The organism is Kaistia sp. SLG-1 (assembly GCF_059699055.1).
On the sequence record NZ_AP048544.1, the window covers coordinates 4,793,335 to 5,022,304 of the forward strand.

At 67.2% G+C, this 228,970-nt stretch carries 201 protein-coding genes, 1 pseudogene and 1 riboswitch (2 of these 203 running past the window's edge); of the genes and pseudogenes, 120 read left to right on the forward strand and 82 right to left on the reverse strand.

Going from position 1 to position 228,970, the window contains the following annotated elements:
* From argH to AC6HZP_RS22315, 6 genes are all read left to right on the forward strand, one after another.
* Window positions 1–495 carry the 3' end of an argininosuccinate lyase gene (argH, locus tag AC6HZP_RS22290; RefSeq protein ID WP_497524594.1) on the forward strand. 900 nt of this gene lie to the left of the window's left edge, so the window shows 495 of its 1,395 coding nt (coding positions 901–1,395); its start codon lies beyond the left edge, outside the window; its stop codon occupies window positions 493–495.
* 77 nt (window positions 496–572) lie between these two features.
* Window positions 573–770, forward strand: coding sequence for an LPS translocon maturation chaperone LptM (lptM, locus tag AC6HZP_RS22295; RefSeq protein ID WP_497524595.1), 198 nt, complete (start codon window positions 573–575; stop codon window positions 768–770).
* Window positions 771–933: 163 nt separating this feature from the next.
* The gene (gene lysA, locus AC6HZP_RS22300) at window positions 934–2,205 is read left to right on the forward strand and encodes a diaminopimelate decarboxylase (RefSeq protein ID WP_497524596.1); all 1,272 of its coding nucleotides are present in this window, start codon (window positions 934–936) and stop codon (window positions 2,203–2,205) included.
* A 77-nt stretch (window positions 2,206–2,282) separates the two neighbouring features.
* Entirely contained in the window at window positions 2,283–2,615 is a 333-nt protein-coding gene (locus AC6HZP_RS22305) for an ArsR/SmtB family transcription factor (protein ID WP_497524597.1), read from the forward strand.
* A 92-nt stretch (window positions 2,616–2,707) separates the two neighbouring features.
* Window positions 2,708–3,457: an SDR family NAD(P)-dependent oxidoreductase gene (locus AC6HZP_RS22310; RefSeq protein WP_497524598.1), complete on the forward strand. Its 750-nt coding sequence runs from the start codon at window positions 2,708–2,710 to the stop codon at window positions 3,455–3,457.
* A gap of 154 nt (window positions 3,458–3,611) precedes the next feature.
* Entirely contained in the window at window positions 3,612–6,176 is a 2,565-nt protein-coding gene (locus tag AC6HZP_RS22315; protein ID WP_497524599.1) for a TIGR02302 family protein, read from the forward strand.
* Window positions 6,177–6,622: 446 nt separating this feature from the next.
* Here AC6HZP_RS22315 and AC6HZP_RS22320 read toward each other — a convergent pair whose 3' ends face one another.
* Both AC6HZP_RS22320 and hpt read right to left on the reverse strand, forming a co-directional pair.
* Window positions 6,623–7,012, reverse strand: a complete 390-nt coding sequence (locus tag AC6HZP_RS22320) for a response regulator (protein ID WP_201401124.1) — start codon at window positions 7,010–7,012, stop codon at window positions 6,623–6,625.
* Window positions 7,013–7,139: 127 nt separating this feature from the next.
* A complete protein-coding gene (hpt, locus tag AC6HZP_RS22325; RefSeq protein ID WP_201401125.1) occupies window positions 7,140–7,679 on the reverse strand; it encodes a hypoxanthine phosphoribosyltransferase in 540 nt (179 codons plus the stop codon).
* 397 nt (window positions 7,680–8,076) lie between these two features.
* Here hpt and ftsE point away from each other — a divergent pair, with 397 nt between their 5' ends.
* The 4 genes from ftsE to AC6HZP_RS22345 all read left to right on the forward strand — a co-directional run bounded on the left by ftsE (window position 8,077) and on the right by AC6HZP_RS22345 (window position 11,456).
* Entirely contained in the window at window positions 8,077–8,736 is a 660-nt protein-coding gene (gene ftsE, locus AC6HZP_RS22330; RefSeq protein WP_201401126.1) for a cell division ATP-binding protein FtsE, read from the forward strand.
* Entirely contained in the window at window positions 8,729–9,721 is a 993-nt protein-coding gene (locus AC6HZP_RS22335) for a cell division protein FtsX (protein WP_497524600.1), read from the forward strand. Before ftsE ends, AC6HZP_RS22335 begins: the two co-directional genes overlap by 8 nt.
* 270 nt (window positions 9,722–9,991) lie before the next feature.
* Entirely contained in the window at window positions 9,992–10,630 is a 639-nt protein-coding gene (locus tag AC6HZP_RS22340) for a YdcF family protein (protein ID WP_497524601.1), read from the forward strand.
* Between the two features lie 34 nt (window positions 10,631–10,664).
* Window positions 10,665–11,456 carry a lysophospholipid acyltransferase family protein gene (locus AC6HZP_RS22345; RefSeq protein ID WP_201401129.1) on the forward strand — a complete coding sequence of 264 codons (792 nt, stop codon included), beginning with the start codon at window positions 10,665–10,667 and terminating at the stop codon, window positions 11,454–11,456.
* Here AC6HZP_RS22345 and AC6HZP_RS22350 read toward each other — a convergent pair.
* Window positions 11,453–11,995, reverse strand: coding sequence for a gamma-glutamylcyclotransferase (locus AC6HZP_RS22350; protein ID WP_497524602.1), 543 nt, complete (start codon window positions 11,993–11,995; stop codon window positions 11,453–11,455). The genes AC6HZP_RS22345 and AC6HZP_RS22350 overlap by 4 nt on opposite strands.
* 71 nt (window positions 11,996–12,066) lie before the next feature.
* Here AC6HZP_RS22350 and AC6HZP_RS22355 point away from each other — a divergent pair, with 71 nt between their 5' ends.
* Both AC6HZP_RS22355 and AC6HZP_RS22360 read left to right on the forward strand, forming a co-directional pair.
* The gene (locus AC6HZP_RS22355; protein WP_497524603.1) at window positions 12,067–13,170 is read left to right on the forward strand and encodes a DUF2125 domain-containing protein; all 1,104 of its coding nucleotides are present in this window, start codon (window positions 12,067–12,069) and stop codon (window positions 13,168–13,170) included.
* Window positions 13,171–13,233: 63 nt separating this feature from the next.
* The gene (locus AC6HZP_RS22360; RefSeq protein WP_497524604.1) at window positions 13,234–13,902 is read left to right on the forward strand and encodes an aspartate/glutamate racemase family protein; all 669 of its coding nucleotides are present in this window, start codon (window positions 13,234–13,236) and stop codon (window positions 13,900–13,902) included.
* A gap of 212 nt (window positions 13,903–14,114) precedes the next feature.
* On the opposite strand, the gene AC6HZP_RS22365 is transcribed toward AC6HZP_RS22360, so the two are convergent.
* The 4 genes from AC6HZP_RS22365 to AC6HZP_RS22380 all read right to left on the reverse strand — a co-directional run bounded on the left by AC6HZP_RS22365 (window position 14,115) and on the right by AC6HZP_RS22380 (window position 17,951).
* Window positions 14,115–15,050 (reverse strand): prephenate/arogenate dehydrogenase family protein, encoded by a 936-nt coding sequence (locus tag AC6HZP_RS22365; protein ID WP_497524605.1) that lies wholly within the window; start codon window positions 15,048–15,050, stop codon window positions 14,115–14,117.
* Window positions 15,050–16,174, reverse strand: coding sequence for a histidinol-phosphate transaminase (gene hisC, locus AC6HZP_RS22370; RefSeq protein WP_497524606.1), 1,125 nt, complete (start codon window positions 16,172–16,174; stop codon window positions 15,050–15,052). Before hisC ends, AC6HZP_RS22365 begins: the two co-directional genes overlap by 1 nt.
* Window positions 16,174–17,052 carry a chorismate mutase gene (locus AC6HZP_RS22375; protein ID WP_497524607.1) on the reverse strand — a complete coding sequence of 293 codons (879 nt, stop codon included), beginning with the start codon at window positions 17,050–17,052 and terminating at the stop codon, window positions 16,174–16,176. Before AC6HZP_RS22375 ends, hisC begins: the two co-directional genes overlap by 1 nt.
* A gap of 155 nt (window positions 17,053–17,207) precedes the next feature.
* Window positions 17,208–17,951 (reverse strand): class I SAM-dependent methyltransferase, encoded by a 744-nt coding sequence (locus AC6HZP_RS22380; protein ID WP_201401136.1) that lies wholly within the window; start codon window positions 17,949–17,951, stop codon window positions 17,208–17,210.
* Window positions 17,952–18,045: 94 nt separating this feature from the next.
* Between AC6HZP_RS22380 and gloB the strand changes: the two genes are divergently transcribed.
* The 3 genes from gloB to AC6HZP_RS22395 all read left to right on the forward strand — a co-directional run bounded on the left by gloB (window position 18,046) and on the right by AC6HZP_RS22395 (window position 21,335).
* Entirely contained in the window at window positions 18,046–18,816 is a 771-nt protein-coding gene (gloB, locus tag AC6HZP_RS22385) for a hydroxyacylglutathione hydrolase (protein ID WP_497524608.1), read from the forward strand.
* Window positions 18,813–19,247 carry a cupin domain-containing protein gene (locus AC6HZP_RS22390; RefSeq protein WP_497524609.1) on the forward strand — a complete coding sequence of 145 codons (435 nt, stop codon included), beginning with the start codon at window positions 18,813–18,815 and terminating at the stop codon, window positions 19,245–19,247. The genes gloB and AC6HZP_RS22390 overlap by 4 nt, the downstream gene beginning before the upstream one ends.
* 153 nt (window positions 19,248–19,400) lie before the next feature.
* Window positions 19,401–21,335, forward strand: a complete 1,935-nt coding sequence (locus AC6HZP_RS22395; RefSeq protein WP_497524610.1) for an NYN domain-containing protein — start codon at window positions 19,401–19,403, stop codon at window positions 21,333–21,335.
* A 98-nt stretch (window positions 21,336–21,433) separates the two neighbouring features.
* Here AC6HZP_RS22395 and phbB read toward each other — a convergent pair whose 3' ends face one another.
* Both phbB and AC6HZP_RS22405 read right to left on the reverse strand, forming a co-directional pair.
* Window positions 21,434–22,162, reverse strand: coding sequence for an acetoacetyl-CoA reductase (gene phbB, locus AC6HZP_RS22400; protein WP_497524611.1), 729 nt, complete (start codon window positions 22,160–22,162; stop codon window positions 21,434–21,436).
* A gap of 60 nt (window positions 22,163–22,222) precedes the next feature.
* Window positions 22,223–23,404, reverse strand: coding sequence for an acetyl-CoA C-acetyltransferase (locus AC6HZP_RS22405; protein WP_497524612.1), 1,182 nt, complete (start codon window positions 23,402–23,404; stop codon window positions 22,223–22,225).
* Window positions 23,405–23,680: 276 nt separating this feature from the next.
* On the opposite strand from AC6HZP_RS22405, the gene phaR reads away from it, so the two are divergent.
* The 11 genes and pseudogenes from phaR (at window position 23,681) to leuC (ending at window position 32,917) form a co-directional block, all read left to right on the forward strand.
* Window positions 23,681–24,286, forward strand: coding sequence for a polyhydroxyalkanoate synthesis repressor PhaR (gene phaR, locus AC6HZP_RS22410; RefSeq protein ID WP_497524613.1), 606 nt, complete (start codon window positions 23,681–23,683; stop codon window positions 24,284–24,286).
* 594 nt (window positions 24,287–24,880) lie between these two features.
* Complete coding sequence (locus AC6HZP_RS22415; protein WP_497524614.1) at window positions 24,881–25,261, forward strand: YkvA family protein; 381 nt, start codon at window positions 24,881–24,883, stop codon at window positions 25,259–25,261.
* 213 nt (window positions 25,262–25,474) lie between these two features.
* Window positions 25,475–25,993: an invasion associated locus B family protein gene (locus AC6HZP_RS22420; RefSeq protein ID WP_201401144.1), complete on the forward strand. Its 519-nt coding sequence runs from the start codon at window positions 25,475–25,477 to the stop codon at window positions 25,991–25,993.
* 293 nt (window positions 25,994–26,286) lie between these two features.
* Window positions 26,287–27,825, forward strand: a complete 1,539-nt coding sequence (gene ffh / locus AC6HZP_RS22425) for a signal recognition particle protein (RefSeq protein WP_497524615.1) — start codon at window positions 26,287–26,289, stop codon at window positions 27,823–27,825.
* Window positions 27,826–27,906: 81 nt separating this feature from the next.
* Window positions 27,907–28,269, forward strand: a complete 363-nt coding sequence (gene rpsP / locus AC6HZP_RS22430; protein ID WP_201401146.1) for a 30S ribosomal protein S16 — start codon at window positions 27,907–27,909, stop codon at window positions 28,267–28,269.
* Window positions 28,270–28,495: 226 nt separating this feature from the next.
* Window positions 28,496–29,041 carry a ribosome maturation factor RimM gene (rimM, locus tag AC6HZP_RS22435; RefSeq protein ID WP_497524616.1) on the forward strand — a complete coding sequence of 182 codons (546 nt, stop codon included), beginning with the start codon at window positions 28,496–28,498 and terminating at the stop codon, window positions 29,039–29,041.
* Between the two features lie 77 nt (window positions 29,042–29,118).
* Complete coding sequence (gene trmD, locus AC6HZP_RS22440) at window positions 29,119–29,820, forward strand: tRNA (guanosine(37)-N1)-methyltransferase TrmD (protein ID WP_497526842.1); 702 nt, start codon at window positions 29,119–29,121, stop codon at window positions 29,818–29,820.
* Window positions 29,821–29,963: 143 nt separating this feature from the next.
* Window positions 29,964–30,338: pseudogene (rplS, locus tag AC6HZP_RS22445) on the forward strand (50S ribosomal protein L19); the annotation flags it as partial.
* 81 nt (window positions 30,339–30,419) lie between these two features.
* Window positions 30,420–31,232: a class I SAM-dependent methyltransferase gene (locus tag AC6HZP_RS22450; protein ID WP_497524617.1), complete on the forward strand. Its 813-nt coding sequence runs from the start codon at window positions 30,420–30,422 to the stop codon at window positions 31,230–31,232.
* A gap of 68 nt (window positions 31,233–31,300) precedes the next feature.
* Window positions 31,301–31,435 (forward strand): hypothetical protein, encoded by a 135-nt coding sequence (locus AC6HZP_RS22455; protein ID WP_256434760.1) that lies wholly within the window; start codon window positions 31,301–31,303, stop codon window positions 31,433–31,435.
* 63 nt (window positions 31,436–31,498) lie between these two features.
* Complete coding sequence (gene leuC / locus AC6HZP_RS22460; protein ID WP_497524618.1) at window positions 31,499–32,917, forward strand: 3-isopropylmalate dehydratase large subunit; 1,419 nt, start codon at window positions 31,499–31,501, stop codon at window positions 32,915–32,917.
* Window positions 32,918–33,330: 413 nt separating this feature from the next.
* Here the strand turns inward: leuC and AC6HZP_RS22465 are convergent, their stop codons facing one another.
* Both AC6HZP_RS22465 and AC6HZP_RS22470 read right to left on the reverse strand, forming a co-directional pair.
* Window positions 33,331–33,630: a hypothetical protein gene (locus tag AC6HZP_RS22465; RefSeq protein ID WP_497524619.1), complete on the reverse strand. Its 300-nt coding sequence runs from the start codon at window positions 33,628–33,630 to the stop codon at window positions 33,331–33,333.
* A 167-nt stretch (window positions 33,631–33,797) separates the two neighbouring features.
* Entirely contained in the window at window positions 33,798–34,220 is a 423-nt protein-coding gene (locus tag AC6HZP_RS22470) for a hypothetical protein (protein ID WP_497524620.1), read from the reverse strand.
* 232 nt (window positions 34,221–34,452) lie between these two features.
* Here AC6HZP_RS22470 and AC6HZP_RS22475 point away from each other — a divergent pair, with 232 nt between their 5' ends.
* The 3 genes from AC6HZP_RS22475 (at window position 34,453) to leuD (ending at window position 36,055) form a co-directional block, all read left to right on the forward strand.
* Window positions 34,453–34,935: a GNAT family N-acetyltransferase gene (locus AC6HZP_RS22475; protein WP_497524621.1), complete on the forward strand. Its 483-nt coding sequence runs from the start codon at window positions 34,453–34,455 to the stop codon at window positions 34,933–34,935.
* A 5-nt stretch (window positions 34,936–34,940) separates the two neighbouring features.
* On the forward strand, window positions 34,941–35,354 hold the full coding sequence (locus AC6HZP_RS22480; RefSeq protein ID WP_201401155.1) for a metallopeptidase family protein: 414 nt from the start codon (window positions 34,941–34,943) through the stop codon (window positions 35,352–35,354).
* 95 nt (window positions 35,355–35,449) lie between these two features.
* The gene (leuD, locus tag AC6HZP_RS22485; protein ID WP_201401156.1) at window positions 35,450–36,055 is read left to right on the forward strand and encodes a 3-isopropylmalate dehydratase small subunit; all 606 of its coding nucleotides are present in this window, start codon (window positions 35,450–35,452) and stop codon (window positions 36,053–36,055) included.
* 625 nt (window positions 36,056–36,680) lie between these two features.
* Here the strand turns inward: leuD and AC6HZP_RS22490 are convergent.
* Window positions 36,681–37,556, reverse strand: coding sequence for an HpcH/HpaI aldolase/citrate lyase family protein (locus tag AC6HZP_RS22490; protein ID WP_497524622.1), 876 nt, complete (start codon window positions 37,554–37,556; stop codon window positions 36,681–36,683).
* A gap of 248 nt (window positions 37,557–37,804) precedes the next feature.
* Between AC6HZP_RS22490 and pdxY the strand changes: the two genes are divergently transcribed.
* The 3 genes from pdxY to AC6HZP_RS22505 all read left to right on the forward strand — a co-directional run bounded on the left by pdxY (window position 37,805) and on the right by AC6HZP_RS22505 (window position 40,190).
* Window positions 37,805–38,689 (forward strand): pyridoxal kinase, encoded by an 885-nt coding sequence (pdxY, locus tag AC6HZP_RS22495; RefSeq protein ID WP_497524623.1) that lies wholly within the window; start codon window positions 37,805–37,807, stop codon window positions 38,687–38,689.
* Window positions 38,686–39,402: a DUF429 domain-containing protein gene (locus AC6HZP_RS22500; RefSeq protein ID WP_497524624.1), complete on the forward strand. Its 717-nt coding sequence runs from the start codon at window positions 38,686–38,688 to the stop codon at window positions 39,400–39,402. Before pdxY ends, AC6HZP_RS22500 begins: the two co-directional genes overlap by 4 nt.
* 125 nt (window positions 39,403–39,527) lie before the next feature.
* A complete protein-coding gene (locus AC6HZP_RS22505) occupies window positions 39,528–40,190 on the forward strand; it encodes a carbonic anhydrase (RefSeq protein WP_497524625.1) in 663 nt (220 codons plus the stop codon).
* Between the two features lie 671 nt (window positions 40,191–40,861).
* Here AC6HZP_RS22505 and AC6HZP_RS22510 read toward each other — a convergent pair.
* Entirely contained in the window at window positions 40,862–41,896 is a 1,035-nt protein-coding gene (locus tag AC6HZP_RS22510) for an aspartate-semialdehyde dehydrogenase (protein ID WP_201401161.1), read from the reverse strand.
* A gap of 324 nt (window positions 41,897–42,220) precedes the next feature.
* Between AC6HZP_RS22510 and AC6HZP_RS22515 the strand changes: the two genes are divergently transcribed.
* Entirely contained in the window at window positions 42,221–42,676 is a 456-nt protein-coding gene (locus AC6HZP_RS22515) for a hypothetical protein (RefSeq protein WP_497524626.1), read from the forward strand.
* A gap of 14 nt (window positions 42,677–42,690) precedes the next feature.
* Here the strand turns inward: AC6HZP_RS22515 and AC6HZP_RS22520 are convergent, their stop codons facing one another.
* On the reverse strand, window positions 42,691–43,302 hold the full coding sequence (locus AC6HZP_RS22520; protein ID WP_497524627.1) for a LysE family translocator: 612 nt from the start codon (window positions 43,300–43,302) through the stop codon (window positions 42,691–42,693).
* A gap of 60 nt (window positions 43,303–43,362) precedes the next feature.
* Window positions 43,363–44,292: an aldo/keto reductase gene (locus AC6HZP_RS22525; RefSeq protein WP_201401164.1), complete on the reverse strand. Its 930-nt coding sequence runs from the start codon at window positions 44,290–44,292 to the stop codon at window positions 43,363–43,365.
* 257 nt (window positions 44,293–44,549) lie between these two features.
* Here AC6HZP_RS22525 and AC6HZP_RS22530 point away from each other — a divergent pair, with 257 nt between their 5' ends.
* The gene (locus AC6HZP_RS22530) at window positions 44,550–45,902 is read left to right on the forward strand and encodes an Nramp family divalent metal transporter (protein ID WP_497524628.1); all 1,353 of its coding nucleotides are present in this window, start codon (window positions 44,550–44,552) and stop codon (window positions 45,900–45,902) included.
* A 470-nt stretch (window positions 45,903–46,372) separates the two neighbouring features.
* Here the strand turns inward: AC6HZP_RS22530 and AC6HZP_RS22535 are convergent, their stop codons facing one another.
* Together AC6HZP_RS22535 and AC6HZP_RS22540 are read right to left on the reverse strand one after the other, a co-directional pair.
* Window positions 46,373–47,905, reverse strand: a complete 1,533-nt coding sequence (locus AC6HZP_RS22535) for a UxaA family hydrolase (RefSeq protein WP_497524629.1) — start codon at window positions 47,903–47,905, stop codon at window positions 46,373–46,375.
* A gap of 159 nt (window positions 47,906–48,064) precedes the next feature.
* The gene (locus AC6HZP_RS22540; protein ID WP_497524630.1) at window positions 48,065–48,982 is read right to left on the reverse strand and encodes a ribokinase; all 918 of its coding nucleotides are present in this window, start codon (window positions 48,980–48,982) and stop codon (window positions 48,065–48,067) included.
* Window positions 48,983–49,457: 475 nt separating this feature from the next.
* Between AC6HZP_RS22540 and AC6HZP_RS22545 the strand changes: the two genes are divergently transcribed.
* The 3 genes from AC6HZP_RS22545 to pyc all read left to right on the forward strand — a co-directional run bounded on the left by AC6HZP_RS22545 (window position 49,458) and on the right by pyc (window position 56,807).
* The gene (locus AC6HZP_RS22545; protein WP_201401168.1) at window positions 49,458–51,044 is read left to right on the forward strand and encodes an OpgD/OpgG family glucan biosynthesis protein; all 1,587 of its coding nucleotides are present in this window, start codon (window positions 49,458–49,460) and stop codon (window positions 51,042–51,044) included.
* The gene (gene mdoH / locus AC6HZP_RS22550; RefSeq protein ID WP_497524631.1) at window positions 51,032–53,239 is read left to right on the forward strand and encodes a glucans biosynthesis glucosyltransferase MdoH; all 2,208 of its coding nucleotides are present in this window, start codon (window positions 51,032–51,034) and stop codon (window positions 53,237–53,239) included. The genes AC6HZP_RS22545 and mdoH overlap by 13 nt, the downstream gene beginning before the upstream one ends.
* 127 nt (window positions 53,240–53,366) lie before the next feature.
* On the forward strand, window positions 53,367–56,807 hold the full coding sequence (pyc, locus tag AC6HZP_RS22555) for a pyruvate carboxylase (RefSeq protein WP_497524632.1): 3,441 nt from the start codon (window positions 53,367–53,369) through the stop codon (window positions 56,805–56,807).
* A 101-nt stretch (window positions 56,808–56,908) separates the two neighbouring features.
* Here pyc and AC6HZP_RS22560 read toward each other — a convergent pair whose 3' ends face one another.
* From AC6HZP_RS22560 to AC6HZP_RS22575, 4 genes are all read right to left on the reverse strand, one after another.
* On the reverse strand, window positions 56,909–58,231 hold the full coding sequence (locus tag AC6HZP_RS22560; RefSeq protein WP_497524633.1) for an extensin-like domain-containing protein: 1,323 nt from the start codon (window positions 58,229–58,231) through the stop codon (window positions 56,909–56,911).
* 160 nt (window positions 58,232–58,391) lie between these two features.
* A complete protein-coding gene (locus tag AC6HZP_RS22565; protein WP_497524634.1) occupies window positions 58,392–58,868 on the reverse strand; it encodes a GNAT family N-acetyltransferase in 477 nt (158 codons plus the stop codon).
* Window positions 58,865–59,893: a patatin-like phospholipase family protein gene (locus AC6HZP_RS22570; RefSeq protein WP_497524635.1), complete on the reverse strand. Its 1,029-nt coding sequence runs from the start codon at window positions 59,891–59,893 to the stop codon at window positions 58,865–58,867. The genes AC6HZP_RS22565 and AC6HZP_RS22570 overlap by 4 nt, the downstream gene beginning before the upstream one ends.
* Window positions 59,890–60,687, reverse strand: a complete 798-nt coding sequence (locus AC6HZP_RS22575; RefSeq protein WP_497524636.1) for a 3-hydroxybutyrate dehydrogenase — start codon at window positions 60,685–60,687, stop codon at window positions 59,890–59,892. Before AC6HZP_RS22575 ends, AC6HZP_RS22570 begins: the two co-directional genes overlap by 4 nt.
* Window positions 60,688–60,892: 205 nt before the next feature.
* Between AC6HZP_RS22575 and AC6HZP_RS22580 the strand changes: the two genes are divergently transcribed.
* The 3 genes from AC6HZP_RS22580 to AC6HZP_RS22590 all read left to right on the forward strand — a co-directional run bounded on the left by AC6HZP_RS22580 (window position 60,893) and on the right by AC6HZP_RS22590 (window position 64,029).
* Window positions 60,893–61,405 (forward strand): Fur family transcriptional regulator, encoded by a 513-nt coding sequence (locus tag AC6HZP_RS22580; RefSeq protein WP_201401174.1) that lies wholly within the window; start codon window positions 60,893–60,895, stop codon window positions 61,403–61,405.
* A 186-nt stretch (window positions 61,406–61,591) separates the two neighbouring features.
* Window positions 61,592–62,860 (forward strand): flavodoxin-dependent (E)-4-hydroxy-3-methylbut-2-enyl-diphosphate synthase, encoded by a 1,269-nt coding sequence (gene ispG, locus AC6HZP_RS22585; RefSeq protein WP_497526843.1) that lies wholly within the window; start codon window positions 61,592–61,594, stop codon window positions 62,858–62,860.
* Between the two features lie 359 nt (window positions 62,861–63,219).
* Window positions 63,220–64,029 carry an META domain-containing protein gene (locus AC6HZP_RS22590; RefSeq protein ID WP_497524637.1) on the forward strand — a complete coding sequence of 270 codons (810 nt, stop codon included), beginning with the start codon at window positions 63,220–63,222 and terminating at the stop codon, window positions 64,027–64,029.
* A gap of 18 nt (window positions 64,030–64,047) precedes the next feature.
* Here AC6HZP_RS22590 and AC6HZP_RS22595 read toward each other — a convergent pair whose 3' ends face one another.
* Window positions 64,048–64,962, reverse strand: coding sequence for a polyprenyl synthetase family protein (locus tag AC6HZP_RS22595; protein WP_497524638.1), 915 nt, complete (start codon window positions 64,960–64,962; stop codon window positions 64,048–64,050).
* 186 nt (window positions 64,963–65,148) lie between these two features.
* Between AC6HZP_RS22595 and AC6HZP_RS22600 the strand changes: the two genes are divergently transcribed.
* Window positions 65,149–67,158, forward strand: coding sequence for an acyltransferase family protein (locus AC6HZP_RS22600; protein ID WP_497524639.1), 2,010 nt, complete (start codon window positions 65,149–65,151; stop codon window positions 67,156–67,158).
* A gap of 134 nt (window positions 67,159–67,292) precedes the next feature.
* On the opposite strand, the gene ahpD is transcribed toward AC6HZP_RS22600, so the two are convergent.
* Together ahpD and AC6HZP_RS22610 are read right to left on the reverse strand one after the other, a co-directional pair.
* Window positions 67,293–67,820, reverse strand: a complete 528-nt coding sequence (gene ahpD / locus AC6HZP_RS22605; RefSeq protein ID WP_497524640.1) for an alkylhydroperoxidase, AhpD family — start codon at window positions 67,818–67,820, stop codon at window positions 67,293–67,295.
* 142 nt (window positions 67,821–67,962) lie between these two features.
* Window positions 67,963–68,514: a peroxiredoxin gene (locus AC6HZP_RS22610; protein WP_201401178.1), complete on the reverse strand. Its 552-nt coding sequence runs from the start codon at window positions 68,512–68,514 to the stop codon at window positions 67,963–67,965.
* A 184-nt stretch (window positions 68,515–68,698) separates the two neighbouring features.
* Here AC6HZP_RS22610 and AC6HZP_RS22615 point away from each other — a divergent pair, with 184 nt between their 5' ends.
* Both AC6HZP_RS22615 and mtgA read left to right on the forward strand, forming a co-directional pair.
* Window positions 68,699–69,631, forward strand: coding sequence for a hydrogen peroxide-inducible genes activator (locus tag AC6HZP_RS22615; RefSeq protein ID WP_497524641.1), 933 nt, complete (start codon window positions 68,699–68,701; stop codon window positions 69,629–69,631).
* The gene (mtgA, locus tag AC6HZP_RS22620; RefSeq protein WP_201401180.1) at window positions 69,628–70,329 is read left to right on the forward strand and encodes a monofunctional biosynthetic peptidoglycan transglycosylase; all 702 of its coding nucleotides are present in this window, start codon (window positions 69,628–69,630) and stop codon (window positions 70,327–70,329) included. The genes AC6HZP_RS22615 and mtgA overlap by 4 nt, the downstream gene beginning before the upstream one ends.
* A gap of 245 nt (window positions 70,330–70,574) precedes the next feature.
* Here mtgA and hpxZ read toward each other — a convergent pair whose 3' ends face one another.
* Entirely contained in the window at window positions 70,575–70,964 is a 390-nt protein-coding gene (gene hpxZ, locus AC6HZP_RS22625) for an oxalurate catabolism protein HpxZ (protein WP_497524642.1), read from the reverse strand.
* A gap of 162 nt (window positions 70,965–71,126) precedes the next feature.
* On the opposite strand from hpxZ, the gene AC6HZP_RS22630 reads away from it, so the two are divergent.
* Window positions 71,127–72,305: a fumarylacetoacetate hydrolase family protein gene (locus AC6HZP_RS22630; protein WP_497524643.1), complete on the forward strand. Its 1,179-nt coding sequence runs from the start codon at window positions 71,127–71,129 to the stop codon at window positions 72,303–72,305.
* 138 nt (window positions 72,306–72,443) lie between these two features.
* Here the strand turns inward: AC6HZP_RS22630 and AC6HZP_RS22635 are convergent, their stop codons facing one another.
* A complete protein-coding gene (locus AC6HZP_RS22635; protein WP_497524644.1) occupies window positions 72,444–74,324 on the reverse strand; it encodes an ABC transporter ATP-binding protein in 1,881 nt (626 codons plus the stop codon).
* A gap of 337 nt (window positions 74,325–74,661) precedes the next feature.
* Here AC6HZP_RS22635 and guaD point away from each other — a divergent pair, with 337 nt between their 5' ends.
* A complete protein-coding gene (gene guaD / locus AC6HZP_RS22640) occupies window positions 74,662–76,020 on the forward strand; it encodes a guanine deaminase (RefSeq protein ID WP_497524645.1) in 1,359 nt (452 codons plus the stop codon).
* A gap of 18 nt (window positions 76,021–76,038) precedes the next feature.
* Here guaD and AC6HZP_RS22645 read toward each other — a convergent pair whose 3' ends face one another.
* The 5 genes from AC6HZP_RS22645 to AC6HZP_RS22665 all read right to left on the reverse strand — a co-directional run bounded on the left by AC6HZP_RS22645 (window position 76,039) and on the right by AC6HZP_RS22665 (window position 82,314).
* The gene (locus AC6HZP_RS22645; protein WP_497524646.1) at window positions 76,039–77,448 is read right to left on the reverse strand and encodes a glycoside hydrolase family 1 protein; all 1,410 of its coding nucleotides are present in this window, start codon (window positions 77,446–77,448) and stop codon (window positions 76,039–76,041) included.
* Window positions 77,449–77,606: 158 nt separating this feature from the next.
* Window positions 77,607–78,599: an ABC transporter permease gene (locus tag AC6HZP_RS22650; protein ID WP_201401186.1), complete on the reverse strand. Its 993-nt coding sequence runs from the start codon at window positions 78,597–78,599 to the stop codon at window positions 77,607–77,609.
* On the reverse strand, window positions 78,596–79,591 hold the full coding sequence (locus AC6HZP_RS22655) for an ABC transporter permease (protein WP_201401187.1): 996 nt from the start codon (window positions 79,589–79,591) through the stop codon (window positions 78,596–78,598). Before AC6HZP_RS22655 ends, AC6HZP_RS22650 begins: the two co-directional genes overlap by 4 nt.
* Window positions 79,588–81,114: a sugar ABC transporter ATP-binding protein gene (locus AC6HZP_RS22660; protein ID WP_497524647.1), complete on the reverse strand. Its 1,527-nt coding sequence runs from the start codon at window positions 81,112–81,114 to the stop codon at window positions 79,588–79,590. The genes AC6HZP_RS22655 and AC6HZP_RS22660 overlap by 4 nt, the downstream gene beginning before the upstream one ends.
* 72 nt (window positions 81,115–81,186) lie before the next feature.
* Window positions 81,187–82,314: a sugar ABC transporter substrate-binding protein gene (locus AC6HZP_RS22665; RefSeq protein WP_497524648.1), complete on the reverse strand. Its 1,128-nt coding sequence runs from the start codon at window positions 82,312–82,314 to the stop codon at window positions 81,187–81,189.
* Window positions 82,315–82,691: 377 nt separating this feature from the next.
* On the opposite strand from AC6HZP_RS22665, the gene AC6HZP_RS22670 reads away from it, so the two are divergent.
* Window positions 82,692–83,642 (forward strand): ring-cleaving dioxygenase, encoded by a 951-nt coding sequence (locus AC6HZP_RS22670; RefSeq protein WP_497524649.1) that lies wholly within the window; start codon window positions 82,692–82,694, stop codon window positions 83,640–83,642.
* Between the two features lie 18 nt (window positions 83,643–83,660).
* Window positions 83,661–84,326: an alpha/beta hydrolase gene (locus AC6HZP_RS22675; protein ID WP_497524650.1), complete on the forward strand. Its 666-nt coding sequence runs from the start codon at window positions 83,661–83,663 to the stop codon at window positions 84,324–84,326.
* Window positions 84,327–84,499: 173 nt separating this feature from the next.
* Here AC6HZP_RS22675 and AC6HZP_RS22680 read toward each other — a convergent pair whose 3' ends face one another.
* From AC6HZP_RS22680 to AC6HZP_RS22705, 6 genes are all read right to left on the reverse strand, one after another.
* Complete coding sequence (locus AC6HZP_RS22680; protein ID WP_497524651.1) at window positions 84,500–85,291, reverse strand: SDR family oxidoreductase; 792 nt, start codon at window positions 85,289–85,291, stop codon at window positions 84,500–84,502.
* Window positions 85,291–86,289 carry an ABC transporter permease gene (locus AC6HZP_RS22685; RefSeq protein ID WP_201401193.1) on the reverse strand — a complete coding sequence of 333 codons (999 nt, stop codon included), beginning with the start codon at window positions 86,287–86,289 and terminating at the stop codon, window positions 85,291–85,293. The genes AC6HZP_RS22680 and AC6HZP_RS22685 overlap by 1 nt, the downstream gene beginning before the upstream one ends.
* A gap of 152 nt (window positions 86,290–86,441) precedes the next feature.
* Complete coding sequence (locus AC6HZP_RS22690; RefSeq protein ID WP_201401194.1) at window positions 86,442–87,488, reverse strand: sugar ABC transporter substrate-binding protein; 1,047 nt, start codon at window positions 87,486–87,488, stop codon at window positions 86,442–86,444.
* Between the two features lie 62 nt (window positions 87,489–87,550).
* The gene (locus AC6HZP_RS22695; protein ID WP_497524652.1) at window positions 87,551–88,354 is read right to left on the reverse strand and encodes an ATP-binding cassette domain-containing protein; all 804 of its coding nucleotides are present in this window, start codon (window positions 88,352–88,354) and stop codon (window positions 87,551–87,553) included.
* Window positions 88,351–89,583 carry an ROK family transcriptional regulator gene (locus AC6HZP_RS22700; RefSeq protein WP_497524653.1) on the reverse strand — a complete coding sequence of 411 codons (1,233 nt, stop codon included), beginning with the start codon at window positions 89,581–89,583 and terminating at the stop codon, window positions 88,351–88,353. The genes AC6HZP_RS22695 and AC6HZP_RS22700 overlap by 4 nt, the downstream gene beginning before the upstream one ends.
* Window positions 89,584–90,421: 838 nt before the next feature.
* Window positions 90,422–90,838, reverse strand: a complete 417-nt coding sequence (locus tag AC6HZP_RS22705; protein WP_201401197.1) for a DUF3830 family protein — start codon at window positions 90,836–90,838, stop codon at window positions 90,422–90,424.
* A 154-nt stretch (window positions 90,839–90,992) separates the two neighbouring features.
* Between AC6HZP_RS22705 and AC6HZP_RS22710 the strand changes: the two genes are divergently transcribed.
* The 3 genes from AC6HZP_RS22710 (at window position 90,993) to AC6HZP_RS22720 (ending at window position 93,865) form a co-directional block, all read left to right on the forward strand.
* Window positions 90,993–91,472, forward strand: a complete 480-nt coding sequence (locus tag AC6HZP_RS22710; RefSeq protein ID WP_201401198.1) for a DUF992 domain-containing protein — start codon at window positions 90,993–90,995, stop codon at window positions 91,470–91,472.
* A gap of 118 nt (window positions 91,473–91,590) precedes the next feature.
* A complete protein-coding gene (locus tag AC6HZP_RS22715) occupies window positions 91,591–93,069 on the forward strand; it encodes a sensor domain-containing diguanylate cyclase (protein ID WP_497524654.1) in 1,479 nt (492 codons plus the stop codon).
* 169 nt (window positions 93,070–93,238) lie between these two features.
* Window positions 93,239–93,865: a hypothetical protein gene (locus tag AC6HZP_RS22720; RefSeq protein ID WP_497524655.1), complete on the forward strand. Its 627-nt coding sequence runs from the start codon at window positions 93,239–93,241 to the stop codon at window positions 93,863–93,865.
* A gap of 54 nt (window positions 93,866–93,919) precedes the next feature.
* Here the strand turns inward: AC6HZP_RS22720 and AC6HZP_RS22725 are convergent, their stop codons facing one another.
* From AC6HZP_RS22725 to AC6HZP_RS22745, 5 genes are all read right to left on the reverse strand, one after another.
* On the reverse strand, window positions 93,920–94,696 hold the full coding sequence (locus AC6HZP_RS22725) for an SDR family oxidoreductase (RefSeq protein ID WP_497524656.1): 777 nt from the start codon (window positions 94,694–94,696) through the stop codon (window positions 93,920–93,922).
* A gap of 7 nt (window positions 94,697–94,703) precedes the next feature.
* On the reverse strand, window positions 94,704–95,879 hold the full coding sequence (locus AC6HZP_RS22730; protein ID WP_497524657.1) for an enolase C-terminal domain-like protein: 1,176 nt from the start codon (window positions 95,877–95,879) through the stop codon (window positions 94,704–94,706).
* Window positions 95,880–95,890: 11 nt separating this feature from the next.
* Complete coding sequence (gene araH / locus AC6HZP_RS22735; RefSeq protein WP_201404584.1) at window positions 95,891–96,841, reverse strand: L-arabinose ABC transporter permease AraH; 951 nt, start codon at window positions 96,839–96,841, stop codon at window positions 95,891–95,893.
* A complete protein-coding gene (gene araG / locus AC6HZP_RS22740) occupies window positions 96,841–98,361 on the reverse strand; it encodes an L-arabinose ABC transporter ATP-binding protein AraG (protein WP_497524658.1) in 1,521 nt (506 codons plus the stop codon). Before araG ends, araH begins: the two co-directional genes overlap by 1 nt.
* A 72-nt stretch (window positions 98,362–98,433) precedes the next feature.
* Window positions 98,434–99,417, reverse strand: a complete 984-nt coding sequence (locus AC6HZP_RS22745) for an arabinose ABC transporter substrate-binding protein (RefSeq protein WP_497524659.1) — start codon at window positions 99,415–99,417, stop codon at window positions 98,434–98,436.
* Window positions 99,418–99,667: 250 nt separating this feature from the next.
* On the opposite strand from AC6HZP_RS22745, the gene AC6HZP_RS22750 reads away from it, so the two are divergent.
* Window positions 99,668–100,405, forward strand: coding sequence for a FadR/GntR family transcriptional regulator (locus AC6HZP_RS22750; protein WP_497526844.1), 738 nt, complete (start codon window positions 99,668–99,670; stop codon window positions 100,403–100,405).
* Window positions 100,406–100,439: 34 nt separating this feature from the next.
* Here AC6HZP_RS22750 and AC6HZP_RS22755 read toward each other — a convergent pair whose 3' ends face one another.
* Window positions 100,440–101,291: an SDR family oxidoreductase gene (locus AC6HZP_RS22755; protein ID WP_497524660.1), complete on the reverse strand. Its 852-nt coding sequence runs from the start codon at window positions 101,289–101,291 to the stop codon at window positions 100,440–100,442.
* A 129-nt stretch (window positions 101,292–101,420) separates the two neighbouring features.
* Between AC6HZP_RS22755 and AC6HZP_RS22760 the strand changes: the two genes are divergently transcribed.
* Window positions 101,421–101,807 (forward strand): winged helix-turn-helix transcriptional regulator, encoded by a 387-nt coding sequence (locus tag AC6HZP_RS22760; RefSeq protein ID WP_497524661.1) that lies wholly within the window; start codon window positions 101,421–101,423, stop codon window positions 101,805–101,807.
* A 19-nt stretch (window positions 101,808–101,826) separates the two neighbouring features.
* Here the strand turns inward: AC6HZP_RS22760 and AC6HZP_RS22765 are convergent, their stop codons facing one another.
* The 3 genes from AC6HZP_RS22765 to AC6HZP_RS22775 form a co-directional block, all read right to left on the reverse strand.
* Complete coding sequence (locus tag AC6HZP_RS22765; RefSeq protein WP_497524662.1) at window positions 101,827–102,948, reverse strand: ribonucleotide-diphosphate reductase subunit beta; 1,122 nt, start codon at window positions 102,946–102,948, stop codon at window positions 101,827–101,829.
* 258 nt (window positions 102,949–103,206) lie between these two features.
* Window positions 103,207–106,167, reverse strand: a complete 2,961-nt coding sequence (locus tag AC6HZP_RS22770; protein ID WP_497524663.1) for a ribonucleoside-diphosphate reductase subunit alpha — start codon at window positions 106,165–106,167, stop codon at window positions 103,207–103,209.
* Window positions 106,168–106,281: 114 nt separating this feature from the next.
* Window positions 106,282–106,490: riboswitch (cobalamin riboswitch) on the reverse strand.
* A gap of 122 nt (window positions 106,491–106,612) precedes the next feature.
* Window positions 106,613–107,494: an AraC family ligand binding domain-containing protein gene (locus AC6HZP_RS22775; RefSeq protein ID WP_497524664.1), complete on the reverse strand. Its 882-nt coding sequence runs from the start codon at window positions 107,492–107,494 to the stop codon at window positions 106,613–106,615.
* A 225-nt stretch (window positions 107,495–107,719) separates the two neighbouring features.
* Here AC6HZP_RS22775 and AC6HZP_RS22780 point away from each other — a divergent pair, with 225 nt between their 5' ends.
* The 6 genes from AC6HZP_RS22780 (at window position 107,720) to AC6HZP_RS22805 (ending at window position 116,762) form a co-directional block, all read left to right on the forward strand.
* Entirely contained in the window at window positions 107,720–109,189 is a 1,470-nt protein-coding gene (locus AC6HZP_RS22780) for an alpha-glucosidase/alpha-galactosidase (protein ID WP_497524665.1), read from the forward strand.
* Window positions 109,190–109,346: 157 nt separating this feature from the next.
* Window positions 109,347–111,437 (forward strand): ABC transporter substrate-binding protein, encoded by a 2,091-nt coding sequence (locus AC6HZP_RS22785; RefSeq protein WP_497524666.1) that lies wholly within the window; start codon window positions 109,347–109,349, stop codon window positions 111,435–111,437.
* A gap of 86 nt (window positions 111,438–111,523) precedes the next feature.
* A complete protein-coding gene (locus tag AC6HZP_RS22790; protein WP_201401213.1) occupies window positions 111,524–112,534 on the forward strand; it encodes an ABC transporter permease in 1,011 nt (336 codons plus the stop codon).
* Window positions 112,531–113,688, forward strand: a complete 1,158-nt coding sequence (locus AC6HZP_RS22795; protein ID WP_497524667.1) for an ABC transporter permease — start codon at window positions 112,531–112,533, stop codon at window positions 113,686–113,688. The genes AC6HZP_RS22790 and AC6HZP_RS22795 overlap by 4 nt, the downstream gene beginning before the upstream one ends.
* 9 nt (window positions 113,689–113,697) lie before the next feature.
* The gene (locus tag AC6HZP_RS22800; protein ID WP_497524668.1) at window positions 113,698–115,365 is read left to right on the forward strand and encodes an ABC transporter ATP-binding protein; all 1,668 of its coding nucleotides are present in this window, start codon (window positions 113,698–113,700) and stop codon (window positions 115,363–115,365) included.
* A 26-nt stretch (window positions 115,366–115,391) separates the two neighbouring features.
* Window positions 115,392–116,762: an alpha-glucosidase/alpha-galactosidase gene (locus AC6HZP_RS22805; protein ID WP_497524669.1), complete on the forward strand. Its 1,371-nt coding sequence runs from the start codon at window positions 115,392–115,394 to the stop codon at window positions 116,760–116,762.
* A gap of 165 nt (window positions 116,763–116,927) precedes the next feature.
* Here AC6HZP_RS22805 and AC6HZP_RS22810 read toward each other — a convergent pair whose 3' ends face one another.
* On the reverse strand, window positions 116,928–118,604 hold the full coding sequence (locus AC6HZP_RS22810) for a hypothetical protein (RefSeq protein WP_497524670.1): 1,677 nt from the start codon (window positions 118,602–118,604) through the stop codon (window positions 116,928–116,930).
* Between the two features lie 164 nt (window positions 118,605–118,768).
* On the opposite strand from AC6HZP_RS22810, the gene AC6HZP_RS22815 reads away from it, so the two are divergent.
* The 4 genes from AC6HZP_RS22815 to AC6HZP_RS22830 all read left to right on the forward strand — a co-directional run bounded on the left by AC6HZP_RS22815 (window position 118,769) and on the right by AC6HZP_RS22830 (window position 123,393).
* Window positions 118,769–119,839 (forward strand): Gfo/Idh/MocA family protein, encoded by a 1,071-nt coding sequence (locus tag AC6HZP_RS22815; protein ID WP_497524671.1) that lies wholly within the window; start codon window positions 118,769–118,771, stop codon window positions 119,837–119,839.
* Between the two features lie 373 nt (window positions 119,840–120,212).
* Window positions 120,213–121,523, forward strand: a complete 1,311-nt coding sequence (locus AC6HZP_RS22820; RefSeq protein ID WP_497524672.1) for an ABC transporter substrate-binding protein — start codon at window positions 120,213–120,215, stop codon at window positions 121,521–121,523.
* Between the two features lie 71 nt (window positions 121,524–121,594).
* On the forward strand, window positions 121,595–122,533 hold the full coding sequence (locus AC6HZP_RS22825; RefSeq protein ID WP_497524673.1) for a carbohydrate ABC transporter permease: 939 nt from the start codon (window positions 121,595–121,597) through the stop codon (window positions 122,531–122,533).
* Entirely contained in the window at window positions 122,530–123,393 is an 864-nt protein-coding gene (locus tag AC6HZP_RS22830) for a carbohydrate ABC transporter permease (protein ID WP_497524674.1), read from the forward strand. The genes AC6HZP_RS22825 and AC6HZP_RS22830 overlap by 4 nt, the downstream gene beginning before the upstream one ends.
* A gap of 50 nt (window positions 123,394–123,443) precedes the next feature.
* Here the strand turns inward: AC6HZP_RS22830 and AC6HZP_RS22835 are convergent, their stop codons facing one another.
* Window positions 123,444–124,448: an IclR family transcriptional regulator gene (locus AC6HZP_RS22835; RefSeq protein WP_201401222.1), complete on the reverse strand. Its 1,005-nt coding sequence runs from the start codon at window positions 124,446–124,448 to the stop codon at window positions 123,444–123,446.
* 186 nt (window positions 124,449–124,634) lie between these two features.
* Here AC6HZP_RS22835 and AC6HZP_RS22840 point away from each other — a divergent pair, with 186 nt between their 5' ends.
* From AC6HZP_RS22840 to AC6HZP_RS22850, 3 genes are all read left to right on the forward strand, one after another.
* Complete coding sequence (locus AC6HZP_RS22840; RefSeq protein ID WP_497524675.1) at window positions 124,635–125,657, forward strand: succinylglutamate desuccinylase/aspartoacylase family protein; 1,023 nt, start codon at window positions 124,635–124,637, stop codon at window positions 125,655–125,657.
* Complete coding sequence (locus AC6HZP_RS22845) at window positions 125,654–126,592, forward strand: threonine ammonia-lyase (protein WP_497524676.1); 939 nt, start codon at window positions 125,654–125,656, stop codon at window positions 126,590–126,592. The genes AC6HZP_RS22840 and AC6HZP_RS22845 overlap by 4 nt, the downstream gene beginning before the upstream one ends.
* Window positions 126,593–126,792: 200 nt before the next feature.
* Window positions 126,793–127,716, forward strand: coding sequence for an AraC family transcriptional regulator (locus AC6HZP_RS22850; RefSeq protein ID WP_497524677.1), 924 nt, complete (start codon window positions 126,793–126,795; stop codon window positions 127,714–127,716).
* Window positions 127,717–127,802: 86 nt separating this feature from the next.
* Here AC6HZP_RS22850 and AC6HZP_RS22855 read toward each other — a convergent pair whose 3' ends face one another.
* The 4 genes from AC6HZP_RS22855 to AC6HZP_RS22870 form a co-directional block, all read right to left on the reverse strand.
* Window positions 127,803–129,083, reverse strand: a complete 1,281-nt coding sequence (locus tag AC6HZP_RS22855; RefSeq protein ID WP_497524678.1) for a TRAP transporter large permease — start codon at window positions 129,081–129,083, stop codon at window positions 127,803–127,805.
* On the reverse strand, window positions 129,080–129,622 hold the full coding sequence (locus AC6HZP_RS22860) for a TRAP transporter small permease (protein WP_497524679.1): 543 nt from the start codon (window positions 129,620–129,622) through the stop codon (window positions 129,080–129,082). Before AC6HZP_RS22860 ends, AC6HZP_RS22855 begins: the two co-directional genes overlap by 4 nt.
* Window positions 129,623–129,672: 50 nt before the next feature.
* Window positions 129,673–130,629: a TRAP transporter substrate-binding protein gene (locus AC6HZP_RS22865; protein ID WP_497524680.1), complete on the reverse strand. Its 957-nt coding sequence runs from the start codon at window positions 130,627–130,629 to the stop codon at window positions 129,673–129,675.
* 213 nt (window positions 130,630–130,842) lie between these two features.
* Window positions 130,843–132,162: an aminotransferase family protein gene (locus tag AC6HZP_RS22870; RefSeq protein ID WP_497524681.1), complete on the reverse strand. Its 1,320-nt coding sequence runs from the start codon at window positions 132,160–132,162 to the stop codon at window positions 130,843–130,845.
* A 434-nt stretch (window positions 132,163–132,596) separates the two neighbouring features.
* Between AC6HZP_RS22870 and AC6HZP_RS22875 the strand changes: the two genes are divergently transcribed.
* From AC6HZP_RS22875 to AC6HZP_RS22910, 8 genes are all read left to right on the forward strand, one after another.
* Window positions 132,597–133,268, forward strand: coding sequence for a GntR family transcriptional regulator (locus AC6HZP_RS22875; protein WP_497524682.1), 672 nt, complete (start codon window positions 132,597–132,599; stop codon window positions 133,266–133,268).
* A 149-nt stretch (window positions 133,269–133,417) separates the two neighbouring features.
* Window positions 133,418–134,431 (forward strand): substrate-binding domain-containing protein, encoded by a 1,014-nt coding sequence (locus AC6HZP_RS22880; protein ID WP_497524683.1) that lies wholly within the window; start codon window positions 133,418–133,420, stop codon window positions 134,429–134,431.
* A 145-nt stretch (window positions 134,432–134,576) separates the two neighbouring features.
* Complete coding sequence (locus AC6HZP_RS22885) at window positions 134,577–136,070, forward strand: sugar ABC transporter ATP-binding protein (protein ID WP_497524684.1); 1,494 nt, start codon at window positions 134,577–134,579, stop codon at window positions 136,068–136,070.
* A gap of 92 nt (window positions 136,071–136,162) precedes the next feature.
* Window positions 136,163–137,050 (forward strand): ABC transporter permease, encoded by an 888-nt coding sequence (locus AC6HZP_RS22890; RefSeq protein ID WP_497526845.1) that lies wholly within the window; start codon window positions 136,163–136,165, stop codon window positions 137,048–137,050.
* Entirely contained in the window at window positions 137,047–137,994 is a 948-nt protein-coding gene (locus AC6HZP_RS22895; RefSeq protein WP_497524685.1) for an ABC transporter permease, read from the forward strand. The genes AC6HZP_RS22890 and AC6HZP_RS22895 overlap by 4 nt, the downstream gene beginning before the upstream one ends.
* A gap of 120 nt (window positions 137,995–138,114) precedes the next feature.
* Entirely contained in the window at window positions 138,115–139,068 is a 954-nt protein-coding gene (locus AC6HZP_RS22900; RefSeq protein ID WP_497524686.1) for an ABC transporter substrate-binding protein, read from the forward strand.
* 137 nt (window positions 139,069–139,205) lie between these two features.
* Window positions 139,206–140,087 (forward strand): ABC transporter permease, encoded by an 882-nt coding sequence (locus AC6HZP_RS22905; RefSeq protein ID WP_201401236.1) that lies wholly within the window; start codon window positions 139,206–139,208, stop codon window positions 140,085–140,087.
* On the forward strand, window positions 140,084–140,881 hold the full coding sequence (locus AC6HZP_RS22910) for an ABC transporter ATP-binding protein (protein ID WP_201401237.1): 798 nt from the start codon (window positions 140,084–140,086) through the stop codon (window positions 140,879–140,881). The genes AC6HZP_RS22905 and AC6HZP_RS22910 overlap by 4 nt, the downstream gene beginning before the upstream one ends.
* Window positions 140,882–141,443: 562 nt before the next feature.
* Here the strand turns inward: AC6HZP_RS22910 and AC6HZP_RS22915 are convergent.
* The 3 genes from AC6HZP_RS22915 to AC6HZP_RS22925 form a co-directional block, all read right to left on the reverse strand.
* Window positions 141,444–142,490, reverse strand: coding sequence for a Gfo/Idh/MocA family protein (locus AC6HZP_RS22915; RefSeq protein ID WP_497524687.1), 1,047 nt, complete (start codon window positions 142,488–142,490; stop codon window positions 141,444–141,446).
* A 127-nt stretch (window positions 142,491–142,617) separates the two neighbouring features.
* Complete coding sequence (locus AC6HZP_RS22920) at window positions 142,618–143,040, reverse strand: VOC family protein (RefSeq protein ID WP_497524688.1); 423 nt, start codon at window positions 143,038–143,040, stop codon at window positions 142,618–142,620.
* Window positions 143,041–143,231: 191 nt separating this feature from the next.
* Window positions 143,232–144,029 (reverse strand): MipA/OmpV family protein, encoded by a 798-nt coding sequence (locus tag AC6HZP_RS22925; RefSeq protein ID WP_497524689.1) that lies wholly within the window; start codon window positions 144,027–144,029, stop codon window positions 143,232–143,234.
* Between the two features lie 343 nt (window positions 144,030–144,372).
* On the opposite strand from AC6HZP_RS22925, the gene AC6HZP_RS22930 reads away from it, so the two are divergent.
* From AC6HZP_RS22930 to AC6HZP_RS22940, 3 genes are all read left to right on the forward strand, one after another.
* A complete protein-coding gene (locus tag AC6HZP_RS22930; RefSeq protein WP_497524690.1) occupies window positions 144,373–145,842 on the forward strand; it encodes a DUF3300 domain-containing protein in 1,470 nt (489 codons plus the stop codon).
* Window positions 145,843–145,853: 11 nt separating this feature from the next.
* The gene (locus AC6HZP_RS22935) at window positions 145,854–146,783 is read left to right on the forward strand and encodes a DUF2950 domain-containing protein (protein ID WP_497524691.1); all 930 of its coding nucleotides are present in this window, start codon (window positions 145,854–145,856) and stop codon (window positions 146,781–146,783) included.
* A gap of 135 nt (window positions 146,784–146,918) precedes the next feature.
* Window positions 146,919–147,566 (forward strand): DUF502 domain-containing protein, encoded by a 648-nt coding sequence (locus AC6HZP_RS22940; protein WP_497524692.1) that lies wholly within the window; start codon window positions 146,919–146,921, stop codon window positions 147,564–147,566.
* An 18-nt stretch (window positions 147,567–147,584) separates the two neighbouring features.
* On the opposite strand, the gene AC6HZP_RS22945 is transcribed toward AC6HZP_RS22940, so the two are convergent.
* Window positions 147,585–148,271: a GntR family transcriptional regulator gene (locus AC6HZP_RS22945; protein ID WP_201404587.1), complete on the reverse strand. Its 687-nt coding sequence runs from the start codon at window positions 148,269–148,271 to the stop codon at window positions 147,585–147,587.
* Between the two features lie 523 nt (window positions 148,272–148,794).
* On the opposite strand from AC6HZP_RS22945, the gene AC6HZP_RS22950 reads away from it, so the two are divergent.
* The 8 genes from AC6HZP_RS22950 (at window position 148,795) to AC6HZP_RS22985 (ending at window position 157,788) form a co-directional block, all read left to right on the forward strand.
* A complete protein-coding gene (locus AC6HZP_RS22950) occupies window positions 148,795–149,847 on the forward strand; it encodes a TIM barrel protein (RefSeq protein WP_497524693.1) in 1,053 nt (350 codons plus the stop codon).
* Window positions 149,848–149,869: 22 nt separating this feature from the next.
* Window positions 149,870–151,012, forward strand: a complete 1,143-nt coding sequence (locus tag AC6HZP_RS22955; RefSeq protein ID WP_497524694.1) for a Gfo/Idh/MocA family protein — start codon at window positions 149,870–149,872, stop codon at window positions 151,010–151,012.
* Window positions 151,013–151,018: 6 nt separating this feature from the next.
* Complete coding sequence (locus AC6HZP_RS22960; protein WP_497524695.1) at window positions 151,019–152,539, forward strand: sugar ABC transporter ATP-binding protein; 1,521 nt, start codon at window positions 151,019–151,021, stop codon at window positions 152,537–152,539.
* Complete coding sequence (locus AC6HZP_RS22965) at window positions 152,539–153,510, forward strand: ABC transporter permease (protein WP_497524696.1); 972 nt, start codon at window positions 152,539–152,541, stop codon at window positions 153,508–153,510. The genes AC6HZP_RS22960 and AC6HZP_RS22965 overlap by 1 nt, the downstream gene beginning before the upstream one ends.
* Before the next feature lie 44 nt (window positions 153,511–153,554).
* Window positions 153,555–154,565, forward strand: coding sequence for a sugar ABC transporter substrate-binding protein (locus AC6HZP_RS22970; protein WP_497524697.1), 1,011 nt, complete (start codon window positions 153,555–153,557; stop codon window positions 154,563–154,565).
* Between the two features lie 166 nt (window positions 154,566–154,731).
* Window positions 154,732–155,580 (forward strand): sugar phosphate isomerase/epimerase family protein, encoded by an 849-nt coding sequence (locus AC6HZP_RS22975; RefSeq protein ID WP_497524698.1) that lies wholly within the window; start codon window positions 154,732–154,734, stop codon window positions 155,578–155,580.
* A 48-nt stretch (window positions 155,581–155,628) separates the two neighbouring features.
* Window positions 155,629–157,182 carry a UxaA family hydrolase gene (locus tag AC6HZP_RS22980; RefSeq protein ID WP_497524699.1) on the forward strand — a complete coding sequence of 518 codons (1,554 nt, stop codon included), beginning with the start codon at window positions 155,629–155,631 and terminating at the stop codon, window positions 157,180–157,182.
* A gap of 174 nt (window positions 157,183–157,356) precedes the next feature.
* Window positions 157,357–157,788: an RbsD/FucU family protein gene (locus AC6HZP_RS22985; protein WP_497524700.1), complete on the forward strand. Its 432-nt coding sequence runs from the start codon at window positions 157,357–157,359 to the stop codon at window positions 157,786–157,788.
* A 6-nt stretch (window positions 157,789–157,794) separates the two neighbouring features.
* Here AC6HZP_RS22985 and AC6HZP_RS22990 read toward each other — a convergent pair whose 3' ends face one another.
* The 4 genes from AC6HZP_RS22990 to AC6HZP_RS23005 form a co-directional block, all read right to left on the reverse strand.
* Window positions 157,795–158,676, reverse strand: a complete 882-nt coding sequence (locus AC6HZP_RS22990) for a ribokinase (RefSeq protein WP_497524701.1) — start codon at window positions 158,674–158,676, stop codon at window positions 157,795–157,797.
* Window positions 158,673–159,548, reverse strand: coding sequence for a MurR/RpiR family transcriptional regulator (locus AC6HZP_RS22995; RefSeq protein ID WP_497524702.1), 876 nt, complete (start codon window positions 159,546–159,548; stop codon window positions 158,673–158,675). The genes AC6HZP_RS22990 and AC6HZP_RS22995 overlap by 4 nt, the downstream gene beginning before the upstream one ends.
* Before the next feature lie 28 nt (window positions 159,549–159,576).
* Complete coding sequence (locus AC6HZP_RS23000) at window positions 159,577–160,557, reverse strand: sugar phosphate isomerase/epimerase family protein (RefSeq protein WP_497526846.1); 981 nt, start codon at window positions 160,555–160,557, stop codon at window positions 159,577–159,579.
* Between the two features lie 159 nt (window positions 160,558–160,716).
* Window positions 160,717–161,112 (reverse strand): (R)-mandelonitrile lyase, encoded by a 396-nt coding sequence (locus tag AC6HZP_RS23005; protein WP_497524703.1) that lies wholly within the window; start codon window positions 161,110–161,112, stop codon window positions 160,717–160,719.
* Between the two features lie 86 nt (window positions 161,113–161,198).
* Between AC6HZP_RS23005 and AC6HZP_RS23010 the strand changes: the two genes are divergently transcribed.
* On the forward strand, window positions 161,199–161,801 hold the full coding sequence (locus AC6HZP_RS23010) for an IMPACT family protein (RefSeq protein ID WP_497524704.1): 603 nt from the start codon (window positions 161,199–161,201) through the stop codon (window positions 161,799–161,801).
* Between the two features lie 49 nt (window positions 161,802–161,850).
* On the opposite strand, the gene AC6HZP_RS23015 is transcribed toward AC6HZP_RS23010, so the two are convergent.
* Both AC6HZP_RS23015 and AC6HZP_RS23020 read right to left on the reverse strand, forming a co-directional pair.
* Window positions 161,851–162,846 carry a P1 family peptidase gene (locus AC6HZP_RS23015; RefSeq protein WP_497524705.1) on the reverse strand — a complete coding sequence of 332 codons (996 nt, stop codon included), beginning with the start codon at window positions 162,844–162,846 and terminating at the stop codon, window positions 161,851–161,853.
* A gap of 113 nt (window positions 162,847–162,959) precedes the next feature.
* On the reverse strand, window positions 162,960–163,727 hold the full coding sequence (locus AC6HZP_RS23020) for a FadR/GntR family transcriptional regulator (protein ID WP_497524706.1): 768 nt from the start codon (window positions 163,725–163,727) through the stop codon (window positions 162,960–162,962).
* Between the two features lie 295 nt (window positions 163,728–164,022).
* On the opposite strand from AC6HZP_RS23020, the gene AC6HZP_RS23025 reads away from it, so the two are divergent.
* From AC6HZP_RS23025 to AC6HZP_RS23150, 26 genes are all read left to right on the forward strand, one after another.
* On the forward strand, window positions 164,023–164,904 hold the full coding sequence (locus AC6HZP_RS23025; protein ID WP_497524707.1) for a substrate-binding domain-containing protein: 882 nt from the start codon (window positions 164,023–164,025) through the stop codon (window positions 164,902–164,904).
* A gap of 29 nt (window positions 164,905–164,933) precedes the next feature.
* Window positions 164,934–166,049: a mandelate racemase/muconate lactonizing enzyme family protein gene (locus AC6HZP_RS23030; protein WP_201401258.1), complete on the forward strand. Its 1,116-nt coding sequence runs from the start codon at window positions 164,934–164,936 to the stop codon at window positions 166,047–166,049.
* Window positions 166,050–166,098: 49 nt separating this feature from the next.
* The gene (locus AC6HZP_RS23035; protein WP_497524708.1) at window positions 166,099–166,899 is read left to right on the forward strand and encodes an SDR family NAD(P)-dependent oxidoreductase; all 801 of its coding nucleotides are present in this window, start codon (window positions 166,099–166,101) and stop codon (window positions 166,897–166,899) included.
* 16 nt (window positions 166,900–166,915) lie between these two features.
* Window positions 166,916–167,749 carry an amidohydrolase family protein gene (locus tag AC6HZP_RS23040; protein ID WP_497524709.1) on the forward strand — a complete coding sequence of 278 codons (834 nt, stop codon included), beginning with the start codon at window positions 166,916–166,918 and terminating at the stop codon, window positions 167,747–167,749.
* Window positions 167,750–167,782: 33 nt separating this feature from the next.
* Window positions 167,783–168,781 carry an ABC transporter permease gene (locus tag AC6HZP_RS23045; protein ID WP_497524710.1) on the forward strand — a complete coding sequence of 333 codons (999 nt, stop codon included), beginning with the start codon at window positions 167,783–167,785 and terminating at the stop codon, window positions 168,779–168,781.
* A 60-nt stretch (window positions 168,782–168,841) separates the two neighbouring features.
* A complete protein-coding gene (locus AC6HZP_RS23050; protein ID WP_497524711.1) occupies window positions 168,842–169,867 on the forward strand; it encodes a sugar ABC transporter substrate-binding protein in 1,026 nt (341 codons plus the stop codon).
* A complete protein-coding gene (locus AC6HZP_RS23055) occupies window positions 169,864–171,378 on the forward strand; it encodes a sugar ABC transporter ATP-binding protein (RefSeq protein ID WP_497524712.1) in 1,515 nt (504 codons plus the stop codon). Before AC6HZP_RS23050 ends, AC6HZP_RS23055 begins: the two co-directional genes overlap by 4 nt.
* Before the next feature lie 457 nt (window positions 171,379–171,835).
* Complete coding sequence (locus tag AC6HZP_RS23060) at window positions 171,836–172,879, forward strand: LacI family DNA-binding transcriptional regulator (protein ID WP_497524713.1); 1,044 nt, start codon at window positions 171,836–171,838, stop codon at window positions 172,877–172,879.
* Window positions 172,876–173,667 carry an SDR family NAD(P)-dependent oxidoreductase gene (locus AC6HZP_RS23065; protein ID WP_201401265.1) on the forward strand — a complete coding sequence of 264 codons (792 nt, stop codon included), beginning with the start codon at window positions 172,876–172,878 and terminating at the stop codon, window positions 173,665–173,667. Before AC6HZP_RS23060 ends, AC6HZP_RS23065 begins: the two co-directional genes overlap by 4 nt.
* 168 nt (window positions 173,668–173,835) lie before the next feature.
* A complete protein-coding gene (locus tag AC6HZP_RS23070) occupies window positions 173,836–174,798 on the forward strand; it encodes an ABC transporter permease (protein ID WP_497524714.1) in 963 nt (320 codons plus the stop codon).
* 2 nt (window positions 174,799–174,800) lie between these two features.
* Complete coding sequence (locus tag AC6HZP_RS23075; protein WP_497524715.1) at window positions 174,801–176,294, forward strand: sugar ABC transporter ATP-binding protein; 1,494 nt, start codon at window positions 174,801–174,803, stop codon at window positions 176,292–176,294.
* Window positions 176,295–176,309: 15 nt separating this feature from the next.
* Complete coding sequence (locus AC6HZP_RS23080; protein WP_201401268.1) at window positions 176,310–177,278, forward strand: ABC transporter permease; 969 nt, start codon at window positions 176,310–176,312, stop codon at window positions 177,276–177,278.
* Window positions 177,279–177,335: 57 nt separating this feature from the next.
* Window positions 177,336–178,325 carry a sugar ABC transporter substrate-binding protein gene (locus AC6HZP_RS23085; protein ID WP_497524716.1) on the forward strand — a complete coding sequence of 330 codons (990 nt, stop codon included), beginning with the start codon at window positions 177,336–177,338 and terminating at the stop codon, window positions 178,323–178,325.
* A gap of 304 nt (window positions 178,326–178,629) precedes the next feature.
* The gene (locus AC6HZP_RS23090) at window positions 178,630–180,231 is read left to right on the forward strand and encodes a rhodanese-like domain-containing protein (RefSeq protein ID WP_497524717.1); all 1,602 of its coding nucleotides are present in this window, start codon (window positions 178,630–178,632) and stop codon (window positions 180,229–180,231) included.
* A 44-nt stretch (window positions 180,232–180,275) separates the two neighbouring features.
* Complete coding sequence (locus AC6HZP_RS23095) at window positions 180,276–181,085, forward strand: MetQ/NlpA family ABC transporter substrate-binding protein (protein ID WP_497524718.1); 810 nt, start codon at window positions 180,276–180,278, stop codon at window positions 181,083–181,085.
* Between the two features lie 117 nt (window positions 181,086–181,202).
* The gene (locus AC6HZP_RS23100) at window positions 181,203–182,006 is read left to right on the forward strand and encodes a MetQ/NlpA family ABC transporter substrate-binding protein (protein WP_497524719.1); all 804 of its coding nucleotides are present in this window, start codon (window positions 181,203–181,205) and stop codon (window positions 182,004–182,006) included.
* An 83-nt stretch (window positions 182,007–182,089) separates the two neighbouring features.
* On the forward strand, window positions 182,090–183,523 hold the full coding sequence (locus AC6HZP_RS23105; RefSeq protein WP_497524720.1) for an LLM class flavin-dependent oxidoreductase: 1,434 nt from the start codon (window positions 182,090–182,092) through the stop codon (window positions 183,521–183,523).
* The gene (locus tag AC6HZP_RS23110; protein WP_497524721.1) at window positions 183,520–184,722 is read left to right on the forward strand and encodes a methionine ABC transporter ATP-binding protein; all 1,203 of its coding nucleotides are present in this window, start codon (window positions 183,520–183,522) and stop codon (window positions 184,720–184,722) included. Before AC6HZP_RS23105 ends, AC6HZP_RS23110 begins: the two co-directional genes overlap by 4 nt.
* Window positions 184,703–185,371, forward strand: a complete 669-nt coding sequence (locus tag AC6HZP_RS23115; protein WP_201401275.1) for a methionine ABC transporter permease — start codon at window positions 184,703–184,705, stop codon at window positions 185,369–185,371. Before AC6HZP_RS23110 ends, AC6HZP_RS23115 begins: the two co-directional genes overlap by 20 nt.
* A 108-nt stretch (window positions 185,372–185,479) precedes the next feature.
* The gene (locus tag AC6HZP_RS23120; protein WP_497524722.1) at window positions 185,480–186,742 is read left to right on the forward strand and encodes an acyl-CoA dehydrogenase family protein; all 1,263 of its coding nucleotides are present in this window, start codon (window positions 185,480–185,482) and stop codon (window positions 186,740–186,742) included.
* Window positions 186,743–187,094: 352 nt separating this feature from the next.
* Entirely contained in the window at window positions 187,095–188,417 is a 1,323-nt protein-coding gene (locus AC6HZP_RS23125) for an ABC transporter substrate-binding protein (RefSeq protein ID WP_497524723.1), read from the forward strand.
* 211 nt (window positions 188,418–188,628) lie between these two features.
* A complete protein-coding gene (locus AC6HZP_RS23130) occupies window positions 188,629–189,576 on the forward strand; it encodes a carbohydrate ABC transporter permease (protein WP_497524724.1) in 948 nt (315 codons plus the stop codon).
* Window positions 189,573–190,388: a carbohydrate ABC transporter permease gene (locus AC6HZP_RS23135; protein ID WP_497524725.1), complete on the forward strand. Its 816-nt coding sequence runs from the start codon at window positions 189,573–189,575 to the stop codon at window positions 190,386–190,388. Before AC6HZP_RS23130 ends, AC6HZP_RS23135 begins: the two co-directional genes overlap by 4 nt.
* A 25-nt stretch (window positions 190,389–190,413) precedes the next feature.
* On the forward strand, window positions 190,414–191,721 hold the full coding sequence (gene mtnK, locus AC6HZP_RS23140) for an S-methyl-5-thioribose kinase (protein ID WP_497524726.1): 1,308 nt from the start codon (window positions 190,414–190,416) through the stop codon (window positions 191,719–191,721).
* Between the two features lie 8 nt (window positions 191,722–191,729).
* Window positions 191,730–192,425, forward strand: a complete 696-nt coding sequence (gene mtnC, locus AC6HZP_RS23145) for an acireductone synthase (RefSeq protein WP_497524727.1) — start codon at window positions 191,730–191,732, stop codon at window positions 192,423–192,425.
* Complete coding sequence (locus AC6HZP_RS23150; RefSeq protein WP_497524728.1) at window positions 192,422–194,044, forward strand: glycerol-3-phosphate dehydrogenase/oxidase; 1,623 nt, start codon at window positions 192,422–192,424, stop codon at window positions 194,042–194,044. Before mtnC ends, AC6HZP_RS23150 begins: the two co-directional genes overlap by 4 nt.
* Before the next feature lie 626 nt (window positions 194,045–194,670).
* Here the strand turns inward: AC6HZP_RS23150 and AC6HZP_RS23155 are convergent.
* Window positions 194,671–194,928: a hypothetical protein gene (locus AC6HZP_RS23155; RefSeq protein WP_201401283.1), complete on the reverse strand. Its 258-nt coding sequence runs from the start codon at window positions 194,926–194,928 to the stop codon at window positions 194,671–194,673.
* 245 nt (window positions 194,929–195,173) lie between these two features.
* Between AC6HZP_RS23155 and AC6HZP_RS23160 the strand changes: the two genes are divergently transcribed.
* Window positions 195,174–195,734 carry a DsbA family protein gene (locus AC6HZP_RS23160; protein ID WP_497524729.1) on the forward strand — a complete coding sequence of 187 codons (561 nt, stop codon included), beginning with the start codon at window positions 195,174–195,176 and terminating at the stop codon, window positions 195,732–195,734.
* Window positions 195,735–195,783: 49 nt separating this feature from the next.
* Here the strand turns inward: AC6HZP_RS23160 and AC6HZP_RS23165 are convergent, their stop codons facing one another.
* From AC6HZP_RS23165 to AC6HZP_RS23235, 15 genes are all read right to left on the reverse strand, one after another.
* Window positions 195,784–197,244, reverse strand: coding sequence for an aldehyde dehydrogenase family protein (locus AC6HZP_RS23165; protein ID WP_497524730.1), 1,461 nt, complete (start codon window positions 197,242–197,244; stop codon window positions 195,784–195,786).
* Complete coding sequence (locus AC6HZP_RS23170; protein WP_201401286.1) at window positions 197,241–198,008, reverse strand: sugar isomerase domain-containing protein; 768 nt, start codon at window positions 198,006–198,008, stop codon at window positions 197,241–197,243. Before AC6HZP_RS23170 ends, AC6HZP_RS23165 begins: the two co-directional genes overlap by 4 nt.
* Window positions 198,005–198,787, reverse strand: coding sequence for a nucleoside phosphorylase (locus AC6HZP_RS23175; RefSeq protein WP_497524731.1), 783 nt, complete (start codon window positions 198,785–198,787; stop codon window positions 198,005–198,007). The genes AC6HZP_RS23170 and AC6HZP_RS23175 overlap by 4 nt, the downstream gene beginning before the upstream one ends.
* Window positions 198,784–199,689: a carbohydrate kinase family protein gene (locus AC6HZP_RS23180; protein WP_497524732.1), complete on the reverse strand. Its 906-nt coding sequence runs from the start codon at window positions 199,687–199,689 to the stop codon at window positions 198,784–198,786. The genes AC6HZP_RS23175 and AC6HZP_RS23180 overlap by 4 nt, the downstream gene beginning before the upstream one ends.
* Window positions 199,686–200,249: a cysteine hydrolase family protein gene (locus tag AC6HZP_RS23185; protein WP_497524733.1), complete on the reverse strand. Its 564-nt coding sequence runs from the start codon at window positions 200,247–200,249 to the stop codon at window positions 199,686–199,688. The genes AC6HZP_RS23180 and AC6HZP_RS23185 overlap by 4 nt, the downstream gene beginning before the upstream one ends.
* 1 nt (window position 200,250) lies before the next feature.
* Window positions 200,251–201,147 carry an ABC transporter permease gene (locus AC6HZP_RS23190; RefSeq protein WP_201401290.1) on the reverse strand — a complete coding sequence of 299 codons (897 nt, stop codon included), beginning with the start codon at window positions 201,145–201,147 and terminating at the stop codon, window positions 200,251–200,253.
* Window positions 201,144–202,205: an ABC transporter permease gene (locus AC6HZP_RS23195; RefSeq protein WP_201401291.1), complete on the reverse strand. Its 1,062-nt coding sequence runs from the start codon at window positions 202,203–202,205 to the stop codon at window positions 201,144–201,146. Before AC6HZP_RS23195 ends, AC6HZP_RS23190 begins: the two co-directional genes overlap by 4 nt.
* Window positions 202,202–203,752: an ABC transporter ATP-binding protein gene (locus AC6HZP_RS23200; RefSeq protein ID WP_497524734.1), complete on the reverse strand. Its 1,551-nt coding sequence runs from the start codon at window positions 203,750–203,752 to the stop codon at window positions 202,202–202,204. Before AC6HZP_RS23200 ends, AC6HZP_RS23195 begins: the two co-directional genes overlap by 4 nt.
* 26 nt (window positions 203,753–203,778) lie before the next feature.
* Window positions 203,779–204,813 (reverse strand): BMP family lipoprotein, encoded by a 1,035-nt coding sequence (locus AC6HZP_RS23205; protein ID WP_497524735.1) that lies wholly within the window; start codon window positions 204,811–204,813, stop codon window positions 203,779–203,781.
* Window positions 204,749–205,570 (reverse strand): GntR family transcriptional regulator, encoded by an 822-nt coding sequence (locus tag AC6HZP_RS23210; RefSeq protein ID WP_497524736.1) that lies wholly within the window; start codon window positions 205,568–205,570, stop codon window positions 204,749–204,751. Before AC6HZP_RS23210 ends, AC6HZP_RS23205 begins: the two co-directional genes overlap by 65 nt.
* A gap of 252 nt (window positions 205,571–205,822) precedes the next feature.
* A complete protein-coding gene (locus AC6HZP_RS23215; protein WP_497524737.1) occupies window positions 205,823–206,647 on the reverse strand; it encodes an MBL fold metallo-hydrolase in 825 nt (274 codons plus the stop codon).
* The gene (locus tag AC6HZP_RS23220) at window positions 206,637–207,572 is read right to left on the reverse strand and encodes an NAD(P)-dependent oxidoreductase (protein ID WP_497524738.1); all 936 of its coding nucleotides are present in this window, start codon (window positions 207,570–207,572) and stop codon (window positions 206,637–206,639) included. The genes AC6HZP_RS23215 and AC6HZP_RS23220 overlap by 11 nt, the downstream gene beginning before the upstream one ends.
* 2 nt (window positions 207,573–207,574) lie before the next feature.
* Window positions 207,575–208,525, reverse strand: coding sequence for a shikimate dehydrogenase family protein (locus AC6HZP_RS23225; RefSeq protein WP_497524739.1), 951 nt, complete (start codon window positions 208,523–208,525; stop codon window positions 207,575–207,577).
* Window positions 208,522–209,169, reverse strand: a complete 648-nt coding sequence (locus AC6HZP_RS23230; RefSeq protein WP_497524740.1) for a bifunctional 4-hydroxy-2-oxoglutarate aldolase/2-dehydro-3-deoxy-phosphogluconate aldolase — start codon at window positions 209,167–209,169, stop codon at window positions 208,522–208,524. The genes AC6HZP_RS23225 and AC6HZP_RS23230 overlap by 4 nt, the downstream gene beginning before the upstream one ends.
* 6 nt (window positions 209,170–209,175) lie before the next feature.
* Window positions 209,176–209,796 carry a glucose-6-phosphate isomerase family protein gene (locus AC6HZP_RS23235; protein ID WP_497524741.1) on the reverse strand — a complete coding sequence of 207 codons (621 nt, stop codon included), beginning with the start codon at window positions 209,794–209,796 and terminating at the stop codon, window positions 209,176–209,178.
* Between the two features lie 286 nt (window positions 209,797–210,082).
* On the opposite strand from AC6HZP_RS23235, the gene AC6HZP_RS23240 reads away from it, so the two are divergent.
* The 6 genes from AC6HZP_RS23240 (at window position 210,083) to AC6HZP_RS23265 (ending at window position 217,124) form a co-directional block, all read left to right on the forward strand.
* Window positions 210,083–211,144, forward strand: coding sequence for a sugar ABC transporter substrate-binding protein (locus AC6HZP_RS23240; protein ID WP_497524742.1), 1,062 nt, complete (start codon window positions 210,083–210,085; stop codon window positions 211,142–211,144).
* A 41-nt stretch (window positions 211,145–211,185) separates the two neighbouring features.
* On the forward strand, window positions 211,186–212,769 hold the full coding sequence (locus AC6HZP_RS23245) for a sugar ABC transporter ATP-binding protein (protein ID WP_497524743.1): 1,584 nt from the start codon (window positions 211,186–211,188) through the stop codon (window positions 212,767–212,769).
* Window positions 212,766–213,854, forward strand: coding sequence for an ABC transporter permease (locus AC6HZP_RS23250; RefSeq protein ID WP_497524744.1), 1,089 nt, complete (start codon window positions 212,766–212,768; stop codon window positions 213,852–213,854). The genes AC6HZP_RS23245 and AC6HZP_RS23250 overlap by 4 nt, the downstream gene beginning before the upstream one ends.
* Window positions 213,855–213,885: 31 nt before the next feature.
* Window positions 213,886–214,773 (forward strand): SIS domain-containing protein, encoded by an 888-nt coding sequence (locus AC6HZP_RS23255; RefSeq protein WP_497524745.1) that lies wholly within the window; start codon window positions 213,886–213,888, stop codon window positions 214,771–214,773.
* 106 nt (window positions 214,774–214,879) lie between these two features.
* On the forward strand, window positions 214,880–215,605 hold the full coding sequence (gene deoC, locus AC6HZP_RS23260) for a deoxyribose-phosphate aldolase (RefSeq protein WP_497524746.1): 726 nt from the start codon (window positions 214,880–214,882) through the stop codon (window positions 215,603–215,605).
* A gap of 4 nt (window positions 215,606–215,609) precedes the next feature.
* Window positions 215,610–217,124 (forward strand): xylulokinase, encoded by a 1,515-nt coding sequence (locus AC6HZP_RS23265; protein ID WP_497524747.1) that lies wholly within the window; start codon window positions 215,610–215,612, stop codon window positions 217,122–217,124.
* Between the two features lie 173 nt (window positions 217,125–217,297).
* Here AC6HZP_RS23265 and AC6HZP_RS23270 read toward each other — a convergent pair whose 3' ends face one another.
* A complete protein-coding gene (locus AC6HZP_RS23270) occupies window positions 217,298–218,254 on the reverse strand; it encodes a tetratricopeptide repeat protein (RefSeq protein WP_497524748.1) in 957 nt (318 codons plus the stop codon).
* A 709-nt stretch (window positions 218,255–218,963) separates the two neighbouring features.
* Between AC6HZP_RS23270 and AC6HZP_RS23275 the strand changes: the two genes are divergently transcribed.
* Both AC6HZP_RS23275 and AC6HZP_RS23280 read left to right on the forward strand, forming a co-directional pair.
* Window positions 218,964–221,231 (forward strand): glycosyltransferase family 2 protein, encoded by a 2,268-nt coding sequence (locus AC6HZP_RS23275; RefSeq protein WP_497524749.1) that lies wholly within the window; start codon window positions 218,964–218,966, stop codon window positions 221,229–221,231.
* Window positions 221,232–221,375: 144 nt separating this feature from the next.
* Window positions 221,376–226,211, forward strand: a complete 4,836-nt coding sequence (locus tag AC6HZP_RS23280) for an autotransporter domain-containing protein (RefSeq protein WP_497524750.1) — start codon at window positions 221,376–221,378, stop codon at window positions 226,209–226,211.
* Between the two features lie 72 nt (window positions 226,212–226,283).
* Here AC6HZP_RS23280 and AC6HZP_RS23285 read toward each other — a convergent pair whose 3' ends face one another.
* The 3 genes in view from AC6HZP_RS23285 to AC6HZP_RS23295 are tightly spaced (each overlapping or abutting the next) and all read right to left on the reverse strand, a layout consistent with a single transcriptional unit that may run on beyond the window.
* Window positions 226,284–227,771: a sugar ABC transporter ATP-binding protein gene (locus AC6HZP_RS23285; protein WP_497524751.1), complete on the reverse strand. Its 1,488-nt coding sequence runs from the start codon at window positions 227,769–227,771 to the stop codon at window positions 226,284–226,286.
* Window positions 227,768–228,841, reverse strand: coding sequence for an SMP-30/gluconolactonase/LRE family protein (locus AC6HZP_RS23290; protein WP_497524752.1), 1,074 nt, complete (start codon window positions 228,839–228,841; stop codon window positions 227,768–227,770). Before AC6HZP_RS23290 ends, AC6HZP_RS23285 begins: the two co-directional genes overlap by 4 nt.
* Window positions 228,838–228,970 carry the 3' end of an ABC transporter permease gene (locus AC6HZP_RS23295; RefSeq protein WP_497524753.1) on the reverse strand. 1,991 nt of this gene lie beyond the right edge of the window, so only the last 133 of its 2,124 coding nucleotides appear in the window; the start codon falls outside the window, past its right edge; the stop codon is at window positions 228,838–228,840. Before AC6HZP_RS23295 ends, AC6HZP_RS23290 begins: the two co-directional genes overlap by 4 nt.

The window sequence follows — 228,970 nt, forward strand, 5'->3', positions numbered from 1 at the left end:
ATCGGCGCCCAGACGGCGCTGCAAATCGTCATGAAGGGTCTTCCGCTCGCCTATCAGAAGGACATGCAGGAAGACAAGGAACAGGCCTTCGACGCGTTCGAGAGCCTGGAGCTTGCGATCGCCGCCACCACCGGCATGGTCCTCGACATGGAGCCGGAAGCCGCCAATCTGAAGAAGGCGGCAGGCTCGGGCTTCGCCACGGCGACCGATCTCGCCGACTGGCTGGTGCGCGAACTGAACATGCCGTTCCGCGACGCCCACCACGTCACCGGCCGCATCGTCGCCATCGCGTCGGAGCGAGGCGTCGATCTCACCAAGGTGACGCTCGCCGAAATGCAGGCGGTGCATCCGGCCATCACCGACGCCGTCTATTCGGTGCTGACCGTCGACAAGTCGGTCCGCAGCCGCACCTCCTATGGCGGCACCTCGCCGAAGAATGTGCGGTCGCAGGCGAAGCGCTGGCAGCGGGCGCTGGCCCGCGAAACGAAGGCCTGAACCCCGCCGATTTTGGCAATGACGCGGCGGCGCGATCGGATAAGATGCGCCGCCGAATGCCCTCAGGAGACGCCGCCTTGGCCCTTGCTGCCCGAATCCTTCTTTTGACCGCCGCCCTGGCGCTCGCCGGTTGCGGCGTGAAGGGCCCGCCGGAGCCGCCGCCGGGCGGCCCGCAGGCGCTCTCCGCCGAGCATCCCGGCCCCGACGGCAAGAAACCCGACGTCTCCAAACCGGCCGTACCGGACCGGTCGCTCTGGATCGACAAGCTGCTCTGAACCCTCCGGGAACAGGCGGCGCTGCAAACCACCATTTGATTGCCGTCATTCCCGCGAAAGCGGGAATCCATCCCGCCGAAGCCTGGGGAGTTCTCTCCGACCGGGCCACGGCTGAATGGATCCCGGGTCAAGCCCGGGATGACGACCGAGGGTTGACCCTGAAATGAACCATTTCGAATATCGCGACGGCGCGCTCTTCGCCGAGGACGTGGCGATCGCCGATATCGCCGCCGCCGTCGGCACGCCGTTCTACTGCTATTCGACCGCGACGCTGACCCGCCACTTTCGCGTTTTCCGCGAGGCGCTGGCCGGGCTCGACACGCTGGTCTGCTACGCCGTGAAGGCGAATTCCAACCAGGCCGTGCTGAAGACGCTGGTCGCCGAAGGCGCCGGCATGGACGTCGTCTCGGAAGGCGAACTGCGCCGCGCGCTCGCCGCCGGCTGCCCGCCGGAAAAGATCGTCTTCTCCGGCGTCGCCAAGACGGCGCGCGAGATCGCGCTGGCGCTCGATACCGGCATCCTCTGCTTCAACGTTGAATCCGAGCCCGAGCTGGAGCGGATTTCCGAGATCGCGACCGCCAAGGGCAAGACCGCGACCATCTCGCTGCGCATCAATCCCGACGTCGACGCCAAGACCCACGCCAAGATCACCACCGGCAAGTCCGAGAACAAGTTCGGCATTCCGTATGAGCGCGCCCGCGAGGTCTACGCCCATGCCGCAACACTGCCGGGTCTTCGCGTCGCCGGCGTCGACATGCATATCGGCAGCCAGATCACCGACATGGAGCCGTATGACGCGGCCTATGGGCTGCTCGCCGACCTGGTTCGCGACCTCCGCGCCGACGGCCACCAGATTGACCATGTCGACGCGGGCGGCGGTCTCGGCATCCCCTATCGCCTGAGCGAGGCCACGCCGCCCGATCCCACCGCCTATGCGGCGATCGTGCGCAAGCGCCTCGGCAATCTCGGCGCCAAGATCCTGTTCGAGCCGGGCCGGATGATCGTCGGCAATGCCGGCATCCTCGTCTCCGAGGTCGTCTATGTGAAGGAAGGCGCCGCCAAGACCTTCGTCATCGTCGACGCCGGCATGAACGACCTGATCCGCCCGACCCTCTACGAGGCGCATCACGACATCCAGCCGGTCGTCGTGCCGAAGCCGGGCACGCGCGAGATCTTCGCCGACGTCGTCGGCGGCGTCTGCGAGACGGGCGACTATCTGGCGCTCGACCGCACCATGGCCGCCGTCGAACCCGGCGACCTCATCGCCGTGATGACCGCCGGCGCCTATGGCGCGGTGCAGGGATCGAGCTACAACACCCGGCCGCTCGCCGCGGAAGTGCTCGTCAACGGCGGCGAATTCGCCGTCGTGCGGCCGCGCCAGACCTATGACGAGTTGATCGGCATGGACAGGCCGGCGCCCTGGCAGGCCGAATAGACCGGCCCCGGCTTCGCCGCCGCCGCCAGGTGGCGGCGATTGCCAATTTGCTGCACAATGCCAATATTGGAGGGGATATGACCAACGCCGACGCGTTTCCCTTCGATCCCGACCCTGCCAAGCGCTCCGAGCCGCCGCGCCTCAGCGACCGGCAGGTCGTGTTGATCTCGAAGGCGCTGGCCGAGCCGCGCCGCTACCAGATCCTGAAGGAACTCGGCGCCGCCGGCGGGTCGAAACCGTGCAGTTGCGTCGTCCAGAACCAACAGGTCAGCGCCGCCACCATTTCGCATCACCTGAAGGACCTGGAAACGGCGGGCCTGATCGAGATCGTCCGCGAGGGCAAGTTCGCGACCCTGGTCCTGCGCCGCGACGTGCTCGACGCCTACCTGGCCCAGCTCTCCCAGATTTGATCGACGACGCGATTATCGCCGGATTGCGCTCTTGTAATGATTAGATACTTATCTAACTGTCTAATCGACTCATACCAACAGGAGCGAATGAGTTGAGCAAACTGACAGGCAAGGTAGCGGTCGTAACGGGCGCATCGAAGGGCATCGGGGCAGGCATCGCCAAGGAACTGGCCGCCGCCGGCGCCTCGGTCGTGGTCAACTACGCCTCCAGCAAGGAAGGCGCGGACCGCGTCGTCGCGGAGATCGAAAGCAAGGGCGGCAAGGCCGTCGCCGTGCAGGGAGACGTCTCGAAGTCCGCCGACGTGGCGCGGCTCTTCGCCGAGGCGAAGACGGCCTATGGCTCGCTGGACATCCTGGTGAACAATGCCGGCGTCTACCAGTTCGGGGCGCTCGAAGACGTCACCGAGGAGGAGTTCCACCGGCAGTTCAACACCAACGTGCTCGGCCTCCTGCTGACGACCAAGGAAGGCGTGAAGCATTTCGGCGCCGAGGGCGGCAGCGTCATCAACATCGGTTCGACGGTCAGCCAGCTGCCGATGCCGAACTTGTCGATCTACACCGCCACAAAGAGCGCGGTCGACGCGATCACGCATGTGCTCTCCAAGGAGCTCGCGGGCAAGAATATCCGCGTGAACTCGATCAATCCGGGCGCGATCGAGACCGAGGGCACCCACGCGGCCGGCCTGCTCGGCAGCGATTTCGAGAAGCAGCTAATCGCGCAGACGCCGCTTGGACGGATCGGCCAGCCCGGCGATATCGGCACGATCGCCGTATTCCTCGCCTCCCCCGATTCGGCCTGGCTGACGGGCGAGCTGCTGCTTGCATCCGGCGGCATGCGCTAACCGCAGACATCCGGCACGCGCGCGTCCGACGCGTGCGTGCCAGTCTCGCTGAAGCCGCAGTTGATCGCTAAACCTTGTCGGAAGGCTCGCCCGTCCCAACTACAGTTGCTACAGTGGCTAGGGCGGCGGGCGTGATGGACGAGACGGAGCGACGATGACCGAGCCCGCGGGCGGCACGGCGGACAGGAGCGGAGCGGAGACCGGACGGGATCTGCCCCATTCGGTCGAGCAGGCCGCGCAACGACGGATCGCACGGGCGACCGGACGGGCGCGGCTGGTGCTTCTGTGGGAAGCGCTGTGGCCGCGACTGGTGCCGCTCCTCTGCCTCGCCGGGTTTTTCCTCATCCTCTCCTGGTTCGGCCTCTGGTCGCGGCTGGCCGATCCCCTGCGCTATGGCGTCCTGGCCCTGTTCGGGATCGCCTATGTCTGGCTGATCCTGCGCGTGGCGCGGTTACCGATGCCGACGCCGGACGAGGCGCTGGCCCGGGTTGCGCGCGAAAGCGCCGAGCCGCATCGCCCGGCGACCGCCTTCGGCGACCGGCTCTCGCAACCGACCGACGACCCGCTGACCCGCTCGCTGTGGCAGGCGCACAGGCTCCGCCTGCTGGAGAAGCTCGACCGCCTCAAGGCGGGGCTCCCCTCGCCCGGCATGAACCGGCTCGATCCCTACGCGCTTCGTTTCCTGGTTCCCCTCGTCCTCATCGTCGCCTTCCTTATGGCCGGGCCGGACCGGCTCGACCGCATTCTCGACGCGGCTCGGCCGGGCGTCGTGTCCACCGAGGCGCCGCCGCGCATCGACGCCTGGGTAACGCCGCCCGCCTATACCGGCCGTCCTCCGATCTTCCTGACCGGCGACAGCAGCCGCCCCGCCAATCTCGATCCCAATGCCCCGGTTCGTGTTCCGGAGGGCTCCGTCGTCACGCTCCGCATGCCGTCGCAGCCGGACCTCGGCGCCGAGGCAAGCACGACGAACGGCCAGCCGATCAGCTTCGACGCCGTCGAGCCCGCCAAGGCTACAAAGAGCAATGCCGTCAACAGTAACGACGCCACGGCGCCGTCGGCCGAGCACAAGCTGACGCTCTCCACGGATAGCGCGCTGACCATTTCGCGCGACGGCCGGCCGCTGCTTTCCTGGTCCTTCGCTGTCCAGCCCGACGCGCCGCCCTCGATCGAACTCACCCGCGATCCCGGCTCGACGGCGAGCGGGGCTCTCTCGCTCGCCTATGCGCTGCATGACGACTACGGCGTCGTCGGCGCCAACGCGATCCTCGGCGCCGCCGATCCGGAAACGGCGGATGGCAGCCGGCCGCTGGTCACCGCGCCGGAATTGCCGCTCAACCTGCCCCGCTTCCGCATGCGTGATGGGACAGGCGAGACGATCCGCGACCTCTCCGCCCATCCCTGGGCCGGCGCCAAGGTGAAGATGCGTCTAGTCGCCAAAGACGAGGCCGGCCAGACCGGCGAGAGCGCGCCGGTCGAATTCGTGCTGCCTCAGCGCCCGTTCAACAACCCGCTCGCCCGCGCCGTCGTCGAGCAGCGGCGCAACCTCGCCCTCGACGCCAACAAGGCCCCGGCCGTCGCGATGGCGCTGGACGCGCTGACGCTCGATCCCGACAAGTTCCAGCAGAACGGCGCCTATCTGGCGCTCCGCGCCGCCTATCACCGGTTGACTGGGGCGCGCAGCGACGCCGACCTCACCGAGACCGTCGATTTCCTGTGGGAGATCGCGCTCGGCATCGAGGATGGCGACCTGTCGCTCGCCGCGCAGGACCTGCGCGCCGCCCAGGAGGCGCTGCGCAAGGCGATCGAGAACAACGCTTCCGACGCCGAGCTCGAAAAGGCGATGCAGGACCTGCGCGCCGCGATGGACAAATATCTGGAAGCGCTGGCGCGCGACGCCGAGCGCAATCCGCAGGCGAACCAGCAGCCGATGGATCCGAACGCGCAGGTGCTTCGGCCGGAAGACCTGCAGAAGATGATGGACCAGATCGAGAACCTGGCGAAAACAGGCTCGCGCGACGCGGCCAAGCAGATGCTGAGCCAATTGCAGCAGATGCTGGAAAACCTCGAGGCGACCCGCTCGCAGCAGGGCCGGCAGGGCCAGAACGGCGAGATGAACCAGGCGCTCGACAAGCTGGGCGAGATGATCCAGCGCCAGCAGAAACTGATGGACCAGACCTTCAAGCTGGACCCGGATACCGACGGCAGCGGCGCCGAGGCGCAGCCGATGACGCCCGAGGAGCGCCAGCAGGCGCTGCAGCAGCTGCGCGAAGGCCAGAAGAGCCTGCAGAAGATGTTGCAGGAGCTGCAGCAATCCATGCAGCAGCAGGGCATGCAGCCGGACGGCAAGCTGGGTCAGGCCGACCGCTCGATGGGCGACGCCGCCGATCAGCTCGGCGAAGGCGCGCCCGGCCAGGCCGTGGGCCCGCAGGGACAGGCCCTCCAGGCGCTGCGCGAGGGCGCCCGCAACCTCGCCGACCAGATGGCTCGCCAGAACGGCAGCGGCAACCGCCAGGGCGGTCCGATGCCCGGCCAGGACCCGCTCGGCCGCCAGCAGCAGGGACGCGGCACGGATCTCGGTTCCTCGGTCAAGGTGCCGGATGCGATCGACACGCAGCGCGCCCGCGAGATCCTCGACATGATCCGCAAGCGGCTCGGCGACACCGCCCGGCCGCTGATCGAGCGCGACTATCTGGAGCGCTTGCTGCAGAAGTACTGAGGTTTTTTGCCGCCTCAGCCGGTGCGTGACTGTAGAGAGGCGACAGGTTGCCTTGCCGCCTCCTCTAGCCCCTGAATACGCTTCCTTCAGCTCTCCCTCATCAGATCTTCGCGCCTCCATGCTTGGCGGTCGTGCAGCGCTCGATTTCCATCATCCTGAGGTGCACGAGCGCAGCTCGGGCCTCGAAGGACGCACGATCTCGATGCAACCCATCGATTGCACGGTCGCTCTGCGTGCTTCGAGACGGCCCTGCGGGCCCCTCAGCATGATGAGGATGGTGTCTTGCAAAGGTCTCTCAGGGAGAGGTCAGGGAAGCCGCCTGCGCCCGTCCTGCCGCAGACCAATCCGGCCAGGCAACGCCCAAAAGCCCTCGCCCGCTTGCGGGAGAGGGTTGGGTGAGGGTCTTGCTTCGGTTCGAATTCCGTCAGGAAGCGGACTGCGGCTCTCTACGCCACCGCGGCGCGCGGCGTGTTGGCGTTGAGCGCGCATTTGACGACGTGGCGGATCTCGGCCAGCGAGAACGGCTTGTTGACGACGTCGTAGACCAGCTCCATCAGCCCGTCGGCGCGTTCGCGCTGATCAGCGAAGCCGGTCATCAGAAGGATGGTGAGGTCGCGATACTGCGACGCCGCCGCATGGGTCAGCGCGATGCCGTCCATGATCGGCATCTTGATGTCGGTGAGGAGAAGGTCGAAATCGCCCTTCTCCTGGATGAGCACGTCGAGCGCGTTCTCGCCGTCCTCGGCCGTCATGACCTCATGGCCGTCGAGCATGAGCGCCCGCGATACGAACATCCGCACCGCGTCGTCGTCTTCGGTCACCAAAATCCGCGCCATCAAGTTCCGTCCCGGAGCATGGTCCTCCGGACGAAACTTCCCGGTCCGGACCATCATTCAAACGATCAGACCGGGATCATCCTCGATTCGCCTAAACAGATCGTGACCTCTGACGAGCCAATTCGAGCTATTCCTCGACGACGCCGACGAAGGGCAGTTCGCGGAAGGCATGCGCCACGTCCATGCCGTAGCCGACGACGAACAGGTCCGGGCAGACGAAGCCGACATGATCGGCGTCCATCGGGGCGACGCGCTTGCCGGGCTTGTCGAGCAGAACGGCGACGCCGACGCGGGCGGCGCCCCGCTCCTGCATCAGCTTGCGGGCGAAATCGAGCGTGCGGCCGGATTCGAGTATGTCGTCGATCAGCAGGACGTCGCGGCCGGCGACCTCGCTCTCGATGTCCTTGACGACGCGCACCGCGCCGGAAGACGTGGTGCCGGCGCCGTAGCTCGACAGCGAGATGAACTCGACCTCGGGCGCCATGCCGGCCGCGTGCAGGGCGCGGATCAGGTCGGCTGCGAAGACGAAGCTGCCCTTCAGGATCGAGATGACCAGCAGGTCGCGGTAGCCGGCCGCGGCGATCTCGGTGGCGAGTTCGGCGTTGCGCGCGGCGATTTCGGGAATGTCGTAGAGGACCCGGATCGACCGGCCACGGACAACTGGCATCAATTCTTTCCTTCGTTGATCGGATCGCCGGGGACGCGGGGACGGGCGCACCAGGAAACTCGCCCCGGACGCTACGGCCCGGGAAACCGTTCTCATAGTCGGCGACGGGACGAATGTCACCGGAAACGAGCCAAACGCGTCGAAACGGCCCGGAGCGACGTACTCTGGGACCGTCCCGGACGATGACGGGGCCGTTTGCCGGGCTTCCGTGCCGCTGCTTTGCCTTGATCGGATGCCATATGCTGCCCGAACGCCCAATCCGCCGGGCATCGCTAACAACTCGTTAACGCTGAACCTGACATTCTGTGCGAATCGACGCCGGATCTTTGGCGCCGACATCGAGCGCAGTGCGAAGGACGGCTGGTCCGGCCGAGAGAGCGGAAACAGGAAACAGACGGTGATCCGCTTCGAAAATGTCGGCCTGCGTTATGGCATGGGAGCCGAGGTCCTGCGCGACCTCTCCTTCCAGATCGCGCCGAAATCGTTCCAGTTCCTGACCGGCCCCTCCGGCGCCGGCAAGTCGACGCTGCTGCGCCTGCTTTGCATGTCGCTGAAGCCGACGCGCGGCCTGATCACCGTGTTCGACCGCGACGTCGTCACCCTGCCCAAGGGCGAATTACCGGCGCTCCGCCGCCGCGTCGGCGTCGTCTTCCAGGATTTCCGCCTGCTCGACCACCTGACCACGTTCGAAAACGTCGCGCTGCCGCTGCGCGTGCTCGGCCGCGAAGAATCGAGCTATCGCGCCGACGTCATCGAGCTTTTGAAATGGGTCGGCCTCGGCGACCGCGTCCAGGCGCTGCCGCCCATCCTCTCCGGCGGCGAGAAGCAGCGCGCCGCGATCGCGCGCGCGCTGATCGGCCAGCCGGAAATCCTGCTCGCCGACGAACCGACCGGAAACGTCGATCCGCCGCTCGCCAAGCGGCTGCTCCGGCTCTTCGTCGAACTGAACCGTCTCGGCACCTCGGTTGTTATCGCCACCCACGACATCGGGCTGATGAACCAGTTCGATGCCCGCCGTCTCGTGCTCCATGAAGGGCGGTTGTCGATCTATGACTGACCGGACCCTCTCCCCGCCCCGCCCCGGCATCTTCAGCCGCCTCCTCGGCATCTTCCTGCCGTCGCGCCGCCGCGCGCGCGCCGCCGGAGCCGTTTCGGCGCCGATCGTGCCGGCGCAGTCGATCGCCGGGCGGTCGCTGATGATCGTCATCGCGATCATGAGCTTCCTCGCCTGCCTGACGCTGGGCGCCGTGTCGCTTGTGCGCGACGCCTCGCTCGCCTGGCAGGACGACATCGTCCGCGAGGTCACCATCCAGGTCCGCCCGGTCGACGGCGTCGATACCAAGACCGAGGCGGACAAGGCCTCCGCCATCGCCGCCTCGATGCCCGGCGTCGCCTCGGCGCGCGCGCTCGAGGACTGGGAGAACGCCAAGCTGCTGGAGCCCTGGCTCGGCAGCGGCCTCGACATGGCCGACCTGCCGATCCCGCATCTGATCGTCGTCGAACTGTCCGATCCCGACGCCGTCGACCTGGTCGCGCTCGCCGCCCGCCTCAACACTGAGGTGAAGGGCGCCAGCCTCGACGATCACCGCAGCTGGACGGACCGGCTGAAGACCATGGCCAACGCCACGGTGATCATCGGCGTCTCGATTCTCGGCCTCGTCTTCATCGCCACGGTTCTGTCGGTCATTTTCGCGACGCGCGGCGCCATGGCCTCCAATCGCGACATCGTCTCCGTCCTGCACTATGTCGGCGCCGAGGCCAGTTTCATCGCCCGCGAGTTCCAGCGCCACTTCCTGTTCCTCGGCCTGAAGGGCGGGTTGCTCGGCGCCTCGGGCGCCGCGGCGCTGTTCGCCGTCCTCTCCTTTTTCATCGGCCGGTCGATCGCCACGCCGGAGGGGGACCAGGTGTCGGCCCTGTTCGGCCGCTTCGCGATCGGCCCGACCGGCTATCTCGGCGCGCTGGTGATCGCGCTCCTGATCGGCGTGATGACAGCGATCACCTCGCGACTTACCGTCTATCGCCACCTGGCCTCGATCGAATGAGCGTGCCCTTGTTCCCCTCGCGGAGCCCCGCAACCTTGGATTCCGACCCGGTCCCGATGTGCAGAGTCGCAATGCGCAATGCTTTGCCGTGCCAAGTCTTGCCGCGCCAAGTCTTGGCCGCAATCGGCCCTCATCCTCGCCATCATGACTGATGCGGCCCAAACCGATAGGGATCTCGGCCGACGGAACTACGCCGGCGCCATCGCGCGCGGCCGCTCGACCGACCCCTCTCACCGGCACCCGGCGCCCGGTCGCCGTCCCCTGGTCACGGTGCTGCTGCTGGTCGCCATCGCCGGCTCGGTCGCCGGCATCGATTTCGCCCGCTTCGCCCAGCAGGTCGCCAATTTCAACGCGCCCACCGACGTCACCGCCCAGGGCATCGTGGCCCTGACCGGCGGCACGGCGCGCATCGACGGCGCGCTGGCACTGCTGCGCGACAACCGGGCCGAGAAGCTGCTGATTTCAGGCGTCAATCCGGCGGTCGGCCGCCACGACATCGCCCGCGCGGTCGAACGCGCCTCGAACATCGTGCTCGACCAGCGCGTCGATCTCGGCCATGCGGCGCGCAACACGATCGGCAATGCCGACGAGACGCGGGCCTGGGTCGAGAAGGAGGGCATCCGCTCGCTGATCATCGTGACCAGCGATTATCACATGCCCCGAAGCATGGTGGAGCTGACCCGCGCGATGCCCGACGTGCAGCTCATTCCCTACCCCGTTTCGAACAAACAGCTCGAAATGGACCGATGGTGGCGACACGCCGCGTCAGTAAAGCTTCTCCTGAGCGAGTACGTGAAGTATACGCTCGCTCGTGCGCGGCTCGCCTTCGAGACGCCGCGGGGGGAAAGCGTGACCGCGCTGGCGGCGGACACGATCACCCACGCGACAGCGGGCGGGATCCTGCGCTGACGCCGTATTTCTCGACGCCGACGTAGAACCGCTCATGCTGATCCTTCGCTCACTGCTCTTCCAGGTCGCGTTCTACCTGATCATGGCGATCATCCTCGCCGTGACGCTGCCGTTCTTTTTCTTCCTGCCGCACCGGGCTGCGATCGCGGTGGTCAAGTTCTGGACCGCCTCGTCGATGTGGGCGCTGCGCGTGTTCGCGGGCACGAAGATCGAGATCCGCGGCGCGGAAAACCTGCCCAAGGGCGGCGGCCTGATCGCGCCCAAGCACCAGTCCGCCTTCGAGACGATGGCGCTGTTCCATCTGCTCGACGATCCGACCTATGTGATGAAGCGGCAGCTGATGTGGATCCCGCTGTTCGGCTGGTACACGTGGAAGGCCGGTATGATCCCGGTCGATCGCGCCGGCGGCTCGAAGGCGCTCCGCAAGCTCGCAGCCGATTCGAAGGAAGCCGTCGAACACGGCCGCCAGGTGATCCTGTTCCCGGAAGGCACGCGCCGGACCGCCGGATCGCCGCCGGACTACAAATTCGGCATCATCCATCTCTATCGCGAGCTGAAGGTGCCGGTGGTGCCGATCGCGATGAATTCCGGCCTCTACTGGCCGCGCCAGAGCTTCCTGCGCTTTCCTGGCACCATCGTCATCGACGTGCTGGAGCCGATCCCGGCCGGCCTTGATTCGAAGACCTTCCTGGCGACCCTGATCAACGTGCTGGAGCCGGCGACCGACAAGCTGCTGATCGAGGCGGCCGAGGGGCCGAACCCGCCGCCGCTGCCGCCGGAGACCGTCTCGCGCATCAACACGCTGCAGGCGAGCGAATCACTCTAGGCAGAAGGCCCCGCCCCAGCGTTGAGCTGCTCGGCCAGCCAGGCGAGCTCCGGATCCTCGATGCCGAGGCCGGCGAGATGCGCCGCCGTGGCGAGCACGTAGTCGCGATTGCTGCCGGCCTGGCCGACGCTGTCCCGCACCTGCGCCAGCACCGCCTCGCGGGCGAGGTCGCCGGCATATTGCGGATGCCTGCGGTCGACGACATAGGTCACGACCCGCACATAGTCGCGCGACGGCCGCTCGAGCCGGACGCTGCGCTCGACCTCGATATAGGCGTTCGTCACCAGCTCGCGCTCGCGCAGATAGGCGAGCACGGCGTCACGATCGTCATCGGCCACGTGGAAGGCGATGCCACGGCAGGAGCCGCCGCGATCGAGGCCGAGCACCAGCCCCGGCTTTTCCGGCGTGCCGCGATAGACATGCGACTGGATGCAGAAGGCGCGGCGCTCGCCTTCGAGATGCGCCGGCACAGCCTCGACATAGGCGAAGCCCGGTCGCCACATCAGCGAGCCATAGCCAAAGACCCAGAAATCGGACATGAGTGCGTCCTCGAAAAGACAGATTGTCACCGCGTAACAGCCGCCGCCCGCCACATCAACGGAGGAAACGGATGATCGACCCGGCCAAGACGGACGCAACCACGGGAGTGGACGCCGCCGCGAAGTCCCGGCCCCGTTCCGTCCGGCGCAAATTCCAGTTCGTCATCGCCGCCGCCGTGCTTTTGTGCGCGGTCTGGGCCGGCGGCTGGTTCTGGGCCAACCGGATCGCGGCCGAGCGAATCGCCGCCGTGAAGGCGGATTTCGTCGCCGAGGGCGGCGTGCTGGGCTGCAACGCCGAATCGCTTGGCGGCTTCCCGTTCAAGTTCACGCTCGATTGCGCCCCCGCCTCGCTCGAATTGCCGTCGCGCGGGCTTTCGGCCAGCGTCGGCGCGCTGGAGGCGATCGCGCTCATCTACAATCCCGGCCATGTGCTCGCCTCGGTGCAGGGGCCGCTCACGCTGAAGGCGCCGGGCGATCTTGGCGTGCAGGCCAACTGGTCCTCGCTGCAGACGAGCGTCCGCGTCGGCACCTCGCGGCTGAAGCGCTTCTCCGCCGTCGCCGACGACCTGACGACGACGATCAGCGCCCCGGCCAATCCGCGCCTGCCGACGGCGGCGGGCGCCAAGCATGCCGAGCTGCACCTGCTGCAGAACGACGCCGACGCCACGTCGCTCGATCTCGCCGGAACCGTCGACAATTTCGCCGTGACGATCCCCGGCGCGCCGGCGCTGCCCGCCCTCTCCGCCCAGCTCTATGCCACCCTGCCGGGCGCGCTGCCGGAGCTGCGCGACGGCCATGTCGATCCGCTGCCCGCCTGGCTCGCCGCCGGCGGCCAGGTCAAGCTCGGCCAGCTCAGCCTCGATGTCGGCGGCTTCCTGGCGAATGCCAGCGGCGATTTGACCGTCGCCCGCGACGGCGTGATTTCAGGCCGGGTCGCGATCCGGGTCGACCAGCTCGACCGCCTGCCCGATCTTGCCGAGACGCTGCATCCCGGCAGCCGCGACCAGGTCGCGCGGATCCTCGGCCCGCTCTCGGCCTTCCTGAAGCCGGTCGAGGTCAACGGCAAGACCTGGCGCGAGACGACTCTGACGATCAAGAACGGCAAGGTGTCGGCCGGGTTCATTCCCCTCGGCAAGCTCCCGCCGCTGAAGCTCGGCAACGCCACCGGCGGCTGAGCCGGATCTGGCGCGCGGCTTGCTTGCCGATACCGGCATGACAAGCAATCGGGAGACGCGCGGATGAACAACCGGCCTCAGGAAGCGAAGGGCCCGCTGCGCCTGCTGGTGATCAATCCGAATACCTCGGAGGCGATCACGGCGCGGCTTCGGGCGCTCGCCGAGGACGAGGCCGGCGACGCCATTAGCGTTTCCGCCGCCACCGCCCGCTTCGGCGCGCCCTATATTTCCGATCGCGCCGGCGCGGCGATCGCCGCAGAGGCCGTGCTGGATGTAGCCCTGGCAGAATTGCAGGACGGCGCGGCGCCGGACGCGATCGTTATCGCCTGCTTCGGCGATCCCGGGCTGAAAGCGCTGCAGGAAGCGGTGCCCTGCCCCGTCGTCGGCTTCGCCGAGGCGGGCCTGCTTGCCGCGGCGGCCGAGCCCGGTCCATTCCTGGTGGCGACCAATGGCGAAGCCTGGTGCGACATGCTATCGGAGCTTTCGGCGACGATCGGCCTTTCCGACCGCATCGCGGGCTTCCTGTCGATCGGCGACGCGGCGGCGCGCGATGCCGAACTCTGCCGCTCCATGATCACGGAAGAGGCAGAACGGATCGGCGCGGCCCGCGTCGTGCTCGGCGGCGCCGGGCTGATCCCGATCCTCGGTCCGGTGGCGCGCGGCATGCCGCTGCCGCTGGTCGACCCGCACCGCGCCGCGATCCGCAAGGCGATTACGCTGGCGCGGGCATAGCCAGGAGAAGCTTCCCGGCCGATCTGCCGGACACCAATGACCATCATCCTGAGGGGCTTGCGCAGCAAGCCGTTTCGAAGGACGCACAACCGTGATGCCACACTCCCGGCAAGGCGTTGCACGACCGCCCTGCGTCCTTCGAGACGACCCTTCGGGTCCCTCAGGATGATGAGGGCGGTGCGCTGCAGTCCGGTTGCAAGGCCTGTGAACCGCTAGGGGCTAGACGGCTTCGTGTGATCCCGGCGGCCAAAGTCCGGCGCGGCCGTGTCCTGGCCGATGGCGACGATCGAGCGGCGGATGGCGCGGGTGCGCGTGAAGAGATCGAACAGCGTGTCGCCGTCGCCGTTGCGGATCGCCCGCGTCAGCGTCGCCAGATCCTCGTTGAAACGGCCGAGCATCTCGAGCACGGCTTCCTTGTTGTTCAGGAAGACGTCGCGCCACATCGTCGGATCCGATGCCGCGATGCGGGTGAAATCGCGGAAACCCGAGGCGGAGAACTTCAGCACTTCCGAGCGGATGCCGGATTCGAGATCCGACGCGGTGCCGACGATGTTGTAGGCGATCAGATGCGGCAGATGGCTGGTGATGGCGAGCACGAGATCGTGGTGCTCGGCGCTCATCGCCTCGACATTGGCGCCGAGCGCCCGCCAGAACGCCATCAGCTTCTCGACCGCGACGGGATCGACCGTCTCGGCCGGCGTCAGCACGCACCAGCGGTTCTGGAACAGGTCGACGAGACCGGCGTCCGGACCGGAATGCTCGGTGCCCGCCAGCGGATGGCCGGGGATGAAATGCACCGCCGACGGCAGGTGCGGCGCCATCGCCTTGATGACGGCGGCCTTGACCGAGCCGACGTCGGAGACGATCGCGCCGGCCTTCAGATGCGGACCGATCTGCTTCGCAACCTCGCCCGACGCGCCGACCGGCACGCAGACGATGACGAGATCGGCATCCCGCACGGCGTCAGCCGCGTCGGCGAAATAGACGTCGCCGAGGCCGAGCTCCTCGGCGCGCTTCAGCGTCGCCGGGCTGCGGGTCGAGATGGCGATCCTGCCGACGACGCCGGCGCGGCGCGCCGCGAGCGCGATCGAAGCGCCGATATGGCCGATGCCGACGAGGGCGAGCAGCCCGAAGAGAGGATCCGCCATCAGCGCGCCGTCCGGTGCATAAAGGCGCGCAAGCCCGCGATCGCCGCCTCGTTGGCCTCAGCCGAGCCGATGGTCATGCGGAGCGCGTTCGGCAGGTGATAGCTCGTCATGACGCGCAGGATGATGCCCTGCGAGACGAGATATTCGTCGGCGTCGGCGGCGCGGCGGCCCTTCTCGTCCGGGAAGTGGATCAGCACGAAATTGCCGACGCTCGGCGTCACCTCAAGCCCGAGCGAGCGGATCGCCTCGGTGACGCGCGGCAGCCATTCCTCGTTGTGGGCGATGGCCGCGTCGAGATGCGCCCGGTCCTTCAGCGCGGCGATGCCGGCGGCCATGGCCGGGGCGGAGACGTTGAAGGGACCGCGGATGCGGTTTAGCGCGTCGATCACCTCGGCAGGCCCGTAGCCCCAGCCGAGGCGGGCGCCGGCCAGGCCGTAAATCTTCGAGAAGGTGCGCGTCATGATGACGTTCGGCGCGGTGCCGGCGAGCTCGATGCCGCTCTCATAGTCGTTGCGCCGGACATATTCGGAATAGGCGGCGTCGAGCACGAGCAGCACGCGCGGCGGCAGGCCAGCATGCAGGCGGCGGATCTCGCTGAACGGCAGATAGGTGCCGGTCGGGTTGTTCGGATTGGCGACGAAGACGACGCGCGTCTTGTCGGTCACCAGCTCGAGAATGCCGTCGACATAGGCCGTCAGGTCCTTCTCCGGCGCGACGACCGGGGTGCCGCCGGCGGCCTGGATCAGGATCGGATAGATGTTGAAGCCGTGCTTCGAATAGATCGCCTCGTCGCCCGGGCCGAGGAAGACATGGCTGATCATCGCCAGCACGTCGTCCGAGCCGTTGCCGCAGATGACGCGGGACGCGTTGACGCCATAGGCGTCGGCGATCGCTGCGCGCAGTTCCGCCGCCGAGCCGTCCGGATAGATGTCGAGCTTCGCCGCGACGCCCTGATAGGCCGCGATCGCCGCCGGGCTCGGGCCGAGCGGCGTCTCGTTGGAAGAAAGCTTGTGGACCTTGGTGCCGCCCGTCGCCTTGGAGCGGCCGGGCACATAGGGGGCAATGTCCAGCACGCCCGGGCGGGGAACGGGCCGGTCTGCCGGCTTGGAATCGGACTTGCTCATCACGAAACTCCCGCCTCGTCGAGGCGCTGATAAAGAACGGGATTGGCGTCGGTATCGCCGATTGCGATACCGCGCGACAGCGCGCCAACCAGAGAGATGTCGTCGAAGCCGGCGCGCGCCGCCAGCGCCGCGACGGCCGTGCCGTGCGGCAGCGCCACCAGCTTCTCGGCGCCGGCCTCGGCCAGAATCGTCCCGCCGGCGGCGGCGATGGCCACAGCGGGATCGCCGCTGATCACCGTCACGGCGAAAAGCTCGAGATCGGGCGGGGTCGGATCGGCAAGCTCGGGCGCGATCACGAAGGAGGCATGATCGGCCGGCCGGCCGGCGATGCGGATATAGGGCGACAGCGCCATGATGCGGGGACCGGTCGAGCGGCCCAGCGCCCGCCACCAGGCGCCCGCCGCGGCGGGCTGGTCCAGCGAGACGAGGCCGAGATCGGTGCCGCTCTCGCGGATGTGGTTGATCGTCGCCGACGCATCCGGCTGGCCGTGCAGGGCCACCGTGAAGCCGAACAGGAAGCGGGCGGTATCGCGAATCGCATCACGGGCGACGCCCTGGTCGATGGCGACGTCGAACGGCGCCTGCATGCGCGTGAAGGTGGTGATGATCTCGCGCCAGATGTGCTCGACCGTCCAGAGCGGCAGCGCGCCCCGATGCCGCGCCACCAGGCGGCGCATCATGTCGGCCTCGCGACCGGGGCGGAAGGCGGCGCCCGGACGGCTGGTGCCCTTGACCTTGATCAGCGTGCCGATGGCGGTGCCGCGCTCGATCAGGCAGCGATGCATCTCGGCATCGAGCTCATCGATCGTTTGCCGGATGCTGGCGAGGGTCGCCGCATCCGCTTCGGTCGCAGAAATCTTCGTATCGGTCGAGGCCATCGTCGGTCGGCTCTGGGCGGGAAAATCGTAAGGCCGCGCCTGGCTGGCCGACGGCGGCCGATTCATAGGCAAGCGCCGTTGCAAAATCAAAGAAAACATTGCCGGCCAAAGGAAGTCCGCCAACGCCCGCGCGCGATTTGCGGGCCGTCGGCAGACTAGCCGGGCGGGGCCAGCGCCGGCCGGAAGGCAGGTTGGCGGCGGCGACTTTGCGTGCGCGCCGGCAGGCCCTGGTAGACGAGCTTGGTCGCCTCGACGATCTGCACGCCGCAGAAGCCCGGCCACAGCACCCCGCCGACCCGCTCCCACGCCCGTCCGCTACGAAGCAGGATCCGGCTCGAAAACGGCGGCACGAACAGCGCGCCGCTCCACGCCGTCTCGCTGAATTCGGCGTTGCGCAAGAGTGTCGAGAGCTGGCCGCGGCTGAACGGGCGGCCATAGCCGAAGGGCGTGCGCTCGACCCGCGCCCAGATGCCCCGGCGGTTCGGCACCACGGCGATCATCTTGCCGCCCGGCACCAGCACGCGCCACAGTTCGCGCAGCGTCTCCCGCGCATTGCCGGCCGTCTCCAGGCAATGGACGACGAGGATGCGATCGATCGACGAATCGGTCAGCGGCAGCTCGTCCTCGATGACGAGAGCGGAGAGATTGCCGCCATCGGCCGGCCAGTTCATGACGCCCTGCGCCGCCGGCATGAAATTGAGCACGCGCTCGGCCTGCGACAGGAAGGGCGCGAGATAGGGCGTCGCATAGCCGATGCCGAGCACGCGGTCGCCGGAAACGCGCGGCCAGAACGCCGCGAGGCGCGCGGCGATCAGGCTCTGCGCGATGCCTCCCAGGCGCTCCGAATAGAAACTCGCGAGATCCAGCACATCGGGCGTCAGCGTCCGGCCCTGTTCCAAGCGCGATCTCCCTGTCGATATGTCGGCGCGACGATGTTAGGTAACGATTCCAACCGACGCCACCCCGTCGCTTACGCCCATATTGGAGTTCGTCATGGCTCTCGCAATCTTCCAGTTTCCCTGCCTGTCCGACAATTACGGCGTCCTGATCCACGACGAAGCCTCCGGCCGCACGGCCTCGATCGACGCGCCGGATGCCGCCGCCGTCCAGGCCGCGCTGGCCGAGACGGGCTGGACGCTCACAGAGATCCTGACCACGCATCACCATGCCGACCACACCGACGGCAATCTGGCGCTCAAGGAAGCGACCGGCTGCACCATTGTCGGCCCGAGCTACGAGGCCGACAAGATCCCCGGCATCGACCGGAAGCTCAGCGAAGGCGACGTCTATGATTTCGCCGGTCACCCCGTCCATGTGATCTGGACCCCCGGCCATACGCTCGGCCACATCGCCTACTTCCTGCCCGAGGACGGCATCGCCTTTGCTGGCGACACCATGTTCGCCCTCGGCTGCGGCCGCGTCTTCGAAGGCACGCTGCCGCAGATGTGGCAGTCACTCACAAAGCTCGCGGCGCTGCCGGACGAGACGATCGTCTATTGCGGCCACGAATACACCGAATCGAACTACCGCTTCGCCGTGACGATCGACGGCGGCAATCCGGCGCTGCTCGCTCGTGGCGAAGAAATCCGGAAGCTGCGCGCCGAAGGCAAGCCGACGGTTCCCACGACGATCGCCGCCGAAAAGGCGACCAGCCCCTATCTGCGCGCCGACGACGCGGCGGTTCGTGCGGCGATGAAGCTGCCCGACGCCCCCGCCGGCGATGTCTTCGCCGCCATCCGCACCGCCAAGGACAATTTCAAGTGAGCTCCGCCGAAGACATCATCCGCCTGCTCGATCTCGCCCCCCATCCGGAGGGCGGTTACTATCGCCGGACCTTCGAGGACAGCGTCACAAAGGACGGCCGGCCCGCTTCGACCGCGATCTATTATCTGCTCGCCGAGGGCATGACGTCGCACTGGCACCGCATCGATGCGATCGAGGTCTGGCACTACTATGCCGGCGCGCCGATCGCGCTGTCGCTGTCGGAAGACGGCACGACGAGCGAAACCCACCGCCTCGGACCTGACCTTGCGGCCGGAGAAAGGCCGCAAGTGGTCGTTCCGACCGGCTGGTGGCAGGCGGCGAAGAGCCTCGGCGACTGGACCCTGGTCGGCTGCACCGTGGCGCCCGGCTTCCGTTTCGAGGGCTTCGAACTGGCGGCGCCCGACTGGGTTCCGCACGACCAGCGCGCATGACGCAGGGCCTTGCGCGCCATGGTCGTGGAGAGATGAAAGCAGGCATCGCCAAACCGGAGATCGCCCGCTAAGGTGCTGCCTCCGTTGGGGGCACGGCATGAAATCCGCGATTGAATTGGGGGGGAAGACGTTTATGAACCGCAGGAACTGGTCATGACGGCCCCGATCAAAAGCGTTCTCTTCGTCGACTATGACAGCCTCTATACGAGCCTGCGCGCCCGCGATCCCGGCATGGCGCGGCGCTTCGCGCTGCGCCCCGGCGTCTGGCTGGACGCGATCGAGTCCGGCCTGCTCCTGGAGCCGCGCGGCGAGGAGGGAACGCGCCGGCGCGTCCTGATGCGCCGCTGCTATGCCGATCCCAAGCTGCTCGGCAAGGCGCGCTCGGCCTTCACCTCGCAGGGCTTCCAGATCGTCGATTGCCCGCCGCTCGCCGGGCGCGAGCGCAATTCGGCCGAGATCCACATGGTTCTCGACACGATCGACGCCCTCGCCCACCAGACCGGGTTCGAGGAATTCATCCTGCTGTCGGCCGATTCCGACCTGACGCCGGTGATCTTCCGGCTGCGCTCCTACAATCGCGCCACTACGATCTACACCACCGCCACCACGGCGGCCGGGTATCGCGCCATCGCCGACGGCGCGATCGACGAGCAGGCGCTGATCACGCTGCTGGCGCCGACCGCCGATGGCGAGACGCCGGAAGCGGACGACGCCGAGGAGGAGAGCGCCGGCGGCCGCGCGAGCGGCAACGAGCGCGACGAACTGGCAGGCCTCGCCCGCCGCATCCACCAGGCCACCAGCGTGCCGCTGTTCTCGCCGCGCGGCTACAACGAGCTGTTCCGCACGCTGACGCGCGAAGTGGCCGAGAACGGCTATCATTTCCAGACCACGGCCGAGAATGTCGCGGCGCGGCTCACGGCGAACGGCCGCAACGCGTCGCGTCGCCAGATCGCCTTCATCGTCAAGGGCTTGGCGCTCAAGGGCCATGTCTTCTCGGTGAGCGACAGCCCGGAAAAACTGGCCGAGGCGTTCAAGGAGCAGGTGCTCTATCTCGCCCGCAACGCCGGCATCGAGATCGACGAGAGCATGGAGGAGACGATCCGCGCCTGGATCGTCGGCCGCAATACACCGCTGCCCGACGCCGCGCCGCCGATCGCCCTGCCCGCGCCGACCCCGGCACCGGAACCGGCCGCCGAGCGGCCCGTGGTCCGTCCGGCGCCGACGCCCGTGCCGCCGCCGGCGCCGGTCGCCGAGACCGCCCCGCGCGAGGCGCGGCCGATCACGCTGCAGCCGATCTCGGCGTCGATGCCGCAGCCGGCGCGGCCGATCCAGGTGCGTCCGGCCCCCGATCCCGAACCGCAGCCGCAACCCGTCGAACCGGCGCGTCCGGCTCCGGCCGCCCAGCCTGTCCGCCCCGCGACCGTTAACCCGCCGTTAACCCCGCCGAAGGCTTCCGTTACCCCGCCGGCACCGCCCGCGCCGACGCCGGTCGAGCCGCCGGCGGAGCCCGTCGCCGTCCCCGCGGCCCGCGCCCCGGCAGCGACCGAGGCACGCCCCCGACCCGCCGCCCCGGCGGCGGAGGCAGCGCCGCCGACACCGCCCCGGCGGGTCCAGATCGACACGGATTCGTTCCTCGCCGACATTTCATCCGACCGGCCCGCGCCGCGTCCGAGCATCGCGCCGCCACGCGCCCGCGCCGCCCGGCCGGAGCCGGCCGCAGAGCCGACGCCGCCGCCCGCAAGCCCCGCGCCGCCGCGCGCGCCGGCACAGCGCGGTTCCGCCGTGGCACTGCGGCCGCCGGCGAAACGAAGCCTCGTCGCGACGCAGGATCCGCATGGCGGCGGCGATCGCGATCCGATCGAGAACTCGATTCTCGCCGCCATCGCCCAGGCGGTCGACGTGCTGGTCGACGATGGCGACAACAAGAAGCCGCCGGCGCCGCCCGTGAACGAGCCGGCCGCCATCGCCGCGCCACAACCGGCGCCCGAGCCGGAAGTGGCCGAGGCGGAAGACGGCGATATCGGCGACGAGATCCAGCGGATCCTCGCCGCCTACAGCCAGAACCGGAAGCCGCCCGCGGGGCGGTAAGAACCCCACCCGAATCAAAAAGGCCGGCGCTTCCGCACCGGCCTTTTTTTGTTCGACGAACGAGCGAATCAGCGAAGCCGATCAGCCGTTCGCCGGGATCAGCCATTCGCCATGTACTGGCCGCCATTGATGGTAAGCACCGCGCCGGTCATGAAGGCGGCGGCGTCCGAGGCGAGATAGGTGACGAGCGCCGCGATCTCTTCCGACTTGCCGAGCCGGCCGACCGGGATCTGGCCCAAGATCCCCTCCATCACCTTCGGCGGCACCGCCAGCACCATGTCGGTGTCGATGTAGCCGGGGCAGACGCAGTTGACCGTGATGCCCTTGCGCGCGTTTTCCAGCGCGAGCGCCTTGGTGAAGCCGATCACGCCGGCCTTGGCGGTGGCGTAGTTGACCTGGCCGAGCTGGCCCTTCTGCGCATTGATCGAGGAGAGGTTGATGATGCGGCCGAAGCCGCGCTCGCGCATCCCCTCGATCACCGGCCGCGTCATGGTGAACATCGAATCGAGATTGGTGCTGATCACGCTCGACCATTGCGCCTGGTCCATCTTGTGGAACCAGCCGTCGCGCGTGATGCCGGCATTGTTGACGAGGATATCGACGGGACCGAGCGCCGCCTCGACGGCGCCGACGCCGGCGACGCACCCCTCGGCATCCGTCACGTCCCACTGGAAGACCGGGATCCCGGTCTCGGCCTGGAACGCCCCAGCCTTCTCGGCATTGCCGGCGAAGGTCGCCGCGACCGTATAGCCGGCAGCCTTCAGTCCCTTCGAGACGGCCGCGCCAATACCGCGCGTACCGCCTGTCACGAGGGCGACTTTCCCCATCCGATCCTCCCCCCAAAGCAACCGGTTGAACTCCGGTCTGCGAATTGATCCGTCGGCGCCTCAGCGCTCGACGGTCAAAGCAATTCCCATTCCACCGCCGATGCAGAGGGTTGCCAATCCCTTCTTTGCGTCGCGGCGCACCATTTCGTGCAGCAAGGTGACGAGAATGCGGGCGCCCGAGGCGCCGATCGGGTGGCCGATGGCGATCGCGCCGCCATTGACGTTGACCTTGGACGCGTCCCAGCCGAGGCCCTGGTTGACGGCGCAGGCCTGCGCGGCGAAGGCCTCGTTGGCCTCGATCAGGTCGAGATCCTCGACCGACCAGCCGGCCTTCTTCAGCGCCTTCTTCGAGGCCGGGATCGGGCCGGTGCCCATCACGGCCGGGTCGACGCCGGCCGTCGCCCAGGAGGCGATCCGCGCCAGCGGCGTGACGCCGCGGCGCGCCGCTTCCGCCGCCGACATCAGGAGCAGCGCCGCGGCGCCGTCATTGAGGCCCGAAGCGTTGCCGGCCGTCACCGTGCCGTCCTTGGCGAAGGCGGGACGCAGCTTGGCGGCCGCCTCCAGCGTCGCGCCGGCGCGGATATATTCGTCCTGGTCGACGATGATGTCGCCCTTGCGGGTCGAGATGGTGAACGGGGTGATCTCGTCCTTGAAGCGGCCGGCCTTCTGCGCCGCCTCGGCCTTGTTCTGCGATGCGGTGGCGAACGCGTCCTGCTGTTCGCGGCTGATCTGGAACTCGCGCGCGACGTTCTCCGCCGTGACGCCCATGTGATAGCCGTTGAAGGCGTCCCAGAGGCCGTCCTTGATCATGGTGTCGACCATGGCGAGGTCGCCCATCTTGGTGCCGGCGCGCAGATGCGCGGCATGCGGCGCCAGCGACATCGATTCCTGGCCGCCCGCCACGATGATCGAGGCATCGCCGGTGGCGATCTGCTGCATGCCGAGGGCGACCGAACGCAGGCCCGAACCGCAGACCTGGTTGAGGCTCCAGGCCGTCGTCTCCTTCGGCAGGCCGGCGAGCATCGACGCCTGGCGCGCCGGGTTCTGGCCCTGCGCCGCGGTCAGCACCTGGCCGAAGATCAGCTCGTCGACGGCCTCGGCCTCGGTCTTGCCCTGCTCCAGCACGGCCTTGACGACGGCCGCGCCCAGCTCGTGCGCCGGGACGTTGGCAAAGGACCCATTGAAGGCGCCGACGGCGGTGCGGCTGGCGGCGGCGATGACGATGTCGTTTTCTGAAGCCATGAGTGTTTCCTCGATCCGGGGTTGGGTTGCTCCCTTTGCCGCAATCAGAGACCGGCGGAGAGGGGCTGTCAATCAACCATGGTGCAGCGCCGTTGCTGCAGCGCAGCATTTTCGCAGCATCCACAAGACCATGCAGCGCACAATCAATTTGGTGGATTTCGAGAATGCTCCTATCGTGAAGGTTCTGGAGGGGCAGCTTGCCGGAGAATGGGCGCGCAGACGCCACGGGCGGCGAACCAACCGATCGATCACGAGAGAGGGGCCAGGGGAGCGGACATGACCAAGGAAAAAGAACCGACGACGATCAAGAAATACGCCAATCGTCGCCTCTACAACACCGGAACCTCGACCTATGTGACGCTCGAGGACCTGGCGAACATGGTCAAGGCGGGCGAGGATTTCGTCGTGTTCGACGCGAAATCCGGCGAAGAGATCACGCGTTCGGTGCTGACCCAGATCATCTTCGAACAGGAGAACAAGGGACAGAACCTGCTGCCGATCACCTTCCTGCGGCAGCTCATCCGGTTCTACGGCGATTCGATGCAGAATCTGGTGCCGACCTATCTCGATTTCTCGATCGACAGCCTGACGCGCGACCAGGACAAGCTGCGCGGCCAGATGGCGAACGCGTTCGGTCCGAGCGCCTTCACGGCGATCGAGGAGACGGTGCGGCGCAATACGGAAATGTTCGAGCAGGCGATGCGGATGTTCCTGCCCTTCAGCGGCGGCCGCCCCGATGCGCCAGCCTCGCCGGGCCAGGCCACCCGGCCCGACGCCCGCCCCGAAGCGAAAACGGAACGCGGCGACGGCGATTTCGACGTGCTGAAGCGCCAGCTCGACGAAATGCAGAAGAAGCTCGAAAAGCTCGCCGAGAAGGGCTGAGGATCCGGTCAGCCCGGCCATTCTCCTGAGAATCCGGCCGATACGGTTCGGATTGATATGGAATCCGGCCTTGAACCTCCCCCTTGAGGGGAGGTCGAAAACGCCCTTCGCGTTTTCGGGAGGGGGATTTCGCACCGCTTGCGACAAAACTGACGAAGATCCCCTCCCCAAGACCGCCAACTGGCGGTCTTGACCCTCCCTCAAGGGGAGGATTCAGGACTCCATTCTTGAGAGCCCCGGCTCTTGAATCAGCCCCAGACCATCATCCTGAGGTGCTTCGCGCAGCGAAGCCTCGAAGGAGGGTCCAGCGAAACTCCGAAGCGCCCGAGATCCGAAACGCCCAGGCCGCCTGCCTGCCGAAGGGAGCCGCCTGGACCCTCCTTCGAGGCCCGGCTGCGCCGGGCACCTCAGGATGATGGTCGTGCGGGTGCGTCGAAGTGTGCCGCCGCGTTGCGAGCGGAAAATCCGTTCGCTCCTGCCCCGGCGTCAGCGCGATTCGTTGCAGAGAGGCTCCGGGCTTCCTAAATGCAGGCGTGCCCGGCCCGGTGTGCGACTTTTTCGCCGCCCTCCCCGCTGGCAGACGAGGTGCAAACGATGAAGGGCGTCAAGTTCGGCGACATTCTGGGTCCGGAAAGCGACACCGGCGACGATTCGGCGCGGGCCGAGCAGGTCCGCCGGGGCTTCTGGAAGACATTCCGTCGCGCCGCCCGGCACATTCCCTTCGCCGAGGACGTCGCGGCCGCCTATTTCTGCGCCTTCGACACCAACACGCCGCTCAGGGTCCGGGCGACGCTGATCGGCGCCCTCGCCTATTTCGTCCTGCCCGTCGACGCCGTCCCCGACTTTCTGGTCGGCATCGGCTTCGCCGACGATGCGACGGTGCTGATGACGGCCCTGACGCTGCTGCGCGGCCACCTGAAGCCGGTCCACTACGAGGCCGCCAGGCACGCCCTGAACGGCGACAAGGGCGCCTGACGGCCGCCGCCCGGCCACGCGCCATCCGTTCAGGCCGGCGAGGCCACACTCTCGCCCCATTGGCGCGCCCCTCTCTCCACTCAACTCTCGGCCAGCTCTCCACACGACGTGGTTCATGGGTTCTTAACGGAATTCCGCGCAATTTGAGGCAATTGCTCGGGTGACGGAATCCACCCGCCCGACGTGTGTGCTGACAAATTTGGTGGGAACGACATGAACGGAACAAGGATCGCAGCAGCGGCGCTCCTCACGAGTGCTTTCTTTGGCGGTTTCGCAGGCGAGGCTTCGGCCCAGACGCCGAACCGGGTAGGCACCTTCAAGGACTGGAGTTCCTACGCGTATTCCGAATCGCGCGGGAAGGTCTGCTATGCGGCCTCGCAGCCGAAATCCCAGGCGCCGCAAGGCCTCAACCGGGATCCGGCCTATTTCATGGTGACGGCCCGCCCGAGCGAGAATGTCCGCAGCGAGATCTCGATCATCATCGGCTATCCCTTCAAGGAAGGCTCGACGGTCACCGTCGACGTCGACGGCCAGAAGTTCACCATGTTCACCAAGGACGACGGCGCCTGGGTCGAGAACGCCGCCCAGGAAGCAGCGCTGATCGCCGCGATGAAGAAGGGTCACTCGATGTCGGTCTCCGGCACGTCGCGCCGCGGCACCCAGACGACGGACACCTATTCGCTCGCCGGCATCTCCGCCTCGCTCGACGCGCTCGGCAAGTCCTGCCCGTAGGCTTCGGTCGGCTCGATGATCTTCGAATGGCCGGGCTCAGTCCCGGCCATTTTCTTTGGCGAAACCCCTCCCCGCCGCGTGGCAAACCGGCCGGCCGGGCCGGGATTGATTGACTCAACCCGCCTTTCCGCGCTAAAAGCCGCCAAATTCTCGCGAAGAGGTCTCCTCTGAGCCGCCGACCGGGGCCCGACCCCGGAGGTCAACGTCCGCCAGCGCGTCGCGCCCGCGGGCGCTGAACGTCTTTGGAAAAACGGCGGATCGGAAGCGATCCCTTCGAGGAAGAGCGGAACCGAATGTTCAATAATCTGTCCGAGCGCCTCTCCGGCATCTTCGACAAGCTCACCCGCCGCGGTGCGCTGACGGAGGCCGACGTCAACGAAGCGATGCGCGAAGTCCGCCGCGCGCTGATCGAGGCGGACGTGGCGCTCGACGTCGTCCGCTCCTTCACCGACAAGGTGCGCTCGCGCGCCGTCGGCGCCGACGTCATCCGCTCTGTGACGCCCGGCCAGATGGTCGTCAAGATCGTCCACGACCAGCTGGTCGAGATGCTGGGCGCCGAGGCCGAGCCGATCGATTTGAACGCCGCCGCCCCGGTCGCCATCATGATGGTCGGCCTGCAGGGCTCGGGCAAGACGACCTCGACCGCCAAGATCGCCCGCCGCCTGACGCAGCAGCAGAAGCGCAAGGTGCTGATGGCGTCGCTCGACGTACGCCGTCCCGCCGCGCAGGAACAGCTGCGGGTGCTCGGCGAGCAGAACGGCATCGACACGCTGCCGATCGTCGCCGGCCAGTCGCCGACCCAGATCGCGACGCGCACGCTGCAGGCCGCCCGCCTCGGCGGCTATGACGTCGTCATCCTCGACACCGCCGGCCGCACGCATATCGACGAGCCGCTGATGGTCGAGATGGCCGACATCAAGGCCATCGCCAACCCGCACGAGATCCTGCTCGTCGCCGACAGCCTGACCGGCCAGGACGCGGTCAACCTCGCCCGCTCGTTCGACGAGCGCGTCGGCATCACCGGCATCGTGCTGACCCGCGCCGACGGCGACGGCCGCGGCGGCGCCGCGCTCTCGATGCGCGCCGTCACCGGCAAGCCGATCAAGCTGATCGGTACCGGCGAAAAGGCCGAGGACCTCGAGGACTTCCATCCCGGCCGCATCGCCAACCGCATCCTCGGCATGGGCGACATCGTCTCGCTCGTCGAGAAGGCGGCGCAGAACATCGACCTGGAAGAGGCGGCCAAGGCGGCCGAGAAGATGCGCAAGGGCATCTTCGACCTCGACGATCTCGCCAACCAGCTCCGCCAGATGGAAAAGATCGGCGGCATGTCCGGCATGCTCGGCATGCTGCCCGGCGTCGGCAAGATCAAGAAGCAGATCGAGGGCGCCAATCTCGACGACGGCATGATCAAGCGCCAGGTCGCCATCATCTCGTCGATGACCAAGGCCGAGCGTCGCAACCCCGACATCCTGAAGGCGAGCCGCAAGAAGCGCATCGCCGCCGGTTCCGGCGTCCGCGTCGAGGACGTCAACCGCCTGCTCAAGATGCACCGCCAGATGGCCGACATGATGAAGGCCATGGGCAAGCAGAAGGGCGGCGGCATGCTCGGCAAGATGATGGGCGCGCTCGGCGGCGGCATGGGTGGCGGCATGGGCGGCCTGGGCGGCGGGATGCCTCCCGGCGGCATGCCGAACATCGACCCGGCCCAGCTCGAGAAGCTCGCCAAGCAGATGGGCGGCGGCGGCGGCCTGCCGGGCATCCCCGGCCTCGGCGGCAAGCTGCCCGGCCTCGGCGGCGGCTTCCCGGGCCTGCCCGGCAAGAAGAAATAGCATCAACCCTTCGGAGCCGAGGCCCGACCGGCCGAGGCTCCATCCAGACAACCGAATTCGTTTCAGAAGGAAGAAACCAGAATGTCCCTCAAGATCCGTCTTTCCCGCGGTGGTGCCAAGAAGCGTCCGTTCTACCGCATCGTCGTCACCGACGCCCGTTCGCCGCGCGACGGCCGCTTCATCGAGCGTATCGGCTCGTTCGACCCGATGCTCGCCAAGGACGCCGCCAACCGCGTCGTGCTCGACCTCGACCGCGCCAAGCATTGGCTGTCGGTCGGCGCCCAGGCGACCGATCGCGTCGCCCGCTTCCTGAGCGATGCCGGCCTCGTCAAGCGCGACGCCCGCAACAACCCGGAAAAGGCTCTGCCGGGCAAGAAGGCCCAGGAGCGCGCCGCCGAGAAGGCCAAGAAGGCCGAGGCAGCCGCCGCAGCCGCCGCCGAGTAATTCGGAACCGCGCCGCGCCCTGCCGCGAGGCGGGGTGCTGGGCGCGACCCGCGCTCGGGAGGGGACGGCCCTGCCGCCGCCCCTTCCCCGAAGCCGCCATCGCGGCTTCCCTCCGCTTGGAGCGTTTTCACGCGAAGTGGGTACCGGTTCGCATCAAGAAAACGCGACCAAACAAACCAATAGAGCATCTGCGATGCTCTAGCGGGATATTCGACAAGGACATGCGATGCCCGCTCCGGACGCAGACAAGGTTCTCCTCGGCCAGTTCGGTGCCGCCCACGGCATCCGTGGCGAGATCAAGCTCCACTCCTATACCGAAGAGCCGCTTGGCATCGCCGATTACGGCCCGTTCACGCTGGATGACGGCCGCGTCGTCGAGATCACCAGCGTCCGCATCCAGGGCGAGAACGTCATCGCCCGCGTCGAGGGCATCGGCGATCGCGACGCCGCCGAGACGCTGCGCAACCGCAAGCTCTTCGTCGGCCGCGACGCCCTGCCGGAGCTCGAGGAAGAAGACGATTTCTACCACGCCGATCTCGTCGGCCTGACGCTTGAGCTCGCTGACGGCACGCCCTACGGCACCATCGCCTCGGTGCAGAATTTCGGCGCCGGCGACCTGATCGAGATCGAGCCGGCGCCGGGCGCCCGCACCTTCTACCTGCCGTTCACCCGCGCCATCGTGCCGACCGTCGACATCAAGTCCGGCAAGGCCGTCGTCGTGCCGCCGCCCGAGACCGAGGCGCGCCCCGAGGACGGCGAGGACGAGGCGTGAGCGACAACGCCTTCGACGCCACGAAGGACGCCGCCGACCCGGCCGGGTTCGGGGGTTCGAGTCCCTGGCGCGCTACCATATTGACCCTCTATCCCGACATGTTCCCCGGGCCGCTCGGCCAGTCGCTCTCCGGCAAGGCGATCGCCGACGGCAAATGGTCGCTCGACGCGGTCAACATCCGCGATTCGGCGACGACCAAGCACCGCAACGTCGATGACACGCCGGCCGGCGGCGGCCCCGGCATGGTGATGCGCGCCGACATTGTTGCGCGCGCACTCGACGCGGCGGCACCCGCCGACGACCCGCGCCCCCGTCTTCTGATGAGCCCGCGCGGAAAACCGCTGGAGCAGGCGCGCGTGCGAGAACTCGCCGCCGGTCCCGGCGCGGTGATCCTCTGCGGCCGCTTCGAGGGCGTCGACGAGCGCGTCATCGAGGCGCGCCAGCTCGAGGAAGTCTCGATCGGCGACTATGTGCTGTCGGGCGGCGAGCTCGGCGCCATGGTGCTGCTCGACGCCATCGTCCGCCTGCTGCCGGGCGTGATGGGCGGCGCCGAATCGGGCACCGAGGAAAGTTTTGAAGGCGGCCTGCTCGAATATCCGCACTATACCCGCCCGCGCGAATGGGAAGGCCGCACCATCCCCGACGTGCTGCTCTCCGGCGACCACGCGGCGATCGCCAAATGGCGACGCCTTGAGGCCGAGCGCATCACGCGCGAGCGCCGGCCGGACCTTCTGGCGGATCGAGCCGACGGCCGGACCGCGCAAGAAAAGCGCCGCTGAGCGCCCGCGCGCTGGACTTTGACGCCCGCTTCCTGTAAACGCCCGCCATCCATGGCCGTATTCGGCGATGGACCCAATAACTGAAAACAGCGCACCGAAACGCTCGCGGCTCGCAAGAGACCGCATCGGCAGGAGTTGAGACCATGGTCAACATCATCGAACAGCTCGAGAAAGAGCAGCTCGAAATCGTCGCCGCCCAGCGCGCCGTCCCGGAATTCCAGCCCGGCGACACGCTCAAGGTCAACGTGAAGGTCGTCGAAGGCTCGCGTTCGCGCGTGCAGGCCTATGAAGGCGTCTGCATCGCCCGTTCCGGCGGTGGCCTCTCCGAGAGCTTCACCGTTCGCAAGATTTCCTACGGCGAAGGCGTCGAGCGCGTCTTCCCGGTCTACTCGCCGCTGATCGCCAGCATCGAAGTCGTCCGCCGCGGCAAGGTTCGTCGCGCGAAGCTTTATTACCTGCGCGATCGTCGCGGCAAGTCGGCCCGCATCGTCGAGCGCACCGAGGCCCGCAAGGACAAGGCTCAGGCCTGATCCTTCGCCCGAGGCGAAGCTTACGAAGGCGGGTCCCCAGGACCCGCCTTTTCTTTTGGGGGAGCGCAGATGGACGCCTTCAAGCAGAGCAACCGCGCCGGCTGGGACGAGCGCGCCGACATCCACGCCAAGGACAGCACTGGCTTCTACGCCATCGACCCGTTCCTGGCGGGCGAGGACGTGCTCTACCCCATCGAGGCGGCCGAGATCGGCGACGTCGCCGGCAAGAAACTCGCGCATTTCCAGTGCCATATCGGCATCGACACGCTCTGCCTCGCCCGTCGCGGCGCCATCGCCACCGGGCTCGATTTCTCGCCACACGCCATCGCGCAGGCGCGCTCCCTCTCGGAGCGCTCCGGCCTCTGCGCCGATTTCGTCGAGGGCGAGGTCTACGACGCGCCCGAGCTGATCGGGACGGACTACGACATCGTCTTCACGAGCTGGGGCACGATCACCTGGCTCGACGACATCCGTGCCTGGGCGCAGGCGATCGCCGGCACGCTGAAGCCCGGCGGCCGCCTCTATTTCGCCGACACCAGCCCGGCGATCTCGACGCATGAGGAAATCGACGGCGTCATCCGCCCCTATTACGACTGGCGCTCCGCCCGCGAAAAACCGCAGCGCTTCGACGCCGAGACGACCTATACCGGCGACGCGACGCCGCTCGTCACCAATTTCAGCTATGAGTGGATGCGCGGCACCTCCGACGTCATCGACGCGCTGCTGCGCGCCGGCCTGCGGCTCGACTTCATGCGCGAGCACGAGGTGCTGCCCTTCAAGCTGTTCCCGATGATGGTCGACGCGGGCAATCGCATGTTCGCGCTGCCGGCCGGAATCCCGCGCCTGCCGCTCGCGCTTTCGCTCGGCGCGACGAAGCTGTGATCCGATGGTAGGATCGCGCGCACGATCCGAATTGTCGTTCCGGAAATTGACTGCTATTTAGAACCGCTATGAACAGTCCTTTCGCCCGCATGCATCAGCCGACGACCGCAGAATTCGCGGCGCTGACCGATCATGCGCGGCTGCCCTGGCGCTTTTTCGCCCGTCTGCTGGCGACCGAGGATCTTGGTTCCGATCGACTTTGACGGGGCAGTGGCCCCGATCGATCCCCCTCGCCCAAGCAATTTATCCTTCAGGAAGAAGACGTCATGACCACGTCGAACGGCAATCCCCGCACCCTCTACGACAAGATCTGGGACGACCACGTCGTCGAGAAGAACGAAGACGGCAACACGATCCTCTACATCGACCGCCATCTCGTGCATGAAGTCACGAGCCCGCAGGCGTTCGAAGGCCTGCGCATGGCCGGCCGCAAGGTGCACCAGCCGCAGAAGACGCTCGCCGTCGTCGATCACAACGTGCCGACGACCGACCGCACGCACGGCATCGAGAACCCGGAATCGGCCCTGCAGGTCGCAACCCTCGCGGAGAACGCGGCCGAGTTCGGCGTCGAATACTATTCCGAGCTCGACCGTCGCCAGGGCGTCGTCCACATCGTCGGCCCCGAGCAGGGCTTCACGCTGCCCGGCATGACCATCGTCTGCGGCGACAGCCACACCTCGACGCATGGCGCCTTCGGCGCGCTGGCGCACGGCATCGGCACGTCGGAAGTCGAGCACGTGCTCGCCACCCAGACGCTGATCCAGTCCAAGGCCAAGAACATGCTGGTCACGGTCGACGGCGTGGCGCCGGAAGGCGTCTCGGCCAAGGACATCGTGCTCGCCATCATCGGTGAGATCGGCACGGCCGGCGGCACCGGCCACGTGATCGAATATGCCGGCGACGCCATCCGCGCCCTGTCGATGGAAGGCCGCATGACCGTCTGCAACATGTCGATCGAAGGCGGCGCCCGCGCCGGCCTGATCGCGCCGGACCAGACGACCTACGACTACATCAAGGGCCGTCCCAAGGCGCCGACGGGCGACACCTGGGACGCGGCCGTGCGCTACTGGGAGACGCTCAACACCGATCCCGGCGCGCATTTCGACACCGAGATCCGCCTCGACGCGGCCAGCCTGCCGCCGATCGTCACCTGGGGCTCCTCGCCGGAAGACGTCGTCTCGATCGCCGGCGTCGTGCCGAACCCGGATGAGATCGCCGACGAGAACAAGCGCAAGTCGAAGTGGCGCGCGCTCGAATATATGGGCCTGAAGCCCGGCACCCGCATGGTCGACATCCCGGTCGAGCGCATCTTCATCGGCTCCTGCACCAATGGCCGCATCGAAGACCTGCGCGCCGCCGCCTCGATGATCCGCGGCCAGAAGGTGCGCGAGGGCGTCAACGCCATGGTCGTCCCGGGCTCCGGCCTGGTGAAGGCGCAGGCGGAAGCCGAGGGCCTCGACAAGCTGTTCCGCGAGGCCGGCTTCGAATGGCGCGAGCCGGGCTGCTCGATGTGCCTGGCGATGAACGACGACCGGCTGAAGCCGCATGAGCGCTGCGCCTCGACCTCGAACCGCAATTTCGAGGGCCGCCAGGGCTTCAAGGGCCGCACCCATCTGGTATCGCCGGCCATGGCCGCCGCCGCCGCGATCGCCGGCCACTTCGTCGACATCCGCAGCTGGCGCTGAGGGACGGGCTTTCTTTAGGAGGGAATCTTCCTTCACCTCTCCCTGAGGGAGAGGTCGACGGCGAAGCCGGCGGGTGAGGGTTTACGGCCTCACCGGATGGTTCCCTAAACCCTCTCCCGGCTCTTCGAGCCGACCTCCCCCTCAGGGGGAGGTGAAGGGCAGCCTTCTGGATGGAACTCCGAATACAAGAAGGGCCCGGACGTCACCGTCCGGGCCCTTTTTTCGTTCCAACAAAGCCACGTTCTTCCCCCTCCCCTTGTGGGGAGGGAGGGGTGGGGGTGCCACCTCGATATCGGGAAGCGGGCTTCCGGCGGGCTGAACGGTGCCCCTCTCGCAGGGCCGGCGCCGGTACCCCCTCCCTAACCCAAGGGGGAGGGAATTTTCCGAGCGGTACCCGGATGTGCTCGCCGCCGCTACCAGCGCGGGCCGCGGCCGTGCGTCCAGTAGCAGCGCTCGCCGACCTGGACCTTGCGCCATTCCCAGCGGCCGTGGCGCCAGACCCTGCGCTCGCGGAACTCCGGGCGGCAGACCCGGTGGCCCCGGCCCCAGCCATGGCCGCGACCATTGTTCCAGCCGCGATCGTCCCAGCCGCGGTCATAATTCCGGTGCGGCTCGCCGCGATGCCAGGCCAGCGCGCTGCCGGTCGAGGCCCCGAGGACGCCCGTGACCAGCACCAGCGTGGTCGCGGCAGCCATGATCGTTTGCTTCAGCATCTTTCAGTCTCCCTTCCAGGCAATCAGGCCAACCGGCCCGCAGGCCGATGCGACCTGTTGCGTCTATGAAGGGACACTGGGGATGAACCGGCGCTGAGACGACCGTTCAGGGAGGGTTCACGATGCCCCGCCGACCCGGGGGTCGGCGGGTTGAAGCTTATGCCGCCTTACCAACCCTGATGGACCCAGTAGCAGCGATTGCCGACGAAGACGTTGCGCCAGCGCCAGCCGTTGCTGGTGTGCACTCGGACGGTCCGAAATGCCGGCTGGCAGACCCGCGTCGGTCCGTAGTCGTAGCCATAGTTCCACGAGCCGAGCCCGTAGCCGAGGCCGAAGCCCAACGCCGGACCCCAGCCCCAACCGCCGCCCCACCCGCCGCAGTTCCAGCAGCCGCCGCCGCCGTGCCAGCCGCCGTTCCAGCCGCCGCCGTGCCAGTTGCCGCCGCCACCACCGTGCCAGCCGCCACCGCCCCCGCCGCCGTGCCAGCCACCACCACCGCCGCGTGCGAAGGCGTCGTCCGTCGCGGCGCCGAGCGTGCCCAGGGCGAGGGCAAGCGTGGCCGCGGCGGTGATCAGGATATGCTTCCTCATGGCCATTACTCCCAGGAGCCAATGGCACGCCGCCCCGCGACCATCCCGGCGCACCAACCGTCGATGCGAGTATCAACAGCCGGGTCCGGCCGGTTATTCGGTCAGCAGATCCGGCATGCCGCAGGGCTCCGGAACATTGCGGATTGCATCACGGGAACCGATGCGACATTGCTATGACATGGGAAACTGGACCGTACGCTGCCAGTAGGCAGCCGGAATTGACCAAATGGGAATGAGTACGCTGCCCCTCTCGACTCGCTTCGACACCGTCACGCTGACCATCGACGACGCGCTCGAATTCGCGCCGCTGCTGGCTGCCTATGTCCAGGACATGAAGCGCGGCGCGCCGCGTCATCCGGACCTCTATTATGCCGAAAGCATGCTGCGCGACCGGACCGCCGAGATCCTCGGCGCCCGCCTCGACGGCACGCTGGTCGGCTTCGCGGTCTTCTACGACCTGCCGGACGCGATGAGCGGCATGCGCGTCGGCCAGCTGGAAGACCTGTTCGTCATGCACGATTCGCGCGGCCGCGGCGTCGCCCGCGCGCTCGTCGAGGCGCTCGCCCGCAAGGGGCGCACGCGCGACTGGCTGTCGCTCCGCCTGATGGTGCCCGAGGGCTCGCAGATGCGGACCTCGTTCGCCGAGACCGTCGGCAAGAAGGCCCGCCTCGACAGCTTCGTCGTCCAGATCGACCGCGGCCGCGCGGCGGGCTGACCCTCATGGCAAGGATCGATCTCGACGCGCTGAAGGCGCCTTCGCTCGACGATTTCCAGGCGCTCGGCCAGGCCGCCCTCGACGGCCTGCCGGCGGAATTCCGCCGGCTGACCGGCGATATCGAGATCCGGGTCGACGATTTTCCCGACGACGAGGCGCTCGACGCGCTCGGCATCGAGTCGGAATTCGACCTGCTCGGCCTGTTCCAGGGCGTCGGCCTGGCGCATGCCTCGGCGGTCGAGCACACCGGCATGATGCCGAACCGCGTCTGGCTCTACCGCCGGCCGATCCTCGACTACTGGGCCGAGCATGACGAGACGCTGGGCGCCATCGTCAGCCATGTGCTGATCCACGAGATCGGCCATCATTTCGGCCTCTCCGACGACGACATGGAAGCGATCGAGGAAGCGGCCGGCTGAGGAGCCCCCCGAGCGCGAAACGAGCCGAAAGCCTTGACCTAGGCTGGTTTTCGGCGCATTTACCGCCGTCTGAACGGCTAATTGGGATGATCACCATGGAAAAATTCACGACGATGACCGGTGTCGCGGCTCCGCTGCCGCTGATCAACATCGATACCGACATGATCATTCCGAAGGACTATCTGAAGACGATCAAGCGCACCGGCCTCGGCAAGGGTCTGTTCGCCGAGATGCGCTTCAACGAGGACGGCAGCGAGAATCCGGACTTCGTCCTGAACAAGCCGGCCTACCGCCACGCCTCGATCATCGTTGCCGGCGACAATTTCGGCTGCGGTTCGTCGCGTGAGCATGCCCCCTGGGCCTTGCTCGACTACGGCATCCGCTGCGTCATCTCGACGTCCTTCGCCGACATCTTCTACAACAACTGCTTCAACAACGGCATCCTGCCGATCCGCGTGTCGAAGGAAGACCTCGACAAGCTGTTCGACGACGCCAACCGCGGCGAGAACGCGCGCCTGACGGTCGACCTCGAGGCGCAGGAGATCCGCGGGCCCGACGGCGGCGCGGTGCATTTCGACATCGACCCGGCCCGCAAGGAGAAGCTCCTGAGCGGCCTCGACGACATCGGCCTGACGCTGGTCAAGGCGCCGCGCATCGAAGCCTACGAGAAGACCACGGAAGCCGCCCGCCCCTGGGCCTGATCCCGTCTAAGAGATTTTGAAAAAGGCGTCCGGAGCGATCCGGGCGCTTTTTTTGTTTTTGGGCCCCACCCTCGCCGTCATCCCGGCCCCCGAGCCGGGATCCATTCAACCGAGGCATCGGGAGGCCCGGCGACCGGCGGCGCGGCTGCATGGATCCCTGCTTTCGCAGGGATGACGGGGAGTGGGTGCGAAGGCCGAGCGGGGGCTGGAAGGCGCCGGGGCGTACGGAAAGACCGGGCCGGTTCCTGCAACGCCGCCGATTGAGGCACAGCCTCGCCCCACCCTCGCCGTCATCCCGGCCCCCGAGCCGGGATCCATTCAGCCGAGGCATCGGGAGGCTCGCACGCCCTGCGGCGCGGCTGTATGGATCCCCGCCTTCGCGGGGATGACGGGGAGCGGGTGGGCAGGCTTGAGCAGTTCCTGCGACGCCGAATTTCTTCGGAAATGGGCATCGGCATCGTCGGCCGGCACCGCCGATTGAGGCACAGCCCCGCCCCACCCTCGCCGTCATCCCGGCCCCCGAGCCGGGATCCATTCAGCTGAGGCATGGGGAGGCCCCGCGACCAGCGGCGCGGCTGTATGGATCCCTGCTTTCGCAGGGATGACGGGGAGCGGGTGGGAAGCCCTACCCCCGCGCCGCGATCGCCTCGGCGAGCTGCAGCAGCCTTTGCGCCATGTCGGCGTGCAGGCGCTCGATCATGCGGCCGTCGACCATGACGACGCCCTTGCCGGCGTTCTCGGCCAAATCGAACACGCCGGCGATGCGCGTCGCCCAGGCGATCTCTTCCGCGCTCGGGGCAAAGGCCGTGTTGGCGCCCTCGACCTGCTTCGGGTGAATCACCGTCTTGCCATCAAAACCGCAATCGCGCCCCTGCCGGCATTCGGCCGCGAAGCCTGCTTCATCGGCGATGTCGTTGAAGACGCCGTCGAGGATGCCGATGCCGGCCGTGCGCGCGGCGGCGAGCGCCGTCATCAGCCAGGGCAGCATCGGCGCCCGGCCCGGCACCTGCCGCGTCCCCGTCTCGCGCGCGAGATCGTTCAACCCGAGCACCAGCATCTCGAGCGGCAGCCTTTCGTCCCGCGCCGTAGCGATGGCAAGCGGATCGAGAATGGCCAATGGCGTCTCGATCATCGCCCAGAGCGGTAGTGCGACATCCGGGGCGATCATCGCGCGCACCCTCGCGAGATCCTCGGCGCGCGAAATCTTCGGCAGCAGGAGGGCGTCGGGCCGGGCGCTCGCGATCGCCGCCAGATCGGCCTGGATCCACGGCGTCCCCAGCCCGTTGGCGCGCACGACGATCTCGACCGGCGTGCCGGCCTGGCGGAAGGCCGCCACCGTCTCGACGGCGCGAGCGCGGGCTGCGTCTTTCTCCGCCGGCGCCACGGCGTCCTCCAGGTCGAGGATGACGACATCGGCGCCGAGCGACGGCGCTTTGGCGAGCGCGCGCGGGCTGGAGCCCGGCACATAGAGGGCGGAACGGCGCGGACGGATCGACGGCATCAGGACTTCCCGGTCAGGTGACGGTCGCTCCGGCATGCCGGAAATCGGACCTCGACGCCAGCATAGGCGCGGGAGCCGCGAAACGGAATCGAGCAGGCCCGAGCGTTTGACCGAAGCGGATACCAGTTCGCGTCCAGAAAACGCGACCAAACAAAAGGTTAGAGCATTCCGTCATTTCCACGAGACGATGAAATGCTCTAGCTTCGCACCGCCGCCAAGAGCCGCAGCGCCGCAGGAACCATGCGCCCATGACCGAGCCGACCATGACCGAGCCGACCGCCGTCGCCATCAAGCCCGCCATCCTGGTCCTTTCCTCCAGCGTCGTGCGCGGCGCCGTCGGCGGCCGCGGCGCGGTGTTCGCGCTGGAGCGCTTCGGCCATCCCGTCTGGTCGATGCAGACGGTGACCCTGCCCTGGCATCCCGGCCACGGCCGCGCCAGCCGCGTCATCCCCGACGAGGCCGCCTTCGAGGCACTGATCGACGACCTGATCCGCGCGCCCTGGCTCGGCGAGATCGGCGCGATCCTGACCGGCTACATGGGCGCGGCCAGCCAGCCCGCCGCCGTGGCGAGGCTGGTCGACGCGGTCAAGGCGGCGCGACCGGACGCGCTCTATCTCTGCGACCCGGTGATGGGCGACGCCGGCATTCTCTATGTGCCGGAGGCGACGGCATCCGCGATCCGCGATCACCTGGTGCCGCGCGCCGACATCCTGACGCCCAACCCGACCGAGCTCGGCTTCCTGACCGGCAATCTGGCGCTCCCCGCCGAGGCGCTGCATGCGGCGGCGACCAGCCTTCCGACGCCGCGCATCGCCGTCACCTCCGCCGCCGGCACCGAGGGCGAGATCACGACGCTCTTGGTCTCGCGCAACGGCACCGGCCACGACACCATCCAGGCGAGCCACGCGGCGATCGGCGGCCGCGTGCCGAACGGCACCGGCGACCTCTTCGCCGCGTTGTTCCTCGCCCGCCTCGTCGGCGGCGCCTCGGATGCGCAGGCGCTGCGGCTTGCCACCGCCGCCGTCGCCGACGCGATCGACGCGGCCGCCAGCCTCGGCGCCAACGAGCTGCCGCTCGCCACCATCCAGGACCAGCTGCTGGCGCCGAAGACGCCGGTGCGGATCATCCCGTGACCCGCGTCGTCGGCGTCGACGGCTGCCCGACGGGCTGGATCGCGGTTTCGATCGCCGCCGAGGGCCCGGTCGAGCCGACGGTCCGCATCGTCGCCCGCTTCGACGAACTTATCCACGACGTCGACAACGCCGTCATCGCCGTCGACATGCCGATCGGCCTGCCCGACTTCATCGGCGCGGAGGGGCGAGGCCCCGAGCGGCTGGTTCGTCCGAAGCTCGGGCCCCGCCAGAGCTCGGTCTTCTCGGTGCCGTCGCGAAGCGCCGTGATGGCCGAGGATTATCGCGAGGCCTGCGCGGTCGCGAGCGCCACCTCCGAGCCTGGCCGGATGGTGGCGAAGCAATGCTTCCATATCTTCCCGAAAATCCGCGAGATCGACGCCGCGATGACGCCGGCGCTGGAGGCGCGGGTGTTCGAGGTGCATCCCGAGCTCGCCTTCTGGCGGCTGAACGGCGAAGCGCCGATGAGCCTGCCCAAGAAGGTGAAGAGCCGGCCCAATCCGGACGGGCTCGACCAGCGCCGCGCGCTGCTGGTGCGGTCGGGCTACGCGCCCGGCGATCTCGCCAGGCCGCCGCGCGGCGCCGGCGCCGACGATCTCCTCGACGCGGCGGTGAACGCCCTGATCGCCCGGCGCATCCTTGCCGGCGAGGCCGAGAGCTTTCCGGCCGAGCCGGGGCGCGACGCCAGGGGGCTGCGGATCGCCATCTGGGCCTGATCCGGCCGGCCGGACAGCGCTGCTGCAAATTGTCTCGACCCGTGCGGAAAACGCGTTTATTGGATCGCTAGCCTTATGCTGCACTGCATGAATTCGTAGGCGGCCCCCCTTTGGAGCACCACCCGATGGCCAAGGCCCTAGACTTCCCGTCCCGGCTCCTGCGCGGCTACGCAGCCTTCCGCGACAACCGCCTGCCGCAGGAAAGCTCGCGCTACAAGGTCCTCGCCGAGACCGGTCAGCGCCCGCAGACCATGATCCTCGGCTGCAGCGACAGCCGCGCCGCCCCGGAGACGATCTTCGACGCGGCGCCGGGCGAGCTCTTCGTCGTCCGCAACGTCGCCGCCCTGGTGCCGCCGTTCACGCCGGATGGCGAGCATCACGGTACGTCAGCGGCGATCGAATTCGGCGTGATGGGGCTGAAGGTTCGCCATCTCGTCGTCATGGGCCACGGCCGCTGCGGCGGCATCACCGCCTATCTGGCAGGGCGCGAGGCGCCGAACCTGCAGGCGCCGAACGATTACATTCACAAGTGGATCTCGCTGTTGAAGCCGGCCGAGGCGCTGATCTGCGAGGATCCGGCCGAGACGGCCGACCGCCAGCGCGCGATGGAATTCGCTTCGATCCGCCAGACGATCGAGAATCTGCGCACCTTCCCGTGGATCAAGAGCCTCGAGGAGATCAACGAGCTGGAGCTGCACGGCGCCTGGTTCGACATCTCGACCGGCGAGCTCTACCTCCTCGACAAGCAGACCGGCCGCTTCACCGTCCCGGAAGAGATCGAGGCCTAGATCCGGTCCAGGGCTCCAGCGCCGTGTTTGCCTGAGACAGGCGCTGCATCGGCGCCCTGCGTCCTCCGAGACGCCTCTCCAGGGCTCCTCAGTGTCTGGCCCGCAATTCGGGAGGGGCTCTCCTTTCACCTCTCCCTGAGGGAGAGGTCGACGGCCGAAGGCCGGCGGGTGAGGGTTTACGGCCTCACCGAAGGGTCCCCATCATCTTGCCGCTTCATCGGAGGGTTCCCTAAACCCTCACCCGGAGCTTCGCTCCGACCTCTCCCTCAGGGAGAGGTGAGGAAGCGGGGTGCCACCTCGGTGCCGGGAGACAGTCTCTGCGGAACGTGACCCATCCGCGCCTCGGGGCACCTTCGCGTCAGCCCCCCATTGAGCGGTGAACCCGGCGGCATGGATCCCGGGTCAAGCCCGGGATGACGACGGAGCGGGGGACGGCGCGTCACGAAGCCGGCGAAAGCCATTGAGGGTAACGCGCGCGCCCAGCCCCACGCTCAGCCGTCATCCCTGCGAAAGCAGGGATCCATCCATCCGCCACCGGAACCTTTCCGCAAGCGACGTCTCACCTTCCCTAAGGCGCGCTCGCCACTTCCCGGTTGCCCCATACGAAAAAGGCGCGACCTCGCGGCCGCGCCTCTTCAAATATATGGCTCCAGAGAGCCGGAACTCCCGCCTCAGGCGGCCTGCTTCTTCGGCTGGATCAGCTTGCGGTTGACCAGCACTTCGGCGATCTGCACGGCGTTGAGCGCGGCGCCCTTGCGGAGGTTGTCGGAGACGACCCACATGTTGAGGCCGTTCTCGACGGTGGCGTCCTCGCGGATGCGCGAGATGTAGGTCGCGTCCTCGCCGGTCGCCTCGTAGGGCGTGATGTACTGCTCTTCTTCCGGATTATCGATGACCAGGCAACCGGGCGCCTCGCGCAGGATGTCGCGCGCCTCGTCGGCGGTGATCGGCTTCTCGAACTCGATGTTGACGGATTCGGAGTGCGAGACGAACACCGGCACGCGCACGGCGGTGCAGGTCAGCTTGATCTTCGGATCGAGGATCTTCTTCGTCTCCGCCATCACCTTCCACTCTTCCTTGGTGTAGCCGTCCTCCATGAAGACGTCGATGTGCGGAATGAGGTTGAAGGCGATGCGCTTGGTGAACTTGGTCGATTCGATGGGATCGTTGACGAAGACGGCGCGGGTCTGCGTGAACAGCTCGTCCATGCCTTCCTTGCCGGCGCCGGAGACCGACTGGTAGGTCGAGACGACGACGCGCTTGATCGTCGCGACGTCATGCAGCGGCTTCAGCGCGACGACGAGCTGCGCGGTCGAGCAGTTCGGATTGGCGATGATGTTGAGCTTGGAGAAGCTGACAATGGCGTCGGCATTCACTTCCGGCACGATCAGCGGCACCTGCGCGTCGTAGCGCCAGGCCGAGGAATTGTCGATCACGACGCAGCCCTGCGCGCCGATCTTCGGCGCCCATTCCTTCGAGATCGCGCCGCCGGCCGACATCAGGCAGATGTCGGTGTCGGAGAAATCATACTGGTCGAGCGGCTTCACCTTGAGCGTGCGGTCGCCGAAGGAGACTTCGGTGCCCTGGCTGCGGCGCGAGGCCAGCGCCACGACCTCGTCGGCGGGAAAGCCGCGCTCGTCGAGGATGGAGAGAATTTCTCGGCCCACATTGCCCGTGGCGCCGACGATCGCGACCTTGTAACCCATTTTTTCCTGCTCCTTGTCCGTCTCTCTCCCCCACCGCACGTCCGCGGAAAACCCGCGCCCGGTCGGCCCCGCTTCCCTCGGGGCCCCGAGGGAGAATGGGGGCACGGGAGGGACGATCAGGCAGTCGTCGTGGTTTTCGACGTTTTGGGCGTGGTGGAGATGCGCATGACGGCCGTGCTTGTCCGGGTGACGGAAGCCACCTGGTCGATTAGGATCGAAAAAGCATCGGCGTGCGCAGTCATCGGTCTACCCGAATGAGATTGGCGCATCTTCTGCCGCCAAACCGGCCAGAAGTCAACGGAGGCGAACGGCTTGAGCGTTTTGATGGCCTTTCCGAAACCGGCGCTCGTGCTGTGCGCCGCCCTCTCCGTCGTCCTCTCGGTCGCCCAATGGACCGGATCGGCCACCGCCCGGGCCGGGGAACGCGTACCGGAAAAGGAGATCGAGAAGTCGCTTTCCGGCGTCACGCTCGACGGTATCTACAACAACGGCGCCTTCTTCAGCGAGACCTACAACGAGGACGGCTCGGTCCGCTATCACGACATCGACGGCTCCGACAGCGGCCAGTGGTCGGTGCAGGCGGGCAAGTTCTGCACCTTCTACGAAAGCCAGCAGGGCGCCTGCTTCTTCGTCGAGCGCGACGGCCCCAACTGCTTCACCTTCTTCGTGCCCGACGAGAAGGGCGGCGCGAATGCCGGCCCGGCCAAGGAATGGACCTCGCGCGGCTGGGACCGGCGCAAGCCGTCGACTTGCCCGACCGCGCCGGAAATCCGGCTCTAGAGACGGCATCCCCCTCAGCGCGTTCGCGCCAGGGCGAGCCAGACGCCGCCGCCGATCAGGCAGGCGCCGCCGATGCGCGCGACCAGGCGCGAGCGCGCCTCCGTCAGCAGGCGCCCTGCCCGGCTGGCGAGGATGGCGAAGGTGCAGTCGTTGATCCCGGCGACGGCGAGCGCGGTCACGCCCATCAGGACGATCTGCACCACCTTGTCGCGGTTCGGATCGATGAACTGCGGGAAGAAGGCCCCGAAGAAGAGCAGGATCTTCGGATTGCTCAGCGACACGACCATGCCCTGCAGCAGGAAGCCGCCGCGCGGCGGCGCGGGCGCCCGCGCCATCGCGATCCCCTGCGAGCGAAACATCTTCCAGCCGAGCCAGACGAGATAGGCGGCGCCGGCCAGCCGCAGCCAGTCGAACCAGTGACCGGCGGCGACGATCAGCGAGGTGAGCCCGATCGCCGCGACGACCACCATGATGGCGAGGCCGAGCTGGGTGCCGGCGACGTTGAGCAGCCCGGCGCGGGCACCGTGGCGCAGGCTGTTGGCGACGATCAGCGTGACCGTCGGCCCCGGTATGATGGCGATGACGATGCAGGCGGCGACAAACGCCGCATAGGTTTCGAGCGACATGCCGTATTCCTCCAGACCGCGAGGATGGCATGCCGCAACGTCATCGAAAAGCGCGGACGGTCAGACCAGCGCCTCGAAGGCGGCGACGTCGGCCGCCGTCAGCTGCCAGTCCGACGCCTTGGCGTTGGCGGCGATCTGCTCCGGCGTCGTCGCGCCGGCGATGACGGAGGGCACCGAATCCTGCGCCAGCAGCCAGGCGAAGGCGAGCTCGAGCACGCTGTGGCCCCAGGCGGCGGCGAAGGCGTCGAACTTCTCGACCAGCACCATGTTGCGCGGCGTCAGATAGCGGTCGCTCAGATGCTTCCAGGCGCCGAACCGGCTGCCGGTCGGGAGCTCGCCGCGGCGATACTTGCCGGAGAGCAGGCCGCTCGCCAGCGGGAAGAACGGGATCAGCGCCAGCTTCTCCTCGCGCACCACCGGCAGCAGCTCCTTCTCGATCGTGCGCTCGACCAGGCTGTACTCGTCCTGGCTGGAGACGAAGCCGCGATAGCCCGCCTTGCGCGCCGCCGCCTGCGCCTCGCGCAGCTGCTTCGGCGTGAAGTTGGAGGCGCCGTAATAGCGGATCTTGCCCGCTGCCACGAGATCCTCGAGCGCGCCCAGCGTCTCCTCGATCGGCGTGTGCGGATCCGGCTCGTGCTGCTGGTAGAGATCGATGCGATCGGTCTTGAGGCGCTTCAAGCTGGCCTCGACGGCGCGGGCGATGTAGTCGCGCGAGGCGCGCTTCGTCTCGGTCGCCCCGGCGATCGGCTTGCCGAACTTGGTCGCCAGCACGATTGCGTCGCGCCGCGATCCCAGCACCTCGCCCAAAATGCTTTCCGAGCGGGTATCGGCATAGATGTCGGCGGTGTCGAAGAAATTGATGCCCGCGTCGATCGCCGCGTCGATCACCTGCCGCGATGCCTCGAGATCGATCCGCCCGCCGAAATTGTTGGTGCCGAGACCGATCACCGAAACTTCGAGATCCGTGCTGCCAAGCCTGCGCGTCCGCATTGTCCTGCCTCTTGATCCTGGTCCGAATTCGGGTCCGATCGGCTATCTAGGGTGTCGATGGCCGCCGGACAGTCTTGTCATGATGCCGGATCGCCGCGCCCGCGCCCTGACCCGCAGCCGGGACAGCCGTCAGGCAGCCGAACGATATCGCGGGAGCATCCGCCGCGCCGGAGCGTTCCGCAAGGAACTTCTTGACTTTTGCGCTGCATCATCCACTTATTGCGAATAATTCGCATTATCATTTTGGACGCAACGTCGTGCGGACGGTCAATGAAGAGACGGGCGAGGTCGGCGGATGGCGCCGCGCCCGGGGCATGCCCTCGCTTTCCGAAGTCCATGGTTCGATCCCCGTCGCAGAGACCGGTCCAAACTGGCGCAAGGCCGCCGCCTTCCTGGGCCCCGGCTATCTCGTCGCCGTCGGCTACATGGACCCCGGCAACTGGGCGACCTCGATCGCCGGCGGCTCGCGCTTCGGCTACACGCTGCTCTTCGTGGTGCTCTTGTCGAGCCTGATGGCGATGATCCTGCAGGCGCTCGCCTCGCGGCTTGCCATCGCCACCGGGCGCGACCTGGCACAGGCCTGCCGCGATGCCTATCCGGCGCCGGTCGCGGCGCTGCTCTGGCTGCTGGCGGAAGTCGCCATCTGCGCCACCGACCTCGCCGAGGTGATCGGCACGGCGATCGGCCTCAATCTGCTGTTCGGCATCCCGCTCGAGATCGGCGTCGTCATCACGGCGCTCGACGTCTTCCTGGTGCTCTACCTGCAGACCAAGGGATTCCGCTGGGTCGAGGCGCTGGTGATCTCGCTGCTCGGCGTCATCGCCGTCTCGTTCCTGGTGCAGATCGTCATGGCGGATCCGAACTGGGGCGATCTCGTCCGCGGCTTCGTGCCGAACCCGGAGATCGTCAAGAATCCGGACATGCTCTATCTGGCGCTCGGCATCATCGGCGCCACCGTCATGCCGCATAACCTCTACCTGCATTCGGGCATCGTGCAGACGCGCGCCTACCACGCCGACGACGAGGGCAAGCGCCAGGCGATCCGCTTCGCCACCCTCGATTCGACGCTCGCGCTCGTCTTTGCGCTGCTGATCAACGCCTCGATCCTGGTGCTCGCGGCTTCCGCCTTCCACGCCAAGGGCTCGACCGAGGTGGTCGAGTTGGACAAGGCCTATGCGCTGCTGCACCCGCTGCTCGGCTCGGCGCTGGCGCCGACCTTGTTCGCGATCGCGCTGCTGTGCTGCGGCCTCAATTCGACCGTCACGGCCACCATGGCCGGCCAGATCGTCATGGAGGGCTTCCTCAACATCCGCCTGGCGCCGTGGCTGCGCCGGCTGATCACGCGCGGCCTCGCCATTATTCCGGCGGCCGTCGTCACCATCCTCTATGGCGAGAGCGGCGCCGGCCAGCTCCTGATCCTGTCGCAGGTGATCCTGAGCCTGCAGCTGCCCTTCGCGGTGATCCCGCTGGTGATGTTCACGGCCGAGCGCCGCAAGATGGGCACCTTCACCGCGCCGCGCTGGCTCTCCGCCATCGCCGGCATCGTCGCGGCGGTGATCATCGTGCTGAACATGAAACTGCTGTTCGATGCGATCTCGGGCGGCGGATAGTTGGCGCGTCGTCCCTCAACTCTCCCTGAGGGAGAGCCTCAAGAATCCCCTCCCCCTTGTGGGGAGGGTTAGGGAGGGGGTACCGGCTCCGCCCTGAAAGTAGAATACCGTTCGAAGGCACTTCCCCGCACCGAGGTGGCCCCCCACCCCGCCCTCCCCACAAGGGGGAGGGAGAAGGAAGCGGATCCCCGCGCTCGCCGTCATCCCGGGCTTGACCCGGGATCCATGCAACCGGGTTGCCGGTCACGCGAAACTCCCGAGAACCCGGCTGCATGGATCCCCGCCTTCGCGGGGATGACGGGGAGCTTGGTGAACGTGCGGAGGTGTCCCGCAACCCCGGCCCTCCCCACAAAGGAGACGCCGCCCCACAGATCTCGCCCAACAAAAAAAGCCCCCGTCCGGGTGGACGAGGGCTTCTTTTCAACCAAAGCCGTAGGGGCCGAACCCTACATCGGCCGTAAGGCCTGGCCTTACATCACGGCGCCGATCTGCCACGGCACGAATTCGGCGTCGCCATAGCCGAGGTCTTCCGACTTCGAGTGCTTGCCGGAGGCGACCGCGACGATCTCGTCAAAAATCTCCTGGCCCTTTTCCTCGATCGACACGCCGTCGAGGACGTCGCCGCAATTGATGTCCATGTCCTCGATCATGCGGGTGTAGACGTCGGAATTGGTGGCGAGCTTGATCGACGGCGTCGGCTTGTAGCCGGCGGCCGAGCCGCGGCCCGTCGTGAAGACGATCATGTTGGCGCCCGACGCGATCTGGCCGGTGACGGCGGCCGGATCGTAGCCGGGGCTGTCCATGTAGACGAAGCCGTGCGTGTCGACCGGCTCGGCGTACTTGTAAACGCCGCGCAGCGTCGAGGTGCCGCCCTTGGCGGCGGCGCCGAGCGACTTCTCGAGAATGGTCGTCAGGCCGCCGAGCTTGTTGCCGGGCGACGGGTTGTTGTTCATCTCGCCCTGGTTGCGCTCGGTGTAGTCTTCCCACCACTTGATCAGGTCGACCAGCTTCTCGCCGACCTGGCGATCGGCGGCGCGGCGGGTGAGCAGGTGCTCGGCGCCGTAGATCTCCGGCGTCTCCGACAGGATCGTCGTGCCGCCGTGGCGGACGAGGATATCGGAGGCATGGCCGAGCGCCGGGTTGGCCGTGATGCCGGAATAGCCGTCGGAGCCGCCGCACTGCAGACCGACCATGATCTCGGAGACCGGAGTCGGCTGGCGCTTGTAGGCGTTGGCGGCCGGCAGCATGTCCTTGATCACGGCGATGCCCGCCTCGATCGTCTTGCGGGTGCCGCCGGTCTCCTGGATCGTCATGGTCCGGAAGCCGTCATGCTCGACGAGATTGTACTGCTTCATCAGGCGCGGGATCTGGAACACTTCGCAGCCGAGGCCGACGACGAGCACGCCGGCGAGGTTCGGGTGGCTGGCATAGCCCCACTGCGTGCGCTCGAGCGTGTCGTAGCCCTCGCCCGATCCGCCCATGCCGCAGCCCTGGCCGTGCACGAAGGAAACGACGCCGTCGACGTTCGGGTAGTCCTTCAGAATGTCCGTGCGGTTGAAGGCGTCGGCGATGTAGCGGGCGACCGTGGCCGAGCAGTTCACGCTGGTCAGGATGCCGATGTAGTTGCGCGTGCCGACCTTGCCGTTCGGGCGATGGTAGCCGTCGAAATGGCGGCGTTCGTTGAACGGCAGCAGGCCGTCGTCATGCGCGCCTTCCGCGAACTGGTAGTCGCGGTCGAACTCGGACATGCCGCAATTATGCTCATGCACCCACTCGCCCGGCGCGATCGGCGCCTTGGCGAAGCCGATGATCTGGCCGAACTTCAGGATCGGCGCGCCCTCGGCGATACCGACGACGGCGATCTTGTGGCCCTTCGGCACGCGCTGGCTGGCGGTGACGCCCTCCACCACCGATCCCGGCAGGATCGTGTCGATGGCGACGCGGACATTGTCGGTGGCGTTCAGGCGAAGGGTTCTGGGCTGGGCAGCGGTGGTGACGCTCATCGGACATCTCGAAATAGGAGTGAGGCGATGGACTTCATGCGGCGGACCGCGCAAGGCGCGCGTCACCGATGAAGCCCCTCAGCTGGCTTTCCGGGTGAAATCTTCATTCACCAGTGATCAGGTTACTCACCTGTCATATATAGCAGCGATACCGCCCTGTCACGGAAAAGCGGGGTCGCCCGACAGCGACAATTCGATCGCCGCGCGCAGCGGGAAGCTCGGCTGCGCGCCGGCCTTGGCGCAGGCGAGCGAGCCGGCGACCGAGGCATGCCGCATGGCGGTGGCGAGATCCGCGCCCTCGTCGAGCAGCGCCGCCAGCACGCCGCAGAACGTGTCGCCCGCGCCGGTCGTGTCGACGGGCACCACCTTGAGCGCCGGAACGCTGATCGTGTCGTTCTCGGTGGCGGCGACGGCGCCATCGGCCCCGAGCGTGGCGATCACGGTGCGCTTCAGCTCGCTCGCGAGCCGCGCGACGGTCTCGGCGCCGGTCGAGCCCGGCAGCAGGCCGAGATGACGGGCGAGGTCGGCCGCCTCGGTCTCGTTGACGAGGATCATGTCGACATCGGCGAAGGCTTCGCGCTCGACCGGCAGGAACGGCGCAATCGACAGCACGACGCGGGCGCCGGCCGCCTTGGCAATGCGCGCGGCGGCGAGCGTCTCGGCGAACGGCGTTTCCATCTGCAGGAGCAGCGTGTCGCCGGCGCCGATCGCGCTGCCCTCGAGGTCGCTCGCCAGCAGCTTGGCGTTGGCGCCCGGCGACAGCACGATCGTGTTCTCGGCGTGGTCATCGACGGTGATGACCGCCATGCCGGTGGTGGCGCCGCGGCGCTGGATGCCCGAGAGGTCGACGCCGCCCGCTTCCAGCTCGCTGAGGGCCACGGTCGCCATGTCGTCGGAGCCGACCGCGCCGATCATCTTGACCGTGGCGCCGGCGCGCCGCGCGGCCAGCGCCTGGTTGGCGCCCTTGCCGCCGGGGATGAGCTGGTAGTCCGATCCCGGCACGGTCTCCCCCGGGCGTGGCAGGCGCGCGGTGCGACTGACGAGGTCGATGTTGACCGAACCAAATACCGTGATCATGAACGCTTCCTCAAACCGGCCGCCTTGCTACGTGTCGTGGCGAATTTGCCGCGGCGGCGGCGAGAGAATGCCCGATGCGCCGCGACGCGCACAAGAGGCAGGCGCGCGACGGCCACGGGCGACGTTCGGGCATGCGGTACCAAAAGTGGAGCCCGCCTTAAATATGATCGCCACCGGCCCCGCGGTGTCATTCCGCATTTGAAAAAACACAGCTAGATTGACGCGGAACGCACGGAATTCGCGACGGTGGGGATCGCGGCCTTGTCAGACTTGATCTATGCGGTGTCGGAAGAAATGGCCGCAGGGTTCGGAGCTTTTGCCGTCGGCGCCGCCATGGCGTCGAAGCGAAGCCCGCTCCCGGCCCATCGACGTCCTGCGCCAAATCGTCTACGCAAATTTCGACCGTGAAACTTTCACCACAGTTCGTTCCTAGGTTCGGGCCATTCGACGGTTTCCCGAGAAAAACAGACAGAACATGACTGAGACTCCGTACAAGATCACGCGGCGCCGCCTGCTGGCCTCTGCCGGCGCTTTTGTCGCCGCCGCAGCGATTGGCGATCTCTATCCCGACCAGGCCATGGCGCAAGCGACCAACATCGCCGCCTCGCTGGCGACGGATGGTCCCTTCACGCGGTCGACCGTGGCCGAGATCGCCCGGCGCCTGTCGCGCGTGCCGTTCGCCGCACCCGCATCGCGCCTGCCGGACGTGCTGCAGAACCTGACCTATGACCAGTATCGCGACATCCGTTTCAAGTCGGCGGCGTCGGTCTGGGCCAATGACGGGCTGCCGTTCAAGCTGCAGCTCTTCCATCCCGGCTTCTACTTCAAGGAGCCGATCGAGGTCGCGATCGTCAAGGACGGCCAGGCCAAGCACCTGCCCTACTCGACCAACCTGTTCGACTTCGGGCCGCTGGTGCCGAAGGGCATTCCGGACGAGGACATGGGCTTCGCCGGCATCCGCGTGCACGGCCCGATCAACAAGCCGGATTATTTCGACGAAGTCCTCGTCTTCCAGGGCGCCAGCTATTTCCGCTCGCTCGGCAAGGGCCAGGTCTACGGCATCTCGGCCCGCGGCCTGGCGCTGAAGACGGCCGAGCCCGAGGGCGAGGAATTCCCGATCTTCCGCGCCTTCTGGGTCGAGACCCCGGTCCAGCAGGGCGACACGATCGTGCTGCATGCGCTGCTCGACAGCCCGAGCGCGGCCGGCGCCTATCGCTTCACCGTCCGTCCCGGCTATCCGACCACGATGGATGTCGAGGCGACGCTGTTCCCGCGCACCGAGCTGACCAAGGTCGGCCTGGCGCCCGGCACCAGCATGTTCTTCTTCGGCGCCAACGACCGCCTCGGCGTCGACGACTTCCGCCCCGAGGTGCATGATTCGGACGGCCTGCTGATGGTCAACGGCCGCGGCGAGCGGCTGTGGCGTCCGGTCTCCAACCCGACGACGCTGCAGATCAGCGCCTTCGTCGACGCCGGCCCGCGCGGCTTCGGCCTGATGCAGCGCGACCGCGTGTTCGAGACCTATCAGGATCTCGAGGCCGTCTACGAGCGTCGCCCGAGCCTCTGGGTCGAGCCGGTCGGCGACTGGGGCCAGGGCGCGGTGACGCTAGTCGAGATCCCGACCAATTCGGAGATCCACGACAACATCGTCGCCTACTGGCAGCCGAAGGATCCGATTCCCGCCGGATCGGAATATTCCTTCGCCTATCGCCTGTCCTGGGGCGGCGATCCGAACTTCGTCCCGGGCGGCATGGTCGTCGCCGGAACGCGCGTCGGCCGCTCGACGCTGGACGGCGACTCGCCCGCTCGCCGCTTTGTGATCGATTTCTTCCCGCCGGTGCCCCTCGAAGGCAAGCCGGCGCCCGAACCGAAGGCGACGGTGACCACGTCCAAGGGTAAGATCAGCAATGTCGTGCTGATCCCCAATCCGAAGCTGGGCGAGGGCTGGCGGGTCAATTTCGAGCTCGATCCGGAAGACGCGACGCTCGTCGAGTTGCGGACCGTGCTGCAGTTCCCCGATGAACGACCAGCGGAGACCTGGGTCTATCGATGGACGGCGTGATCGCTTTCCCGGCCGGTGAGGCGAAGCAGACGGTGGAGACACCGCCGGCTGCCCGCCACACCCCCGATGTGGACGAAGAGACAAGCCTTCATCCCGAACCCGGCATGCCGACGGAAACCCCTGGCGACATGCCGCCGCAATCGCTCTGGCGGTTTCGCCGGCGCGATCGGCGCAAGTTCAGCGATCCACGACGGTCCCGGTCGTCGTGGGTCCGGCGCATCGCGATTCTCGGCAGCGCCTTCGCGCTCGCCGCGATCGCGGTCTATGAAATGGAGCAGGTGCTGATCGTCGGCGGACTGACGCCGGTCGAGATCAGCGTGCTCGTGCTGTTCGCGCTGAATTTCGGCTGGATCGCGATGGCCTTCACCAGCGCGATCGCCGGATATGGCGTCGTCATGGGCCGGCTGCACCGGCCGAAGCGGACGCCCGCGGGGCCGCTCGGCTCGCGCACCGCCATGCTCATGCCGACCTACAACGAGGATCCCTCCCGGGTCTTCGCCGCGGTCGAGGCCATGGCGACCGGGCTCGACGAACTGCGCCAGGGCCCGGCCTTCGACTGGTTCATCCTGTCGGACACCACCGATCCCGACGTCGCGCTGCAGGAAGAAGCGGCGCTGCTGACGCTGCGCGGCCGCCTCGGCGACCGGGCGCGCATCTACTATCGCCGCCGCCGCAAGAATATCGCGCGCAAATCCGGCAACGTCGCCGATTTCTGCACGCGCTGGGGCGCGGCCTATGACCATATGCTGGTGCTGGACGCCGACAGCCTGATCGCCCCCGAGACGATCGTCGAGCTGGCGCGCCGCATGGAGGAAGACCCGGATTCCGGCCTGATCCAGACGATCCCGGCCCTCGTCAACGGCACCACCATCATCGCGCGGCTGCAGCAGTTCGCCGGCCGTGTCTATGGTCCGGTCGTCGGCGCCGGCCTCGCTTTCTGGACCGGCTCCGAGGGCAATTACTGGGGCCACAACGCCATCATCCGCACCCGCGCCTTCATGGAATCGGCGGGGCTGCCGGATCTGCCCGGCAAGCCGCCCTTCGGCGGCCACATCCTGAGCCATGATTTCGTCGAGGCGGCGCTGCTGCGCCGCGCCGGCTGGACGGTTCGGATCGCCGACGACCTCGCGGGTTCCTATGAAGAGAGCCCGCCCTCGATCATCGATCTCGCCGTGCGCGACCGCCGCTGGTGCCAGGGCAACCTGCAGCACACGCTGGTGCTGCCGGCGCGCGGCCTGCACTGGGTCAGCCGCATCCATCTCCTGACCGGCATCGGCTCCTACCTCGCCTCGCCGCTCTGGCTGATGCTGATCCTCGCCGGCCTGGTGCTGTCGCTGCAGGCGCACTTCATCCGTCCGGAATATTTCACCGAGGATTTCCAGCTCTTCCCGACCTGGCCGGTGATCGACGCCGAGCGCGCCTTCCGCCTGTTCGGCCTGACGCTCGTCATCCTGTTCGGGCCGAAGTTCCTCGGCCTCGTCGCCTTCCTGCGCAACCGCGACGACCGCCGCACCGTCGGCGGCTTCCGCACCCTCGCGAGCTTCCTGTTCGAGATCCTCATCTCGGCGCTGATCGCGCCGGTGATGATGCTGGTCCATACCGGCGCCATTCTGTCGATCCTGCTCGGCCGCGATTCCGGCTGGAAGCCGCAGCGCCGCGACGATGGCGGCGTGCCGCTGCGCTCGCTGATCGCCCGCCACCGCTGGCACTTCCTGATCGGCGCCGCGCTGCTCTTCGCCGCCTGGCTCGATAGCTGGGTACTGGTCGCCTGGATGTCGCCGGCCATTCTCGGTCTGCTGCTGGTCGTGCCGGTCTCCGGCTGGACCGGCTCCAACCGCGTCGGCCGCTTCATCCGCCGGATGGGCCTGCTGCGCACGCCGGAGGAGGTCGATCCGCCGGCCGTCGCCCGCAACGCCGCCGCCATCCGCCCGGTCTACGAGGCGGCGATCGAGGTCGCGCCGGATCTGGTCACCATCGCCAGCGACGCCAATCTGCGCGCCGTCCACCTGGCGCTGATCGACGCCGTGCCCGAACGGAAGCCCGGCAAGGTCGAGGCGGTCGAGGCGCTGTCGGCGGCGAAAATCGACGACGCCACCTCCATCGCCGAGGCGGTTTCCTTCCTGACGCCGCAGGAGCGCGCCATGGTCATGGCGACGCCTGCGCTTCTGAGCCGGCTCAGCGCCTTGCCCACCTGAAATCGTGGATTTTACTCGCACCGCAACAAAATATTGCGGTCTTTTCGCGCGTGCACAAACGCTGTAAGGCTTACCACGTTCAATTTCGGCTGCGCGGCAAAGGGCCGCTCACTGCTGGGGGAAATACGTGGCTATCAAGAAAATCCTTGTCGCCAACCGGTCCGAAATCGCCATTCGCGTCTTTCGCGCGGCGAACGAACTGGGTCTCACCACCGTTGCTATCTTCGCAGAAGAAGACAAACTCGCCCTGCACCGCTTCAAGGCCGACGAAGCCTATCAGGTCGGCAAGGGCCTCGGCCCGATCGAAGCCTATCTGAACATCGCCGACGTCATCCGCATCGCCCGCGAGGCGAAGGTCGACGCCATCCATCCCGGCTACGGCCTCTTGGCCGAGAGCCCGGAATTCGCCGAGGCCTGCGCCGAGGCCGGCATCATCTTCATCGGGCCGTCGCCTGAAACGATGCGCATGCTCGGCAACAAGGTCGCCGCCCGCAATCTGGCAATCGCCGCCGGCGTGCCGGTGATGCCCGCGACGGATCCGCTGCCGGACGACATCGAGCAGATCAAGGCCGAGGCGGCCCGCATCGGCTATCCGCTGATGCTGAAGGCCTCCTGGGGCGGCGGCGGACGCGGCATGCGCGTCATCCGCGACGAGGAGACCCTGCTCAAGGACGCGATCACCGCCAAGCGCGAGGCGAAGGCCGCCTTCGGCAAGGACGAGATCTATCTCGAGAAGCTGGTCGAGCGCGCCCGTCACGTCGAGGTGCAGATCCTCGGCGACCAGCACGGCAACATCGTCCATCTCTACGAGCGCGACTGCTCCGTGCAGCGCCGCCACCAGAAGGTGGTCGAGCGCGCCCCGGCGCCCTACCTGTCCGATGCCGAGCGCAAGGGCATCACCGACTACGGCGTCGAGATCGCCAAGGCGGCCAACTATTTCGGCGCCGGCACCGTCGAGTTCCTGATGGATGCCGACACCGGCAAGTTCTACTTCATCGAGGTGAACCCGCGCATCCAGGTCGAGCACACCGTCACCGAGCAGGTGACCGGCATCGACATCGTCAAGGCGCAGATCCACATCGCCGAGGGCGCCGCCATCGGCACGGCCGAATCGGGCGTGCCGAAGCAGGAAGACATCCGCCTGAACGGCCACGCCCTGCAGTGCCGCATCACGACGGAAGATCCCGAGCAGAACTTCATCCCGGATTACGGCCGCATCACCGCCTATCGCGAGGCGTCCGGCTTCGGCATCCGCCTCGACGGCGGCACCGCCTATGCCGGCGCGGTGATCACCCGCTTCTACGATCCGCTGCTCGAGAAGATCACCGCCTGGGCGCCGACGCCGCAGGAGGCGATCGCCCGCATGGACCGCGCGTTGCGCGAGTTCCGCATCCGCGGCGTGGCGACGAATTTGACCTTCGTCGCCAACATCATCAATCACCCGAGCTTCCGCGACAATTCCTACACGACGCGCTTCATCGACACGACGCCGGAGCTGTTCTCGGCCGTGCGCCGGCGCGATCGCGGCACCAAGCTGCTCAACTACATCGCCGACGTCACCGTCAACGGCCATCCGGAGACGCGCGGCCGCGTCAAGCCGAAGGCCGACGCGCTCGCCAAGGTGATCCCGCAATTCGCGGCCGAGCCGGCGCCGGGCACCAAGCAGTATCTCGACGCGCACGGCGCGGATGCGCTCGCCAAGTGGATGCGCGCCGAGAGCCGCGTGCTCGTCACCGACACGACGATGCGCGACGCGCACCAGTCGCTGCTCGCCACCCGCATGCGCACGCATGACATCGTCGGCATCGCCGACGCCTATGCACGCGGCCTGCCGGGACTGCTCAGCCTCGAATGCTGGGGCGGCGCAACCTTCGACGTCTCGATGCGCTTCCTGACCGAGGATCCGTGGGAGCGGCTCGCCATGGTGCGCGAGCGCGCGCCGAACATCCTGCTGCAGATGCTGCTGCGCGGCGCGAATGGCGTCGGCTACACCAACTACGCCGACAACGTCGTCAAGTTCTTCGTCAAGCAGGCGGCATCCGGCGGCGTCGACCTCTTCCGCGTCTTCGACTGCCTGAACTGGGTCGAGAACATGCGCGTCTCGATGGACGCCGTGCGCGAAGAGGGCAAGGTCCTCGAGGCCGCCATCTGCTACACCGGCGACATCCTCGATCCCGACCGCGCCAAGTACGATCTGAAGTACTACGTCGCGCTCGCCAAGGAACTGGAGCAGGCCGGCGCGCATGTCATCGGCCTCAAGGACATGGCCGGCCTCTTGAAGCCGGCTGCCGCCAAGAAGCTGATCGCGACGCTGCGCGAAGAGACCGAGCTGCCGATCCACCTGCACACGCATGACACGTCCGGCATCTCCGCCGCAACCGTGCTCGCGGCGGTGGAAGCCGGCGTCGACGCCGTCGACGCGGCGATGGACGCGCTCTCCGGCTTGACCTCGCAGCCCTGCCTCGGCTCGATCGCCGAAGCGCTCAAGGGCTCCGAGCGCGACACCGGGCTCGATCCCGACGCGATCCGCCAGATCTCGTTCTACTGGGAAGCGGTGCGCGGCCAGTACACGGCCTTCGAGAGCGATCTCAAGGCCGGCGCCTCGGAAGTCTATCTGCACGAAATGCCGGGCGGCCAGTTCACCAATCTCAAGGAACAGGCCCGCTCGCTCGGCCTCGACACGCGCTGGCACGAGGTCGCGCAGGCCTATGCCGACGTCAACCGGATGTTTGGCGACATCGTCAAGGTGACGCCCTCCTCCAAGGTCGTCGGCGACATGGCGCTGATGATGGTGTCGCAGAACCTCTCCGTCGCCGACGTCGAGAACCCGGCGAAGGACATCGCCTTCCCGGATTCGGTCGTGCAGATGATGCGCGGCGATCTCGGCCAGCCGCCGGGCGGCTGGCCCGAGGGCATCCAGAAGAAGGCGCTGAAGGGCGAGACGCCGTCGACGGCCCGTCCGGGCTCGCTGATCGCCGCCGCCGACCTCGAGGCCGAGCGCAAGGCGGCCAAGGAGAAGGTCGGCAATGGCGAGATCGACGATTTCCAGCTCGCCTCCTACCTGATGTATCCGAAGGTCTTCACCGACTTCGCCAAGGGCCAGCAGAACTGGGGACCGACCAGCGTGCTGCCGACCCCGGTCTATTTCTACGGCCTGCCGGTCGGCGAGGAGATCCTGGTCGAGCTCGAGAAGGGCAAGACCATGGTGATCCGGATGCAGGCGATCGGCGACGCCGACGAGGAAGGCCTGATCCGCGTCTTCTTCGAGCTGAACGGCCAGCCGCGCGTCATCAAGGTTCCCGACCGCGCCAATTCCGGCAAGGTCGTCGCCAAGCGCAAGGCGGATGACGGCAATCCGAACCATGTCGCGGCCCCGATGCCGGGCGTCGTCTCGACGCTCGCCGTCAAGGCCGGCCAGACGGTCAAGGCCGGCGACGTGCTGCTCTCGATCGAGGCGATGAAGATGGAAACCGCCATCCACGCCGACCGCGACGGCACGATCGCCGAAGTCCTGGTCCACGCCGGCAGCCAGATCGACGCCAAGGACCTCCTGGTGGTGTTCGGGTAAGATAGCTTACGGGACGCGGTTCTTGGGGGCCGCGTCCCGGTTCTTAAGGCGCGCCCCTATTGGCGCATCGCCGGATCTTCCAGCAGCCCCAAAACTCCGCCCTAGTGACAGTACTTCTTCCCGCCGCCCTTGCCGCGCTGGCGGAGGTCGAGGTGGTAGTGGTCCTCGTGGTAGCCGTCCGAGCCCGGGCCGAGGACCGTATTGAACTTGTCGCAGGCGGAGACGCGCGCCGCCTTCAGGAAGTCGTCCTCCTTCGCCGTGCGGTCTTCCGCCTTGGTCACGGTCACCCAGCGGCCGTTGACCTCGAAGGCGCCGATATCGACGGCGTTCAGGAAGGCGTGCTCGGAAAGCTGGGCATTGGCGACGCGGTTGCGGCCCCGGCAGGAATAGGAATCGGCGACCCGGAGCGCCGTGACGCGGCCGCCGAGCAGTTTGGTCGCCGAGGGCTGGATGTCCTCGTCGACCCAGCGCGCCAGCGTCGTCGCGACCGCGCAGTTGATCCGCGCCGCCGGCTCGAGGTCGACCGCGCCTGCATCGAGCTCCGTCACGTCGAACGGATCGGGACCGCCGCAACTGCCGACATGGATGGCCGGCAGCGGCTTGGCCGAGATCTTCATCGCCGCCATCGAGGCGCGGCAGGCGGCGAGCGCCTCCGGCACGGCCGGCCGCAGCGTCGGCATCATCGCCGCCAGCACCACCTCGGGCTTTTTCCGCGGCAGGGGCAGCGGCGCGGGGAGATTGGCCACGGTGGCCTTGTCCGATGCCTCGGGCGGCACCACCGGCGTCGCCGCCGGATCGGGATGCGGCAGGCGATCGGATTTCTTCAGGCTGCCATCCGGGTTCCGGCCCTGCGAAGCCGGCTCGAGCGGGCTCGGCAGGACCGGCGGCGCGAAGGCGAGCTCGCCGCCTGTCGCCGGATCGGCCGGAACCGTGCCGGCGAGCGTCGCCGCCGCGCTCGCGGCGAGTGCCGGATCGGGCGGAACCGCCTCGGTCGTGACCTTCTCCACCGCCGCGTCGGCGGGCTTCGGGATCGCCACCAGCCCCGCCGCCCGCCGCGCCTCGGCCGGTTTTGCCCGCGGCAGCGGCGCGGGGAGTTTTGTAAGGGCTGGAGGAGTAGCGGGTGCAACAGCCGGCGGCGGCGCGGCCACATCCGGCGCGGTATCGGAGGCTATGACCGGACGCCGCGTCGGCAGCGGCGTCACGAGCGATGCGCTTGATTCCGTCTGGGGCGCCTTCGCCTCCGGCGCGGGCGCCGCGTGATGCGGCCGCCGCTTGGCGGGTTTCCGCTCCGGCTCGACCTTCGGGATGACCTTCTGGAACAATTCGTCGGGGCTGATCGCCCGCGCCGCGATCGGCATCTGGGTGACGAGAAGGGCGGCGACCAGGCCGCCCATGCCGCATTTCAACTGTCGCCAGCGTGCCATGCCGATCCCGTCTCCTGAGTGTCGAACCCCAGAAACTGTCGAACTCAACGCACAGTAGATCCATCCGTTCCGGCAACGCCAAGGACCGCTTGAAACACGCCGCCAAACGGCGCCGCATCCGCCCCCGTCAGTCGCGGCTCCAGATCCTCCGCCCCCCGCTCTAGGCGGCGGTGGCCCCCGTCGCCTTGACGAAGACGACCAGCTCGTGCGGGCCGACCTCGCGCTCGATCTCGCTCCAGCCGCGCGCGGCGTAGTAGGCGGCCTTCTCCGGCACGGCGCAGAGATAGATCTTGTCGTGGCCGAGCGCCGCCGCCTCGGCGACGATCCGGTCGCTGAGCTCGACGGCGACGCCGCGCGAGCGCGCCTCCGGCTCGACCCAGAGCGCCGCGAGCCAGGGCGAATATTGCGGCCGGTCGTCGAGGTCGTTGTCGATCAGCAGCGCCGAGCCGACGAACTCGTCCTCGCGATGCGCGACGAGGCCGAGCGGAATGGCGTCGGTCTTAAACTCGCGCAGATGGCCGAGCACGGCCGCGAGCGGCGCGCCGGACTCCTTCCACCAGGCGTGCCACATGCGATCGGCGATCGTACCGATGAACTCGGGACGCGCGGCGAGATTGGAAAAGGTGAGGTCTGTCACTGGAATTGCGTCCTGAGATCCACGGTGTCCCGAACGCCTATATCCTTGAAATGCGCGACTAGCCAGTCGCGCGCCGCCTCGCGGCCTGCCTCGTGCAGTTCCTCGAAGAAGGCGCGCGAGGTGTCGAACTTGGTCGAGGCGGAGAATTTCTCCAGCGCCTTGCCGGCGTCGATGCGGTGCACGCGGTTGCGGCGATAGCGGGCGGGATCGAGCCGGCCCTCGTCGAGCATGCGGTTGACGAAGTCGATGGCGCGGAATTCGCGCAAGAGCGAGGCGTTGAAGGTGATCTCGCTCATCCGCTCCAGGATCTCCTTGGTGGAGGTCGGCACGGTATTGCGCTCGATCGGGTTGATCTGGACCAGCAGGATGTCCTCGGCCCGCGTCTCTGTGAAGAAGGGGAAGAGCGCAGGATTGCCCATGAAGCCGCCGTCCCAGTAGGGCTCGCCGTCGACGATCACCGTCTGGAACAGATAGGGCAGGCAGGCCGACGCCATGATCGCCTCGGCGGTGACGCCCTCGCCGGAAAAGACCTTGATCTTGCCGGTGCGCACCGCCGTCGCCGAGATGAACAGCTTCGGCGTCTTCGCGGCGCGCAGACGGTCGAAATCGACCAGCTCGGTGACGATCTCCTTGAGCGGGTTGATGTTCATCGGGTTGAAGCCGTAGGGCGAGGCGAAATTGGTCATCGCCTCGATCATGTGGAAGGGCTGCATGGCGGGCATCCGCCACGCCCCCATCCAGGCTTCCATCAGGTCGCGGGCCGAGGCGCCGGGGCGTCCCGCCGCGCTCACCCGCGTCCAGAGCTCGCGGAGCCGCGCCCGCGCGCCGGCCGTGCCGTCGCGCGCCAGCCCGTCGGCGAGCGCCACCGCGTTGAGCGCGCCGGCGCTGGTGCCGGAGATCCCCTCGAAATCGAGGCGTCCGTCCTCGAGCAGCCGGTCGAGCACGCCCCAGGTGAAGGCGCCGTGCGCGCCGCCGCCCTGCAGGCCGAGATTGAGGGTCTTGCGGCCGGCGTGATGCAGCGTCATGCCGCGGTCCAGCCGCCGTCGATCGATTGCAGCGAACCGGTGATCGAGCGCGCGCCGTCTGTGGTCAGGAACAGCGCCAGCGCCGCCACTTCCTCGACGGTGACGAATTCCTTGGTCGGCTGCGCCGCGAGGATGACGTCCTTCTTGACCTGTTCCTCGGTCATGCCGCGCGCCTTCGCCGTATCGGGGATCTGCTTCTCGACCAGCGGCGTCCAGACATAGCCGGGGCAGATGGCGTTGACCGTGATGCCGTGCTCGGCCGTCTCCAGCGCCACCGTCTTGGTGATGCCGGCGATGCCGTGCTTCGCCGCGACATAGGCGACCTTGTAGGGCGAGGCGACCAGCGCATGGGCTGAAGCCGTCGAGATAATGCGGCCCCAGCCCTTCTGCTTCATCGCCGGCAGCGCCAGGCGGATGGCGTGGAAGGCGGCCGAGAGGTTCAGCGCGATAATCAGGTTCCACTTGTCGACGGGGAATTCGTCGATCGGCGCGACATGCTGGACGCCGGCATTGTTGACCAGCACGTCGATGGCGCCGAATTCCTTTTCGACATCGCCGATCATCGTGGCGATCTCGTCTTCCCGGGTCATGTCGGCGCCGGAATAGCGCGTCTCGACGCCGAATTCGGCCGCGAGGTCGGCTCGCAGTTTCTCGATCGCGACGGCATCGCCGAAGCCGTTCAGCACGACATGCGCGCCGGCGCCGGCGAGCGCCCGGGCGATGCCGAGCCCGATGCCCGAGGTCGAGCCCGTCACCAGCGCGACCTTGTCCTTGAGATGACCGTCCTTCGACATCAATTCGACTCCTGCGGGGAGGATAAGGGGTAGGAAGTGCCCGAGACGACCATATATTGCGGTGCAACAGCAAGAGAAGGCGTCAGGAGACGGCATGCGGCAATCGGCGCGGAGTCGGCCTCGCCGCCGATCCGTGCTAGAACGCGCACGCGGAGACGACATCTCCCGCGCGGCTTGACGACGAGGCGGCCAGAACAGGGCGATCATGAGCGAAGCAGACCGGATCGTGCTCGAACATCGCGATCACAACCACGACCATTGCGCCCGCGACGCCATCGCCCATGCCGAGGCGATTTCCGCCGCCGAGGGCCTGCGCTTCACCGAGCAGCGCCGCAAGGTCCTGGCCGCGCTCGCCGAGAGCCACGTGCCCGCCAGCGCCTATGACGTGATCGACCGGCTTGCCGCCGAAGGACCGCGCCCGGCCCCGGTCTCCGTCTATCGCGCGCTCGATTTCCTCGTCGAGCACGGCTTCGCGCACCGCATCGAGAGCCGCAACGCCTATATCGCCTGCTCGCGCGGGCCGGAGGGCCACGACAAGCCCGGCCATGGCGCCGCTACCGTCTTCCTGCTCTGCGAGCAGTGCGGCGCCGCCGGCGAGGCGTCGTCCGCCGCGCTGACCGAGGCGCTCGCCGCGGTGACCGAGGCGGCCGGCTTCGCGCCGACCGCGCCGATCATCGAAATCCGCGGCCTCTGCGCCCGCTGCCGCGAGTCGGCGTAGATTGATGTCTCCCGTGACATACCCTCACCTCGGTCCGAAAAGCCCTCGCCCGCTTGCGGGAGAGGGTTGGGTGAGGGTCTTGCTTGCGGGCAACTATCTCAATTCGCGCCTTCGGCGCGCCCTCACCCCCGCCCTCTCCCGCGAAGCGGGCGAGGGAGCGACAGCGCGTGATCTCGCATGAACGAAATGCCCACCTCCCCTGAATTCCTCGCTGGTCCGCTGCCGCGCCGTCGCGCCACCGCCGTCCGCGTCGGCAAGGTCCGCGTCGGCGGCGACGCGCCGGTCGTCGTGCAGTCGATGACCAACACCGACACCGCCGACATCGACGCGACCGTCGCCCAGGTGGCGGCGCTCGCCCGCGCCGGCTCCGAGATGGTCCGCATCACCGTCGACCGCGACGAGGCCGCGGCCGCGGTGCCGTTCATCAAGGAAAAGCTGCTCGCCAAGCGGATCAACGTGCCGCTGATCGGCGACTTCCACTATATCGGCCACAAGCTTTTGACCGATCACCCGGCCTGCGCCGAGGCGCTCGACAAATACCGCATCAATCCCGGCAATGTCGGTTTCGGCGAGAAGCGCGACCGCCAGTTCGCGACGCTGATCGAGCTCGCGATAAAATACGACAAGCCGGTGCGCATCGGCGTCAACTGGGGCTCGTTGGACCAGGAGCTGCTGACCCGGCTGATGGACGAGAACGCCGCCTCTGCGACGCCGATCTCGGCCGCCGCCGTGATGCGCGAGGCGATCTGCCAGTCGGCCATCCTCTCGGCCAACCTTGCCGAGAGCATTGGCCTGCCGCGCGACAAGATCATCCTGTCGGCGAAGGTGTCGAATGTGCAGGATCTGATCGCCGTCTATCGCGATCTCGCCCGCCGCTCCGACCATTGCCTGCATCTCGGCCTCACCGAGGCCGGCATGGGCTCGAAGGGCATCGTCGCCTCGTCCGCCGCCATGGGCATCCTGCTGCAAGAAGGCATCGGCGACACCATCCGCGTCTCGCTGACGCCGGAGCCGAACGGCGACCGCACCCGCGAGGTGCAGGTAGCGCAGGAACTGCTGCAGACCATGGGGTTCCGCGCGTTCCTGCCGATCGTCGCCGCCTGCCCCGGCTGCGGCCGCACGACGTCGACCGTGTTCCAGGAACTGGCGAGCCGGATTCAGGAAGACATCCGCACCTCGATGCCTCAATGGCGCGAGCGCTATCCGGGCGTGGAGGCCCTGAAGGTCGCCGTGATGGGCTGCATCGTCAACGGCCCCGGCGAATCGAAGCACGCCGACATCGGCATCTCGCTCCCCGGCACCGGCGAGACCCCGGCCGCCCCGGTCTTCATCGACGGCAAGAAGGCGGTGACGCTGCGCGGCCCGCAGATCGCCGACGATTTCCGCAAGCTGGTCGACGAGTACATCGAGAAGCGGTTCGGGCTCGGCGCGAAGGCGGGCGAGGCGGCGGAGTAGGCGCGAGGGCTCTCCCCCGGGAGATCCTATTCGCAGCACCACCCTCATCATGCTGAGGAGGCCCGAAGGGCCGTCTCGAAGCACGCAGAGCCGTCGTGCCATCGACAGCTGCCCTGAGACCGTGCGTCCTTCGAGACGGCTTGCTACCGCAAGCCTCCTCAGGATGATGGAAATCGGGGCTGCCGACCGACTTGAGGCCTTTGCGCAGGCCTCCCCTTGAGGGAGGGTCAAAACGGGCGGAGACCGTTTTGGGGAGGGGGCGGTTCGACGGGAGCGAGGCGGCACAATCTGCACCGTTTACTGCTTCGGCGGTTGCGTCTAGATCTCTTGTCCCATGCCTTCGTGGACGAGGATCGATCGTGATCAAGCTTCTGCCGATGCGCCTGTTGTTTGCTCTCGCCCTTCTGGCCTTGCCGAGCCTCGCGGTGGCGCGACCGCTCGACGGCTCGGTCACCTATCGCGAGCGCATCGCCCTCGATCCGAAAGTGGCCGTGACCATCAGCCTGGTGGACGTCACCCATGCCGACCGGCCGGCCAAGGTGATCGCCAAGCAGCGCATCCGGCCGCGCGGCCGCCAGGTGCCGATCGACTTCCGCCTGCACTACGCGACGTCCCGCATCAAGCCGAACCACCACTATCAGCTGCAGGCGCGGATCGATCTCGGCGACGACCTGCTCTACGCCAACAAGGACGCCATTCCGATCGATCCGCTGACCGCCAAGGGGCCGATGACGATCGTGGTGCAGCGGGTGCCTGACCAGGACGAACCCACCAAGGTCAGCGACAAGGGCGCCAACAACAAGGGCACGGCGTCGCCGTCGAGCCCGGCCGCCTCGCTGAAGGGCACCGAGTGGCTGGCAGAGGACATCGGCGGCAACGGCGTGCTCGACATCGTGCAGTCGACGCTCTCGATCGAGGGCGACGGCAAGATTTCCGGCTCGGGCGGCTGCAACCGCTATTTCGGCACCGTCACGGTCAAGGACGGCGTGCTCAAGGTCGGGCCGCTCGGCGCGACGCAGATGGCCTGCGTGCCGGCGCAGATGGACCAGGAGCGCAAGTTCCTCGACGCGCTGTCGGCGACGCGGAGCTTCCGCATCGACGGCGCCAAGCTGACCCTGCTCGACGCCGGCGGCAAGCCGCTGGTGCGCCTCGTCAAGAACAAGGGCTGAGGCCCGCGTCCGCGAGGCTCAAGCCTCGCGATCGGCGACGAAGCGCGCGGCGGCGGCGAGCGTCTTCGCCCGCGCGCCATAGGGGGCGAGCAGCGCCTCGGCCTCGGCCACCAGATCGTCGAGCATGGCACGGGCGCGCGCGACGCCATGCAGCCCGACGAGCGTCCCCTTGCCACGGGAAGAATCCTTGCCGGTCGCCTTGCCGAGGGCTTCAGCCGTCGCCGTCTCGTCGAGAATGTCGTCGGCGAGCTGGAAGGCGAGGCCGATAATCTCGCCGAAGCGGCGGATGCGGGCACGATCTTCCGGCGAGGCGCGGCCGAGAATGGCGCCGGCCTCGCAGGAGAGGCGGATCAGCGCGCCCGTCTTCATCGCCTGCAGCCGGCGGATCGACGCCTCGTCGGGCGTTTCCGCCTCGGCCTGCAGGTCGAGCATCTGCCCGCCCGCCATGCCGCCGAGGCCAGAGGCACGGGCGAGCCCGAGCACCAGCTCGGCCCGGACCAGCGGGTCGGCATGCGTCGCCGGATCCGCCATCAAGTCGAAGGCCAGCGTCTGCAACGCGTCGCCGGCGAGGATCGCCGTCGCCTCGTCGAAGGCCCGATGCAGCGTCGGCTTGCCGCGCCGAAGATCGTCATCGTCCATCGCCGGCAGGTCGTCATGCACGAGGCTGTAGCAATGCAGGCATTCGATCGCCGCGCCGATGCGGAGCGCGCCGGCCTCCTCCGAGCCGAACAGCCGCGCCGTCTCGCTCGCCAGGAACGGGCGCAGGCGCTTGCCGCCGCCGAGCGCCGCGTAGCGCATCGCCTCGACCAGCCGTGCGGGCCTGGCGATCTCGCCCTCGGCCGGGGCTTCGGTCAGGACAGCGTCCAGGCAGGCTTCGGTAGCGGTGGCCGTGGCGGAGAGACGGGCGCGGAATTCGTCGTCGAGCAAAACCAAGATGGCCTCATGCGAGCGAGGGAGTTTGGGCCACCCTTGCCGCTTCCGGCGGGGCCGCGTCAAGCCGAAGCGCCAATTCGCGGTGCGGCACTATCCCTTCGGTCGAGCCGCGCCGCCGAACGCCTGATTGCGCGGGATCGCCGCGTCGCCTAATGCTTGCATTTCCCGTATCGACCGAAGCTCCGCATGACGCCGCTCGCCACTCCGTCCTCCGCCAGCGCCTTCCGCCTCGACATCAATTTGTTGCGGGCGCTGGCCGTCGTCGGCGTCGTGCTGTTCCATTTCCGCATCGGCCCGTTCACCGGCGGCTTCGCAGGCGTCGACCTGTTCTTCGTCGTCTCCGGCTATTTGATGACCAAGATCATCGCCGACGGTCTCGACCAGGGCCGCTTCTCGCTCTGGCGCTTCTATGGCGCGCGGGCGCGACGGATCCTGCCGGCGCTCGGCGCGCTCTGCGTCGTGCTGCTGGTCGTCTCGCAGCTCATCATCGATCCGCTGACGCGGCGCGAGATCGCGTCCGGCATCGCCTCGTCGATCCTGTTCGTCTCCAATTTCTCCTTCTGGCGCGGCGCCGGCTATTTCGACGTCGCATCGAAGGAAAACTGGCTGCTGCACACCTGGTCGCTCTCGGTGGAGTGGCAGTTCTACCTGGTCCTGCCGATCGTGATGATCGCGCTACATCGCCTGCTGCCCGGCCGGCGCTGGCGGATCGCCGCCTTCTGGACCGGCATGATCCTCTCCTTCGCGCTCGCGGCGTGGCTCGCAACGTCGAAGCCCGTCTTCACCTTCTACCTGCTGCCGACGCGGGCCTGGGAAATGCTGGCCGGCGGTCTCGTCTACCTGCATCTCGGCGCCCGCCGGCCCGGGCCGCGCCTGTCGGCGGCGCTGGCGCTCGCCGGCCTCGCCCTGATCGCGGTCGCCTTCATCGGCCTCGACGACCTCGTGCCCTGGCCGTCCTTCGCTACGTTGCTCCCGGTCGGCGGCACGGTGCTGCTGCTCGCGGCGCGGCAGGAGCAGGCGCCCGGCCTTGGCAATTCCGTCGTGCTGGCGCTCGGCCTCTGGTCGTATTCGATCTACATCTGGCACTGGCCGATCGTCATGGCGCTCGGCTATTTCGAGGTCAGCGGCGCGCTGGCAACGCTTTGCGGCCTCATGGCGACCTTCGCGCTGGCCGGGCTTTCCTATCGCTACATCGAATCGCCCTTCCGCCGCCCGCCCGAGGCGCGGCGCGCCGGGCGGTGGCGGCCGCGTCCGGCCGTTCTGGCCGGGGTGGTGATCCTGGCCGGGACGACGACTGCGTCGCTCGTCGCCGCCAGCGGCCGGGGCGAGCCGCGCGACGCGCTGGCCGCGCGCGTGGCCGCGGCCGAGGCGGCGATCGACGACGGCGCCTATCCGATGGAATGCGGCGGTTACACCATCGGAAACGCGCTCCGGCCCTGCGTCATCGGCGAGCCTGCCGCCAGCAACGTGCTGTTCATCGGCGATTCCCACGCGGAACTGTTCCATACGCATTGGGAGGCCGGCCGGCCGGACCACAGCTTCACCTTCCTGACCTATGGCGGATGCCCGCCGCTTCCCGGCGTCAACGAGATCAAGCCGGGCTCGCGCTGCGACGAATTCTTCGAAGCCGCCTGGGAGCGCGCCGCCAGCGGCGACTATCAGAAGGTGCTGATCGCCGCGTATTGGCCGATCTATCTGAAGCCCTATGCGCGAGGCCGCGACAACAGCCACGTGCTCTGCTTCCAACGGGACGGGCGCTGCCGGCCGGAAACCAACCCCACGCGCCACCAGCAGGGGCTCGACGCGGCCTTCGCCGAGCTGGCGGCGCGGATCCGGAACCTGCGCGAGCGGGGCATCGAGGTGACGCTGCTGCAGCCGATCCCCTTCGCTGATATCGACATTCCGCGCCAATCGGTGAAGCGGGCCTTCTTGGGGACGGAGCCGGACGGGCTGGCGCCGATCGAACTCGAGGCGACGCGTGAAGCGGCGGCGGCGGCGCGCGAAGCGCTCGCGAAGCTTGCGGAGGACAGCGGCGCCCGGCTGGTCGACCCGCTGGAGGGCATGTGCGACGCGGGACACTGCCCGGTCTCGCGCGACGGCGTCCTGCCGGACTATCGCGACACCAACCACCTGACCGCGCGGGCCATACGCGACGGCCGCCTCGATTTCATCGACGCGGCCGTGCTGCAGAACTAGAGCGTTTTCGAGCGAAGTGGATACCGGTTCGCGTGAAGAAAACGCGACCCAACAAAGAGCTAGTTTTTCTCGTCCCTCGCGCTCCGGGCCCCACCGCATTCGGTCGGCCCGGAGACTCTCAGGAGGCTGGAGGATCAGGCCGCTTCGGCTGCCTCGAGGGCGACGCCGACCGACTGGATGATCGCGGCGAAACGCACGGCCGTCTGGATGACCTCGGACGAAACATTCGCCTTCTTCAGCACCGCCTCGTGGCTGTCCATGCACATGCCGCAGCCATTGATGGCCGAGACGGCCAGCGACCAGAGCTCGAAATCGACCTTGTCGACGCCGGGATTGCCGATGACGTTCATGCGCAGCTTTGCCGGCATGGTGCGGTATTCGGTGTTCGAGACCAGATGGCTGAAGCGGTAGTAGACGTTGTTCATCGCCATGATCGACACGGCCGACTTGGCGGCGGCGAGCGCCGCCGGCGTGAGGTGTGGCGCGGCCTCAGCCTCGAGCGCGGCGCGGACCTCCGGATTGCGGGTGGCGATCGCGCAGGCGACGATCAGGCCGTATTTCTGCTGCGGCGGCAGCGTCTCGTCGGACGCCAGCGTCGACAGGTTGAGACGGACATCCTTGGCGAAATCCGGGATCCGGGACTTCAGCGAATCGATCGACATGGAAAACCTTTGCACAGGCGCCCGCGAAGCCCGGTGCGCGGGCGGACGGCGCGACGCTTTGGAAACGGAGCGGACGAGGCGTCGTCACGATATCCGACCGGGCAGCCGCGTCTCGACGCGGCCGCCCAGCCGGTAGAATGAATCAGGCCGCCAGCGTGGCGCCGCCGACTTCGCGGTTGCACGGGCAAAGCTCGTCCGTCTGCAGCGCGTCGAGGACGCGCAGCGTGTCCTTCGGGTTGCGGCCGACGTTCAGATTGGTCGCGTAGCTGTGCTGGATCGTGCCTTCCGGATCGACGATGTAGGTGACGCGGTAGGCGACGCCATCCGGCGAACGCACGCCGAGGCCGTCGACCAGCGAACCGTTGGTGTCGGCGAAATTCCAGATCGGCAGCCGGTCCAGGTCCTTGTGGTCACGGCGCCAGGCGAGCTTGACGAACTCGTTGTCGGTCGAACCGCCGAGCACGACGGCGTCGCGATCCTCGAAATCACCGGCGAGACGGGCGAATTCGGCGATTTCGGTCGGGCAGACGAAGGTGAAGTCCTTCGGGTAGAAGAAGATCACCTTCCACTTGCCCGGAAAGCTTTTCTCGGTCAGCGTCTCGAAAGCGCTCTCGCCGTTCTCTTCGTGGCTGTTGAAGCCAGGCTTCACGCCGGTCACGGAAAATTCGGGCAGCTTGTCGCCAATGCCGAGCATTCTACTCTCCTGTCACGATGGGGATCGTGTTGTGATTTTTTGCAGTGCAGCCAAACCGACGGAATCGCCGCTGCATGTGCGAATGGATCCCACGCAGGGCTCGTTCGGTCAAATCGTAATAACCGAAGATTGGCATCGGAAATCCCGATTGCCGCCCCTACAACCTGCGGCTATAGCAGGCGCCATGCTGCTGCCCACGCTCCGCCAGATGCAATATTTCGTCGCGCTCGCCGAATCCGGATCGTTCAGCCGGGCGGCGCAGGCCTGCCATGTCACGCAGTCGACGCTTTCCGACGCCATCCGGCAGCTCGAGGAGACGATCGGCGTTTCGCTGATCGACCGCTCCAACCGGACGACGGTGCTGACGGCGGCCGGCGAGGACACCGTGCGGCGGATGAAGGCGCTGCTGGTCGACGCGCGCGAGATGGTCGACGCCGCGCGCTCCAGCGAGGCGCCGCTCACCGGCCGCATCCGGCTCGGCGTCATCCCGTCGATCGCGCCCTATTTCCTGCCGCGCACCCTGCCGGAGCTGCGCCGCGCCTACCCGCAATTGCGGCTGCACCTGCGCGAGGACCTGACGCGGACCCTGCTGGAGGATCTCCGCGCCGGCCGGCTCGACATCTGCCTGATCGCCTTTCCCGTCCAGACGGAAGGGTTCGCCACAGAGATCATCGCCGAGGACAGCCTGCTCCTCGCCGTCGACGCCAGCCACGCGCTGGCGGGCCGGCAGACGGTGCGGCGCGAAGAGCTGGCGGACGAGACGCTGCTGCTGCTGGAGGACGGCCATTGCCTGCGCGAGCACATCCGCGCCGTGGCGCCCGGCCTCGCCGACAAGCAGAACGAGGAGATCCGGGCCTCCAGCCTGACGACCCTCGTGCACATGGTCGACAACCAGCTCGGCATCACCTTCCTGCCGCGCATCGCCGTCGAGGCCGGCATCCTGTCGGGAACCGACATCCGCCTCTCCGAGCTCGATGGCACGCCGGCGCGCCGCTCGCTCGGCCTCGTCTGGCGCAAGGGATCCAGCCGCGAGCGTGACTTCCACCTCCTCGCCGGCTTCCTGCGCCAGTTCGCCATCGAACCCGTCCGCGACCGAGCCGGATCGGATCGCGTATGACCCTTCGACTGCCGGCCGCCCTCTCCCGACCGTTCGCAGCCCGCAGGGGCTTGATTACAGGTATTGCCAAAGTGTTCGCCATCATCGTTGCCCTGCCGCTGGTTCTGACGCCGATCTATGCCTTCGTGCCGCCGGTCTCGACGCTGATGCTCTGGTCGGGCGCTACCGGCCAGGGCATGAAGCGCGACTGGACGCCGCTCGAGAACATCGCGCCGGCGCTCGTCAATTCGGTGGTGATGTCGGAGGACGGGCAGTATTGCAGCCATTCCGGCGTCGACTGGGGCGAGCTCAGCGCGGCGCTCGACCGCCAGGGCGGCCCGTCGCGCGGCGCCAGCACGATCACCATGCAGACGGTGAAGAACCTGTTCCTCTGGCCGTCGCGCTCCTATCTCCGCAAGGCGCTGGAGATCCCCCTCGCCTACTACGCCGATTTCATGCTGTCGAAGCGGCGGGTGATGGAGATCTACCTGAACATCGCCGAATGGGGCCCTGGCCTGTTCGGCGCGGAGGCGGCGGCGCAGCACTACTTCAACAAGCCGGCCTCGAAGCTGACGGCGCGCGAGGCGGCGCTATTGACGGCGGCGCTCCCCAATCCGATCACCCGCAACCCGGCCAAGCCGACGCGCTACCTGCAGAACCGCGCCCGCAACATCCAGGCGCGCGCCCGGGCGGCGCGCGACTATGTCGGCTGCATCTGAGCGGCTGGTCCGGATTGCATGATGGAAAGGAGGCGGCAGATTTCTGTCCTGAGCCTCCTCTCTAGAGGGGCGAAGTACCCTTCCTACACCTCTCCCTGGGGGAGAGGTCGACGGCCGGAGGCCGGCGGGTGAGGGTTTACGGCCTCACCGGATGGTTTCCTAAACCCTCACCCGGAGCTTCGCTCCGACCTCTCCCTCAGGGAGAGGTGAAAGAAGAGCTTCCCCCGGCATTGCGGGCCAGACGCTCAGGCCTCCGGATCCGCGATGACGCTGACATGGGCGGCGACGACGCGCCAACCGGCGGGGGTGCGGACCCAGCTCTGCATCTGGCGGCCGACGCGGCCGGGGGCGCCCTCGCGGCGGAACAGCGTCGAGGCGGTGCCGAAATCGCGGCCATAGGTCGTGATCACCGTGCGCTCCAGCGCGCGGGCCAGGCCGGCCGGCGAGCGACCGGCGCGGAACGCCTGGATCTCGGCATAGCCATAGAGATTCTCGCCGGCGCCATAGCGGATGGTCGTCGGCGCCTCGAGAAACAGCGCGTCGAGCGTGTCGACGTCATTGCCGACCAGCGCCTGCTCGTAGCGGGCGAAGGCCGCCTCGAGCTCCGCCCTGATCTCCGGAATATCGATCTCCATGGAAGCATTTCCCATCGCGGCACGGATCCGATCGCGTTAGCGCGCGATGGCGCCGACACGAAAGACGACAGACGTCTGGCCTATCGCGCGTCGCAGGCTATAACGGGTGCGCCTTTTTTCAATATCGGCGCATCCGCGCCGAAAAAAATCCGGAGACGCCCAATGCCGCTCGATACTGCTGCCCGCTTTGCGCTGCCCGAGGACGCGGAGGCCGCGACGCTGGTCGGCCGGGTCTTCCGTCCCGACGTCGACGGCCCGTCCGTGGTCGTCCTGCGCGATGGCCAGTTGATCGACATCACCGCCTCGATCGTCACCATGCGCGATCTCTGCGAGACGCAGGATCCGGCGCGCGCCGCCGCCACCGCCGACGGCGAGTTCATCGGCAGCTTCGAGGAGATCCTCGCCAACACGCCGCTCGCCAATCGCGACCCGTCGAAGCCCTATCTGATCGCGCCGATCGACCTGCAGGCGGTCAAGGCGGCCGGCGTCACCTTCGTCGTCTCGATGCTCGAGCGCGTCATCGAGGAGCAGGCTCGCGGCCTGCCCGAGCGGGCCAACGCCATCCGCGCCGAGATCAACGCCACCATCGGCGACGACCTGGCGGCGCTGCGCCCCGGCTCCGAGCAGGCGGCAGCGCTGAAGAAGCTGCTGATCGAGAAGGGCATGTGGTCCCAGTATCTCGAGGTCGGCATCGGCCCCGACGCCGAGATCTTCTCGAAGGCGCAGCCGATGTCGGCGGTCGGCCACCTCGCCGAGATCGGCATCCACCCGATCTCGACCTGGAACAATCCGGAGCCGGAAGTCGTGCTGGTCGTGTCGTCGGCCGGCAAGATCATCGGCGCGACGCTCGGCAACGACGTCAACCTGCGTGACGTCGAGGGCCGCTCCGCCCTGCTGCTGTCGAAGGCCAAGGACAACAATGCCAGCGCCTCGATCGGCCCGATGATCCGCCTTTTCGATGCCTCGTTCTCGCTCGACGACGTGCGGCAGACCGAAGTGCGCCTGACCGTCGACGGCGAGGATGACGGCTTCCGCATGGACGGCTCCAGCGCCATGTCGAAGATCAGCCGCGACCCGGAAGACCTGGTCAAGCAGACGGTCGGCAAGAACCACCAGTATCCCGACGGCTTCGTGCTCTATCTCGGCACGATGTTCGCGCCGGTGCAGGATCGCGACGGCCCCGGCCAGGGCTTCACCCACAAGGTCGGCGACATCGTCACGATCAGCGCGCCGAAGCTCGGCAAGCTGTCGAACCGCGTCGTGCTCTGCCCCGATGCCGAGCCCTGGACCTTCGGCACGGCGGCGCTGATGCGCAACCTCGCCGGCCGCGGCCTGCTCTGATCGAAGCGCGCGTCGCAAACGAAAACGGCCCTCCCGCGCAGGGAGGGCCGAAGCCTTCAGGGATGGCCGCCGCGATGGCGCGAGCCTCCCGAACGGGACACGACCCGGCCAGCCGGACGAACCGGCGGCCGAGTGGCCTCAGAGCGCCGCCTGCGCCACTTCCCGCTCGCTGACGCCCTCGTCGAACTGGTAGCGGTAGAGCTTCTCATAGACGCCGCCGAGCCGGACGAGCTCCGGATGGGTGCCGACCTCGACGACGCGGCCGCGCTCGATCACCGCGATCTTGTCGGCGCTCAGGATGGTCGCCAGGCGGTGGGCGATGACGATCGTCGTGCGCCCCTCCACCAGCTTGTCGAGCGCGATCTGGATCATGTGCTCGGATTCCGAATCGAGCGCCGAGGTGGCCTCGTCGAGCAGCAGGATCGGCGCGTTCTTCAGGATGGCGCGGGCGATCGCGATGCGCTGGCGCTGGCCGCCGGAAAGCTGCACGCCGTTCTCGCCGACATTGCTCTGGAAGCCCTCGGGCAGGCCCTGGATGAAATCATAGGCGAAGGCGTCGCGGGCGGCCGCCTCGACCTCGGCATCGGTCGCGCCCAGCCGGCCGACGCGGATGTTGTCGGCGACGGTGCCGGAGAACAGGAACACGTCCTGGCTGACGAAGGCGATCTGGTGCCGCAGCGAGCCGACCGAGACGGTGCGGATGTCCTGGCCGTCGACGAGGACGGCGCCGCCCTCGACGTCATAGAAGCGCTGGATCAGCGACAGGATGGTCGACTTGCCGCCGCCCGAGGGTCCGACGAGCGCGAGGCGCTGGCCATGGTCGACGGAGAGGTTGATGCCGCTCAGCACCGGCTCCTTCTTGCGGTAGGCGAAGCTCACGTCCTGGAGCTCGATCTTGCCGCGCGTCAGCTTCAGCGACGGACGATCGTCCGCCTCCGTCAGGCTCTGCGGGTGGTCGAGGATGCCGAACATCATGCGCACGGGGATCAGGCTCTCGGCGATGCCGACATTCATGCGGGCGAGCCGCTTCGCCGGCTCGTAGGCGAGCAGCAGCGCCGTGATGAAGGACATGAACTCGCCCGGCGTCTTGCCGGCCGAGATCGTCGCCCAGCCGGCATAGAGGATGACGAGGCCGATCGAGATGCCGCCCAGCGTTTCCATCAGCGGACTGGTGCGGGCCTGCAGCTGCGCGATCTTGTTGGCGCGCTGCTCGACCGACGTCACCGCGGTGGACATGCGGCCGCGCATATGGTCGCCGAGGCCGAAGGCCTTGACCATCTTGGCGCCGTGCACCGTCTCCTGGATGATCGCGATGATCTGCGTGCCGGAGACGAATTCCGCCTTGGCGATATCGCGGATGCGCTTGATCAGGCCGCCGACGAAGAAGATGGCGATCGGCGCCACCAAGAGCGCGATGATCGACATCAGCGGCGCCTGGTAGACCATGACGAAGATCAGGCCGAGCAGCGTCACGAGATCGCGGCCGAGGCTGAGGACGATGGTGTCGAGAATATTGCGGATGGCGTTCGATCCGCCCGAGATCGACATGATCAGCTCGCTCGAGGCGCGATCATTGTAGAAATCGAGGCCGAACTTCAGGCAGCGGTCGTAGAAGCGCTTCTGGTTCTCCGCGACGATGCGGTTACCGATCCGGCTCTGGATGACCACCTGGCCGTAGGTCGCGAAGCCCTTGACGATGAAGATCAGCATGACGCCGAAGGACAGCACCCAGAGCATCTTGACGTTCTGGTCGACGAAAATCTGGTTGACGACGTCGCGCATGATCCAGGCGGACAGCGACGTCATCGCCGCGACGATGAACAGAAAGACGAAAGAAATCATGTAGCCGGTGCGGTGATCGCGGAAGTTGGCGCGCAGGATGCGCGCCACGACGCCGATCGTTCCCTCGTCATTGTTGACGATCGCACGGTAGAAATCGCCCCAGCGACGCAGATTGAGCTTTTTGTCCTCGGGAGGAAGCGGCGTCTGGGGATGCGATTGAGCCTGGGGCTTGGTCATTTGCGCGCGGTCCGGCGTCTTGCAGACGCACGCAGACCTCTGCTCCGTCCTGTTGCTGACAGCGCCTTTTATCGGCTGCGGCGAGCGCTGTCCACAAATGCGCCCTGCGGCGGATTCGGGTCCCGGCCTTCGGTCGGGCCGAAGCGCGCGGTCTTCATCCGGTTTGCGCGGCTTCCCCTCTGGTGTTTCCCGCCCCGCCGGGGGATCGTAGGCACGTTGTTTGCAAAGCCAGTTTCGGTTTGCAAAGCCAGTCTCGGCTTGCAAGCCAGTCTCGGGGCGAATTCCGCCCCACCATCGGAGCGCGTCCTCCCGGACCCTCCCCGAAAGGGATACCACCATGACGCAGCGGGCGATCCGCGGTCCCGCGCTGACCTTTCGCGGCGATCCCTTCCAGCTCCCGGCGGGCGAGGCCCTGCAGTTCTGGCCCGACGCGCTGATCCGCATCGAGGATGGCCACATCGCGAGCGTCGAGGACGCGGAGACCGGGCTGGCCAGCCTGCCGGCCGGCGTGCCGCTGACGCATCATGCCGACGCGCTGATCTGCTCGGGCTTCGTCGACGCGCATGTGCATTTCCCGCAGATGCAGATGATCGGCGCCTTCGGGGCGGAACTGCTGGAATGGCTGGAGCGCTATACCTTCGTCGCCGAGCAGGACTTCGTCGACGATGCGCATGCGCGCGACGTGGCGGGACGGTTCCTGCGAGAGTTGCTGCGCGCCGGCACGACGACCGCCTCGGTCTACTGCACGGTGCATCCGCAGTCGGTGGACGCCTTCTTCGAGGAATCCGAGCGCTTCAACACGCGGATGATCGCCGGCAAGGTGCTGATGGACCGCAATGCGCCGGCGGACCTGCTCGACACGGCCGAGACCGGCTACCGGCAGTCGAAGGCGCTGATTGAACGATGGCACGGCCGGGGCCGCCAGCTCTACAGCATCACGCCGCGCTTCGCGCCGACCTCGACGCAGGCGCAGCTCGAGGCGGCCGGCCGCCTCTGGCGCGAGCATCCCGGCACCTATGTGCAGACCCATCTCTGCGAGAACCCCGGCGAGGTCGCCTGGGTCAAGGAGCTGTTCCCCGAGCGCTCCACCTATCTCGACGTCTACGACCATGCGGGGCTCACCGGCCCGCGCGCGATCTTCGGCCATGCCGTGCACATGAACGAAGAGGACTTCGCCTGCTGCCACCGCACCGGCTCGGCACTCGCCCACTGCCCGACCTCGAACCTCTTCCTCGGCAGCGGCCTGTTCCGGATGTTCGACGCCCGGCGGATCGAGCGCCCCGTGCGCGTCGGCCTCGGCACCGATATCGGCGCCGGCACAAGCTTCTCGCAGCTGCAGTCGCTCGGCGAGGCCTACAAGGTGGCGAAGCTCGGCGGTCATGCGCTCACCGCCGAACAGGGCTTCTATCTCGCGACCCGGGGCGGCGCCGAGGCGCTTCGGCTGGAAGACCGCATCGGCCAGATCGCGCCGGGCTTCGAGGCCGATCTCGTCGTCCTCGACCTGAAGGCGACGCCGCTGCTGGAATTCCGCCTCGGCCATGCGCGCGATCTCGCCGAAAAGCTGTTCGTGCTGATGACACTCGGCGACGACCGCGCCATCCGCGCCACCTATATCGCCGGCGAGCCGGTCTACGAGCGCGACCGGGCGGAGCCCTTCGCCTATCCGACGCCGGTTCCGCATGCGGTGGAGGGATAGCTCAAGGGGCGCAGACGCCTAGACGTTGCGGACCGGCGCGTGTTCGATGCCCTTGGCGATGATCTCGCGATAGGCCTCGAAACTCCGCTTCGGGATGCGCTTCTGCGTGTCGAAATCGACATGCACGATGCCGAAGCGGCGCTCATAGCCCTGCAGCCATTCGAAATTGTCGAACAGGCTCCAGACCATGTAGCCGCGCAGGTCGACGCCGTTCTCCTTCGCCTTCAACGCCGCCTCGACGTGACGGCGGATATAGTTGGCCCGGCGGGGATCGTTGATCGTATCGCCGTCGATCGCCTCATCGATCGGACCGAAGCCGGCGCCGTTCTCGGTGATGTAGACCGGCGGATTGCCGTATTCGTCGCGGATGCGCTCGAGCAGGCGGCGGAGATATTCCGGGCGCACCGGGCCGTTATAGGCGGCCGGCGCCGGATCGGGATTGGTCTCCATCCAGTTGATGCCGAGCGGCTTCTGCGGATCGTGGCGAACATAGGCCGGCGCATAGAAATTGACGCCGAGGAAATCGGGCTTGTTGGCCGCGAGCGTGGCGAGATCGGCCTCGGTGACGACGAAATCCGGGTTGAGCGCCTGGAACGAGTTCATCACCTCGACCGGATAGCGCCCCTTGAACAGGGCATCGAGGCACCAGCGGTTGATCACCGCGTCGCCGAGCCCCGCCGACAGGATGTCCGCCGACTTGCCGGGATTCTCCGGGATCGTCGGCATCAGCGGCAGCGCCACGCCGATCTCGCCGCGATAGCCAGCCTCGCGGAAATCGCCAATCGTCAGCGCATTGGCGAGCAGCCAGTGATGCAGCGCGATCGCCTGGCGGCCATATTGCGCGTCGGTGATGGCGAAGGGGTCGCCGACGCCCGACTTGATGTTCTCGATCATCGGCTCGATCAGGAAGAGATCGATGAACGGCTCGTTGAAGGTGATGAACTTGGTCACCTTGGCGCCGAGCGCCTCGCGCACCAGGCTCGCATACTGGCGGAACCAGCCGATCGATTCCGGGTTCGACCAGCCGCCGCGATCGTCGAGCGCCCGCGGCAGGTCCCAGTGATAGAGCGTGACAACCGGCTCGATGCCCGCTTCGAGCAGGTCGACGACGAATTGCTGGTAGTGCGCGATGCCGGCCTCGTTGACCCGCCCCACGCCGTCCGGCAACAGCCGCGCCCAGGACAGCGAGAAGCGGTAGCAATTGAGGCCGAGCTTCCGCATCAGCGCGATGTCTTCGAGATATTGCGCGCGATCATAGGCGTTGATCGCGATGTTGCCGGTTTCCTGCTTGCCGGTGACCGGCTCCGTCGCGCGATAGACGTTGGTGTAGATGTCCCAGTTCGACAGGCCCTTGCCGTCGGCCTGCCAGGCGCCCTCGACCTGATAGGCGGCGCTCGCCGCGCCCCAGAGAAACTTCATCGACCCCATGCACGACGCTCCTTTCAATGCCGCCTGCCCGACGGCGGCGAGGATACGACGCTCAGAAGGCGGCATCTTTCGGGCGGAGCCCGCAGTTCCGCCCGAGCCGGCTCAGCAAGAAAGGGCGGCGATCCCCGCCGCGCCCTCAATCAGATCCGCGCCCTCGATCAGCTCCGTGCCTTGGCGCCGCGACCATAGATCAGCAGCATCGTGATGATGACGCAGCCATAGATCACCTGGCGGCCGGCCTCCGGCATCTGCATCACCGAGAGGATCGACTGCAGCAGCGTGATCAGGATGACGCCGGCGATGGTGCCGAGATAATTGCCGCGCCCGCCGAGGATGTTGGTGCCGCCCAGAACCACCGCCGCGATCGCCGGCAGCAGATAGGCGTCGCCCATGTTCTGGTAGGCCTTGTTGGAATAGCCGGCGAGCAGCACGCCGGCGAAGGCGGCCATGGCGCCGGAAAAGGCGAAGCAGCCGATCAGCACGCGGTTGGTGTTGACGCCGGAGAGATAGGCGGCGGATTCGCGGTTTCCGACCGCATAGACCGCGCGGCCGAACGCCGTGCGCTTCAGGACATAGATGACGAAGAGGCCGACCAGCGCCCAGACGAACAGGGCATTCGGGATCCCGAACAGGGTGCGCTGCACCGCCATGAAATGCATCGCCCGGGTCGCCTGGTCGAGCGGCGCGAAGCCGCCAGTGTGGAGCACCATCAATCCCTGCACGACGGCGTTCATGCCGAGCGTGAAGATCATCGACGGCAGGCGCAGATAGGCGACGCCGAGGCCGTTCAGCGTGCCGATGAAGGCGCCGCAGAGCACGCCGAAGGGAATGCAGAGCCAGACGCCCGCCGGCCCGCCCCAGCCGACCATCGCCGTCGCCATCATCGCGCCCAGCGTCACCACCCAGGGAATCGACAGGTCGATATGGCCGAGCAGGATCACCATCATCGCGCCGGACGCGATGATGCCGAGAAAGGCTCCGACCTGCAGCTGCTGCAGCAGGTATTCCGGCGACAGGAAGGCCGGCGAATAGAGCGCGCCGCCGGCGAGGATCAGCAGGATGCAGCCGAAGGCGATCGCGACCGAGCGATCGATGCCGAAGCGCCCGGCCAGGCTCGGGCCCTTGATGGCCCCCGTTTCGACGCCGGTCACGTGAACAGCTCCAGTCGGTTGCGGATGCGCAGGATGCGGAAGGCGCCGAGGCTGACCGCGAAGAGCAGCACGACGCCCTGGAACAAGGGCTGCCAGAGCGGCGGCAGGTCGAAGACGAACAGGAGATCCTCGATCGTGCGGAGCACGAAGGCGCCGAAGATCGAGCCGATGGCCGAGCCCCAGCCGCCGAACAGCGAGGTTCCGCCGATGACGACGGCCGCGATCGAGTTCAGCGTGTAGGTGCCGGCGATCGGCGCCGAGGCCTCGCCCGAATAGGTGTTGAAGGTCAGCATCAGCCCGCCGACCGAGGCGAGCAGGCCGGCGAGCGTATAGGCGAGCAGCTTCGCCCGCTGCACCGGCACGCCGGACATGTAGGCGGCCTGCTCGTTCGAGCCGACGGCATAGGCGGCCCGGCCGAGCACGGAGCGGCGATAGGGGATCCAGACCACAAGCACGACGACGGCGAGCACGACCAGCGCCGCCGGCACGACGCCGAACACCTGGCCGGTGAGCAAATCGGCGATGTCGGACTGCACGTCGCCGCCGGGGCTGGGGCGGACGAACAGGGCGATGCCGTAATAGACCGCGCCGGTCGCCAGCGTCGTGATGATCGGCTGCAGCCGCCCCCAGACGACGATGGCGCCGTTGATGAAGCCCGCCAGCGCGCCGATCAAAAGCACCGCGGCGACGCCGAGCAGGCCCTCGCCGATCGTGCCGACCGCGATCGCGGAGGCGATGCAGTTGGTCATGACGAACACCATGCCGACCGACAGGTCGAGGCCGCGCGTCAGCACCGGCAGGGTCTGCGCCATGGCGACTAGCGCCAGCAGGACGGCCTTGTTCGCCGCGGTGGTGGCGACGGCCGGCGTCAGCCCGGCGCTGTGGTTCGAAACGTAGAGTGCGAACATGACGACGAACAAGGTCGCCGCCGTCAGCACGCCCGCATTGTGGGAGATCCAGTACCGCCAGTTGCCCTTCGCGCCGGTGCTCATGCCGCCTTCTCCGCCGCGTCGATGTTGAGGGCGCTCTGCAGCAGGTTGCGCTCGGTGAGCGCGGCGCCGGGGAGCTCGCGACGAATGCGCCCGTCATAGACGACGAGCACGCGGTCGCAGCAGCCGATCAGCTCGGCATAGTCGGTCGAATAGAACAGGATCGAGGCTCCCTGGTTCGCCAGCTCGCGCATCAGGCGATAGATCTCCTGCTTGGTGCCGACGTCGATGCCGCGCGTCGGATCGTTCAGCAGGATGATGCCGGGTTCCGTCATCAGCCATTTGGCGAGCACGACCTTCTGCTGATTGCCGCCCGACAGCGACGAGACCGGCGCTTCGAGACTGGGCGTCTTCACCCGGAGCCTTTCGACCATGACATCGACGGCGGCGTTTTCCTTGTCGGCATCGATGCCGAAACGGCCAAGCAGGCGCGGCAGGGCGGCGAGCGTCATGTTGTCCCGGACGCTCATCGGCAGCATCAGCCCCTCGGTCTTGCGGTCCTCCGGGATCAGGGCCATCGGCAGCGGCGCGTGCATCGCCTTGCGCGGGCCGTTCAGCGCCACCGGCTTGCCGTCGACCGTGATGCTGCCGGAAACGCCCTTGAGCACGCCGAAGAGACCCAGCAGCAGCTCGCGCTGGCCCTGCCCGTCGAGCCCGCCGAGGCCGACGATCTCGCCACGCTTCAGCTCGAGCGACACATCCTGGATCTCGCGGCCCCAGGAGAGATTGGCGGCCTTGAGCGCCACCGGCGCGTCCGGCCGCGGCGCCGGCTTGTCGGGATATTGGTGCGTCACCTCGCGGCCAATCATCATCTGGATGATCGCGTCGACGGAGCGGTCGCCCTTCTTGAAGGTCTCGATCCGGCGGCCGTTGCGGAAGACGGTCGCCGTGTCGGCCAGCGCCTCGATCTCGCGCATGCGGTGCGAGACATAGAGGATGCCGACGCCCGAAGCCTTCAATTCGCGAATGATGCCGTAGACGCGCTCGACGTCGTCGGCGGTCAGCGCCGAGGTCGCCTCGTCGAGGATCAGGATACGCGGGTCGCGGCCGAGCGCCTTGGCGATCTCGACCATCTGGCGGCGCGACAGCGGCAGGTCGCGCACCAGCTCGAGCGGATGCACGTCCTCGCAGCCGACGCGCTTCAGGAGCGCGCGGGCGCGATCGCGCTGGGCGCCGGCATCGATCATGCCGCCCCATTTCGGCGGATCGACGATGGAGAGATTGTCGGCGACGGTAAGCTCCGGCAGCAGCGACAATTCCTGGAACACGCAGACGACGCCGGCGCGCATCGCCTCGGTCGGATTGCGGAAGCGGACCGGCCGGCCCTCGATCAGCACCTCGCCTTCGGTCGGATCGGTGACGCCGGAGGCGATCTTGATCAGCGTCGACTTGCCGGCGCCGTTCTCGCCCAGCACGGCCTGGATCTCGCCGGGATAGGCGGAAAAATCGACCTCCGTCAGCGCGGCGATGCCGCCATAGCGCTTCGAGACGCGCTTCAGTTCGAGATAGGGCTTCCGGTCAGTCAAGGCACGATCCACGCAAGAAGAGACGGAACGCGTCTGGCGGGCTCGGGAGCCCGCCAGACGACGACGGGAGACCTACTGGTTCTCTTTCGTCTGACCCATGATTTCCTGGGCGGTGAAGTTGATGCCGCAGGACGGGAAGGCGTTGCCGACGAAGAAATTGTCGGATTCCTTCGAGTAGAAGTTCACGCCGTCCTTGAAGTCCGGGTCCTTGTCGATGGCGAGCGGCAGCTCGATCGACTGCGGCACGACATTGCCTTCCAGCGCCTCGATCGCCGTCTTGATGGCGACCGCGACCTGGGCCGGGCCAGAACCGGCCGAGACGCATTTCAGGCCGTCGCCCGTGTGCTCGGCGCAGAGCTTGCGGAAGCCGTTCTCGGTCTCGCCGCCGACGGGCACGAAGGGATGGCCGGCATCCATCAGCGCCCGGACCGTGCCGGTCGAGCCGCCCTGGACGGTGACGCCATCGAACTTCTTGTGCACGGCGACGGCATCGGCCGTCACCTTCTGCGCCGTGCCGTCGTCCCAGCGGCCGATGACCTCGACTGTCTCGAACTTCTTGCCGGACTTGCCCAGCACTTCCTGGATGCCTTCATGGCGGTCGCGATCGACCGACGTGCCGGTCACGCCGCGCACTTCGAGCAGCTTGCCGCCCTCGGGCAGGTGATCGACCATCCACTGGCCCCAGAGCTCGCCGAGGCCCTTCTGGCTGACGTTGACGTTGATCGCCTCGTCGGTGTCGAGCGTGTTGTCGAAGGCGACGAGCACGACGCCGGCCGCCTTGGCGCGCTTGATCACCGGCTTGAAGGCCGTCGGGTTCTGGGCGTTGACGACGATCGCGTCGTAGCCGGAATTGATGAAGTTATCGACGGCGGCGATCTGCGCCGCGACGTCGTCACCGGTCGAGACGACCTTGAATTCCTTCAGCTTCGCCTTGACGTCCGGCTGCTCGGCATAGGCCTTGGCCGTCTGGATCATCTGGATGCGCCAAGTATTGCCGATGAATCCATTGGCAAGCGCGACGCGATACGGGCCTTCCTTCTTCGGGAACTTGAAGAACTTGGTGTCCGCCGTCCACGGCTTGAAGCAATTGGGATCGTTGCTGGGACCGGCGACGATCTCCGGACCGGCGGCATGCGCCGCCGTTGCGAGGGCGCCGACAGCGATCGTCGTCGCCAGAAGCTGACGAATAAGCTTCACCATGTTGTATCCTCCCTAGATAGTCCTGATGGACCCTTTAGCCGGCTTCCGCACGATGGGCGGACGCTCGCTTCTCCTCCGTCACCCTCGAGCTATTCTGTCTCGAGCGAACGTCGCGATCCCTATTCCTGAGATATATGAGTTTGTTAATGGGTCGCGATGCCTCGTGCACGCAAAATGCGTCTTGCCGGCCTCTACGTCCAGAACTTCTTCACAGGGATTATCCCTACGGAGGGTTGAGCGCTTTACTTTACCTCCATCGACGGCAGGTTACCTGCGATTGTCCATTCTCCGGAGACAGCCTTATTCTGGCGGAGGCGGTTGAGTTCCGATCGAAGTAGGCCATTTTCGAGCCCAACACATTCGATGGAGAGAACATCATGGATCTCAAGCTCGGTGGCTTCCACCACCTCACGGCGATCACGGCGGATGCGCCCGGCAATCTCGCCTTCTACACCCGGGTTCTCGGCCTTCGGCTGGTGAAGAAGACCGTCAACCAGGACGACACCAGCGCCTATCATCTGTTCTATGGCGACGGCGAGGCGACGCCGGGTTCCGACATCACCTTCTTCGACTGGCCGGTCGGCCCCGCCCGGCGCGGCACGCATTCGGTCGTCCGCACCGGCTTCCGCGTCGACGGCAACAGCCTCGGCTGGTGGCGCGATCACCTGCGGGCGCAGGGCGTGGCGACCGGCGACGTCGCCGATGTCGGCGGGCGGCAGGGCCTCGTCTTCGAGGATCCGGAGGGCCAGCGCCTGTCGCTGGTCGACAATGGCCCGGTCACCGCCGCCCGTCCCTGGGAGCGCAGCCCCGTGCCGACGGAGCACCAGATCCGCGGCCTCGGCCCGATCACGATGAGCGTGCGCGACCTGGCGCCGACGGAGATGGTGCTGACCCGTGTCCTGCACATGAAGAAGGTGCGCGACTACCCGCAGAGCGCCATCTCGGCGAACCAGGTGCATGTCTACCAGATGGGCGAAGGCGGCCCGCAGGCGGAGCTGCATGTCGTGGTCGAACCGGACGCGCCGACGGCGCGCGAGGGCGCCGGCGGCGTGCATCACGTCGCCTTCCGCACGCCGGACTATGACAGTTTGCGGCTCTGGGCCGAGCGGGTGCGGGATTTCCGCATCGGCTCCAGCGGCGAGGTCGAGCGCTACTATTTCCGCTCGCTCTATTTCCGCGAGCCGAGCGGCGTGCTGTTCGAGATCGCCACGGACGTCCCCGGCTTCACGGCCGACGAACCGCTGGAGACGCTCGGCGAACATTTGTCGCTGCCGCCCTTCCTGGAAGGCCGGCGCCAGTCGATCGAAGACAATCTGAAGCCGCTCTGACGGCAGAAACGAGACGACATGACCCTTGAAAGGACGCGGGGCTCCGGCCCGCATTCCGACCAGCGCATCCTCCACGCCGGCGCGCCGCTCGTCAGCGCGCGCGGCGCGGTGATCACGCTGCACGGACGCGGCGCCTCGGCCGACGACATCATCGGCCTCGCCGAGCATCTCGGCCAGGACGACATCGCCTATTTCGCGCCGCAGGCGGCGGGCTCGGTCTGGTATCCGCAGCGCTTCCTCGAGCCGCGGGCGCTGAACGAGCCGTGGCTCGGCTCGGCGCTCGGCGTGGTGCACGCGCTCGTCGACGACATCGTCGGGCACGGCATCGCGCGGGAGAAGATCGTCCTGCTCGGCTTCTCGCAAGGCGCCTGCCTGGCGCTCGAGGCCGTCGCCCGCAAGCCGGGCCGCTATGGCGGCGCGGTGGGCCTCAGCGGCGGGCTGATCGGCGCGGAGGGCGAACTGTGGGACGGCGGCGACGATCTCGACGGGACGCCGGTCCTGCTCGGCTGCGCCGAGCGCGACTTCCACATCCCGATCGAGCGCGTCGAGGAATCGGCGACACGTTTCGCCAAGGCCGGGGCGCTGGTGACGACGCGGATCTACCAGGGCTCGGCGCATGGCGTGAACGCCGACGAGATCGCGCTGACGACGGCGATGCTCGACCAGCTCGGCGAGCTCGCCTGAGAGAACCCTCACCCGTACCCTCTCCCGCTCGCGGGAGAGGGAGATCGCCGGCGCGTGCCGTTTCGCTTCCAGGCCGATGACAGACGCTGGCCAAAGCCCTCTCCCGTTTGCGGGAGAGGGTTGGGTGAGGGACTTTCCGAGCGAGACGAGCTCACCCGGCCGCAGCCGGACAATCAGGCCGGCGTGATCCGAAAATCCTTGCTCTCCGGCAGGGTCTGGCCGCCGTCGACGACGATGGTCGTGCCGGTGATGTAGGCGGATTCCTCCGAGGCCAGGAACAGCGCCGCGTTGGCGATGTCCTCCGGCGTGCCGAGACGGCCGAGCGGGATCGATTCCTCCATGCCCTTGATGAAGGCAGCGCTGCGGCCGGCCTTCATGCCCTCGGTCAGGATGTTGCCCGGCTCGATGCCGTTGACGGTGATGCCGTAGCCGGCGAATTCCAGCGCCGCCGCCTTGATGAAGCCGTTGATGCCGGCCTTGGAGGCCGAGTAGTGGCCATGGCCGGGGCTGGTCACGCGCGGGCCGGTGATCGACGAGGTGAAGACCATCCGGCCATAGCCCTTCGACCGCATCGCCGGCAGCGCGGCGCGCGCCACCAGGAAGGTGCCGCGCAGATTGACGCCCATCACCGCGTCCCATTCCTCCGGCTCGATGTTCTCGATCAGCGTCCAGGGATAGATGCCGGCGTTCTGGACGACGATGTCGAGGCCGCCGAAATGCGTCACCGCCTCGGCAACGGCGCGCTCGGCATCGGCCTTCTGCGAGATGTCGGTCTCGATGAAACGCGCCTTCCCCTCGCCTCCGAGCGATTGCGCGAAAGCCTTGCCTGCCTCGACCTCGGTATCGGCGATGACGACGCGGGCGCCCTCGGCGGCGAAGCGCGCCACGATGCCGCCGCCGATGCCGCGCGCCCCGCCGACGACGAGGGCGGAGCGCCCGGCAAGACGTTGAGACGCAGTACTCATCAGGCGAGCCTCTTTCGGATACCGAGTTTCATGGTGTCGAGCAGAACGGCCACGAGGACCATGCCGCCCTGGATCAACTGGGTGAAATGGGCGGGCATGCCCATCAGGTTGATCGCGGTCTGGATGGAGGCGAGCAGCAGCACGCCGGCATAGACGCCGGGCAGGCTGCCGACGCCGCCCTTCAGGCTGACGCCGCCGATGACCACCGCCGCGAAGGTCTGGAACAGCATGCCGACGCCGAGATTGGCGGTGGCGCCGGAGGTGCGGATGGCGAGCAGCCAGCCGGCGAGACCGGCGATCGAGCCTGCGAGCACGAAGGTCGTCGCCGTCAGTCGGTCGACCTTGATGCCGGCGCGATAGGCCGCCGTCGGATTGCCGCCGATCATCAGCAGGTGACGTCCGAACGGCGTGCGGTTCAGGATGAAGGCGAAGACGAGCGTCGCGATGATCGCGATCCAGGCCATCAGCGGGATCTGCAGGAAGCGCTCGACCGCGAGGAAGCGGAGCTCGGAGGGCAGCTCCTGGGCCGAGCGGCCGCCGGACAGCGCGACGACGAGGCCGCGGCCCCAGATATAGGCGGCGAGCGTGACGATGAAGGAATTCATCTTCAGCCGGACGACGAAGAAGGCGTTGCTCGCCCCGACGATGGCGCCAACCGAAAGGGCGATGGCGAGCGAGATCGGCACGACGAGCCAGGCCGGCGTGAAGCCGAAGCCGAGGCCGACGCCGGATTTCGCGAACAGGATGCCGACCACCATGGCGGCGAGCGCCATCACCGATTCGATGGAAAGGTCCATGTAGCCGGCGATGATCAGGAGCGATAGGCCGATCGCCAGCGTGCCGACGAAGGTGGACTGCTCGACGATGTTGGCGAAGATACCGATCTGGAAATAGTTCGGGATCGTCAGCGAGAACAGCACCAGCACGACGAAGAGAATGAACCAGACGAGATGATCGAGGACGAACTCGATCGCGGCCCGGCGATTGGACGAGACCATGGAACGGCTCCGGGGTGTTGCGACGATGGCGGACGGTCTTCAGGCGCGGCACGGCCGCCTGGAACGCCCCGACGCCATCGGCGGATAGCCGACGACGGCGCGGGGAGCGCCGTCCCGGCGGCGAGGCCGGGACGGCAGGTTCGATCCGATCGTTACTCGACCGACTTCACCGGTGCTTCCGGGGTCTTCATGTTGCCCCAGAACCGCGGATCGTCGACGTTTGCCTTGGTGATGGCGGCGCCCGGGATCTTGATGTTCGGACCCCATTCCTCGTTCGTCACGACGCCTTCGAGACCGAGCACGTCATAGGTGCCGGGCTTGATCTCCTGCTTGTTGACGACCTTGTCGGCGAACATGGCGAGGGCTGCGGCCTGGGCGAACAGCGGCTGCTCGACCTCGACCTGCTGCCAGCCCTTGCGGATCAGGTCGAGACCGACAGGCGCGCCGTTCGACGAGACGAGCAGGACGTCGCCCGGCTTCTTGCCGGCCGCTTCGAGCGACGCGACGGCGGCGACCGAGAGATGCGCGGCATGCACGAAGATCAGGTCGATGTCGGGATTGGCGAGAAGCTGGTCGGCGACGATCGAGCCGGCGTTCGAGGCCTCCCACTGCATGGCAGGCTTCGAGATGATGGTGACGTCCGGGAACGCCTTCAGCTTCTCCTCAAAACCCTTCTGGATGTCGAGCGTGTAGGGATCGCCGGGGTCGCCCAGCACCTGCAGCACCTTGCCCTTGACGCTGCCGTTCTTCTCCTTGAGCAGGCGCTCGATCTCGGCGGCCGCGACATGGCCGATCTCGACCGTGCCGGCGACCGAGGTCAGGTCGCTCTTGGTCGAGGTGATCTGGCGGTCGAACTGCATCACCGGGATGCCGGCGGCGCGGGCCGCCTCGATCTGCGGCTTCAGGGCATTGAAGTCGACGGCGGCGAGCACGATCGCCGACGGCTTCAGGGCGATGACGTCATTCATCTGGCCCTGCTGCACGTCCGTCTTGTTGTCGGCGTTGAGCGCGACGGTCTCGTAGCCGACGTCCTTCATGAACTTGGTGATCGCGGTCACCGATCCGGTCTGGAATTCGTCCAGCAGCGTCGGCACCAGATAGTAGACCTTGCCCTTGTCGGCGGCCCACGCGGCCGGCGTCAGGAAGGTTGCGGCGCCGAGCACGACGGCTCCCGCCAGGACACCCATCAAACGCTTCATCTTGCTGTTCCCTTCGTTCTTGTCGTTCAGTCTGGAAGTCCGGATGAGCTGTTTAGCCAGCTCTATCCCGCGTGCTGGGCTTGGCCATTGTCCTGGCCGGTATTCCGCGCGCGGCCGCCCAGAGCCTCGCCGGTAATCAGTTGCACGATGTCGTCGGCGGACGTGTCCGCGCGGCGCACGTCGCCCGCCACCGTGCCTTGCCGGATCACCACCATGCGATCCGCGACCTGGAAGGCCTGGCTCATGATGTGGGTGATGAAGATGACGCCGATTCCCTGGTCGGCGATACGGCGGATCAGTTCCAGTCCGCGCCGGGTCTGCTCGACGCCGAGCGCCGCGAAGGGCTCGTCGAGCAGGACCAGCTTGCCGCCCCAATGGACGAAGCGATTCAGCTCGATCGCCTGGCGCTGGCCGCCGGAGAGATGCTCGACATTGGTCCGGAGCGACGGGATCCGCGTGCCGGCGTCGGAAAGCGCCTTGGCAACGACCGCCTCCATCGCCTTTTCCTGCAGGACGGGAACGCCGAAATACTTCTTCACGATCTCCCGGCCCATGAAGAAGTTCGCCACCACGTCGACATTGGTGCAGAGCGAGAGGTCCTGGTAGACGGTCTCGATGCCCGCCGCCTTGCCGTCGGCGGGCGAGGTGAAGTGACGCTCGGCGCCGTCATAGATCACGTGTCCCGAGCTCGGCTCCAGGCCGCCCGAGATGATCTTCACCAGCGTCGACTTGCCGGCGCCGTTGTCGCCGAGCAGCGCCACGACCTCGCCGCGCCGGATGTCGAACGAGATGTCGCGCAAGGCCTGGATCGCGCCGAAGCTCTTGGAGATGTTCTGGAGCCGCAGGAGCGGGGCTTCTTCAGTCATGCAGCTACCTCTTTCTTGGTCGGGCCGGTCATGATCGGATCGCGCTCGGTCCGCTCCTCCTCCCCGGCGAACAGGAGGCCGAAGCGCGGCGACAGCGCAGCGGAAATGGCGAGCGAGGCGGAGCCGCGCATCACGGCATCCTTGCCTTCGGTCGAAAGCAGGAGCCGGGGCGAGGTGCGGCCGCTGCGCTCGGCGACGGAATGCATCAGCGGCTCGGTGGCGGCGAACAGCCGCTCGAGCAGCGCCTCGGGCACGAAGCCCGAGATGACGATGCCGTCGGGATCGAACAGGTTCTCGATCGTCGCGATGGCGCGCCGGAGCACCGGCGCGGTCTCGGCGATCCAGGTGTCGACGATCTTGGGATGCAGCTCCAGCGCCGTCTCGACGCGCGCCGAGGGATCGATCGCCTTGAGCCGCCGGTCCAGCGCCTCCTGCGAGACATAGCGCTCCAGGCAGCCGCGATTGCCGCAGGGGCAGAGATCGCCGTCCGGAACGATCGGGATGTGGCCAATCTCGCCGGCATTGCCATGGGCGCCGAGCAGCACGCTGCCGCCATGCACCATGGCGCCGCCGAAGCCGACGCCGACATAGAGGTAGTAGAACGAGCTCAGATCGCGACCGAGGCCATAAAGGCGCTCGCCGAGCGCGGCGGCGCTGGGCTCCGTGCCGCAGAAGGCGGGCAGTCCCGTCGCCGCCGTCAGGCGCTCGACCACCGGCACGCCCTTCCAGCCCTCCAGCGTCGTCGGCCCGACGAAGCTCATGGAATCGACGTCCGTCGGTCCCGGCATGGCGACGCCGATGCCCAGCATCCGCCCGCCCGGCCGGAGCGCCCGCATCTCGTCGATCAGCGTCTCGAAGACGGCGAAGGTCTCGTCCGGCGATACCGGCGCGAAGGCGTGGTAGCGGCTGCCGACGATGTCGCCGGCGAGGTTGACCAGCGCGGCGCCGACGCCGATCGGCGTCGCGTGCAGGCCGATCGCGAAGCCGCCTTCCGGATCGAGCGTCAGCGTGGTGCGCGGCAGCCCCCGCCCCTTCGGCGCCTCGCGCGAGCCCTTGACGAAGCCTCGCTCCTCCAGCTCGCGGATGATGGTGGAGACGGTCTGCACCGTCAGCCCGACCTTGCGCGCGATGTCGCCCCGGGCGATCGGCGCCTCGAGCCGGATGGTCTCCAGCACGATCCGGCGGTTGTAGGGCCGCCCGAGCTCCTGATTTGTACCGCGCAGGGCCATCGTCGCTCCAGGTCCGTTCCCCCGACGTTAGCCCAACGATTTATTCAGTCAAATGGATTTATATAATCGGCGACGCAGCGGCAGCGGAGCGCCGGAAGGCTGTGCAGTTCATGGGGACATCCGGTGTCTAAGGGATCGGAAAAGCCTGTGCGCAGGCTGTGGATTGCCTGTGAATTACCTATGGGCAACCTGTGGGCAGCCTGTGGGTAACTTTACGTCAGGTTCTGATGCAGCCATGGAACCGCGGCCTGAACCCTCCCCTTGAGGGAGGGTCAAGACCGCGTGCTGGCGGTCTTGGGGAGGGGTTTCTTCGTCGGGTCGCGGCAAGCGCCCCCTCGCGAAAACGCAAGGGCGTTTTCGACCTCCCCTCAAGGGGGAGGTTCAAGAAGGAAAGCGGATTCCACGTAAATCCGACGCTAGGGGCCAGACACTCAGCAAACCTCAAGCGCGTGATCTCCCTCTCCCGCTTGCGGGAGAGGGTTGGGGTGAGGGCTTCCATGGGTCCGAACTCAGGAGGCGCAGGGCCGACGGGTCGATGCTCTCGATGAGCGGCCGTACCACCCTCCGTCGTCATCCCGGCGAAGGCCGGGATCCAGACACACAGGCCCGTGGCCGATAGGCTCAGCCAGGCTTTCCTGGCCGGTGTTTATGGGCCCCGGCCTCCGCCGGGGCGACGGTGCCCTTAGGCCTTGGACCGCATGGCGACCTTCGGTGTTTTGCAGAGGTCTCCTCAAGGAGAGGTGAGACCAAGGCATCCTTCGAGGCCCGCCCTGTCCCATAGACCACGGCCACTTCCGGCGCCGGGGTCCGCCCCCGCCGCCGGAAGACGACCGGAGCGTCAGTCGGCCAGTTCGAACAGGATGTCCTGCGCGCCCTCCCAGAGCGTCAGTTTGCCGAGTGCGACGATGTTCTCGAGGCCCTCGGTGATGGTCAGGAAGTGGTTGCCGGAAAGCTGGCCGACCTTGGACGAGAAGCAGACGCCGCCATAGGCGAGCAGGATCTCGGTCTCGCTGATGCCGCCGGGATAGACGATGACCTGGCCGGGCGCCGGATGGCTGGTGTTGTTCTCGAAGCCGAGGCCGAGATCGAGATCGCCGAGCGGGATCCAGCAGCCCTCGCCGCTCCAGCGCACATGGATGATCTTCTCGCGATAGGGCAGCAGTTTCTTGAAGACCGCGACGGTCTTCGGCGCCAGTTCCTCCTCCAGCTTGCCGTAAAAGGTGTACGGGCCGGCGGTGATCTTGATCTTCGTCATTCGGTTTCGACGTCCTTGGTTGGCTCTACAGGAGGCTGCAACGCGGCCGGATCACACGCAAGTGATCCCTCGCGCTTCCCGACGGGACGCGTCGGCCGGAACGTTTGCGCCGGCGCCCCGTTTTCTGGGCCCGTATCGCTTCACGAGGTCCGTCATGTCCCGTCTCCCGACCCTGATCATCGCAGCTTCCGCTGCAATCGTCATGTCCGCCTCGACGATCCCTTCCGCCAGCGCCGCGACCCGGACCGGAACCCTGGTCTGCACGGTGGCGCCCGGCATGGGCTTCCTGATCGGCTCCAGCAAGCGCCTCGACTGCCAGTTCAACGCGAGGAACGGCGGCAGGGAGCGCTATACCGGCCGCATCAGCAAGCTCGGCCTCGACGTCGGCATCACCACCGGCGGCCGGATCGCCTGGGCGGTGCTCGAGCCTTCGCGCCGGCACGGCGACCTCGGCGGCACCTATGCCGGCGCCACGGCGGAAGCGACGGCCGGCGTCGGCCTCGGCGCCAATGTGCTGGTCGGCGGCGGCAATGGCGGCATCTCGCTGCAGCCGCTCTCGGTCTCCGGCCAGACAGGCCTCGGCCTCGCCGCCGGCATCGGCTCGATCACCCTGACGCGCGTCGCCGGCACCTGAGGCGGTCCGGACTCGCAACGACAATAAAGGTTCCGTATCGTCGGAGCATTCGCCATGGCGAAGCCTGCGCGAAGCGAGTAGCGTTTGAGGATGCTCCCCGAACCCCCGGACCGAACCCATGCAATGCGAGCCGAGCCGCGACGGCCAGATCTTCGACATCGCCCCGGTGTCGTTATGGGAAGAAGACTATAGTGGCCTGAAAGCGTTGTTCGAGGACTGGCGAAATGCTGGCGTCGTCGATCTCGAACGCTTCCTGCGCGAGGATCTCACCCGCGTCACCGCCTGCTCGGCCGAGATCCGCGTGGTCCGGGTCAATCGCAAGACGCTGTCGCTGCTCGAGGCGGAAAGCTTCGATCACCTCACCGCCAATCTCGGCCGGGTGTTTCGCGACGACATGCTGCACGCCCATATCGAAGAGCTCGTCCAGCTCTGGAACGGCGACACCACCTTCACCAGCCTGACGGCGAACTACACGCTGACCGGCCGCCGCCTCGACGTGCTGCTGAAGGGCACGATCGTCCCCGGCCATGAGGACGACTGGCAGCGCGTGCTGGTGGCGATCGAGGACGTGACGGAGCGCGAGACGGCGCGCCGCAAGCTGGTGCGCAGCGAGGAATATGCCCGCGGCCTGTTCCACCATTCGCCGGTGTCGCTGTGGGTCGAGGACTTCTCCAGCGTCAAGCGCCTGATCGACGAGATCCGCCTGAAGGGCATCATCGACTTCCGCGTCTTCACCGACGTGCATCCGGAATTCGTGACGCGCTGCATGAGCGAGATCCGCGTCATCGACGTCAACCGCCACACGCTGCAGCTCTTCGCGGCGGCCGACAAGCCGACGCTGCTCCGGCATCTCGGCGACATCTTCCGCGATTCCATGAACCGGCACTTTCGCGAGCAGCTGATCGATCTCTGGGACGACAAGCTGTTCCAGCAGCGCGAGGTGGTGAACTACGCGCTCGACGGCAAGGAACTGCATCTCCACCTGCAGTTCTCGGTGCTGCCCGGCCATGAGCACGACTGGTCGCTGGTGCAGGTGGCGCTGACCGACATCACCGCGCGCAAGGCGGCCGAGGCCTATCTCGAATTCCTCGGCCAGCACGACGTCCTGACCAAGCTCTACAACCGCTCCTTCTATGTCGACGAGCTGAACCGGCTGCGCCGCAACGGCCCGACGCCGGTTTCGATCATCATCATCGACCTGAACGGGCTGAAGGCCGCCAACGACCAGTGGGGCCACGCCGCCGGCGACGAGCTGCTCCGGCGCGTCGGCGAGGTTCTCGACAAGCTGCTCGCGCAGCCCTATCACGCCGCCCGCATCGGTGGCGACGAGTTCGCGGTGCTGCTGCCCGGCGCCGACGAGGCAGGCGCGGAACGGACGATCGAGGACATCCGTCGCCTCGTCGAGCTCAACAACCAGTTCTACACCGGGCTGACGCTGAGCCTCTCCATGGGCGCCGCCACGAGCGAACCGGGCGAATCGCTTGAAGACGTGGTGAAGCGCGCCGATGCGCGGATGTATGAGGAAAAGCACCGCTTCTACGGCCTGTCGCCGCTGGAGCGGCGTCGCGCCGCCGCCTATTTCGACGCCGACGCCTGATTTCGGGCTCTTGCCGGCGCCAAACGCCGCGCCTGTGGACAGAAGGTCGCGTCCCGCGCTTCCTATGCAGAGTTGCAATGCGCCATGCATATAGGATTTTGGTATGGATGCAGCAGTGCAACCGATGGACGGCGCGCTCGCGCGCCTGCGTGTATGTAAGGGAAGCAAGATGACCACACCTGGCCTCGACACCAAGGACGGCGAACTCGGCTATCAGGAGCGCGAGGCGGTCGCCGTCTTCGAGAGCGAAGCGGCCCTCAACGCAGCCGTCGACGCGCTGCTGCAATATGGCATCCAGCAGGCGGACCTGAGCGTCCTCGCCGCCTCCGAGACCCTGTCGGCGTCGAACCCGGCGAGCGCCGTCGAGGACAAGGCCGATGTGGCGCGCGCTGCCTATGTGAGCCCGGATTCCCGCGTCGAGGGCGCAGCCGCCCTGACCGGCGGTCCGGCGCTCGTCACCGGCCTCGGCGCGGCGCTCGTCGCCGGCACGGTCGGCGCCGCCCTCATCCCGGCGCTGGCGCTGACGATCGGCGGCACGCTCGCCACCGGCTCGGCCGGCTACGTGCTGTCGCGCGTCTTCGGCCGCAAGCATGCGGCGGCGGTCCACCAGCAGCTCGCCAATGGCGGCCTGCTGCTCTGGGTCCACGCGCCGGACGCGAAGGACGACGCCAAGGTCCTCGAAATCCTGAAGGAGAATGGCGGCCGCGACGCGCATGTCCACGTCGTGCACCGCAGCTGGGGCGTCGACGAGGTGCCGTTCAGCGCCGACCAGCCGGATCCGCTGCTGAAGCTCTGAGAGCTTTTCGGGAAGAACTGCGCGGCCGGCCCCCTCGGGGCCGGCCGTTTCAATTCAGTCGTGGTAGACGACCGAGCGGCCGCCATCCATGGTCAGCACCGAGCCGGTGCTGAAGGCGGATTCGTCGCTGGCGAGGAACAGCGCCGCATGGGCGACCTGTTCCGGCGTGCCGATCCGACGGAGCGGGATCAGCCCCTCGACACGGGCCCGCGCCGCGGCGGGATCCGGGAATTCTGCCAGCCAGTCCTTGACCTTGTCCGTCTCGATATAGCCCGGAGCGACCGCGTTGATGCGGATGCCCTTCGGCGCGTAGTCGACCGCGAGTGAGCGGGTGAGCCCGAGCAGGCCATGCTTCGCCACCGGATAGGGGAACGTGCCCGGAATGATGGCGAAGGCGTGGGTCGAGGCGATGTTGACGATCGACCCCTGCCCTGCCGCGAGCATGCCCGGCAGGACGGCGCGGATCATGTGCCAGGCGCCTTCGAGGTTGACGGCCATGCAGCGCCGCCATTCCTCGTCCTCGAGCTCCAGCGGATCGGCGAAGACGTTGATGCCGGCATTGTTGACCAGCACGTCGACGCGGCCATAGCGCGCGAGCACCACGGCGACCGCGGCCTCGACCGAGGCGCGCTCGCCGATATTGGCCTCCGCCGTGACGAGGGTGGCACCCTCCCCCGCCAGTTCCGCCGCGAAGGCGGCGAGCGCCTCCGCGTCGATGTCGATGAGCCCGAGCGAGGCTCCCTCGTCCGCGAATTTGCGGGCGATCGCCGCGCCGATGCCGCGCGCGGCACCGGTGACGATGGCGATCTTGCCTTCGAGGCGTCCGGCCATGATGAACCTACCAGTCGACGATGGTGCCGTCCGGCATGACGGCGTCGCGGGTCGGGAACGGCTCCTGCTTCCAGGGATGCTTGGCCGCCACAGCGAGATCGACCTCGACGCCGAGGCCCGGCGCCTGCGGGATCTGCCAGGCGCCGTCGACGCGCTCGATCGGCCCCTGCACCACCTCGAAATACCACGGCACGGCGCCGGTCATCTCTTCCTGGATGATGAAGTTCGGCGTGGCGATGTCGAAATGCAGCGCCGCGACGCCGGCGATGGGCCCGAGAGGATTATGCGGGGCAAGGCCGATGCCGGCCACCTCGGCGAGCGCCGCGATCCGCCGGGCTTCGCTGAAGCCGCCGCAATGGCAGAGGTCCGGCTGCGCCACCGTCATCGTCCGCGCCTCGATATAGGGCGCGAATTCGGCAGCACTGGTCAGCCGCTCGCCATGGGCGATGGCGACGGGCGACGCATCGGCGATCACCTTCATCGAGGCGACGTCGCCGGGCGGGATCGGCTCCTCGGCGAACATCACGTTGAACGGCTCCAGCGCGCGCAGATAGGAGAGTGCTGCGCCCGCCGAGGCGCAGCGGCCATGGAAATCGACCATCAGCTCGATCTCGGGACCGATCGCCTCCCGCAGAGCTCCCATACTCCTAACGAAATCGTCGATCGCCGCCGGCGTCGCCGTGTAGTGGGTATAGGGCACGTTGACGACCTTCATCGCCTTGTAGCCCTGCTCCTTGACCGCGAGGCCGCGCTCGACCAGCGAGGAGGCGTCCATCGAATTGTAGACGGCGTCCATCTGACCGAGGCCGAGATGGGTGTAGATCGGCACGCGGTCGCGCACCTTGCCGCCGAACAGTCGCCAGACCGGCACGCCGAGCGACTTGCCGAGAATGTCCCACAGCGCCATCTCGATGCCGGACAGCGCCGTCATGCCGAGGACGCCCAGCGGCTGCCAGAAGCCGTGCTTCTTCATCGCCCTGACGGCGTATTCGATGTCGCGCGGGTCGAGGCCGAGCAGGATCGGCTCGAGGTCGGCGATGGCGCCGACGATGGCGCGCGCCTTCCATTCCAGCGTCGCCTCGCCCCAGCCATAGAGGCCGGGCTGGTCGGTCAGGACGCGGACGAACACCCAGTTCCGCATCTCGGCATTGACGACATGCGTCTCGATCTTGGTGATCTTCATTCTGTCAGTTCCTAGCGCCGTCCGAGCGAGCGGGAGCGCAGATTGTCGAGCAGGACCGCCATCAGCAGGATCAGGCCGCGCACCACATACTGGTAGAAGGCCTGGATGTTGAGCAGGTTCATGACGTTCTCGGCGATGCCCATGATCAGCACGCCGACGATGACGCCGGTGATCGCCGCACGGCCGCCGGCGAGCGACACGCCGCCGAGCACGCAGGCCGAGATGACCGAGAGCTCGAGGCCGGTCGCAGCATTCGGCTGGCCCGAGGTGATGCGCGAGGCGAGCAGGATGCCGGCGATGGCGCAGACGAGGCCCTGCAGCGTGAAGATCCAGATCCGCATCCAGTCGACATTGACGCCGGCGAGCCGCGAGGCCTCCGGATTGCCGCCGATCGCCAGCGTGTTGCGGCCGAACACGGTGCGGTTCAGCACGAAGCCGAAGATGCAGAACAGGATGCCCATGACCCAGATCGGGGTGGGCACGCCGAGGAACTTCGACAAAGCGAGCTGGTAGAACGAGGCATCGTTGATGCCGACGGCGCGACCGTCCGACGAGATCAGCGCCAGGCCGCGCACGATTTGCATCGTGGCGAGCGTGGTGATCAGCGCGTTGATCTTCAGCTTGGCGATGACCACGCCATTGACGAAGCCGACGAAGGTGCCGAAGCCGACCGCGATCAAGAGGCCGAGCGGGATCGAGCCGGTGGCGTTCGACGCCATGACCGCGACCATGCCGGTGAAGGCGACGATCGAGCCGACGGACAGGTCGAAATCGCGCGAGGCCAGGCAGAACATCATCGTGCAGGCGACGATGCCGATGGTCACTACCGACTGCAGCAGGCCGAGCATGTTGCGCTCGGTCAGGAAGTTCGGGACGGTCAGCGCCACCACGGCGAAGGCGATGGCGAAGATGACGACGAGGCCCTGCTCGCCAAGCAGGATTCGCTTCAGGGAACCGGTCATCATGAAACCTTCTTGATTGCTTCGGCGGCCGAGCGGTCCGGCAGCGCGGCGGCGAGAATGGTGCGTTCGTTGAAATCGGCGCGATCGAAGGTGGCGGCGATGCCGCCGCCGCACATGACGGCGATGCGATCGGAGATGCCCATCACTTCCGGCAGCTCGCTCGACACCACGACGATGGCGAGGCCGCCTTCGGCCAGCGAATAGAGCAGGTCGTAGATCTCCGACTTGGCGCCGACGTCGATGCCGCGCGTCGGCTCGTCGACGATCAGCACGCGGACGTCGGTCTCGGCCAGCCAGCGGGCCAGGATGACCTTCTGCTGGTTGCCGCCCGAGAGATTGACGATGTCCTGCTTGCGCGACGGCGTGCGGACGCGAAGGCTTTTGATGAAGCCGTCCGCCATCGCCGCTTCCTTGCCGAGGTTCAGGATGCCGAAGGGCGAGAAATGGCGGCGCGCCGAGATCGCGATGTTGTCCGAGACCGAGCGGCCCTGGACGATGCCGTCGAACTTGCGATCCTCCGGGCAGAGCACGAGGCCGGCGCGGATCGACTGGCGCGGATCGCTGGGCGCGACCGGCTTGCCGTCGATGGCGACGCGGCCCGCGTGGCGATGATCGGCGCCGTAGACCAAGCGCATCAGCTCGCTGCGGCCGGCGCCGACCAGGCCGAAGAAGCCGAGGATCTCGCCCCTGCGCGCTTCGAAAGAGACCGGGCTCGGCAGCTTGGAGCCGGTGATGCCCTCGACCTTCAGGCGGACCTCGCCGATGGCGCGGTCGCGCCAGCCCCAGATGTCGCTGATCTCGCGGCCGACCATCTCGGAGACGATCTGGTCGCGCGTCACGCCTTCCATGCTGGCGTGATGGGCGGCGAGCTTGCCGTCGCGCAGCACGGTGACGCCGTCGCAGAGGCGGAAGACCTCGTCGAGGCGGTGCGAGATGTAGAGGATGACCTTGCCCTGCTCGCGCAGCCGCTCGATCAGCTTGAACAGGATCTCGCTCTCGCGGGAGGAGAGCGACGAGGTCGGCTCGTCCAGCGCGATGACGCGGGCATCGAGCATCACCGCCTTGGCGATCTCGATCATCTGGCGTTCGCCGATGGAAAGCGCCGCGACCTTGGTGCGCGGGTCGACGTCGACGCCGATCTCCCTGAGCTTGCTGCCGACATCGGCGACGAGCTCGCGGAAGCTGATGACGCCCGCTCTGGCCGGGAAATGGCCGAGCCGCAGGTTTTCGGCGACGGTGAGCTCCGGAACCAGCTGCAGTTCCTGGTGCACGACGGTCACGCGCGCCGCGAAGGCGTCGCGGGTCGAATGGAAATGCTGGACGACGCCGTCGATGCGGATCTCGCCTTCATCGGCGCGAATATCACCCGAGAGGATCTTGATCAGCGTCGACTTGCCGGCGCCATTTTCGCCCATCAGGCCGTGCACGCGGCCCTTGGCGACGCCGAAAGAGATGCCGGCCAGCGCCTTGACGCCCGGATAGCTCTTGGCGATCTGAGAGAATTCGAGAAAATCGGCCATGATCGTTTCGCCTCGCAAACAAGAACCGGCGGCGAGCACGATGCCCACCGCCGGAGATTTGAGGTCGAACGACTATTCGATGCCGAGGTCCTTGCGGACGGCTTCGTAGTTGTCGCGGAGCGCCAGCTGGCCTGCGGTCAGCGTCAGCGCCGGCGGCGCCTTGTCGTTGGCGATCCAGTCATACATGTTGATCGCCGTCTCGTAGCCGTGACGCTTCGGCGAGATGATGACGGTGCCGACGAAGCCGGTCGGGTCGGCCTTCTTGAACTCGTTTATGGCCGAATCCGCGCCGCCGATGCCGATGCCGATGACGTTGGCGGCCGGGATGCCGACGCTCTCGGTGGCGCGCACGGCGCCGAGCACGGCTTCGTCGTTCAGGCCGAAGGCGACCCAGTTCTTGATGTTGGCATGCTTGTTGAGCACGACGGTGGCGGCGTTCAGGGCCGCTTCCGTGTCGGTCTTCGTCTGCGGGGCGTCAAAGATGTTCTCGGCCGGGAAGCCGGCGGCCTTCAGGGCCGTGATGGCGCCCTCGACGCGATCGACCGCGGTCGGCAGCTGGTCATAGGAGACGCGGATCGCGCCGACCGTCTTCGGGTCCCAGCCGCGCTTCTTGATCTCGGCGGCGATCGCCTCGCCGACGGCCTCGCCGATCTTGGTCGCCGAGATGCCCATGTGCGGCACGGACTCGATCGGCTTGCCATCGGCATCGACCAGACGGTCGTCGACGGTCATCAGCTTGAGCTCGTTGGCGGCGGCCTTGGCGACGATGCCGGGGCCGAGCTTGACGTCGGGCGTGCAGACGATGAAGCCCTGCGCGCCCTGGGCGCCGAGATTGTCGATCGCCGACTGCAGCTTCTCGCCGTCCTCGGCGCCGATCTTGACCAGCGTGAAGCCCTTCTCCTTCGCCGCGACCTCGGCGAACTTCCACTCGTCCTGGAACCAGGGCTCTTCCGGCTGCTTGACGATGAAACCGATCTTGACGTCAGCCGCGTAGGCGGACGACAGGGCGATCATCACGGCAGCACCTGCCATGACGGCACTCTTCCAAAGGCGCATTGTCTCTCTCCCACGAGATAGTCCGATCCTCCGCTGTGAGGCGGGGTCCAGAATCCATATTTCGAATAATCATACCCGTCAACGCCTGTTGTATGATTATATAGAACGGCGATCCCGGCCCTTGATCCCGGCCCGACCGCGTGAGATTGGCAGATGCCGGCAACGTGCCGGCCCACCCGAATTGAGAGCGATGACCAGCCGAGCCACCCCGCAACCCCAGACGACGGCCCAGTCGGATCCGGGATTGGACATCGCCACGCTTGCGAAGCCGGCCGCCGCCAAGCCGGTGCGCCGGACCAAGCCGCGCGTCCAGAAGGAAATCATCGCGAGCCTCGCCCGGGCCATCGCCTCCGGCCTCTACGCGCCGGGCAGCAACCTGCCGCGCGAAAACGACCTCTGCGCCGAGTTCGGCGTCAGCCGGACGGTCATTCGCGAGGCGCTGAAGGTGCTGGAATCGAAGGGGCTGGTGCGCGGGCGTCCGCGCGTCGGAACCGTGGTGCGCGACAAGGAGGAGTGGAACCTCCTCGATCCCGACATCGTCGAATGGATGGGCAGCGATTTTCTCGACGAGTCGATGCTGAAGGCGATACTCGAGGCGCGCCGGGCGATCGAGCCGGCGGCGGCCGAACTCGCGGCGAGCCGCGCCACGGCGCAGGAAATCGCCGATCTCTACCACGCCTGGCAGCGCATGGCGGCGGCCAAGGATTCCTACAGCTTCATCGAAGCCGACGTCGTCTTCCATACGGTGCTGCTGAAGGCGAGTCATAACCGGGTCTTCGCGCAGCTCTACGGGCTGATCCACGCCGCCCTGCATCGCGCCCTCGACGCTTCGGCCCGGGCGGTAGTGGATTACGAGAACGCCATCGTGGCGCATCACGCGCTGGTCGAGGCGCTCCGGATGCGCGACCGGGAGGGCGCCCGCAGGGCCGTCGGCGCCATCCTCGACCTGGCCGAGCACGACCTCCACATCTCGGCCGAGCCGGAATAGACCGGCGGCGGCGCCGCCGGCTTTTTTTGAGCGCTTAGGCGGTCAGGGCCGCCAGATTGTCGCGTGCATAGGCCTCGACGGAGCGCGGCGCAGAGCCGGTCAGCGTCTCGACGTCGCCGGTGACGACGGCGGCCCAGCCCTCGCGCACGGGATAGAAGATCGCCGCCAGAAGGCGGGCATAGTCTTCCGCGACGCCCGCCCCGGTGACGAGCGAGACGAACGCCTCGTCGTCGATCGCCTTGTAGGCAACCGGCTTGCCGAGCACGCCGGCGAGGATGCGCGTCGCATCGGCGTAATCGAGCCCTTCCGGCCCCGTCAGATTGAACGCCCGGCCATCGAAGCGATCCGTCGTCAGCGCCGCCGCCGCGCTTTCGGCGACGTCGCGCACGTCGACGAAGCTCGTCTTGCCGTCGGCGGCCGGAACCGCGACCTGGCCGTGAGCGACGCCGACCTTCCAGTAGGTATGGAAATTATCCGAAAACCAGTTCGGCCGCAGGATGACATAGGGCACGCCGGATTTCTCGATCGCGATCTCGACCTGGCGATAGGGAATGGCATCATCCGCCTCGGCGCCGAACACGCTCTGGAAGACGATCTTTACGCCGCGCGCGACCGCCGCCTCGACGACGGGAAGCAGCAGTTCCTTCGCCGCCACCTGACCGGCGGGCAGCAGCACATAGGCGCGGTCGACGCCGTCGAAGGCGGGTCCGAAGGTCGCGGGATCCGTGTAGTCGAACACGACGCCCTCGGCGCCCTCCAGCGGCCGGCCGGAGCGCGACGCGGCCTTGACGGCCTCGCCCTTCGCCAGCAGCGCCTTCACCAGCGGCAGCCCGACATTGCCGGTCGCGCCCAGCACCAGAATCTTGCCTGTCGTCTTGCCCGTCATCTCGATTCTCCCAGTTTCATTTGGAAACCATGTTGCAATTGGATACATACTTGCCGGAGGGAGGGGGCAAAAGAGAGCACTTTCAGCTCACATGGTTCCCTCGGAGAAACCCGGAGGCAGGGCAAAGCGATGGAAACGACAACGCTGCGACGCGTCTACGACGTCTATGAGGACCGTTGTCCGACCCGGCTCGTGCTGGACCGGATCGCCGACAAATGGGCCGTGCTGATCCTCGACCACCTGAACGGCGGGCCGATGCGGTTCAACCACATCCGCCGGGACATCAAGGGAATTTCGCAGAAGGTGCTGTCGCAGACGCTGAAGCGGCTGGAGCGCGACGGCCTGGTGACGCGGACCGTCTTCGCGACCGTGCCGGTGACGGTCGAATATGCGCTGACGCCCCTCGGTCATACCCTGACCGAGACGGTCGCGGCGCTCACCCATTGGGCCGAGCGCAATATCGAGGCCGTGCTGACGGCCCAGAAATCCTACGACGCGGCGGCCGAGTTGCGCTGACCGCCGCGCCAGAGGGAACTCAATCCCAGGCGAGCGCGCCGCCATTCTGGTATTCGATCACGCGCGTCTCGAAGAAGTTCTTTTCCTTCTTGAGATCCATCGCCTCCGACATCCACGGGAACGGATTCTCCGTCTCCGGGAACACGGCGGCGAGGCCGAGCTGGGCGCAGCGGCGGTTGGCGATGAAGTGCATGTAGCTCTCGCAGAGCGCCGCGTTCAGGCCGAGGAAGCCGCGCGGCATCGTATCCCGCCCATAAGAAGCCTCGAGCTCCGCCGCCTCGCGGATCATCGAACGCAGCTCGTCCTGGAACGAAGCCGTCCAGAGATGCGGGTTTTCCGCCTTGATCTGATTGATGACGTCGATGCCGAAGTTCAGGTGAATCGACTCGTCGCGCAGGATGTACTGGTACTGCTCGGCGATGCCGACCATCTTGTTGCGGCGGCCGAGCGACAGGATCTGCGCGAAGCCGGTGTAGAACCACATGCCCTCGAAGATGACGTAGAAGGCGACGAGATCGCGCAAAAACGCCTGGTCGGTCTCGGGCGTGCCTGTCTTGAAGTCCGGGTCGTCGAGATGCTGGGTGTGCTTCAGCGCCCAGGCCGCCTTGTCGGTGATCGACGGCACTTCCCGGTACATGTTGAAGAGCTCGCCCTCGTCGAGGCCGAGGCTCTCGACGATGTACTGGAAGGTGTGCGTGTGCACCGCCTCCTCGAACGCCTGGCGGAGCAGATACTGCCGGCATTCCGGATTGGTCAGGTGGCGGTAGATCGCCAGCACGATGTTGTTGGCGACGAGCGACTCTGAAGCGGCGAAGAAGCCGAGATTGCGCTTGATGGCGCGGCGCTCGTCCTCGGTCAGCCCGTCCTTCGACTTCCAGAGCGCGATGTCGGCCTGCATCGAGACCTCGGTCGGCATCCAGTGATTGTTGCAGCCGGCGAGGTACTTCTCCCACGCCCAGCGATATTTGAGCGGCAGCAGCTGGTTCACGTCGGCGCGGCAATTGATCATCGCCTTGTCGTCGACGGAGACGCGACCGCCGGCGCGGTCGATCGCGCCGAGGCCGGTGGCGTCGCCGGCGGAAACATCACCGCCGACAGGGACCTTCGGCGCGGCGGCGTTGGATTCGGACCAATCGAGCATGGTCAACTCCTTGAAATTCGGATGGCGTCTTCCAAAGGAAGCGACCAAGGGATTCTTCTTCACCTCTCCCATGGGGAGAGGTCGACGGCGAAGCCGGCGGGTGAGGGGTTGAGGCATCTCCGGAGAGGACGGATCCCCTCACCCGGCCCTGGCGGGCCGACCTCTCCCCATGGGAGAGGTGAAGACCATTGCCGCAACTCCGTCCCAACACCCGGCGACTTGAGCCCTCCCGCATGGGAGGGCTCGGACGCCCTCGCCTTACTGGCAGGCTTCGCAGTCGGGATCGTCGATCGAGCACGCCTGGCCCCAGGCTTCGCCGATCGGGATGGCGATCGGCTGCGGGGCCGGCTTGATCGCGGCCGGCACGACGATCGGCGCGGCCGCCGGCGCCGTGGCGATGACAGCCGAAACGGCGTTGAGCTTGCCGTCCGTGCCCTTCAGCGTCGACTTCTCGACATGCGTCGCCGAGCGCGAACGCAGGTAATAGGTCGTCTTCAGGCCGCGCTGCCAGGCGAGCCGGTAGAGCGTGTCGAGCTTCTTGCCCGAGGGATTGGCGATGTAGAGGTTGAGCGACTGCGCCTGGTCGATCCACTTCTGCCGCCGCGCCGCCGCCTCGATCAGCCAGGCGCTATCGATCTCGAAGGCGGTCGCATAGAGCGCCTTCAGATCGTCCGGGATGCGATCGATCGGGCCGATGCTGCCGTCGAAGTACTTCAGGTCCGAGACCATCACCTCGTCCCAGAGGCCGCGGGCCTTGAGGTCGTGCACCAGTGCGGCGTTCACGACGGTGAAGTCGCCCGACATGTTCGATTTGACGTAGAGGTTCTGGTAGGCCGGCTCGATCGACTGCGCGACGCCGCAGATGTTGGAGATCGTCGCCGTCGGCGCGATCGCCATGGTGTTCGAGTTGCGCATGCCGACTGTCTTCACCCGCTCGCGCAGGCCTTCCCAGTCGAGCACGGTCGAGCGGTCGAGATCGAGGCCGCCACGGGCCTCGGCCAGCAGCTCCACCGAGTCGATCGGCAGGATGCCCTGCGACCACAGCGAGCCGTCGAAGCTCGGATAGCGGCCACGCTCGGCGGCGAGGTCGGTCGAGGCCGAGATGGCGTGGAAGGAGATCGCCTCCATGCTCTCGTCGGCGAAGCGGACGGCGGCTTCCGAGGCATAGGGAATGCGCAGTGCCTGCAGCGCGTCCTGGAAGCCCATCAGGCCGAGGCCGACCGGGCGGTGACGCAGGTTGGAGCGGCGCGCCTCGGGGATCGTGTAGAAATTGATGTCGATGACGTTGTCGAGCATCCGCATCGCCGTCTGCACGGTGCGCGCCAGACGGTCGAGATCAAGCCCTTCCGCATCGACGTGATGGGCGAGGTTGATCGAGCCGAGATTGCAGACCGCGACCTCGTCATTCGAGGTGTTGAGCGTGATCTCGGTGCAGAGGTTGGACGAATGCACGACGCCGGCATGGCGCTGCGGCGAACGGATGTTGCAGGGATCCTTGAAGGTGATCCACGGATGCCCGGTCTCGAACAGCATGGTCAGCATGCGGCGCCAGAGATCGGTGGCGCGGACCTGGCGCGACACGCGCAGCTCGCCGCGCACGGCGCGCGCCTCATAGGCCTCGTAGGCGAGCTTGAACTCGGGGCCGTAGAGATCGTGCAGATCCGGCACCTCGTCCGGCGAGAACAGCGTCCAGACGCCGTCCTCGGCGACGCGCTGCATGAACAGGTCCGGCACCCAGTTGGCCGTGTTCATGTCATGCGTGCGGCGGCGGTCGTCGCCCGTGTTCTTGCGGAGATCGAGGAACTCCTCGATGTCGACGTGCCAGGTCTCGAGATAGGCGCAGACGGCGCCCTTGCGCTTGCCGCCCTGGTTGACGGCGATCGCGGTGTCGTTCGCCACCTTCAGGAACGGCACGACGCCCTGGCTCTCGCCATTCGTGCCCTTGATATGAGCGCCGAGGCCGCGCACGCGGGTCCAGTCATTGCCGAGGCCGCCGGAATATTTCGCCAGCAGCGCATTGTCCTTCACCGACTTGAAGATGCCGTCGAGATCGTCCGGCACCGTCGTCAGGAAGCAGGACGAGAGCTGGGCGCGCAGCGTGCCGGAATTGAACAGCGTCGGCGTCGACGCCATGAAGTCGAAGGACGAGAGCAGGTCGTAGAACTCGATCGCCCGCGTCTCGCGGTCGATCTCGCGCAGCGCCAGGCCCATGGCGACGCGCATGAAGAAGGCCTGCGGCAGCTCGATGCGGGTGCCGCCGGTCTGCAGGAAATAGCGGTCGTAGAGGGTCTGCAGGCCGAGGAACTGGAAGTTCAGATCCCGCTCCGGCTTCAGCGCCGCGGCGAGCCGGACGAGGTCGTAGCGGCCGAGCTCGGGATCGACCAGCTCATGCTCGATGCCGGCGCGGACGAAAGCCGGGAAATACTCGGCATAGCGCGTCGCCATCTCGCTTTGGGTCGACTGGATCGCCGTGCCATGCACGAAGGAGAGCGCTTCGGCGCGCAGCATGTCGAGCAGCAGGCGGGCGCTGACGAAGGCGTAGTTCGGCTCGCTCTCGACCAGCGTGCGCGCCGCCATGACGGGGGCGAGCGACAACTCGGCCGGCGAGATGCCGTCATAGAGATTGCGGCGCGTCTCGGCGAGGATCGCGCTCGCGTCGACATCGGCGAGACCGGCGCAGGCTTCGTCGATGACGAGCTTCAGGCGCGCCTCGTCGAGCGGGCGCAGAACGCCGTCGGCGCCGCGCACCTGGAGGGCGGCCTGCACGACGGGGGCGGCGGGAACGGTCGCCTCGGCGGCGGCGCGGCGGGCGCGGGCGCGCTCCTCGCGATAGAGCACATAGGCGCGGGCGATTTTGTGGTGCTCGCCGCGCATCAGCGCCAGCTCAACCTGGTCCTGCACGTCCTCGATATGCAGCACGCGATCGGCGCCGGCGCGGCGGGTCAGCGCCGCGACGATCTGGTCGGTCAGGTCGCTGACGATCTCGTGCACGCGGCGCGACGCGGCGGCGCTGTTGCCCTCGACGGCGAGAAACGCCTTGGTCAGCGCGACGGTGATCTTGGCGGCGTCGAAATCGGACAGCGAGCCGTTGCGGCGAATGACGTGGAAGGCCGGCGCGGCGGCCTTGGCCGTCTTCGGCGCGGCGGCCGTCTTGGGCGCGGGGCTACCATTGGCCGGAGCGGCCGGCGCGCTGCGATCGGAATCGAGAACAAGAGACATCGGCTTCAGCCCAAATGTTGGGAGCAAAGGCCGAGCGGAAGCGAACAGGACGAACGGCCCCGGAAAAGGGCCGCACACGATCCAGCGCTCCACCGGGACACCCCGCCCGAGGACGTTTCAATGCTGTCGGGGCAGGTTTCCTGGCTCACGGGTCGTCGCTCCGTCCACCTTCCCGGCACCTCTCGGCCCCAGTGGTCTCTCCGGACGGAAACTCGCCGCTTACAGTTGCGGGGGCAGCTCCGGTTACGCCGCGAAACGACGCCCCGGATTCCCTCTTAGCCCCAAGCCACACGACTCAAGGCACCTCGACACGCAGATGTAGACGCTTTCGCGCCCTAGACGTCAATATATAGTTGTTGTTGACAGGGATTGCGAATCGGCGCCCGCCGCGAATTCCAAAGCGGCGCGGCCAAATCGCAACTGTGGAAATTCCGCGCCGCCGCTCTCAGCCTGCGCTCGCATACATGCCGGTGGTGCGGAACTCGGTCGGGCTGGTGCCGAAGAAGCGGCGGTACACCTTGGCGAAATAATTGGGATCGTCGAAGCCCGCCAGCACGGCCACCGCCTTGATCGAGAGCTCCGGCTGGCCGGCGAGCAGCCGCGCCGCGCGGCGCATCCGCTCCTGCAGCACGAACTCGGCCGGCGGCATGCCCTCGCTCGCCGTGAACAGGCGCGAGAAATGCGCCCGGCTCAGCCCGGAGATCTCGGCCAGCTGCTGCACCGGGAGCGGCCGGTCGAGATTGGCGAGGATGTGGTCGACGACGCGCTGGATGGCGCCGCCATCGACGCGCGAATCGCCATGCGGCCCGAACACGTCGTCATAGAGCGCCATCGCCGCCTCATAGGCGATGGCCGAGGCCGCGCCCGGCGTCTCGCCGCCGTCGATCAGGCGCAAACTGCAATCGGCGAGATGCTCGATCGTCTCGGGACGCAGCCGGAGCACCGGCCCGGTCGCGGAGAGGATCGAGCGATGGATGCGAAGCGCCTCCTGCCCGTTCATCGAGATCCAGAAGAATTCCCAGCGGTCGCCGGCCTCGACCGAGTAGCGATGGCTGTGCGGCACCAGGACGAGCATGGTCTCGCCCGCCGTCAGCCGGTAGTCGCGCCGCTCGTAGCGCAGCCGGCCGACGCCGGAAACCGTGTGCTGCAGCACCGTGAACGGCGTCTGGCCGCGCTTGCGGCCGTCCCAGACATAACTCTGATCGGTGCGGATCTCGTAGCCCGTGCTGGTCGGCATGGTGTGCAGGCGATGCCGGCCGCGCGGCAGCGAGACGGTGCGCATGACCGGCGCTCTCGCGGCCAGTTTGCCGAGCACAGAATTACCCATGAAAGCACAAATTCTCTCTGGAACGCCGTGAATCCTCGCGCATACTAGCCTCGCGCAGAGCGAATAAGCGATCGAAAAAGAGCAGCCGGATGAGCCAATACCACCCAAAGCTGCCGTTTCCCGCCCGGAACCGTGGAATTGCCCCGATGCGGCGTACCCGTCCGGAATGCGCCAGGACCCGCGCCGCCAGCGCGACGACCGCCCCCGAGGAACCCCGCAAACGCCATGTCTAGTTTCAGGATTGCCATCATCGGCGCCGGCAGCGTCGGCTTCACCAAGAAGCTGGTCTCCGACATTCTCTCGGTGCCGGAACTGCGCGAGGTCGAGTTCGCGCTGACCGACATCAGCGAGCACAATCTCGCCATGGTGCGGCAGATCCTCGATCGCGTGGTCGAGGCCAACAAGCTGCCGACGAAGATCACCGCGACGACGAACCGGCGCGAGGCGCTCGCCGGCGCGCGCTATGTCATCAGCTGCGTCCGCGTCGGCGGCCTCGAGGCCTATGCCGACGACATCCGCATCCCGCTGAAATACGGCGTCGACCAGTGCGTCGGCGACACCATCTGCGCCGGCGGCATCCTGTACGGCCAGCGCAACATCCCGGTCATCCTGGATTTCTGCAAGGACATCCGCGAAGTCGCGGAGCCCGGCGCCCGCTTCCTGAACTATGCCAACCCGATGGCGATGAACACCTGGGCGGCGACCGAATACGGCAAGGTCGACACGATCGGCCTCTGCCATGGCGTGCAGCATGGCGGCGAGCAGATCGCCGAGGTGCTCGGCGCGACCGACGAGAGCGAACTCGAATTCATCTGCTCGGGAATCAACCACCAGACCTGGTTCGTCGACATCCGCTTCCGCGGCCGCAAGATCGGCAAGGACGAGCTGATCGCCGCCTTCGAGCGCCATCCCGTCTATTCGCAGCAGGAAAAGGTCCGCATCGACGTCCTGAAGCGCTTTGGCTTCTATTCGACCGAGAGCAACGGCCATCTCTCCGAGTACCTGCCCTGGTACCGGAAGCGTCCGGATGAGATCAACCGCTGGATCGACATGTCGAACTGGATCCACGGCGAGACCGGTGGCTATCTCCGCCATTCGACCGAGACCCGCAACTGGTTCGAGACCGACTTCCCGAAATTCCTGGAGGATGCCGGCAAGACGCTCGATCCGAAGAAGCGCTCGAACGAGCATGCCAGCCACATCATCGAGGCGCTGGAGACGGGACGCGTCTATCGCGGCCATTTCAACGTTAGAAACCGCGGCATCATCGCCAATCTGCCGGAGGACGCGATCATCGAGTCGACCGGCTTCGTCGACCGCTTCGGCCTCAACATGGCGGCCGGCATCCGCCTGCCCGAGGCCTGCGCGGCGACCTGCGTGTCGTCGATCAACGTCCAGCGCATGGCGGTGCACGCCGCCGTCACCGGCGATGTCGAGCTCCTGAAGCTCGCCGTGCTGCACGACCCGCTGGTCGGCGCCATCTGCTCGCCCGAGGAAGTCTGGCAGATGGTCGACGAGATGCTGGTCGCCCAGGCGCGCTGGCTGCCGCAATACGCCCACGCCATCGACGGCGCCAAGGAGCGGCTCGCCCGCAAGACGGTCGCTACCCGCGACTGGCAGGGCGCGGCGCGGCGCGAGGTGCGCGGCATCGAGACGGTGCGCGCCGAACGGGCGATGGAAAACGCGGCCGGCTAGCCCCGGCCCTCAAGGAACGATCCGGCCGGCGGGAGGAGCCACCGGCCGGATCGCAATGCGCCATGGCGCCCGGGAGAAACACGAGGACGGGCGGCTCAGCGAAACGAGAACGACAGGGTGCGGCGCCTGCGCCGGCACCGTTCAAAGGGGAGGAAGCATGAAGAATTCCGTTCTGGCGCTCAGCGCCGCCAGCCTGCTGCTCGGGGTCTCGGTCTCGGCCGCCCTCGCCCAGGTCAAGCCGCCGGTCACGCCGCCCGATCCGCCGAAATTCGATGCCCAGGGCAAGATCGACTATGTCGGCGTGAACGACATCCTCGAATTCAAGGCGCTGCCCGAATATCACGAGCCCGATTGGGTCACGAAGAACTTCGTCGCGACCGGCAAGCTGCCGGCGGTCAAGGACCGGCTCCCGAAGGAGCCGATGGTCTACAAGAAGGGCAACACCGTCGACGGCATCGGCGTCTATGGCGACACGATGCGCCACGTCATCGGCGGCCGGCCGGAAGGCTGGAACTACACCGCCGGCCAGACCCAGGGCTGGGGCGGCATCGACATCGGCCTCTCCGAATGCCTGACGCGCTCCGGCCCGCTGTTCCAGATCCGGGCCGACGAGCTGCAGCCGCTGCCGAACCTCGCCAAGAGCTGGGAATGGTCGGAAGACGGTCACACCCTGACCATGCATCTGATCGAAGGCGCGAAATGGTCGGACGGCCAGCCCTTCACCACCGCCGATGCGATGTTCTACTGGGAAGACAACGTCAACGATCCGAACGTCACGCCGCTGAACGGCGCCACGCCGGCCTCGTTCGGCGAGGGCACGACGCTGAAGGCCGATGGCGACTACACGCTGATCTGGACCTTCAAGGAAGCCTTCCCGAAGCAGTATCTCTACCAGATGGGCTACGGCACCTTCTGCCCCGGCCCGGCGCATATCCTGAAGCCGCAGCATCCGAAATATTCGAAGAACACCTACGCGCAGTACAAGAACGCCTTCCCGCCGGAATATCTGAACATTCCGGTGATGGGCGCCTGGGCGCCGGTCGAATATCGCCCCGACGACATCATCGTCATGCGCCGCAATCCCTATTACTGGAAGGTCGATGAGGCGGGCAACCAGCTGCCCTACCTGAACGAGCTGCACTACAAGCTCTCGACCTGGGCCGACCGCGACGTGCAGGCGGTCGCCGGATCGGGCGACTTCGCCAATCTCGAGCAGCCGGAGAGCTTCGTCGAGGCGCTGAAGCGCTCGGCCAGCGCCGACGCCCCGGCCCGGCTGGAATTCGGCCCGCGCATCATCGGCTACTCGCTCTACCAGAACCTCTCGGCCAATGGCTGGGGTGAACCGGACGAGCGCGGCCAGGCCGTGCGCGAACTGAACCGCAACGAGCATTTCCGCAAGGCGGTCACCTCGGCGATCGACCGCAAGCGGCTCGGCGAGTCGCTGGTCAAGGGTCCGTTCACGACCATCTATCCGGGCGGCATCTATTCCGGCACGACCTATTACGACAAGGATTCGACGGCCTACTATCCCTTCGACCTCGAAGGCGCCAAGGCGGAGCTGGCGCTGGCCGGGCTGAAGGACACGGACGGTGACGGCATCCTCAACTTCCCGGCCGGCACGGCGGGCGGCAAGAACGTCGAGGTCACCCTCCTCGTCAACGCCGACTACCAGACCGACAAGAGCCTCGCCGACGGCATCGTCGCGATGATGGAGCCGCTCGGCATCCGCGTCCTGTTGAACCAGGTCGAGGGCAAGCAGCGCGACGCGCTGCAGCAGGGCGGCCAGTTCGACTGGATGATCTTCCGCAATCAGGAAGACCTGACCTCGGTCGTCCAGAAGTCGGTCAACCTCGCCCCGGTCGGCCCGAAGACCAGCTGGTTCCACCGCGCCGGCAAGGACGGCCAGGTCGACCTGCTGCCGTTCGAGCAGGAGATCGTCGACGTCGTGAACAAGTTCATCGCGACGCCCGATGCCGCCGAGAAGAAGGAACTGATGAAGCAGTTCCAGAAGCTCTACACCGACAATGTCTACGGCATCGGCCTGACCCAGTACCCGGGTGCCCTGATCATCAACAAGCGCTTCGCCAACATCCCGAAGGGCGTTCCGATCAACCTCTTCAACTGGGCCGAGGACAGCATCATCCGCGAGCGCGTGTTCGTGCCGGCCGACAAGCAGGGCAAATACGAACTGTTCCCGGAAACGCTGCCCGGCGCTCCCGGCGACAAGGGCGGACCGGCGAAGGGTTAAGCCCGAGCCGTACCATTGATCCGGACGAGGGGGCGGCATCCCGCCCCCTCGTTCCCTTCCCGTCCAAACAGGGAGCTGTTGCCCCAATGTTGCGCTTCCTGACTATGCGCATCCTGTCGGCGATCCCGGTGCTGTTCGTTCTCAGCGTCGTGACCTTCGCCATCATCCAGGCGCCCCCCGGCGACTATGCGGACTTCATCCGCGCGCAGTTGATGAACCAGGGCGGCGCGTCCGCCGTCGTCGCCGAGGCGCAGGCCGAAGCCTACCGCCAGGCGCATGGCCTCAACGATCCCGTCATCGTCCAGTATTTCCGCTGGATCTGGGGCATCCTGACCCGCTTCGATTTCGGCGACAGCTTCTTCTACAATAAGCCCGTCTCGACGGTGGTGGCCGAGCGGTTGCCGCGCACGCTGATGCTGGCGCTGGCCTGCCACATCCTGGCGTCGCTGCTCGGCATCACCTTCGGCATCATCGCCGCCACGCGGCAGTACAGCTGGATCGACTCGACGCTCTCCTTCGTGTCGTTCCTCGGCATGACCGTGCCGCGCTTCCTGATGGCGATCATCATCGTCTACATCCTGGCGTTCAAAATGAACGTGCAGGAGATCGGCAGCTTCTTCTCGCCGCAATATGGCGGCGCGCCCTGGTCCTGGGCCAAGTTCGTCGACCTGGTGAAGCATATCTGGCCGGTCGTCGCGATCGCCACCTTCGGCGGCCTCGCCTACAACATGCGCGTGATGCGGGGCAATCTGCTGGACACGCTGAACGCCCAATATGTCGAGACGGCGCGAGCCAAGGGCCTGCCGGAATCGCGCGTGATCCTGCGCCACGCCGTGCCCAACGCCCTGCATCCGCTCGTCATGTATCAGGGCGTCGCGCTGCCCTACATGCTGACCGGCGAGATCGAGGTGGCGATCGTCTTCGCCCTCGCCACCGTCGGCCCGGCGATCGTCGGTTCGATGGCGGTCGGCGACGTCTATGTCACCGCGACCTTCATGCTGGTGCTCGCGACCACCCTGATCATCGGCAACATCATCGCCGACATGCTGCTGGCGTTCCTCGATCCCCGCGTCCGCCTCGGGGGAGAAAAGTCATGACCGACCGCATCGAGAGCCTCGCGACCGCGCCGCCGGCGGAGCCGGCCGCGCCGGTGGCCGCCCCGAACGCTCGCTTTTCGCATGGCAACGAAGGCTATCTTGCTCTCGTCTGGCGCCGCTTCCGCCGCTCGGTCATGGGCATGATCGGCCTCACCATGGTCGTCGGCCTGCTCCTGATGTCGCTGTTCGCGGATTTCGTCGCGCCGGTCGACCCGCGCGCCAACGGCATCGGCTTCGCGCCGCCCGACCACATCAGCTTCTTCGCGCCGGACGGCTCGTTCAGCCTGGTGCCGCACATCTATCCGATCGTCGAGACGGACGAGCTCGACCCGGTGACCTTCCAGCCGATGACCGGTCCGGACCTCCAGAACCCGCACATACTCGGCCTGTTCGTGCGCGGCTACGAATACAAGCTGCTCTGGCTGGTCCCGAGCAACATCCATCTGTTCGGCTCGCGCGACGGCGCGCCGATCCATCTGCTCGGCACCGACAAGTTCGGCCGCGACATTCTTTCCCGGGGCATCGTCGGCTCGCGCATCTCGCTCACCATCGCGCTGATCGTCGTGCTGATCACCACCACGGTCGGCACCACGATCGGCATCACGTCGGGTTATCTGGGCGGACGGATCGACGCCTGGGTGCAGCGTTTCGTCGAGCTGGTGCTGGCCTTCCCGCAATTGCCGCTCTACCTGGCGCTGACCTCGCTGATCCCGATCACGGCGCCGTCCAACGTCTTCATCGCCTTCGTCATCGGCGTGATGGCGGCGCTCGGCTGGGCGCAGCTGTCGCGCGAAGTGCGCGGCAAGACGCTGGCGCTGGCCAAGGTCGAATATGTCCGCGCCGCCATGGCGGTCGGGGCCGGCGACGGGCGGATCATCTTCCGCCACATCCTGCCCAACGTGATGAGCCACGTGATCGTCGGCGTGACGCTCGCGATCCCGACCATCGTGCTGCTCGAATCCTTCTTAGGTTTCCTCGGCTTCGCCGTGAAACCGCCGCTGATCTCCTGGGGCCTGATGCTGCAGGATACGGGCGCCTTCTCGGTGATCGGCTCCTATCCGTGGATCCTCTCCCCCGTAGTCTTCGTGCTGATCACCGTCTTCGCGTTCAACGCGCTGGGCGACGGTCTGCGCGACGCGATCGACCCCTACTAGGCGGAGTTCATGACCTTGATCCCCAACGAATTCGCCCCGGCCGAACGCTATGACCTCAACGCACATGGCCGCGAACTGATCCTCGATGCCCGCAACGTCGCCGTGACCTTCAAGGTCGAGGGCGGCACGGTCGACGCGGTGCGCGACGTCTCGTTCCAGCTGCACAAGGGCGAGACGATCGCCGTCGTCGGCGAGTCGGGCTCCGGCAAGTCGGTGACGGCCCGCACCATCATGGGGCTCTTGTCGAAGCGCGCCACCGTCGCCAAAGGCGCCCGCATCGACTTCGAGGGCAGAAACGTCCTCACCCTCAACGACGTGCAGCGTCGCAAGCTGCGGGGCAACCGCTTCTCGATGATCTTCCAGGAGCCGATGAGCTCGCTGAACCCGGTCTATACGATCGGCCAGCAGATCGCCGAGGTGCTGCACCTGCACAACCGGATCAGCCGGGCCGACGCGCGCAAACGCGTGCTGGAGCTCCTGAAGGAAGTGCAGATCCCCGATCCAGAAGCACGGATCAAGCAGTACCCGCACCAGCTTTCCGGTGGCCAGCGCCAGCGCGTCATGATCGCCATGGCGCTCGCCAACCGGCCCGACATCCTGATCGCCGACGAGCCGACCACCGCGCTCGACGTCACCGTGCAGGCGCAGATCCTGAACCTGATCCGCGAGCTGCAGAAGCGCTACGGCATGGCGGTGATCCTGATCACGCACGATTTGACGATCGTCCGGCAGTTCTCGGACTACGTCTATGTGATGCAGCATGGCGAGGTGCGGGAGCACAATGTCACCGAGACGCTGTTCCAGAACCCTCGCCACGCCTATACGCGCCACCTGCTCGCCTCCGAGCCGAAGGGATCCGCCAATCCGCTGCCGGAGGGAACGCCGGTCATGCTCGAGGGACGCAATGTCCGCGTCGCCTACACGCTGAAGCGGGGCGGCCTGTTCAAGCCGGACTACTTCCAGCTGCTCGCCTGCGACAATCTCAGCCTGGAGCTGCGCCGGCACGAGACGCTCGGCATCGTCGGCGAGAGCGGTTCCGGCAAGACCACCTTCGGCCAGGCGCTGATCCGGCTGATCCAGCATTCGACCGGCGAGATCGTCTTCGACGGCGAGCCGATCCATGACCGCGACCGCAAGGCAATGCGGCCGCTCAGATCGCGCATGCAGATCGTCTTCCAGGATCCGTTCTCGTCGCTGAACCCGCGCATGTCGATCGGCCAGATCATCGAGGAAGGCCTGATCGTCAACGGCATCGGCGCCAACCGCCAGGACCGTGTCGACCGCGTCCGCCAGGCGCTCCGCGATGCCGGCATGCCGGACGCCATTCTCGGACGCTTCCCGCACGAGTTCTCCGGCGGCCAGCGCCAGCGCATCGCGATTGCCCGCGCCATCGCGCTGGAGCCGGAATTCATCCTGCTCGACGAGCCGACCTCGGCGCTCGATCTCTCCGTGCAGGCGCAGATCATCGATCTCCTGCGCAAGCTGCAGGACGAGCGGGGCCTCTCGTACCTGTTCATCTCGCACGACCTGAAGGTGGTGCGGGCGCTCTGCCATCGCGTCATCGTCATGCAACACGGCAAGATTGTCGAACAGGGACCGGTCAGCGAGGTGCTGACCCATCCACAGAACGAGTACACGGCCCGCCTCGTGCGCGCCGCGTTCCAGATAGCCGCCTAAAGAATCTGCCTACCGGAGCTCTCCCCATGACTGCCAATCCCAGGATCACCTTCATCGGCGCCGGCTCGACCGTGTTCATGAAGAACATCGTCGGCGACATCCTGCAGCGCCCGGCGCTGTCGGGCGCCACCATCGCGCTGATGGACATCAACCCGCAGCGCCTCGAGGAGAGCGCGATCGTCGTCCGCAAGATCGCCTCGACGCTCGGCGTTCCGGCGAAGGTCGAGACCCATACCGACCAGAAGAAGGCGCTTTCCGGCGCCGACTTCGTCGTCGTCGCCTTCCAGATCGGCGGCTACGATCCCTGCACGATCACCGATTTCGAGGTGCCGAAGCGCTACGGCCTGCGCCAGACCATCGCCGACACGCTCGGCGTCGGCGGAATCATGCGCGGCTTGCGGACCGTGCCGCATCTCTGGAAGATCTGCGAGGATATGCTCGCCGTCTGCCCGGATGCGATCATGCTGCAATACGTGAACCCGATGGCGATCAACACCTGGGCGATCACGGCCAGGTATCCGACGATCAAACAAGTCGGCCTCTGCCACTCCGTCCAGGGCACGGCGATGGAACTGGCGCATGACCTCGACATTCCCTACGAGGAAATCCGCTATCGCTCCGCCGGCATCAACCACATGGCGTTCTACCTGAAGTTCGAGCATCGCCAGGCTGACGGATCCTATCGCGACCTCTATCCCGACCTCGTGCGCGGCTACCGCGAAGGCCGTGCGCCAAAACCCGGCTGGAACCCGCGCTGCCCGAACAAGGTGCGCTACGAGATGCTGACCCGGCTCGGCTATTTCGTCACCGAGAGCTCCGAGCATTTCGCCGAATACACGCCCTATTTCATCAAGGAAGGCCGCGAGGACCTGATCGAGAAGTTCGGCATTCCGCTCGACGAGTATCCGAAGCGCTGCATCGAGCAGATCGCGCGCTGGAAGAACCAGGCCGAGGAATACCGCGGCGCCGACCGGATCGAGGTGTCGCAGAGCAAGGAATACGCCTCCGAGATCATCAACTCGGTCTGGACCGGCGAACCGTCGGTGATCTACGGCAACGTCCGCAACAATGGCTGCATTACCTCGCTGCCGGCCGATTGCGCGGCGGAAGTGCCCTGCCTGGTCGACGCTTCGGGCATCCAGCCGACCTATATCGGCGAACTGCCGCCGCAGCTGACCGCCCTGATGCGCACCAACATCAACGTGCAGGAACTGACGGTGAAGGCCCTGCTCACGGAGAACCGCGAGCATATCTACCACGCCGCGATGATGGACCCGCACACGGCGGCCGAGCTCGATCTCGACCAGATCTGGCACCTGGTCGACGACCTGCTGGCGGCGCATGGCGAATGGCTGCCCGAATGGGCGCGCGGCGCCGCCAAGCAGCGCGTGGCCTAAGCCGGCTCTCACGGCCTGGTTCCATTCCCCTTCAGCTGCGCGAGAGCCCCGGCGATTTCCCTCGCCGGGGCTCTCTTCATTCCAATCGCCGAGCCGTTCCCTTCCCCGCGCCGTCCGTCATCCCCGCGAAGGCGGGGATGACGGCGCGGGTGGCCCGGCCAGCCCCTACCGGCCCATATAGGCGCGGCGGGCGATCTGGTCTTCGAGGCTCAGCCAGCGGCGCGACACCTCGTCGTCGTTCTGGCGGGAGGCCTCGCGCGCCTCGCCCTGCAGCGCCTTGAGCCGCTCGACCGGCAGCTCGATGTTGGCGTCGAGCTCCTCGGCGATCTCAACGAAGCGCTCGGCCGCAGCCTGGCCGCCGAGAAGCGGCGCCGCGTCCTCGGCGATGAAGCGGTCCCAGGAGAGCGTCGGCTCGTAGCCGAAGCGGGCGAAAGCGAGATAGGAGAGCTCGACCGTCGCGTGATAGGGCGACGGCTCGCCCCAGACGGTCAGACCCTGCATGCCGACATCGGCGCAGAATTTGTTCATGTCGGCGAAGACGCGGCCGTTGAAGGCGTAGCGCTCGGTGCGACGGTCACCGTTCCACTGGCAGGCGAACTGGCAGCGCAGCACGTTCGGCTGCGTCGGCAGTTTTTCCACGTCGGCCCGCGTCAGCTCCTTCTGCAGCCGGCCCCAGAAGGTGCGGTTGGTGGTGTGCTGGTAGATCGCGCCCTTCGGCATGCTGCGCTGCGCGTCATGCGCGACCGGATCGAACAGATTGTCCCACTGCAGCTCGCTGTAGATCCAGGCATCCGGCTTCTTTGCCTTCGCCGCGCGATAGAGGCGCGGGAAATTCTCGGCCATGTCGGTATGCGACCATGAATCGCCGTGATCGTCGACGCGGCGGGCGGCCTCGGCCTCGTTGTTGCGGCGGGCGACGCAGCGCGCGCAGCCGCAGACGCCATAGTCACCGCTCTCGATGTTGATGCCGCCGATCTCGAAGGTGTCGGCGAGCCAGCTCACGGCCTCCTCCATCCACTCCATCGTCTCCGGCGCGCTCGGGCACGCGCTCATGGTGTAGTCGGAGCGCGGGAAATTGAGCGGGAAGTCGAGGTCGGCGATCTGGAAGCCGACGCCCTTCTCCATGCTGGCGGCATGCTGCGGGTTCTTCTTCAGCCAGGTGGCGAGATTGTAGGGATGGTCGCCCTCCCAGTAGACGCCGCCATAGGAACCGATGGCGATGCCGGGCACGATGCGGACGCCGCGCTCGGTCGCGTAGCGGCAGAGCTCCTTCGCCGCTTCGATGCCGCCATGCGAATTGCGCAGGAAGCCGTAGATGACGACGGAGGGGATGCGGTTGCGGCTGGCGAAATCGACCAGCCGCGTATAGTCGCCGAGGAAGCCGGAAGGCGGCTTGCCATAGGGATTGAAGACGCCGATTTCCTGATGGCCGACCTGCGACAATTCCCAGTTGGTCGAATGATCCCAGGTCCAGAAGGTGCGATAGGCGAGGCCGGGTGCCGCGCGCCGCTCGCCGGCCGGCACCCGCACCGCGCCATCGGCCAAGCGGGCGCGCGAGATCAGTTCCTCGGCGCCGTAGATGACGCCGGAGAACGGGCCGCCGGCGATTGTGATCTCGGCGTTCGAGCCGTCCCTCGGCCGGACCGTCAGCGTAAACGCGCCTTCCGCCAGCGCGCGATCCTCGACGAGGCGGATGACAGGAAGGCTGGTGGAAGCCGCCGTGATCGGCACGAATTCGAGCGCCGGAAAGGCCTGCCGCAGCCGCCGCGCCGCATGAACGTGCCGCTCGCCACCTTCCAGCGCGACCCGCCCCGCGATCCCTACTTCACCCGCTGCAGCCATCCGTCATTCCTCCTCAAGCCATGCGATTCCAATCGCCGCGATCCTCCCGGCGATGTTGACAGGATTGCGCATCTCATATCAAATATCAACGTTGACTATCGTCAGTGATATTGCATGGAAATTCGAACCGCCGGCCACCCGCCGGCGGCGCTTGGGAGGGCGGAATGAAGTCTGGCTTGGAACTCAAACAGACCTGGCCGCTCCCGAGCCGACCGCGCCCGATCACCATCATCGGCGCCGGCGACATCGTCACCAGCGCGCATCTGCCCGCCTATCGCAAGATCGGCCTGCCGGTCGCCGGCATCTTCGATCTCGACCTCGACAAGGCGCGCGCCGTCGCCGCCGAGTTCGATATTCCCGTCGTCCATGACAGCCTGGCGGCGGCGATCGCCGCGCGCACGGACGACACCGTGTTCGACCTCGCCTTGCCGCCGGCCGCGATCCTCGGCGCGGTGGAGCAGCTGCCGACGGGCAGCGTCGCGCTGATCCAGAAGCCGCTCGGCGCCAATCTCGGCGGCGCGCGCCGCATCCTCGAGGCGATCGACGCCCGCAGGATCACCGCCGCCACCAATTTCCAGCTCCGCTATACCCCCTCCATGCTGGCGATCCGCGACGCTGTCCAGCGCGGCCTCCTCGGCGACATCGTCGAGCTGGAAGTGCGGCTCGCCATCTACATGCCGTGGGAGATGTGGTCGTTCATCCCGCATCTCGACGCCGTCGAGATCCCGCTGCACTCGATCCACTATCTCGACTGGATCCGCTCGATCCTCGGCGAGCCGGAAAGCGTCTACGCCAAGGCGGTGCCGCATCCGCGCTATCCGGACCTCAAGGATGCGCGCTCCAGCATCATCCTCGACTACGGCCCGCGCGCCCGCTGCAACCTGTCGCTCAACCACACCTATAATTACGGCCCCAAGCACATCGACGCGACGATCCGCGTCGAGGGCACCAAGGGCTGCGCCCATCTCGATCTCGGCTACCTGCACGACTACCTGAAGCCGGTGCCGGAAAAACTGGAAGTGATCGTCGAGGGCGGCGAGTGGACGGAGATCCCGCTGGTCGGCGAGCGCGTGCCGGACGCGTTCGGCGCCGTCATGTCCAACCTGCAGCGCTTTGCCAACGGCGAGGACAGCCAGCTCGATACCGACGTGCACGACTCGATCCGCACCATGGCGCTGGTCGACGCCTGCCTGGCGTCGAGCCGGCTCGGCGGCGTGGTTCCGCAGCCCGCCTGACCGTCAATTCGTCAATAAACTGAATGCCTTGCACCGCCGCGCCCTGCGCGGCGGCATGCCTGTTTGCGCCTGTCGATCGGCCTCGTCACGATCTCGTTTCTTATAAGAAATCTCTATTTCAATAGAAAAACCGCTGTGCTAGCGTTGCCGCGTGGCCGACCAAAAACCCGTCTCAAGGGCACGCGGCCATGGCGGGGTTAAAGGGATGCTGACCGCTCATATCGCGCCGTCCGAAGGCCGCCCGACCTCGCGTCCGGCGGTGGCGACAGCGATGCGTCGATCGGCGGACCGAACAGCGGATGACGGCCGAGCGGCCGACCGCCCGGAACGAACCGGGTGGCTGAACAGCGCGAAAACCTGACGGAAAGGGAATATGATGAAGCCAACACCATTCGGGACCAGCCGGCTCGCCGTCCGCTCCATGCTCGCGGGCCTCGCGCTCGCCTCGATGACGGCGCTCGGCGGCCAGGCCGCGCTGGCGCAGGACGTTACGACGATTCGTGTCCTGAACTGGGAGCCGGGCGGCGCCGACTACTGGAAGGCGCTGGTCGCGGAGTTCGAGAAGCAGAACCCGACCATCAAGGTCGAGCTCGAGACGGTGCCGTTCGACCGCTATCCGGAAGTTCAGGGCCCCTACATCACGACCAAGAGCGGTCCGGACGTGATGGAGAACAATGCTGGCCTCGAGCTGTTCGATCGCCGCCGCGCCTATGCTGAGCTGCCGCCGGAAGTGCTGGAAGCCGGCAAGGACCTGATCACCTATAGCGGCGGCTGCCTGAACTTCGACACGACCAAGTCCTGCTACGGCCTGCCCTTCGGCTACCAGGGCAACGTCATGTACTACAACAAGAAGGTGCTGACGGAAGCCGGCCTCGACGCCGCCAATCCGCCCAAGACCTGGGACGAGATGAACGCCGCCTGCGAGAAGGTGAAGGCTGCAGGCAAGACCTGCATCGCCATTGGCCTCTCCGGCATCTTCCCGGCCTACTGGAACTTCCCCGAGGTCGCGCGCAACTACCTGACCGAAGACGACATGCGCGCCATGCTCGCCGGCAAGATGCCCTGGACCGACCCGAAGATGGTCAACATCCTGAAGGGCCTCGCCTCGATCACCGAGAAGGGCTGGACCAATTCCAGCGCCCCCTCGATCACCATGCTGCCGGATGGCGCCGACATCTTCCAGAGCGGCAACGCCGCCTTCGCCGGCACGATCATCTCGGACGCCGCCAACTGGGCCGCCTTCGGCAAGATCCTCGGCGACGAGAATCTCGGCGCCATGCGCTGGCCGACGATCGTCGCTGACGCGCCGCTCGCGAACAGCTTTTCCGGCATCGAGAGCTCGGTCTTCGGCGTCTCCGAATGGAGCGACAAGAAGGACGCCGCCTTCCAGTTCGTCAAGTTCATGACGGGCAAGGAGAACGCCGAGCTCCTGAGCAAGGTCGCCGGCGGCATCTCGCTCAACAAGAACGTCGACCCGTCGGTGCTGCCGAAGTCGGAAGCGCTCACCCAGATCCTCGAGATCATCAAGACGCCGACCCTGCATGCCGGCGTCCTGCTCTCCGGCCAGGAAGCTGATGCGCTCGCCCGCGGCTGGCAGGAAGTCTCGCTCGGCCGTCTCTCGGTCGAGGACTGGACGGCGCGGATGCAGAAGGCGCTCGAGCAGAGCCCGAGCAAGCGCCAGTAACGGCCACGCTCGCGCAAGCCACGCAGGGAGGCTCCGGCCTCCCTGCCCTCAACGAAAAGGCAGGACCATCGATGGCTGAGCTGGCCAAACTGGCTACCGGCGCCGGCACGGGCGCGGCGGGGGCGAGACGCCCCTGGATCCGACGCGACATGCTCGTCGCCACCCTGTTCGTGCTGCCGGGCCTCGCGCTCGCCATCCTGTTCAAGCTGGTGCCGCTCGTGCGCACGATCTGGCTCAGCCTGCAGGAGACGCGCGGCTTCGAGGATCCGACCTTCGCCGGCCTCGACAACTACCGCACCATGCTGAGCGACCCGTCGGTGCACGACTCGTTCCGCAATGCGCTGATCGCCTTCGCGACGCTGCCGGTCTGGATCGTGCTGCCGCTGGTGCTCGCCTTCCTGCTTTTCCAGAAGACGCCGGGCTGGAAATTCTTCCGCGCCGCCTTCTTCCTGCCCTACATGATCGCGCCGATCGTCGTCGGCATCATGTTCCGCCAGATCCTCGCGCCGGACGGCCCGCTCAACGCCCTGCTCCGCGTGATCGGCCTGGCGCCGCTCGCCATCGAATGGCTGAACGGCCCGACCAGTGCCCTCCTGTCGCTGACCGCCGTCGCGCTCTGGAGCTTCTTCGGCCTCGGCGTGCTCACCTATCTCTCCGGTCTCTCGACGGTGTCGGAAGAAGTCGTCGAAGCGGCCAAGCTCGATGGCGCCGGCTTCTGGCAGTTGCTCTTCCACATCATCATGCCGCTGCTCAAATCGGTGATCGGCTACTGGGCGGTGCTCTGCACCTCCGGCATCCTGATCTGGATGTTCCCGCTGATCTACGCGCTCACCAAGGGCGGCCCGGGCACCGCGACCGTGCTGCCCGAATTCCTCGTCTTCACCACGACGTTCCAGTTCCTCGACCGCGGCCTCGGTGCTGCCATCGGCATGGCGTTGTTCGTGTTCGTCGCCATCGTCTCCGCCTTCGTCGTCCGCCGCATGTATGTCGAAGGGAGCAAGCCCCGATGAAATCCTCCGCCTCCACCTCGCAGGTGACGATCTCCTCGGTCCGCATCGCGCTGACGCGCTGGCTGGTCACGGCGGTTCTCGTCGTGCTCGCCGTGGTAACGCTCTATCCGCTTGTTTTCACGGTGATCAATTCGCTGAAGACGCGCGCCGACTTCGCCGCCGATCCGCTCGGCTTCATCACCGACATCACCTTCGACAACTACATCGAGACCTTCCAGCGCATGCAGGTCGGCCGGCTCTTGCTGAACAGCATCATCACGACAGCGGGCGGGCTGGTGCTCTCGACCGTCGCGGCGCTGTTCATCGCCTATGCCGTCACCAAGCTGAAGATCAAGGGCGGCAACTACATCTTCCTGTTCATCATCGCCATGCTGGTCATCCCGAGCCAGGTGATCATCTATCCGCTCTACGAGACCATCCTCGACCTCGGCTTCGGCGGCACCTACCAAGGCCTGATCTTCGCCTATGCCGCCTTCGGCCTGCCGCTCGGCACCTATCTGCTGTCGGCCTATTTCCGCGCGATTCCGGACGAGCTGATCGAGGCGGCCCGCCTCGACGGCGCCGGCGACATCCGCATCCTGTTCTCGATCCTGCTGCCGATCTCGATCCCGGCGATCGCGGCGCTCTCGATCCTGAACTTCGTCTGGATGTGGAACGACCTGCTGTTGCCGCTCGTCATCATGGGCGGCTCCGACAAGAAGACGCTGATGGTCGGCGTGGCGCTGCTTTCCGGGCAGTACGACGTCTCGATCCCGCTGATCAGCGCCGGCCTGATCGTAGCCCTGCTGCCGGTGATCCTCGTCTACATGCTGTTCCAGCGCCAGATCCTGTCCGGCGCCATCGCGGGCGCGGTGCGGTGACGCGCGCCGAAAAGGCAGGCCGGCCGTCTCGCGGGACGGCCAGCCCCGTCTCAGCGGCCGGGGCTGCCGACGGGACCGCCGGTATCGACCAGCGGAAAGCGCGGCGCGACCAGCTTGCCGCCGAGCAGGCCGGTGATCGTCTGCGCCGCTTCGAACAGCAGGAGATTGGCGTCGTCCATCGGCACCTTCTCGGTCGAGGAGGCGAGGAACGGCATGGTCAGCACGGCCGGGGCGTAGCCTTCCGAATCGAGGATCGGGAAGCTGACATCGGTGATGCCCTTGAGCGCCTCGCCGGCGATCATCTCGTAGCCGACCGAGCGCACCACCTCGACGCGCCGGCGCAGCCAGTCGACCTCGCTCTTCGGCGCATTCTGGCCGATCGCCTCGAACAGCCATTCCTGCACGGCGGGCGGCTGGTAGGCGATCAGCAGGCGGCCGGAAGCGGTGCGGATCGCCGGGTTCTGCGTGCCGACGCGCAGGCGGAAGCCGAGCGGCGCGGGGCTGTCGACCTGGGCGACGACGCGGATGGAAAGCCCGTCCAGCACGGCGAGGTGGAACGCCTGATAGGCGTCGATCGCGACGCGGTTCAACACCGGCCGCGCGGCGTCGACCAGCCGCCGCATCGGCGGATAGCGGTAGGAGAGATCGTGCAGCTTGCTCGACAGCACCAGGCTCTCCTCGCCCGGCGGCCGCTGGATGTAGCCGCGCCGCTCCAGCGCCACGACGACGCGATAGACCTCCTGCAGGGAGCGGCCGAGCTGCTGCGCGATCTGGCTCGGCGTCACGCCCTCGGAGAGGCTCGCCAGCAGCTCGAGCACGTCGAGGCCCTTTTCCAGCGCCGGGGCGCTGTAGGCCGGCTTCGCGGCCGCGTCGCTGACCGCCGATCCCGCGGCAACCTTTGCCGCGCGCTTGGTGGTAGGCTTGCCGGCCGACTTGGCGTCGGCGGCATCGGCGCCTTTCGACCCGGCCGCCGGCCCCCGGGACTTCACCGTCTTCCGCGCCGGCTCGGGGCTTTCGACGCCCGTCCCGCCGGATGGCCGCTTGGCTGTGGTCATAGCGCTTCTCCTTCGGTGCCCGTCATTGCCGCGCCGAGGCTGCGGCGCAAGGTGACATTTGCGCCAACAATGCCCTTGCATGATATCACATATCAACTCTTGATATCATCAGTGATAGAAAATAGGGTGCGTTCAACCTACGGACGATCGCGCCCCTCCCTTCATCGTCTCCGCACAGAGTAGAAAATGGGCCTGAACGCTAAGCAACTGGCGCAATGCACCGTCGACTTCGACAAGGACGGCAAGCAGAGCGGCTATTTCAACCTGCCCCTTTCGGTCCATGACGACGCCTGGGGAGTGATCCGCGTGCCGCTCGCCGTCATCAAGAACGGCGTCGGCCCGACCGTCATCCTCGAAGGCGGCAATCACGGCGACGAGTATGAAGGACCGATCGCGCTCGGCGAACTGATCCGCGATCTCGATCCCGGCCTCATCGCCGGGCGGCTGATCTTCATTCCGGCGATCAATTTGCCGGCCGTCAACGCCGCCCGCCGCACGTCGCCGATCGACGATCTCAACATGAACCGGACGTTCCCGGGCGACGCCAACGGCACCGCGACCCAGCAGATCTCCGCCTTCGTCAACGACGCGCTCTTCCCGATGGGTGACGCCTTCCTCGACCTGCATTCCGGCGGCTCGTCGCTTGACCTGATGCCGAGCTCGGTGATCGAGCCCGTCGCCGATCCGATCCAGCACGCCAAGAACGTCGCCGCCGTCACCGCCTTCGACGCGCCGCTGATCGTCGTCATCGACAATCGCGGCGACCATCGCACGGCGACCGCCTCGGCCGCGCGCGCCGGACTGACCGTGGTCGGCACCGAGATGGCAGGCGGCGGCACCGTCTCGCTCGACGCGCTCGACATCTGCCGGCGCGGCGTGCGCAACGTGCTGTCGCATCTGGGCGTCCTGCCGCCGGAGATGGCGACGGCGCCGCGCCACGAACAGCGGCTGTTCGAACTGCCGGGCTCCGACGCCTTCGTGCTTTCCGACGATGACGGCGTGTTCGAGCCCTTCCACAAGAACGGCACGATGGTGTCGCGCGGTCAGCCGGCCGGACGCATCCACTTCCTGTCGCATCCCGATCGCAAGCCGGCCGAGTTGACCTATTCCGCCGACGGCATCCTCTATGGACGTCGCCAGCCTGGCCGTGTCCGTCCCGGCAATTGCTGCGTCGTCGTCGCCTCACCCTATGGGGGATCCCTGAAATGATCACGCTCGCCGATATCGAAGCCGCCGCCAAGCGGATCGCCCCGCATATACGTCGTACGCCGACCATCCGCGCCGAGGCGCTCGCCGAGCCGGTGACCGAGGCGACGCTGTCGCTGAAGCTCGAAAGCCTGCAGCCGACCGGTTCGTTCAAGGCGCGCGGCGCCACCAACAAGCTGCTGACCACGCCGAAGGAAGAACTCGCCGGCGGCGTCGTCACCGCGTCGGGCGGCAATCACGGCCTGGCCACGGCGCGCGCAGCAAAGCTCGCCGGCGTGCCGGCGACGATCTTCGTGCCAAAGAGCATCACGCCGGCCAAGGTCGAGAAGCTGAAGCGCTGGGGCGCCACCGTCGAGATCATCGGCGACATCTGGAACGAGACGAACCTGCACGCCCTCGCCTTCGCCAAGGAGAACGGCGCCGCCTATTTCCATCCCTTCGCCGACGCCAATGTGATCGCCGGCCAGGGCACGATCGGGCTAGAGCTGCTGGAAGAAATTCCCGACGTCGACACCGTGCTGGTGGCGATCGGCGGCGGTGGCCTGATCTCCGGCATGGGCGTCGCCATCAAGGCGCTGAAGCCCTCGGTCCGCATCATCGGCATCGAGCCGGAGGGATCGCCGACGCTGAAGGCGTCGCTCGACGCCGGTCGCGTCGTCCGCCTGCCCTCTGTGACCAGCCGCGTCGCCACCATGTCCTGCGCCGAGACCGATCCGGCCGTGTTCGAACTGGTGCGCGACCATGTCGACGACATCGTGCTGGTCCCGGACGACGCCATGCTCGAGGCGAGCCGATGGCTCTGGTTCGAGATGGGCATCGCCGCCGACCTCTCCGGCGCCGCCGCGATCGCGGCGCTCCGCACCGGCGTTCTGAGCTTCCCGGCCGGCCATTCCGTCGGCGCGCTGGTCTGCGGCGCCGGTCCCGACGCGCTGGTCTGATCGATCCCGCCGGCGCGCGATCGCGCCGGCAACGACGAAAGCGCATCGGCCACGGCCGCTGCGCCGCCCTTCCCCGCGCGCCCTTTCTTTTCTCGGCGACTGGCCCAAGAATGCGCGCTCCGTTATGCCGAGGGTCGGGAACGGGACCGCATCCGGGCGTGGCAACAACGCCGACGGCGGTCCAGGGAGGAAGAGCCGCCATGGGCTTCGAGCGTAGATTCGCGCCGGATTTCGAGGTCATCGTCTGTGCGCCATCGGAATCCTTTCGCTGGAATGTGCACGACTATCCGCACCATCTGGCCAAATGGCACCACCACCCCGAATATGAGCTGCACCTGATCCAGGAGAGCTCCGGCGAGATGATGATCGGCGACTATGTCGGCGATTTCCGCCCCGGCAGCCTGGTGCTGACCGGGCCCGACCTGCCGCATAACTGGGTGAGCGCCATCCTGCCCGGCGCCCGCGTTCCCGATCGCGACATGCTGATCCAGTTCAGCCCGGCCTTCGCTGACAGGGTGGTCAGCCTCTGTCCCGAGTTTGAGGATCTCGGCGCGCTGTTTTCCGACGCGGCGCGCGGCATCGAATTCAGCGGCGAGACGGCGGAGGCCGGCCGCCGCCTGCTGCGCGAGATCGGCGCGGCCAACGGGCCGCAGCGCCTGGTGCTGTTCCTCGAGCTGATGGCGGTGCTGGCCGGGAGGCCCGAGGAGCGCCGGATTCTCTCCCGCGCGGCGGCGGGCGATGTCGCCCCGCCACGCGTCTCCGGCAAGCTGGAGATTGCGATCCACCATATCTCGGAGAACTTCGCGCAGCCGATCCGCCTGGCGCAGGTCGCCGGGCTCTGCGGCATGGAGGCGAGCGCCTTCTCGCGCTTCTTCAAGAAGCAGACGGGCCATACCTTCGCCCGCTACGTGAACGGCACCCGCGTCCATTCGGCCTGCAATCTGCTGAGCCGCACCGACAAGCCGGTCACCGACATCTGCTTCGAGGTCGGCTTCAACAACGTCGCCAATTTCAACCGGCAGTTCGTCCGGATCTGCGGCCGGTCGCCCTCGGCCTATCGTCGCGATTCCCGCCGCATCGGCACCATCCCACGCCGGGACCCGGCGACCGAGGCGCGGGCGTAAGGGCCGAAAACGCGCTGAGCCTCAGACGCCCCAACAGAAAAGGCCGCTCCGGGGAGCGGCCTTTTCGTCTCGGTAGGAACTCGCCCTCACATGCCCATGGCATGCGGCAGCCACAGCACCGTCTGCGGCACGAAGGTGATGATCAGGAGCACCGCGAGCACGATGCCGACGATCGGCAGGCTCGCCCACAGCACCTCGCGCATCGGCACCTTGGCGATCGACTGGGTGATCAAGAGGTTGAGGCCGAGCGGCGGATGGATCAGGCCGACCATCAGGTTCAACACGATCACCAGGCCGAAATGCGTGGGGTCGATGCCGAAGCTGGTGGCGGCCGGCAGGAAGATCGGCACCAGGATGATCGTCGCCGGCGTCGAATCGAGGAACATGCCCGCGACGAGAAAGACGAGGTTGACGATCAGCAGGAACTCCCACGGCGACAGCTCCGCCCCGTGCAGCAGGTTCTGGATGTCGCGCGGTATGCCGTGCACGACGACCAGATAGGCGATGAAGGACGAGACCGCGACGACCAGCATGATGTTGGCGGTCTGCAGCCCGGCATCGGTCAGCATGCCCGGAAACTGTCCCCACTTGAACTCGCGGTGGATGACCCAGCCGACGAAGATCGCGTAGAGCACCAGTACCGCGCCGAGCTCGGTCACCGTGAACAGGCCGCCCTTGGCCCCGACGATCAGCAGCAGCGGCATGGAGAGCGCCCAGGCGCTGCCCCGGAACTGCTTGCCGATCACCCGCCACGGCTTGCGGCCGCGCGCCGGCAGATCGTGCTTCTTGGCGTAGAGAATGACATAGGTGATCAGCGCCATCGCGATCATGAGGCCCGGAATATAGGCGCCGACGAACAGCTTGGTGATCGAGACCTGGGCGATGACGCCGTAGATGACGAGCGGAATGCTCGGCGGGATGATCGGGCCGATGACCGCGGCGCCGGCGGTGAGCGCCGCCGCGAAGCCGCCGGAATAGCCCTCCTTGCGCATCTCCGGAATGATCAGCGCGCCGGAGGCGGACGCATCCGCGACGGACGAGCCGGAAATGCCGGCGAGGAAGACATTGGTGCCGACATTGACCACGCCGGACGAACCGCGGATGCGGCCGAGCGCGGACGAGAACAGGTCGACGACGCGGGTGGTGATGCCGCCACTGTTCATCACCGAGGCGGCGAGGATGAAGAACGGCACCGCCAGCAGCGGGAAGGAATCGATGCCATTGACCATCTTCTGCGCCAGGATGAAGCCCGGCATGCCCCAGATCGCGATGATGATCAGCGCGGAGACGCCAAGCGCGATGGCAATCGGCACGGCCAGCAGCGCAAGCACCAGGAAGGTGACGGAGAGAACGCCGAGCATGATCATGATGCGGAACTTTCGGTCGAGGCGGCATGGCCCTGCGACTGGGCCTTCTGGGCGGCCTCGCGCAGCGCCGACGCGCGCGGCGTCAGGATGCGCTCGACAATGAAGAACAGGCCGAGCCCGGCAAAGGCGACGATCGACCCGTAAAACCAGGCGAAGGGCATCCCCGTCGCCGGCGCGATCTTCTGGCCGACGACGATCATCAGATGGCGGGCATAGATCACCAGCATGACCAGGAAGACGGCGGTGGCGAGGTCGATGACGACGCCGAGCCGCTTGAACAGATCGGCGTTCAGCCGGTCATGCAGGAAGTCGATGACGATCAGCTCGCGGCGGCTGATCAGCAGGGCGGCGCCGAGGAAGGTGAGCCAGATGAAGAGAAGGCGGGAGATTTCCGCCATCCCCGGCGTCGCCGCGCCGATGAAGTAACGCGAGAAGACCTGCACGCAGACGAGAAGCACGATCGCGAGCAGCATGGCCCCGACCAGGAAACTGAGCAGCCAGCGCAGGAAATCGCCGGCCCGGACGAGGACATTGGTCATCTGTACCCCCAAGGGTGAGGCCCGCCGGGATCAGGCGGCGGGCCTGAGGCTTATTGCGAGGCGCGGATCTTGGCGATGATCGGCTGCAGCGCCGGATCGTAGGACGCGGTCGCGGCCTTGGCGATGAACGGCGCCAGATCGGGCTTGTGGACGACGACGCCCTCGGCGACCAGCGAGGCGAGCACCTCGGCCTGCGACTTGTCGGTGTAGTCGCGATACCAGTCGGCGCTGGCTTCCGCCGCCTTCTGGAAGGCGGTGCGCAGGCGCTCGTCCTGCGCCTGATACCATTCCTCGCCGCACATGAAGCCCATCGTCTCGGCCATGTGGTTGGTCATGACCAGATGCTTGGCGACTTCGTAGAAGCGCTTGTCCTGGATGGCGACGAGCGGCTGCTCGACGCCGTCGACCACGCCCTGCTGGATCGCGGTGTAGACTTCCTCGAACGGAACGGTGGCCGGGTTGGCGCCGAGCGCGCGGATCGACTCGATATAGGCCGGAATGCCGGGCGCGCGGATCTTGCGGCCCTGCAGGTCGTCGAGGCTGTCGGCGGGCTTGGTCACCAGGAACTGGCGGAAGCCGTGATAGGCCGGGCCGACGACACGGAAGCCGGCGTCCTTGGCGATCGACTCGATGATTTCCTGGCCGATCGGGCCGCGCCAGATGCGGAAGAAATCGTCCTCGTCGCGGTAGAGATAGGCGACGCCCTCGGCATTGGCGGCCGGGTGGAACGAGCCGAGATCGCCGACGCTCTCATACATGCATTCGAGCACGCCGCCCTTCACCTGCTCGACCATCTCGTCGACCGTGCCGAGATGCGAACCGGGGAACAGCTCGATCGCGACGTCGCTGCCGAGATCGGCCTCGAGCTTCTCCTTGAACACCTGCATGGCCTTGGTGTCCGGGCTGTCGTCGGAGCCGGCACCGCCGATGCGGATCGTCACGCCGGCTTGCGCCGACATGGTCATGAGCGCCGCGACGCAGGCGGCGGCGAGAAGCGACTTCAGCATTCTGTATTTCCCTCGTTGGTTCTTTTTATTCCGGCACACCGCAGGCGCACGCGCCGGCCGGCGCAGTCAAGGACGTCTCGTTGCTTGCGGTTGGATCAACAAACGATACTCGATTATTGATAGTCCGCAAGTCACTCTCATTCGCACGGGGCTGCCCGATATTAAGGCAGAACAGCGATCCGGCCCCCGTGCCACCCCGCTGTCGCGCAGGCCTTACGCGATCTCGCCGATCGTGTCGTCGAGCGCGTCGACGAGCTGGTCGATCTCGGCCTCGCTGACGATGAAGGGTGGGGTGATCTGGATGTGGTCGCCGCCCTGGCCGAAATTGGCGCCGGGAACGCCACCGCCGACGATGACGCCGCGATCCTTCATGCCGGCGACGAGCCGCGAGGTGAAGTTCTTCTCGGCCGCGAACGGCGCGCGCGTCGCGCGGTCGGCGACGAATTCGACGCCGGCATAGAGGCCGCGCCCGCGCACTTCGCCGATGCAGGGATGGCGCTGCTGCAAATCGTTCAGCCGGGAATGCAGGTACTTGCCGATGGTGCCGGCGCGGGTGAACAGGCCCTCCTTCGACATGATGTCGAACACCTGCTGGCCGATGAAGCACGAGGTCGGGTGGCCGCTATAGGTGAAGCCATGCACGAAGCGCTTGCGGCTCTCGCGGAAGAAATTGGTGATCTTGTCGTTGATCAGCACCGCGCCGAGCGGCGCGTAGCCGCTGCCGATCGCCTTGCCGCAGGTGATCATGTCGGGGACGACGTCCCAGTCCTGGATCGCGAACGGCCGGCCGGTGCGGCCGTAGCCGGCCAGCACTTCGTCGGCGACGAACAGGATGCCGTAGCGATCGCAGATCTCGCGGATGCGCTTGTAGTAGTCGGGGCGCGGCACGAGGCCGGAGGCGGTCGTGCCGACGATGGTCTCGGCGAAGAAGGCGGAGACGGTCTCCGGCCCTTCGAGGTTGATCGCCCGCTCCAGCTCGTCGGCGCAATCGAGCGTGCAGCCGCCTTTGTCCTTGCAGTAGGCGCAACGGTATTCGTAGGGCGGCGCGATGTGGATCACCGGCAGCATGTAGGGCGTATAGGGCGCGCGCCAGCTGGTGCGGCCCGACAGCGACAGCGTCGCGATGGTGACGCCGTGATAGCTCTGCCAGCGCGAGATGATCTTCTGGCGCTGCGTGTCGCCGCGCTCGAGATGATACTGGCGCGCCAGCTTCAGCGCCGTCTCGTTGGCCTCCGAGCCACCGGAGACGAAATAGACGGATTCGATCCCCTTCGGCGCGACGGAGAGGATCGATTTGCCGAACTCTTCCTGCCAGGGCGTCGTGAACTGGGCCGAATAGGCGAAGGTCACCGCGTCGCCGGCCGCCGCCAGAGCCTGGTAGATCTCGGTACGGCCATGGCCGATGCCGACAACGCCGGCGCTGCCCATGCCGTCGAGATAGGACTTGCCGTCGGCGTCATAGAGATAGACGCCGCTGCCGCGAACCGCGGTCGGGAGCTCGCTGGCATAGTCCCTGGAAAAAATCGACGACACCTGGCTCTCCTGCTGGGCGGTCGCCGCCGGTCTCGCGGCGGCAATGGGGCGGCAATGGACGGCTCGGGCGGCAGCCCCGCCGGGGCCGCCTCCGGGCGGCGCGCAACATCCTTCGGGACTGGAACGCTGTCAATATCGATTATTGATAAAATCCGCATGCAAAAGGACAGGATCTTGCCGCGCCACGACCAGGCCGCGTACCCGCTCGAGACAACCCGCAAAAGATGCGGGACGGCAGAATTCCCGGCCTAGTCGTGGTCGGAATATCGTTTATTGTTAGTTTTCAACGCCGGCGACGCACCGGCGGACCAACGAAGCGGGCTTGAGCGCATGACGGATCGGCACGGGATGAAGCGGACGGCGCAGCGGAATGCGGACGTCGGCGCCGATTGCGGGGCCGGATGGCCCGCGACCCGGTCGGCGGGAGCCCGATGATGGCCCGTCCGAGCAAGAAGCTGGTTTCCGGCGATACCCATGCGAGCCTCGAATCCGAGATCGGCGGCGCGCTGCGCGCGGCCATTCTCGACGGCGAGCTCGCGCCCGGCGCCCGCCTGATCGAGCTCGATCTCGCCAATCGCTTCAACGTCAGCCAGGGCACCATCCGCGCCGCGCTCAAATTCCTGCAGGCGGAAGGGCTGGTCGAATACCGCCCGCGCCGCGGCAATTTCGTCATCACCGTCGAGAAGGCCGACGTCTACGAGATCTCGATGCTGCGCGAGGCGCTGGAATCGCTCGGCGCTCGCCTCGCCGCCAAGCGGATCGACGATGCCGGCCGGAAGGCGCTGGAAGCGCTGCTGCAGTCGATGCGCGCAGCGGCGCAGTCCGGCAATCGCGCCAAGCTGATCGAGCTCGACTTCGAGTTCCACCGCACGGTGATCGAGATCTCCGGCCATCGCCGGCTGATGGAGATCTACAACCGCCTCGAAGGCCAGACGCGCATGTTCCTGCGGCTGACGGACCGCTTCTACAGCGACCCGCACGACATCATCGAGCTGCACGCCCCCCTCGTCAGCGCGATCTGCAACGGCGACGCCGAGGCGGCATTCCAGCTCGCCAACCGCCATGCCGACGCGGATGCCGAGGACCTGATCGAAAGCATGCGCTGACCGCGCGCCGCGACATCAGCGCCGCGCGCACCTTCCCCAACGTCTTCCTGGCCGGCCAATCCGATTGACCGGCCATTCCCCCTATGCGAGCCTGAGATATGAGCCGCAAAGAGACGCGCTGAAGCGGCAGGCTCTGGGAGGAATACGCCATGAGGAAATCGCCCGTTCTGGCGGCGCTCGCCCTGCTGTGTCTGGCCGGCACCGCTTATGCCGATACGTCATCCAAGAAGATCGCCTTCTCCAACAACTACGCCGGCAATTCCTGGCGTCAGGCGATGCTGAAGAGCTACGACATCATCACCAAGAAGGCGGTCGCCGACGGCATCGTCGCCGCATCCGACGTCTTCACCACCGCCGACCAGGAAGTGCCGACCCAGGCGGCGCAGATCCAGAACCTGATCCTGCAGGGCTATGACGCCATCGTCATCAATGCCGGCTCGCCGGACGCGCTGAACGGCGCCGTCAAGCAGGCCTGCGACGCCGGCATCGTCGTCGTCTCCTTCGACGGCATCGTCACCGAGCCCTGCGCCTATCGCGTCGTCGTCGACTTCAAGGCGATGGGCAAGGAACAGGTCGCCCAGATGGCGAAGTTCCAGCCGAAGGGCGGCAATCTGCTCGAGATCCGCGGCCTCGCCGGCACCTCGATCGACGAGGCGATCCACGCCGGCATCCTCGAAGGCGTCGCCGCCAACCCGCAGTTCAAGATCGTCAACTCGGTCACCGGCAACTGGGACCAGACGACGGCGCAGAAGGCGGTCGCCACCGTGCTGCCCTCGCTGCCCGAGATCGTCGGCATCGTCGACCAGGGCGGCGACGGCTATGGCGCGGCGCAGGCCTTCGCCGCCGCCGGCAAGCCGCGCCCGACCATCATCCTCGGCAACCGCCAGGACGAGCTCGCCTGGTGGAAGGAACAGAAGGCCAAGGACGGCTACCAGACCTGGTCGTCCTCGATCGCGCCGGGCGTCTCCTCGCTCGCCTTCTGGGTCGCCCAGCAGGTGCTCGACGGCCGCAAGGACATCCCGCACGACCTTCTGGTGCCCTATCTCGCCTTCACGCAGGAGGACTTCGAGGCGGCCCTGCCGAACATTCAGGAAGGCGGCGTCGCCACGCATGAATACACCCAGGCCGACGCGATCGAAGCCATCAAGGCGAACATCAAGTAGGCCGCGCGCGAGCGTTTTCGAGCGAAGTGTGGCGGTTCGCGGGAAGAAGTCGCGACCCGGCCAAGCGGTAGAGCCTTTCCCCGTTTCGAGGAAGCGGCGAAAGGCTCCAGCTGCCCTCCTGCCATGGAATCGAATGCGGGTTGGAATGTCCGAGGGTAGCCCTGTCATCGTGAAGCTCGACGGCGTCGAAAGGCATTTCGGCGCCGTCCGGGCCCTCGACGGCGTCGATCTGTCGGTCCGCGCCGGCGAATGCGTCGGGCTGGTCGGCCACAACGGCGCCGGCAAGTCGACGCTAATGCATATCCTGGCCGGAACCGGCACGCCCGACCGCGGTACGATCACCGTCGAAGGGACGGTTGAGGTCGCCTACTCCGTCGCGCGGGCGCAAAAACTCGGCATACGCTGCGTGTTCCAGGAGCTGTCGCTCTGCCCGAACCTGACGGTGACCGAGAACACGCGCATCAGCCATGCGGCGCTCAAGGGCGCCGGCTGGCGCCAGCGCTCGACGGCGCTGATCCGCGCCAAGCTGGACGAGATCTTTCCCGGCCACGGCATCGACCCGTCCGACGTCGTCGGCGACCTGGTGATCGGCCAGCGCCAGATGGTCGAGGTGGCGCGCGCCTTCACCGTCACCGAGGATCCGCTGCGGCTGGTCATCCTCGACGAGCCGACGTCGTCGCTGGACGCGCACACCGCCGGCCAGCTGCTCGCCTTTGTCGGGCGGGCGCGCGATGCGGGCATCAGCACGATCCTGATCTCGCATGTACTGGGCGAGGTCCTTTCGACCTCGGACCGCATCGTCGTCATGCGCGACGGCCGCGTCGTGGCGAGCGACATGGCCTCGGCCTTCGATCGCGACCGGCTGGTCGCCACCATGGGCGGCGCCCATCCCCGCAACGGCGACACCGCCATGGAAGCCAGGACGCGCGGCGAGACGGCGGTCAAGGTTCGCGCCCGGCCGCGCCACCAGCAGGACTCCGCCGAGCTCGTTGCCCATGAGGGCGAGATCATCGGCCTCGCCGGCCTTGCCGGGCATGGCCAGACCCGCCTGCTACTCGACATCTACGCCGCCTCGACCCATCACCGGCCCGGCGTCGAGATCGACGCGCCGGTCGCGCTGGTCGCGGGCGACCGCCAGACCGACGGCATCTTCCCGCTCTGGTCGATCGCGCAGAATATCGGCATCCGCTCGCTCGCCGGCCTCAAGCGCGGCTGGCTGCTGTCGGCCGAGCGCGAACAGGCGCTCGCCCGCGCCTGGCAGCAGAAGATCGGCATCCGCACGCCGGATCTCGACAACAACATCCTGTCGCTCTCGGGCGGCAACCAGCAGAAGGTGCTGTTCGCCCGCGCGCTCGGCTCCGATGCCCGCATCATCCTGATGGACGATCCGATGCGCGGCGTCGACATCGGCACCAAGCTCGAGGTCTACGACCTCATCCGGGCCGAGGCGCGCCGGGGCCGTACCTTCCTCTGGTACACGACGGAGATGGACGAGCTCGGCCATTGCGACCACGTCTATGTCTTCCGCAACGGCCGCATCGTCGCCGACCTCGCCCATAGCGACCTGACCGAGGAGAAGGTCATCCAGTCCTCCTTCGAGGATGCCGCGGGGGCCGCTGCCCGGGGGATCGCCTCGTGACCGCCGCCGCATCCGCCGAGCCCCTCGCCCGCACCGGCTTCCGCTCGCCCGCCTTCGCCCGGCTGCTCCGCGCGCTGCTGCCGGCGCTGTCGATGACGCTGATCCTGATCGCTATCGCGTATCTGAACCCGCGGGCGATCAGCTATTTCGGCTTCTCGCTGATGCTGAACCTGGCGATCCCGATCGCGCTCGCCACCATCGCGCAGATGTTCGTCATCACGGTGAACGAGCTGGATCTTTCGATCGGCACCTTCGTCGGCTTCGTCGCCTGCGTCACCGCCACCTGGCTGCGCGAGACGCCGCTTCTCGGCATCCTCGTCCTGCTCGGCTCGATCGGCGTCTACGCGGCGCTCGGCGCGCTGATCCATCTCAGGAACCTGCCGTCGATCGTCGTGACGCTCGGCATGAGCTTCGTCTGGCAGGGGCTGGCGATCCTGCTGCTGCCGAAACCGGGCGGCAAGGCGCCGGACTGGCTGCAGGCTTTCATGAGCCTGAAGCCGCCCTTCGTGCCGTTCCCGATCGTCGCCGCCATCGTCATCGGCCTGGTCGTGCATTTCGGTCTGATGCGGACCTCCTATGGCGCCGTCTTGCGCGGCACCGGCGGCAACCCGCTGGCGATCCATCGCGCCGGCTGGTCGATCCTCAAGACCAAGGTGACGATGTTCGCGCTCACCGGCCTGTTCGGCGTGCTGTCCGGCATGGCGCTGGTCGGCATTACCACCTCGGCCGACGCCAATCTCGGCAATGGCTACACGCTGCTGGCGATCGCCGGCGTGATCCTGGGCGGCGGCGAGTTCGTCGGCGGCCGCGTCTCGCCGATCGGCGCCGTCATCGGCGCGCTGACGCTGGCGCTCGCCGCCTCGCCGCTCCTCACCTTCATGCACATCCCGCCGGACTGGCAGGTGGCGGCGAACGGCGCCATCCTGATCATCGTGCTGGCCGCGCGCGCCCTGATCAGCCGCCGGGAGGGCGACCGGTGAGTGCGATCCGAACCCTTCTCGGCCGCCCCTGGATCTGGTCCTATATCGGCGCCCTCGCCGTCTGGCTCGCCGCCATCACCTTTACCGGCGGCTATGGCGCCGGCGGCATGATCACGGCGGCGCTGTCGCTCGCCGTCTTCATGGTGATCGTCGGTATCGGCCAGATGTTCGTCATCACGCTCGGCCCCGGCAATGTCGACCTGTCGCTGCCGGCGAATATCGGCCTCGCCAGCGCCGTCGCCATGAAGGTGATGGGCGGCAGCAATTCGATGATCGCGGTCGGCCTCGTCGCGGCGCTGGCGAGCGGCATGGCGGTCGGCGCCTTCAACTACCTGCTGATCCGGGCGCTGCGCATACCGCCGATCATCGCCACCCTGTCGTCGAGCTTCATCGTACTATCGATCGACATCGCCTATGGCCGCGGCCTGCAGATCAAGCCGCCGCCGGCCTTCGCCGATTTCACCAACATCCAAATCTTCGGCGTGCCGATCCTCGCCATCGGCGGTGCCATCTTCGCCTTCCTCGCCGGCATCGCGCTGCAACGGATGGTCTATGGCCGCTCGGTGCTGGCGATCGGCCAGAACATGCGCGCCGCCATGCTCGCCGGCATCCCGGTCGAGCGCATCCGCTTCTTCACCTACACGCTGTCCGGCGCGCTCGGCGGCATCAACGGCGCCCTGCTCGCCGGCTATTTCCGCGGCGCCAGCGTCGATATCGGCAACGAATACCTCCTGAGCTCGATCGCGGTCGTGGTCATCGGCGGCACCTCGGTTGCCGGCGGCAAGGCCAATGTTCCGGGCATCTGGGGCGCGGCGCTCTTCCTCGTCCTGCTCCTCACCATGCTGAACACCTTCGGCGTCAGCGCCGGCGTCCGCCTGCTTCTGACCGGCCTCATCATCGTCGGCGTGATCACCGCCGCGGGAGGCCAGAAATCGCTTCGCTGAGGCGGCCATCGCCCCGCCTCTACTTGGCTAACCGGCATCGATGTTGACTTCTCCGCCGAGGGCTGGTTTCACCTTTTGACCGAACAAACAAATTCCAAAGCCACTAAGGGGGGCCATCTGATGAAGTTCCTGACTGCCGCCGCGATCGCGACCCTCGCTTTCGTCCAGCCTGCCCTCGCGCGCGACGTCACCGTCGACGTCACCGCCATCGTCGAGCATCCGGCGCTGGACGCGGTTCGTGACGGCGTCAAGGACGCGCTCGGCGAGGCCGGCTTCAAGGTCGGCGAGAACCTGACCTTCAATTACGAGTCGGCGCAGGGCAATCCCGGCACCGCCGCGCAGATCGCCCGCCAGTTCATCGGCAACGGCCCGGACGTGATCGTGCCGATCTCGACGCCGTCGGCCCAGGCCGTCGTCTCCGGCACGCGCGACATCCCGGTCGTCTTCTCGGCCGTCACCGACCCGGTCGGTGCGCAGCTCGTCAAGCAGCTGCAGAAGCCGGGCGGCAACGTCACCGGCCTTTCCGACCTGTCGCCGGTTGCCGATCACGTCGCGCTGATCAAGGAAATCCTGCCGTCGGTGAAGACCATCGGCGTGCTGTTCAACCCCGGCGAGACCAACTCGGTCACGCTGGTCGAACTTCTGAAGAAGTTCGGCGGCGAGCAGGGCATCGCCGTGGTCGAGTCGCCCGCCACCCGCTCGTCGGAAGTTCAGAACGCCGCCCGCGCGCTCGCCGGCCGCGTCGACGCGATCTACGTGCCGACCGACAACACCATCGTCTCGGCGCTGGAATCGGCCGTCACCGTCGCCGTCGAGAGCAAGCTGCCGCTCTTCACCGCCGACACCGACTCGGTCTCGCGCGGCGCCGTCGCGGCGCTCGGCTTCAACTACTATGACGTCGGCAAGCAGACCGGCGCCATCGTCGTCCGCATCCTGAACGGCGAGAAGCCCGGCGACATCGACATCAACGTCGCCGCCGGCACCGACCTCGTGATCAATCCGGGCGCCGCCGAAAAGATCGGCCTGGAACTGCCGAAGACGGTCGTTGATCGCGCGACCAAGGTCATCAAGTAATCAGGAATGGCCCGGCCCAGCGCCGGGCCTTTCTTCAGGGCGGAACGACGGGTGGCAGAGATCGCCCGCGGTTCCGTTGAAACGGACGAGCCCGACCCGCGCCGCGCGGGGCGGGCTCCATCGGAGAGGCCGCTTTCGTGAGCCAAATTGCCTTCCTCGGCGCGGTTGAACTCGGCCTCGTCTTCGCCTTCGTGGCGATCGGCGTCTATCTCGCCTTTCGCATCCTCGATTTCCCGGACCTGACCGTCGACGGCTCGTTCCCGCTGGGTGCCGCCGTCGCCGCCGTGCTGATCATCGCCGGCTGGAACCCCTGGCTCGCCACCGCCGTCGCCATGGCGGCCGGCGCCGTCGCCGGCCTCGTCACCGCGACGCTGAACGTCAAGTTCCGCATCCTGAACCTGCTCGCCTCGATCCTGACGATGATCGCGCTGTTCTCGGTCAATCTGCGCGTCATGGGCAAGCCGAACGTCGCCCTGATCAACCAGGACACGATGCTGACGCCGTTTTACGGCCACGGCCTCTCCGAATTCTACGTGCGGCCGCTCTTCGTCGGCGTCCTCGTCATCATCGCGGTGTTCCTGGTCTGGCGCTTCCTCGCCAGCGACCTCGGCCTCGCCATGCGGGCGACCGGCGCCAACCCGCGCATGGCGCGCGCCCAGGGCGTCAACACCAGCCTGCACATCTATCTCGGCATGGCGCTCTCCAACGCGCTCGTGGCGCTCGGCGGCTCGCTGTTCGCCCAGACCAACGGCTTCGCCGACGTCACCTCGGGCGTCGGCACTATCGTCGTCGGCCTCGCGGCGGTGATCATCGGCGAGACGCTGTTCCACTCGCGCCTGATCATCTGGGCACTGATCGGCTGCGTCGTCGGCTCCGTGCTCTACCGCATCGCCATCCAGCTGGCGCTCTCCAGTGACGTGCTGGGCCTCAAGGCGTCTGACCTCAACCTCGTCACCGCCGTCCTCGTCGCCGCCGCCCTCGTGCTGCCGCGCCTTCGTCGCGGGAGGGCCGCGGCATGATCGAGCTTTCCAACCTCTCCGTCGTCTTCGGACGCGGCACGCCGCTCGAGAAGCAGGCGCTTTCGGGCCTCGACCTCAAGATCGAGACGGGCTCGTTCGTCACCGTGATCGGCTCGAACGGCGCCGGCAAGTCGACCATGCTGGGCGTGCTCGCCGGCGACGTCATACCGACGGCCGGCCGGGTCGTCATCGGCGGCCGCGACGTCACCAAGATCGCCACCGCCGACCGCGCGAAATATGTCGCCCGCGTCTTCCAGGATCCGCTTACCGGCAGCTGCGGCGCGCTGACGATCCAGGAAAACCTGGCGCTCGCCGCCGCGCGCGGCAGCCGTCGCGGCTTCGGCCTCGCCATCGGCAGCAACCGGCGGGAAGAATTCCGCTCGCGCGTCGCCGAACTGAAGCTCGGCCTCGAAAACCGCATGGACGACCGGATGGACCTCCTGTCCGGCGGCCAGCGCCAGGCGCTGTCGCTGGTGATGGCGACGCTCGCCCGCAGCGAGGTGCTGCTGCTCGACGAGCACACGGCGGCGCTCGATCCGGGCATGGCCGAATTCGTCATGGAGCTGACCCAGTCGCTGGTCGAGAAGCACAAGCTGACAACGCTGATGGTGACGCATTCGATGCGCCAGGCGCTCGACTACGGCACCCGTACCGTCATGCTGCATGGCGGCAAGGTGATCCTCGACGTGGTCGGCGAGAGCCGCAAGAATTTGACGATCGAGGACCTGATCGAGATGTTCCGCAAGGCGCGCGGCGGCGAAACCCTCGACGACGACGCCCTGCTGGTGAGCTGAGGGCTGTCGGCCGGTCGATCGGGCAACCCAAGCGACCCCTCCCCAAAACCGGCTCCGCCGGTTTTGACCCTCCCTCAAGGGGAGGGTTCAAGGAAAGTCGGCATCTCATCTCCAGGATCTAGCCCTGCTTGAACCCTCCCCTTGAGGGAGGGTCGAAAATGCCCTTCGCATTTTCGGGGAGGGGTAGCGGACCTGCCGCAGTAGCCGAGGCCACGTGGCGATATCAACGCTCGAAAACCTTGCTGGATGGATCCTCGCCTGCACGAGGATGACGGCGGAGGTGGGCGGAGGCTCAGCCGGCCTCCCTCCCCTTGTTGGCCTCGCTGACGCAGCGAAGGCCGAGGCCAGCGCCGATGCCCCAGAACAGCGAGCTGCAGTTCCGGCAGGTTCCGCAACCGCTCGGTGCCGTCGAAGCCGGTCTGTTCGTCGTGCTGGCCATGCCGAAAATCTCCACTCACGCCATGCGACGATGATCGACCGATTGAGCGGGACTTCCAAGAAATGGAATTCCGGACGTCGCTCGTTCCCTTAGAACAAGCGACGCCCTGAACAGCCGAAAGCGTTATGCCGGCACCGCCGCGAACGCCTCCGGCTTGACCGGTCCGCCCGTCTCGATCGACTTGTAGGCCGCCTCGACGAGGGCGAAGGTGCTGAGATTATCGTGGCCGGAGGTCGCCGGCGCCATGCCGGCGTCGAGCGAATCCAGCCAGTGGCGCTGGGTCGAGACGACGCTGTCCTGAATCAGCAGCCACGGCTCGCCGCCCCAGGAAAGCGGCTTCGGCTTGGCGATTTCGATGAAGTTGCCTTCCGGCGAGGTGACGACCAAGCGGCAATCGGCCTCGACCCGGATCGAACCCTTGGTTCCCTCGAAATGGATCAGGGTCTGTGGGAAGAGGTCCGGCTCCTGGCGGCTGGCATAGCTGCCTTCGGAGACGCTGACGGCGCCATTGGCGTGGCGCATCAACACCGTCGCCTGGTCCTCGCCCTGGATGCCTTCCTTGATCGACTGACCCAGGCAATAGACGCTCTCCGCCTCGCCCATAAAGACGCGGGCGACGTCGAGCACATGCACGCCGATATCGAGCAGCACGAAGCGCTCGACCTCGGCGAGATAGGGCTGCCCCCGGTAGATGTCATAGCCGGTGCGGAAGGAGAACCGGCCCCAGGTCGGCTCGCCCAGCACGCCCGAGCGGGCGATCTCGGCGGCGCGCAGCAGCGGCGCCTGGAAGCGGAAATTCTCGTGCACCATCAGCGGCCGGCCCGCCTTGTCCATGGCGTCGACCAGCGCGCAGCCATCCTCCCAGTCGGGCGCCAGCGGCTTCTGCACGATGGCGGCGACGCCATGCGCGGCGCAGGCCTCGACCAGCTTGCGATGCGACGGGGCGGTGGTGACGATGTCGACGAAATCCGGCTTCTCCTCCGCCAGCATACGCTCGAAATCGTCATAGAAGGCCGGAATGCCGAAATCCGCCGCAGCCTGCTCCGCCTTCGCACGGTCCATATCGCAGACGGCGACGATGCGGGCGCGGTCGCCGAGCTCCCGCCACGCATTCAGGTGATTGCGCGCAAAGAACCCGCACCCGACCAGGGCGCCCCTGCGTATCGTCATAGTCTCTCTCCCTCGATTGTCGTTCCGGCCGATATGGCCGGTTGGCATGGCGGCGGTTCATCACCGCCATGCGCCTCCCGATTGCGATCCGAGCAGGCGCGCGCCGCGCCTGTCAAGCGGTCGGAGCCTAGAGACCGAAGGTAACGAGGCCCTGCGCGTCGATCGCAAAGCCCGGGTTCCAGGCGATCTCCCAGACATGGTCGTCGGGATCGGCAACATAGCCGCGCAAGCCGCCATGCGGCGGCGCATCGGCGGCCCGCAGCATCCTGCCGCCGGCGGCGGCGAGCCGGTCGATCAGAGGCTGGACAGCCTCCTGACTCCCAACGTTGTGGGCGAGCGTGAAGGCGCCCGGCCGGCGCAGCCCGTCGCGCTGCATGTCCGCCTCCATCGCCGCCTGAAGCCAGGTTCCAAGCACGAAGCCGTTCATCTGGTAGAAGACGATCTCGTGGTTCTCGAATATCGGCGTCCAGCCGAAGCCGTCGCGATAGAACGTCTTCGAGCGCGCGAGATCGGCGATGCCGAGCGTGATGACCGAAAGCTGCTGTTGCATGTTCCCATTCCCTTTCGTTCGCCCCGGCACCGTGCCAGAGCGTTGAAAGTCTTGGGACTCGGCGCTGGAACGCGTTCCGCGCGCCGGACAGGACCCGTGTCCGGGGGCCGGGCCAACCGCACCGGCCTTTCCTTTTTCGACGGACCGAGGCTAGCGCGCCGCCCCGGCCCGTTCAAGGCCGCAGACCGGGCTCAGTCGCGGAACAGGTCGAGCGAGAACTGCTTCGACAGGCCGACGCCGAAGGTGAACTGGTTCTCGTTGCCGGCCGTCGCCACGATCGGCGAATTCCGGGCGTCGCCGACGAAGCGCTCGTAGCCGGCATTGGCGTTCAGGAACCAAGTCGGCTTGAACTCGTAACGCGCCGACGCCTTGAGGCCGACCGAATAGAGGCCGCCGCCGGCGTCAAAGGCGTCGAGATGCCCGCCGCTGGCGACGCTCTCGCCCGGCGTCACCGAGAAATAGGTGCCCATATAGTCGCTGGAGGCGAGATTGGCGCGTGGCCCCAATCGAAGCTCCAGCGTCTTGATCGGCCGGGCGATGACGTCGGCGCCGACGGTGCCGACCACGCCGCTCGCCTCGCCGAAGGCGCCGCGCACCTCGCCGATCACTTCGGCGCCATAGACGGGATCGAAATTGAACTCGTAAGCGGCCTTGATGCCCGCCTCATAAGTCGGATCGAGCTTGCGCGTCCCCGCGAGGCCCGGCTCGTCGCCCGGATCGCGCTTGCCGATCACGCGGAAGGACGGCCCGATGGTGAAGGCCGTCTTCGGCCCGCCGCCGAGCTCGAACAGGCCGGGCAGGCGCAGATAGGACATCGAGACGATCGGATAGGGCGCGAAGAGCAGGTCCCGCGCGCCGGGATAGCGCGGCTGCACCTGGCCGCCGACGCCGAGCTCGATGACGAGGTCGACACCGTCGTTCCGCTTGGGAGCGGCGTCGGCAGCTATCGCGGACGAGAAGGCGAAAGGCAGGGCGAGGGAGCCAGCCAATGCGCTGGCAGCCAGATTTCGAATCAAGACAGGGGTACTCCGGAACGCGCAATCGACAACGCAGCCGGGACGACAACAACCTCCCCGCGCGCTTGGTTAACCAGATATCACGGCCGTTGCTGAAGATTGCGTTACGAAATACGTCGGCCGCCGCCCGAGCCCGGCGCCGCGTGGCGGCAGCGAAAAGCCCCCCTCCGCCGCACCAAAGGGGCGGAAAAGGTACCGCTGCGCGGCACCCAAGCATTCGTTAAATAAAGAAACGAATCGATCACGAAGAAAATTGTCAGATGCCGTAGCGTTGGCTAAGATCCAACCCTCGCGTCTGAACCCTAAGGGGATAGAAATGCTTGGTTCGTCAAAAGGCGCCGGCTTTCGATTTATGGGGCTCGTCTTCGTCGCGGCGACCTCCCTCGCCACAAACATGATTTCCGCCCGGGCGCAGGAGCAGCCCGCCGCACAGGCCCCGCCGCCGGCAGACGCCGCGGCGCCCGCCGCGACCGCGCCGGCAGCGGCCACGCCCGCGCCGGCCGATTCCACCGCGCAGCAGGCGACGGACGACGCCTTCACGCAGGAGGAGCTCAGAAAGCTGCTGGCGCCCTTCGCGCTCTATCCTGACGCGCTGCTGGCGCAGCTCCTGCCGGCATGCGCCTATCCCGTCGACATCGTCCAGGCGTCGCGCTGGATCGACAAGAACAAGTCGGCCGTCGCCAAGGGCGACTTTTCCGGCGCCGACACGCAAAACTGGGATCCGACGGTCAAGGCACTGGTTCGCTTTCCCGACATCATCGCCAAGCTGAACGCCGACCTCGACATGACGACCGACCTCGGCGACGCCTTCGTCAACCAGCCGGACGATGTCGCGACGGTAATCCAGGACCTGCGCCGCGAGGCGCAGAAGGCCGGATCGCTCAAGACCAACAAGCAGCAGAAGGTCACCGTCCAGGACCAGGGCGGCACCAGCTATGTCGCGATCGAGCCGGCGGATCCCGGCGTGATCTACGTGCCGACCTATGATCCCCAGACCGTCTATTACGACACCGGCGACGCCTACGCGGCCGGCATCATCGGCTTCGGCGCCGGCATCGCCGTCGGCATCGCCATCGACAATATCTGGGACTGGGGCCGCGGCTGGGTCTATCCGCCGCGCTGGCCGGGATACCCCGGCTATCGTCCGGGCGGCGGCAACATCAACATCGGCAACGATATCAATATCGGTGGCGGCGACCGGATCGACATCGGCGGCGGCACGCGGCCGTGGCGGCCGGATGGCGACCGCTACCGTCCGGGTCAAGGGACCAAGCCGAATATCGGCAACCGCCCCGGCGCACCCGGCGCCGGCAACCGGCCGGGCGCCGGCAATCGGCCAAACGCAGGGAACCGCCCCGGCGTCGAGCGCCCGAATGCGGGCAACCGGCCGGAGATCGGCGATCGGCCCAACGCCGGTAACCGCCCGAACGCCGGCAATCGTCCGACAGCCGGCAACCGGCCTGCGACCGCCAACAAGGGCCAGAAGCCCGGCGGCGGCGCCAAGAAGGCAGCGGCGAAACGCCCGGCGAAGGACACCGCCTTCAGCAATTCCAAGATGGGCGGCAAGGGATCCAAGGCGGTCTCGAACCGAGGCGCGCAGAGCCGGCAATCGGTGTCCAGGCCCTCCGGCGGACGGCCCCCGCAGATGAACCGGGGCGGCGGGCGTCCGCAGCAGATGTATCACGGCGGCGGCGGACGGCCCCAGATGGGACGCGGCGGTGGCGGCGGCGGACGGCAGATGCACCGCGGCGGCGGTGGTGGTGGCGGACGCGGCGGACGGCGCTGAGGAGAGCAAACATGCACAAGATCACCGCATCCAGGATCACCGCATCCGTGCTCGGCGTCCTGCTCGTGAGCAGCCTCGGCGCCTTCGTCCAGTCCGCCGGCGCGCAGGAAGTCTTTCCCTCGCCGGAAGCCGCATCGACCGCGCTGGTCGACGCGGCGAAGGCCCCGAAAGAGGGCACGCTCGACAAGATCTTCGGTCCCGGCGGCAAGGACCTGATCGCCTCCGGAGATCCGGACGTCGACAGCGAGCGGCTGGCCGACTTTCTGGAGCTGGCGAGCAAGGGCAGCAGCGTCGTCGACGGCCAGAACGGCGAGAAGATCCTCGTCTACGGCACCGACCAATGGCCGTTCCCGATCCCGCTCAGGCCGAGCGGCACCGGCTGGGCCTTCGACATCAAGCTCGGCAAGCAGCAGATCACCGATCTGACGATCGGCCAGAACGAGCTCGTGGCGATCGGCGCCTGCGAAGATTATGTCGCCGCGCAGAACGAGTATTTCCGGACGCTCCATGACGACGAACCGGTGCAGCAGTTCGCCCGCAAGCTCGTCAGCACCGAGGGCCGGCATGACGGCCTCTATTGGGAACCGGCGACGCCGACCGACCACAGCCCGCTCGGCGACCGGATCGTGGCGGCGGCGGTCCGCACCAGCGACGACCCGACGGCGCCGCGCTCCTATCACGGCTATCGCTATCATATCCTGACCCGCCAGGGCCCCGACGCGCCGGGCGGCGCCTACGACTATCTGGTCAACGGCCGCCTGCTCGCCGGCTTCGCGCTACTCGCCTATCCGGAGAAGTGGGGCGAGACGGGCATCATGACGTTCCTCTGCGACCAGCGCGGCAATGTCTACGAGCGCAATCTCGGCCCGTCGACCGACACCGTCGCGCCGGTGGTCCGGCGCTTCAATCCGGGTCCCGACTGGGATCCCGTCAAGCCGTGAACGCGGCAGCGGTCGGGCGCCCTTAAGGCGCCCGACGGCCCGAGGGCGTTCCGCCGCCATTCAGCAAGAAATTGCCCCTGATCGGCGGGCCGGCCGGCAACCGGACGGGCGCTCGCAGCCCGACGAGGAAGCCGCATGAAGTCGCCTGGACGCCGCATCGACATATCGCCCCTGGGGTTCCTGAAGGCGACATTGCTCGGCGGCCTGCTGTTCCTCCTGCCCGTGGCGCTGCTCTCGATCGCCTTTCGCCACGCCATGACGCTGGGCCAGAAGCTGGCCGACCCGATATCGAAGCTCGTGCCCGAAACGGTCATTCCGCGCGGCTTCGGCCTCATCCCGCTGCTGACGATCCTGATCCTTGCGCTCTTCTGCCTCGCGGCCGGCCTTATCGCGCGGACCCGAACCGGCCTGCAGCTGCGCGATTGGCTGGAAACCTCGCTGCTCGGGGGCCTGCCGCAATATCGGCTGATGAAGAGCATGGCCGAGGGCCTCGCCCATGTCGAAGGCTCCGAGGGGATGACGCCGGTGCTGGTCAAGGTCGAGGAAGGTTGGCAGATCGGCTACCGGCTCGAACCGCTCGAAGGCGGCTGGCTGGCAGTATTCCTGCCGCAGGCGCCGACGCCGATGTCCGGCAACATCCTCTATATGCCGGCCGAATGCGTGCGCCCGCTCAACCTGACCATGGTGCAGGCGCTGCAGATCGTGAAAAACATGGGCGTCGGCTCGGCCCCTGCCCTGCGCGGGATCAACCTCGGCCCCGCCCCGGCCGAACCGAAGCCCTAGGGTCCGACGCCGCAGCGGCTACGTTTCGGAAGGTTCGAGGGATTCGGCCAGAAGGCTCAGCGTGTTGCGCAACGAGGTATCGAGATGCTCGCGCATGGCCTCCATCGCCCGCTGCTCGTCCTTGGCGGCGAGCGCCGTCAGGATCGCCTGGTGCTGGGCGATGGTCGTCGCGCCCGAGCCGGGTCGCGGCAGCGCCAGATACCGCCCGCGATCCATCTGCGCCTTGGAGATATCGACCGCCCGCCACAGCATCGAGAAATGGTTGACCTCGGCGATCGAGCGATGAAAATCGTCGTCGAGACGGATGGCGTCGGTGTAGCGCTTGCGGCCGATGGCGGTCTGGTGCTGGCCGATGATGTCCTCGAGCGCCTCGATATGGCGCGCGGTGATCTTCGACGCCGCGCGGCGCACGCTCTCGACCTCGAGCGCGCTGCGGATCACATAGGCCTCCTCGAGCGCATCGCGCGAGATCGTCGCGACGAACGTCCCCGTCTGCGCATAGACATTGATCAGGCCCTCGTCGCTCAGGCGCTTGACCGCCTCGCGGACAGGCGTGCGCGAGACGCCGAGCTGCTCGGCGATCTCGACCTCGTTGACCGACTGGCCCGGACGCAGCTGTCCGATGACGATCAGCGTGCGGATGACCTGGTAGATCTGGTCGCGCAGAGGCGACTTGCGATCCAGGTTGACCAGTTGCAACTGCAGTAACGCCGCTTCGGCCACCCGCTGACACCCTTCTCGCGGGAACCGCCCGCATCCCGTGACGCGGGCCGGCTCCGCCCCGGCGCGCCGTTCTCGGCACGCCCCTTACGTCACTGTTATAATAGTATCCCAGATCCCCGCAAGCCGGCCCCTCTCGGAGGCCGGGATCCTATGGCATCCGCATTTCTGAGGTGTACCTCAAGAAACCGATCCTTATCAAGGATGTGGGTGAGAAACCCCTACCGTGGCGGTCATGAATCAGAATCTCCGGCCTCACGTCCAACTTGGCGTTGAAGCCGACTTGACACGTTACACTAATATAACAGACAGTGCCGTTGCGTTCCGGTCAACCGAGGTAGCGGCCGGAGCGCGCTGGGGAGGCGATCTCGCGACGTGGCGACAACCGGAACGGAGTCCGCATGGACTGCCGGCGGGAGCGTGCGCCTGAAAAGAACGCGTCGCCGCGCCGGCATGCAGGAGGGACCCGTCGCCAGGAGCCGGCGGGCCCGAGAGGGAGGAAGAACACGTGGCGGATCAGAACAACTTTCCAAAGCTGCACAACGCGGCATGGCCCGGCGTCGTCGGCAAGGGCGGGGAAGGTGGCGAGCCCATCATTCCATTGGACACGCTGCTGGAACTGACCGCCAAGGCGGAAGTCGATGGACAGAAGTTCGACGGCATCGATCTCTGGCTCGCCGATCCGCATCTCTCGATCGACAGTGACCGCGACCAGGTCAAGCGCATGGTCGACCATATCGCGGGCTACGGCCTGAAGGTCGGCTCCTTCGTGGCGCCGATCTGGGCGGGCGCCGGCGGCGGCTCCGCCATGGGCTCGGCCGACGAGCGCAAGCGCTTCGTCTCGCAGGTGCGCAAGGCGGCCCAGATCGGCGAGCAGATGCGCGAGCTCGGCATCCGCCCGACCGGCGGCATCCGCATCGATTCCTCGACCGGCGTCGGCGACTGGGACAAGGACCCGGCCGGCAACACCAAGATCATCGCCGAGACCTTCCGCGAGGCCGGCAAGGCGGCGCAGGATCATGGCGAGTTCCTCGTCGCCGAGGGCGAGATCTGCTGGGGCGGCATGCAGTCCTGGCGCGAGAATGTCCGCCTGCTCGAAGAGGTCGGCATGCCGGGCGTCGTCGGCTACCAGGCCGACATGGCGCATTCGATGCTGTTCACGCTCGGCTATAACGCCGAGCAGGATCGCCTGCTGCCCGAGGGCTATGACTGGCAGGACCGCTCCGTCCTCGACGCGGCCTACAAGAAGGTCGCCGACGCGCTCCGCCCCTGGACCTACGATTTCCACGTCGCCCAGAACGACGGCACCGTCTTCGGTTCCGGCGACCACGAGAAGACCGGCCGCCACGTCCAGGTCACCGACCCGAACGGCAAGCTCGATGTCACCAAGCACGCCGGCTACTGGCTGCGCGACGACAGCGGCAACCCGACCCGCAAGATGCGCCACATCGCCTGGGACGGCTGCATGTTCCCGAATTCCGTGATGACGGCGCAGCAGACCTGGAACGACGTTCTGGGCGCGATGATCAAGGTGCGCGACGCCCATGGCTGGCGCGAATAACGGTTCCGGGGATCCTTCGAAAATGACCAAGAAAAAACTCAATATCGGCCTGGTCGGCGCCGGCTTCATGGGCCGCACCCATTCCAACGCCTTCCGTCAGGTCGGCCAGTTCTTCAACAACGACTACGAGCCCGTCCTGAAGGCAATCGCGACGCGCAACGCCAAGGGCGCCGCCGATTTCGCCGAGAACTGGGGCTATGAGAGCTCCGAGAGCGACTGGCGCAAGCTGATCGAGCGGAAAGATATCGACCTGATCGATATCGCCAGCCCGAACGACACCCATGCCGAGATCGCCATCGCGGCGGCAGAGGCCGGCAAGATGGTGATGTGCGAGAAGCCGCTCGGCCGCAACGCCGCCGAGGCCGAGAAGATGGTCGCTGCCGTCGAGGCGGCCGGCGTCGCCAACATGGTCTGGTACAACTACCGCCGCGTGCCGGCGGTGACGCTCGCCAAGCAGATGATCGACGAGGGCCGGCTCGGCCGCATCTTCCACTACCGGGCAAAGTTCCTGCAGGACTGGACCATCTCGGCCGACGTGCCGCAGGGCGGCATGGGCACCTGGCGTCTCGACGCCAGCGTCGCCGGCAGCGGCGTCACCGGCGATCTGCTCGCCCACTGCATCGACACCGCGCTCTGGCTGAACGGCGGCATCGACAGCGTGACGGCGGCGACCGAGACCTTCGTCAAGCAGCGCTCGCACGCCGTCAGCGGCAAGGTCGAAGAGGTCAAGATCGACGACGCCAGCGCCTTCCTGGCCCGCTTCGGCAACGGCTCGCTCGCGACCTTCGAGGCGACCCGCTACGCCCGTGGCCACAAGGCGCTCTACACGCTCGAGATCAACGGCGAGAAGGGTTCGATTGCCTGGGATCTGCACGACCTGCACCGGCTGCAGTTCTTCGACCATGGCGACGCCAGCCATCTGCGCGGCTGGCGCACGATCCACATCACCGACGGCGACCATCCCTATATGAGCCACTGGTGGGTGCCGGGGCTGCAGATCGGCTACGAGCATTCCTTCATCCATCAGGCCGCCGATTTCCTGTCCGGCCTCGCTTCGGACAAGCCGGCCGCGCCGAGCTTCCGCGATGCGCTCAAGACCGACTACGTCACCGACGCGGTGCTGGCTTCGGCCAAATCCGGCCGCTGGGAAACGGTCAAGGGCTGAGCGGCGATGAACTCCGCAACACCCCTCGCCATCCAGGTGCAGTCCGTGACCAAGAGCTTTCTCGGTCAGCGGGCGCTGGACGATATCGACTTCGAGGTCGCGCGCGGCGAGGTGCACGGGCTGGTCGGCAAGAACGGCGCCGGCAAGTCCACCTTCATGAAGATCCTGTCGGGCGCCCAGCCGCCCGACAGTGGCCGGATCGTCGTCGGCGGCAAGGCCTTCACCGCCCTCAACCCGGCCGAGGGGCGCGCCGCCGGCATCGCGATCGTCTACCAGAATCCCGAGCTGCATCTGGACCTGACGGTCGCGGCGAACATTTTTCTCGGCGCCGAGCCGCGCAAGGCTTTCGGCATCATCGACGAGAAGGCGATGTCGCGGCAGGCGGCTGAGCTGCTCGCCCGGCTCGGCCTCAACTTGCCCGTCGACAAGCGCCTCGGCGATTTCGACATCGCCGACCGCCAGCAGGTCGCAATCGCCAAGGCGGTGCGCGAAAAGGCGCATGTCCTGCTGCTCGACGAGCCGACGGCGGCGCTCAACAAGGCGCAGGCCGAGTTTCTCTTCAACCTGATCCGCGACCTCGCCAAACAGGGCATGGCGATCGTCTACGTGTCGCATCACCTCGATGAGGTGCTGGAGATCTCCGACCGCATCACGGTGCTCCGCAACGGCCGCAAGGTCGCCGTCGTCGAGGGCCGGAGCGCCGACAAGGACGGCCTGATCTCGATGATCGTCGGCCGCACGCTCGACGCGGTCGAGACGCACCGGAGCGAGCGGCCGAAGGCCGATCCGTTCCTGGTGCTCGATGCCGTCTCGAGCGCGGCCGGACTCGACGACGTGTCGCTGACCGTCGCCAAGGGCGAGATCATCGGCCTGACCGGGCTGATCGGCGGCGGCGCCAATGCGCTGGCGGCCGTCATCGGCGGGCTCGATCATCGCCATGTCGCGGGCAACATGACCCTCAACGGCCAGCCCTATGCGCCCCGCGCCGTCCGCGAGGCGATCGCCCGCGGCGTGCTGTTCATTCCCGAGGACATGCGCGGACGCGGCCTCGTGATGAGCCTGTCGATCGCCAAGAACATCTCGCTCGCCGCGCTCAAATCGCTGTCGAAACTGGGCTGGCTCAAGCTTCAGAAGGAGACGGGCGTCGCGACGGAGATGTCGGAGCGACTGGACCTCAACCCGCGCGCGCCCAGCCGCGAGGTGCGGTTCCTGAGCGGCGGCAACCAGCGCAAGGCGCTGCTCGGCCGCGCGATCTTCGCCGATGGCGAGCTCTTCGTGCTGGAGGAGCCTACCCAGGGCGTCGACGTCGAATCGCAGCGGCAGATCCATGACCATCTGCGCAGCCTCGCGGCCAAGGGCGCGACCGTCGTCTTCGTCTCCACCGACCTCGAGGAACTGATCGCGCTGGCCGATCGGATCCTCGTCCTGCGCGGCGGCCGGATCGAACAGCAGCTGTCTCCCGACGGCCTCGATCCGCAGCAATTGCTCGCGGCCATCCAGACTCAAAGCACCCGGAGCCTGAACTGATGTCTTCTCCCGCCGCCACCGCCGCCGCGTCGGCAAGCCGCAAGCCAGGCGGTCTCCGGACGCTCGACATCGGCCGCTACACGCTGCTGATCGTGCTCCTGCTGATCGTCGTGATCACCGCCATCGGCAACCCGCGCTTCCTGTCCATCAACAACCTGATGAACATCCTGTTCCAGGTGTCGGCGCTCGGCATCGTCGCTTCCGGCCAGACCATCCTCTTGATCGCCGGCGGCCTCGACCTTTCGGTCGGCGCGGCGCTCTCGGTCGCGGGCCTGGCGACGGCGCTCACCATCATGTCGACCGGATCGGTGACGCTCGGCATCCTGGCCGGCGTGGTGGCCGGCACGGTCGTCGGCGCCATCAACGGCATGCTGGTCGCCACCAATCGCGCCACGCCCTTCATCATCACGCTCGGAACGATGACGTTCCTGCAGGGCGTCGCGATCCTGATGTCGGGCGGCAGCCCGATCAACGGCACCGGCGCGCTGTTCAACGTGTTCGGCCTCGGCGATTTCCTCGGCGTGCCGTGGCCGGTCTACGCGATGATCGTCTCGATCCTCGCGATGTTCCTGATCCTGCGCTTCACCACGCTCGGCCGCTATGCCTTCGCCATCGGCGGCAACGAGGAAGCGGCGCGGCTTTCGGGCATCCCGGTCCGGCGCATCAAGATCGCCCTCTATGCCCTGAGCGGCCTGTTCGTCGGCGTCGCCGGCGTCATCCTGACGGGCATCCTCGACTCGGGCCTGCCCAGCATGGGCACCGGCTACGAGCTCCGCGCCATCGCGGCAGTCGTCATCGGCGGCACGCCGCTGATCGGCGGGCGCGGATCCGTCATCGGAACCCTCGGCGGCGTCCTGCTGCTGGGCCTGGTGAGCAACAGCATGAACCTTCTCGGCGTCGGCGCGAACTTCCAGAGCGCCGTGCTGGGATTGATCATAACGGCGGCCGTGCTTCTGCAGAAAAAGAGCTGACCGACACGCCGCTCCAAGGACTACGTCAAAGGAGGAGACGAGGAATGAACATCACGAGAAGAGCCCTTGCGCTACTGGCGCTCGGAACGGCGCTTGTGGCCCCCGGCCTGTCCCAGGCCGCGGAAAAGACCATCGCCTTCATGCGCGGCGGTCCGGATCCCTACTACCAGTTCGGCATGAACGCCGCCCAGGCCGCCGCCGACAAGCTCGGCGTCAAGCTGATCACCTATTCGGCGAACAACGACCCGACCCAGGAACTCGCCAACGTCCAGGACGCGATCACCAAGGGCGTCGACGGCATCCTGATCTACGCCGTGTCGCTGTCGTCGGAGAAGGCCGCCATCGCGCAGGCCAAGAAGGCTGGCGTGCCGATCTTCTTCCAGTACGGCTATGACGAGTCGATCCTGGCGGATTCGGCCGGCATCATGCAGATCGACCTCTTCAATTTCGGCCAGCCCGTGGGCGAGGCGATCGGCAAGCTGCTGCCGGAAGGCGAATACGCCACCATCACAGGCAAGCTCGGCCGCGGCGACGCGGAAGCCTTCGCTCAGTCGTTCAAGAACGGCATCGCGAAGTCAGGCTCCAAGGCTGTCTCCGTGGCGGACCTGGCAGCCGACTGGGACCGCCAGAAGGCCATGGACGCCGCCTCGCAGATCCTGACGGCCCATCCGAACGTCAAGGCGATCTACGCCGCCAATGACGACATGGCCGTCGGCGTCGCCATCGCCATCGATCGGGCCGGCAAGTCCGGCGAAATCCTGATCGGCGGCAACAACGGCGCGCCCTATGGCGTCGAGCTGATCGAGAAGGGCCAGATGACCCTGACCGGCAGCAACCCGCCGTCGATCGCCTCGGTCCATGCGCTGCGCCTGCTGCTCGGCGTCATCGACGGATCGGTTAAGCCCGGCCAGTTCTACTACGCGCCGAGCCAGCTGATCACCAAGGACAATCTCGGCGACGCGATTCCGTGGGATGCCAAGCCCGAGATGGTCGCGAAGTGGCTGGAAGAGCCGCTGCCGCAGGGTGCGGCCCCGCCGGTGCCGCCGGCAAACTGATGCACCGGGCCGGCGGACCCCTGCGGTTCGCCGGCCTGTCCCAGTGGCGCCGGACCTCGTGCCCGGCCCGCACGGTTTGCCCGCGACGGCTCCATATTGGGTCGCGCTTTCTTCACGCGAACCGGTGTCGACTTCGCTCGAAAACGCTCTGGAAAAGACGACCGCAATGAAGATCGGCTTCAATCTCCTGCTCTGGACGGCCCATGTCGAACGCCGGCACTGGCCCATCCTCGAGGACCTGAAACGCTGCGGCTATGACGGCGTCGAGATCCCGATCTTCGAGGGCACGCCCGAGCACTACGCGGAGCTCGGGCGCGAACTGGACCGGCTCGGCCTCGATCGCACCGTGATCGCGCTGTTTCCCGGCACCGAGATGAACCCGATCGGTGCGGAAGCCTCGCAGCAGGAAGGCGCGCGCCGCCACCTGGCCTGGATCCTCGATTGCTCGGCGGCGCTCGGCGCCAAAATCGTCGGCGGGCCCCTGCACTCGACGCTCGGCCATTTTTCCGGCGACGCGCCGACGGCGGCGGAGCGGGAGCGCGGCATCGCCTTCCACCGCGACGCCGGCGAGATGGCGCGCGACCGCGGCATCACGCTGGTGCTGGAGGCGATCAACCGCTTCGAGTGCTATTTCGTCAACACGATGCAGGACCTCGCGGGCTATTTGGCCGAGGTCGACCATCCGAACGTCGCCGGCATGTACGACACCTTCCACGCCAATATCGAGGAGAAGGATCCGCTCGCCGCCGTCGCGGCGATCGCGCCGCACCTTGCGCATGTGCATGTCTCGGAGAACGATCGCGGCACGCCCGGCAAGGGACACATCGATTTCGACAGCACCTTCAAGGCGCTGAAGGCGGTCGACTACGACGGCTGGATCACCATTGAGGCGTTCGGACGCTCGCTGCCGCTGCTCGCCGCGGCGACGCGCGTCTGGCGCGACTTCTTCCCGTCGACCACCGAGGTCTATGGCGACGGATTCAAGCTCATCCACGACGGCTGGCATTCGGCCTGAATTTGCAGACAAGGCGGCCGGCGGTTCGGCCGCGAACAAGGATTTCCCATGAACGAGGCCGCCCCCCTCCCCGTCCAGTCGCGGACCCTTCTCCTGAACGGCCAGGACAACATCGCCGTAGCCCTCGGCAATCTCGACGTCGGCGCGATGACGGCGCAAGGCGCCGAGATCATCCGCCGCGTGCCGCGCGGGCACAAATTCGCCATTCGCCCGATCGCGGCCGGCGAGCCGATCCTGAAGTTCGGCCAGATCATCGGCTTCGCCAAGAACGACATCGCCGTCGGCGACTGGGTGCATGAGCACAATTGCGGCATCGGCGAAGCGCATGGCGCCTTCGAGCGCGACTACGCCTTCGGCGAAGGCGTGGTGCCGACCGACTATGTGTCGCCCGAATTCCAGGCGACGTTCCAGGGCTTCCGGCGCGCCAATGGCAAGGTCGGGACGCGCAACTATGTCGGCATTCTCACCTCGGTGAACTGCTCGACCACCGTTGCGGGCTTCATCGCCACCGAGATCGAGCGTTCCGGCATCCTGAACGACTATCCGAACATCGACGGCATCGTCGCGCTGAAGCAGGCGAATGGCTGCGTCATCGATTATCGCGGCGTCATCTTCGACACGCTGAAGCGCACGACCTGGGGCTATGCGACCAACCCGAACATGGGCGGCGTCGTCATGGTCGGCCTCGGCTGCGAGGGCTTCCAGATCCCCCGCTTCAAGGACGCCTACAAGATCGAGGAGAGCGAGACCTTCCGCACCATGACGATCCAGGAGGTCGGCGGCACGCGGAAGACGGTCGACGCCGGCGTCGAGGCGGTCAAGGCGATGCTGCCGATCGTGAACAGCGTGAAGCGCGAGACCGTACCGGCGAGCGAGCTGATGCTCGCCCTGCAGTGCGGCGGCTCCGACGGCTATTCCGGCATCACCGCCAACCCGGCGCTCGGCGTCGCCGCCGACATCCTGGTGCGCAATGGCGGCACCGCCATTCTTTCCGAGACGCCCGAGATCTACGGCGCCGAGCACCTGCTCACCCGCCGCGCCGTCTCGCGCGAGGTCGGCCAGAAGCTCGTCGACATCATCCATTGGTGGGAGGACTACGCCGAGCGTAACCTCATGGAGATGAACAACAATCCGTCGCCCGGCAACAAGCAGGGCGGCTTGACGACCATTCTCGAGAAGTCGCTCGGCGCCGCCGCCAAGGGCGGCATGTCGCCGCTCACCGCCGTCTACGGCTATGCCGAGCCGGTGACCGAGAAGGGCTTCGTGTTCATGGATACGCCCGGCTACGACCCGGTCTCGGCGACCGGACAGGTGGCGGGCGGCGCCAACATCCTCTGCTTCACCACCGGGCGCGGCTCCGCCTATGGCTGCAAGCCGACGCCGTCGATCAAGATCGCCACCAATTCCGAGATCTACGCCAAGATGATCGACGACATGGACATCAATGGCGGCGACGTGCTCGACGGCAAGTCGCTCGAAGCCAAGGGGCAGGAGATCTTCGACGAGATCCTCGCCGTCGCCTCGGGCAAGAAGAGCAAGTCCGAGCTGCTCGGCTATGGCGACAACGAATTCGTGCCCTGGCAGATCGGCGCGACGTTCTAGCCTTTGCCGACCCACGCTTTTCGGTGCGCGAACGGTTCGCCTCGTCGCCCGAAAACCAGAACCCCCGGGGGGCCAAGGGGCCCGGTCCGTTCCAGCGCCGCATCGTCTGGGACGGACCGGGCTTCCGACGAGGGCCAGCCTTCGTGAACAAAATTCATCCAAGGAGAGTGAGACATGCTGAAGGGACTTTCGCCCATCCTCAGCCCCGACCTGTTGTGGACGCTGCGCGCCATGGGCCATGGCGACGAGATCACCATCGTCGACGCCAACTATCCTGCCACCAGCGCCGGCCCGGACCTGATCCGCATCGACGCCGCCACCGCGCCGCAGGTGCTGGAGGCCGTGCTGTCGCTGCTGCCGCTCGACCAGTATGACGACGTCGCCGCGATCTCGATGCAGGTGGTGGGCGATCCCGACCGGCGCGAGCCGATCGTCGACGAGTTCGAGGCGATCGTCAAAAAGCACGAGCCGGCACACAAAGTGCACTCGCTGGAACGCTTCGCCTTCTACGAACGCGCCAATTCCGGCTACGCCATCATCCAGACGGGCGAGACGCGCCAATATGGCAATCTCATCCTGAAGAAGGGCATCGTCCCGCCGAGCTGAGCCCGATCAGGACACGGGCGCGCTGACCAGGGCCGCCGCGGCACGGTTGGCCTGCGCCAACGCCTCGGCGAGGGCCTCGCCCCGGGCGAGGCTGGCGGCCAGCCTGCCGATGAACTCGTCGCCGGCGCCGTGCGTGCTGACCAGCACCACCGGGATCGCCTCGATGGCGATCTCGTCGCCCTCGGCGGTGACGCAGGCCACTCCCTTGTCGCCGGCGGTCACCACGGCGATCGGGTAGTCGCGCGACAGGATTCGCGCGGCCGCCATGGCTCCATCGAGGCTGTCGACGACGGGAACGCCCGCCAGCAGCTCCGCCTCGACGCCGTTGACGACCAGGATATCGACGCTCGACGCCAGGGCTTGCGAGGGGACGCGGGCCGGCGCCGCATTGAGGATGACGCGACCGCCCGCCGCCTTCATCGCCGATGCCGCCGCGACATTCGCTTCGTCCGGCACCTCGTTCTGCAGGACGAGGACATTGCCGGGCGCAAAGAGTTCGCCAGCATTCGCGACATCGGCCCGGGACAGCGACAGGTTGGAGCCGGACACGATCACCGCGCCATAGTCTCCGTCACTGTCGAAGATCGCGACGCTCATCCCGGTCGAGGCGCCCGAGGCGGTCCGCACGAAGCGGCAATCCACACCACGGCTGTCGAGGTTCGCCAGCAGCGTCCGGCCGAAATCATCCTCCGCCACCGCGCCGATCATGGCGCTGGCAACGCCGTGGCGCGCCGCCGAGACAGCCTGGTTGCCGCCCTTGCCACCGCATTTCGGATACCAGGAGCGCCCGGCGATCGTCTCGCCCTTTCGCGGCCGCGCCGGACTGTCGACGATGATGTCGTAGTGGAGGCTGCCGAAGACGACGACGGTCGGCGGGCTTGCGGTCATGGCGTCCTGTCTCTTCGCTTCGATGCCACGGCGGACATGGTCTTTTCGAGGTTCTGCTCGGCGCCGCGACGGTCGCGCTGGGCGACGGCGACGAACACCGCGTCGAGAATGTTCAGCTGGGCGATGCGGGCGGCGGCGTTCTCGCCCATCAGCGGCGAACCCTGCGCGGTCGAGCAGAGGACAATGTCCGCCTGCTCGGCGAGCGGCGAGCGATTGTAATTGGTGACGGCGAGCGTCGTGGCGCCGTTTCGCCGCGCCAGGCCGATGGCCTCGATCACCGCCGTCGTATTTCCCGAATGCGAGAAGCCGATGACGATGTCGCCCGGCCCGAGCAGCGACGCCGACATCAGCATCATATGCGCATCGTCCTGGACGCTGGCGCGCAGGCCGATGCGGAGAAACTTGTGGCCGACATCGCGGGCGATCTGGGCGGATCCACCGACGCCATAGAAGTCGCGCTGACGCGCCGCATGAATGGCATCGACGGCGCGATCGAAGGCGTCCATGTCGAGGATCGCCAGCGTCTGCTCCAACGCCTGGATCGACGTCCGGAACACCTTCTGGACGATCTCGCGGGATGTATCGTCCGGCGACAGTTCCTGGTGCAGGGCGGCGGCCGGCAGGCGGTTATATTGCGCCAGCGCCGCCCGAAAACTCCGATAGCCCTCAAAGCCAAACTTCTTGGTGATCTTGACCACCATGGCTTCGGAAACACCGGCGGCCAGGGCGACCTGCTTCAGCGCCGTCTCGGCTCCGAAGTCGCCCATGGCGAAGACCGTCTCGACGACATGCGCCTCGCGCGAGGTCAAGAACGGCATCATCATGCGGATATGCGGGCCGACCGCGTCGGGCTTGAGATCGTCGGGGTTCATCGGTTTCCCCCCATTAGCGCGGCGCGGGTCACGCTTCGGGCGCCAGCATGGCTTCCTGCAGGATCGCCTGCGAGGTCACCGCGTCCTGCCGGTCGATCGCGTCGGTGAGGCGATTGTCGCGCTCGAGGCGCTCCACCACCTGCAGCATGCGCCGGACCGTCCGGATGTTGACCTCGCATTCCCGCACCGGGTCGAGGCCGGTCATGTCGGGGAACGTGTCGAAATAGATGGCGCCGTCATAGCCGTCGCGCCGGATCTGGCGCAGCAGCTCGATGGTCTGGACCGAATGGACGGCGCCGACCATCAACCCGTCGTCGCGCTTGGCATAGCCGTCGTTGAGATGCACGCCGAGCAGGCGACTGTGCCGCGCGATCATCGCCGCGGCGAATGCCGGCTGCTCGTCGGCATAGAGCACGTGGGCGAAATCCAGCGTGACGCCGAGATTGGGTGCGCCGACCTCGCGGATCGCCAGCAGCGTCGTCGCGCAATCCGGCATCAGGCTGTAGGAGCGCGGCTCGTTCGGCTTGTATTCAATGCTGATCCGGCAATCGGGATCATGCGCGCACACTTCACGGATTCCATCGATCTCGTGTTGCCACAACCGCTCATAGTCGGCCTGAAATGCGTAGTCGAAGCCGTCCGGACCGAGCCAGATCGTCATCAGATCGGCTCCGGCCTCGCGCGCGGCGTCGATGCCCCGCTTGGTCAGATCAATCGCCTCGCTCCGGACATCAGAATCCGGATGGGTAAAGGCGCCGAGCTTGAAAGCGGGATTGGTGTAGTAGCGCATGGCGAAACCGTTGATCGCCAGGCCCAGATCGCCGAGCTTCTTCGCCAGTTCGCGGGGATTGTCGTCGACATGGTCGGGATAGTTGAGGTCGAGATCCGTCAGACCATCCACCTTGGCAGCACGCGCCGCCATCTGGAGCGCGCTCGGCTTCCCCTTCAGTTCCGGCCACTCCGCCTCGGCGCGAGACGCGAAGGAGTTCAGGCGAGTAGCGAAGCGCAAGCTGATCACGGGATTAGCCCCTGTTTGCCGGATCGAGGCAAACTTCACACAATTATTGACAATTGTAAAGTTATCGATGATTCCGGCGATGCGGGCGGACGCAGCGCCGTCTGCGTTGCGCCCGTCGCCGACCAGTGCCATTCGGTGAGCACCCGGGCTTCAGCCCCGATAGTCTTCGTCCGAGACAGGCTCCATCCAGTCGACGACCTTGCCGTCGAGATGCTCGTGGATGGCGATATGCGTCATGGCAGTCTCCGGCGACGCGCCGTGCCAATGCTTCTCGCCCGGCTCGAACCAGACGACGTCGCCGGGGCGGATCTCCTCGATCGGGCCGCCCTCGCGCTGGGCGCGACCGAGCCCGGCGGTGACGATCAGCGTCTGCCCGAGCGGATGCGTGTGCCAGGCCGTGCGCGCGCCGGGCTCGAACGTCACGCTGGCCGCCGCCGCCCGCCGCGCCTCGTTGGCGGCGAACAGCGGATCGATGCGGACGCGGCCGGTAAACCAGTCCGCCGGCCCGCTCCCGGACGGATTGGCGCCATTTCTTGTGATCTGCATGATGACCGTTTCCCTATCGGATGCTTCCCGCAGTCTATGATAGCGGATGGCAACCGCCACAGGCGGATTCGAGGGGTGGAGCGCGCGTGACGGCGAGCGAGAGGTTCACGCTCGGGAAAACCGAGATCTTCCGGCAGGAAATCAAGAAGAGCCGCTTCATCGCGATCGCCGGCCCGATATCCGGCGAAGCGGCCGCAAAGGAGTTCATTGCCGCCCATTCCGATCCGGCGGCGAACCACAATTGCTGGGCCTGGCGGGCGGGTCAGCACTACCGCTTCAGCGATGACGGCGAGCCGAGCAGCACAGCGGGAAAACCCATTCTCCAGGCGATCGACGGCCAATCGCTGGACGGAGTCGCCGTCGTGGTGACGCGCTGGTTCGGTGGTATCCTGCTCGGCAGCGGCGGGCTGATCCGCGCCTATGGCGGCACGGCCGCCGCCTGCCTGCGCGCCGCCGAGAAGCTGCCGCTGGTGGCGACCCGCGAGGTCACGATCACCTGCCTGTTCAGCGATCTCGCGCTGGTCCAGGCACGCCTGTCGGCGCTTGCCTCGGCTGAGGTGCTCAGCCAGGCCTATACAGAGACCGGCGGCGAGATCGTCGCGGCGATCCACGAGGCCGAGGCGGAGGATATCCGGCAGATGATCGCCGATCTGACCAGCGGCCGCGCCATCGTCTCGGGAGCGGATTGAGACATGTTTCGGCGACACGGACTCACGTGAAACATCCTGCGCGGTTCCGCTAGGTCCGATCCCAGACGTCGCGCCAGGCAGGCAGGGTATCGGACTGCGGCAGGGCGGTCGCCTCGTAGACGGCGCGCGCGCAGGCGCGGGCGAGTGTGCGCACCACGGCGTCGCCGATCAGCGCGAGATCGAACACCGGATCGACAAGCGGCTTCCGGGCGGTCGCGGCGGCGAAGATCGTGTCGCCGTCGAGCGGCGTGTGCACCGGCCAGATGGCATGGGCATAGCCGTCATGCGCCATCACCGCGAGGCGCTTGCACTGCGCCTTGGTCAGCGCCGCATCGGTGGCGACGACGGCGATCGTCGTGTTGGCGCCGGGCGGCAGCCCCTTCAGCGGCGGCCGAACCGGCAGAGTGGGCAGCGGATGCGGCAGGCCGAGACCACCGAACTCGCCCGCCTGCTCGAACGCCGCCGCCCAGAAATGCGGCCCCTCGCCGAGATTGACGGCGCCGCAGGCATTGACCGCGACAAGCGCGCCGACCGTATGGCCCGAGGCGGAGATCATCGAGGCGGAGCCGAGGCCGCCCTTCAGATTGACGGTGGTCGCGCCCGTGCCGGCGCCGACCGTGCCGAGCGGAAAATCGAGGGTCGCGGCCTCGACGGCGGCATGGCCGAGATCGCGATAGGGCGAAAACCGGCCCCAGTCCTTGTCGCCGCCATTCAATAGATCGAACAGCACGGCGCCGGGCACGATCGGCACGCGGGCCGTGCCGACTTCGAAGCCGACCCCGCGCTCGGCCAGCGCCGCCATGACGCCGGAAGCGGCGTCGAGCCCGAAGGCCGATCCGCCGGAAAGCACGAGGGCATGAATGGCGCCGACCGTCTCGCGGGGATCGAGCAGATCGGTCTCCCGCGTTCCCGGCCCGCCGCCGCGCACATCGACGGACGCCACGGTGGGCTCGTCGAAAACGACGGTCGTGACGCCGGAGGCGAGCGCGAGATCGGTCGAATTGCCGACCTTGAGGCCTGGAACATCGGTGATCAGATTGCGCATCGGGCAGGAACCTCGCAGGGGATTGTCATCTGCCAGTCGACGAGGTTTTGATCCGCATCGTCAAGCAGACACAAGTGTTTTCCCGCCGCGAAAGCCGCACCTAAGGTGCGAAGTCATTCGTCGCCGAGGCCGCGTGAAAAAGCGAGCAGCACCGCGTCGAGGTGCTTCTGCATCGCCGCGCGAGCGTCAGCCTCCCTGCCGTCGGCGATCGCGTCGAGAATGCGCCGGTGCTCCTCGACCGTCTTGGCCGGGCGATCGGGGCCGACGAGCAGCTCCTCGAACTTGTTGAACAGCGGCCGCGAGAGATTGTCCCACAGCGAGGCGATGACAAAGGCATAGGCGGCGTTGCCGCTGGCTCTTGCGATGGCGACGTGGAAGTTGCGGTCTCCGTTCCGATAGTTCGGCGCCCTGACCGACTCCGCTTCGGCCTGCAGCTCGATCGCCTCGCGCATCCGTTCGAGATCCGCCTCGGTCCGGTTCGCGGCGGCGAGCTCCGCCGTGCGGAGCTCGATATGCAGGCGCGCCTCCATCAGCTCGATCGGTCCGATGTCGCGGTCGGCCAGGCCGGCGACGGCGCCGGAAGGATCCGGCCGGGGCGTCGCCTCCAGAATCTGCACGCCGTGACCGACGCGGATCGACACCTTGCCGCTGACCTCGAGCGCGATCAGCGCCTCCCGCACCGACGTCCGGCTGACGCCGAGCTGCTGCGCCAGCTCCCGTTCGGCCGGCAGCAGGGTGCCGATCGGAAAGAGCCCCTGATCGATGCGGTCACGGATCAAATCGGCGATCTGGCGATAGAGCCGAACCGGCTCGAGCTGCGGCAGCCGGGCCTCGGCGGCCTTCTCCGGATAGGCGAGACGGGAGGGGGGAAGTCGTTTCATGGGGCCTTCCAGGCTGGGGCTGAACGTCGGCCACCTGACGAGGCTGGGGCGATGACGGGCCAACATATCGAGGTTGACGGCGCTTGCAAAGCGGCCTATCAGTCCAAATGTCCAGTGGTTGGACCAATAGATCAAGCGATCGTCAGACGGCCTCCGGAAGGCAGTATAAAACCAACAAAACCTGCCTCTTGAAGTTGATCCGACAAGCAAAGCGTTCGATCCGTCGCCGCCTTGCGATCGCGAACCAGTATTGTCTCGACCTTGCCGAGTGCATCGTCGGGAAGGGAGCGATGCCTTGAATTCCGGTTCCGTCAAACTGAGATTTCGTCTGCTCACCATCGCGGCGAAAGAGGAGCTCTTCACTGTCGTGCGGAAGGGCATGAACGACGCCGCCGCCGCGATGCAGGTCGAGGCCGAGCTGGACGGCACGCCGGGCGTCGAGGCGTCCGAGCTCATCCGGCTCGCGCGCCAGGCGATCGCCGACGGCGTCGACGGCATCGGGCTCAACATCTTCGACGCGACCGCGTTCAACGAGGTGATCGCCGAAGCGCGGGCGAAATCGATCCCCGTCGTCGGCTTCAACATCGACGCCTCGCGCCGCACGAGCGGCAATCTGAGCTGGATCGCGCAGGATTTCCACGCCGCCGGCAAGGCGCTCGGCGCCCGGGCCGCGGCGGCGATCCCGAAGGGTTCGACCGTCCTCATCACCGTGCATGACGACGGGGTCGACGCGCTGGAGGAGCGCCTCGCGGGCATCCAGGCGGGGCTCGCGCAGCACGACATAAGCTGGCGGCGCCTGCGCGTCGGGCAGGATCCCGAGCGCGGCGCGACAATCCTGCGCGAGGCGATCGCGCAGTTTCCCGTGCAGGCGATGCTCGGCACCGGCCAGGGCGACACCGAGGCCTGCGGCGTGGCGGCGAGGTCGCTGGCTCCGAACCATCCCTATGTCGCCGGCTTCGACCTGTCGCCCGGGATCGTCGACATGATCTCGGAGGGCTTCATCGACTGCGTCATCGACCAGCAGCCCTATGCGCAGGGCTTCTATCCCGTCGTCCAGCTCGCGCTCTACCGCCGCTACGGCCTGCTGCCGCCGCCCTCGCTCGACGCGGGCGCGGCCATCGTCGACCGCGCCAATCTCGACGCCGTCCGCGCGCTTAGCCGGCAATCCATTCGCTGACCCCTTTCTCGAACTGCCTGAGACCTGACATGAAGATCAAATCGGTCGAGCCCTTCATCCTCCACGTGCCGCTCAACGTGGATTCCATCTCGGACTCCACCCACACCATCACCCATTGGGGTGTCGTGGGCGCCAAGATCGTCACCGAGGATGGCCTCGAAGGCTACGGCTTCACCGGCACGCACGCCCACCTGCCGACCGACCGGCTGATCGCCGCCTGCATCTCGGACAGCTACGCGCCGATGCTGATCGGCGAGGACGCGCAGGACGGTGACCGGCTCTGGGCGAAGCTCGCGCGCTATCCGGCCGTGCAGTGGGTCGGCCGCGCCGGCGTCACCCATATCGCGCTCGCGGCAATCGACATCGCGCTCTGGGACCTGCGCGCCAAGAAGGCGGGACTGCCGCTCTGGAAGCTGCTCGGCGGCGCCACCGTCGACAAGCTCGAGGCCTACAACACCGATATCGGCTGGCTCTCCATCCCGAAGGAGCGGCTGGTCGAGGGCAGCCTGCGCGCCATCGAGCAGGAAGGATTCCGCCGTCTGAAGCTGAAGGTCGGCCACGCCGATCCGACGATCGACATCGCCCGCATCGAGGCCGTCCGCAAGGCCGTCGGGCCCAGCGTCACCATCGCGATCGACGGCAACGGCAAGTGGGACCTGCCGACCTCGCAGCGCTTCTGCGCCCGCGCCGAAGCCCTCGACATCTTCTGGTTCGAGGAGCCGATGTGGTACGACGACGTCGCCTCGCACGTCACGCTGGCCCAGTCGACCTCGATCCCGATCGCGCTCGGCGAGCAGCTCTACACGGCGGAGGCCTTCAACAACTTCATCGCCTCGGGCGCGGTGCAGTATGTGCAGCCCGACGTGACCCGCGTCGCCGGCATCACCGAATACATCCAGGTCGCCCATACCGCGCATTCGAACCGGCTGCCGGTGGTGGCGCATGTCGGCGACATGGGCCAGGTGCACGTCCACCTCTCCTTCTGGCATCCGGCGACGACGATGCTCGAATACATCCCCTGGATCAAAGACTGCTTCGCCGAGCCGATCCGCATCGAGGATGGCCACTATGTCCGCCCGCAACTGCCGGGCGCCGGCTGCACGCTGACCAAGGACGCGATTGCCGCCTACTCCAAGGCCCTCTGAGCGCCGGGAGGCGCATTTTCAGGGACTTGGGAAAAGGGAGGAGACCCAAATGACACGACCCATCGAGCGGGAATTCGAAGGCAAGACCGCCTTCGTGGTGGGCGGCAGCTCCGGCATCGGGCTGGCGTCCGCAACCCTGCTGGCCGATCGCGGCGCCAATGTCGCGATCATCGGCCATTCGACGAATACGCCGGCGCTCGCCGCCGAGCTCTCGGCCGACGGCAAGCGCAAGGTGATCGGCTTCAACGGCGATGCCAGCCAGGCGGATTTCGTCCGCCAGGCCATCGCCGACACGGTCGCTCACTTCGGCGGGCTCGACATCCTGATGTGCTCGGCCGCCATTCATCCGCTCGGCAACGTGATCGAGACGGACGAGGCGACCTGGGACCGCACCTTCGCCGTCAACATCAAGTCGATGTACCTGACCTGCCACTATGGAGCGCCGCATCTGATCGAGCGCGGCGGCGGCTCGATCATCACCGTCTCGTCGGTGCAGGCGACGTCGAACACGCCGAATGTCTGCGCCTATGCGACGACCAAGGGCGCGATCGTCACCTTCACCCACACGCTGGCCGTCGATCTCGCCAAGCACGGCATCCGCGCCAACACCATCTGCCCCGGCTCGATCATCACGCCGATGCAAGAGCACTTCGCCAAGGGCAACGCCGACGGCCGAAGCGTCGAGGAGGTGTATGCGGGGCTGGCGCGCCCGGTGCCGCTGCACCGGCTGGGCGAGGCGTCCGAGATCGCCGAGCTGGCGGCGTTCCTGGCGAGCCCCCGCTCGGGCTTCTGCACCGGATCCGAGTTCACCGCGGATGGCGGCCTGCTCGCCAGCCTCCGCATCGTCTAGCCGGGTGGGAGGCATCATGCGCCGGATCGACTGCCACATGCATTTCTGGACTCTGGCGATGGAGTCCCACTACGCGCTCTGGATGTCGCCGGAGCTCAAGGTGCTCTATGGCGACTACGGCCCGCGCGATGCGCGGCCGCTGATGGCGGCGAACGACGTCGAGGGCGTCGTGCTGGTATCGGCCGCCGCCTCGGTCCAGGAGACGGCCTACCTGCTCGGCCACGCCGACGCCAACGACTTCGTCCGCGGCGTCGTCGCCTGGGTCGACATGCTCGGCGAGAACGCGTCCGCCGAGCTCAGGGACTGGGCCCGGTTCCGCAAGCTGAAGGGCATCCGCCCCTATCTGCAGGACCTGCCGGACGACGACTGGATCCTGAACCGGGCGCTCGATCCGGTCGTCGAGACGATGCTGGAGCAGGGCCTCCGCTTCGATGCGCTGGTCAAGCCGCGCCACATCCTCAACACCGTGAAGTTCATCGAGCGTCACCCGACGCTGCCGGTGATCGTCGATCACATGGCGAAGCCGGAGATCCGCAACGGCGCCTTCGAGCCGTGGCGGCGCGACATGGAAGAGTTCCGCGACCTGAACCACGTCCACTGCAAGCTCTCGGGCATCCTGACCGAGGACGGGCCGGACTGGTCGCCGGAACGGCTCAAGCCCTATTTCGAGGCCGTCCTCGACATCTTCGGGCCGGACCGGCTGGTGTTCGGCAGCGACTGGCCGGTGGTCAATCTGGTCGCCGATTACGGCCGCTGGATCGACACGTTAGGCGGTGCCCTCGCCGGCCTCACCCGCGCCGACCAGCAGAAGATCTGGGCCGACAATGGCGAGCGCTTCTATGGCCTCTGACGCTCAGCTCTCCGAAGCAACCCGAGTCTGACGATGGCAAATTTGCAGAATCCCGATGCCGGGCGCCTCAAGCGCCGCGGCCTCTCCAGCCTCGCCTTTGACGAACTCGGCATCGCGCTCGCCGTGCTGCTGTTCTTCGTCGTCGGCGCCTTCAGCAGCCCCTATTTCCTGACGCTCAACAACCTGACCGGCATCCTGCAGAACGTCACCTTTCTCGGCTTTCTCAGCATCGGCGTCGGCCTGACGCTGATGGCCGGCGAGATCGACATCTCGGTCGGCTCGATCTTCGGACTCTCCTCGATCGTCACGGCGCTGGTGCTGAAGGCAGACTACCCGCTCGCCATCGCCATCGCCGCGGGCCTCTCGACCGGCCTCGTCTGCGGCTTGGTCAACGGCGTCGTCGCCGAGATCATCAAGGTTCCGGTCGTGGTCATCACGCTCGCCACGCTCGGCGTCTACCGGGCGCTGGCGCTGGTGCTCGCCAACGGCTCGCCGGTCGGCGGCCTGCCGGAGATCCCCGGCTTCTTCGAATGGTTCGGACAGGGCAGCATCGGCCAGATTTCCTACATCACGCTGCTGTTCCTGGCCGTCGCCGTGATCGTCGAGATCGTGCTGCGCTGGACGTCGTCCGGCTTCCGGCTGCTGGCGATCGGCAGCAATCCGCACGCCGCCCATCTGATCGGCTTCCATGTCGAGCGCACGCGCATCACCGTGCTCGCCTTCTCGGGCCTGATGGCCGGTCTCTCCGGCGTCTGCGCCGTCGCCTACCTGCAGACGGCGAGCCCGACGAGCGGCACCGGCTACGAGCTCGCCGTGCTCGCCGCCATCATCATCGGCGGCGTCAAGCTCACGGGCGGCCGCGGCTCCATTCTCGGCGTATTGCTCGGCCTCTGCGTCATCGGCGTCATCCAGAACCTGATCGTGCTCTGGGGCATATCGCCGAACTGGTCGCAGGGCGTGTCAGGCCTGGTGCTGATCGCCGCGATGACGCTGACCTGGATCACGAAACGAGGCGCCAGCCAGCGCGGCTGAGCCCGTCCAAAAGCAAGAGGAAGCGGGTCCGTCAGACGGCCCGATCAGGAGGAGGATGACATGACGGATCACGAGCAGACGAACGGCTTCGACCGGCGCCAGTTCGGCAAGCTTCTGGGGCTCGTCGGCGCCGCGGCGGCGCTGAGCACGCCGGCGCTGGCGCAGCAGGGCGGCGACTGGAAAAACTGGGTCAACAGCTTCCACGGCAAACCGATCAAGATGGCGGTCTCCTGCGGCGGCACGACCAACCCGTTCTTCGCGCCGCTCAAGGCCGGCGCCGAGGACGCGGGCGCCCAGCTCGGCATCGAGATGCAGTGGGGCGGCGTGCCCGACGGCAACACGATCAACCAGATCGCCCAGTTCGAGCAGCTGGTGAACACCGGCTTCCAGGCGATCGTCGTCGTCGCCTTCGAGCCTGACGCCTGGATCGCGCCGATCAAGAAGGCGATGAAGGCCGGCGTGCTGGTGCTGACCGCCAACAACGACACGCCGAAAAGCGGCCGCGAGCTCTATTTCGGCCAGGATCTGGTCGCCGCGGCGGTCGCGCAGGGCGAACTCGTCGCCAAGCTCGCCGGCGGCAAGGGCAAGGCGGCGCTCACCAATTGCGCGCCGGGATCGCTCGGACTCGACCTCCGCGTCCAGGGCGCCAGGCAGGGCCTGCAGCAGGGCGGCATGGAGACGGCCGGCGTCTACAACACCAATCCCGCCGACATGGCGAGCGAGATCGGCACCATCCAGGACATCCTCAAGGCGCATCCGGATCTCGGCGCGCTGATGCCGCTCTGCGGTCCCGATACGGCGGCGGCCGGCCTTGTGCGCAAGAACCAGGGCAAGGACATCCCGATCGTCGGCACCGACCTGCTCTACCAGACGCTGCAGCTGATCAAGGAAGGCCACATCGACGCGACCATCGGCCAGCAGCCCTATCTGCAGGGCTATCTGCCGATCATGTACGCCTATCAGCGCGTCGTGCTGGGAGCGCCGAAGCTCGACCTGCCGGGCGGCAATTTCTATCTCGCCAACGAGATCGTCACCAAGGAGAACGTCGACCACTACCTGATCCGGGAAGAGCGGTTCCGCGGATGAGCGAACAGGCTGGCGCGGCGCTTCTGAGCGCACGGAACATCAGCAAGCAGTTCGGTGAATTCCGGGCGCTCAGCGATGTCTCCCTCGAGGTGAAGGCCGGCGAGGTTCACGGGCTTCTCGGCGCCAATGGCGCCGGGAAATCCACGCTGATCGGCGTGCTGTCGGGCGCAATCCGCCCGGACAGCGGCAGTCTGAGCGTGGCCGGGCGGACGATCCCGCTCGGCTCCCTCTCCGCCGCGCGGCAGGCCGGGCTCTCGGTGGTGCACCAGGAGCTGATGCTCTTCAACGACCGCACGGTCGAGGAGAACATCTTTGCCAGCGCCCTGCCCTCGGCATCGTTCCGCTTCCTCAACCTGCGCGAACGCCGCCGCAAGGTGGAAGCGACGCTGGAGCGCATCGGCGCGGTCGTCGATCTCGACCGCCGCATCGACGAGCTGCCGCTCTCGCATCGCCAGCTGGTGGAAATCGGCCGGGCGCTCTGCTCCGGCGGCCGCGTGCTCGTGCTCGACGAGCCGACCTCGGCGTTGTCGCAGCCTGAAGCCGAGGGCCTGTTCTCGGCCATCCGCTCGATCGTGGCGGAAGAGGCGGCGGTCATCTTCGTCTCGCACCGCTTCGACGAAGTGTTCTCGATCACCAACGGCATCACCGTGCTCCGGGACGGCCGCGTCGCCGGCAGCTGGCGCACGGCCGACGTGGACATTCCCTCGGTGACGCGCGCCATGGTCGGCGAAACCGCCGATGTGCCGAGATCGGCGCGACGCACGGGCGATGCCGGCAGGACCGTCATGACCCTGCTGGGGTCGTCCGAACGGCTCGGCAAGATCGATCTCTCGCTGCGCGCCGGCGAAATCGTCGGCCTCGCCGGGCTGGAAGGCTCCGGCGTTTCGACCGTGCTGGAGATGCTGGGCGGCGTCGAGCGCGTCGATGGACGGATCGAAGTCGAGGGCGCGCCGGTGACGTTCCGCCATCCGAGCCACGCCATTGGCCATGGCGTCGTCTACATGCCGCCCGACCGCAAGAAGAGCGGGCTGTGGCTCGACCGGACCACGGCCTTCAACATCAACGCCGCCTCGGTATCGCGCATGCCGGCGTTTCGCTGGCTGGATCGCAGCCGGCTCGAGCGCGAGGCCTCCGACCGCATGCGCCAAGTCGGCGTGCGGATCAGCGCGCTTCGCGAGTTCACCGGCCGGCTGTCGGGCGGCAACCAGCAGCGCGTCCTGCTCGGCCGCTGCCTCGACCTTCAGCCCAGGATCCTGCTTCTCAGCGACTTCACGCGCGGCGTCGACGTGAAGGCAAAGGCTGAGATCCACCAGCTGGTGCGCGAGCTCGCCGACGAGGGGATCGCGATCTGCCTCACCTCTTCCGACATGGAAGAGCTGCTCGATATCGCCGACCGGATCGTCTGCATGCAGGGCGGCCGCGTCGTCGCCGACCAGCCGAGCCCCGAGCTCGACAAGCACAGCCTGCTAACCCAGGCCTCGACGGCCTCCCCGCGCGCTCTGCACGCCTGAGCCGTCGCAACGGGTCCGAGGGGGAGCCTTCCCTCGAGCCCCTCATTCGCCATACGCCTCTTCCTTCGCCTCCCCGAGGTGAGGAAGGGGCTCGGCCCCAACGCTTTCCCCATGGGAATTTCGCGCTAGCCCGGCCGCCGCGCGGCGACGATTCCGCCGGATCAGGACCATCCGGACGAGCTTGGCAGCCGGCTCGCAGGCCTCCAGGCCCTCCACCCGGCGCAGCCCGTAACACCCTGCGCCCTCACGCTTTTCCTAGTGCCATCCCACGCCTCCCCGCAGGCAGCCCGCTAGGGATCGCAAGACCTTTCGTCCTTCCGCAAGATCCTTCCCCAGAGGCGCCGCCCGACCGTCAGCGCAGCCTCCTGCCGACGCCCGACAGGCCGGAATTGTTTTGACTATTGACAGCCCGACGAAACGCTCGCATCTTCGATGAAACGTTTCATAAGTGGCTTTGATGTCCGATAAACCGACGATGAACGACGTGGCGAGGCTCGCGCGCGTGGCGCTGGGTACTGTCTCGAAAGTGCTGAATGGCGACGTGACCGTCAAGCCAGAGCTGCGGGCTCGCGTCCTCGAAGCGGCCGAGACCCTGCGCTACCAGCGCAACCGGATCGCAGCCAGTCTTCGTAGCCGGCATACCCAGACCGTCGGCATCGTCATTCCGGACATTCTGAACACCTTCTACGCCGAATTCGTCGAGAAGATCGAAAACCTGGCGGCCGAGGCCGGCTACACCGTCCTGATCGTCACGACGGGTGAAGACTCGCAGCAGGCCAAGACCCGGGCCGACACGCTGATCCAGCGGCAGGTCGACGGGATGATCGTCATTCCGCCGCTCGACGGCTCCGACATGCTGATGGATCTCCTCGGCCCCGACCTGCCTTGCGTCATCGTCGACCGTATCGCGGCCGAAAACCCCTATCCGAGTGTTGCCGTCGACAATATCGACGCCGCCTACCAGGGCGCGCGCTACCTGCTGTCGCTCGGCCACCGCCACATCACGCTGGCGGTCAACTCGCCCAATCTCTGGAACACGCGCGAACGCATCATCGGTTTCGAGCAGGCCATGCGCGAGGCCGGCGCCAAGGCGGATGTGCGCATCGTCGGCATGACGGTCGAAGACGCGCGGATCTCGCTCAGCGACCTCTTCCGCGGCGGCGAGCGGCCGACCGCCCTCTTCACGGCGAACAACCTGGTGACGCTCGGCGCCATTCATGCGCAGCACGATTGCGGCATCGAGATCCCGGCCGAACTGTCGCTGCTCGCCTTCGATGATTTCGAATGGCTGCGGCTGCTGCGTCCGGCCGTCAGCGCCATGCAGCAGCCGATCGACCAGATCGCGGTCGAGACCTGGCGGCTGATGTTCCAGCAGATCGGCAAGCAGCCGATCAGCCTTCGTCATGTTCGCTCCGGCGCGCAGCTGATGATCCGGCAATCCACCGCTGCCTTGGTGGCAAGCGGCAAGAAGCCAAGCGGCAAGAAACTAGGTGTGATGTGAGTGAACTGACAGGCCGAGGGGCCATCATTACAGGCGGCGGGCGTGGCATCGGGCTCGCCTGCGCGCGGCTTATCGCGGAACGAGGCGGCGCCGTCGTCCTGCTCGGGCACGACCGCGAGATGGTCGAAGGTGCCGCCGCGACCTTGCGCGACGACGGCCTGGAAGCGACCGCCGTGGTCGCTGACATCAGCGACGAGGCGGATGTCGAGGCGGCCATTGCGGAGGCTGCGACCGTGCTCGGCTCGATCGACATTCTCGTCAACAATGCCGCCATCCAGCCCTACGGCACGGTGGCCTCGATGAGCCCGGGCGAATGGGACACAGTGCTCGGCGTCAATTTGCGCGGCACCTACCTCGCCTGCCATCACGCGCTGCCGCACATGGTGAAGCAGGGGCGCGGCTCGATCGTCAACATCGCCTCGGTGCAGGGTTTGGCCAACCAGGCGCGCGTCGCCGCCTACGCCACGTCGAAGGGCGGCATGATGGCGCTGACGCGCTCGATCGCGATCGATTTCGGCCGCGCCGGCATCCGCGCCAACGCCGTCTGCCCCGGCTGCATCGATGCGCCGATGACACATTTCTCGGCAAGCGAGACGGCGCCGGGCCGCGAGGCGGAAACCATCAGCCAGTGGGGCAATTCGCAGCCGCTTGGCCGCGTCGGCCGGCCGGAGGAGGTCGCCGAGGTCGTGGCCTTTCTCGCCAGCGACCGCGCCAGCTTCTGTTCGGGAGCGGAGTTCAAGGTGGACGGAGGATTGATGGCAAGCCTCGGCGTGGCGCTGCCGGACTGAGGACCGGCTCAAGCCGGGTTCCGCACGCGCCACTCAAATCAGGTCAGGTCCGGCATTTTCGCCGGCCACAAAATGAAACGTTACATATTTCGAAGCGACGGGGTTTCGCTTCGAAAGGGAGGGGACGATGAAGCAAACCAACCGACCCGACGAGAGGAGAACCGCGCCATGTCGCTAGCCGGAACTCTCCCCGCCGCGCCGCGCAAGTGGCCCTCGCGTCAGGTGCTCATTTCGCTCGCGATCATCGCCGCGATCCTGATCGGGCTCTGGATCCACGCGCCGAATTTCTATCGCTACAACAACATCATCAACGTGCTGCTGCAGGCGTCGCTGCTCGGCATGCTGGCGATCGGCATGGCGGTCATCATGATCGTCGGCGGCATCGACCTGTCGCTGCCGGCCAACATGGCAATGAGCGCGGTGCTCGGCGCCTTCTACATGAAGGCGACCGGCGACTGGGTGACCGGCTCGCTGATCATGGCCGGCATCGGCCTCGCCATCGGCCTGATCAACGGTTTCGCCGTCGCCAAGCTCAAGATGATCCCCTTCGTGGTCACGCTCGCCATGATGACCATGGTGTCCGGCACGTCGGTCTGGATGACGAATTCGCTCAGCATCTCGCAATTGCCGGAAGGCTTCGTCGATCTCTTCAACGCGCGTCCCTATTTCCGCATCCCGATCACCATCTTCATCGTCGCCATCCTGGCGGTGGTGGTCACGATACTGATGCGGTCGTCGATCGTCGGGCGCTGGGCCTATGCCGTCGGCATCAACGAGAAGGCCGCGCGCGTCGCCCGCGTGCCGATCAGCCGCGTCGTGATGGCGAGCTATGTCTTCGGCGGGCTGATGGCCGGCCTGACCGCGATCCTGCTGACGGCGCGCCTCGGCTCGGCCTCCGCCAATATGGGCAATGACGGCATGGTGCTCGACATCGTGTCGGCCTGCGTCGTCGGCGGCATCAGCATCTATGGCGGAGCCGGCCGCGTCGCCGGCGCCCTGTTCGGCGCACTGCTGATCACCGTGCTCTCCAACGCCATGAACCTGATCGGCGTTTCCTTCTATCTGAGCCTCGTCATCAAGGGCGCGGTCATCGTCGCCTTCGTCGCGGCCGACAGCCGGGGAGCGAAGTAGCGATGAGCGGACAAACCATCCTGCGCATGGACGGCATCGCCAAATCCTTCGGCACCGTGCCTGCGATCAAGAGCGCCCATCTCGAAGCGCGCGGCGGCCAGGCCCTGGCCGTCATGGGCGCCAACGGCGCCGGCAAGTCGACGCTGATGAACATCCTCGGCGGCGTCGTGACTTCGGACAGCGGTCATATCTCGATCGACGGCGAGCCGATCACGCTGCGCTCGCCGCGCGACGCCAACCGCAACGGCATCGCCTTCGTGCACCAGGAACTGACGATGTTTCCGACGATGACCGTCGCGGAAAACATCTTCATCGACGGCATGCCGACGGAGAAAGGCTTCATCCGCATGCCGGAGATGATCCGGCAGTCCGAGGTGCTGCTTACCCGTCTCGGCTGCAACATCTCGCCGAAGACGCCGGTCGAGCAACTTTCGATCGGCGATCGCCAGCTGGTGGAGATCGCCCGAGCGCTGCGCCATCAGGCGCGGATCATCATCTTCGACGAACCGACCTCCTCGCTGAGCGCGCCGGAGCGCGAACGGCTCTTCTCCGTCATCCGCGGCCTGAAGGCCGAGGGCGTGGTCATCCTCTACATCACGCACTTCCTCGACGAGATCTTCTCCATCTGCGAAGAGATCGCGGTGATGCGGAACGGCGAGACCGTCTGGACCTCGCCGATGTCGGAGGTCGACCCGGCACAGGTGGTTCACCTCATGCTGGGCATCGCCGAGGCCGAAGGCCGCATCCGCGAGCCGGTAGCGGCGGAAGGCGACGCACTGCTCTCCGTCACCGACCTCGGCCGGCAGGGGGCGCTCAGCGACATCGACTTCGAGATCAAGCCCGGCGAGATCGTCGGCCTCTGGGGCCTGCTCGGCTCCGGCCGCACCGAGCTGCTGCGCGCCCTGATCGGCCTCGACCCGATCGACAAGGGAACGATCCGCTGGCGCGACGGCGCCACCGCCTCGGAAATCACGCCTGCCAGACTGCATGCGCATGTCGGGATCGTCACCGAGGACCGGCGCGGCGAGGGCCTGCACCTGCCGCTCTCCGTCGCCCAGAATATCTCGCTGCCCAATCTGCGCTCGCTGCTGAACCGCTGGCGCCTCGTCGGCCCGGACAAGGAAGCGGCGCTGGCGGACGAGATGATCCAGCGGCTGCAGATCAAGGTCTCCGGCCGCCAGCAGCCAGTCGGCACCCTCTCCGGCGGCAACCAGCAGAAGGTGGTCTTCTCCCGCTGGCTGGCGACCAATCCCCGCCTGTTCCTGCTCGACGAGCCGACGCGCGGCCTCGACGTCAGCGCCAAGGACGAAATCATGAAGCTGGTCGTCGAGCTGGCCGAACAGGGCTGCAGCTGCCTGATCGTCTCTTCGGAGGTGCAGGAGCTGATGCGCGTCTGCGACCGCTACCTGGTGATCAGCCGGGGCCGCCTGATCGGCAACCTGCCCGGCTCGTCCACCAGCGGCGAGCTGATGCAAGCGATCGCGACGATCAACTAGGCACGGAACAAAGCCATGAAGATCAAGACAAGTGCCGACATGCTCATCAAGAACGGGTTCTTCATCGTCTTCGCGCTCGCCTTCCTCTTGTTCGCGACGATGACGGATCACTTCTTCAAGGCACAGAACATCCTGAACATCCTGCACACCATGGCGCCGCTGGCGATCACGGCGTCCGGGCTGGCGCTGGTGGTGATTTCCGGCCGGCTCGACATCTCGGTCGGCTCGACGGCGTTTCTCTCCTGCGCCGTCGGCGCGCTGCTGATGAAGAACAGCGGCCTCGACCCGATCCTCGCCGCCATCCTGGTGCTCGCCTGCGGCGCGCTGCTCGGCGCCGTCAACGGCTTCATCGTCACGGTGCTGAACGTCAATTCGCTGATCGCCACGCTCGGCACGATGATCGCCTATCGCGGCGTCGCGCTGGCGCTCACCGATGCATTGCTCGTGCAGCTGCCGGAGCCGATCCGCGTGCTCGGCAATGCCCATATCGGCCCGGTGCCGACCGACATCTTCATCATGCTGATCGTGCTCGTCGGCGTGCACCTCTTGCTCGAGAAGACGTCCTTCGGCCGCCAGCTGGTCGCCATCGGCAACGACATCGCCATTGCCCGCAAGGTCGGCCTGCCCGTCGACCGGACGGGGTTCCTGAGCTTCGTCCTCGCCGGCACGCTGGCCTCGGCCGGCGGCATCCTGACGACGGTGCAGAACGGCGCGGTCAGCCCCTTCCTCGGCAGCGGCCTGGAGTTCACCGCGCTCGCCGTGGTGGTCGTCGGCGGCATCAGCCTGGTCGGCGGCCGCGGCACGATCCTTCTCGCCATTATCCCGGGCGCCTTCATCTTCGAGATGATCCGCAACGGGCTCACCAATCTCGGCGCCAACCCTTACTCGTACAGGCTTGTCGGCGGCGCCGTGATCTTCGCAGCGATGTATGCGGATGCACTGAAAAGCGGACGGCTTTCGCTCAAACGGGGCACCAACCCCTGAGATCCAAATCCCGCCTGTGAAATGTACGAACAAGCCAAACTTTAGGAGGAGAAAGTTATGAAACGTTACATTCTGTGTGCTGCCCTCGCCGCCGGTCTCGCCGGCTTCGCACCGGCCCATGCCGCCGAACCGCTCAAGGTCGGCTTCTCGCTCGACACCAAGGAATCCTCGCTTCAGACCGCATGGGAGGCGTTTTTGCGGTCCGAGGGCGAGGCCCAGGGCAAGGAAGCCGGCTTTGACGTCGAGTGGGTCATCAACGTCGCCAACGCCGACCCGGCCCGCCAGGCCGCCAACATCGACGACCTGATCACCACCGGCGTCGACGTCATCATCGCCCGCGCCTTCGATTCGGGCGCGATCGGCACCTCGATCAAGGCCGCGAAGGATGCCGGCATTCCCTTCATCACCTTCGATCGCGGCTCGACCAGCGGCACGCCGACGGCGCATGTCGGCGGCGACAGCTACGACCAGGCGCGCAGCACCGGCCTCGCCTTCGCCGAGATCCTGAAAAAGGCCGGCGTGCAGGGCAAGTGCATCGAGCTGCAGGGCATGCTGACGGACATCAACGCCGTCAACCGCAGCAAGGCCTGGAACGAAGTCGGCAAGGAGACGGGCCAGTACGAGACGATCATCCAGGTTCCGACCGAATGGAATCCGGAACTGTTCCTCTCGGGCCTCACCAACGCGCTGACGGCGAAGCCGGAAGCGAACTGCGTCTTCGCCGCCAGCGACTTCGCCTTCCCGTCGATCCAGGCCGCGCTCGAAAAGGCCGATCGCTGGGCTCCGACCGGCCAGCCGAAGCACATCTGGCTCGCCACGACCGACCTTCTCTCCGCCGCCGTCAAGCCGATGGAAGAAGGCTATATCGACGTCTCCACCACCTGGGACGCCTATCTCCAGGCCAAGGAAGCCGTGCGCGTCATCATCGCCCTGAAGAAGGGCGAGGATCCGAAGTGCGGTCCGGACGGCTGCCTCGCCAAGGGTCGCACGGTGACGCCGGCGACCATCAAGGAAACGCCGAACCTCTGGTCGCGCGACTTCCAGTAGTCTGAAGACGGGGCCGGCTAATGCCAATTCGCCGGCCCCGGTTTTCCGGAGCCCCTTCCTCGTCGTCTTTCCGGGGAGGCCACAGGAGATTGCCCGGGCTCACGATCAGCGGCAGCCAATATTCGTGGAACGTCCGAACCCGGAAAAAACGCTCTCCGGCACGCCGCAACTAAAGCATATAAAATCTATCAATCTGGTCGGGTATATATAGGCTGCAACTCGCTGCACGGCATGGTCACGGCCCGGTTGAAACGGGATGCCGCGCACAGTGGGATGAACCCATTTGCGAGTTACGGCACCGACAATGACATCCAGTTCCGAGATAACTGCAGATCAGCTTCACCAGAAGTTGTCAGAGCCAGATGAGCTGGCGCTGATCGATGTGCGCGAAGCGAAATTCTATGCGCGCGGCCACATAAACCTTTCCGCCCACATTGCGCTGAGCACGCTCGAGCCGCAGATCCTGCGCACGGCGCCGCGCAAGTCCGTGCCGATCGTCCTCGTCGACGAGGCGGATGGCGCTGCCGCGCGCGCCCGGGACACGCTGCTCGACCTCGGCTACACCGATGTCCGAATCCTCGCCGGCGGCGTCGCCGCATGGGTGGCGAGCGGCTATCCGCTCGGCACCGGCTACAACACGCTCGTCAAGACTTTCTCGGATCTGGCGCACGCCAACTACGCCACGCCGACGATCACGCCGGCGGAGCTCGAGGCCCGGCTCGAGGGCGGCGGCGCGACGACGATCATCGATTGCCGCCCCGAGCAGGAGCACCGGAACATGACGGTCGCCGGCGCGCACAACGCGCCCGGCGTCGAGCTGGCGCTCTACGACCTGCCGAGGGGCAACGAGGCGGATCATCTCTATGTCATCAGCTGCTTCAGCCGGACGCGCGGCATCGTCGGCACGACGACGCTTGCCCGACTGAACGGCCTGCGCAATGTCGTCTTCCTCGAGGACGGCATCATGGCGGCTTTCCTCTACGGCCTGCCGACGGGCCCCGGCGACCGCGATCTGCCGCCGCCCGGCGAGCTGATCCCGGCGGACGTGCTGCGGCGACAGGCCGAAGGCATCGTCGACGCCCACGGCCTCAGCGTCATCGACGCGGCGCGCTATGCGGAATTCCTCGCGGAGCGAGACGAGCGGACGCTCTACGTTTTCGATGTCCGTCCGGAGGCTGCCTATCATCAGGGCCATCTGCCGGGCTCCCAGTCCGTACCCGGCGGGCAGCTGGTCATGACCTATGACGTCCAGGTCCCGGTGCGGCATGCCCGGATCGTCCTGGTCGACGATCCGCATCTGAAGCGCGCGGCGATCAGCGCATTCTGGCTTTCCCATTTCGACGACGCGGAAATCCACATCCTTCCGCTCGACCCGGTGCAGGCGCAGGTCTCCGACACAGTCTCTCCCGCCCTCCCCGACGATGTCCGCTGGCTGGACGTCGCCGAGGCCGAGGCTCGTCTCCGCGAGGGCCTGACGGTCATCGATGTCGGCCCCAGCCTGAACTACGAGCAGGGCCACCTCCCCGGCGCGAATTTCGTTCTGCGCTCCGCGCTGCCTTCATGGCTCGAGACCCATCCGACCCCGGCCGCCATACTGTTCACCTCGCCCGATGGCGCCAACGCCGCCTATGCGGCGTCCGAAATCCGTCGCCGGTTCGGCATCGATGCCTTCGCGCTCAAGGGCGGCACGGAAGCCTGGCGCCGCGCCGGCCTGACGCTCGAAACCGAGTTCAGGCCGGAACAGCTGCTGTCGCCCTTCGACGACGACTGGGGCTCGACCATGCGCGCCAAGGTGAACCGCGAGCCGCTGTTTCGCGACTACCTCGCCTGGGAGCGCAGCCTCGGCCACGCGATCGAGCAGGACGACACGGTCCGGTTCCGCTGGCTGGCCGCCAGCGCCGCCTGACGCCCGATTTTTCCAAACGACGATCCAAGCAAGGAGTCTGGGACATGGTCTCTCGCCGGCAGTTTTTCGGTCTCGGTATCAGTCTGGCTATCGGTCTCGGCATTGCCGGCGCATCCGGCCCGTCCTTCGCAGACGAGAAGCCGCTGCGCATCGGCCTTGCCACCAGCATCGCCAATGACGCTGTCCGCCACGCCGCGCAGCTCGCCGAGCAGCAGGGCCTCAAGGTCCAGATCATCGAATTCACGGATTGGGTCACCCCGAACTCCGCCCTCGCCAATGGCGATGTCGACGTGAACTACTTCCAGCACATCCCCTTCCTCGAGAACGCCGCCAAGGCGAATGGCTGGAACTTCACCCCCGTCGCTCCCGGCTACAACTCGGTCTCCGGCATCTATTCGGAAAAGCTGAAGTCGCTCGACGACATCAAGGACGGCGCGACGGTCACCATCGCCAACGACCCGATCAACACGGGCCGCGCGCTGCTCTTCCTGCAGGCGCAGGGCCTCATCAAGTTGAAGGACGGCGCCGATTTCCGCGCGACGCTCTTGGACGTCGTCGAGAACCCGAAGAACCTGAAGTTCGTCCAGGTCGAGGCCCAGCAGGTGGTGCGCTCGCTCCCCGACGTCGACTTCGTCGTCTCCGGCCCCTCCTTCATCAAGCTCGCCGGCAAGGATCCGGACAGCGCGCTCGTCTTCGAGAAGCCGGATAATGTCTACGCCATGCAGTGGGTGACGCGCGCCGAGGACGCCAAGGATCCGCGCCTCGCGAAGTTCATCCAGGTCTACGAGAACGACCCGGAAGTGAAGCCGCTGCTGACCAAGCTCTACAACGGCCACGTCACTTTCGCCTGGTAGGCGCGGCGCCCGTCGCCCGAAGCCGGACAACCCGATCTCCAGATCCCGATACGCGGCCCGCGCCATCCCGGCGCGGCCGCTCCCCTCCCAGACCCTTGGAATGAACGGAGTTTCAGCATGATCTCTCGTCGGCTATTCGCCGGTCTCGCCTTCGCCGTCGGCAGCGTCCTCTTGGCATCTGGCCCGTCGCTGGCCGCCGATACCAAGCCGCTGCGCATCGGCCTGGCGTCGAGCCCGGCCAATGAAGCCGTGCGCTTCGCCGCCGACCTCGCCGGAAAGCAGGGCCTCGACGTCAAGCTGGTGGAATTCACCGACTGGGTGACGCCCAACACCGCGCTCGCCAATGGCGACGTCGACGTGAACTACTTCCAGCACATCCCCTTCCTCGAGAACGCTGCCAAGTCGAACGGCTGGAACTTCACCGCCGTCGCGCCCGGCTACATCAGCTGGCTCGGCGTCTATTCGGACAAGCTGAAGTCGCTCGACGAGCTCAAGGACGGCGCGCAGATCGCCTTCGCCAACGACCCGGTCAACACCGGCCGCGCCCTCTTGTTCCTGCAGTCGCTCGGCCTCATCAAGCTGAAGGACGGCGCCGACTATAACGCCACCCTGCAGGACGTCGTCGAGAACCCGAAGAACCTGAAGTTCATCCAGGTCGAAGCGCAGCAGGTCGTGCGCTCGCTGCCGGACGTCGATGCAGGGCTCACCTTCGCCTCCTTCGTCAAGCTCGCCGGCAAGGATCCGGCCGACGCCGTGGTGTTCGAGAAGCCCAGCAACGTCTTCGCCATCCACTGGGTCACCCGCGCCGAGGACGCCAACGATCCGCGCCTGCAGCAGTTCATCAAGATCTACAACGGCGCGCCCGAGGTGAAGAAGATCCTCACCGACCTCTACCACGGCCAGGTCGGCTTCGCCTGGTAACGACGCGGCAGGTCGCCGGACGGCGACTTGCCAACCAACGCTGGTCAACAGCGACAAACGACAGGGATCATCGGATACACTTCATGGGATACGACAGAAAGCTCCGCCTCAACGCGTTCAACATGAACAGCGTCGGGCACATATCTCATGGCACGTGGACGCATCCGCGCGACCAGTCGCCGAACTATACCGACCTCGACCAGTGGGTGAAGCTCGCCCAGACGCTCGAGCGCGGCAAGTTCGACGGCCTGTTCATCGCGGATGTGATCGGCACCAACGACGTCTATGGCGGCTCGCCCGACGCGGCGCTGCGCGATTCCGTCCAGGTGCCGATCAACGATCCGATCATCCCGCTCTCGGCGATGGCCTATGCCACCCAGCATCTCGGCTTCAACGTCACCGCCAATCTGACCTATGAGCGCCCCTACATCCTGGCGCGGCGCTTCTCGACGCTCGATCACCTGACCAAGGGCCGGATCGGCTGGAACATCGTCACCGGCTATCTCGACAGCGCCGCGCGGGCGATGGGCCTCACCGAGCAGATCCGCCATGACGATCGCTACGACATGGCGGACGACTATCTCGACCTCGTCTACAAGCTCTGGGAAGGGAGCTGGGAAGACGATGCCGTGGAGCGGAACCGCGCGAGCGGGCGCTTCACCGATCCGGCGAAGGTGCACCGGATCAAGCATGACGGCCCCTTCTACCAGCTCGACGCCGTTCATCTCTGCGAGCCGTCGCCCCAGCGCACCCCCGTCCTGTTCCAGGCGGGCACGTCGTCGCGCGGCCGCGATTTCGCGGCGCGCCACGCCGAATGCATCTTCATGTCGTCGCAGGGTCAGAACGTCGAGCTGACGCGCAACATCGTCGCCGACCTGCGCCGCCGCGCGGTCGCCAACGGGCGGGCGCCGGACGACCTCAAGATCTTCGTCGGCGTCACCGTCGTGGTCGACCGGACGGAAGCGGCGGCGCGCGAGAAATATGCCGAATATGAGCGCTATGCGAGCGCCGCCGGCGGCCTGACGCATTTCTGCGCCTCGATCGGCATCGACCTCTCACGCTACGGCCTCGACGAGCCGATCAACGCCGGCAGCACGCAGGCGATGGGCGCCGCCCTCGACGCCATCACGAAATACAACACCGGCGCGTCCTGGACGGTCCGCCGCCTGCTCGACGAGATGAAGCTCGGCTCCCGCAACAAGCCGATCATCGGCTCGGCGTCGCAGGTCGCCGACGAGCTGACGGCATTCGCGCGCGAGACCGACATCGACGGCTTCAACCTGGTGCGGGTGGTGACGCCGGAAAGCTACGAGGACTTCGTCGATCTGGTCGTGCCGGAACTGCAGCAGCGCGGCGTCTTCAAGGAAGAGTACGAGGAAGGCACGCTGCGCGAAAAGCTGTTCGGGCATGGCAGCGACCAGCTCCCGGACCGCCATTACGGCCGGCGGTTCCGCTACCGCCCGTCCGGCGCTGCCGGTGACGCCAATGCGCCTCTGCACGAAGGGACCGCCTCATGACGCACCCAGCAGCAACCGATGCCCTGGCCGCCTGGGCGGGACCCGCGTTGCGGACGGCGGAACTGGCGGGAGCGCCCCTTCCGGGATCGGTCATCTCCCGAGGCGAAACGCGGAGCGTCCCCGCTTCGGAGAACCCGAGATCCGCTGCCAGTGTCGTCTTCGAAGGGATCGAAAAGATCTATTCGACGCCGTCGGGCTCTGTGCAGGCGCTGAAGGACATCAGCATCGAGATCCGCCAGGGCGAGATCTTCGGCTTCATCGGCCGCAGCGGCGCGGGCAAATCGACCCTGATCCGGCTGATCAACCGGCTGGAGCGGCCGACCAGCGGCACCGTCGTCGTCAACGGCGTCACGGCTTCCGGCCTCGTCGGCGAAGGGCTGGTGCAGCTGCGCCGTCGCATCGGCATGATCTTCCAGCATTTCAACCTGATGTCCGCCAAGACGGTGGCGCAGAACGTCGCCCTGCCGCTCGTCATGGCGGGCGCGCCGCGCCGGCAGATCGATCGCAAGGTCGAGGAGCTGCTGTCGCTCGTCGGCCTCTCGGACAAGCGCGACGCCTATCCGGCGCAGCTCTCGGGCGGCCAGAAGCAGCGCGTCGGCATTGCCCGCGCGCTCGTGCACGACCCCGACATCCTGCTCTGCGACGAGGCGACCTCGGCGCTCGATCCGGAAACCACCCAGTCGATCCTCGGCCTGCTGCGCGAGATCAACCGCAGCAACGGCATCACTGTCGTCCTGATCACGCATGAAATGGCCGTCATCCGCGAGATCTGCGACCGCGTGGCGGTGCTGGATCACGGACGGATCGTCGAACTCGGCGACGTCTGGAAGGTCTTCGGCAATCCCGAGCACGACGTGACGAAATCACTGCTCGGCCAGATCGAGCACGGCATTCCGGACGATCTGACGGACCGCCTCCAACCCGGCTTCCCCGCCGGCGCGGGAACGCTGCTGGTCCGGGCGACCTTCCTTCCCGAGAGCGTCGGCGCGCCGGATCTGCAGGCGGTGCTGAAGGTCGTGCACGGCCCCGTCCAGCTCCTGGACAGCGCCGTCGACCGCATCCGCGGCCATACCGTCGGCCGGCTGCTGGTCGCCGTCCCGTCCGAGGGCAACCGCCCGGAAGAGATCGAGACCCGGCTGGGCTCGCTTCCCCCCAACGTCCAAGTCGAGGTGCTCGGCCATGTTTCAGCTCCCGTTTGACGCCTATGCCGAAGTAACCGTCGCGGCGGCGTGGGAAACGGTCCAGATGGTCGCCGCGGCCGGGCTGCTGACGCTGCTGCTCGGCCTGCCGATCGCCATCCTGCTGATCGCCACCGGACCCGGCGGCGTCCTGGAAGCGCCGCGCCTCAACCGGGTCGTCGGCGCCGTCATCAACGCGTTCCGCTCGACGCCCTTCATCATCCTGCTCGTCGCGCTCATCCCGATCACCCGCTTCCTGGTCGGAACCTCGATCGGTCTCTGGGCGGCGGTGGTTCCCATCACCGTATCGGCCACGCCGTTCTTCGCGCGCGTCGCCGAAGTCGGCCTGCGCGAGATCGACCACGGCCTGATCGAGGCGGCCGAGGCGATGGGCGCCCGGCGCTGGCAGATCATCTGGCACGTGCTGCTGCCGGAGGGCCTCCCGGCCATCATCGGCGGCTTCACCGTGACGCTGGTGTCGGTCACCGGCATGTCGGCCATGGCCGGCGTGGTCGGCGGCGGCGGCCTCGGCGATCTCGCCATCCGCTACGGCTACCAGCGCTTCGACACCACCGTGATGATCACGGTCATCGCCATCCTGATCGCGCTGGTGAGCATCATCCAAGTATCCGGCGACCGCCTGGCGCGCCGGCTCAACCATCGCAAGTGACGACGAGGCGGCCGGTATTCCGGCCGACCCGTCATCCCATCCAGACATCCGAACAGAGTATCGGCCGCGCAAGCGACGCGCCGGCCGAAAAGACAAAGGACATCAGCCATGGCATCGACGATCACGGAATATAGTTCCAGCGATCTCCTGAACATATTCAATCCGATTTTCGATGAGATCCGGAAGGACGCGGCCGCGCGGGAGCGTAATCGCACCCTGCTCTTCGAGCAGATCGGCTGGCTGCGCGAGAAGAAGTTCGGCGCGCTGCGGGTTCCGGTTGAGCTCGGCGGCTATGGCGCCTCGGTCGTGCAGCTGTTCGACCTGCTGATCCAGCTGGCGGCGGCGGATTCCAACATCCCGCAATCGCTGCGGCTGCACTTTTCGCGCGTCGAGCGCATCGTCCTCGACTCGGAGCTTGAAAAGCAGAAGGTCTGGATCGAGCGCGTCGCGCGCGGCGAACTGTTCGGCAATGCGACGACGGAAGCACCGGGCCCGACGATCGGCGAAATCCGCACCCGGGTCGTGCCGCATGCCGATGGCAATTTCCGCTTGAACGGACGCAAGGCCTACGGCACGGGCAGCCTCTATTCGCAGTGGATCCCGGTGGTCGCGGTCGACCACAAGGGCGACCGCATCACCGCCATCGTGCCTGCCGACCGGCAGGGCGTCACGCTCGTCGACGACTGGGGCGGCTTCGGTCAGCGCCTGACGGCGACCGGCACGTCGATCTTCGAGGATGTCGTCGTCTATGCCGACGAGCTCACGGAGCATGGCAAGCGGACCTCGCGCTCGGGAAGCGGCTTCGCGCAGCTCGTGCATCTCGCGACGCTCGCCGGCGTCGCCGCCGCGACGGCGCGTGACGTCACCGAAAAGGTCGCGGGTCGTCAGCGCGTCTATTACACCGGCCCCGGCGGCCTGCCGCGCCACGATCCGATCATCCAGGCGCAGGTCGGCAAGATCGGCGCGGCCGCCAACGCCGCCCGGTCGATCGTGCTCGGCGCCGCCGCGTCCATCCAGGACGCCTGGCATCAATGGAACAAGCATGGCGAACATGCACCGGCGACCGAGGAGGCCTATATCCAGGCCGATCTCGCTATCTCATCGGCCCAGGTCACGCTGGTTCCCCTGGTTCTCGGCGCCGCGACCGAGCTCTTCGACGCGCTCGGCGCCTCGGCGATCGACGCGAACACCGGGCTCGACCGGCATTGGCGCAACGCCCGCGCGCTCTCCTCGCACAACCCGCACCTCTACAAGGCCCGGGTCATCGGCGACTATCTGCTGAACGGAACCCTGCCGCCGCTGTTCGTGGCCGGCGACGATGTCGGCGTGCTGCCGAACCAGGAAGCCGCCCGCTCGACGCAAGCGGCCTGATCGGCCGGCGCTCTCCGCGCCCTGGCTTTGATCGGACAGCACGGATCGATCCCGGGACTGGCAGCGGCCTCGCGGCAGGCTGCCAGTTCCCCTCCCTGCGCTCCGGGCCTCGCCCGCTACGCCTTACCCGCCGAGCCGGCCCTCGCGGAATAAAAGCCTCCTGAGCTAACCGCCCGGCGCCGAAGTCGTGCCAAAAATCACTTAGAATTGAAATTTATAGAAAATAATCCTTATTGTCGTTCTGCATTAGAATTTAATGCTTCGACGATATTGGGTGGAATCGGGAAACTTCAACCATGAGATGAGGCCCGGTCCCCATATCGGAGGACGGGCGAGCAGGAGAGACAAGCCGATGTCGCGGTCGCGAAATGTGTGGGGCGGCGTGAGCCGTCGCGGATTCATTCAGGGCGCGGCCGCCGCGGCCATGCTGCCGCTGCTGGCGAGCGCCGGCTTCGCCGCCGACAAGCCGCTGGCCGGGCAGAGCCTGAACCTGCTCGTCATCCAGCCGCACACCGTGTCCGGCAACAAGCTGGCGGCGGATTTCGAGGCGGCGACCGGCGCCAAGGTCAACGTCACCGTCGTTCCCTACGACCAGATCCAGGCCAAGGCGACGCTCGACGTCCAGTCCGGCGTCAACGAGTTCGACGTCGTCGATTACTGGTATCCGACAAAGGGCCAGCTCGCCGACGATGGCGTGATCGCCGACGTGACGGAATGGATCGAGCGCGACAAGGCCGAGGTCAAGCCGGACGATTTCCTGCCGCTCGTCTACGACGCCTACACGCTGCAAGACGGCAAGCGCTACGGCCTGCCCTATGACGGCGACGCGCATCTCCTGTTCTACAACAAGGAGATCCTCGACCGGAACGGCGTCGCCGTGCCGAAGACCTGGGAGGAGTACCAGGCCGCCATCGAGAAGATCACCGCGGCTGAATCGAAGAACGGCATCTATGGCGCGGCCGTGCTCGGCGGCAAGGCGCCGATCATCATCGGCTCGAGCTATGCCAACCGCCTCGCCGGCTTCGGCGGCAAGTTCCTGAACGACGACGGCACCTCGGCGCTCGACAGCGAGGCGGCGGTCGCCGCCGCGAAGGCGCTCGTCGCCGCCGGTCCCGCCGCGCTGCCGACGCCGCTCGAGACCCGCTTCGAAGAGGGCCTGCCGGCCTTCCTCGGCGGCAAGGTCGGCTTCATCGAGTTCTGGAGCGATCTCGGCGTCTACGCCCAGGATCCGAAGGGCTCGCAGATCGTCGACAAGTGGGGCGTGACGCAGATCCCGGTCGGCGGCAGCAACACCCAGCCGCGCCTGGCGTTGAACGCCGGCTTCGCGCTCGGCGTGTCGTCGGGTTCGACCAAGAAGGACGCCGCTTGGGAGCTGGTCAAGTTCGCGACCAGCCCGGAATACCAGGAGGAGCTGGTGCTCCTGTCCGGCAGCGGCATCGATCCGGCCCGCCAGTCGGTGCTTTCCTCGGAGAAGTACAAGGCCTTCGCGCCGCAGGTTCAGGAAGCGCTTTCGAACGCGCTCGGCCAGAGCCTACCCTGGCCGACGACGCCAGCCTCGCCGAAGCTGCAGCAGGCGCTCGCCGACGAGCTGGCGCTCGCGCTCGCCGGCACCAAGACCGCCGAAGAGGCGATCAAGGACGCGCACGCCCAGTGGCAGCAGATCCTCGCCGAGTAAGTCGTTGATTTGACGGGATCCCGTCCGCCCTGGCGGCCGGGATCCTCGTTTTTGGCAGAGCATGCCCACCCGCTCCGGCGGGTGGGATCTTTCTTTTGTGACAGAGCATGCTAATGGCGTCGCGACCGTCGCCGTGCCATCCGGGTCCGGCGTCGCCAACGCAGGATCGCAGCTGGGCGGCTTGAAGCGCCTCGCCCGCCAGAGGACAAGCATGACCAGCATCCCTGAGGCCGAACGAGCCGGTAGAGGCCGTCTTGCCGCCGCGCCGGAGAAAGCCTCCGTCTTGCCGCGCGACTGGCGGAACGCGCTCTGGGTCGCGCCGCTGGTGTTCTCGCTGATCGTCACGACGGTCTATCCGACGATCTTTCTTGTTAGCCTCGCGTTAACCAAAAGCACGCTCGGCAAGCCATTCGGCGCCTTTGTCGGCCTCAAGCCGATCACCCGGGCGCTGTTCGATCCGAATTTCCACAGCGCCGTGCTGAAGAGCGTCCTCTTCGCCTTCTCGTCGGCGATCGTCGAGCTCGTGATCGGCTTCGCGCTGGCGAGCCTGTTCGTCGCCCTGCTCAAGGCCGGCCGCTACCTGCTCACCCTCGTGCTGCTGCCGCTGATGACGCCGCCGGTCATGGTCGGCATCGCCTGGAAGCTGATCCTCGCGCCCTCCGGCGGCCTGCTGAACGGCATCCTGCTCTCCTGGGGCATCATCGACCAACCGATGTCGTTCCTCGCCAGCCCGGTCCCGGCCTGGCTCTCGATCGGCGTCGCCGATCTCTGGCAGTGGGTGCCGTTCGTGACGATCCTCTGCTTCGCGGCGCTGGTCAGCCTGCCGGACGGCGTGCGCGAGGCGGCGCAGATCGACGGCGCCGGTCCCTGGCAGCGGCTCCGCCATGTGATCCTGCCGCTGGTCGCCGCCCCCCTCGCCTCGATCTTTCTCCTGAAGCTGATCATCGGCTTCAAGCTGTTCGACCTCGTCTATGTGCTGACCTTCGGCGGCCCCGGTTTCACCACCACCAACGCCACCTTCGGCATCTGGCGGCTCGCCTTCGAGCAGTTCGACGTCGGCCGCGCCGCTGCCCAGACGCTGATCTTCGCCATCGTCATCGGCATCGTCACCATCCCCGTCGTGCGGCTGCACAAGCGGGCGTCGGAGTATTATTCATGACGCGCCCGTCCACCCGCATCCTGCAGGCGCTCGCCGCCCTCCTCGCCGTCGGCTTCTTCTTGCTGCCGGTCGCCTACCTGCTCTCGGTCTCGTTCAAGCGGCCGGACGACGTGCTGACGGGCCGCTTCTGGCCTACCGACCCGACGCTCGCCAACTGGCCGGCCGCCTTCGAGGCGACGTCGCTCTCGACCTTCATCCTGAACTCGGTCGTCGTCTCGGTGCTTTCCGGCGTCCTCACCATCGCCATCACGCTGCCGGCCGCCTATGCGATGATCCGGCTTGGCATCGGCAAGAAGTTCCTGCCGCAGGCGACGCTCGCGAGCTACATCGCGCCGCCGATCGTCGCGCTGCTTCCCTTCTTCTTCCTGCTGAAGACGATCGGGCTCCTGAACACCCATGCCGGGCTGATCCTGGTCAACGGCCTCTTGAACATCCCCGTCGCCTTCTGGCTGATCGCGCCCTTCCTGCGCCGGGTCCCCGTCGAGATCGAGGAAGCGGCGGCGCTCGATGGCGCGAACCGCTTCCGCACGCTCGTCTCGATCGTCGCGCCGATGATCGCGCCCGGCATCGCCGCGACGTCGATCATCGTCATCATCCTGAGCTTCAACGAGTTTCTGCTGGCGTCCGGGCTGACGCTCTCCGACAGCATGCGCACGCTCACCGTCGGCATCTCGCTGTTCCAGGGCGACCGGCTCGTCAATTTCGGCCAGATGGCCGCCGCTTCCCTTGCCGGCATCGTGCCGATCTATGCCATCGCCCTCCTGATGCAGAAGCATCTGGTCGAGGGTCTTGCGCATGGTGGCGTAAAATGATGTCAAGGCGCGATCAGGAGGATCCATGTCCGCAGTTTTGAACGCCCGCACCGACGGCTATCGCGTCCTGGCCCAGGCCGACATCATCCCGCATCTGGCCACCCTGCCGGAGATCGCCGCGATCCTCGGCGGCGCGCCGTCGCAATGGACGATCCGCGACGTCGCCGACGGCTACATGAACGCTGTTTTCATCGTCGACGGCCCGAAGGGCGGCGTCTGCGCCAAGCAGGCGCTCCCCTGGGTGCGCTATCACGGCGAGAGTTGGCCGCTGTCGGAGGACCGGGCGTTCTTCGAGGCGAGCTACATGCGCCGGCTCGACCCGATCGTGGGCGAACTCGCGCCAAAGCTGCTGCATTTCGATCCCAGCCTGCAATTCCTGGTGATCGAGAAGCTCACGCCGCACATCGTGCTGCGCGGCGAGCTGATCGAGGGCCGCCGCTACCCGAAGGCGTCCCAGGACGTCGGCCGCTACGTCGCCAAGGCCGCCTTCCACACCTCCGATCTCGGCGTGCCGTTCGAGCGCAAGTTCGAGGATATCGGCCTCTTCGCCGGCAACCACTCGCTGCTGCGGATCAGCGTCGACCTGATCTTCCTCGATCCCTATCTGGAGACCTGGCGCAACCGCTTCGTGCCCGAGCTCGGCGCCTGGGCGAAGGCGTTCCGCGAGGATGTCGAGCTGAAGACGGCGGTCGCCCGCCATCGCAACGCCTTCCTGAGCAACCGCCAGGCGCTGCTGCATGGCGATTTGCATTCCGGCTCGGTCATGGTGACCGAGGACGACACGCGCGTCATCGACGGCGAGTTCTCGACCTTCGGCCCGATCGGCTTCGACCTCGGCGCCTATGCCGCCAACCTGATCCTGAACTGGTACGCGCAGGGCGGCTATGACCGCCCGGCCGAGGAGCGCGACAGCCACCGCCAATGGCTGCTCGAGCAGGTCGCCGTGCTCTGGGACACCTTCCGGCGCGAATTCCTCGCCCTCTGGGAGCAGAACCCCGACGCCGGCGGCGACGGTTATCCGGCGGCGCATTTCTCCGGCCCGGCCGGCGCCGCCCGCCTCGCGACGATCCGGCGCGACTATGTCGACGCGATCTTCGCCGATTTCGTCGCCTTCGCCGCGATCAAGATGATCCGCCGCGTGCTCTCCTACGCGCAGATCGCCGATTTCGGCGTGATCGAGGATACGAAGCTCCGGGCCGAGATGCAGGCGAACGCGCTGGCCTTCGCCCGCGAGGTGCTGACGAACCCCGCCCGCTTCGCCGATCTCGGCGCCTTCCTCGACGCGGTGCCCCGCTTCGAGGGCGCCGGCCTCGATCCCCTCGCCCGGAGCTGAGCCCGCCCATGACCCGATTGACCTTCACGCCGGACGTGGTGCTGCTCGATATCGAGGGCACGATCAGTTCGCAGTCGCATGTGACCAACGTCCTCTACGCCTATCTGCGCGAGCGCCTTCCGGCCTATGTCGCCGAGCACCGCGACGATCCCGTCATCGAGAAGATCCTCGCCGATACGATCGCGCTTTCCGGCACGGACGAGGACCCGGTCGAGACGCTGCTCGGCTGGCTCGCCGAGGACAAGAAGGCGCCGCCGCTGAAGAAGATCCAGGGCCTGATCTGGGAGCACGGCTACGCCGAGGGCGCCTTCACCGGCCACATCTTCGACGACGCGCTCGCCGCGCTCCAGCGCTGGCACGCGGCCGGCGTTCCGCTCTACATCTTCTCCTCCGGCTCGATCCAGTCGCAGGTGCAATTCTTCCAGTTCAACCAGGCCGGCGATCTGCGCTCCCTGTTCAACGGGCATTTCGACACCGACACCGGCGCCAAGGTCGAGACGGCCTCCTATGGCAAGATCGCCGAGGCGATCGGCGTCGCGCCGGAGCGGCTGCTGTTCTTCTCCGACAATCCGCGCGAGCTGGTCGCAGCGACGGCGGCCAAGCTGCCCGTCGTGCATGTCCTGCGCGAGGACACACCGCCCGACTCGCGCTTCCCGGAAATCCGCTCCTTCGACGAAGTGGAGCTGGCACCGAGGGCCAATTGAGCCCCGGCCTGCCGACGCTCGACCGGCGGCGGATGGAGGCGGAGATCGCCGCCGACAACCGCTTCGACGCCGTCGTCATCGGTGGCGGCATCACCGGCGCCGGCACGTTTCGCGATCTCGCCCTGCAGGGCCTCCGCGTCCTCCTGGTCGAGCGCGACGATTTCGCCAGCGGCGCCAGCAGCGCGCTGACCCGCATCGCGCATGGCGGCTTCCGCTATCTCGAGCGCGGCGACGTCGGCCTCGTCCGGGAATCGGTCCTCGAGCGTGATCTCCTGATTGCCAACGCCCCGCATGTCATCCGGCCGATCCGGCAGGTCCTGCCGCTCAGCAGCCGCTTCGGCGGGTTGTTGGCCGCGCCCTTCCGCTTCCTGAAGCTATTGCCCGGCCACGGCATGCCGGGCGTCGTGCCGATGTGGATCGGCGTCCGTCTCTACGAGGCCTTGGCGGGAAGCCGGCGCGCCATGGCGCGCGGCGGCGCGGCGATGGGCGAGCGGGCACGTCGTTTGTTTCCCTATCTGGGGCCCGAGGTCGCCGGGGCGGTCTGGACCTATGAGGGCCGCATCCACGCGCCGGAGCGAATCGCCGTCGAGCTCGTCGAGGACGGCGTCGCGGCGGGCAACCGCTCGGCTGCGCTGAACTATTGCCGGCTCGTCGGCGCCGAGGGAAACCGGCTGACGCTCGAAAACACGCGGACCGGCGCGCGGTTCACCGTCGAGGCCGGCGTCGCGGTGAATGCCGGCGGCGCGCATGCCGACAAGATCGCGGCGCTATTCGGCATCACCGAGCGTATGACCGGCGGCGTCGCCGGCATTCATGTCGTGCTGGAGGCGCCCTCGGTCGCCAAGGCGCTCGGAGACGATCTCTTCTTCTTCGAGGACCACAACGCCGATCCGGCCAGACGCCGGCTCTGCGTGCTCTACCGGCTCGGCGAGAACCGCCTTCTGCTTGGCACCAACGAATTCGCCTGCGACGATCCCGACGAGGCTGGGATCGATGCGGCGGACGAGCAATATCTTCTCGATGCGCTCGCCGCCGCCCTGCCCGGCCATGGCATCACCCGCGCCGGCATCGTGGCGCGCCTGGTCGGCGTGCGGCCGCTGGTCAAGTCGACGACGGCCGATCTCGCCAGCCGCAGCCGCAGCCACGCGATCTTCCGGCACGAGCCGAAGGGCCTGCCGCTCGTCACCATCATCGGCGGCAAATGGACGACCTTCCGCCGCATGGCGGAGGACGCGGCCGACGCCGTGCTCGCAGAACTCGGCCGCACTCGCGCCGTCTCGACCGCGCATCTCGCGATCGGCGGCGGGCGCGATTTTCGCCGCGCCGATATCGTCCGGGATCTGATGGCGGGCGGGCTCGGCACCGGTCTCGCCGAGCGCCTTGCCGACACCTATGGCAGCCGCGCGACGCGAGTGGCGGAATGGATCCGGAGCGAAGGCGCCGAGCCGGTCTCGGCCGACGGCCGCCTGACCCGCGGCGAGATCGCCTTCTTCGCGGAGGCGGAACTCGCCGCGACAGTGGAAGACATCCTCCGCCGGCGCAGCGACCAGTTTTTCCGCGGGAGCGAGCTGGATGGGCTTACGGCGCGGATCGCCGCGGAGCTCGATAAGCGGCAGTAAAGCGCTTTCGGCAAGGCGGCCATCCTTCTTGAACCTCCCCCTTGAGGGGAGGTCGAAAACGCTCTTCGCGTTTTCGGGAGGGGGTATTTCGCAGAGCTTGCTGAAATTCGACGAAGCAACCCCTCCCCAAGACCGCCAGCAGGCGGTCTTGACCCTCCCTCAAGGGGAGGGTTCAGGACGTCGAGGTTTCATAGTCGAATTGTAGGCCGTCATGCAGCGCTCGATTTCCATCATCCTGAGGCGCCCGAGCGCAGCTCGGGCCTCGAAGGACGCACGGTCTCTCTGCGTGCTTCGAGACGGCCCTGCTGGCCTCCTCAGCATGATGAGGTGGGTTTCCTGCAAAGGCGAGGCGAGAGGCGAAGGGGCAGCGTCGCCCTCATCGAGCGGATCGGATCGCGCCACCCTCCGCCGTCATCCCGGCGAAGGCCGGGATCCAGACACACCGGCCTATGGCCGATAGGCTGGGCCAAACTTCCCTGGCCAGTGTTCATGGGCCCCGGCCTTCGCCGGGGCGACGGTGCCCTGCCCATGGGCCGTGGGCTGCATGGAAGCACCGCAGATGCGGCGGTAGTACTTCAGGAAGCCGACCCGGACGTACCGGACCGGCTCCCTGCACTCCAGGAGGCTCAGAGGACGTCGAGCTCGAGCTCGTCCGCCAGCGCCTCTTCCTTCTGCTCTTCCGTCAGGGTGATCTCCTCGGAGACCCCTTCGGCATCCTTCACGTCGAAGGTATCCGGCAGCTCGTCGTTCAGCGACCAGTAGGCGAGCATCGCCGCCTCGGTCCGGTTGCTGGCGATCACGTCGACGGTGATCGTGACCTGGAAATGGTCGCCTTCGAATTCCTCGAAGTCCGTGTCGAGTTCGGCTTCCGTCTTGTCCGACATGTCTGTCTCCGCAGCTTTCTGGGAATCATGGATGAGGTTGCTTCTACCCGACCCCGGGGCTCTCCTACGCAGTTTGCGCGCCGGCGGGAAGGCCGATCCCGACGCCGCGGGCGCAACCCACACATCCGGCGGGCCGGCGAAAGCCAAATCCTGCGGGCCCTTCACAATCCTGCATGCCTTTCGAGATCCGATGTCCTAGGCTCGGGGAAGTGCCTGCCCGTCTACCAGTCCCAAAAGGTAATCTCATGACAGCAAGTCCGTGGCGTGCCGATCCCCTCGTCTGGGGAACGGGTTCCCGCGTCTTCGAGGTTTTCCTCGAGCCCACCTGCCCCTATTCCGTCCGCGCCTTCAACAAGCTGGATACGCTGCTGGCCGAGGCGGGTCCCGACCGGATCACGATCAAGCTCCGCCTGCAGTCGCAGCCCTGGCACATGTATTCCGGCGTGCTCGTCCGCTGCATTATCGCGGCGTCGACGCTGGAAGGCGGCAAGGAGACGGCGAAGAAGGTCATCGCCGCGATCGGCGCGCATCGCGAGGAATTCGAGTTCACCCATCATGCCGGCGGGCCGAACCTCGACGCGACGCCGAACCAGATCATCGAGCGGCTGGAAGCCTATAGCGGCGTGCCGCTGAAGAAGGCCTTCGCCATTCCGGATCTCGACCGCGAGATCAAGTGGCACTGCAAATATGCCCGCCAGAACGGCATCCACGTCTCGCCGACCTTCCTGATCGACGGACTGGTGCAGCCCGACATCGGCAGCGGCGACGAGGTTTCGAGCTGGGTATCGAAGCTTCTGCCGGCTTGAGACAATTGCGTTCGGGAGGGGCTGCGAGGCCCCTCCCGAAGCGGGCGGCCTAAACCGCCAGCGGGCGCACCCGCATCTTGATGTGCTTGGATTCGCGGAAGGCCGCGAGGCCTTCCGGTCCGAGCTCGCGGCCCATGCCGCTCATCTTCCAGCCGCCGAACGGCGCCTGCAGTTCCGTCGTGTCGTTGACGTTGACGCCAATCGCCCCCGCTTCGATCCGGTCGGCGAGCGCCCAGGCCCGTTCCAGATCGCGCGAATAGACATAGGCCGCGAGGCCATAGGGCAGCGCGTTGGCGACGCGGAGCGCCTCGGCATCGTCCGCCACCGGACGGATCGCCGCGAGCGGGCCGAAGGTTTCCTCCGTCAGCGCCAGCGCGTCGTCCGGCGCGTTGTCGACGAGGGCGGGCTCGTAGAAGAAGCCCTTGGCATATTCCTCGCCTTCCGGGATCCTGCCGCCGACCAGCAGCTTGCCGCCCTTGGCGACCGCATCGGCGACGTGGGTCGTCACGCGCTGGCGCACGCCCTCATGCAGCATCGGGCCATAGAGCACGCCGGGCAGGCTGCCATTGCCCAACTTGATCTTCCGCGTCTCGGCGACCAGCGCCTCGACGAAGTCCTTGTGGATGCCCTTCGAGACGAGGATGCGGTTCACCGCGATGCAGATCTGGCCCATGTTCGAGAACGAACGGCGCGCCGCGGCCGCCGCCGCCTCGACCGGATCGGCATCGTCGAGCACGACGAACGGGCTCTGGCCACCGAGTTCCAACGACAGGCGCTTCAGCGTGCCGGCGGAAGCGCGCATGATCGACTGGCCGGCCGGCACCGAGGCGGTCGCCGTGATCATCCGGATGTCGGGATGCTCGGCGAGCGCCGCGCCGACTTCGGGACCGGTGCCCGGAATGTCGTTGACGACACCTTCCGGCACGCCCGCGTCGACGAAGCACTGCACCACCATGCCGATCGCCAGCGGCGTCTCGTGCGGCGGCTTGGCGACGAGCGTGCAGCCCGCCGCCAGCACCGGCGCGATCTTCCAGCAATAGAGATCGACCGGGTAGTTCCACGGCACAATGGCGCCGACGACGCCGACCGGGGCGGTCGTCACCATGCTCTTGATGTCGGGCCGCGACGAGGGCCGGAGCGAGCCGCCGATGCGGCGCCCCTCCTCCGCGTAGTAGCGGATCACCTCGATGCCGAAGCCGATCTCCTTCTTGGAATCCGGCACCGGCTTGCCCTGCTCGCGCGTCAGCGTCGCGGCGATCGCGTCGATGCGCTCGGCGACGAGATCCGCCGCGCGGTGCAGGATCTTTGCACGCTGGTCGGCATGCATGCCGGCCCAGGCCGGCAGTGCGCGGCCGGCGGCGGCGACGGCGAGGTCGACATCCGCCCGCGACGCCAGCGCGCTGGAGCCGACCAACTCGCCGGTCGCCGGATCGCGGATCTCGATCCGCTCGCCGTTCACCGCGTCGCGCCAGGCGCCGCCGATGAAAAGTCCTCGCTCGATCGTGCTCATCGCGACTTCAGCCTCCGCCACAGTTCCTCGTAGTTGCGGTCGTTCTGCGCGTTGGCTTCCGCCTTGCTGGTCGTGTTGGGATTGACCATCACGAAGGGCTGGATGCCCTGCTGCACCAGCTTCTCGGCCGTCGTCGCCACGATCGCATGAGCGATCGCGATGGTGACGCTGGTCGAATTGGCGCCGACCGGGTGCTCGAGGCCCTCGATCACAAGCGACGCGTCGGCCTTCGGAATGCCGGTGTCGATGACGACGTCGGCGACCTCAAACAGGCGCTTGCCGGAGGAGTGGCGCGAGGGGGTGACGCTGGAATGCGGCAGTGACGTCACGCCGACCACCTTCATGCCGCGCGCCTTGCACTCGAGCGCGATGTCGAGGATCACCGCGTTGATGCCGGAATGCGAGAACAGCACCATCGTATCGAGCGGGTCGAGCTGGTGCGAGTTCAGGATCGCCTTGCCATAGCCCTCGACGGCATGGATGAAGCGATACTGCCGCGCGCCCATGTCGCCGAGCACGCGGTGGAACGAGATCATCGTGCTCTCGACGATCGGGCGGAAGCCGGTGATCGTGCCGGTGCGCGGAAAACTTTCCAGCGCGGGCAGCGCGCCGTGGCCGGTGCCGAAGGTGAAGGCCAGCTTGTCGGCGGCGAGGCTCGCCGCGCAGAGTTCCGCCGCCTGTTCGATGGCCGCGGCCTGGGTCGTGCGGACCCTTTCGAGCCGCTCGGCCAGATTGTTGAAATAGCGGTCGACCATCGACGTCATGACGTCACCTCGTTCTTCTTCGTTGCAAATTCGGCGATCGAATCGAGCGCCACGTCGAAAAGCTCGCGCTCGGCGACGGCCATGGCCGCGTCGTCGATCTTCTCCTGGGTGAAGGCGTCGACGGTGGCGACGCAGAGCGTCGAGGCGCTGGCGCCGAGCACGCGGGCCGCGACCAAGAGCGCCGAGGTCTCCATGTCCGTGCCGATCAGGCCGAGGCGCTGGATGTCCTGCTTCAGCGTGTCGATCATCGCCCGGCTCTGGCCGGAAAGGCCGAACATCTCGGTATAGAAGCCGTCATAGGTGCCATAGACGCCGGCGTGCCAGGTGCGGCCCGAGCCGGAGAGATGCTGGCGGAGCGTCGTGTTGAGCTCGAAATCGGCCATCGCCGGGAAGCCGAGCGGCGCATAGGTGTTGGACGTGCCCTCGGCGCGCAGCGCGCCATCCGCCAGCACGAAATCGCCGAGCCTCGCCGGCGGCACGGCCATGGCGGTGCCGATGCGCAGGAAGCTGCGGACGCCGAGCGCGAAGAGCTCGTGCAGCACGATGGTCGCGATCGGCGCGCCCATGCCGAAGGCGCTGACGGTGATGCGCTCACCGTTGCGGGTGCCGGTGACGGTGCGCAGGCCCCGGTTCTCCGGCAGGAACTCGACATCGGTCAGGTGCTCGGCGATGCGGCCGATGCGGGCGGGATCGCCGACGAGAATGGCACCGCTGCCGACCTGATCGCGCTTCGCGCCGATGTACCAGGCGGTGTTGGTCTTTTCGTCTTGCTTGGTCATTCTCTCAATGCACTTTCATTTTCGGAAGTCTGGCGCGCATTTTCGGAAGTCTGGCGCCCCAGAAGCAGCCGGCGCGCGGCGGCATGGCCGGAGCGCACGACGGCAGCGAGATCGGTTTCGCCCTTGGCGAGCGCCGCCAGCACGCCGCCGGCGAAACTGTCGCCGGCGCCGGTCGGATCGGTCACAGAGATGGGCTCGGCCGAGACGGTGACCGACTGCCCGTCCCGGGTGATCGCCGCGCCGGCGCCGCCGCGCGTCTCGATCAGGGTCTGGCCCGGCCGCGCCACGCCGGCCTCGGTCAACGCTTGCTGCACGAACGCGGCCTCGGCATGGCTGAAGCAGATCAGGTCGGCGCGGGCGGCGAAGCGGGCCGCCTGCGCCACCGACATGGCGCGCGGGTCGTGCTTGACGATCCAGGCGAGGCGCGTGTCGGCGCGGATCGCGTCGAGCACGGCGTCGTTGACGGCGGAGGGGCCGATGGTGACGCAGACCCAGTCGGCCGTGCCGACGAGATCGCGCTGTGCCGGCGACAGCGTCAGGCCGGGCGGAATGCCGGGATCGTAGAGGCAGATGCAGCCGCCATCCGGCTCATAGGCGAGCACGGAGACCGGCGTGCGGGCGCCGGCGACGGCGTCGAGCCCTCGGCCCGGTACGCCCCGCGCCGCGAGCTGGTCGCGATAGGCCTCGCCCGCCGCGTCGTCGCCGATCCAGCTGACCGGCACCGCCTGTGCGACGCCGTCGGCGACCAGCGCCATGGCGACGAAGGCGGGTCCCCCGCCGAGGCGCGGCCAGGCGTCATCCGGCCGATGCAGGATGGTCGTCGTCCGGCCCGCCTGCGGCGACCCGTCGAGGACAGCGACATGGTCGAGGCTGGCAAAGCCGGTGATGGCGATGGTGGTCATGCCAGCATCCCGAGCGCTTCTTCGAGCGGCACGACGCGGCCCATATAGCGGTCGATGTCTTCCAGCGACGCCTCGGCCAGATGCGGCCGGTTGGAGTTGGTCGCCTCGCGCGGTACCACCGGCTCGAAGCCGTTGGCGAAGGCGTCCTGCGCCGAGGCGCGGATGCAGACATTGGTCTTGACGCCGGCGATGACGACGCGCGTCACCTTCTGCTCGTGCAGGAAGAGCGCGAGGTCGGTGGCGAAGAAGGCGCTGAAGCGGCGCTTGAAGATGGTCGTCTCGTTCGGGCCCTCGGGACGGAAATCCGCGAAGAAGGCGGCGTCATGCGCGTCTTCGAGATGGTGGACGGGAAGCTTGCGCCATTCGAAATCGTCGAACTCCGGCCGATGCTTCTCGACCGCGTGCACGACGATCGTGCCCGACTTCCTCGCCGCATCGAGCAGCGCGCGCATCGGCTCCAGCACGGTCTCGACGCCGGCATAATAGTTCGGCTGGCCGGGCTCGAAGAACGAGTTGATGACATCCACGAGGATGAGCGCGGTCTTCTGATTATCGACCAATTCAGGCTCCTTTGTTCCGCGCACGCTTCATTGTGATGGCGACCAGGGTGAGGATGACGATGACCATCACGTAGGGCAGCGTCTGCACCAGCTCGGCCGGCAGGCCCCGGCCCTGCAGGCGGATCTGGATCGCGTCGAACAGGCCGAACAGCAGCGCGCCGAGCGCCGTCGGCCAGGGCCGGTTACGGCCGAAATAGAAGGCGGCGAGCGCCAGGAAGCCGCGCCCGGCGGTGATGCCCTCGTTGAAGATGCCGACGACGCCGATGCAGAGATAGGCGCCGGCGAGACCTGACATCGCGCCGGCGAAGACGGTCGAGGCGTCGCGGAGGTTGAGCGGGTTGAGACCGAGGGCGCGGGCCGCCTGCGGCGCCGCGCCGGCGGCGCGAAGCCGAAGCCCCATGCGCGTGCTGGCGAGGAACCACGCCGTAACCGGCACCAGCAGCCAGGCAGCCCAGGTGAGCGGATCGTGGTCGGAGAAGATCGCGCCGAGGATGGGAATGTCGGCGACGACGGGGATATGGATGCGCGGCAGCATGGCGACATCGGGCAGGCTCAGCGTGCCCGACGTGCCGTACCAGCTCTTCAGGAAGAATCGCACCAGCCCGGCGACGGCGATGTTGAAGCCGAGGCCGACGATGATCTCGTTCGCCTGCAGCCGCGTGACGGTGAGCGACATCAGCAGGCCGAGCAGGCCACCGACGAGGGCTGCGGCGACGAGCGCCGCCGGCCAGCTTCCCGTCTGCGATGCGACCATGAGCCCGACCAGCGCGCCGGCCAGCATCATGGAATCGAGGCCGATATTGACGAGGCCGGCGACGCGGTTGACCAATCCGCCGAGGGCGGCGAGCAGGATCGGCGTCGTCATCACGAAGGCCGCGTGGATGATGTTGTCGATCATTTGCCGCCCTGCCGCTGTTTCAGGAGCCAGCCGAAGCGGGCGACCGCGAAGATCATCACCGTTCCCTGCAGGATGTTGACGATCTCGATCGGCACGTCGCTGAAGAGCTGGATGGTGGCGCCGGACGTCGCCAGCGCGCCGAAGAGCAGCGCGGCCAGGAGAATGCCGATCGCCGAGCCGCGACCGAGCAGCGCCACGGCGATGCCGGTGAAGCCGTAGCCGGGCGAGAAGCCGACGACGAAGCGGTTGACGGTGCCGAGCGCCTGGATGCCCCCGGCGAGCCCGCCGATGGCGCCCGAGAGCAGCATCATCTTGATGATCAGCATCGGCACGTTGATGCCCGACGCGATAGCGAAGCGCGGGTTCAGGCCAGCGAGCCGTGTTTCGAGCCCGAGCGCCGTGCCGCGACCCCAGAGCCAGTAGAGCACCAAAAGCGCGATCGCGATCAGGAAGCCGGCGTTGAGCGTCGAGGGCGGCAGCAGGCGCGGCAGGCGCGCGGCTTCCGCCACCATCGGCGTCGCCGAATTGGCCGAGCCCGGCGCCAGCAGCGGGCCGTTGACCAGCCAGGCGGTGAGGCTGACCGCGATGAAGTTCAGCATCAGGGTCGTCACGACCTCGTCGACGTCGAGCCGCGCCTTCAAAAGCGCCGGCACCAGCATCCAGAGCGTGCCGGCGATGACGGCGGCGCCGAGCGCGAAGGGCAAGAGTAGCGCGGCCGGCAGGCCGACATAGGTGAAGCCGACATAGGCGGCGGCGAGGCCGCCGACGAGCACGCAGCCCTCGACGCCGACATTGAACACGCCGGAGCGAAACGCGACGGCGGTGGCGAGACCGGTCAGGATCAGCGGCGTCGAGGCGGCGACGGTCGCGGCGATGCGCTTGACGCCGCCGAAGGATTCCTGGAGCAGCAGCCAGTAGACTTCGAGCGGGTTGTGGCCGGCGACGCCGAGCACGATGCCGGCGACGACGAGGGCGAGCACCAGCGGCGCGACGGCGAGCGCGACGTCGCGCCAGCCGACCGCCGGGGTCGCCCGGGCGGAGGAAGCGACGGCGCTCATGCGGCGTGCTCCTGGCGATGTTCGCCCAGCATCATGCGGCCGAGCTCCTCGACCCTGGCCGAGCCGCGCGCCACTTCGCCGGTGACGCGGCCGTCATAGAGCACGACGATGCGGTCCGACAGCGCGATGAGTTCATCGAGTTCCTCCGAGATGACCAGCACCGCCCCGCCGCCCTCGCGGTAATCGAGCAGGCACTGATGGATGAAGGCGATGCCGCGAATGTCGACGCCGCGCGTCGGCTGGCAGGCGACGAGCAACTTCGGCCCGCCGTCGAGCTCGCGCGCCATGGCGACGCGCTGCTGGTTGCCGCCCGACAGGCTGGAGATCGGCAGCGCCGACGAGGCGCGCTTGACCGAGAAGCGGTCGAGCAGGGTTTCGACATGGCGCTTGATGGCGCGCTTCTGCAGCACGCCGCCCTTGCAGAGATCCGGCGAACGATGCCGGCCGGCGATCAGGTTTTCCGCGATCGGCGCCTGCAGGCAGAGCCCCTCCGCCGCGCGGTCCGGGCTCAGATAGGAAAGGCCCAGCTCGCGCCGGGCGCGCAGGCCGAGCTTCGTCACGTCCTGGCCGTCGAGCTTGACCGTGCCGCGCTCGATCCGGCCGAGGCCGGTGACGGCGGCGATCAGCTCGTCCTGGCCGTTGCCGGCGACGCCGGCGATGCCGACGATCTCGCCGGCGCGGACATCGAGATCGAGTTCCTTCAGCCGCAGCACGCGGCGGGCATCCATGGCGGCGAGGCCGCTGAGTTCGAGCACCTTGCGGCCGACCGTGCTCGGCCGGGCGTTCGGGCGGCTCAGGATCTCGCCGATCATCATTTCGGCCAGCGCCGCCTTGTTGGTCTCGGCTGCGGCCAGCGCGCCGATGACCTTGCCGGTGCGGATGACGGTGATCTCGTCGGCGAGCGCCATCACCTCGTCCAGCTTGTGGCTGATGAAGAGGATGGTGCGGCCCTCCGAGCGCAGCTTGCGCAGGAGCACGATCAGCTCCTGTACCTGCGCCGGCGCCAGCACCGCCGTCGGCTCGTCGAGGATGAGCACGTCGGCGCCGCGATAGAGCAGGCGCAGGATCTCGACGATCTGGCGCACATGCACCGGTGCGTCGTCGACCGGCATGTCCCAGTCGAGCGTGACGCCCGCCTCGCGCTCCAGCTTTCGCGCGGCGTCGAGGGCGGCCTTGCGGTCGATGCGGCGCAGGCCGTCGAGCGGCTCCTGCGCCAGCACCAGGTTTTCCAAGAGCGTCAGCCCCGGCACCAGCATGAATTCCTGGTGCACCATGCCGATGCCCTTTGAGAAGGCATCGGCAGGTCCGAAGAAGACGGTCGGCATGCCGTCGACGAGGACGACGCCCTCGTCCGGGCGGTCCATGCCCTGCAGGATGCGCATCAGCGTCGACTTGCCGGCGCCGTTGCCGCCGACGATGGCATGGATGGTTCCGCGACGGGCGCGGAAGGTGATGCCGTCATTGGCGACCAGCGCGCCGAACCGTCGGGTGACGCCCTGCGCCCCCAGGCGGATCGTCGTGTCCGGCTGAAACTCATCCATCGACATGGACCGTCCTTACGAGTGGAAAGCGCTTACTTCAGGAAGTCCGGATAGCCCTGGTCGACGACGTTCCAGACCTTGATCTTGCCGGAGAGGATGTCCTGCTTGGCCGCCTCGACCTTTTCGAGGATCGGCGCCGGGATGAGCGCCTTGGTGTACTTCATCTCCGACAGGCCGACGCCGTTCTCCTTGAGGCCGAGCGTGATCGTCTTGCCGCCCGGGAACTTGCCGGCGGCGTAGTCCTTCACCACCGCCTCGACGGCGTTGTCGGAATGCTTGACCATGCTGGTGAGCACGTTGCCGGGGGCGATGCCGTCCTGGTCGGTGTCGACGCCGATGGCGTAGACGCCGGCTTCCTTGGCCGCCTGGATGACGCCCATGCCGGTGCCGCCGGCGACGTGGTAGATCACGTCGGCGCCTTCCTCGATCATCGCCTTGGCCATCTGCAGGCCGACGGCCGGATCGCCGAAATTGTTGGAATAGGCGATCTTGACGACGACGTCCGGATTGGCCGCCTTGGCGCCCTGGACGTAGCCGGCGATGAACTTGTCGATGCCGGCCGACTTGGTGCCGCCGATCACGCCGATCACCGGCTTGGCATTGATGCCCTTGATCGAGGTGTCGGTCGTCACCAGGGCCGCGAGCGTGCCGGCGAGGTAGGAACCTTCCTGCTCCTCGAACAGCACGGAGGCGATGTTCGAGCCCTCGCGTACCTGGTTCAGGATGACGTATTTGGTGTCCGGATAGTCCTTGGCGACCTCGAGCATCGGCTCGCCATGGGCATATTCGAGATCGACGATCAGGCCGAAATCGGCATCCGAGGCGCGGCGGAGGATCTCGGTCGCCTGCGAAACCACTTCCTTGGACTCGACCGCCTTGCCGTCCAAACCGGTTTCCTTCAGCGCGCGCTGAAAGCCGGAATGGGCGAGGTCGTTGTAGGACTGGTCGCCGAGGCCGCCCTGCGAGACGATCAGGGCGACGGGCTTGTCCTCGGCCCAGGCGCTAGCCGTTCCAAGGGCCGAGGCGAGGACCATCGTGGCCGCGAGCGCCATCGAGGTGGTTTTCATCTGCATTCTCCGTGTTGGGGCCGTGGTTCCGCGGTTGCCGCACAAGCGTCGCCTCATAAGAGTAGCGACGGGCATCGTAGACAGCGTTGACCGCGTCGAGCGGCGTACCGTCCGCGGCAAAGGAGTGACGCGCGACGGCGACGACCACCGCGTCCCCGCCGAGGTTGAGCAGCTTCCGATCCTCGGGCTCCGCCGCGCAGGCGACCAGGCGCTCGGTGGCGCTGTGGACCGAAAGGCCCCGTTCCTCGAAGAAGCGATAGAGCGAGAAGGCCTGCGAGGCGGCGACCTCGCGGGTCAGTCCGATCGAACGGGCGAGCTCGGCCGAAATCACCGAGCGATGCAGCGCGACCGCCCTTCCGTCGACCAGACGCAGACGGTCGAGACGGATCAGTTCGGCCCCTTCCGGATAGGGCAGCGATGGCTGCCAGCGCGCCTCGCCGAATTCGAGCAGCTGGTGCGTCGCCTTGTGGCCGGCAGCCTCGACGGCCTCGGTGAAGCTCAGGAGATAGCCGGGCTGGCGACGTAGCGGCGCCGCCGCCACGAAAGTGCCGCTGCCCTGGCGGCGGGTGATCAGGCCCTCGTCGGCGAGCTGCTCGACCGCCTTGGCGACGGTGAAGCGGCTGACGCCCCAGTCGCGCGCCAATTGCGGCTCGCTCGGAATCCGCGCCCCCTCGCCGAGCGAGGCGATGTCCTCGCGCAGCCGATCTGCGATCTGCAGATAGAGCGGTCCGTCGCGATCTCTCGTCCCTGCGGCCATTGGTGTCTCCCAACTTGTCCAGTCAACTGTACAAGTGAATTTGGAGATTTCAAGCCGTCCAGGTGATTTGCCGCGAAAATTATTCTCCCGTGCCGCGACACCGCGGAATCCACGCCCGCGCCGTCGCGACGGCGCAGCAACAATCGGGCCAAACGGAAACGCCCCGCGCCCGCCGGGCATGGCGGTCGCGAGGGCTTTTTTATCGATCCGGAAAGTGAGGTGCGCTTCGGCGAAAAGGCCGGCCGGCCGATGTCAGCCGATCAGGGCCAGCGTCTCGCCGGCGACCGGCTTGAGGATCTCCGGCCGCGCCGTGACCCGCACGGCGGTGTCGATCGCCGCCTCGTCGGCCGTGTTGAAGGCGAACAGGCCGAAATGATGCGGCACGAGGAACGCCGCGCCGGCAGCGCCGGCGAGCGCGATCGCCTCGGCGAGCGTCAGATTGCCGGGAATGCCGGCGGCGAGCCGCACTGCGTCGCGGCCATTGACCGGCAGCAGCGCGATATCGGGACGAAAGGCACGCACGGCCTCGGCGAGGCCATCGAACGGGATGGTGTCGCCGGAATGATAGAGGCGGAAGCCACCGGCCCGGATGCCATAGCCGAGGAAGACGAACCGGCCCTCCGCGTCGCGCTCCAGCGTCTCGTGCGCCGCCGGGAACACCGTGACGGTGACGCCCTCCAGAGGGTCAAAAGTCTCGCCGGCATCGACGCCGATAAGATGAGCCGACTCACCGATGCGCTCTCGCGCGACATCCATGCGGGCGGCCGGGACGACAAAGGGAAGATCCGGAAAACGCTTCGCCAGCGGCCGCAGCGTGTCCGGATCCATGTGGTCGGTATGGGCGTGGGTGACGAGGACGAGATCCGGTCGCGGCAGCGCTTCGACCGCGATCGGCGCCGGCATCATCCGGCGATGGTCGTTGGCCTTGCCGGCATATTTCTTCGCCAGGCTGTCCGAGAGATAGGGATCGACGAGGATGCGGTGCCGGCCCGTCTCGATCCAGAAGCCGGCCTGCCCCAGCCAGAAGAGGCCGGGGCGGCCGGGCGCCGGGAAGCCCGGCTGGCGCTCAATGCGCATCGCGGGCCAGCGCGTCGAGGAGATTGGTGACGGCCCGCACCGTCGAGCGCTCGACCGAGGCGTCGGTGAAGCCGCCGATATGGCTGGTCAGCACCACCTTCGGATGATCGAGCAACGGCGAGGGCGCCGGCGGCTCGGTCTCGAACACGTCGGTCGCGTAGCAGGCGACGCGGCCGGAATCGAGCGCCTCAAGCAGCGCCGCGGCGTCGACAAGGCCGGCCCGCGCCGTGTTGACCAGCACGGTCGCCGGCGCCAGCGCGCCGATCCGCTCGGCCGTCATCAGCGGTCGGCCATCCGCCGGCATCGGCGCATGCAGGCTGAGCGCGTCGACGCCGGTGATCGCTTCATCCAGGTCGACGCGTGAAAAGTTCGGATGGACGACGCGGTCGGCATTGGCGAAGGGGTCGTAGCCCCTGACCGTGGCGCCGAGGTCGAGGCAGAGCTGCGCCAGCGTGGCGCCGATGGCGCCGAGGCCGACGATGCCGATGGTCGCCTCGCACATCTCGCGGCCGATCTGGCGCGGCCATTGCCCGTTCCGCATGCCCTCATGCGTCCAGACGATCTGGCGGAGCCCCGCCAGCGTCAGCGCGAGCGCCAGCTCGGCGACGCCGCGCGCATTGGTGCCCTCGGCGCGGCGCAGCTCGATGCCGCGATCCTCGATCGCGCGTAGCGGCAGGTTATCGACGCCGGTGCCGTTGCGGCTGATGACGCGCAGCCGGTCGGCCGCGTCGAGCACGCGCTCGCTGACCGGCTCGACGCCGGCGAGCCAGCCGACGCAGCCGGGGAGCGCCGCGATCAGCGCCGCCTCGTCGGGAATCGCGCCCGGCGCCGGCATGGCGAGCGAATAGCCGGCCGCCTCGAGCAGGGCGAGCGCCGGATGGCCGCCCCTCGACAGCGAGCGCGGCGTGATCAGGATCCGCTCCATGCTCAGCGCCCCGTCGCCCGCGCCGCGATGGCGGCGATCGCGTCGAATTCGGGGCCCGAGACCGGGATCTCGATATCGAACACCTCGGCGATCACCTGCGTCCAGCCATGGATGAAATAGGTCCAGCCATCCTCGACCTGCAGCCGCAGCGCCGCTTCCTGGGCGCGCGCCTGGTCGAGAAAGACGAGATCGCCGCGATAGTTGAGCTCCCAGACGACGGCGCGCTCCGGGAAGACGCCCTGGTCGGTCAGCGGCGAGCCGGGCGCGTCCTTGCCGAGGCCGGTGGCGTTGATGACGAGGCTGGCCGGCTTCATGCCGGCGAGGATCGCGTCATTGTCCTCCGGCCGGGGCGCCAGGCGATATTCGACCGGGATGTCGGTCCCGAGCTGGCGATGGATCGCCGCGATATGGTCGAGACGAGACTGCGAGCGGTTCGAGACGACGATGCGCGACGGCCGGTCGGCGCCGCGCGAGCGCTGCATCAGGTGCCAGGTGAGCGCGATGGTCGAGCCACCGGCGCCCATCGAGAACAGCTCGGCGCCGGTGTCGGCGAAATGGTTCGGGGCAAGGAAGCCGTCGATCGACAGGCCGGACGAGATCGGGTCCTTGGCATGGCAGATCAGCCGGCCGTCGCGCTTCGACAGGCAGCTCGTCTCCTCCATCAGCAGCGCATGCGGATCGATCTCGTCAAACATGTCGCGGCAGGCGGCGAAGAGATCGAGCTTGTGCGTCGTCACCAGCGCGCCGAGCGAGAGCGGATCGCTCTTCAGGAAGGCGACCGCCTCGCGGTAGCGCTCCGGCGTATCGTGCGGCACGAAGTCGATGCCCTTGATCTCGACATCGCCGAGGCCGAGATGGCGCGCCCATTCCGGGAACACCTTCATGATCGAGGACTTCGCGGTGGTGACGCCGATGAAATAGAAGGTCGGCCGCGTCGCGGGCTGGTAGCTCATGAATTCCCCCGGATCTCGGCGACGCGCGCCACGGCGGCGCGGGCATTGGCGGTGATCTTCGACCAGTTGCCGGCGGCGATGTCGGCGCGCGTCGCGATCCAGGTGCCGCCGACCGCCGCCACCTCCTTGAGCGCCAGCCAGTCGGCCAGATTGTCCATGCTGACGCCGCCGGTCGGATTGAAGCGGATGCCGGTATGGAGATACGGCGCGGCGATGTTCTTCAGCATCGACGGGCCGCCGGCCGGCATGGCCGGGAAGAATTTGACCATTCCGCAGCTGGCCCGCAGCGCCGCCTGCAGATCGGTCGGCGTCATGATCCCGGGCGCGAAGGGAAGGCCGCGCCTGGCGGCATGGGCCAGCACGGCGGCGTCGAGGCCGGGCGACAGGGCGAAGCGGGCGCCGGCGTCGACCGCCTGGTCGACCTGCGCCTCGTCGAGCACGGTGCCGGCGCCGACCAGAAGCTCCGGCCGCGCCTTGGCGATCGCCTCGATCGTGGCGCGGGCGGCGGGCGTGCGGAAGGTGATCTCGGCGACCGGCAGGCCGCCCTCTATCAGCGCGTCGGCGAGCGGGATGGCGGCGGCGGGATCGTCGAGCGCGATCACCGGCACCACCGCATGGGCGGAAAGACTATCGAAGATGGACATGCGGGATCAGTCCTGCGTGGCGAGGATGGCGTCGATCTCGGCTTTTGCGCGAGGACGGTAAGAGGCGTTGGGCACGGCCTTCCAGGCGGCGCCGTCGGCGACGATCCGCGTCGCCATGCCGCCGGAGCGGGCGATCAGCCCGTAGTCCTGGCCGGAATCGCTCGGATAGCAAAAGCTCATCACCAGCGGCGCAGCCCCAGTATTGACGGAGCGGTGGATCCAGAGCGGCGGCACATAGACCATCACGCGCGGCGCGATCTCGAGAACCCGGGTCTCGCCTTCCGGCGATTCCAGCAGCATCACGCCCTCGCCCGCCTCGCCGTAATAGGTCTCGGGGCGGTTGCCGATCGCGTGGATGTGGCCGCGCGTGACGAAGAATTCGTCGCCGATCTTGCCCGGCTCCATGAAGGTGGTGCCGAAGATCAGGTCGCCGCGGGCCGCGGCCGGGCGCACTTCATGGACGGTATAGACGACGCGGTCGCCCTCGCGGGCGACGGCCGCCGCGAAGGCGTCGCCATCGGCGTAGATGCCGCCGAGATCGGCGAGCCGCTTCTCGTAGCGCCCGGTCGGATCCGACAGCACGCCGCTTGCGGGATCGATGCGGTGGGAGGTGGGAGGAATAGCCATGTGGGTGTCTCCAATCGGTAGCAACACTACTCAATCGGTATCGCAATGCAACAGGATAGGGCCATTCCCGCGCTTGTTTTGGTAATTCTGCTCAAAATTCGACTTGCCACGCGCAGATTATGTAGTATCAGTACATAGCCGGCGTGGATCGCGCCGGGCCCTGCCGGGCGCAGGCCATCTCGCCCACCGCAATCCGGCCTTGCTCGTCGGGCCTCGCTTTTCGAGTATCCCAGCGGCCGTTCGGCAGTGTACGCCGGCCGCCTCACAAAGCTCTGGGAGGAGCCTCATGACTATCTCTTCCGCCAAGCCGGCCTCCGGCCTGCGCGCCTCGCTGCTGGCGCTCGCTTCCGCCGCCGCGCTGATCACGGCCGCCGGCAGCGCCGTCGCCGAGGGCGTCGCGCCGATCGCCGACCGCCCGGAGCCCGTCGCCAACGAGGCCGGCACCAAGGCCAAGATCGCCATCATCGGCTTCTCCAACAATCCGTACTGGATCGCCGTGCAGAAGGGCGCCGAGACGGCCAACGACGTGCTGAAGTCGCGCGGCGGCGAAGTGCGCTGGATCGTCGGCGGCGCCAACATCGACGTGCCGACCGTCAACCAGGCGATCAACGCCGCCGCCACCCAGGGCTATAACGGCATCGGCTTCTTCATCGCCGGCGAAGGCAATTGCGCCCTGATCAAGAATTTGATCGCCGAGAAGAAGATCTCGATCGGCGCCTACAACACGCTGTTCCCGTGCGTCGAGGAAGCCGGCGGCGTCATCAACTACGCGCAGGATCAGTTCGCCGCCGGCAAGAACGCCGCCGCCGAGCTGGTCAAGGCGGTCGGCGACAAGGAAGGCAAGGTCGGCGTCATCGTCAGCCAGTTCACGGCGCCCGGCTCCGAGCAGCGCCGCAAGGGCTTCGTCGAAGGCCTCGCCGGCTCGAAGCTCTCCGTCGTCAATGACGGCATCGAGGCCAAGGATTCGGCCGGCAGCACCTTCTCCGCCGCCAAGGACTTCCTGACCTCCACCCCCGACCTCGTCGCCATCTACGCGACGGCCGGCGGACCGTTCGGCGCCGCCCAGGCGGTGAAGACGGCCGGCAAGCAGGACAGCGTCAAGGTGATCGGCTACGACTTCACCAAGGAGAACGTCGCCGCGATTAACGATGGCAGCATGTTCGGCGTCACCGGCCAGGATGAGTTCGGCCAGGGCTACAACGTGGCGATCGCGCTGTTCAACGACATCGTCGCCAAGCAGAAGCCCGAAAAGGTCCTGCAGCCGGCCGTCAGCCTGTTCATGACCAAGGACAATGTCGACCAGCTCGACCCGGAAAAGCTGCCGGTCGGCGCCGTTCCGAAGCTCTGACGCGAAGACTGCCAACCACCATGTTGAACCGAGCCGAACGAATGCCCGCCGAAGATCCGATTGCCATGGAGAACCCGATCGCCCTGGAAGTCGCCTCCGTCGACAAGCGTTTCGGCTCGGTCCACGCGCTCGCCGATGTGAGCCTGCAGTTCCGCGCCGGCAGGGTCACCGCCCTGCTCGGCGAGAACGGCGCCGGCAAGTCGACGCTGATCCGCGTCTGCTCCGGCGTCCATCACCCCGACGCGGGCGAAGTCCGCGTCTCGGGCAAGCCGCAACGCTTGCCCAACGCCCTCGCCGCCAAGGCGATGGGCATCGCGGTCGTCCACCAGGAACCGCAGCTGGTCACCCAGATGACGGTGGCCGAGAACATCTTCTTGGCGCGACTGGGTTCGCGCGGCGCAGGCGCCGTGCACAACCGCGCCGGCCTGGTCAAGGAAGCTGAAAAGCTGCTCGCCAGCCTCGGCCTCGACAAGGAGCTGCCGGATCTTTCGGCTCGCTGCGTCGGCCTTTCGGCCGCCGAGCGCCAGCTGGTCGAGATCGCCCGCGCGCTCGCCGATGATCCGCATGTGCTCTTCCTCGACGAGCCCAATTCGAGCCTCACCCGCAAGGAGACGGATCGCCTCTTCGACATCGTGCGCCGGCTGCGCGATCGCGGCACGGCCGTCATCCTCGTCAGCCACCGCCTCGGCGAGGTCTACGAGATCTCCGACGAGGTCATCGTGATGCGCGACGGCCGCAAGGTCGGCGAAGGCCCGGTCGACGTGCTGCCGAAGCAGAAGGCGATCCAGCTGATGGCCGGAGAAAGGCTGAAGGCGGCGCTCGACCTCGCCGAGAGCGCGCCGCCGCCGCCCGCCCCCGGCGCCGTGCCGGTGCTTTCCGTGCGCAACGCCTCCGGCCTCGCCTTCTCCGACGTCTCCTTCGACATCCACGCCGGCGAGATCGTCGGCATGGCCGGCCTTGTCGGTTCCGGCCGCACCGAGATCATCCGCGCCATCCTCGGCGCCGACCCGCTCTTCGGCGGCGACATCCGCCTGAAGGGACGCCCGGTCCACTTCGGCTCGCCGCACGCGGCGCTGAAGGGCGGCATCGCCTTCATCAGCGAGGAGCGGCGCACCTCCGTCTTCTACGGCCACGACATCAGCTTCAACATGACGTCGAGCGTGCTGCAGCGCTTCGGCCGCTTCGGCTTCTTCAGCGAGCGCAAGCGGCGCGCCTTCGCGCAGAAGAGCGCCGACGAGATCGGCGTCAAGGCCGACACTGTCGGGGTCGGCATCCGCACGCTCTCGGGCGGCAACCAGCAGAAGGTGCTGCTCGGACGCGCCTTGGCCTCGAACCCGTCGCTGCTGATCCTCGACGAACCCACCCGCGGCGTCGACGTCCGCACCAAAGCGGACATGTACCGCCTGATCCGCACGCTGGCGCATGAGCGCGGCCTCGCGGTCTGGTTCGTCTCGTCGGAGATGGACGAGATCCTGCAGCTCGCCGACCGCATCGTCGTCGTACGCGGCGGCGAGATCGCCGATAGCCTCGCCCGCGGCCCTGAGGCCGCTCGCGTCGTCGCCTCGGCGCTCGGCGAGAAGATCGAGGACGCCGCGACCACCGCCCTCGCCTCGGACATGACATGAGCGCGACCCCGAACGACCCCGCGCTCGCCGGCAACCCGGACGCCAAGAACAGCCCCTACAGCAAGAACAAGGGAAATAGGATGAGTATCGCCAGCCTGAAGCGTCTGCCTCTGCTGCGAGGCCAGGAGACCGGGCTGATCGGCGTGATCATCGGCCTGTCGATCGCCTTCTCCTTCGTCAATCCGAGCTTCCTGACGACCGACAATCTGCGCAACGTGCTGGTCGCGGTGGCGGTGGTCGGCATCATGGCGATCGGCCAGTGCTTCGTCATCATCTCGCGCGAGATCGACCTTTCGGTCGGCTCGGTGATGGGCCTCTCCGGCCTCTGCGGCGCCTGGCTGATGGCGGCCGGCGTCAATCCGTGGCTCGCCATCGTGCTGGCGATCGGCGTCGGCGCCACGGCCGGCCTTATCACCGGCCTGATCGTGGTCGTGTTCCGCGTCAATTCCTTCATCGCGACGCTCGGCATGCTCTCGGTCGCGCGCGGCCTGACCCAGGTGATCTCCGGCGGCCTGCCGATCATGGTCGACCCGTCGGTGATGTTCATCGGCCAGGGCAGCTTCCTCGACATCCCGACCCAGGTGCTGATCTTCGTCGGCCTCGGCATCCTCTGCCAGCTGATCCTGACCCGCAGCGTCGTCGGCCAGCGCATCGTCGCCGTCGGCGACAATGACGAGGCGGCCCGCCTTTCCGGCATCCCGATCAACGCCACCCGCATCGCCGTCTTCGTCGCGAGCGGCGCGCTCGCCGCCATCGCCGGCATCGTCTACACGGCGCAGGTCAGCGTCGCCGAGGCGCAGGCCGGCACCGGCCTCGAGCTCGACGTCATCGCGGCGGTGGTGATCGGCGGCGCCAGCCTCTCCGGCGGCCGCGGCTCGATCCTCGGCGCCATGCTCGGCGCCTATCTGCTCGGCGCGCTGCGCAACGCCTTCATCCTGCTCGAACTCTCGCCCTTCCTGCAGCAGATGAGCGTCGGCATGGTGATCGTTCTCGCTGCCATCTTCGACCAGTTCCGGCAGGGCTCTTTCCGGCATGCGAACGTCATGCAATCGTTCCTGCACAGATTCCGGTTGCGCACGCGGTAGTATCGCGCATCGGCGCAAGGACCCAACAACGATGCAAACTCACGTCTCCGCCTTTGTCGGAGGAACCGGCAACATCCTCGAGGTCGCGCGCGCCATGCGCGACGAGCTCCGGAAGTCCGACCGCAAGGTCTGCGACGCTATCCTCGCCGATCCGCGCCGCATCCTCTCCGCGACGGTGGCGGACACGGCGCAGCTCGCCGGCGTCAGCCAGCCGACCGTGATCCGCTTCTGCAGCGCGATCGGCTGCGACGGCTTCCAGGACTTCAAGCTCCGCCTCGCCCAGAGCCTGGCGCTCGGCGTGCCGGCGACCCACTCGGTCATCTCGGACGCCGACAGTCCCGACCAGGTGGCGCAGAAGATCTTCGACTACACGATGACGAGCCTCGACTGGGCCCGCAACCGCCTGGAATCGACGGCGCTTGCCCGCGCCGTCGACGCGCTGGTGGCGGCGCAGCGGATCGAGTTCTTCGGCTTCGGCGCCTCCGGCATCGTCGCCATGGACGCGCAGCAGAAATTCCCGCTGTTCGGCGTGCCCTGCGGCGCCGAGATCGACTCGCACCAGCAGGTGATGGTCGCCTCGCTGCTGAAGCCCGGCGACGTCGCCGTCGCGATCTCCAACACCGGCACGACGCGCTCGACCGTCGAGGTGGCGAAGCTCGCCCGCGAGAACGGCGCGGCGGTCATCGGCATCACCGGCAATGACGGCGGCCCGCTCGCCGAGGCTTGCGACATCGTCCTTCTGACCGAGACGCTCGAGAACACCAACATCTACACCCCGACCATCTCGCGCATCGCCGCCCTCGTCGTCGTCGACATCCTGTCGACGGCGGTCGCGCTGCGGCGCGGCGAGGCGCATGTCGAGAGCTTCAAGCGGATGAAGAAGACGCTGAGCCACATGCGCTCGACGGCCCGGATCTAGAGCAGCGGCCCATCGGGATGCGGCTGGGGCGAGCCCGAGCCACGCCCCGCCATGTCCGCGGCCCATAGCTCGTAGCGACAGTACAAAACCGACAGAAAGCGGCCTCATGTCCAACACCCCCAAGAACCTCAGCGCCGCCGACCTCGCCCAGAGGATCGACATCAGCGCGGTGCAGGCCTTCCACACGGAAGCGGACGTCCGCTCGCTCGCAGCCCTTGCCGTCGAGAACGGCTTCATCGCCGCGCATGCGCTGCCGAATTTCGTGCCGCTGCTGCGCTCGCTGGTGCCCACGGGCGGGCGCACGCTGGTCGGCGGGCCGATCGGCTTTCCGGCCGGCGGTCACATGACGGCGATCAAGGTCGCGGAGGCGGCTGCATTGCGCGAGGCGGGCGCCGACGAGCTCGACATGATGATCAATGTCGGCCGCCTGAAATCGGGCGACCTCAACTATATCCGCGACGAGATCGCGGCGGTGATCGAGGCGGCAGCACCGGTGCCGCTCAAGGTCATCCTCGAACTGCACCATCTGACCGACGCCGAGATCGAGACGGCGGCCGACATCGTCGCGTCGAGCGGCGCCGCCTTCGTCAAGACCGGCACCGGCTGGACGCCGGCCGCGGCGACGCTGCCGCGCATCCGCCGCATCGCCGCCGTGGTCGACGGCCGCGCCGGCATCAAGGCCTCGGGCGGCATCCGCGATCTCGCCACCGTCGCCGAGATGGTGGCGATCGGCGTCACCCGCTTCGGCATCAACACCGCCTCGGCGATCGAGCTGGTGAAGCAGGTCGACGCGCTGCCGGGCGGCGTGCTCGTGATCACCGAGAAGGCCTGAGGCGATGGCCCGGACAGTTCTGGCGCTCGATCTCGGCACCGGCGGCGTCAAGTCGGCGCTCTATGACGCGAGCGGCGCCTGCCTCGCCGAGCGGGTGCAGAACTATCGCACCTATTTCCCAGCGCCGGGCCTGCATGAACAGGATCTCGACGAATGGTGGGACGCGGTCGCCGCCAGCATCCGCGCGCTGCTGGAGGCGGAGGGCGTCGACTGCTCCGCCGTCGGCGCGATCAGCATTTCCGGCCATAGCCTCGGCTGCATCCCGCTCGACGAGAACGACCGGCCGCTCCTCACGCGCGTGCCGATCTGGTCGGACGCACGCGCCGGCGCCGAGGCGGAGACCTTCTTCCGAAACTTCGATTATGAGCGCTGGTACGGCCTCACCGGCAACGGCTTCCCGGCCCCGCTCTATCCGCTGTTCAAGATCCTCTGGCTCCGGGCGAACCGTCGCGAGATCTTTGCCCGGACCCGCTCGATCGCCGGCAGCAAGGATTTCATCAATTTGCGCCTCAGCGGCCGCCATGCGACCGACCCGTCCTATGCCTCCGGCAGCGGCGCCTATGATCTGCACGCCCGCGCCTTTTCCGACGAGATCCTTGAGGCCGCCGGCGTCGACCGCGCCCTCTTCCCGGAGATCGTGCCCTCGACCGGGATCCTCGGCACGGTTCTGCCGGAAATCGCCGCCGAACTCGGTCTGCCGGCCGATGTCGTCGTCGTCACCGGCGGCGTCGACAACAGCTGCATGGCGCTCGGCGCGCGCACCTTTTCCGAAGGCGATTTCTACGGTTCGATGGGCTCGTCGAGCTGGCTCACCGTCTCCTCGACCAAGCCGGTGCTCGACAGCCGCGTCCGCCCCTTCGCCTTCGCCCATGTCGTGCCGGACCAGATCATCTCGGCCACCTCGATCTTCTCGTCGGGCACCAGCCTTTCCTTCGTCAAGGACAGGCTGATGGCCGGCGATGCGGGCGGCTATGAGGCGCTGTTCGAGCGCGCCGCGAGCGCGCCCTTCGGCGCCAACGGCCTCCTCTTCGTGCCGACGCTCGGCGGCGGCACCAGCCTCGAGGGCGGGCCGGAGGTGCGCGGCGCCTTCGTCGGCCTCGACCTCCGCCACAACCAGGCCGACATGCTGCGCGCGACGCTCGAAGGCATCGCGCTCGGCCTGCGCGTCGCGCTCGACGAACTTCGCCGGCTTACCGAAGTCAGCCGCGTCATGACCATCGTCGGCGGCGGCGCGCGCAGCGCGCTGATGCGCCAGATCCTGGCCGACATCCTCGACTGCACCATCGACAAGACCTCGATCGACCAGCAATCGGCGTCGCTGGGTGCTGCGGCGCTCGCCATGGTGGCGCTCGGAAACTGGGCCGACATGCAGCCGCTGCTCGGCCTGCACAAGGCGGAGCAGCGCCACGAGCCGGACGCCGGCGAGGCGGAGCGGGTCGGAAAAATGCTGGCCGCCTATCGCGCCGCCGCCGAGGCGCAACGGACGCTGGCGCCGCTGCTGGCGGAACTGCGCGGCTAAAGCAAGGCCCTCACCCAACCCTCTCCCGCAAGCGGGCGAGGGCTTTGGGCCGGTGCTGCCCGGCAGTCAAGCGAAGCCCCCGATATCGAACAAGAGCGCCGCGACACGCACCGGCGGCCCCCTCTCCCGCTGGCGGGAGAGGGTCGGGGTGAGGGTCTGTCGCGACCCGAGCCTCAGTTCGCGGGCTTCGGCTGCGGGCCGTCCAGCGCGGTGAGGCGCTGCAGCACCCAGGCCGGGGCGCCCGGATTGGCGACGGCGAGCTTGTAATAACGAACCGCCTCGGCCTTGTTCCAGCGCTTCAGGCCCTTGCCCGTCTCGAGCGCCAGGCCGTAGCTCGCCTGGGCGAGATGATTGCCCTGCTCGGCCGAGGCCTTGTAGTACTTCGCGGCGGTCGCGTCGTTCTGGACGACGCCGGTGCCCTTCTCATAGAGCTGACCGAGCTTGAACTGGCTCCAGGCATTGCCCTGGTCGGCCGCCTTCTTGTACCAGGCGATCGCGGTCGGATAGCTCGGCGCGACGCCCTCGCCGGTCGCGTATTTGTCGCCCAGCGTATACTGCGCCCAGGAATTGCCGGCTTCGGCCGCCTTGCGGAAATTCTTCAGCGATTCCGCCGGGTTGGTCTTCATGCCGATACCTTCGGCCTGGAAGCGCGCCAGATTGTACAGCGCCCAGTTGTTGCCCTTGGCGGCCGACTTCCTGTAGAGCGCCGCCGCCTTGGCGATGTCCTTCGGCACGCCGGTGCCGTTCTCGTAGAGCGAGCCGAGGCTGTTCTGCGCCCAGTCATTGCCCTGGTTGGCGGCCTTGGCGTACCAGATAGCGGCCTGCTTCGGGCTCTTGGCGACGCCCTGGCCGTTCTCGTACATCTTGCCGACATTGACCTGGCCCCAGGCGTCGTTGCCGTCGGCCGCCTGCCGGTAGAGCGTCATGGCGCGGGCATAGTCCTGCGCGGCCAGCGCCTTGTCGCCCTCGTCGTTCGGCCCGGCCTTGGCGCCAAGGAGCGATCCGGCCATGAAGAGGCCGACGGCCAGCGCCCGCGCGGCCGATCGAATTCCAACGCTGTCGTAAGTCATGCCTTCGAACCGCCCCTCGCGGAGATCGCGCCCGAGGCCGCGGCCGGGGACCGATCGCATCTTGCCAATCCGGGCGAAGGCCGCTGCGCGAGGGCCCGCCGGATCGCGACATGGGTAGCGTCTGAACGTCGGCTTAACAAGGTGCCGTTAGGCCGACAATTGAACGAAAAGCGTGACATTCCAGCCACAGATTCCGGCCACGTCAGCGGCGCCCATTGCGCCCTCAAAGGCCGAGGTGTAGGCAGTTGCAGGTTCGACGTTTCTACTGTCATGTCCTTGATATTCTGTTTCTTAATAAGAAACCGATTTGGCTGACATAGCGTTCGCGCCACGAGCCGGTCGGGGGACTACTACGTGGAAAGTGGATCAGGGGGGCGGGCTGGACGACCGTCGGTCGAATTGCTGCGGGATCGCGCCCGGAGCAGGACCGTCGGCGCCGAACCCTCCGCTTTTATCCTTTCCGACTGTATCGCATTACGAAACAACCTCTCCCGCACGCTCGCTGATTTCGGCGTCGTCCGCCCCGGCCGCAGCAATCTGCCGCTGGGCATGATCGGCCACCCGCCTCCATCCGCATCCGGCAGTACTGCTCGTCGCTAGGTCCTCGGGAAGCCGCATGGCGTCCCGGAACTCACGGACGAGTTCCCGTCGATCGCCCGTTTCAGCCGGACCGACCCAAGCCCCGATGCCAATCCGCCACCGAGCCTTCACCAAGCCCAGGAGGAGCGAGCCCCCCGGGACGCACGAGCCATATCTCGTGCTGTTCACCATGGCTTGTTCGCTCGTTTCGGTCGGCGCGCTGGCCGGGTTCCTGTATGTGCTCGACGATGTCGGCCTCGTCGACCGCCTGCTTTATTGCGGATTGCTGCTCGGCCTCGTCTATTGCTGCCTCTCCTACCAGCTGAGCCGCTATGGCGCGGCACGGCGCGCGGAGCAGCACCGCGCCTTTTCCGAGCGCGACGTCGCCCATCTCTTCGATGACGACGCCCCGAGCGTCGCCATCCTGATCCCGACCTATCGGGAGGAGCGGCGCGTCGTCATCATGACGATGCTCTCGGCGGCGCTGGCGCGCTATTCCAACCGCCGCATCGTGCTCCTCGTCGACGACCCGCCGAACGATCCCGGCTCGCTGGAGCTGACGCTCTCCGCGGTCGACGACGTCTGGGAGATGCTGAACGGGCCGATGCAGGCGCTCCGCGCCGAGGCGGCCGCATGGCAGCGACGCGCCCGCGCCGGCCGGATCGACGCTGCCGCCGAGGCCGGGCGGCTGAAGCGCTGCTACGACCACGCCGCCTATTGCCTTGAGAATCTGGCCCGCGACCTCGAGGCGGAGATCTCGCCGGCCTTTGGCCATGTCGACCGCTTCTTCATCGACCGGATCGTGCTCGATCTCGCCGGACGCTACCGCGACACGGCCGAGCGCGTCGTGGCGAGCGAGCTCCCGGTCGCGGAAATCGCGCGCGAATACCGCGTCCTCGCCAATCTGTTCTGCACCGACATCAGCAGCTTCCAGCGCAAGACCTTCGAGAACCTGTCGCACGCGCCGAACAAGGCGATGAATTTGAACGCCTATATCGGCCTGATGGGCGGCAGCCACGTCGTCCGCCGGAGCGGGCGCCACGCCGTCCTCGAGCAGGCGCGGCCGGACGCCGCCGGCGCGATCGCGATCGCGGGCGCCGACTATGTCCTGACGCTCGACGCCGACAGCGTCATCCTGAACGACTACATGCTGCAACTCGTCCATCTGCTGCACGGCCGCCCGACGCTCGGCGTGGCGCAGACGCCGTACCTGACCTTCCCGAAAGGCACGTCGCCGGTCGAGCGGATCGCCGGCGCGACGACCGACATCCAGTATCTCGTGCACCAGGGCGCCACCTTCTTCGATGCGTCCTATTGGGTCGGCGCCAATGCGCTGATCCGCTTCACCGCGCTGGAACAGATCGCCCGCCTGCAGGTCGAGGGCGGCAAGACGCACAAGGTGTTCATCCAGGACGCGACGGTGATCGAGGACACCGGCTCGACCATCGACCTGCTGCAGGCCGGCTGGTCGGTGCACAACTACTTCGCGCCGATGGCCTACAGCGCCACGCCGGCCGATTTCGGCGCCCTGGCGATCCAACGCAAGCGCTGGAGCAATGGCGGGCTGATCATCTTCCCGATGCTGCTCAGGCAGTATCTCGGCAATCCCGGACGCTTCAGGCGGCTGCCGGAACTCATGCTCAGGACCAATTATCTGCTCTCGCCGATCATCGGCAATTTCGCCGTCTTCATGCTGATGATCTGGACGGGATCCGACGGCCGCGCGCTGGTCTGGACGCCGCTGGTGATGGTCCCCTACTTCCTGCTTTATGGCGGCGACCTCCGCCGCCTCGGCTATCGCTTCCGCGACATCTTCGCGGTCTGCGCGCTCAATCTGATGCTGCTGCCCGTCAGCTTCGCCGGCATCGCCGCCTCGATCCGCCAGATCGTCACCGGCAGGAAGGGCAGCTTCTCGCGCACGCCGAAGGTCGCCGACCGGACGTTCATCCCGCCCTATTGCTTCCTCTTCAACGGCTTCATGCTGCTCTTGATGCTGCGCTACGTGGTCGAGGGCCTGCTGTCCGGCCAGTATCTCGGCGCCATCGTTCCCGCCGTCAATGTCTCGCTCTATGGCTACGGCCTGCACCGCTTCATCGGTTTCCGCGACGGTTTCGCCGACCTGACCCTCGCGGCCCGCGAGCGGCTCGCCGCCGCGATGCAGCCGCTCACGGCCGCGATCGACGCGGGCCGGCAGAGCCTCGGCGTGATCGGCCGGCAGCCGGCCCGCGCCATCGGCGCGGCGGGCCTGTTCGCCCTCATCCTGCTGGCGCCGCTCAATGTCGCGCCAAGGCTTTCCAAGGACGACCTGATCGGCGGGGCGATTGCAAGCCAGAACCACGGCTTGGCGCATGCGGAGACGGTTCGGGCGCATCCCGTCGCGCGCGCCTCGGTCGCCGAAATGGACGCCGCGCGCACGCTGCTGACGAAGCTGTTGCGGAGGCCAGCCGATGGCCCGTGAGCGGACACACGCCTTTTCAACACCGAGACCGGGGCGCGACGCGTCCGGCCGGGACGACAGAATTTCGAAGAGCCCGCGGATCGCCGAGCGCGATCGCGTGCGGGCGCCATTCAGCCATACGACATCGCAGAGCCGGGGGACGACGTGAGACATTCAGAGAGCGGAAGGGGCTACGGCCATCGCCAGCAGAACCGCAGGGACGCCGCCATCGGGCGGATGGCGGACACGTCTTGGGCGTCAGGCGAGGCTTCGGCTTCGGGCTGGCGCACCGCCCTCCTCGGCAGCGCCGCCGCCGGCGCGATGATCCTGGCCATGGGCGCTCCCGCCTGGGGCGCCTGCATCGACGATGGCACGACGCGCAACTGCACCGGCGACCTCGCGGGCGGCGTCGACATCGACGAAACCCAGCCGATCACCAAGCTGACCGTGACGGCCCCCACCGGCGACATCACGCCGGAGGAAGGCGTCGCGGGCATCCGCTTCCTCTCGAACGGCGCCGTCACCATCGACAGCAATACCGGCCAGTTCGCGATCCACGCGACGGGCGAAGGCGCCGACGGCATCAAGGCGCAGAGCTACGAGGACGGCAACGCGAACATCGGCGACATCGGGATCAACCACACCGGCAAGATCACCTCCGACGAGGGGTTCGGCGTCTGGGCGGAGACGGATGGCGCGATCTCGCTGACCACCAACGGCGACATTGAGGCCGGCAAGGACGCGATCAACCTGCATGGCACGCTGGGCGGCGCTGTGACGATCGACGTCACCGGCGACCTGACCTCGACCGGCGGCGCCGGCATCGCCGCCTCGACCAATGGCAGCATCACGGAAAAGAGCCGCGGCGAGATCAACGCCGCGACGAACGGCATCGCGCTGCAGAGCTTCGAGACCGGCGCCGTCACGATCGACCACGGCGGCGACATCCATGCGCTCGGCGGCCACGGCATCTATGCCTCGGGCAATGGCACCGTCACCTCGACGAGCACCGGCGACATCCACGCCGGGTCGGACGGCATCCATCTGGAAGGTCACGGCTACGGAAGCCCGATGATCCTTTCGCATACCGGCGCGATCACGGCCGATGCAGGCTACGGCGTCTATGCCGACGCCCTCGTCAATGTCGACGTCCGGGTCAATGGCGCGATCGACGCCGGCGGCGACGGCATCTTCGCCAATTCGAGCGAGGGATCGACCACCGTCGATCACAAGGGCGGCTCGCTGATCGCCCGCAAGGGCGACGGTATCGTCGCCAAATCGCCGAACGGCGCGGTCATCGTCACCAATGCGGGCACGCTCCAGGCCAAGGGTTCCGGCATCTACGCGGAAAGCGGCTCCGGCCCCGTGACGGTCGGCCAGACGGGTTCGCTCGAATCCTTCGAAGGCAAGGGCATCTATGCCGCCTCCGGCAACGGCAATGTCGTGATCACCACCGACGGCACGGTGACGAGCAAGCTCGACGCCGTCACGGCGCAATCGGGCGGCGGCTCCGCCAAGTTCACCCAGGGCGGCGACGTCACCTCCTATGAGGGCAAGGGCATCGTCGTGACGTCGGGCGCCAGCTCGGCGACGCTTTCGGGCGGCGGCGCGGTCACCGCCAAGGGCGACGCGATCACCGTTTCGAGCAGCACCAGCGCCACGGTCAACCACACCTCCGGCGCGATCGAATCCGACCAGGGCTCCGGCATCAAGGTCAGCGCCATCGGCGGCACCGCCTCGGTCACCAATAGCGGCAAGATCACCGCCTATCAGGACGGCATCCGCTCGGAATCGAGCTACGGTAACACGATCAACCAGACGGGCGCCATCACGGCCTCGAACGGCGCCGGCATCTGGGCCACGTCCGGGACCGCCGCCGTCTCGGTCACCTCGAACGGCGCGATCGAGAGCAAGCTGACCGGCATCCACGCCAAGACCGGCAGCGGCAGCGTCACCGTCGCGCAGACCGGCACCGTCACCTCGAACGCCGGCAAGGGCATCGACGCCTATACGCCGAGCGGCGCCGTGACCATCGGCACCGGCAAGGTCGTCGCCAAGCTGGACGGCATCACCGCCACCAACGAGAGCGGTGACGACGTGAAGATCACCAGCGCCGGCGTCACCTCCTATGACGGCGCCGGCATCCTGGCGTCGTCCGCGACCGGTGAGATCACCATCACCAACAACGGCGCCGTCACGTCGCAGCTGGAAGGCATCAAGGCGACGAGCCTCGGCGACAGCACGGTCTCGATCGAACAGAACGGCGACCTGGCCTCCTATTCGAAGACCGGCATCACCGCCTGGTCGGCGACGGGCGCCATCAACGTGACCGGCACCGGCGCCATCACCGCCGAGCTCGACGGCATCAAGGTCGGCAACGAGGGCTACGGCAAGATCACCATCGACCGGACCGGCGACATCACGGCCTACAAGGGCCGCGGCATCATCGCCTCGTCGACCGATGGCGAAATCTCAATCAAGAGCGCCGGCAAGCTGGTCGCGGAAACCGACGGCATCGTCGCCACCAATGTCGGCGACGCCACGGTCAGCGTCACGCAGGAAGGCGACCTGACCGCCAACAAGGGCACCGGCATCGTCGCCTCGTCCACCACCGGCGAGGTCGCGGTCTTCAGCACCGGCACGCTCATCGCCGATCTCGACGGCATCGTCGCCACCAACCTCGGCGACACCAAGGTGAGCGTCACGCAGAACGGCAACCTGACCGCCTACAAGGGCACCGGCATCGTCGCCACCTCGACCACCGGCGAGGTGAAGGTCACGCAGACCGGCGTGCTGCTGGCGGATCTCGACGGCATCGTCGCGACCAATGTCGGCGAGACGGCCGTCACGGTCGACGCCGGGAGCATCACCGCCAACAAGGGCACCGGCATCATCGCCCAGTCCGCCCTTGGCGCCATCAAGGTCACCAGCGTCGGCGACATCTTCGCCGATCTCGACGGCATCGTCGCCAAGAACGAGGGGACCCGGTCCCTCAGCGTCTCCTCCCGCAACATCACCGCCACCAACGGCACCGGCATCGTCGCGACGTCGGCGCTCGGCGCCATCACCGTCGTCAGCGCCGGCAACATCACCGCCAAGGCGGACGGCATCTATGCCGCCAATGCCAGAGACGACGGCACGGTCTCGGTCACGCATGGCGGCGGCACCATCACCACCGACGAGGGCGACGGCATCCATGCCGAGACCGTCAACGCCGATATCGACGTCACCATCGACGGCGACATCAAGGCGGCGCGCGACGGCATCCGCCTGACCAGCTATGGCGACCAGACGGTCACCATCGACGGCGGCTCGGTGCAGGGCGGCGCGGGCTTCGCCGGCGTCAACTTCGACGGCGGCCACCTGAACTGGCTCACCAACAACAAGGGCGGCGACATCCGCAGCGCCGACGGCATCAACGGCCTCGCCATCTCGGCGCATGACAGCGACACGACGATCGTCAACAACGGCACGATCACCGGCAATGTCATCCTGAGCGACTGGACCAACCGCTTCGACAACGGCCCGGACGGCATCTTCAACATGGGCGACACCGTCCATCTCGGCGCCGGCAACACGCTGACCAACAACGGCGTGGTGACGATCGGCGGCGACGCCATCGCCACGACGGCGCTGAACGGCTCGTTCGTCAACGGCGCCGCCGGCACGCTGAAGATCGACGTCGACCTCGCCCATTCGACGGCCGACCGGCTCGACGTCTCGGAAAATGCCAGCCTCGCCGGCTCGCTCGGCCTGCACCTGACGACGCTCGGCACGTTCGGACAGACCTTCACGGTCCTGACGGCAGAGAACATCGCCACCAACGGGCTGACGGTCTCCAATCCGCTGGTGCAGTACCAGATCAACTCGAACAGCGATCATCTCGACCTGACGGTCGCCGGCTACGACTATCTGGCCCAGGGCCTGAACGCAAACGGCAAGGTGCTCGGCAGCTACTTCAACAGCACGATCGGCCATCTGCCGGCGCTCGATCCGATCGGCCTGGCGCTCCTGAACCTGACCACGATGGACGACGTCAACAACGCCTACAACCAGCTCTCGCCGGACGCCTATCTGAACGAGCAGATGACGGCGGTCCAGGATTCGCTCGGCTTCGCCACCAGCATGCTGAGCTGCAAGGTGCGCGACGGCGCCTATGCCTTCAACGCCGAGGGCGAATGCGCCTGGGGCCGCGTCGGCTACCGCACGTTCGACCGCGAGACGACGGCGGAGAACGCCGGCTTCGACCGCACCAGCTGGGAACTGGCCGGCGGCGCGCAATACGCCGTCAAGGACGACGTCCGCGTCGGCTTCGCCGTCGCGGCGGGCACCTCGAAGACCACCGGCGCCAGCGGCGCGACCAGCGACGGCAAGCGGCTCGAAGGCGGCCTGATCGTCAAGTACGTGCCCGGCCCGCTCACCCTCGCGGCGGCGGTCTCGGGCAGCTATGGCTGGTACGACAGCGAGCGCTCTGTCCGGTTCGGTGATTTCAACGAAGCGCTGAACAGCAAGCCGGAAGCCGGCTCGCTCAACGCACGGCTGCGCGCCGCCTACGACTTCGGCAACGACACCGTCTACATCCGCCCGCAGATCGAGGGCAACGCCACCTATCTCTACCAGGCGGCGTTCTCGGAGACCGGCGGCGTCGCGGCCGTCTCGGTCGACAGCGGCTCGCAGACCGTGTTCAGCGTCGCGCCGGAAGTGGAAGTCGGCGGCCAGGTCATCACCGCCGGCGGCACGATGATCCGTCCCTACGTCAAGGGCGGCGTCACGGCGTTCTCCAGCGACAGCTTCGCGCTCAACGCCCGCTTCGTCGCCGACACCTCGAACACCAGCGACTTCACCGTCACCAGCAGCACCGACCGGCTGCTCTGGAACACCTCGGTGGGCGTCGACCTCCTGTTCGAGAACGGCAACACGGTGCGCGCCTTCTATGACGGCAATTTCGGCCAGACCTCGACCGAGAACGCCTTCGGCCTGAAGGCCAGCCACAACTTCTGACGCGGCAACGCCAAACAAAAAGCCCCGGAGCGAAGGTTCCGGGGCTTTTTTGTTTTGGGCTACCGGTCCCGGCTAATGCACCGAGGCATACATGATCTGTTCCTGCGTGACGTCGAGCGGCGAGAATTCCTCGACGATGCGGCCCTGGCGGCAGACGAGGATGCGGTCGGAGAGCGACAGGATCTCGGGCAGGTAGGAGGAGATGACGACGACCGCCAGGCCCTGGTCGGCCAGTTCCTCGATCAGCGCGTGGATCTCCGCCACCGCGCCGACATCGACGCCGCGCGTCGGCTCGTCGAAGATGACGAGCTTCGGCTTCTGCACCAGCGCCTTGCCGATCACCACCTTCTGCTGGTTGCCGCCGGAGAGCTCGATGACGCGGGCTTCCGCGTCGATGCTGCGGATCGCGAGCCTCCCGCTCCAGACCTCCAGAAGCGCCTTCATCTCCTTGTGGCTGACGATCGGCAGCCGTTCGAGGCCGGCCGCCAGCAGGCCGGAATAGAGGTTCTCGGCGATCGACATCGTCTCGAAGAAGCCCTCGAGCTTGCGGTCCTCGGTGACGTAGACGATGCCGTCGCGCACCGCCTCGCGCGGCGTCGCATAGCGCACCAGCTCGCCGCGATACTCGATCGAGCCGCCGCGCAGGAAATTGCGCTTGTAGACGCCGGCGATGATCTTGGCCGTTTCCGTCCGGCCGGAGCCGACCAGCCCGAAGATGCCGGTCGTCTGCCCCTCGAAGATCGAGAACGACGTGTTGCGGACCAGCGCCCCCATAGAAATGTCCTCGACCGACAGGATTTTTGCGCCCGGCCGGCGGACGGTCTGGCGCAGCCGCGCGCCCTCGACGGCGGGACGGCCCACCATCGCCTGGACGATCCTCGCCTGGTCGAAATTGACGGCGAGGTCGGTGATGACCTTCTCGCCATCGCGCAGGATGGTGATCCGGTCGGCGATCTCGAGCGCCTCTTCGAGCGCGTGGCTGATGAAGACGATCGTCACCCCGCGCGCCTTCAGCCGGGCGACGAGGGCGAAGAAGTGCCGCCGCTCCTCCGGCGTCAGCGTCGCGGTCGGCTCGTCGAAGATGATGATCTTCGCATTCAGCCGAACGGCGCGGGCGATCTCGACCATCTGCCGTTTGGCGGCGCCGAGCGTCGAGACGTTGGCGGTCGGATCGACGGTGAAATTCAAGGATTGCAGGAACTGCTGCGCCGCGATGGTGATGCCGCGGAGCCGGTTGAACGCCCGCTCGTGCCCGAGATAGAGGTTCTGCGCCACGGTCATCGAGGGCACCAGGCTCGTCTCCTGGAACACCATGGCGATGCCCTGTTTGAGCGCGTCGGCGGGGCCGGCGAAGCGGACCTCCTGGCCCCCATAGACCAGCGCGCCAGAGCTCGGCTCGATCACGCCGGCGAGCATCTTGGAGAGCGTCGACTTGCCGGCGCCGTTCTCGCCGAGCAGCGCATGCACCTCGCCGGCGCGGAGGTCGAAATCGATCGGCTGGACGGCGACATTGCCGTGATAGGCCTTCGAGATCGCCTTCGTCTGCAGCACGACGGTCATTGCGGCTCTCCCTTGCCGAGATCGACGATCAGCCCGGCCCCGGTCACCGTCGCCAGCACGGCGTCCTCCGTCTCCAGCACCGAGGTCAGGCCGTGCCGCGTGCCGTCCGAGCGGCTGTGGAAGCTTTCGACCGGCTGCAGCGCCGCATCGAGCCGGACCGCGAGCCCGTAGGAGCGCGACGGCGCCCAGGGCTTGTGCACGCCCATGGTGCGCACGGCGCCGCATTGCAGCGGCTCGAGGAAGCTCGTCCCGGACGAAAGCGTCGGCGCGATCCAGTTTTGCCGCTCGACGGTTGCCAGCATGTCGCGGCGAAAACGATCCTCCTGCAGCACGAACTCGATCAGCCGGTTGCGCGGCGCGAAGACGGCGAGCCAGAAGCCGCCGTCGCGCGCGGCGGAAAGCCGGCCGGCATAGCCGGGGATCCGCGTCAGCACGGGTATCGGCCGCTTGCCGGCCTCGAGACGCACGAGGCGATGGGCAAAGGCCTCGCTGACATGGATCGTCCCGTCCGGGCCGGCATGGACGCCGGACGGCCAGGCGAGATCCCGGGCCAGCAGCGTCGCCGCGCCGCTGGCAAGATCGAGCTTCCAGACCGAGCCGGTGGCGCGCTTCTCCATCAGGTCGACGACCCAGTCGGAAGGCGCGTGCCGGGCCGAGCCTTGCGCCACCACGATCGTCGTCGCGTCGAGCACGGCGATCGCGGTCGGCGAGACGAGCGGCTCGGATCCCAGCCGGTCGAAGGTCCGGCCGTCGCTCGCGCCACCGAAGAGGACGATCCGGCCGCTTTCGAGCGCCACGACCAGCGTCTCGTCGTTCAACGCCGCGAGCGCGCTCACCGGTGCGTCGAAGCGGGCGAGTTCGCGTGTCCCCCCGCCCTCCAGCGCGTGGACGACGGAGCCGGCGGAAAAGACCGGCCTCCCCGCCCAGAGCAGCAGATTGTCGGGCGCCTCGTGCGCGAGGCGGACCGGCGCTTCCTCCAGCGCCGTATTCGGCTTGAAGGCGCCGTCATAGGGCGGGATGGTGATGGCCCGACCGCGGAACGGGTCGAGCAGACGATCGAGCAGCCTCATGTCGCCGCTCCCCAATAAGCGTTCCAGCCAGTCCAGTTCGGATCGGCGCCCGGAATGGCGATCCGGCCGATCCGGTTGTTGAGGATGCCGCCGATATAGAGATGGCCCTTGTGCTCGCGCATCGAGGTG

Coding starts and splice junctions, on each gene's coding strand:
- lysA (WP_497524596.1), top strand. CDS start 934: ATGAACCATTTCGAATATCGCGACGGCGCGCTCTTCGCCGAGGACGTG.
- AC6HZP_RS22305 (WP_497524597.1), top strand. CDS start 2,283: ATGACCAACGCCGACGCGTTTCCCTTCGATCCCGACCCTGCCAAGCGC.
- AC6HZP_RS22315 (WP_497524599.1), top strand. CDS start 3,612: ATGACCGAGCCCGCGGGCGGCACGGCGGACAGGAGCGGAGCGGAGACC.
- AC6HZP_RS22320 (WP_201401124.1), bottom strand. CDS start 7,012: ATGGCGCGGATTTTGGTGACCGAAGACGACGACGCGGTGCGGATGTTC.
- hpt (WP_201401125.1), bottom strand. CDS start 7,679: ATGCCAGTTGTCCGTGGCCGGTCGATCCGGGTCCTCTACGACATTCCC.
- AC6HZP_RS22335 (WP_497524600.1), top strand. CDS start 8,729: ATGACTGACCGGACCCTCTCCCCGCCCCGCCCCGGCATCTTCAGCCGC.
- AC6HZP_RS22345 (WP_201401129.1), top strand. CDS start 10,665: ATGCTGATCCTTCGCTCACTGCTCTTCCAGGTCGCGTTCTACCTGATC.
- AC6HZP_RS22350 (WP_497524602.1), bottom strand. CDS start 11,995: ATGTCCGATTTCTGGGTCTTTGGCTATGGCTCGCTGATGTGGCGACCG.
- AC6HZP_RS22355 (WP_497524603.1), top strand. CDS start 12,067: ATGATCGACCCGGCCAAGACGGACGCAACCACGGGAGTGGACGCCGCC.
- AC6HZP_RS22360 (WP_497524604.1), top strand. CDS start 13,234: ATGAACAACCGGCCTCAGGAAGCGAAGGGCCCGCTGCGCCTGCTGGTG.
- AC6HZP_RS22365 (WP_497524605.1), bottom strand. CDS start 15,050: ATGGCGGATCCTCTCTTCGGGCTGCTCGCCCTCGTCGGCATCGGCCAT.
- hisC (WP_497524606.1), bottom strand. CDS start 16,174: ATGAGCAAGTCCGATTCCAAGCCGGCAGACCGGCCCGTTCCCCGCCCG.
- AC6HZP_RS22375 (WP_497524607.1), bottom strand. CDS start 17,052: ATGGCCTCGACCGATACGAAGATTTCTGCGACCGAAGCGGATGCGGCG.
- gloB (WP_497524608.1), top strand. CDS start 18,046: ATGGCTCTCGCAATCTTCCAGTTTCCCTGCCTGTCCGACAATTACGGC.
- AC6HZP_RS22395 (WP_497524610.1), top strand. CDS start 19,401: ATGACGGCCCCGATCAAAAGCGTTCTCTTCGTCGACTATGACAGCCTC.
- phbB (WP_497524611.1), bottom strand. CDS start 22,162: ATGGGGAAAGTCGCCCTCGTGACAGGCGGTACGCGCGGTATTGGCGCG.
- AC6HZP_RS22405 (WP_497524612.1), bottom strand. CDS start 23,404: ATGGCTTCAGAAAACGACATCGTCATCGCCGCCGCCAGCCGCACCGCC.
- phaR (WP_497524613.1), top strand. CDS start 23,681: ATGACCAAGGAAAAAGAACCGACGACGATCAAGAAATACGCCAATCGT.
- AC6HZP_RS22415 (WP_497524614.1), top strand. CDS start 24,881: ATGAAGGGCGTCAAGTTCGGCGACATTCTGGGTCCGGAAAGCGACACC.
- AC6HZP_RS22420 (WP_201401144.1), top strand. CDS start 25,475: ATGAACGGAACAAGGATCGCAGCAGCGGCGCTCCTCACGAGTGCTTTC.
- ffh (WP_497524615.1), top strand. CDS start 26,287: ATGTTCAATAATCTGTCCGAGCGCCTCTCCGGCATCTTCGACAAGCTC.
- rpsP (WP_201401146.1), top strand. CDS start 27,907: ATGTCCCTCAAGATCCGTCTTTCCCGCGGTGGTGCCAAGAAGCGTCCG.
- rimM (WP_497524616.1), top strand. CDS start 28,496: ATGCCCGCTCCGGACGCAGACAAGGTTCTCCTCGGCCAGTTCGGTGCC.
- AC6HZP_RS22450 (WP_497524617.1), top strand. CDS start 30,420: ATGGACGCCTTCAAGCAGAGCAACCGCGCCGGCTGGGACGAGCGCGCC.
- AC6HZP_RS22455 (WP_256434760.1), top strand. CDS start 31,301: ATGAACAGTCCTTTCGCCCGCATGCATCAGCCGACGACCGCAGAATTC.
- leuC (WP_497524618.1), top strand. CDS start 31,499: ATGACCACGTCGAACGGCAATCCCCGCACCCTCTACGACAAGATCTGG.
- AC6HZP_RS22465 (WP_497524619.1), bottom strand. CDS start 33,630: ATGCTGAAGCAAACGATCATGGCTGCCGCGACCACGCTGGTGCTGGTC.
- AC6HZP_RS22470 (WP_497524620.1), bottom strand. CDS start 34,220: ATGAGGAAGCATATCCTGATCACCGCCGCGGCCACGCTTGCCCTCGCC.
- AC6HZP_RS22475 (WP_497524621.1), top strand. CDS start 34,453: ATGAGTACGCTGCCCCTCTCGACTCGCTTCGACACCGTCACGCTGACC.
- AC6HZP_RS22480 (WP_201401155.1), top strand. CDS start 34,941: ATGGCAAGGATCGATCTCGACGCGCTGAAGGCGCCTTCGCTCGACGAT.
- leuD (WP_201401156.1), top strand. CDS start 35,450: ATGGAAAAATTCACGACGATGACCGGTGTCGCGGCTCCGCTGCCGCTG.
- AC6HZP_RS22490 (WP_497524622.1), bottom strand. CDS start 37,556: ATGCCGTCGATCCGTCCGCGCCGTTCCGCCCTCTATGTGCCGGGCTCC.
- pdxY (WP_497524623.1), top strand. CDS start 37,805: ATGACCGAGCCGACCATGACCGAGCCGACCGCCGTCGCCATCAAGCCC.
- AC6HZP_RS22505 (WP_497524625.1), top strand. CDS start 39,528: ATGGCCAAGGCCCTAGACTTCCCGTCCCGGCTCCTGCGCGGCTACGCA.
- AC6HZP_RS22510 (WP_201401161.1), bottom strand. CDS start 41,896: ATGGGTTACAAGGTCGCGATCGTCGGCGCCACGGGCAATGTGGGCCGA.
- AC6HZP_RS22515 (WP_497524626.1), top strand. CDS start 42,221: ATGGCCTTTCCGAAACCGGCGCTCGTGCTGTGCGCCGCCCTCTCCGTC.
- AC6HZP_RS22520 (WP_497524627.1), bottom strand. CDS start 43,302: ATGTCGCTCGAAACCTATGCGGCGTTTGTCGCCGCCTGCATCGTCATC.
- AC6HZP_RS22525 (WP_201401164.1), bottom strand. CDS start 44,292: ATGCGGACGCGCAGGCTTGGCAGCACGGATCTCGAAGTTTCGGTGATC.
- AC6HZP_RS22535 (WP_497524629.1), bottom strand. CDS start 47,905: ATGAGCGTCACCACCGCTGCCCAGCCCAGAACCCTTCGCCTGAACGCC.
- AC6HZP_RS22540 (WP_497524630.1), bottom strand. CDS start 48,982: ATGATCACGGTATTTGGTTCGGTCAACATCGACCTCGTCAGTCGCACC.
- AC6HZP_RS22545 (WP_201401168.1), top strand. CDS start 49,458: ATGACTGAGACTCCGTACAAGATCACGCGGCGCCGCCTGCTGGCCTCT.
- mdoH (WP_497524631.1), top strand. CDS start 51,032: ATGGACGGCGTGATCGCTTTCCCGGCCGGTGAGGCGAAGCAGACGGTG.
- AC6HZP_RS22560 (WP_497524633.1), bottom strand. CDS start 58,231: ATGGCACGCTGGCGACAGTTGAAATGCGGCATGGGCGGCCTGGTCGCC.
- AC6HZP_RS22570 (WP_497524635.1), bottom strand. CDS start 59,893: ATGACGCTGCATCACGCCGGCCGCAAGACCCTCAATCTCGGCCTGCAG.
- AC6HZP_RS22575 (WP_497524636.1), bottom strand. CDS start 60,687: ATGTCGAAGGACGGTCATCTCAAGGACAAGGTCGCGCTGGTGACGGGC.
- AC6HZP_RS22580 (WP_201401174.1), top strand. CDS start 60,893: ATGAGCGAAGCAGACCGGATCGTGCTCGAACATCGCGATCACAACCAC.
- ispG (WP_497526843.1), top strand. CDS start 61,592: ATGCCCACCTCCCCTGAATTCCTCGCTGGTCCGCTGCCGCGCCGTCGC.
- AC6HZP_RS22600 (WP_497524639.1), top strand. CDS start 65,149: ATGACGCCGCTCGCCACTCCGTCCTCCGCCAGCGCCTTCCGCCTCGAC.
- ahpD (WP_497524640.1), bottom strand. CDS start 67,820: ATGTCGATCGATTCGCTGAAGTCCCGGATCCCGGATTTCGCCAAGGAT.
- AC6HZP_RS22610 (WP_201401178.1), bottom strand. CDS start 68,514: ATGCTCGGCATTGGCGACAAGCTGCCCGAATTTTCCGTGACCGGCGTG.
- AC6HZP_RS22615 (WP_497524641.1), top strand. CDS start 68,699: ATGCTGCTGCCCACGCTCCGCCAGATGCAATATTTCGTCGCGCTCGCC.
- mtgA (WP_201401180.1), top strand. CDS start 69,628: ATGACCCTTCGACTGCCGGCCGCCCTCTCCCGACCGTTCGCAGCCCGC.
- hpxZ (WP_497524642.1), bottom strand. CDS start 70,964: ATGGAGATCGATATTCCGGAGATCAGGGCGGAGCTCGAGGCGGCCTTC.
- AC6HZP_RS22630 (WP_497524643.1), top strand. CDS start 71,127: ATGCCGCTCGATACTGCTGCCCGCTTTGCGCTGCCCGAGGACGCGGAG.
- AC6HZP_RS22635 (WP_497524644.1), bottom strand. CDS start 74,324: ATGACCAAGCCCCAGGCTCAATCGCATCCCCAGACGCCGCTTCCTCCC.
- guaD (WP_497524645.1), top strand. CDS start 74,662: ATGACGCAGCGGGCGATCCGCGGTCCCGCGCTGACCTTTCGCGGCGAT.
- AC6HZP_RS22645 (WP_497524646.1), bottom strand. CDS start 77,448: ATGGGGTCGATGAAGTTTCTCTGGGGCGCGGCGAGCGCCGCCTATCAG.
- AC6HZP_RS22655 (WP_201401187.1), bottom strand. CDS start 79,591: ATGAGCACCGGCGCGAAGGGCAACTGGCGGTACTGGATCTCCCACAAT.
- AC6HZP_RS22665 (WP_497524648.1), bottom strand. CDS start 82,314: ATGGTGAAGCTTATTCGTCAGCTTCTGGCGACGACGATCGCTGTCGGC.
- AC6HZP_RS22670 (WP_497524649.1), top strand. CDS start 82,692: ATGGATCTCAAGCTCGGTGGCTTCCACCACCTCACGGCGATCACGGCG.
- AC6HZP_RS22675 (WP_497524650.1), top strand. CDS start 83,661: ATGACCCTTGAAAGGACGCGGGGCTCCGGCCCGCATTCCGACCAGCGC.
- AC6HZP_RS22680 (WP_497524651.1), bottom strand. CDS start 85,291: ATGAGTACTGCGTCTCAACGTCTTGCCGGGCGCTCCGCCCTCGTCGTC.
- AC6HZP_RS22685 (WP_201401193.1), bottom strand. CDS start 86,289: ATGGTCTCGTCCAATCGCCGGGCCGCGATCGAGTTCGTCCTCGATCAT.
- AC6HZP_RS22690 (WP_201401194.1), bottom strand. CDS start 87,488: ATGAAGCGTTTGATGGGTGTCCTGGCGGGAGCCGTCGTGCTCGGCGCC.
- AC6HZP_RS22695 (WP_497524652.1), bottom strand. CDS start 88,354: ATGACTGAAGAAGCCCCGCTCCTGCGGCTCCAGAACATCTCCAAGAGC.
- AC6HZP_RS22700 (WP_497524653.1), bottom strand. CDS start 89,583: ATGGCCCTGCGCGGTACAAATCAGGAGCTCGGGCGGCCCTACAACCGC.
- AC6HZP_RS22705 (WP_201401197.1), bottom strand. CDS start 90,838: ATGACGAAGATCAAGATCACCGCCGGCCCGTACACCTTTTACGGCAAG.
- AC6HZP_RS22710 (WP_201401198.1), top strand. CDS start 90,993: ATGTCCCGTCTCCCGACCCTGATCATCGCAGCTTCCGCTGCAATCGTC.
- AC6HZP_RS22715 (WP_497524654.1), top strand. CDS start 91,591: ATGCAATGCGAGCCGAGCCGCGACGGCCAGATCTTCGACATCGCCCCG.
- AC6HZP_RS22720 (WP_497524655.1), top strand. CDS start 93,239: ATGACCACACCTGGCCTCGACACCAAGGACGGCGAACTCGGCTATCAG.
- AC6HZP_RS22725 (WP_497524656.1), bottom strand. CDS start 94,696: ATGGCCGGACGCCTCGAAGGCAAGATCGCCATCGTCACCGGTGCCGCG.
- AC6HZP_RS22730 (WP_497524657.1), bottom strand. CDS start 95,879: ATGAAGATCACCAAGATCGAGACGCATGTCGTCAATGCCGAGATGCGG.
- araH (WP_201404584.1), bottom strand. CDS start 96,841: ATGACCGGTTCCCTGAAGCGAATCCTGCTTGGCGAGCAGGGCCTCGTC.
- araG (WP_497524658.1), bottom strand. CDS start 98,361: ATGGCCGATTTTCTCGAATTCTCTCAGATCGCCAAGAGCTATCCGGGC.
- AC6HZP_RS22745 (WP_497524659.1), bottom strand. CDS start 99,417: ATGCGCCTTTGGAAGAGTGCCGTCATGGCAGGTGCTGCCGTGATGATC.
- AC6HZP_RS22755 (WP_497524660.1), bottom strand. CDS start 101,291: ATGACGGGCAAGACGACAGGCAAGATTCTGGTGCTGGGCGCGACCGGC.
- AC6HZP_RS22760 (WP_497524661.1), top strand. CDS start 101,421: ATGGAAACGACAACGCTGCGACGCGTCTACGACGTCTATGAGGACCGT.
- AC6HZP_RS22765 (WP_497524662.1), bottom strand. CDS start 102,948: ATGCTCGATTGGTCCGAATCCAACGCCGCCGCGCCGAAGGTCCCTGTC.
- AC6HZP_RS22770 (WP_497524663.1), bottom strand. CDS start 106,167: ATGTCTCTTGTTCTCGATTCCGATCGCAGCGCGCCGGCCGCTCCGGCC.
- AC6HZP_RS22775 (WP_497524664.1), bottom strand. CDS start 107,494: ATGGGTAATTCTGTGCTCGGCAAACTGGCCGCGAGAGCGCCGGTCATG.
- AC6HZP_RS22780 (WP_497524665.1), top strand. CDS start 107,720: ATGTCTAGTTTCAGGATTGCCATCATCGGCGCCGGCAGCGTCGGCTTC.
- AC6HZP_RS22785 (WP_497524666.1), top strand. CDS start 109,347: ATGAAGAATTCCGTTCTGGCGCTCAGCGCCGCCAGCCTGCTGCTCGGG.
- AC6HZP_RS22790 (WP_201401213.1), top strand. CDS start 111,524: ATGTTGCGCTTCCTGACTATGCGCATCCTGTCGGCGATCCCGGTGCTG.
- AC6HZP_RS22795 (WP_497524667.1), top strand. CDS start 112,531: ATGACCGACCGCATCGAGAGCCTCGCGACCGCGCCGCCGGCGGAGCCG.
- AC6HZP_RS22800 (WP_497524668.1), top strand. CDS start 113,698: ATGACCTTGATCCCCAACGAATTCGCCCCGGCCGAACGCTATGACCTC.
- AC6HZP_RS22805 (WP_497524669.1), top strand. CDS start 115,392: ATGACTGCCAATCCCAGGATCACCTTCATCGGCGCCGGCTCGACCGTG.
- AC6HZP_RS22810 (WP_497524670.1), bottom strand. CDS start 118,604: ATGGCTGCAGCGGGTGAAGTAGGGATCGCGGGGCGGGTCGCGCTGGAA.
- AC6HZP_RS22815 (WP_497524671.1), top strand. CDS start 118,769: ATGAAGTCTGGCTTGGAACTCAAACAGACCTGGCCGCTCCCGAGCCGA.
- AC6HZP_RS22820 (WP_497524672.1), top strand. CDS start 120,213: ATGATGAAGCCAACACCATTCGGGACCAGCCGGCTCGCCGTCCGCTCC.
- AC6HZP_RS22825 (WP_497524673.1), top strand. CDS start 121,595: ATGGCTGAGCTGGCCAAACTGGCTACCGGCGCCGGCACGGGCGCGGCG.
- AC6HZP_RS22830 (WP_497524674.1), top strand. CDS start 122,530: ATGAAATCCTCCGCCTCCACCTCGCAGGTGACGATCTCCTCGGTCCGC.
- AC6HZP_RS22835 (WP_201401222.1), bottom strand. CDS start 124,448: ATGACCACAGCCAAGCGGCCATCCGGCGGGACGGGCGTCGAAAGCCCC.
- AC6HZP_RS22840 (WP_497524675.1), top strand. CDS start 124,635: ATGGGCCTGAACGCTAAGCAACTGGCGCAATGCACCGTCGACTTCGAC.
- AC6HZP_RS22845 (WP_497524676.1), top strand. CDS start 125,654: ATGATCACGCTCGCCGATATCGAAGCCGCCGCCAAGCGGATCGCCCCG.
- AC6HZP_RS22850 (WP_497524677.1), top strand. CDS start 126,793: ATGGGCTTCGAGCGTAGATTCGCGCCGGATTTCGAGGTCATCGTCTGT.
- AC6HZP_RS22855 (WP_497524678.1), bottom strand. CDS start 129,083: ATGATCATGCTCGGCGTTCTCTCCGTCACCTTCCTGGTGCTTGCGCTG.
- AC6HZP_RS22860 (WP_497524679.1), bottom strand. CDS start 129,622: ATGACCAATGTCCTCGTCCGGGCCGGCGATTTCCTGCGCTGGCTGCTC.
- AC6HZP_RS22865 (WP_497524680.1), bottom strand. CDS start 130,629: ATGCTGAAGTCGCTTCTCGCCGCCGCCTGCGTCGCGGCGCTCATGACC.
- AC6HZP_RS22875 (WP_497524682.1), top strand. CDS start 132,597: ATGGCCCGTCCGAGCAAGAAGCTGGTTTCCGGCGATACCCATGCGAGC.
- AC6HZP_RS22880 (WP_497524683.1), top strand. CDS start 133,418: ATGAGGAAATCGCCCGTTCTGGCGGCGCTCGCCCTGCTGTGTCTGGCC.
- AC6HZP_RS22885 (WP_497524684.1), top strand. CDS start 134,577: ATGTCCGAGGGTAGCCCTGTCATCGTGAAGCTCGACGGCGTCGAAAGG.
- AC6HZP_RS22890 (WP_497526845.1), top strand. CDS start 136,163: ATGACGCTGATCCTGATCGCTATCGCGTATCTGAACCCGCGGGCGATC.
- AC6HZP_RS22900 (WP_497524686.1), top strand. CDS start 138,115: ATGAAGTTCCTGACTGCCGCCGCGATCGCGACCCTCGCTTTCGTCCAG.
- AC6HZP_RS22910 (WP_201401237.1), top strand. CDS start 140,084: ATGATCGAGCTTTCCAACCTCTCCGTCGTCTTCGGACGCGGCACGCCG.
- AC6HZP_RS22915 (WP_497524687.1), bottom strand. CDS start 142,490: ATGACGATACGCAGGGGCGCCCTGGTCGGGTGCGGGTTCTTTGCGCGC.
- AC6HZP_RS22920 (WP_497524688.1), bottom strand. CDS start 143,040: ATGCAACAGCAGCTTTCGGTCATCACGCTCGGCATCGCCGATCTCGCG.
- AC6HZP_RS22930 (WP_497524690.1), top strand. CDS start 144,373: ATGCTTGGTTCGTCAAAAGGCGCCGGCTTTCGATTTATGGGGCTCGTC.
- AC6HZP_RS22935 (WP_497524691.1), top strand. CDS start 145,854: ATGCACAAGATCACCGCATCCAGGATCACCGCATCCGTGCTCGGCGTC.
- AC6HZP_RS22940 (WP_497524692.1), top strand. CDS start 146,919: ATGAAGTCGCCTGGACGCCGCATCGACATATCGCCCCTGGGGTTCCTG.
- AC6HZP_RS22955 (WP_497524694.1), top strand. CDS start 149,870: ATGACCAAGAAAAAACTCAATATCGGCCTGGTCGGCGCCGGCTTCATG.
- AC6HZP_RS22960 (WP_497524695.1), top strand. CDS start 151,019: ATGAACTCCGCAACACCCCTCGCCATCCAGGTGCAGTCCGTGACCAAG.
- AC6HZP_RS22965 (WP_497524696.1), top strand. CDS start 152,539: ATGTCTTCTCCCGCCGCCACCGCCGCCGCGTCGGCAAGCCGCAAGCCA.
- AC6HZP_RS22970 (WP_497524697.1), top strand. CDS start 153,555: ATGAACATCACGAGAAGAGCCCTTGCGCTACTGGCGCTCGGAACGGCG.
- AC6HZP_RS22975 (WP_497524698.1), top strand. CDS start 154,732: ATGAAGATCGGCTTCAATCTCCTGCTCTGGACGGCCCATGTCGAACGC.
- AC6HZP_RS22980 (WP_497524699.1), top strand. CDS start 155,629: ATGAACGAGGCCGCCCCCCTCCCCGTCCAGTCGCGGACCCTTCTCCTG.
- AC6HZP_RS22985 (WP_497524700.1), top strand. CDS start 157,357: ATGCTGAAGGGACTTTCGCCCATCCTCAGCCCCGACCTGTTGTGGACG.
- AC6HZP_RS22990 (WP_497524701.1), bottom strand. CDS start 158,676: ATGACCGCAAGCCCGCCGACCGTCGTCGTCTTCGGCAGCCTCCACTAC.
- AC6HZP_RS22995 (WP_497524702.1), bottom strand. CDS start 159,548: ATGAACCCCGACGATCTCAAGCCCGACGCGGTCGGCCCGCATATCCGC.
- AC6HZP_RS23005 (WP_497524703.1), bottom strand. CDS start 161,112: ATGCAGATCACAAGAAATGGCGCCAATCCGTCCGGGAGCGGGCCGGCG.
- AC6HZP_RS23015 (WP_497524705.1), bottom strand. CDS start 162,846: ATGCGCAATCTGATCACCGATGTTCCAGGCCTCAAGGTCGGCAATTCG.
- AC6HZP_RS23020 (WP_497524706.1), bottom strand. CDS start 163,727: ATGAAACGACTTCCCCCCTCCCGTCTCGCCTATCCGGAGAAGGCCGCC.
- AC6HZP_RS23030 (WP_201401258.1), top strand. CDS start 164,934: ATGAAGATCAAATCGGTCGAGCCCTTCATCCTCCACGTGCCGCTCAAC.
- AC6HZP_RS23035 (WP_497524708.1), top strand. CDS start 166,099: ATGACACGACCCATCGAGCGGGAATTCGAAGGCAAGACCGCCTTCGTG.
- AC6HZP_RS23040 (WP_497524709.1), top strand. CDS start 166,916: ATGCGCCGGATCGACTGCCACATGCATTTCTGGACTCTGGCGATGGAG.
- AC6HZP_RS23045 (WP_497524710.1), top strand. CDS start 167,783: ATGGCAAATTTGCAGAATCCCGATGCCGGGCGCCTCAAGCGCCGCGGC.
- AC6HZP_RS23050 (WP_497524711.1), top strand. CDS start 168,842: ATGACGGATCACGAGCAGACGAACGGCTTCGACCGGCGCCAGTTCGGC.
- AC6HZP_RS23055 (WP_497524712.1), top strand. CDS start 169,864: ATGAGCGAACAGGCTGGCGCGGCGCTTCTGAGCGCACGGAACATCAGC.
- AC6HZP_RS23060 (WP_497524713.1), top strand. CDS start 171,836: ATGTCCGATAAACCGACGATGAACGACGTGGCGAGGCTCGCGCGCGTG.
- AC6HZP_RS23070 (WP_497524714.1), top strand. CDS start 173,836: ATGTCGCTAGCCGGAACTCTCCCCGCCGCGCCGCGCAAGTGGCCCTCG.
- AC6HZP_RS23075 (WP_497524715.1), top strand. CDS start 174,801: ATGAGCGGACAAACCATCCTGCGCATGGACGGCATCGCCAAATCCTTC.
- AC6HZP_RS23080 (WP_201401268.1), top strand. CDS start 176,310: ATGAAGATCAAGACAAGTGCCGACATGCTCATCAAGAACGGGTTCTTC.
- AC6HZP_RS23085 (WP_497524716.1), top strand. CDS start 177,336: ATGAAACGTTACATTCTGTGTGCTGCCCTCGCCGCCGGTCTCGCCGGC.
- AC6HZP_RS23090 (WP_497524717.1), top strand. CDS start 178,630: ATGACATCCAGTTCCGAGATAACTGCAGATCAGCTTCACCAGAAGTTG.
- AC6HZP_RS23095 (WP_497524718.1), top strand. CDS start 180,276: ATGGTCTCTCGCCGGCAGTTTTTCGGTCTCGGTATCAGTCTGGCTATC.
- AC6HZP_RS23100 (WP_497524719.1), top strand. CDS start 181,203: ATGATCTCTCGTCGGCTATTCGCCGGTCTCGCCTTCGCCGTCGGCAGC.
- AC6HZP_RS23105 (WP_497524720.1), top strand. CDS start 182,090: ATGGGATACGACAGAAAGCTCCGCCTCAACGCGTTCAACATGAACAGC.
- AC6HZP_RS23110 (WP_497524721.1), top strand. CDS start 183,520: ATGACGCACCCAGCAGCAACCGATGCCCTGGCCGCCTGGGCGGGACCC.
- AC6HZP_RS23115 (WP_201401275.1), top strand. CDS start 184,703: ATGTTTCAGCTCCCGTTTGACGCCTATGCCGAAGTAACCGTCGCGGCG.
- AC6HZP_RS23120 (WP_497524722.1), top strand. CDS start 185,480: ATGGCATCGACGATCACGGAATATAGTTCCAGCGATCTCCTGAACATA.
- AC6HZP_RS23125 (WP_497524723.1), top strand. CDS start 187,095: ATGTCGCGGTCGCGAAATGTGTGGGGCGGCGTGAGCCGTCGCGGATTC.
- AC6HZP_RS23130 (WP_497524724.1), top strand. CDS start 188,629: ATGACCAGCATCCCTGAGGCCGAACGAGCCGGTAGAGGCCGTCTTGCC.
- AC6HZP_RS23135 (WP_497524725.1), top strand. CDS start 189,573: ATGACGCGCCCGTCCACCCGCATCCTGCAGGCGCTCGCCGCCCTCCTC.
- mtnK (WP_497524726.1), top strand. CDS start 190,414: ATGTCCGCAGTTTTGAACGCCCGCACCGACGGCTATCGCGTCCTGGCC.
- mtnC (WP_497524727.1), top strand. CDS start 191,730: ATGACCCGATTGACCTTCACGCCGGACGTGGTGCTGCTCGATATCGAG.
- AC6HZP_RS23155 (WP_201401283.1), bottom strand. CDS start 194,928: ATGTCGGACAAGACGGAAGCCGAACTCGACACGGACTTCGAGGAATTC.
- AC6HZP_RS23160 (WP_497524729.1), top strand. CDS start 195,174: ATGACAGCAAGTCCGTGGCGTGCCGATCCCCTCGTCTGGGGAACGGGT.
- AC6HZP_RS23165 (WP_497524730.1), bottom strand. CDS start 197,244: ATGAGCACGATCGAGCGAGGACTTTTCATCGGCGGCGCCTGGCGCGAC.
- AC6HZP_RS23170 (WP_201401286.1), bottom strand. CDS start 198,008: ATGACGTCGATGGTCGACCGCTATTTCAACAATCTGGCCGAGCGGCTC.
- AC6HZP_RS23175 (WP_497524731.1), bottom strand. CDS start 198,787: ATGACCAAGCAAGACGAAAAGACCAACACCGCCTGGTACATCGGCGCG.
- AC6HZP_RS23180 (WP_497524732.1), bottom strand. CDS start 199,689: ATGACCACCATCGCCATCACCGGCTTTGCCAGCCTCGACCATGTCGCT.
- AC6HZP_RS23190 (WP_201401290.1), bottom strand. CDS start 201,147: ATGATCGACAACATCATCCACGCGGCCTTCGTGATGACGACGCCGATC.
- AC6HZP_RS23195 (WP_201401291.1), bottom strand. CDS start 202,205: ATGAGCGCCGTCGCTTCCTCCGCCCGGGCGACCCCGGCGGTCGGCTGG.
- AC6HZP_RS23200 (WP_497524734.1), bottom strand. CDS start 203,752: ATGTCGATGGATGAGTTTCAGCCGGACACGACGATCCGCCTGGGGGCG.
- AC6HZP_RS23205 (WP_497524735.1), bottom strand. CDS start 204,813: ATGAAAACCACCTCGATGGCGCTCGCGGCCACGATGGTCCTCGCCTCG.
- AC6HZP_RS23210 (WP_497524736.1), bottom strand. CDS start 205,570: ATGGCCGCAGGGACGAGAGATCGCGACGGACCGCTCTATCTGCAGATC.
- AC6HZP_RS23215 (WP_497524737.1), bottom strand. CDS start 206,647: ATGCGCATTGAGCGCCAGCCGGGCTTCCCGGCGCCCGGCCGCCCCGGC.
- AC6HZP_RS23220 (WP_497524738.1), bottom strand. CDS start 207,572: ATGGAGCGGATCCTGATCACGCCGCGCTCGCTGTCGAGGGGCGGCCAT.
- AC6HZP_RS23225 (WP_497524739.1), bottom strand. CDS start 208,525: ATGAGCTACCAGCCCGCGACGCGGCCGACCTTCTATTTCATCGGCGTC.
- AC6HZP_RS23230 (WP_497524740.1), bottom strand. CDS start 209,169: ATGTCCATCTTCGATAGTCTTTCCGCCCATGCGGTGGTGCCGGTGATC.
- AC6HZP_RS23235 (WP_497524741.1), bottom strand. CDS start 209,796: ATGGCTATTCCTCCCACCTCCCACCGCATCGATCCCGCAAGCGGCGTG.
- AC6HZP_RS23240 (WP_497524742.1), top strand. CDS start 210,083: ATGACTATCTCTTCCGCCAAGCCGGCCTCCGGCCTGCGCGCCTCGCTG.
- AC6HZP_RS23245 (WP_497524743.1), top strand. CDS start 211,186: ATGCCCGCCGAAGATCCGATTGCCATGGAGAACCCGATCGCCCTGGAA.
- AC6HZP_RS23250 (WP_497524744.1), top strand. CDS start 212,766: ATGAGCGCGACCCCGAACGACCCCGCGCTCGCCGGCAACCCGGACGCC.
- AC6HZP_RS23255 (WP_497524745.1), top strand. CDS start 213,886: ATGCAAACTCACGTCTCCGCCTTTGTCGGAGGAACCGGCAACATCCTC.
- deoC (WP_497524746.1), top strand. CDS start 214,880: ATGTCCAACACCCCCAAGAACCTCAGCGCCGCCGACCTCGCCCAGAGG.
- AC6HZP_RS23265 (WP_497524747.1), top strand. CDS start 215,610: ATGGCCCGGACAGTTCTGGCGCTCGATCTCGGCACCGGCGGCGTCAAG.
- AC6HZP_RS23270 (WP_497524748.1), bottom strand. CDS start 218,254: ATGCGATCGGTCCCCGGCCGCGGCCTCGGGCGCGATCTCCGCGAGGGG.
- AC6HZP_RS23275 (WP_497524749.1), top strand. CDS start 218,964: ATGGCTTGTTCGCTCGTTTCGGTCGGCGCGCTGGCCGGGTTCCTGTAT.
- AC6HZP_RS23285 (WP_497524751.1), bottom strand. CDS start 227,771: ATGACCGTCGTGCTGCAGACGAAGGCGATCTCGAAGGCCTATCACGGC.
- AC6HZP_RS23290 (WP_497524752.1), bottom strand. CDS start 228,841: ATGAGGCTGCTCGATCGTCTGCTCGACCCGTTCCGCGGTCGGGCCATC.